The sequence below is a fragment of the Bacteroides sp. HF-162 genome (genome assembly GCF_015679285.1).
GTDB classification, from domain to species: Bacteria; Bacteroidota; Bacteroidia; order Bacteroidales; family Bacteroidaceae; genus Bacteroides; species Bacteroides uniformis.
Map to the genome: position 1 here is coordinate 3,400,884 of NZ_CP064937.1, position 230,686 is coordinate 3,631,569.

197 protein-coding genes, 3 tRNA genes, 3 rRNA genes and 7 pseudogenes (2 of these 210 only partly in view) are annotated in these 230,686 nt (G+C 47.1%); 78 read left to right on the forward strand and 132 right to left on the reverse strand.

Translation table 11 applies throughout. The annotated features are described in order from the left end of the window. From ITJ87_RS14260 to ITJ87_RS14270, 3 genes are all read right to left on the reverse strand, one after another. Nucleotides 1–1,142, reverse strand: partial view of a RagB/SusD family nutrient uptake outer membrane protein gene (locus ITJ87_RS14260; RefSeq protein WP_158562823.1) — the 5' portion only. It extends 349 nt beyond the left edge of the window; only the first 1,142 of its 1,491 coding nucleotides appear in the window; its start codon is at nt 1,140–1,142; the stop codon falls past the left edge of the window. A 14-nt stretch (nt 1,143–1,156) separates the two neighbouring features. Continuing rightward, on the reverse strand, nt 1,157–4,159 hold the full coding sequence (locus ITJ87_RS14265) for a TonB-dependent receptor (RefSeq protein WP_117964535.1): 3,003 nt from the start codon (nt 4,157–4,159) through the stop codon (nt 1,157–1,159). Between the two features lie 249 nt (nt 4,160–4,408). Beyond that, nucleotides 4,409–6,067, reverse strand: coding sequence for a DUF6377 domain-containing protein (locus ITJ87_RS14270; RefSeq protein ID WP_117749592.1), 1,659 nt, complete (start codon nt 6,065–6,067; stop codon nt 4,409–4,411). A gap of 206 nt (nt 6,068–6,273) precedes the next feature. On the opposite strand from ITJ87_RS14270, the gene ITJ87_RS14275 reads away from it, so the two are divergent. The 3 genes from ITJ87_RS14275 (at nt 6,274) to ITJ87_RS14285 (ending at nt 10,509) form a co-directional block, all read left to right on the forward strand. Beyond that, a complete protein-coding gene (locus ITJ87_RS14275; protein ID WP_117964615.1) occupies nt 6,274–7,575 on the forward strand; it encodes a GNAT family N-acetyltransferase in 1,302 nt (433 codons plus the stop codon). Between the two features lie 663 nt (nt 7,576–8,238). Beyond that, complete coding sequence (locus ITJ87_RS14280) at nt 8,239–9,486, forward strand: hypothetical protein (RefSeq protein WP_225449374.1); 1,248 nt, start codon at nt 8,239–8,241, stop codon at nt 9,484–9,486. Nucleotides 9,487–9,489: 3 nt separating this feature from the next. Beyond that, entirely contained in the window at nt 9,490–10,509 is a 1,020-nt protein-coding gene (locus ITJ87_RS14285; protein ID WP_004312700.1) for a hypothetical protein, read from the forward strand. Nucleotides 10,510–10,639: 130 nt separating this feature from the next. Here ITJ87_RS14285 and ITJ87_RS14290 read toward each other — a convergent pair whose 3' ends face one another. Beyond that, nucleotides 10,640–10,876 (reverse strand): helix-turn-helix domain-containing protein, encoded by a 237-nt coding sequence (locus ITJ87_RS14290; protein WP_004312699.1) that lies wholly within the window; start codon nt 10,874–10,876, stop codon nt 10,640–10,642. A gap of 120 nt (nt 10,877–10,996) precedes the next feature. Here ITJ87_RS14290 and ITJ87_RS14295 point away from each other — a divergent pair, with 120 nt between their 5' ends. After that, on the forward strand, nt 10,997–11,470 hold the full coding sequence (locus ITJ87_RS14295; RefSeq protein ID WP_117974618.1) for a hypothetical protein: 474 nt from the start codon (nt 10,997–10,999) through the stop codon (nt 11,468–11,470). 73 nt (nt 11,471–11,543) lie between these two features. Continuing rightward, on the forward strand, nt 11,544–13,502 hold the full coding sequence (locus ITJ87_RS14300) for a patatin-like phospholipase family protein (RefSeq protein ID WP_117974620.1): 1,959 nt from the start codon (nt 11,544–11,546) through the stop codon (nt 13,500–13,502). A gap of 11 nt (nt 13,503–13,513) precedes the next feature. Here the strand turns inward: ITJ87_RS14300 and ITJ87_RS14305 are convergent, their stop codons facing one another. Both ITJ87_RS14305 and ITJ87_RS18910 read right to left on the reverse strand, forming a co-directional pair. After that, on the reverse strand, nt 13,514–14,101 hold the full coding sequence (locus tag ITJ87_RS14305) for a tyrosine-type recombinase/integrase (protein ID WP_181980938.1): 588 nt from the start codon (nt 14,099–14,101) through the stop codon (nt 13,514–13,516). A gap of 106 nt (nt 14,102–14,207) precedes the next feature. After that, a pseudogene (locus tag ITJ87_RS18910) lies at nt 14,208–14,285 on the reverse strand (SH3 beta-barrel fold-containing protein); the annotation flags it as partial. A gap of 259 nt (nt 14,286–14,544) precedes the next feature. Between ITJ87_RS18910 and ITJ87_RS14315 the strand changes: the two are divergent. Continuing rightward, complete coding sequence (locus tag ITJ87_RS14315; RefSeq protein ID WP_117974624.1) at nt 14,545–14,787, forward strand: hypothetical protein; 243 nt, start codon at nt 14,545–14,547, stop codon at nt 14,785–14,787. Between the two features lie 332 nt (nt 14,788–15,119). Here the strand turns inward: ITJ87_RS14315 and ITJ87_RS19015 are convergent, their stop codons facing one another. From ITJ87_RS19015 to ITJ87_RS14365, 11 genes and pseudogenes are all read right to left on the reverse strand, one after another. Then, nucleotides 15,120–15,332 (reverse strand): hypothetical protein, encoded by a 213-nt coding sequence (locus ITJ87_RS19015; RefSeq protein ID WP_007567577.1) that lies wholly within the window; start codon nt 15,330–15,332, stop codon nt 15,120–15,122. Between the two features lie 34 nt (nt 15,333–15,366). Beyond that, a pseudogene (locus ITJ87_RS14320) lies at nt 15,367–16,923 on the reverse strand (sensor histidine kinase); the annotation flags it as partial. Then, entirely contained in the window at nt 16,923–18,848 is a 1,926-nt protein-coding gene (gene tet(Q) / locus ITJ87_RS14325; RefSeq protein ID WP_004291466.1) for a tetracycline resistance ribosomal protection protein Tet(Q), read from the reverse strand. The pseudogene ITJ87_RS14320 and the gene tet(Q), both read right to left, overlap by 1 nt. Nucleotides 18,849–19,505: 657 nt before the next feature. After that, nucleotides 19,506–20,669, reverse strand: a pseudogene (locus tag ITJ87_RS14330) (DNA methylase); the annotation flags it as partial. Between the two features lie 98 nt (nt 20,670–20,767). Continuing rightward, nucleotides 20,768–22,441 (reverse strand): group II intron reverse transcriptase/maturase, encoded by a 1,674-nt coding sequence (gene ltrA / locus ITJ87_RS14335; RefSeq protein ID WP_032559093.1) that lies wholly within the window; start codon nt 22,439–22,441, stop codon nt 20,768–20,770. A 657-nt stretch (nt 22,442–23,098) separates the two neighbouring features. Beyond that, nucleotides 23,099–27,787 carry an N-6 DNA methylase gene (locus ITJ87_RS14340; RefSeq protein ID WP_004324010.1) on the reverse strand — a complete coding sequence of 1,563 codons (4,689 nt, stop codon included), beginning with the start codon at nt 27,785–27,787 and terminating at the stop codon, nt 23,099–23,101. Beyond that, on the reverse strand, nt 27,777–28,364 hold the full coding sequence (locus ITJ87_RS14345) for a DUF1896 domain-containing protein (RefSeq protein WP_004291461.1): 588 nt from the start codon (nt 28,362–28,364) through the stop codon (nt 27,777–27,779). Before ITJ87_RS14345 ends, ITJ87_RS14340 begins: the two co-directional genes overlap by 11 nt. 27 nt (nt 28,365–28,391) lie before the next feature. Then, nucleotides 28,392–30,479 carry a type IA DNA topoisomerase gene (gene topB, locus ITJ87_RS14350; RefSeq protein WP_004291456.1) on the reverse strand — a complete coding sequence of 696 codons (2,088 nt, stop codon included), beginning with the start codon at nt 30,477–30,479 and terminating at the stop codon, nt 28,392–28,394. Between the two features lie 60 nt (nt 30,480–30,539). Beyond that, nucleotides 30,540–32,111: a DUF3945 domain-containing protein gene (locus ITJ87_RS14355; protein ID WP_004291455.1), complete on the reverse strand. Its 1,572-nt coding sequence runs from the start codon at nt 32,109–32,111 to the stop codon at nt 30,540–30,542. Between the two features lie 20 nt (nt 32,112–32,131). After that, on the reverse strand, nt 32,132–32,482 hold the full coding sequence (locus ITJ87_RS14360; RefSeq protein ID WP_004291454.1) for a helix-turn-helix domain-containing protein: 351 nt from the start codon (nt 32,480–32,482) through the stop codon (nt 32,132–32,134). A gap of 3 nt (nt 32,483–32,485) precedes the next feature. Then, nucleotides 32,486–32,848, reverse strand: a complete 363-nt coding sequence (locus ITJ87_RS14365) for a helix-turn-helix domain-containing protein (RefSeq protein WP_004304264.1) — start codon at nt 32,846–32,848, stop codon at nt 32,486–32,488. 201 nt (nt 32,849–33,049) lie between these two features. On the opposite strand from ITJ87_RS14365, the gene ITJ87_RS14370 reads away from it, so the two are divergent. Both ITJ87_RS14370 and ITJ87_RS14375 read left to right on the forward strand, forming a co-directional pair. After that, nucleotides 33,050–33,349 carry a helix-turn-helix domain-containing protein gene (locus ITJ87_RS14370; RefSeq protein WP_004291426.1) on the forward strand — a complete coding sequence of 100 codons (300 nt, stop codon included), beginning with the start codon at nt 33,050–33,052 and terminating at the stop codon, nt 33,347–33,349. Between the two features lie 31 nt (nt 33,350–33,380). Beyond that, nucleotides 33,381–33,686 carry a helix-turn-helix domain-containing protein gene (locus ITJ87_RS14375; RefSeq protein ID WP_004291424.1) on the forward strand — a complete coding sequence of 102 codons (306 nt, stop codon included), beginning with the start codon at nt 33,381–33,383 and terminating at the stop codon, nt 33,684–33,686. Between the two features lie 77 nt (nt 33,687–33,763). On the opposite strand, the gene ITJ87_RS14380 is transcribed toward ITJ87_RS14375, so the two are convergent. Together ITJ87_RS14380 and ITJ87_RS14385 are read right to left on the reverse strand one after the other, a co-directional pair. Further along, nucleotides 33,764–34,126 carry a hypothetical protein gene (locus ITJ87_RS14380; protein WP_004291423.1) on the reverse strand — a complete coding sequence of 121 codons (363 nt, stop codon included), beginning with the start codon at nt 34,124–34,126 and terminating at the stop codon, nt 33,764–33,766. An 11-nt stretch (nt 34,127–34,137) separates the two neighbouring features. Then, on the reverse strand, nt 34,138–35,373 hold the full coding sequence (locus tag ITJ87_RS14385; protein WP_004291422.1) for a site-specific integrase: 1,236 nt from the start codon (nt 35,371–35,373) through the stop codon (nt 34,138–34,140). A 482-nt stretch (nt 35,374–35,855) separates the two neighbouring features. On the opposite strand from ITJ87_RS14385, the gene ITJ87_RS14390 reads away from it, so the two are divergent. Continuing rightward, the gene (locus ITJ87_RS14390) at nt 35,856–37,235 is read left to right on the forward strand and encodes a hypothetical protein (RefSeq protein WP_117981666.1); all 1,380 of its coding nucleotides are present in this window, start codon (nt 35,856–35,858) and stop codon (nt 37,233–37,235) included. A 97-nt stretch (nt 37,236–37,332) separates the two neighbouring features. Here ITJ87_RS14390 and ITJ87_RS14395 read toward each other — a convergent pair whose 3' ends face one another. Continuing rightward, on the reverse strand, nt 37,333–39,363 hold the full coding sequence (locus ITJ87_RS14395; protein WP_225449368.1) for a recombinase family protein: 2,031 nt from the start codon (nt 39,361–39,363) through the stop codon (nt 37,333–37,335). Nucleotides 39,364–39,409: 46 nt separating this feature from the next. On the opposite strand from ITJ87_RS14395, the gene ITJ87_RS14400 reads away from it, so the two are divergent. After that, nucleotides 39,410–39,889, forward strand: coding sequence for a hypothetical protein (locus ITJ87_RS14400; RefSeq protein WP_117974628.1), 480 nt, complete (start codon nt 39,410–39,412; stop codon nt 39,887–39,889). 246 nt (nt 39,890–40,135) lie between these two features. Next, nucleotides 40,136–40,579, forward strand: coding sequence for an Hsp20/alpha crystallin family protein (locus ITJ87_RS14405; protein WP_025832163.1), 444 nt, complete (start codon nt 40,136–40,138; stop codon nt 40,577–40,579). A gap of 77 nt (nt 40,580–40,656) precedes the next feature. Here the strand turns inward: ITJ87_RS14405 and ITJ87_RS14410 are convergent, their stop codons facing one another. From ITJ87_RS14410 to ITJ87_RS14435, 6 genes are all read right to left on the reverse strand, one after another. After that, nucleotides 40,657–41,793, reverse strand: a complete 1,137-nt coding sequence (locus ITJ87_RS14410) for an acyltransferase (RefSeq protein ID WP_117964533.1) — start codon at nt 41,791–41,793, stop codon at nt 40,657–40,659. Nucleotides 41,794–42,105: 312 nt separating this feature from the next. Further along, complete coding sequence (locus tag ITJ87_RS14415) at nt 42,106–43,221, reverse strand: ABC transporter permease (protein WP_005837244.1); 1,116 nt, start codon at nt 43,219–43,221, stop codon at nt 42,106–42,108. Between the two features lie 112 nt (nt 43,222–43,333). Further along, on the reverse strand, nt 43,334–44,437 hold the full coding sequence (locus tag ITJ87_RS14420; RefSeq protein ID WP_044468708.1) for an ABC transporter permease: 1,104 nt from the start codon (nt 44,435–44,437) through the stop codon (nt 43,334–43,336). Between the two features lie 47 nt (nt 44,438–44,484). After that, entirely contained in the window at nt 44,485–45,942 is a 1,458-nt protein-coding gene (locus ITJ87_RS14425) for an ATP-binding cassette domain-containing protein (RefSeq protein ID WP_016273870.1), read from the reverse strand. Continuing rightward, nucleotides 45,920–46,810 carry an HlyD family secretion protein gene (locus tag ITJ87_RS14430; protein WP_117600895.1) on the reverse strand — a complete coding sequence of 297 codons (891 nt, stop codon included), beginning with the start codon at nt 46,808–46,810 and terminating at the stop codon, nt 45,920–45,922. Before ITJ87_RS14430 ends, ITJ87_RS14425 begins: the two co-directional genes overlap by 23 nt. 34 nt (nt 46,811–46,844) lie before the next feature. Continuing rightward, a complete protein-coding gene (locus tag ITJ87_RS14435) occupies nt 46,845–48,107 on the reverse strand; it encodes a TolC family protein (protein WP_117964531.1) in 1,263 nt (420 codons plus the stop codon). Between the two features lie 191 nt (nt 48,108–48,298). On the opposite strand from ITJ87_RS14435, the gene ITJ87_RS14440 reads away from it, so the two are divergent. Continuing rightward, on the forward strand, nt 48,299–49,192 hold the full coding sequence (locus tag ITJ87_RS14440; RefSeq protein WP_117600897.1) for an AraC family transcriptional regulator: 894 nt from the start codon (nt 48,299–48,301) through the stop codon (nt 49,190–49,192). A gap of 2 nt (nt 49,193–49,194) precedes the next feature. On the opposite strand, the gene ITJ87_RS14445 is transcribed toward ITJ87_RS14440, so the two are convergent. Further along, nucleotides 49,195–49,740 carry a methylated-DNA--[protein]-cysteine S-methyltransferase gene (locus ITJ87_RS14445; protein WP_117600898.1) on the reverse strand — a complete coding sequence of 182 codons (546 nt, stop codon included), beginning with the start codon at nt 49,738–49,740 and terminating at the stop codon, nt 49,195–49,197. 167 nt (nt 49,741–49,907) lie between these two features. Between ITJ87_RS14445 and ITJ87_RS14450 the strand changes: the two genes are divergently transcribed. Both ITJ87_RS14450 and ITJ87_RS14455 read left to right on the forward strand, forming a co-directional pair. Continuing rightward, a complete protein-coding gene (locus tag ITJ87_RS14450) occupies nt 49,908–50,978 on the forward strand; it encodes an efflux RND transporter periplasmic adaptor subunit (protein WP_117600899.1) in 1,071 nt (356 codons plus the stop codon). A 20-nt stretch (nt 50,979–50,998) separates the two neighbouring features. Continuing rightward, complete coding sequence (locus ITJ87_RS14455; protein WP_117964530.1) at nt 50,999–54,127, forward strand: efflux RND transporter permease subunit; 3,129 nt, start codon at nt 50,999–51,001, stop codon at nt 54,125–54,127. 80 nt (nt 54,128–54,207) lie between these two features. Here ITJ87_RS14455 and carB read toward each other — a convergent pair whose 3' ends face one another. The 4 genes from carB to glmS all read right to left on the reverse strand — a co-directional run bounded on the left by carB (nt 54,208) and on the right by glmS (nt 62,621). Beyond that, nucleotides 54,208–57,444: a carbamoyl-phosphate synthase (glutamine-hydrolyzing) large subunit gene (gene carB / locus ITJ87_RS14460; RefSeq protein ID WP_034529837.1), complete on the reverse strand. Its 3,237-nt coding sequence runs from the start codon at nt 57,442–57,444 to the stop codon at nt 54,208–54,210. A gap of 217 nt (nt 57,445–57,661) precedes the next feature. Further along, nucleotides 57,662–58,738, reverse strand: coding sequence for a glutamine-hydrolyzing carbamoyl-phosphate synthase small subunit (carA, locus tag ITJ87_RS14465; protein WP_008664430.1), 1,077 nt, complete (start codon nt 58,736–58,738; stop codon nt 57,662–57,664). A gap of 8 nt (nt 58,739–58,746) precedes the next feature. Next, nucleotides 58,747–60,630 (reverse strand): amidophosphoribosyltransferase, encoded by a 1,884-nt coding sequence (locus ITJ87_RS14470; protein WP_005837255.1) that lies wholly within the window; start codon nt 60,628–60,630, stop codon nt 58,747–58,749. 146 nt (nt 60,631–60,776) lie between these two features. Next, nucleotides 60,777–62,621: a glutamine--fructose-6-phosphate transaminase (isomerizing) gene (glmS, locus tag ITJ87_RS14475; RefSeq protein WP_035448622.1), complete on the reverse strand. Its 1,845-nt coding sequence runs from the start codon at nt 62,619–62,621 to the stop codon at nt 60,777–60,779. Between the two features lie 365 nt (nt 62,622–62,986). Here glmS and gltB point away from each other — a divergent pair, with 365 nt between their 5' ends. The 3 genes from gltB (at nt 62,987) to asnB (ending at nt 70,752) form a co-directional block, all read left to right on the forward strand. Continuing rightward, the gene (gltB, locus tag ITJ87_RS14480) at nt 62,987–67,540 is read left to right on the forward strand and encodes a glutamate synthase large subunit (RefSeq protein ID WP_370540412.1); all 4,554 of its coding nucleotides are present in this window, start codon (nt 62,987–62,989) and stop codon (nt 67,538–67,540) included. An 84-nt stretch (nt 67,541–67,624) separates the two neighbouring features. Further along, on the forward strand, nt 67,625–68,983 hold the full coding sequence (locus tag ITJ87_RS14485; protein ID WP_117964614.1) for a glutamate synthase subunit beta: 1,359 nt from the start codon (nt 67,625–67,627) through the stop codon (nt 68,981–68,983). A 41-nt stretch (nt 68,984–69,024) separates the two neighbouring features. After that, complete coding sequence (gene asnB / locus ITJ87_RS14490; RefSeq protein ID WP_008664421.1) at nt 69,025–70,752, forward strand: asparagine synthase B; 1,728 nt, start codon at nt 69,025–69,027, stop codon at nt 70,750–70,752. A gap of 68 nt (nt 70,753–70,820) precedes the next feature. Here asnB and ITJ87_RS14495 read toward each other — a convergent pair whose 3' ends face one another. From ITJ87_RS14495 to ITJ87_RS14595, 21 genes are all read right to left on the reverse strand, one after another. After that, complete coding sequence (locus tag ITJ87_RS14495) at nt 70,821–70,913, reverse strand: smalltalk protein (RefSeq protein ID WP_005837261.1); 93 nt, start codon at nt 70,911–70,913, stop codon at nt 70,821–70,823. Nucleotides 70,914–70,953: 40 nt separating this feature from the next. Beyond that, nucleotides 70,954–71,457 (reverse strand): HU family DNA-binding protein, encoded by a 504-nt coding sequence (locus ITJ87_RS14500; RefSeq protein WP_005827604.1) that lies wholly within the window; start codon nt 71,455–71,457, stop codon nt 70,954–70,956. A 164-nt stretch (nt 71,458–71,621) separates the two neighbouring features. Next, a complete protein-coding gene (locus ITJ87_RS14505) occupies nt 71,622–72,863 on the reverse strand; it encodes a DegT/DnrJ/EryC1/StrS aminotransferase family protein (RefSeq protein WP_005827597.1) in 1,242 nt (413 codons plus the stop codon). A 70-nt stretch (nt 72,864–72,933) separates the two neighbouring features. Beyond that, a complete protein-coding gene (locus tag ITJ87_RS14510; protein ID WP_005827596.1) occupies nt 72,934–73,524 on the reverse strand; it encodes a sugar transferase in 591 nt (196 codons plus the stop codon). A 14-nt stretch (nt 73,525–73,538) separates the two neighbouring features. Beyond that, on the reverse strand, nt 73,539–74,345 hold the full coding sequence (locus ITJ87_RS14515) for a glycosyltransferase (protein WP_081027380.1): 807 nt from the start codon (nt 74,343–74,345) through the stop codon (nt 73,539–73,541). Next, entirely contained in the window at nt 74,317–75,585 is a 1,269-nt protein-coding gene (locus ITJ87_RS14520; RefSeq protein ID WP_005827594.1) for a CDP-glycerol glycerophosphotransferase family protein, read from the reverse strand. The genes ITJ87_RS14515 and ITJ87_RS14520 overlap by 29 nt, the downstream gene beginning before the upstream one ends. 90 nt (nt 75,586–75,675) lie before the next feature. Beyond that, nucleotides 75,676–77,448, reverse strand: coding sequence for a transposase (locus ITJ87_RS14525; RefSeq protein ID WP_117964527.1), 1,773 nt, complete (start codon nt 77,446–77,448; stop codon nt 75,676–75,678). Nucleotides 77,449–77,520: 72 nt separating this feature from the next. Then, a complete protein-coding gene (tnpB, locus tag ITJ87_RS14530) occupies nt 77,521–77,856 on the reverse strand; it encodes an IS66 family insertion sequence element accessory protein TnpB (protein WP_117952054.1) in 336 nt (111 codons plus the stop codon). Beyond that, nucleotides 77,850–78,212, reverse strand: a complete 363-nt coding sequence (locus ITJ87_RS14535; protein ID WP_165852962.1) for a hypothetical protein — start codon at nt 78,210–78,212, stop codon at nt 77,850–77,852. The genes tnpB and ITJ87_RS14535 overlap by 7 nt, the downstream gene beginning before the upstream one ends. Nucleotides 78,213–78,287: 75 nt before the next feature. After that, nucleotides 78,288–79,664 carry a bifunctional cytidylyltransferase/SDR family oxidoreductase gene (locus ITJ87_RS14540; RefSeq protein WP_005827593.1) on the reverse strand — a complete coding sequence of 459 codons (1,377 nt, stop codon included), beginning with the start codon at nt 79,662–79,664 and terminating at the stop codon, nt 78,288–78,290. After that, nucleotides 79,661–80,656, reverse strand: a complete 996-nt coding sequence (locus tag ITJ87_RS14545) for a glycosyltransferase (protein ID WP_005827592.1) — start codon at nt 80,654–80,656, stop codon at nt 79,661–79,663. Before ITJ87_RS14545 ends, ITJ87_RS14540 begins: the two co-directional genes overlap by 4 nt. Before the next feature lie 4 nt (nt 80,657–80,660). Further along, nucleotides 80,661–82,043 (reverse strand): O-antigen polysaccharide polymerase Wzy family protein, encoded by a 1,383-nt coding sequence (locus ITJ87_RS14550; protein WP_005827591.1) that lies wholly within the window; start codon nt 82,041–82,043, stop codon nt 80,661–80,663. Next, a complete protein-coding gene (locus tag ITJ87_RS14555; protein ID WP_005827589.1) occupies nt 82,040–83,134 on the reverse strand; it encodes a glycosyltransferase in 1,095 nt (364 codons plus the stop codon). The genes ITJ87_RS14550 and ITJ87_RS14555 overlap by 4 nt, the downstream gene beginning before the upstream one ends. Further along, nucleotides 83,131–84,018 carry a glycosyltransferase family A protein gene (locus ITJ87_RS14560; protein ID WP_005827587.1) on the reverse strand — a complete coding sequence of 296 codons (888 nt, stop codon included), beginning with the start codon at nt 84,016–84,018 and terminating at the stop codon, nt 83,131–83,133. Before ITJ87_RS14560 ends, ITJ87_RS14555 begins: the two co-directional genes overlap by 4 nt. Continuing rightward, complete coding sequence (locus ITJ87_RS14565; protein WP_057097879.1) at nt 84,002–84,628, reverse strand: CatB-related O-acetyltransferase; 627 nt, start codon at nt 84,626–84,628, stop codon at nt 84,002–84,004. Before ITJ87_RS14565 ends, ITJ87_RS14560 begins: the two co-directional genes overlap by 17 nt. After that, on the reverse strand, nt 84,625–85,869 hold the full coding sequence (locus ITJ87_RS14570; protein WP_165491347.1) for an oligosaccharide flippase family protein: 1,245 nt from the start codon (nt 85,867–85,869) through the stop codon (nt 84,625–84,627). The genes ITJ87_RS14565 and ITJ87_RS14570 overlap by 4 nt, the downstream gene beginning before the upstream one ends. 176 nt (nt 85,870–86,045) lie before the next feature. Then, a complete protein-coding gene (locus ITJ87_RS14575) occupies nt 86,046–86,663 on the reverse strand; it encodes a transposase (RefSeq protein WP_158562836.1) in 618 nt (205 codons plus the stop codon). 326 nt (nt 86,664–86,989) lie between these two features. Further along, on the reverse strand, nt 86,990–87,142 hold the full coding sequence (locus ITJ87_RS14580) for a hypothetical protein (protein WP_005827578.1): 153 nt from the start codon (nt 87,140–87,142) through the stop codon (nt 86,990–86,992). Between the two features lie 10 nt (nt 87,143–87,152). Further along, nucleotides 87,153–88,721 carry an ATP-binding protein gene (locus tag ITJ87_RS14585; protein ID WP_057097876.1) on the reverse strand — a complete coding sequence of 523 codons (1,569 nt, stop codon included), beginning with the start codon at nt 88,719–88,721 and terminating at the stop codon, nt 87,153–87,155. A gap of 73 nt (nt 88,722–88,794) precedes the next feature. Beyond that, the gene (locus ITJ87_RS14590; protein WP_057097875.1) at nt 88,795–89,280 is read right to left on the reverse strand and encodes a UpxZ family transcription anti-terminator antagonist; all 486 of its coding nucleotides are present in this window, start codon (nt 89,278–89,280) and stop codon (nt 88,795–88,797) included. Between the two features lie 23 nt (nt 89,281–89,303). After that, nucleotides 89,304–89,840, reverse strand: coding sequence for a UpxY family transcription antiterminator (locus ITJ87_RS14595; RefSeq protein ID WP_057256474.1), 537 nt, complete (start codon nt 89,838–89,840; stop codon nt 89,304–89,306). A 615-nt stretch (nt 89,841–90,455) separates the two neighbouring features. Here ITJ87_RS14595 and ITJ87_RS14600 point away from each other — a divergent pair. The 10 genes and pseudogenes from ITJ87_RS14600 to ITJ87_RS14645 all read left to right on the forward strand — a co-directional run bounded on the left by ITJ87_RS14600 (nt 90,456) and on the right by ITJ87_RS14645 (nt 100,228). Beyond that, nucleotides 90,456–90,815 (forward strand): hypothetical protein, encoded by a 360-nt coding sequence (locus tag ITJ87_RS14600; protein ID WP_008664386.1) that lies wholly within the window; start codon nt 90,456–90,458, stop codon nt 90,813–90,815. Nucleotides 90,816–90,995: 180 nt separating this feature from the next. Then, nucleotides 90,996–91,361, forward strand: coding sequence for an SH3 beta-barrel fold-containing protein (locus ITJ87_RS14605; RefSeq protein ID WP_008664384.1), 366 nt, complete (start codon nt 90,996–90,998; stop codon nt 91,359–91,361). A 24-nt stretch (nt 91,362–91,385) separates the two neighbouring features. Next, on the forward strand, nt 91,386–92,087 hold the full coding sequence (locus ITJ87_RS14610; RefSeq protein ID WP_005827562.1) for a Lin1244/Lin1753 domain-containing protein: 702 nt from the start codon (nt 91,386–91,388) through the stop codon (nt 92,085–92,087). A 59-nt stretch (nt 92,088–92,146) separates the two neighbouring features. Continuing rightward, nucleotides 92,147–92,911, forward strand: coding sequence for a glycerophosphodiester phosphodiesterase family protein (locus ITJ87_RS14615; RefSeq protein ID WP_005837303.1), 765 nt, complete (start codon nt 92,147–92,149; stop codon nt 92,909–92,911). 340 nt (nt 92,912–93,251) lie between these two features. After that, a complete protein-coding gene (dapF, locus tag ITJ87_RS14620) occupies nt 93,252–94,100 on the forward strand; it encodes a diaminopimelate epimerase (RefSeq protein WP_057256514.1) in 849 nt (282 codons plus the stop codon). A gap of 27 nt (nt 94,101–94,127) precedes the next feature. Next, the gene (locus ITJ87_RS14625; protein WP_005837305.1) at nt 94,128–95,360 is read left to right on the forward strand and encodes an LL-diaminopimelate aminotransferase; all 1,233 of its coding nucleotides are present in this window, start codon (nt 94,128–94,130) and stop codon (nt 95,358–95,360) included. A gap of 86 nt (nt 95,361–95,446) precedes the next feature. Next, nucleotides 95,447–96,172: a hypothetical protein gene (locus tag ITJ87_RS14630; protein WP_005837306.1), complete on the forward strand. Its 726-nt coding sequence runs from the start codon at nt 95,447–95,449 to the stop codon at nt 96,170–96,172. A gap of 12 nt (nt 96,173–96,184) precedes the next feature. Beyond that, nucleotides 96,185–96,511 (forward strand): annotated as a pseudogene (locus ITJ87_RS14635) (hypothetical protein); the annotation flags it as partial. Between the two features lie 47 nt (nt 96,512–96,558). After that, on the forward strand, nt 96,559–98,748 hold the full coding sequence (locus tag ITJ87_RS14640; RefSeq protein WP_117952000.1) for a glutamine synthetase III: 2,190 nt from the start codon (nt 96,559–96,561) through the stop codon (nt 98,746–98,748). A gap of 181 nt (nt 98,749–98,929) precedes the next feature. Next, a complete protein-coding gene (locus ITJ87_RS14645; protein ID WP_055288641.1) occupies nt 98,930–100,228 on the forward strand; it encodes a S28 family serine protease in 1,299 nt (432 codons plus the stop codon). Nucleotides 100,229–100,313: 85 nt separating this feature from the next. Here the strand turns inward: ITJ87_RS14645 and ITJ87_RS14650 are convergent, their stop codons facing one another. Beyond that, on the reverse strand, nt 100,314–100,889 hold the full coding sequence (locus tag ITJ87_RS14650) for an HdeD family acid-resistance protein (protein WP_005827537.1): 576 nt from the start codon (nt 100,887–100,889) through the stop codon (nt 100,314–100,316). A 628-nt stretch (nt 100,890–101,517) separates the two neighbouring features. Between ITJ87_RS14650 and trpB the strand changes: the two genes are divergently transcribed. The 18 genes from trpB (at nt 101,518) to ITJ87_RS14740 (ending at nt 122,724) form a co-directional block, all read left to right on the forward strand. After that, nucleotides 101,518–102,696: a tryptophan synthase subunit beta gene (trpB, locus tag ITJ87_RS14655; protein ID WP_171029006.1), complete on the forward strand. Its 1,179-nt coding sequence runs from the start codon at nt 101,518–101,520 to the stop codon at nt 102,694–102,696. A 59-nt stretch (nt 102,697–102,755) separates the two neighbouring features. Continuing rightward, the gene (locus tag ITJ87_RS14660) at nt 102,756–104,156 is read left to right on the forward strand and encodes an anthranilate synthase component I family protein (RefSeq protein WP_117964524.1); all 1,401 of its coding nucleotides are present in this window, start codon (nt 102,756–102,758) and stop codon (nt 104,154–104,156) included. Nucleotides 104,157–104,302: 146 nt separating this feature from the next. After that, entirely contained in the window at nt 104,303–104,950 is a 648-nt protein-coding gene (locus tag ITJ87_RS14665; protein ID WP_009038313.1) for an aminodeoxychorismate/anthranilate synthase component II, read from the forward strand. A gap of 49 nt (nt 104,951–104,999) precedes the next feature. Further along, complete coding sequence (gene trpD, locus ITJ87_RS14670) at nt 105,000–105,995, forward strand: anthranilate phosphoribosyltransferase (RefSeq protein WP_005837316.1); 996 nt, start codon at nt 105,000–105,002, stop codon at nt 105,993–105,995. 4 nt (nt 105,996–105,999) lie between these two features. Continuing rightward, entirely contained in the window at nt 106,000–106,827 is an 828-nt protein-coding gene (gene trpC / locus ITJ87_RS14675) for an indole-3-glycerol phosphate synthase TrpC (RefSeq protein WP_117964523.1), read from the forward strand. A 110-nt stretch (nt 106,828–106,937) separates the two neighbouring features. After that, nucleotides 106,938–107,561 carry a phosphoribosylanthranilate isomerase gene (locus tag ITJ87_RS14680; RefSeq protein WP_117964522.1) on the forward strand — a complete coding sequence of 208 codons (624 nt, stop codon included), beginning with the start codon at nt 106,938–106,940 and terminating at the stop codon, nt 107,559–107,561. A gap of 162 nt (nt 107,562–107,723) precedes the next feature. Further along, nucleotides 107,724–108,503, forward strand: coding sequence for a tryptophan synthase subunit alpha (gene trpA / locus ITJ87_RS14685; protein WP_005837319.1), 780 nt, complete (start codon nt 107,724–107,726; stop codon nt 108,501–108,503). 141 nt (nt 108,504–108,644) lie between these two features. Further along, complete coding sequence (ansA, locus tag ITJ87_RS14690) at nt 108,645–109,685, forward strand: asparaginase (RefSeq protein WP_005827512.1); 1,041 nt, start codon at nt 108,645–108,647, stop codon at nt 109,683–109,685. 180 nt (nt 109,686–109,865) lie between these two features. Next, nucleotides 109,866–112,148 carry an LruC domain-containing protein gene (locus ITJ87_RS14695; protein ID WP_117964521.1) on the forward strand — a complete coding sequence of 761 codons (2,283 nt, stop codon included), beginning with the start codon at nt 109,866–109,868 and terminating at the stop codon, nt 112,146–112,148. A gap of 25 nt (nt 112,149–112,173) precedes the next feature. Continuing rightward, nucleotides 112,174–112,533, forward strand: a complete 360-nt coding sequence (locus ITJ87_RS14700; RefSeq protein WP_005827508.1) for a PleD family two-component system response regulator — start codon at nt 112,174–112,176, stop codon at nt 112,531–112,533. A gap of 18 nt (nt 112,534–112,551) precedes the next feature. Further along, the gene (locus ITJ87_RS18915; RefSeq protein WP_057254170.1) at nt 112,552–113,718 is read left to right on the forward strand and encodes a sugar transferase; all 1,167 of its coding nucleotides are present in this window, start codon (nt 112,552–112,554) and stop codon (nt 113,716–113,718) included. Between the two features lie 34 nt (nt 113,719–113,752). Further along, nucleotides 113,753–114,589 carry a TolC family protein gene (locus ITJ87_RS14710; RefSeq protein WP_034532870.1) on the forward strand — a complete coding sequence of 279 codons (837 nt, stop codon included), beginning with the start codon at nt 113,753–113,755 and terminating at the stop codon, nt 114,587–114,589. Nucleotides 114,590–114,597: 8 nt separating this feature from the next. Further along, on the forward strand, nt 114,598–116,757 hold the full coding sequence (locus ITJ87_RS14715) for a hypothetical protein (RefSeq protein ID WP_005827501.1): 2,160 nt from the start codon (nt 114,598–114,600) through the stop codon (nt 116,755–116,757). Beyond that, on the forward strand, nt 116,758–118,215 hold the full coding sequence (locus ITJ87_RS14720) for an O-antigen ligase (protein ID WP_008664359.1): 1,458 nt from the start codon (nt 116,758–116,760) through the stop codon (nt 118,213–118,215). It abuts the gene before it with no gap. A gap of 23 nt (nt 118,216–118,238) precedes the next feature. Further along, nucleotides 118,239–119,444, forward strand: a complete 1,206-nt coding sequence (locus ITJ87_RS14725) for a glycosyltransferase family 2 protein (RefSeq protein ID WP_005827498.1) — start codon at nt 118,239–118,241, stop codon at nt 119,442–119,444. After that, on the forward strand, nt 119,441–120,559 hold the full coding sequence (locus ITJ87_RS14730; protein ID WP_196096287.1) for a glycosyltransferase family 1 protein: 1,119 nt from the start codon (nt 119,441–119,443) through the stop codon (nt 120,557–120,559). The genes ITJ87_RS14725 and ITJ87_RS14730 overlap by 4 nt, the downstream gene beginning before the upstream one ends. 12 nt (nt 120,560–120,571) lie before the next feature. Beyond that, nucleotides 120,572–121,774, forward strand: coding sequence for a glycosyltransferase (locus ITJ87_RS14735; protein WP_117964520.1), 1,203 nt, complete (start codon nt 120,572–120,574; stop codon nt 121,772–121,774). After that, complete coding sequence (locus ITJ87_RS14740) at nt 121,771–122,724, forward strand: phosphoribosyltransferase (RefSeq protein WP_117964519.1); 954 nt, start codon at nt 121,771–121,773, stop codon at nt 122,722–122,724. The genes ITJ87_RS14735 and ITJ87_RS14740 overlap by 4 nt, the downstream gene beginning before the upstream one ends. On the opposite strand, the gene ITJ87_RS14745 is transcribed toward ITJ87_RS14740, so the two are convergent. After that, nucleotides 122,704–123,717: an acyltransferase family protein gene (locus ITJ87_RS14745; protein WP_181980951.1), complete on the reverse strand. Its 1,014-nt coding sequence runs from the start codon at nt 123,715–123,717 to the stop codon at nt 122,704–122,706. The genes ITJ87_RS14740 and ITJ87_RS14745 overlap by 21 nt on opposite strands. Before the next feature lie 380 nt (nt 123,718–124,097). On the opposite strand from ITJ87_RS14745, the gene ITJ87_RS14750 reads away from it, so the two are divergent. Beyond that, nucleotides 124,098–125,384, forward strand: a complete 1,287-nt coding sequence (locus ITJ87_RS14750) for a hypothetical protein (RefSeq protein ID WP_227203765.1) — start codon at nt 124,098–124,100, stop codon at nt 125,382–125,384. A 416-nt stretch (nt 125,385–125,800) separates the two neighbouring features. On the opposite strand, the gene ITJ87_RS14755 is transcribed toward ITJ87_RS14750, so the two are convergent. Next, the gene (locus tag ITJ87_RS14755; protein WP_117964518.1) at nt 125,801–126,727 is read right to left on the reverse strand and encodes a hypothetical protein; all 927 of its coding nucleotides are present in this window, start codon (nt 126,725–126,727) and stop codon (nt 125,801–125,803) included. A gap of 871 nt (nt 126,728–127,598) precedes the next feature. Between ITJ87_RS14755 and ITJ87_RS14760 the strand changes: the two are divergent. Next, nucleotides 127,599–127,784, forward strand: a pseudogene (locus tag ITJ87_RS14760) (N-acetylmuramoyl-L-alanine amidase); the annotation flags it as partial. A gap of 149 nt (nt 127,785–127,933) precedes the next feature. Here the strand turns inward: ITJ87_RS14760 and ITJ87_RS14765 are convergent. The 11 genes from ITJ87_RS14765 to ITJ87_RS14815 form a co-directional block, all read right to left on the reverse strand. Further along, a complete protein-coding gene (locus ITJ87_RS14765) occupies nt 127,934–128,707 on the reverse strand; it encodes a glycosyltransferase family 32 protein (RefSeq protein ID WP_117601357.1) in 774 nt (257 codons plus the stop codon). A gap of 145 nt (nt 128,708–128,852) precedes the next feature. Beyond that, nucleotides 128,853–130,382, reverse strand: a complete 1,530-nt coding sequence (locus ITJ87_RS14770) for a lipopolysaccharide biosynthesis protein (protein WP_117964517.1) — start codon at nt 130,380–130,382, stop codon at nt 128,853–128,855. Beyond that, entirely contained in the window at nt 130,376–131,281 is a 906-nt protein-coding gene (locus ITJ87_RS14775) for a glycosyltransferase (protein WP_117964516.1), read from the reverse strand. The genes ITJ87_RS14770 and ITJ87_RS14775 overlap by 7 nt, the downstream gene beginning before the upstream one ends. Before the next feature lie 26 nt (nt 131,282–131,307). After that, nucleotides 131,308–132,354 (reverse strand): glycosyltransferase family 2 protein, encoded by a 1,047-nt coding sequence (locus ITJ87_RS14780; RefSeq protein WP_117601360.1) that lies wholly within the window; start codon nt 132,352–132,354, stop codon nt 131,308–131,310. Nucleotides 132,355–132,387: 33 nt separating this feature from the next. Next, nucleotides 132,388–133,416 carry a glycosyltransferase family 2 protein gene (locus ITJ87_RS14785; RefSeq protein ID WP_117601361.1) on the reverse strand — a complete coding sequence of 343 codons (1,029 nt, stop codon included), beginning with the start codon at nt 133,414–133,416 and terminating at the stop codon, nt 132,388–132,390. A gap of 6 nt (nt 133,417–133,422) precedes the next feature. Beyond that, nucleotides 133,423–134,457, reverse strand: a complete 1,035-nt coding sequence (locus ITJ87_RS14790) for a glycosyltransferase family 2 protein (protein ID WP_227186882.1) — start codon at nt 134,455–134,457, stop codon at nt 133,423–133,425. Nucleotides 134,458–134,473: 16 nt separating this feature from the next. Further along, complete coding sequence (locus ITJ87_RS14795; protein WP_117964515.1) at nt 134,474–136,375, reverse strand: asparagine synthase C-terminal domain-containing protein; 1,902 nt, start codon at nt 136,373–136,375, stop codon at nt 134,474–134,476. 37 nt (nt 136,376–136,412) lie between these two features. After that, nucleotides 136,413–137,582, reverse strand: coding sequence for a glycosyltransferase family 2 protein (locus tag ITJ87_RS14800; protein WP_117964514.1), 1,170 nt, complete (start codon nt 137,580–137,582; stop codon nt 136,413–136,415). 639 nt (nt 137,583–138,221) lie between these two features. Further along, nucleotides 138,222–138,890 carry a bifunctional 4-hydroxy-2-oxoglutarate aldolase/2-dehydro-3-deoxy-phosphogluconate aldolase gene (locus ITJ87_RS14805; protein ID WP_117964513.1) on the reverse strand — a complete coding sequence of 223 codons (669 nt, stop codon included), beginning with the start codon at nt 138,888–138,890 and terminating at the stop codon, nt 138,222–138,224. Nucleotides 138,891–138,964: 74 nt separating this feature from the next. Further along, entirely contained in the window at nt 138,965–139,330 is a 366-nt protein-coding gene (locus tag ITJ87_RS14810; protein WP_080650799.1) for a four helix bundle protein, read from the reverse strand. 50 nt (nt 139,331–139,380) lie between these two features. Further along, complete coding sequence (locus ITJ87_RS14815; RefSeq protein ID WP_117964512.1) at nt 139,381–140,406, reverse strand: sugar kinase; 1,026 nt, start codon at nt 140,404–140,406, stop codon at nt 139,381–139,383. Nucleotides 140,407–140,677: 271 nt separating this feature from the next. On the opposite strand from ITJ87_RS14815, the gene ITJ87_RS14820 reads away from it, so the two are divergent. The 5 genes from ITJ87_RS14820 (at nt 140,678) to ITJ87_RS14840 (ending at nt 146,790) form a co-directional block, all read left to right on the forward strand. Then, entirely contained in the window at nt 140,678–141,733 is a 1,056-nt protein-coding gene (locus ITJ87_RS14820; protein ID WP_117601367.1) for a LacI family DNA-binding transcriptional regulator, read from the forward strand. Nucleotides 141,734–141,847: 114 nt separating this feature from the next. Then, complete coding sequence (locus tag ITJ87_RS14825) at nt 141,848–143,359, forward strand: UxaA family hydrolase (RefSeq protein WP_117964511.1); 1,512 nt, start codon at nt 141,848–141,850, stop codon at nt 143,357–143,359. Nucleotides 143,360–143,535: 176 nt separating this feature from the next. After that, entirely contained in the window at nt 143,536–144,846 is a 1,311-nt protein-coding gene (locus tag ITJ87_RS14830; RefSeq protein ID WP_117964510.1) for a Na+/H+ antiporter NhaC family protein, read from the forward strand. 174 nt (nt 144,847–145,020) lie between these two features. After that, nucleotides 145,021–145,569 carry a 30S ribosomal protein S16 gene (locus tag ITJ87_RS14835; protein WP_117601370.1) on the forward strand — a complete coding sequence of 183 codons (549 nt, stop codon included), beginning with the start codon at nt 145,021–145,023 and terminating at the stop codon, nt 145,567–145,569. Between the two features lie 123 nt (nt 145,570–145,692). Further along, nucleotides 145,693–146,790 (forward strand): TlpA disulfide reductase family protein, encoded by a 1,098-nt coding sequence (locus tag ITJ87_RS14840; RefSeq protein WP_117601371.1) that lies wholly within the window; start codon nt 145,693–145,695, stop codon nt 146,788–146,790. Between the two features lie 154 nt (nt 146,791–146,944). On the opposite strand, the gene ITJ87_RS14845 is transcribed toward ITJ87_RS14840, so the two are convergent. Beyond that, a complete protein-coding gene (locus ITJ87_RS14845; RefSeq protein WP_117964508.1) occupies nt 146,945–147,916 on the reverse strand; it encodes a cobalamin biosynthesis protein in 972 nt (323 codons plus the stop codon). Between the two features lie 419 nt (nt 147,917–148,335). On the opposite strand from ITJ87_RS14845, the gene ITJ87_RS14850 reads away from it, so the two are divergent. Beyond that, on the forward strand, nt 148,336–150,543 hold the full coding sequence (locus ITJ87_RS14850; RefSeq protein WP_117964507.1) for an anaerobic ribonucleoside triphosphate reductase: 2,208 nt from the start codon (nt 148,336–148,338) through the stop codon (nt 150,541–150,543). 123 nt (nt 150,544–150,666) lie between these two features. Continuing rightward, the gene (nrdG, locus tag ITJ87_RS14855) at nt 150,667–151,173 is read left to right on the forward strand and encodes an anaerobic ribonucleoside-triphosphate reductase activating protein (RefSeq protein WP_117601373.1); all 507 of its coding nucleotides are present in this window, start codon (nt 150,667–150,669) and stop codon (nt 151,171–151,173) included. Between the two features lie 50 nt (nt 151,174–151,223). On the opposite strand, the gene ITJ87_RS14860 is transcribed toward nrdG, so the two are convergent. Then, nucleotides 151,224–152,570 (reverse strand): threonine/serine exporter ThrE family protein, encoded by a 1,347-nt coding sequence (locus tag ITJ87_RS14860; protein WP_117601374.1) that lies wholly within the window; start codon nt 152,568–152,570, stop codon nt 151,224–151,226. Between the two features lie 112 nt (nt 152,571–152,682). Here ITJ87_RS14860 and ITJ87_RS14865 point away from each other — a divergent pair, with 112 nt between their 5' ends. Continuing rightward, nucleotides 152,683–153,405 carry a DUF6064 family protein gene (locus tag ITJ87_RS14865; protein ID WP_117963452.1) on the forward strand — a complete coding sequence of 241 codons (723 nt, stop codon included), beginning with the start codon at nt 152,683–152,685 and terminating at the stop codon, nt 153,403–153,405. Between the two features lie 28 nt (nt 153,406–153,433). Here ITJ87_RS14865 and gpmA read toward each other — a convergent pair whose 3' ends face one another. Together gpmA and ITJ87_RS14875 are read right to left on the reverse strand one after the other, a co-directional pair. After that, nucleotides 153,434–154,180, reverse strand: coding sequence for a 2,3-diphosphoglycerate-dependent phosphoglycerate mutase (gene gpmA, locus ITJ87_RS14870; protein ID WP_117749759.1), 747 nt, complete (start codon nt 154,178–154,180; stop codon nt 153,434–153,436). Between the two features lie 36 nt (nt 154,181–154,216). Further along, entirely contained in the window at nt 154,217–154,513 is a 297-nt protein-coding gene (locus tag ITJ87_RS14875; protein WP_005837364.1) for a hypothetical protein, read from the reverse strand. A 243-nt stretch (nt 154,514–154,756) separates the two neighbouring features. Here ITJ87_RS14875 and fldA point away from each other — a divergent pair, with 243 nt between their 5' ends. After that, nucleotides 154,757–155,263, forward strand: a complete 507-nt coding sequence (gene fldA / locus ITJ87_RS14880; protein WP_008664319.1) for a flavodoxin FldA — start codon at nt 154,757–154,759, stop codon at nt 155,261–155,263. A gap of 125 nt (nt 155,264–155,388) precedes the next feature. Here the strand turns inward: fldA and ITJ87_RS14885 are convergent, their stop codons facing one another. The 15 genes and pseudogenes from ITJ87_RS14885 to ITJ87_RS18800 form a co-directional block, all read right to left on the reverse strand. Continuing rightward, the gene (locus ITJ87_RS14885; protein WP_117964506.1) at nt 155,389–157,953 is read right to left on the reverse strand and encodes a glycosyltransferase family 1 protein; all 2,565 of its coding nucleotides are present in this window, start codon (nt 157,951–157,953) and stop codon (nt 155,389–155,391) included. Between the two features lie 30 nt (nt 157,954–157,983). Next, a complete protein-coding gene (locus tag ITJ87_RS14890; RefSeq protein ID WP_005827398.1) occupies nt 157,984–159,645 on the reverse strand; it encodes a glycogen/starch synthase in 1,662 nt (553 codons plus the stop codon). Between the two features lie 295 nt (nt 159,646–159,940). Beyond that, a complete protein-coding gene (locus tag ITJ87_RS14895) occupies nt 159,941–160,360 on the reverse strand; it encodes an ATPase (protein WP_005827396.1) in 420 nt (139 codons plus the stop codon). Nucleotides 160,361–160,393: 33 nt separating this feature from the next. Beyond that, on the reverse strand, nt 160,394–162,220 hold the full coding sequence (locus ITJ87_RS14900; RefSeq protein WP_008664313.1) for a V-type ATP synthase subunit I: 1,827 nt from the start codon (nt 162,218–162,220) through the stop codon (nt 160,394–160,396). Continuing rightward, entirely contained in the window at nt 162,217–162,822 is a 606-nt protein-coding gene (locus ITJ87_RS14905) for a V-type ATP synthase subunit D (protein ID WP_005827391.1), read from the reverse strand. The genes ITJ87_RS14900 and ITJ87_RS14905 overlap by 4 nt, the downstream gene beginning before the upstream one ends. 120 nt (nt 162,823–162,942) lie before the next feature. Continuing rightward, nucleotides 162,943–164,268 carry a V-type ATP synthase subunit B gene (locus ITJ87_RS14910; RefSeq protein ID WP_005827389.1) on the reverse strand — a complete coding sequence of 442 codons (1,326 nt, stop codon included), beginning with the start codon at nt 164,266–164,268 and terminating at the stop codon, nt 162,943–162,945. A 140-nt stretch (nt 164,269–164,408) separates the two neighbouring features. Beyond that, the gene (locus ITJ87_RS14915; RefSeq protein ID WP_117601383.1) at nt 164,409–166,163 is read right to left on the reverse strand and encodes a V-type ATP synthase subunit A; all 1,755 of its coding nucleotides are present in this window, start codon (nt 166,161–166,163) and stop codon (nt 164,409–164,411) included. A gap of 19 nt (nt 166,164–166,182) precedes the next feature. Next, the gene (locus tag ITJ87_RS14920) at nt 166,183–167,022 is read right to left on the reverse strand and encodes a DUF2764 domain-containing protein (RefSeq protein WP_117964505.1); all 840 of its coding nucleotides are present in this window, start codon (nt 167,020–167,022) and stop codon (nt 166,183–166,185) included. Between the two features lie 16 nt (nt 167,023–167,038). After that, a complete protein-coding gene (locus ITJ87_RS14925) occupies nt 167,039–167,629 on the reverse strand; it encodes a hypothetical protein (RefSeq protein WP_117601385.1) in 591 nt (196 codons plus the stop codon). A gap of 312 nt (nt 167,630–167,941) precedes the next feature. Continuing rightward, nucleotides 167,942–168,052: ribosomal RNA gene (gene rrf / locus ITJ87_RS14930) — 5S ribosomal RNA — on the reverse strand. 73 nt (nt 168,053–168,125) lie between these two features. Next, nucleotides 168,126–171,004: ribosomal RNA gene (locus ITJ87_RS14935) — 23S ribosomal RNA — on the reverse strand. Between the two features lie 129 nt (nt 171,005–171,133). Continuing rightward, a tRNA-Ala gene (locus ITJ87_RS14940) sits at nt 171,134–171,207 on the reverse strand. A gap of 56 nt (nt 171,208–171,263) precedes the next feature. Continuing rightward, nucleotides 171,264–171,337 (reverse strand) — tRNA-Ile (locus ITJ87_RS14945). 135 nt (nt 171,338–171,472) lie between these two features. After that, nucleotides 171,473–172,999: ribosomal RNA gene (locus ITJ87_RS14950) — 16S ribosomal RNA — on the reverse strand. The 16S, 23S and 5S rRNA genes sit together here with 2 tRNA genes alongside, the layout of an rRNA operon. A gap of 721 nt (nt 173,000–173,720) precedes the next feature. Beyond that, nucleotides 173,721–173,840 (reverse strand): annotated as a pseudogene (locus ITJ87_RS18800) (N-acetylmuramoyl-L-alanine amidase); the annotation flags it as partial. Nucleotides 173,841–174,309: 469 nt separating this feature from the next. On the opposite strand from ITJ87_RS18800, the gene ITJ87_RS14955 reads away from it, so the two are divergent. From ITJ87_RS14955 to ITJ87_RS14970, 4 genes are all read left to right on the forward strand, one after another. Next, the gene (locus ITJ87_RS14955) at nt 174,310–174,687 is read left to right on the forward strand and encodes a hypothetical protein (protein WP_117965673.1); all 378 of its coding nucleotides are present in this window, start codon (nt 174,310–174,312) and stop codon (nt 174,685–174,687) included. A gap of 131 nt (nt 174,688–174,818) precedes the next feature. After that, nucleotides 174,819–175,160 (forward strand): hypothetical protein, encoded by a 342-nt coding sequence (locus tag ITJ87_RS14960; RefSeq protein ID WP_117965667.1) that lies wholly within the window; start codon nt 174,819–174,821, stop codon nt 175,158–175,160. A 59-nt stretch (nt 175,161–175,219) separates the two neighbouring features. After that, entirely contained in the window at nt 175,220–175,696 is a 477-nt protein-coding gene (locus ITJ87_RS14965) for a hypothetical protein (protein ID WP_147327350.1), read from the forward strand. Between the two features lie 92 nt (nt 175,697–175,788). After that, nucleotides 175,789–176,145, forward strand: coding sequence for a hypothetical protein (locus ITJ87_RS14970; protein WP_117974946.1), 357 nt, complete (start codon nt 175,789–175,791; stop codon nt 176,143–176,145). 98 nt (nt 176,146–176,243) lie between these two features. Here the strand turns inward: ITJ87_RS14970 and ITJ87_RS14975 are convergent, their stop codons facing one another. The 16 genes from ITJ87_RS14975 to ITJ87_RS15050 form a co-directional block, all read right to left on the reverse strand. Then, the gene (locus ITJ87_RS14975) at nt 176,244–176,648 is read right to left on the reverse strand and encodes a hypothetical protein (RefSeq protein ID WP_117965676.1); all 405 of its coding nucleotides are present in this window, start codon (nt 176,646–176,648) and stop codon (nt 176,244–176,246) included. 170 nt (nt 176,649–176,818) lie between these two features. Then, nucleotides 176,819–177,658, reverse strand: coding sequence for a hypothetical protein (locus tag ITJ87_RS14980; RefSeq protein WP_117965684.1), 840 nt, complete (start codon nt 177,656–177,658; stop codon nt 176,819–176,821). Nucleotide 177,659: 1 nt separating this feature from the next. After that, nucleotides 177,660–178,655: a hypothetical protein gene (locus ITJ87_RS14985; protein ID WP_229135103.1), complete on the reverse strand. Its 996-nt coding sequence runs from the start codon at nt 178,653–178,655 to the stop codon at nt 177,660–177,662. 40 nt (nt 178,656–178,695) lie between these two features. Further along, entirely contained in the window at nt 178,696–178,980 is a 285-nt protein-coding gene (locus ITJ87_RS14990; protein ID WP_035449790.1) for a hypothetical protein, read from the reverse strand. Between the two features lie 18 nt (nt 178,981–178,998). After that, nucleotides 178,999–180,156: a hypothetical protein gene (locus tag ITJ87_RS14995; RefSeq protein WP_117965689.1), complete on the reverse strand. Its 1,158-nt coding sequence runs from the start codon at nt 180,154–180,156 to the stop codon at nt 178,999–179,001. Nucleotides 180,157–180,158: 2 nt separating this feature from the next. Beyond that, nucleotides 180,159–182,993, reverse strand: a complete 2,835-nt coding sequence (locus ITJ87_RS15000) for a hypothetical protein (protein WP_181987193.1) — start codon at nt 182,991–182,993, stop codon at nt 180,159–180,161. 22 nt (nt 182,994–183,015) lie between these two features. Next, entirely contained in the window at nt 183,016–183,471 is a 456-nt protein-coding gene (locus ITJ87_RS15005; RefSeq protein ID WP_117965692.1) for a hypothetical protein, read from the reverse strand. A gap of 4 nt (nt 183,472–183,475) precedes the next feature. After that, nucleotides 183,476–186,979 carry a phage tail tape measure protein gene (locus ITJ87_RS15010; RefSeq protein WP_117965695.1) on the reverse strand — a complete coding sequence of 1,168 codons (3,504 nt, stop codon included), beginning with the start codon at nt 186,977–186,979 and terminating at the stop codon, nt 183,476–183,478. Further along, a complete protein-coding gene (locus ITJ87_RS15015) occupies nt 186,966–187,202 on the reverse strand; it encodes a hypothetical protein (protein WP_117965698.1) in 237 nt (78 codons plus the stop codon). The genes ITJ87_RS15010 and ITJ87_RS15015 overlap by 14 nt, the downstream gene beginning before the upstream one ends. A gap of 38 nt (nt 187,203–187,240) precedes the next feature. After that, complete coding sequence (locus ITJ87_RS15020) at nt 187,241–187,711, reverse strand: hypothetical protein (protein ID WP_117965701.1); 471 nt, start codon at nt 187,709–187,711, stop codon at nt 187,241–187,243. 13 nt (nt 187,712–187,724) lie between these two features. Next, nucleotides 187,725–188,219, reverse strand: a complete 495-nt coding sequence (locus ITJ87_RS15025) for a hypothetical protein (RefSeq protein ID WP_117965704.1) — start codon at nt 188,217–188,219, stop codon at nt 187,725–187,727. A 15-nt stretch (nt 188,220–188,234) separates the two neighbouring features. Continuing rightward, nucleotides 188,235–188,525, reverse strand: a complete 291-nt coding sequence (locus ITJ87_RS15030) for a hypothetical protein (RefSeq protein WP_117965707.1) — start codon at nt 188,523–188,525, stop codon at nt 188,235–188,237. Next, nucleotides 188,506–188,949 carry a hypothetical protein gene (locus tag ITJ87_RS15035; protein WP_009038656.1) on the reverse strand — a complete coding sequence of 148 codons (444 nt, stop codon included), beginning with the start codon at nt 188,947–188,949 and terminating at the stop codon, nt 188,506–188,508. Before ITJ87_RS15035 ends, ITJ87_RS15030 begins: the two co-directional genes overlap by 20 nt. A 24-nt stretch (nt 188,950–188,973) precedes the next feature. Beyond that, the gene (locus ITJ87_RS15040; protein WP_009038655.1) at nt 188,974–189,372 is read right to left on the reverse strand and encodes a hypothetical protein; all 399 of its coding nucleotides are present in this window, start codon (nt 189,370–189,372) and stop codon (nt 188,974–188,976) included. Nucleotides 189,373–189,374: 2 nt separating this feature from the next. Next, on the reverse strand, nt 189,375–190,553 hold the full coding sequence (locus ITJ87_RS15045; RefSeq protein WP_229135104.1) for a hypothetical protein: 1,179 nt from the start codon (nt 190,551–190,553) through the stop codon (nt 189,375–189,377). 44 nt (nt 190,554–190,597) lie between these two features. After that, nucleotides 190,598–191,587, reverse strand: coding sequence for a hypothetical protein (locus tag ITJ87_RS15050; protein WP_117965862.1), 990 nt, complete (start codon nt 191,585–191,587; stop codon nt 190,598–190,600). Between the two features lie 180 nt (nt 191,588–191,767). Here ITJ87_RS15050 and ITJ87_RS15055 point away from each other — a divergent pair, with 180 nt between their 5' ends. The 8 genes from ITJ87_RS15055 to ITJ87_RS15090 all read left to right on the forward strand — a co-directional run bounded on the left by ITJ87_RS15055 (nt 191,768) and on the right by ITJ87_RS15090 (nt 199,005). After that, entirely contained in the window at nt 191,768–192,223 is a 456-nt protein-coding gene (locus ITJ87_RS15055) for a hypothetical protein (RefSeq protein WP_117965710.1), read from the forward strand. Beyond that, the gene (locus ITJ87_RS15060) at nt 192,220–193,752 is read left to right on the forward strand and encodes a hypothetical protein (RefSeq protein ID WP_117965713.1); all 1,533 of its coding nucleotides are present in this window, start codon (nt 192,220–192,222) and stop codon (nt 193,750–193,752) included. The genes ITJ87_RS15055 and ITJ87_RS15060 overlap by 4 nt, the downstream gene beginning before the upstream one ends. Before the next feature lie 50 nt (nt 193,753–193,802). Beyond that, nucleotides 193,803–194,222, forward strand: coding sequence for a phage protein Gp36 family protein (locus tag ITJ87_RS15065; protein ID WP_117965716.1), 420 nt, complete (start codon nt 193,803–193,805; stop codon nt 194,220–194,222). Between the two features lie 41 nt (nt 194,223–194,263). Beyond that, the gene (locus tag ITJ87_RS15070) at nt 194,264–195,541 is read left to right on the forward strand and encodes a DUF935 family protein (RefSeq protein ID WP_117965719.1); all 1,278 of its coding nucleotides are present in this window, start codon (nt 194,264–194,266) and stop codon (nt 195,539–195,541) included. A gap of 35 nt (nt 195,542–195,576) precedes the next feature. Further along, entirely contained in the window at nt 195,577–196,635 is a 1,059-nt protein-coding gene (locus tag ITJ87_RS18805) for a phage minor head protein (protein WP_229135105.1), read from the forward strand. A 21-nt stretch (nt 196,636–196,656) separates the two neighbouring features. Then, nucleotides 196,657–197,934, forward strand: coding sequence for a hypothetical protein (locus tag ITJ87_RS15080; protein WP_229135106.1), 1,278 nt, complete (start codon nt 196,657–196,659; stop codon nt 197,932–197,934). Between the two features lie 94 nt (nt 197,935–198,028). Beyond that, nucleotides 198,029–198,556 (forward strand): phage virion morphogenesis protein, encoded by a 528-nt coding sequence (locus ITJ87_RS15085; protein ID WP_181980924.1) that lies wholly within the window; start codon nt 198,029–198,031, stop codon nt 198,554–198,556. Further along, nucleotides 198,553–199,005 carry a hypothetical protein gene (locus ITJ87_RS15090; protein ID WP_117965722.1) on the forward strand — a complete coding sequence of 151 codons (453 nt, stop codon included), beginning with the start codon at nt 198,553–198,555 and terminating at the stop codon, nt 199,003–199,005. The genes ITJ87_RS15085 and ITJ87_RS15090 overlap by 4 nt, the downstream gene beginning before the upstream one ends. A 7-nt stretch (nt 199,006–199,012) precedes the next feature. Here ITJ87_RS15090 and ITJ87_RS15095 read toward each other — a convergent pair whose 3' ends face one another. The 19 genes from ITJ87_RS15095 to ITJ87_RS15185 all read right to left on the reverse strand — a co-directional run bounded on the left by ITJ87_RS15095 (nt 199,013) and on the right by ITJ87_RS15185 (nt 209,641). Next, nucleotides 199,013–199,252: a hypothetical protein gene (locus ITJ87_RS15095; protein ID WP_009038645.1), complete on the reverse strand. Its 240-nt coding sequence runs from the start codon at nt 199,250–199,252 to the stop codon at nt 199,013–199,015. Between the two features lie 115 nt (nt 199,253–199,367). After that, nucleotides 199,368–199,556, reverse strand: a complete 189-nt coding sequence (locus ITJ87_RS15100; RefSeq protein ID WP_117965724.1) for a hypothetical protein — start codon at nt 199,554–199,556, stop codon at nt 199,368–199,370. Between the two features lie 521 nt (nt 199,557–200,077). Next, complete coding sequence (locus tag ITJ87_RS15105; RefSeq protein ID WP_117965733.1) at nt 200,078–200,746, reverse strand: hypothetical protein; 669 nt, start codon at nt 200,744–200,746, stop codon at nt 200,078–200,080. 12 nt (nt 200,747–200,758) lie between these two features. Continuing rightward, nucleotides 200,759–201,139: a xylulose kinase gene (locus ITJ87_RS15110; RefSeq protein WP_117965736.1), complete on the reverse strand. Its 381-nt coding sequence runs from the start codon at nt 201,137–201,139 to the stop codon at nt 200,759–200,761. A 17-nt stretch (nt 201,140–201,156) separates the two neighbouring features. Continuing rightward, a complete protein-coding gene (locus tag ITJ87_RS15115) occupies nt 201,157–201,765 on the reverse strand; it encodes a master DNA invertase Mpi family serine-type recombinase (RefSeq protein ID WP_117965739.1) in 609 nt (202 codons plus the stop codon). Nucleotides 201,766–202,235: 470 nt separating this feature from the next. Next, entirely contained in the window at nt 202,236–202,457 is a 222-nt protein-coding gene (locus tag ITJ87_RS15120) for a hypothetical protein (RefSeq protein WP_009038640.1), read from the reverse strand. A 13-nt stretch (nt 202,458–202,470) separates the two neighbouring features. Then, a complete protein-coding gene (locus ITJ87_RS15125; RefSeq protein ID WP_229135107.1) occupies nt 202,471–202,770 on the reverse strand; it encodes a hypothetical protein in 300 nt (99 codons plus the stop codon). Then, complete coding sequence (locus tag ITJ87_RS15130; protein ID WP_117965748.1) at nt 202,748–202,975, reverse strand: hypothetical protein; 228 nt, start codon at nt 202,973–202,975, stop codon at nt 202,748–202,750. The genes ITJ87_RS15125 and ITJ87_RS15130 overlap by 23 nt, the downstream gene beginning before the upstream one ends. Continuing rightward, nucleotides 202,959–203,483, reverse strand: a complete 525-nt coding sequence (locus tag ITJ87_RS15135) for a host-nuclease inhibitor Gam family protein (RefSeq protein ID WP_117965752.1) — start codon at nt 203,481–203,483, stop codon at nt 202,959–202,961. The genes ITJ87_RS15130 and ITJ87_RS15135 overlap by 17 nt, the downstream gene beginning before the upstream one ends. A 30-nt stretch (nt 203,484–203,513) precedes the next feature. Beyond that, entirely contained in the window at nt 203,514–203,828 is a 315-nt protein-coding gene (locus ITJ87_RS15140) for a hypothetical protein (protein ID WP_117965754.1), read from the reverse strand. 1 nt (nt 203,829) lies between these two features. Then, a complete protein-coding gene (locus tag ITJ87_RS15145; RefSeq protein WP_117965757.1) occupies nt 203,830–204,429 on the reverse strand; it encodes a helix-turn-helix domain-containing protein in 600 nt (199 codons plus the stop codon). A 4-nt stretch (nt 204,430–204,433) separates the two neighbouring features. After that, complete coding sequence (locus ITJ87_RS15150) at nt 204,434–204,901, reverse strand: hypothetical protein (protein WP_117965760.1); 468 nt, start codon at nt 204,899–204,901, stop codon at nt 204,434–204,436. Between the two features lie 6 nt (nt 204,902–204,907). Continuing rightward, entirely contained in the window at nt 204,908–205,546 is a 639-nt protein-coding gene (locus tag ITJ87_RS15155; protein ID WP_117965763.1) for a hypothetical protein, read from the reverse strand. Next, nucleotides 205,546–206,436: an AAA family ATPase gene (locus ITJ87_RS15160; RefSeq protein WP_009037002.1), complete on the reverse strand. Its 891-nt coding sequence runs from the start codon at nt 206,434–206,436 to the stop codon at nt 205,546–205,548. The genes ITJ87_RS15155 and ITJ87_RS15160 overlap by 1 nt, the downstream gene beginning before the upstream one ends. A gap of 35 nt (nt 206,437–206,471) precedes the next feature. Then, the gene (locus tag ITJ87_RS15165) at nt 206,472–208,529 is read right to left on the reverse strand and encodes a hypothetical protein (protein ID WP_009037003.1); all 2,058 of its coding nucleotides are present in this window, start codon (nt 208,527–208,529) and stop codon (nt 206,472–206,474) included. 110 nt (nt 208,530–208,639) lie between these two features. Beyond that, on the reverse strand, nt 208,640–208,795 hold the full coding sequence (locus tag ITJ87_RS15170) for a hypothetical protein (protein ID WP_229135108.1): 156 nt from the start codon (nt 208,793–208,795) through the stop codon (nt 208,640–208,642). A 53-nt stretch (nt 208,796–208,848) separates the two neighbouring features. Beyond that, nucleotides 208,849–209,034 carry a hypothetical protein gene (locus ITJ87_RS15175; protein ID WP_009037005.1) on the reverse strand — a complete coding sequence of 62 codons (186 nt, stop codon included), beginning with the start codon at nt 209,032–209,034 and terminating at the stop codon, nt 208,849–208,851. 21 nt (nt 209,035–209,055) lie between these two features. Next, the gene (locus ITJ87_RS15180; RefSeq protein WP_117878954.1) at nt 209,056–209,412 is read right to left on the reverse strand and encodes a hypothetical protein; all 357 of its coding nucleotides are present in this window, start codon (nt 209,410–209,412) and stop codon (nt 209,056–209,058) included. Between the two features lie 10 nt (nt 209,413–209,422). Beyond that, on the reverse strand, nt 209,423–209,641 hold the full coding sequence (locus ITJ87_RS15185) for a hypothetical protein (RefSeq protein ID WP_117965765.1): 219 nt from the start codon (nt 209,639–209,641) through the stop codon (nt 209,423–209,425). A 132-nt stretch (nt 209,642–209,773) separates the two neighbouring features. On the opposite strand from ITJ87_RS15185, the gene ITJ87_RS15190 reads away from it, so the two are divergent. Next, entirely contained in the window at nt 209,774–210,583 is an 810-nt protein-coding gene (locus ITJ87_RS15190; RefSeq protein WP_009037009.1) for a S24 family peptidase, read from the forward strand. A 34-nt stretch (nt 210,584–210,617) separates the two neighbouring features. Here the strand turns inward: ITJ87_RS15190 and ITJ87_RS15195 are convergent, their stop codons facing one another. Further along, entirely contained in the window at nt 210,618–210,905 is a 288-nt protein-coding gene (locus ITJ87_RS15195; protein ID WP_117878948.1) for a hypothetical protein, read from the reverse strand. Between the two features lie 96 nt (nt 210,906–211,001). Further along, nucleotides 211,002–211,094, reverse strand: a tRNA-OTHER gene (locus tag ITJ87_RS15200). Between the two features lie 475 nt (nt 211,095–211,569). Here ITJ87_RS15200 and ITJ87_RS18810 point away from each other — a divergent pair. Then, a complete protein-coding gene (locus ITJ87_RS18810; RefSeq protein WP_117878946.1) occupies nt 211,570–211,779 on the forward strand; it encodes a hypothetical protein in 210 nt (69 codons plus the stop codon). A 260-nt stretch (nt 211,780–212,039) separates the two neighbouring features. On the opposite strand, the pseudogene ITJ87_RS15205 reads toward ITJ87_RS18810, so the two are convergent. From ITJ87_RS15205 to ITJ87_RS15235, 7 genes and pseudogenes are all read right to left on the reverse strand, one after another. Beyond that, nucleotides 212,040–212,396: pseudogene (locus ITJ87_RS15205) on the reverse strand (N-acetylmuramoyl-L-alanine amidase); the annotation flags it as partial. A gap of 46 nt (nt 212,397–212,442) precedes the next feature. Beyond that, complete coding sequence (locus ITJ87_RS15210) at nt 212,443–212,544, reverse strand: smalltalk protein (protein WP_005837396.1); 102 nt, start codon at nt 212,542–212,544, stop codon at nt 212,443–212,445. 156 nt (nt 212,545–212,700) lie between these two features. After that, nucleotides 212,701–213,213 (reverse strand): HU family DNA-binding protein, encoded by a 513-nt coding sequence (locus ITJ87_RS15215; protein WP_005837397.1) that lies wholly within the window; start codon nt 213,211–213,213, stop codon nt 212,701–212,703. Nucleotides 213,214–213,465: 252 nt separating this feature from the next. Further along, nucleotides 213,466–214,845 carry a replicative DNA helicase gene (gene dnaB, locus ITJ87_RS15220; protein WP_117601285.1) on the reverse strand — a complete coding sequence of 460 codons (1,380 nt, stop codon included), beginning with the start codon at nt 214,843–214,845 and terminating at the stop codon, nt 213,466–213,468. Continuing rightward, nucleotides 214,835–215,491 carry a hypothetical protein gene (locus tag ITJ87_RS15225; protein ID WP_117965771.1) on the reverse strand — a complete coding sequence of 219 codons (657 nt, stop codon included), beginning with the start codon at nt 215,489–215,491 and terminating at the stop codon, nt 214,835–214,837. Before ITJ87_RS15225 ends, dnaB begins: the two co-directional genes overlap by 11 nt. Before the next feature lie 187 nt (nt 215,492–215,678). Next, nucleotides 215,679–215,981 (reverse strand): DUF4248 domain-containing protein, encoded by a 303-nt coding sequence (locus ITJ87_RS15230; RefSeq protein WP_005831107.1) that lies wholly within the window; start codon nt 215,979–215,981, stop codon nt 215,679–215,681. A 319-nt stretch (nt 215,982–216,300) separates the two neighbouring features. Continuing rightward, on the reverse strand, nt 216,301–216,738 hold the full coding sequence (locus ITJ87_RS15235) for a hypothetical protein (RefSeq protein ID WP_117974371.1): 438 nt from the start codon (nt 216,736–216,738) through the stop codon (nt 216,301–216,303). 480 nt (nt 216,739–217,218) lie between these two features. Between ITJ87_RS15235 and ITJ87_RS15240 the strand changes: the two genes are divergently transcribed. Genes ITJ87_RS15240 through ITJ87_RS15270 form a run of 7 tightly spaced genes read left to right on the forward strand, consistent with a single transcriptional unit; the run spans nt 217,219 to nt 224,460 of the window. Next, nucleotides 217,219–217,698, forward strand: coding sequence for a hypothetical protein (locus tag ITJ87_RS15240; RefSeq protein ID WP_117601230.1), 480 nt, complete (start codon nt 217,219–217,221; stop codon nt 217,696–217,698). Next, nucleotides 217,695–219,929 (forward strand): adenosylmethionine--8-amino-7-oxononanoate transaminase, encoded by a 2,235-nt coding sequence (gene bioA, locus ITJ87_RS15245; RefSeq protein ID WP_195690938.1) that lies wholly within the window; start codon nt 217,695–217,697, stop codon nt 219,927–219,929. Before ITJ87_RS15240 ends, bioA begins: the two co-directional genes overlap by 4 nt. A 34-nt stretch (nt 219,930–219,963) precedes the next feature. Further along, complete coding sequence (locus tag ITJ87_RS15250; RefSeq protein WP_117965776.1) at nt 219,964–221,154, forward strand: 8-amino-7-oxononanoate synthase; 1,191 nt, start codon at nt 219,964–219,966, stop codon at nt 221,152–221,154. A 6-nt stretch (nt 221,155–221,160) separates the two neighbouring features. After that, complete coding sequence (locus tag ITJ87_RS15255; RefSeq protein WP_057252819.1) at nt 221,161–221,850, forward strand: pimeloyl-ACP methyl esterase BioG family protein; 690 nt, start codon at nt 221,161–221,163, stop codon at nt 221,848–221,850. Then, nucleotides 221,835–222,611, forward strand: a complete 777-nt coding sequence (gene bioC, locus ITJ87_RS15260; RefSeq protein ID WP_117601233.1) for a malonyl-ACP O-methyltransferase BioC — start codon at nt 221,835–221,837, stop codon at nt 222,609–222,611. The genes ITJ87_RS15255 and bioC overlap by 16 nt, the downstream gene beginning before the upstream one ends. Then, nucleotides 222,611–223,258, forward strand: coding sequence for a dethiobiotin synthase (gene bioD / locus ITJ87_RS15265; RefSeq protein WP_117601234.1), 648 nt, complete (start codon nt 222,611–222,613; stop codon nt 223,256–223,258). Before bioC ends, bioD begins: the two co-directional genes overlap by 1 nt. Nucleotides 223,259–223,287: 29 nt before the next feature. Next, entirely contained in the window at nt 223,288–224,460 is a 1,173-nt protein-coding gene (locus tag ITJ87_RS15270) for a glycosyltransferase (RefSeq protein WP_117601235.1), read from the forward strand. Nucleotides 224,461–224,465: 5 nt separating this feature from the next. Here the strand turns inward: ITJ87_RS15270 and ITJ87_RS15275 are convergent, their stop codons facing one another. Continuing rightward, a complete protein-coding gene (locus tag ITJ87_RS15275; protein WP_117601236.1) occupies nt 224,466–225,710 on the reverse strand; it encodes an ABC transporter permease in 1,245 nt (414 codons plus the stop codon). A gap of 99 nt (nt 225,711–225,809) precedes the next feature. Continuing rightward, nucleotides 225,810–227,009, reverse strand: coding sequence for a pyridoxal phosphate-dependent aminotransferase (locus ITJ87_RS15280; RefSeq protein ID WP_117601237.1), 1,200 nt, complete (start codon nt 227,007–227,009; stop codon nt 225,810–225,812). A gap of 261 nt (nt 227,010–227,270) precedes the next feature. Here ITJ87_RS15280 and ITJ87_RS15285 point away from each other — a divergent pair, with 261 nt between their 5' ends. Next, nucleotides 227,271–228,506: a fucose isomerase gene (locus ITJ87_RS15285; RefSeq protein ID WP_117601238.1), complete on the forward strand. Its 1,236-nt coding sequence runs from the start codon at nt 227,271–227,273 to the stop codon at nt 228,504–228,506. Here ITJ87_RS15285 and ITJ87_RS15290 read toward each other — a convergent pair whose 3' ends face one another. Further along, on the reverse strand, nt 228,507–230,686 hold the 3' portion of the coding sequence (locus ITJ87_RS15290; RefSeq protein ID WP_117601239.1) for a PAS domain-containing sensor histidine kinase. The gene runs 424 nt beyond the window's last position; the window shows 2,180 of its 2,604 coding nt (coding positions 425–2,604); its start codon lies beyond the right edge, outside the window — the gene reads right to left on this strand; the stop codon is at nt 228,507–228,509. It lies immediately after the preceding gene.

Genomic DNA, 230,686 nt, shown 5'->3' on the forward strand with positions numbered 1-230,686 from the left:
TAAATCACGAAGTTGGCAGGATTGGTATTGTATTCCGGAGAAACCGTTTTCGACACCAGGAACTTGCGTACATTGTATCCCGTATTGGAATAAGAGCTTTTGTAAGCCTTACCGTCAAAATCCGGACATCCGGCATAAAGCACGGTCAAATCCTTACGTTTGTCACCGCTCTCATATTGACCCACAAATTCTTCTGTAGGCTGGTTCCAGCCATAACTGCCGGCAACAAAGTCCGAATTACGGGGACCCATGAAAGTAGAAAGCCAGGAAGACTGCGGATTGTTTCCCCAAAAATCATATTCCGTATTGCCCGAATACTGGACCTCGAACAAAGATTCCGGCCCGTTATTGACCAATGCATCGAAATTGTCCTCATACTTGCAGGAAGAAAGGTCATACCCCAAATTTGTTATCTCATCACACAAATCAGACACCTCTTGATAATATTCCGTATGATTAGGAGCCAGCGTCAGATAAATATCTGCCAACATGGCCAAAGCTGCATCTTTGCAGGCACGTCCCACGTTCTCGTCGTCGTAAGAAGACTTGGCAGGAAGCAGGTCAACCGCATTCTTACAATCGGAAATTATCTGGGCATAAGTCTCTTCGACTGTAGCGCGTGCAATGTCTGTCGGTTCTCCCGGATTATAAGGAGCCAAACGCAGTGGAACACCACCGTACAGACGTACCAATACATAGTAATAATGTGCACGGAGAAAATAAGCCTCTCCCAGACAGCGGTTCTTGATTCTCTCTGACACGACTTCAGCCTCCAGAAGACTATTCAACACAATGTTGCATTGTCCTATCCCCACCCAGGGAGAACGCCACATGTACAATGCCATGCCATTGTCGCTCTGCGTTATGAAGTTAGAAGCTTGTATCGTTTCAAGGCCGTCGGTACCGCCACCGGCACCCACCAAACTGTTACCCGCCACAATATCCAGTGTCCAGATACGCTGGTTGTACATATTGGAAGACTGAAGGGTGCGATAGCAGGCATTGGTCAGAGCAATGGCCACATCATCGGTCACCGTCGTTTCCGGGTCAACCGTATTTTTAGGAGACTTGTCCAGAAAGTCGCTGCAGGAAGCCAGCAGCAATACTGCCAGCATATATAGTAAATTTGTTATCTTTTTCATATCCGAGTCAATCATTAAAAGTTAAAGTTTAATCCTAAGCTGAACGTACGGGAAATGGGGTAACGGTTCTGGTCTATTCCGTTAATACCCACTTCAGGGTCGAAACCGGAATATCCGGTGATGGTAGCCACATTCTCACAAGATAGGGAAAGGCGTGCATTCTCAATCTGGGCTTTCTGTAACCACTGCTTCGGGAAAGTGTATGAGAGTGTGATATTCTTCAAACGCAGATAAGAACCATTCTCCACAAAGCGGTCTGACACGCGTGTATTCTGATTGGGGTCGCCGAACACGGCACGCGGCATCGAATTGCTGGTCCCCTCTCCTTGCCAACGCTTCAGTACGTCGGTAGTCTGGTTATAGGCGGCTGCCATACCGGTATTGTCGATATTGTTGGCATTGTATATCTTATTTCCGGCTATACCTTGTAAGAAAACAGAAAGTTCGAAACCCTTATAGGAAAGGCTATTGTTCATAGAGAACAGCCAACTTGGGTTCGGGTTACCGATGACGGTACGGTCACTATCATTGATGACACCATCGTTGTTCAAATCCCTGAAACGGATATCACCCGGCTCAGCTCCCGGCTGCACGGCATGTGTATTCACTTCAGACTGGTTCTGGAAGATTCCGTCCGTAACATAGCCGTAGAAGACATTAATGGGATAGTCCTTTGCCAGCATCGTTACATAGGAGTTATTGATTTGGTTAATGTAATAAGGAACGTCGCTGTTCAAATCCTTAATTTTATTCTTGTTGTAAGTGGCGGTCACGTTCGTTTCCCATCCCAGTTCACCGGTAAGATTGATGGTATGCAGACTCATTTCAATACCTTGATTACGTACTTTTCCGGCATTGGTATACGTGGTTGTAGTATCTTCAAATCCCGATGTGATGGGGATAGACGCCTTTACCAGCATGTCTCTCGTCTCCTTCAGATAAGCATCGAACGAGAACATAACGCGTGAATTGAACAGTGAGGCATCAAAACCGATGTTGGTTTGTGCCACCTCTTCCCAATGGATATACGGGTTGGCGAGAGTAGAAGAAACCAGCGCTGTCTGATTGCCGCTCGAAATGCCGAAAGGATATACACTGGTATTGTAGGATGCCAGATAGCTGTAGTTTCCAACACTTGCCTGGCTACCGGTCACACCGTATCCCGCACGCACTTTCAGGTCATTGATATAGTCGTTTTTTGGAAACCACTTTTCCTGAGAGGCACGCCATGCCACAGATACGGAAGGGAAAGTACCCCAGCGATGTTTCTTACCGAAACGGCTGGAACCGTCACGACGAATGGTTGCAGTCAGCAAATAGCGGTCTTCGTAAGAGTAGTTGACACGTGCCATGTAAGAGAGCAATGCCCACTCTGTCTCGTTTCCACCGATGGCATACATTTTCTCGCCATTATCCATTTCGTGCACATTGTCGAACATAAACACATTCTTCTGCGCATTCAGGTAGTCGTTGGTGTTCCATTGGGCAGACATACCGGCCATCAATCCCACACGATGTTTTTCTGCAAAAGTATGGTCGAATAGGAAATAGTTGTCCCACAAATAAGTGAACGACTTGTTATCGCTCTTATAACGTGAAGTCTCCTCTGTGGGAGTGGGTTTCCAGTTATACTTGGGGGTAAAGTTGTCTATGAACCAGAATTTGGCATCATAGCCGAAAGTACTTTTAAACTTAAGCCATTTGGTAAAAGTAAGTTCTGCCGTCAAGTTGGCCAGGAAGTTATATCCATCAGTCTGACTCTTGTTCAGTTCCGTCGGTCCAATGGGGTTGCGCGTGCTGCCATACCATTCCGAGTTACCATCAGGGCCACTCCAACTGCCATCTTCATTCTTCACCGGATAAATGGGGAGCGCTTTCAGCGCATCACCTATATTATAGCTGCCCGACTTCTTCGTATCGGCACTGAACGTAATGTTATTGGAGAACTTCAACCATTTCAAGACTTGCGCATCACTGTTGGACTGGAATGTGAAGCGACGGTAATTCACACTCTTCACGATACCGGACTGATCCAGAAAACCACCGGACACATAATAATGGGATTTCTCGTTACCGCCGGAATAACTTACCGTATAGTTCTGCATCACACCCGTACGGAGCAATTCATCCATCCAGTCGGTACCTGCACCCAATTCAGAAGGATTGGCCCATTCCGGATTAGGATTGCGTCCACTGTTCACCATCATGTCATTACTCAACTCGGCATACTGCGCCGCGTTCAATAAAGAAGGTACGTTCGTAGCATTTTGGAAAGAGTAATTGGCAGATACAGCAAGTTTTCCTTTTCCTTCCGTACCGCGTTTGGTGGTAATCATCACAACTCCATTAGCTCCCCGGGAACCGTAGATGGCTGTGGCCGAAGCATCCTTCAATACATCCAAACGTTCCACATCGGCCATATTTAAGGAAGACAAGCCCAAGTCGGTAGGCACTCCGTCAATCACGACCAGCGGGTCGCAGTTGTTGATAGAACCCAAACCACGAATCTTGATGGATACATTGTCTCCCGGTTTACCGGCATCTACAATCTGCACACCTGAGATTTTTCCCTGGATGGCTTGTCCCAAATTGGATACGGGGGAATCCTTGATATCCTTGTTACCGATGGAGGACACTGCTCCTGTAAGGTCGCTTTTCTTCATGGTGCCATACCCTATCACCACCACTTCATCCAGCATTTCGGCATCTTCAGACAAAACTACCTGAAGCTGTTTCTGTCCCTTCACCTGCACCTCTTGAGTCTTATAGCCTACAAATGAAACGACAAGAGTACCGTTCGAAGACATGTTCAAAGAGAAATCACCGTCAATACCGGTTATTGTCCCATTTGTGGTTCCTTTTTCCATTACACTGGCGCCAATAACCGTTTCACCGGTCTGGTCTTTCACTATACCTTGTACTGTAATTTGCTGTGCGAACATGCACATCGGAAGTAACATTCCTATCAGACAAACCATCATCCGTAGCCTGCTGATTGGCATTTTGTACTTTTGCATAATATAAGAATTTAAAGTTAATAATAAAAACATAAATCACATGTGTCACTCTTTCCGAAGAGGAACAATGCAAATGTATCAGATAAGAGAAACCAATAGTGGAGGAAAGAGTAAAAAAGTAGTGGTTTACATCATTCAAAAAGGCTTAAACCGCTATATACCAATAATATATAAAATTATTACCCAACTAAAAAAGTAGTGAAAATATAAGCGTAAAAGAGACACTTCCAAGCTTCAAAACCCCTATTCTCAGTTCTTCGACTTGCCAATTGTCATCACTTCCTGTTCCAACAAGTCGCGGTCACCGGCAGCCTTGTTGCGAACCTTCGTACGATAGTTATAAATGGTGGTAACAGAATACCGAAGGAACTGGGCTATCTTCACGCTGTCAGTAATGCCCAAACGTATCAATGCAAAGATGCGCAACTCTGTATTCATCCGTTCGCCGGCTTTCAAGGATATTTGCTCATCATCGGCAAGCAGGGCATTGAAGTCTTCTACAAAAGTAGGAAACAGCTGCAGGAAGGTATTATCAAAGTTGGTATAGAATTCCTTTAATTCCCCCTCTATGAATTTAGAAGACTTGATGTTCTTGTAGAGTTCCTCCACATTTCCGGTAGCGGCAATCTTTCCCAGCGACCGGCGGTAATTGTCCATCTTTTCCAAATAGACCGAGCACTGGTCCATATAACGGCCGATATACTCCTCCTTCAGATAGGAATTTTCGGCAATGCTGTGGTTGGCCTCCTTGAGTTGTGCATTGGAAAGGTGAAGCTCATCATTCAGCTCCTTCAACCGTTTGTTGGTGTCAATCACTTCCCTACGGGCGGCAGCCACTTTCTTCATCTGCTTGTATACATAAAATATGGCAAGTAACAGAAAAAGTGAAAGCAGGCTGATAGATACCAGTGCCCATTTCATCTGCTCCTGCTGCTTCTCCGTCTTTTGCTGGTAAGCATCATTAATGATGGGAAAGATTTCCAGAATCTCCAGCTTGCGCAACCGGGCATTGCAGGCGGCTGCATCTTCCATACATATCTTTACATAAGAATAGGCACGCTCGATGTCTCCTTCCTGGTAAAGCAGTACGGCGAGCTTGCGTAAAGAGATATATTCACGGACAGCGGTTTTCATATCCGCCATAGCAGAAACAATCAGGTATTCCTTTTCCTTCTCTTTGTCCCCTTTCAGCCGGTAAGACTCTGATAAAGTATAGGCACAAATCGCAACGTCGTGTTCATAGTCCTTCTGCAGCGCCAGATAATCCGTCAGCAAACGGATGGCCTTGTCATATTCATTGCGTACATTATACTGGTCGGACTGAATCAAGGTATGTATCAGAAGATTATCTTTATTGACCAACAGCAACGAATCACGATATTTGTCCGTAAGCTCCGTATAAAGCTTCTTTTCATATGCCGTCACGGCATAATCGGCCATAAGGCCATAGACCGTACGGTAGATATGGTAATAATATGGATGGATATCCACCGACAATCGGTCTATATGGATATTCCGCATCAAATCCATAACTTCCTTATACATACCGGTCATTCCCAAAACATCTGCTTTATTCATGCGGGCATTGTCTATGTATTCCCGGTTTCCAAGACGTATGGCTATCTGTTCCCTTTCCTCGGCCATGTGCAATGCAGAATCCGTATTGAACGAACGGTACTCATCCAGCAATGTGCCAAGAATGGCAAAACGTTCTTCATCCGGTATCTGCCGATGCAACTGTCTTTTCAATTCCGCCAGTTTCAGCTCCTTCTGCTCCATATATATGGGACGCTCCTTTATCGCCTGGTCCAGTTTCAGCAGCAAAGAATCCGCCCGGCTGCTGTCTGCAGCATGAAGGCGGCACATACAGATGGTGCAAAGACACAAGAATATGATTATATTTTTCATCCGGCTTTCCGATTAGTTAAAGGCAATACTTTTTGAGAATCCTCATGCAAAAGTAATTAAAATACCATAAAAACCTATTCTACTATCATTAAAAGCTCGAAAGCAGAGTGATAAAAAGGCATACTGCAAGCAAAAGAATCAAAATATTGAATTACCTTTACGGAAAATCCAAAGAAAGACCATATCATAAATATCATCCGAGCATCATGGATATACACACATTTATTGCCAATTATCAAGAAGCTTTCGGCCAACATGCCGAACTCCCCATCGCCTTTTGGTATTCAGACCGAATGGAGGCATCTACAGAGAAAGTAACCGGTTGTCTCTTCAAATGCATGAAACAAGTCAGAGACGGCAAAACCGTCAGTCTCAGCAACGAAACAATCACCTGCGGAGGAGGCAAGTTCTATACCGGATTTACAGAAATGCCCGAGCGCGTCCCGGGTTTTGTCTCCTTGAAAGAGAAATACAAGAAGACTCCCGAAATGGTGGTAGATTTTGTCAATGAGCTACAGATTCCCAGAACTGACAAAGCCTATCTGCATTTTGCCCGCATAGACAAGATACCTTCCTTTGACGAGGTGGAAGGCGTGCTGTTCCTGCCCACACCCGATATTCTATCCGGACTGGCAACATGGGCTTCTTTTGACAACAATGCATTGGATGCCGTGGCAGCCCCATTCGGCTCCGGCTGTTGCTCCGTCATTACTCAAACCATCATTGAAAACCGGAAACAAGGGAAACGCACTTTCCTGGGATTCTTCGACCCCTCCGTCCGCCCATACTTCGAAGCGGACTTATTGAGCTTCACTATCCCCATGTCCCGGTTCAAGGAGATGTATCACACCATGCGTGAAAGCTGTCTGTTCGATACACATGCCTGGGGAAAAATCAAGGAAAGGATACAGCTTTCCCAATCAAGAGACGTACATATCCTCCCCTCTCCCATCTCCTTCCCCATCCTTCCGGACATTTATCTGCAGGAAATCAGAATGGAAGATGCCGCAGCCATCTACTATGCCATCGACACACACCGAGATTACTTAAGAACATGGCTGCCATTTGTGGATAATATGCGCACAACAGCTGATGAAGAAGCTTTTTTACGTCAGGTACTATCTGCTCCTGCCGAACGAAATGAACCTATATTCGGTATTTGGAACCAGCAGCATGAAATCTGCGGACTGATAGGTTTCCATTTCTCCGATTTCGACAACCACCGTACAGAACTCGGCTATTGGCTACTGCCGGAATACCAGCACCGGGGCATCATTACTGAAAGTGTCCGCAAGCTGTGTCTGTGGGCCGTACAAGAAAAAAAGATAAAGCGGATACAAATTCGCTGTGCCGTGGGTAATGCAGCCAGTAACGCGATACCGGTTCGCCTCGGTTTCATCCATGAGGGAACAGAACGTTGCGGAGAACTGCTGGCTTCTGGAGAATATACAGATATACATATATACAGCATCTTGAAAGAAGAAGTGCTAGCCAACCTCAAACAATAAAATATCAAATATATATCAACTATTGAAATTATACATGGAACAACAACCTCATCTCAATGACCACAACAAGCAGGAGTACCCTCCTATGCATACAGTCGAAATGAACACACCCTTAATTAATCAACTATAATACAGAGCGTTAAATCATATACTAAAAAATCATAATTACGCATTTATCTTACGCACTTGTTTTACGCAACTCGCTTAGAAAATATAAGCCAATAAAGGAAATAAGGTCAGTATTACCAACACCTATTAGGAAGTTAATATTCACAAATATACAATATACTATAAAAGTGAATGCCTGCAAATTACGATTTCACACATAGCTTCTATAAACAACTAATAATCAAAAATCTGCATACATTCTTAATATTCATTTATACTCTTAATGAATATTGGATTGAAACAATCAAATTTCATTTTGGAAGCCTATATAAATCTCATTTTTGGTACATAGTTTATCATACAATAGAAATGAACTTATACTGTATTAGTACATTTATTTCAACTATCAATACTTATCCAATTTAACACAAAACAGCCCAAGCATATTTAAATAAAATGGGGCTTTAAAACATTGTACTCAAAAAATAAATATTCTTTTGCAAATTCCAATTAGTTTTAGTTCCTTTGTATAATATAACTCTAACATTAAACAAAATGGAAAAACGAACAGAAGGAGCATGGCTGATACACCACACCAAAAAACTATTTGATGTAAGGGATACTCAAGACTTTGAAGATATTGAACTAGCTGGTAAATGTGGAATTTTTCTATCTAACTTAGCTGCAGACGAAAATACCGATTTAAATAAAGATAAGGTCGATGCCATAGCAAAAGCTTCAAGTATAAAAAAAACAGAGATAGAAACGATTAAAAACAAACTTGTAGAGGCACATTTAATTGATGTTGTAAAAAATGGAGGTATTTCAGTATTAGGCATAACAACTTCTACGGTTTTATCACATACAGCTAATATATTTGATTCTTCAAATTCAAATAATTATCAAAAGGCTGCTTTAGAGTTATCTGAAAGGATATCAGATTTGCCCAAACCTGAGAAAGAATTAAAAGAATACATATCAGATGAATATAAACTGACTTCTAGAGATACAGTTGATTTATTTTCTCAATGTGAAGAAATAGGTTTTATTGATTACGAGAATCTAGATAATGACTCTAAATTTTATTTCAATGGTAACCTATTTAGAAAAGAAAATATTCAAAAAACAAATGCTATATTGAATTCGTTAAACTCTGATGACAGTAGGAAAATTCTTGAGATGAATGAACTTTTGTCAAAAAAAGGTTGTATCACATTCGAAAAAGCTAAAGCTATTTTAGGAGAAGTACTACTAACTAAACTTCAATCAATAGGTATGTACGATTTCAATGAAGTGAGTAATTCACATGAAACCAAAACTTTTGTAACGAAACCATCCGCATTTTCTAAATACGGCAATCCTTTTGAAGAGGATGCATTAGATTTAGCTAAAGCGTTCGTTTCATCATTATACTATGGAATGAACTTTAGTTCTTCAGGAAGAGGCAGAATTACCATGCTTAATGCTTTAATGAGAAAATTAGTGAATGGTTTTGAAGTTGGTCCAGCTACAGCCATTGGGGAAGATTATAGATTGCTAGAACTGAAAAGGGTCATTCAGCTTCGTGATGCTGGAAATAATCGCTATTTCATGAAATTACTGAAAAAAGATGTAGGCCAATTGGCTCTACAAGTCTTAGAATTTGGTGATGCAACGGAACAGTCAATCCAAAATTCAATAGTTTATACTGGTAGTGTCACTAATTATAAAGGTCCAGAGCAAAAGCGATTCATTAGTAGGAAAAGGCAAACAAGCCAATCCAAAAAATCAGTAGCAGAATTATTACGAACTTTTAGAAATTAGACTATGGAAACTCAGCAGACGCTTTTTAAAGGTGAATTAATGGAAGAGTTATTGAGATATTATTTTCTAGAAATGGGCTATTTTGTGGCTAGAGGAGTGAAATTTCAATACCAAAATATGGATGTAACTGATATCGACTTATTTTTATATGGAAGACCATCAAGTTTAACACGAGAAAGAATCAATGTTGATATTAAAAATAAAAAAACGCCACAAGCGTTTGAACGAATTGTATGGGCTAATGGTCTAATGCGAATTCTAAATCTTGATTCTTGTATAGTTGCTACAACAGATTCAAAGCCGATAATTACTTCTTTTGCTCAATCAATGCACACTATGGTTTTGGATGGTAAGTTTTTGAACAAAATTAAATCTATCACCAATGAAAATGAGCGTATCTCTGAAGAAGATTTATTAAATGAACTTTCAAAATATAAAAGTTACAAAACCTACAATAATAAGAGTTGGAAATATATCTATGAATTTTCAAAATCAAGACTTCTTACAGAATTAGACTACTCAGGGTTTAACTCCTCTATAATGGACTTAAATTACTTTATTACTAAATATATTGCTGACGAACAAAAAAGAGCAATTTCATTAAGAATGGTCTATGTAATACTAGCACATACTCTTATTATAATGGATTTTATTTTAAAAGACATCGCCTTTTTAGAACAAAAAGATAGAGAATCAAAACTTTCTATTGGATTAAAGTATGGAAATTTAGGAAAAGAAGGAATTGATAAAATAATATCTATGGCAATGCATATCTCGGGAGTGACTTCAGCTAATACTATCATGAAGTCATTAGATAGTATCCCTGTAGATATTCTTAAAGACTTTTTTTCAAAAAATGAGAATGCAAAAAAAGCATTTGGTTGGGCTAAAGAACTCAGCATATTAGCATTCTCTTCCACATTAATATATCCAAATGAAATCGAGTCTTCCTTAAAAGGCGTATTATCTGTCATTTTAGATTTTCTATCCATTGACAGAAAGACTTTTTTCGAAACTAAATAAATTTTATAAAAAACAATCTACTATTTCCTCCATTTTACATAGAAAGGAACATTAAAAAAATTATGTTCCAAAATATCGAATACAGAAACAACGACAACCCTAGCATATAAACATCTATATAAGCTAGGGTTTAAATTTCCTCTTCCACTGGAGTATCAGGTAAAAAGTCCCGAGGAGAACAACCAAAGACTTTAGCAAGTATATTCAAATGGTTTAGATTATATTTTGCCCTCCGTTTAGGATTCTCAATATCAGCAATAAAACTTGCAGACATATTCATGTAATCTGCCAATTCCATCTGCGACCATTTTCTTTCCATTCGCATAGCCTTCACTTTCTGTATTACAAATTCTTCTATTTTAGTCATATACCAATTATTTAAATTGGTAAAGGAAAGATTATTGCAGAAATATTTTGAGCGTACATGTACGTGTATTATCTTTGCAGTCTCAATTATACAAGAAGTGTTTAACTAAAAAAAAGAAAAATGAAAAAGAAAACCATTTTTTTATTGACCATTTTATTAATGGCAATTTTCGTAACAAGCTGTTCAAGCGATGATGATAATGAAAAAACAGAATTCACATCAACACTAACAGTAAATGGAAGTGCTGTCAAGATTACAAATCTCGAAGGTAAAGCAATAGCGAATAGTATGTTTGAATTTTGGGTAAATGATGCAATATCCGATTTTTATATTCAAGGTAACATTGACTATCGTGAAGAGCTAACAACGGGGAAAGATGTAACCAAGGGTTGCAAAATGTCAATTGCTTTAGTAAAACTTGAAGAATGGTATTCCTCTGAAAAAGAGTATATTTCTGGTACTGTTACAATTGAAAAATGGGATTTGGAAAATTTCAGAGTTACACTTGTATTTAAGGATTATAAATGCAAATCGGGTTCAAAGAGTATTGTTTTAAACGGTAGTGTTACCTTTCCAACATCCATAAATATTTAATCAATAGAATAAACAACTTTAAATTGAGTAGTTACATACAAGTATAACTGTTAAATACGGCTTCATTATTCCTATGAATAAAATTGCACTTGCACTTATTTCATTAATATTACCATTCTCTTTAGTCTACACATCACCACGAAAAAAGGTAGGTATCGTTTTAAGTGGTGGTGGAGCTAAAGGGGTTGCGCATATTGGAGTAATAAAGGCTCTTGAAGAATTAAATATACCTATTGATTATATTGCAGGAACAAGCATCGGAGCTATTATTGGCGGATTATATTCTATAGGTTATACATCCGAACAATTAGAAATAATAGTGAAACAAACAAACTGGATAGACTTACTTACCGATAAAGTTTCACGCAAAGAAATTCCTTTTCCGTTTAAATCTGATGACAGTAAATACTTTATGTCATTTCCTATCAACAATAGTGGAAAGAATGGAGGTATAATAAAAGGGAAGAACATATCACAGTTATTACATCAACTTACAGAAGGCTATCAAAATGTAACTAATTTCGATAGCCTTCCAATTCCTTTTGCATGTATTGCCACAGATATGGTAAGAAATCAAAAAGAGGTCATTCGCTTTGGCAAACTTTCAGAGGCAATGCGTGCAAGTATGGCTGTTCCCATTGTTTTTTCACCGATATATTCAGGACAAAAAGTTTTAATTGACGGAGGATTTAAAGACAATCTACCAATTGATGTTGTCAAAGCTATGGGAGCAGATATTATTATTGGCATTGATGTACAATCTGAATTATCAGATTCGGACAACTTACATTCTATTGCAGGGATAGCCAATCAGCTTATGTTAATGATTTGTCAATCATCGCTTGATGAAAGTACTAAGGATATAGATGCTTATATAAAAGTTGATGTAGAAAACTATAATGCTGCAAGTTTTACAAAAGCCGCAATAGACACTCTCATTATAAGAGGAGAAAATGCCGCAAAAGCCAATTACAACACATTATTATCAATCAAGAATAGGGTAGGCATAGTAAATAATGAAAAAAACAATAAAGCCAAATTACCCTTGTTTTATCCGCAATATGCTCCAAGCAATGATAATCAACTAAGAATTGGACTAAGATTTGATAGCGAGGATATTGCAGCAGTGATTCTTAATATCAATTTGAATAAACAAAAATTCGGGAAAGCCGAAATAGTGGCGAGAGGAGGAAAGCAATCTTTCCTCAGAACCCAATATCATCTTCCTATATCAAAACCACAATGGATAACACTTTCAAATCAAATTGGTTACAATGATATATTTTTATACAGTCATGGACACAAAATATCTAACCCAACCTTTATACGGAATACTAGCAGTCTAATTTACTCTATTATACCTTCTATAAATCTTCAAATGGAAGTTGGAGCTTCATTAGATTATCATCGGTATTATAGGACATTGGTAAGTGAAGATGCAACACTAATGAAACGAAAGAATTTATTTCTTAATTATCATACAAAATTGAAATATGAAACTTTAGACAAAAGATATTTTCCTACTAAAGGTTTGAAAACTAATATTTTTTATACAATATATACCAATTTGCATACTAACACTGCATACTCATCACTTGCTACCCAAATCACCAAGATATTTCCAATCACACTAAATACATTTATTATACCGACAATATACGGAAGATTTATTTTTAATGATGGCATTCCGTTTATGTACAGCAATGTTATCGGTGGAGAAGGATATAATCCACATTACGAGCAACAAATACCTTTTTCAGGGCTAACTCATACAGAATCCACCCTGAAATTATTGGGAAATGCACAAATCCAAGTAAGACATAAATTTCATGAAAAGCAATACCTTACCTTATCAGGAAATTATGCCATCCATCAAAATCAGTTTTCCAACTTCCTTCAAGGCAAAAAAATATATGGAACAAGTATTGGATATGGTTACGATAGTCCATTGGGACCTATAGAGGGATTTATATGCTACTCCAATAGGACTAACAAACTGGGATTTTATCTTAATATCGGATTTGGATTTTAAAAAATACAGATTTAAAAACTGAGCATATCATACGTTTCTAACAATTCTTTTGAGCGTAACCCCAAATACTTACGTGTAGTCATTACATCAGCGTGATTAAACAATTCCGACAGTTTGATAAGAGCAAATTCCGAGTTTTCCCCAGCAGCCTCAACGACTTTCCTGCCAAATGTTTTTCGCATACTATGGGTACTAAAATGTTCAATTTTCAAATTATATTTTGATTTTATTGACTTGAATAACACGTTTATTCTTTGTGTACTATACACCATTTTTTTGCGACTGATAAAACATTTTTCATTTTTATCTGTTATATTCAAAGCCATATAACAGTCTGCAATATGCTTTTGAAAATTTGAATTGATTTTTATTTCCCGTCTTTTACCCGTTTTCTTTTCTATAATAACGAACCTTTCATCATCCAGCAACATAGACCATGTAAGAGTAAGAATATCCGATATGCGTAGCCCAAAGAAACTGCCACAACCAATAAGTAAAGACAGACGGTATTCTTTGTCACGATACAATTTTCTAACTAATGAAAGCATTGTGTCCCATTCAATATAATCACTTGTTACATAACTGTTTTTTAAGCTCATAATATTCTCTTTTAATTGAAATTTATAGTTTTTGAATATACTGCAAACCGACTCATTATTAAAACACTGATAATCAATCTATATTCAAAAGTTATAGAAGTGAATATCAAAAAATGGCTATCAAGTTTTCCCATCTGAAGGAACGCCAAACACATTTTTCCAAATCAAAATAAGCCGTTGTTGCAAAATCTTCTCTGCTCTGTCCCTACCCACAAACCTTATCTTTTATAAAATCGGGATTGCTAATACCAAATGCAACACGAACTCCACCATCACTTTTCAAATAAGCAAATTTGACGATTGTGCTACGTTTTAATTACAGTACAAATATATGACATATACTTAATATCTGCAATTTATTTACGCTAGAAATAGTTAAATACATGACATTTATTCATTTTATGCCATGTAATTCTTATTTTTGCAATAAAAATATTGTAATTATGACTGAAAAAGAGAAAAAAGAACGAACAGTAATACATCTCTATATAAGAGAGAATGATACTCACCACTATTTTGGCAGTATCGCTAACGTATTTGAATACTTTTCTGCTGAGGAAATTGGAATAACCTACGGTTCGCTAAGAAATTATGGACTTTCCAATGAAAATTCATATCAAAATGCAAAATCTATAATCAGGAAAGGAATACTTTTATCAAAATCAGGAAATCGTGGTAAAAAATAGATAGCAAACAGTGTGCCACCTAACATTCGGATATATATCCAGTCACTTATATTTCATATAAAACATTGTATTACAACAAATTGATACCATATCACAAAAATCAGATGATAATAAGACACTTTATACCATACTTGTACTTTTTGAGGACTTTTCAGACTAAATTTCTTATTAAAAGTTAGTAATATACATTAGAAAGTCGTATATTTGCATAAAGAAGTTACGAAAAGAGTGTAATTTATTGGAAATGAGCGTAGGTTAATTGCTCTTGATAGTAATAGGTTACGATTTAGTTAGTTATCTACTGCATTATCCTTCTGCGCGTTGCGTAACCTTCAAAGAACTCTTCGTATGCAAAAGTAGCTATTTAATTCGAGATTTTGATATAAACTCCCGTTTTTTATCCCCTCATTCATAAGAATTTTCCGTAAAAGCGGTATTGTCCGTCGGCACACCATTGCCCAAAACGAGTTTGGAACAAACGTGTGCCGACTACCGCATAGCTGGAGAAAAGGGCATTGCCTCACGCCTAAACGATGTTTAGACAGATGAAGCAATGCCCCTTTCTTTTGCGCCTATGCCAGCTTCCTGCATAGAAATTTCAACTGTGAAACGACTGCCTTTCCCTTTCTTGCTGTCTAAACGGATTGTTCCGCCAAGCATCGACACAATATTACGCATTATGGCAAGCCCAAGCCCGAAACCCTCCTTTGCGGCGGCATTTGATAGACGTTCAAACGCACCGAACGCTTGTTTCTGTTCCTCTTCTGTCATGCCTGTACCTGTATCTTCAACGACCAGTGTCAGAACTCCATTATCATATTCAGTAATCAAAGAAACACCGCCTTCTTCTGTGAACTTGACAGCGTTTGACAGCAGGTTATTCCCGATTTGTATTATTCGCTCTTTGTCGGTCAATACAATGGCATCGTGTCCAGTCTTCACGGACAAGGACAGCCCTTTGTTCACGGCAACAGGCATGAACTCCGTTTCAAGTGTGTGCGTGATTGCTGAAATCCGGCAGGGTGACAGACGGGGCTGTTCCTTGCCGTTGTCCAGGCGGAAGAAGTCAAGCAAAGTGTTAAGCATATCCCGCATACGGTCGGAGGATTGCAGTATGTTTTGGATATACTGCCCGGACTTATCCTCACACTGTTCTTTCCGTATCAGTCCGGCATAGCCTGTTATTGCTGTCAGCGGTGTGCGCAGTTCATGGGTGATAGTATGTACCGCCTTCTTCCTTGACGTTATCAGTGCCTCGTTCCGTTGTACGGATTGTTCCAGTTGCCTTATCAAATCAGTTGTCTTGTGCTTGTATTGTTTAATGCTTTTTGCATCACGATGTATGATGATGTAGGAAATTAACAACAATAGAAGAACGAATCCCATTAAACCGCCTACTTGCATAAATGACTTTTCACGCATGGCAACTATTTCGTTTTCCCGGCTTTGCAGTTCGGTTTGTACCTTTTCTTCTATTTGGCAAATCAATTCTTGCAGTTGTCTGTTAAGTTCTGCATTACGAGCTGCAAGGCTGTCGGCTTGTTCCGACAATTGGCGATCCTGCACTTTCTGTTCGCTGATTACGTTTCTATTGACCGAATGAAGGATAGTGGTTGATACTGCTGGAGTTACTTCCTTTTTTTTGCCGAATATGCCTAAGAAACCTTTTCGTTTTGGCTTTTTGGACTGTTCCTGCACACTTTTCTGTACAATAACCGGAATTTGATTGGCTATCTTCTTGTTAATAGATTGTTGTTCATCCATTAACCGGACTATCTGGAACATCTGTCGTTCCTTATCCTCTAAAAGACTGCGCACACTATCGATGCGCTCTGCTGGATAGGTGGCCTTGAAACGGCAGAGCATACTGTCCATTGCCATACGCCGTGCATGGTAATGCTCGATATCTTTATCGTTCCATTCCAGTATTGTTTCACCCAATAGAGAAAATTTTATCATTTGAATATTGATATTGTTTATTTCTTTTCGGAGCTCGTCTATTTTTTTATTGCCAAGTTCTAATGCTTCTATCTCCTGCCATTCATAGAGGCTATTATATGCCATACATCCGATAAGAATGGAGATAAGTATATATCCCAACCGTATTGCCTTATAGAAATTTCCTGACCGCTCCATTATTTTAATGACATTGATTTTTGGAACATGAATAAAAGTTTATCTTTTTCGTTCATGCGGATATTATCAGAATAACCGTCTTTTGTTATTTGATACCCACATGGCTTAACCATAAAAATGCCTAAGCCCTTAGTGTACGAACTTACTTCTGAGGCATAGTCTTTACTTGTATTTAATGGAACTTTCCCTTTAATATGACACCACTCATTATTACAACTGATGTCTTCAATCTCAGACATCAGTTTTTGCAAATCTGTAATAGCTTTGGAACTCGCTACTTGGGGTATCTGCAACTCAAAACAGAGCATCGGTTCGAGAATGTCCACACCTGACTGTTGCAAAGCCAGCCTGAAGACATAAGGGGTCAGCTGTCTGAAATCAGCAGGTGTACTTACCGGGCTATAATACTCGGCTTGAGTAAAAGTTACTTTCAGATCTGTCACTTCCCATCCATGTAAACCAGATTGGCAAGACATACGAATCCCTTCAAAAACGGCATTTTGAAAAGAATGGTTCAGATAACCATAGGAGATGTCACTTTCGATTTGCAACCCTGCCCCTAACGGTAAGGGTTCAAGAGTCAGCCCTATTGTGGCCCAGTAAGGGTTGGGTGGTACTTCGATCTGAATAATCTTATTGACCTTTTTTATAGGTCGTTCTTTGTAGATAGTCTTGATCTCATCAAAATGGACCTTTACGGAAAATCGTTCTTCCAGCAATGTCTGTATGATTTCCTTTTGGGTCAAACCATATAACGAGATTTCCAATTCATCACTATATGAGTTTATGGAAAAGGACAAAGACGGGTCTTCAATCCACAATGTATTCAGAGCGGATATCACCTTGCTTCTCTCTTCGGGCTTATTTGGCCGGACGGAGGATTTGAGAGCGGGATGCTGATGAGATAATCCTTGAATCAAACAAGGTTTAGCACCTAAATAATCTCCGATTCGAAAATCTTCTATATCTTCTACAATCGCGATATCATTGGCACCCACTTCATCAACATTTATCTCTCTGCCCTGATAAATAGTCTTTAGATTTTTAATCTTGATGAATTTTTCCGAATCGTTGATTCTTACAACGTCTCGAAGTCTCAGACTTCCGTCAATTATTTTAAGAAAACTTCTTTTATGCCCTTTGGGGTCATGCTCTATCTTATAGAGATAAGCTGAAAGTCTGTTTGAGACTGATGCCGGAGGAAGTATAAAAGAAGAAATGGCGTCCAACAACTCATTGATACCGATATTGAACATTGCTGATCCATGTAGCACCGGATAGACTTTGGCTTTTGCCACAAGAGCGATTATCGTATTCCAATAATCAGCCGGTGAAATTTCGCTATCCGCCAAATATCGTTCTAATATATCGTCGTCATGGTTGCATACAAATTCTTTGTATTCTTCCTTTATATATGTTTGGGAGCAAACCGGATAAACCGATCCATCGACAACAGTTTGCATAAACAGGACATCTTGCGACAGATTTGTTTTTATATCCATATACAAACGCTCCAAATTCACACCGGCACGGTCAATCTTATTGATAAATATAATTGTCGGGATTTGCAGCTTTTGTAAAGTACTGAACAGCAACTTTGTCTGCGCTTGTATGCCTTCCTTTGCGGATAAGATGAGGACTGCTCCATCAAGCATTTTGAATGTCCGCTCCACTTCCGCAATAAAATCCATGTGTCCCGGAGTGTCAATGATATTGCATTTCACTCCATTCCAGATAATAGATGTCGTAGAAGCCCGGACAGTAATTCCTCTACGTTTCTCTATATCCATAGAGTCCGTTATGGTGTCACCATTATCCACACGGCCGCACTTTTCCGTTGCTCCACTGGCAAACAGCAGATTCTCGGTTACGGAAGTTTTTCCTGCATCAATGTGAGCAAGAATTCCTAAATTTATAATATTCATTTGGATTAAGCAATAATATACTACAGTAGATGCATTGTCGAAACGCACCTTTTAATACCTCCTCGTAGCATATGAGAACTACAGGATTACTAACTCGTATTAATATGTATATTATTACTGCCGCATAACGATTACAAAATTACACAAAAAAATATATCTAACAAAAGTGGGAGGATTTTTTAACTTTTTACCATAGACATTTTATTAGGGAAGCGTAGGTTCAACTGGCAAGTACAAATAAGTAGAAATGTTTGAACAACACCGTTTTAGGAAGTTGAAAAATCAAGTTTCTCTCTCGGTATAGCGTTTATTTTGGCCAATATCTTCTTTAGTTTAGCATTTGTGTATTTCCCATTCGTGTTCTATTTAGCTCCTTATTATGAGTATGTAGCAAGTTACTTATCAAATTCAGCCTCTTTGAGGGTCAAATATGGTTTTGCAAATGGTGACTGACAAGACATAAACAAGGTCAGCAGGAATTTTTTACATAAATGGACATGAATGTATATAACCTAAAATAAGAATAAATTTTAATAAGGGCTGCCCAAAAAGAAAAAAATGCAGTTGCCATCCTATAGATACTTGCAGAAAGGATAAAATTTACTTTTAGACCTTTTGGGATAGCCCTTATTAATACTTCAGATAAAATTCCTTAGGTTATATTTTCAATCCTTTGGACCGGGTTTCCTCCTTGGCATACAGTCCCGGACGCCCGATTATGACATGGTTGGCAACGATACTATCCGCCGGACTGCGTATCTGCGGCGGTGCATTTTCGGGATATTGCGCCTGCCTGTTCCTCACATCTTCCGCTTCCGGCTTGAGCTGTTGCCCTTCATTCTCCTTTTCTGCGACTTCGGGCGTGGGTGGCGCAAGCTCCAGCTGAATTTTTCGGTCAAGGGCGGCAAGTTCGGACTTCAACTGCTTCAGCTCGTCCTCCTTCTTCCACACCTTACCCGCTATCTCCTGTAACTGCGGTATCTCCATCTCCAGCACCTCGTTCTTCGCCTTGTACTGGTCGATGATGGAGGGTATCCTCTCCATCGCGTTGAGGAAGTTGCGGGCGGCGGCCAACGGGTCAGCCATCGCCAGATGCCCGTTGTTGTAGGTGTACTTGTAGTTCCCCTCGACCACGAAGCGGTTGTCGGTGAACTCCAATCCCTCTTTGAGTATCCTTTCGCTCACCACCTTTATCGGAAAACCGTAAAGTTCACCGACCTGCGTGTACAACCCTCCGGTCGTGGCATTCTTGGCTATCTCCTGCAAACGCTTTCCGATGACCTTCTCATCGGCGGAATCCACTCCGTCCACCTTTATTATATTAAGGCGGTTGCCCTCCTTGTCGGTCTGCACCACCGACAGGAAGCGGTTCCAGTCCTCCGTCATGGCATCTATGAAAGCCGTGTTGTTGCGCAACTCGCCGGTCTTTGACTCCAGCTTGAACTCCGAATCACGCTTGCCCTTGTTGAACGACTTGCGTTCCCCTTCGAGCGATGCGATCCGCTTTTCCAGTTTCGCCTTGTCCAACAGGTCGGTATTGCCGGAGAGCAACGCCATGTATTCCGAGAAATTCATGCCCGATTTTTCGTCCATTGCCCCCTCGTCGATGGTACGCGCACCCATCGCACCGCTTTTGAGCTGGCTTATGAAAGTCTGCTTGCAGTGCAGGAGGTTGAACTTGTAGCTGTCCAGTGACTTCTCCACCGCGTAGATGATTACATCCACGTTGTTCCCGGCGAAATGTTTGGCAATCTCATTACCTGCCCTAACTCCGCGTCCGTCACGCTGTTGCAAGTCGGACGGTCGATCGGGTAGGTCAAGGGCATTACTGCCCTCTTCCCCCCTCAGAACCGTACGTGAGGGTTTCCCCTCATACGGCTCAAGCTTTTCAAAGTCTCTGTTCGTGTGCAGAGACCGGCTCATCCTACTTCTTGTTTCCATTGTTTTTTACGGGATAATTTGAAACATTCATCATGAACCAACATATTGCATTTCCGTCCGTCTTGTACAGTCGGCATTACATTCCATGCCTTATGCGTGTCAATCGGTTCACCACATATCGGACATTTCCGACCTTGCTTTTCCCATAGGTAAAGCAGGGATTTACGTCCTTTCAGCGTCACAAGCATCTTTGACTTCATTCTTTTATTGAAGTACAGGCGGCAGTCTGCGTCAAACGGATTCATGTCCCCCTTTATCTGCGTATATTGCAGAAAAGGAAACGAAGATGCCAGTTTCAACAAGGTAAGTTGGTCTTCTTTGCCGTTTGATTTCTTGAACTTAGCCGCAAAAGTCCAGCTGTTCCCTCGGATATTGTGCCAATAGCGGTCTTTTATCCACCGTTTCCCTTTCTTGGAATGACGGCGTTTAGCCCATTGCCACAAGGCGAGAAATATCTGATGGTCGATTCTGTGAAAAGAATCACGTGTCGCCCCATGCTGATAATATGCTCCCCATCCTCGAATTTTAGCATTCAACATCCTGATTAATGATTCCTGCTTGCAACCCTTATGACCTTTTGTCACCTTACGGATATTCTCCATAAAACGTTTTTCGGCTTTCTTGGTCGGCTTGGTCAATATTTCATTGCCGAATTTGCGGATGTTGAAACCGAGAAAATCGAAGCCGTCATGGATATTGGTTATCACCGTCTTTTCTTCTGATAAGGTCAGACCTCTTTCAGACATAAAGTCGGCTACCAATGGCTTGATTTCCTTTTCAAGTGTTTCACGGTTCTCGCAGGTAATTATAAAGTCATCAGCGTAACGGACAAGATTCACCATTGGCGAATATAACTTACCTTTGATTCTAACTCGTTTATATTTCTCTGCAAGGACTTTCTGCAATCCGTCCAATGTCATATTGGCAAGCGTGGGAGAGATAATGCCACCTTGTGGCGTTCCCTCCTCTGTCGGGAACATCTGTTTGTTGAAGATATAGCCGCATTTCAACCATTTTCGGAGTATTGCCTTGTCCATAGGGATGTTGGCAAGCAGCCATTCATGGCTGATGTGGTCGAAGCACCCCTTTATGTCACCCTCCAGAATCCATTCGGGAGAATAGCCTTTTCGGAGAATGTTATGGCATTGCATTACCGCGTCCATACAGCGGCGTTCCTTGCGGAAACCGTATGAACGTGAGTCGGCTGTTGTTTCCGACACTGGTTCTAATGCCATAAGGTAGAGTGCTTGCATGGCTCTGTCTTTCATTGTCGGTATTCCCAACGGTCGCAGTTTGCCATTACTCTTTTTGATGTGGACTCTTCTCAATGGCTTCGGCTGGTAGCCTCTGCGTTTGAGTTCGCTTATCGCTTGTGTTTTTGCTTCGGGTTTCTCCCATGTTTCCATGTCCACTCCGGGGGTGTTGCCACCTCCGTTAGAAGTAACTCTCTTTACGGCTAAGGCTTTTGCGTAAAAAGAGTGGGTCAGCGTCCACTGCAAGGCTTTCACCTTGTTGTATCTGCCTTCCTTCTGAGCCTTTACAATTCGTGCTTGTAGCTTTCTGACAGCCAACTCCGCTTTAGTCCAGTCTATTCTGTCCCAAAGTGTTTGTTGATTGTCAGCAGGCGCACACGATGTCTTGTTTTCGTTCATTTGCTTTCCTCCTTTTGAAAGTTCTAAAAGTTAATTGTAAAGAATCACCATTTGACAACATTCGGTTTGATTGCCTACCTAATGTCGTCACAGAAGTCTGCCCACTTTCGTGTCGGATGATGTCGCCCACATCAGCCCGTGATGTCGGTTCAATCCGTATCCGCTCCATTACAGAACGGCGTTCGCTTTTTCTGTTATCTTATACCTGCACACCATTCGGCTTTCATTGCTGTCAGCTTACCTGTCATTTTTACATGACAGGAGATAATACAGGCTTACCATGTTCCACATAGATAACTAACGGATAGGTTAGGTTCTGTCTCATCCTCCGGCGGTGCTTATATCCGTGTAATCCTACCATGGAGAGGATTAACCGACCGCTTCCCTTTTGGGTAGAGTGTGCCAGTATCTTACACTCTTTCGTGACATTACGAAGTTTACTAACAGTTCGCTTGCGCTAACCATACTATCCAGCCTCGCCACTCTACGGTATGATACTAACCGTACTTGACTTCCCCTCACGGTTCTGTCTTGTCTTGCGAAAGTGTACTTCGTCCCGACCGCTTAATACAACATTAAGGTGCATCGGTCGGTAGGCTACCGCTGACGGAACAGCGGGTTAAAGCTGATACCCGTAAGTATCATTCCAACAATTATCTATGCGACTTCATGTCGCACCCACGGCGTATCGAGATGATGGATAGCCACACACCGTTTCTGGGCGTTCACACCCGTTCCGAGCATAGAGGTAGAGCCGAACAGCACACGCACCGTCCCGGCGTTCATGGCGTCTATCACCGCCTTCCGCGCCTTGTCGGTCTTGCACTCCTGAATGAAGCGCACCTCGCTTGGCGGTATACCGTAGTCCTCCGTCAGTTTGCGCTTGATTTCCGAATAGACGTTCCACCCGTCGCCCGGCTGGTATGTCCCCAAATCAGAGAAAACGAACTGCGTGCCTTTCTGGGCGTCGTATTTTTGATAATACTCCGCGATCATCTTGGCACAGTGACTCGCTTTGTTGTCGGGATGATCTTCGTAATTCGGGTCTATCATGCGCATGTCGAGTGCCATTTTCCGGGCATAGTCCGTGGCGATGAGCATCTTCGCCTTTTCTTCCGTTTCCGAAAGCGGCAGCCTGCCCAACAAGGTGGCATCGCCCGTCTTGGCGAACTGCATCAGTTTCTGTATGAAGTCCTCCTGTTCCGGCGTGGGCGGTATATGGTGCAGTATCTCGTTCTTGGCAGGACGGTCAACGCCCACATCCTCCGCCGTGCGGTAGTCCGTGATTTCATTATAGAAGGCGGCAAGCTCCGGCACTTTGATGAAGTAGCGGAAACGCTCCTTCTGGACCACATTGTTCGTCACGTTAAATTCAAAATCCGTCGTCTTCTTGGCAAATATCGCCGCCCAAGCGTCGAAACACCTTATGTCCTGCCGTTCCAGCTCCTTCGGGCGCAGGTACTTGAACAGCAGGTACAATTCAGTCAGTGAGTTGCTGATAGTCGTGCCGGAGAGGAAGGTCGCACCCAAGTCTTTTCCTGTGCGCTCCTGTATGGTGCGTATGGCAAAGAGCATGTTAAGTGCCTTCTGGCTTCCCTCGCTGTTTCCCAATCCCGCCACACGGTCGTGGCGCGTGTTGAAAGTCAGATTCTTGAACTGGTGGCTCTCATCTATGAAGATGTGGTCGATGCCCATCTGCTTGAAATCCACCACGTCGTCCGTGCGTGACTTTATGGCGTGTTCCACCTTCTCCAGCTTCGCTTCAAGGTTGTGCTTGCGCTTCTCCAATCCTTTCAGCATCGCCCGCGACACGTTCTTTCCCTGCTGCCGTAGCACTTCGAGGTTTTCCTCCACCGTGTCAAGCTCTGCTTGCAGGATGCGCTGCTGCAATTCCGGCGACTGCGGTATCTTGCCGAACTGGTCGTGCGACATGATGACGCAATCGTAGTCGTTGTTCTTTATATTATTGAAGAAGCGCACACGGTTGGCGGTCGAAAAGTCCTTCTCCGAAGCGTACAGAATACGTGCGTTGGGATATGCCGCCTGATAGGTGGCTGCAATCTCCGCAACGTTGGCTTTCAGCCCGATAATCATCGGCTTGTGTGCCAAATTCAGACGCTTCATCTCATGCGCGGCGATGCACATTATCAGCGTCTTACCGGTTCCCACCTCGTGGTCGCAAATTCCGCCGCCGTTCTGTTTCAACATCCAGACGCAATCCATCTGTGAGGGATAGACGCTCTTGATACCCCGGCTTGCCAGCCCTTTCAGGTTGAGGTCGGGAAAGGTCTGATGGGAGCCGTCGTAGCGCGGGCGCACGAAACAGTTGAACTTGCGGTTATACATCGTCACAAGCCGCTCCTTGAACTGCGGCGACTGCTCTTCGAGCCATTCGGAGAAGCCGTTTCGTATCTCGTCAATCTTGGCGTTGGCGAGTTGTATTCCCTCGCTGTCGCGCATCTTGATGTCGTTGCCATGCTCGTCCTTGCCGATGGACTTCATCATGTCAGGGCAGGTGTTGTGCAGGGCGTGTTTTAGGAGGTGCATACCGTCATAGTTCCGGTAATACCCCTTCACCAGAAACTCGTCCGTGATTTTCATGGTGCGGTAGCCGCACACCACCGAAAACTCGTCCATGCTTGCGGAATAGGCGATTTTCACCTCCGTGTCGAACAGCCGGCTCATGTAGGCGGCATAGACACCCGTCGGAATCCAGCGTTCCCCGAAATTGAAGTCCAGATCCTCGAAGGCGATGCGCTGCGGCTCGGCATCTTTCAGAGCCTCCAACGCCTGCTTCACCTCCGGCATACGCTCATTTTCGGGATTGTCACCCATCCATGCCTCTATGCGTTCCGCTTTCTCTATGACATTTCCGGCGATGAAACGGTCTTTGATTTCGTAACCGGTCACGAGCGGATTGTAGTAGATGCGCCCTTGCAGGGCAGTGAGCAAATCCTCCGCCGTGCTGTCGGTTATCTCCCGCATATAGTCGAGATTGACCGTACCATATTTGTTGAGCGACGCAGACAGGGCTTCTTCGGGAGAGCCTACGTTGGCATGGCTCTCCACCGCGAAGGAAACAGGATGCTCGAAGATGTCCGCCTTGACGAACTTTCCGTTTTCCATCCGTTCCAGCGAAAGGATGTCGCGCCCGCCCGCATCCATCATCACTAACTTCACGTTCTGCTTGGCGTTGAGGTTGCCGTAGCGCATGACAAACTCATCGTAACAGGTATTCAGATGCTCTCGCCACGGAACATTTGCCTCGCGCCGGAGCGATTCATAACGGTACAGACGCTCGTAGGCGTCACGCAGCGACACATACAACAACGCCTTTTCCTTCTGGTATCCTTTCAGGTCGAGCGGCTGGAATGTCGCCCCGTATGGCGTGATGTCTTTCAGGTAGCCGATGTTATGACGCCCCCGGTCAGCCACCAGCGACCCTTCGCGCAGGTGCATCTCCGGCGTGCGGTGGTAGGCACGCGGAGAAAGGTCCACGACTTCCTCCTTCGGCTTTTCCGCTTCGATGTCGGGGAAAAGGAAAGTCCCCACCGCTTCCGATGGGGTATCTGTAACGGCAGGTGCGGCGACTGCCTCCGGCTGTGTTTCCTCCTGTCGTGGCTGCTCACGGGAAGTTTCCGGCACGGCTTTCACTTCCGTCTTTTCCGCCACTTGTTTCTCGTTATGCTGCCTTGCCAGTTCCCGAAGTTCTTTCCTACGCTCCGGCGTCAAACCCATCATCATTTCATAGAAACCGTTGATGGGAGGATTGGTATCCCAGTCCAGTGTGGCATAGATGTCGTCCGGGTCGGCAGGCTTGGCGGTGTTCTCCGCTTTCACCTCCTTATTCTCCATTGCGGGTTTTGCAGTTGGAGCTGTCGGTGTAACCGTGACTTTCGGTTTGGGCGGAGTGGACTTTGCCGTAACTGCCTTTTTCACCGTCTTTTTCTTTTTGGAGGTTTTCGGTTGGCTGACCTCTTCCGTCATCCCCCAGAGGTCAAGCAGGGTGAGCTGCACGCCTGCGGAATATTGCGGGCGCGGTTCTATCTCCGGCTTTTCATCTGCGGGTTGCGGCTTTTCTGTCGGAGTTTCCACCGTCTGCGCCGAGGATACTGTTTCCAATTTTATGGCAGGACGCTCTACTTTATTTTGAACGGCAACTTTTTCTTCCGTTCCTGCCTGCCGGATTGAACCCGAATACAAGCGCATGGCAAGCCTGTAATGGAAATCCTCGTCGAGCATACGGCGCAAATCCCCGGCGATGCCTGCTGCCTTGCCCTCGTGCAGATAAACCATAGCGGGCTTCCCGTAGGGGTCTGTGTCAAGTTTCGCCATCGTATGCACGATGCGTTCCGGGTGGTGGATGAAATAGGCGTTGTCGGTCAGGGCGGTTTTCGTGTCCGTCTGTATCACGGTCATCAGCCGCTCGTCCTGCGACATTTCCTTCTTGCTGAGGTTCTTTTGCAGGACAATCAGGTCACTGCCCACCTCCGTGCCCGCGTTGTCCGTGAACAGGTTGTTGGGCAGGCGTATCGCGGATACCAGATTGGCCTGACTGAACAGCTCGTTACGCACGGAGGTCTTGGTGCTATTCAATACCCCTTGCGAGGTGATGAACGCCACGATACCGCCGTCACGCACGGCATCCAGTCCTTTGAGAAAGAAATAGTTGTGGATGGTTTTCTGGGCGGAGCGTCTGCCGAAAGAGTCGCTCCGCTGAAACTCCGCGTCGAACACGGCAATGTCACCGAACGGAATGTTGGACACCGCCAAGTCGAAATAATTGTTGAACGGTCTTTCGATTTTCTCAAAACCGCAGGTGCGCATTTTCTGGTCGGGATAGAGATGCCTCAAGATTGTACCCGTGAGCAGATCCTTCTCGAAAGCCATCACATCCGCATTGGGGCTGTGCCGCAGCATGGAATCCACGAACACGCCGACACCTGCCGACGGTTCGAGCATACGGGCGGGGCGGACGCTGTAATCTGCCAGCACGTCCGCGATGGTGTCGGTTATCTCTTTGGGGGTGTAGAAAGCGGTCAGCACGGACGCTTTCAGCGAATCCACAAACCGCTTGTACTCTGTTTCGTCCTTGCTGTTCTCACGGATAAGCCTGTGCAGCTCCACCGTCGGGGCGAACAGTTCGAGGTCGGATTTCGCCCACCGGACGGCATCCGTCAGTTCCTTTGCAGGGTTGAGGATACATTTCAGACCGCCGAAACCGCAGTACCTTTGAAGTATGGCACGCTCTTCGGTTGTCGCTGTCCTATTTTCCCTGTCAAGGATGAATGCCGTCCGTATCGCCTCGATGTTGTCCCGCAGTTTCTGTTTGCGGTTAAACGCCATATTCGTCTAAGTAAAGGACGGTTGCTCCCGTCAGCTCCGTGTAGAGCAGGTCGTAATCGGAAGACAGGGCGAAATTGTCATCCGAGAGGTCATAGACGGAGAACACGTTGCCGACAAGCGGCAGCAGTTTCAGGACAAAGGCTTCACGCTTCTCTTCCGGCACTTCATCGGCAAACTCGTTTTCCACGACTTCGCGGAGGATGGCGTAACGGGAATAATGCAGCCCGCGCAGCAGCGTGTCCATCGCCAGTTCCTGCGCACCATCGGCGGGATAGCCTTCAAGCCGTGCCCTCTCATACGTTTCGGCGGCACGGTCGGCCCGTTCCCGTATGAAAGCGGTGTCGTCAGCCTGTTCAAACTTGTTCGTGCGGAGATAGTCCAGCAGGTACAGACCGTAATAGGAAAAGTCGGTCTGACCCTCGTTTTTCTTCTTGTTGTTCATTACTTTGGATTTAGCGGATTGATAATTAACGGGATAATCGGTTGGAAAAAGGAAGAAAAAGGCACTCGGTATCCCTCCGAGTGCCACCACTAAATCCAAAGTATGAGTGTAATCCGGTATCGAAGAACAATTCATTACTCTGAACAAGTGGCAAAGTTAATACTATTTCTTCCGTCCTGAAAATTTCTTGTCCTTTTTAGCCTCCGGGAACACAAAAGTCGTGTTATATTCCCCGTCAAAGGCGACAACAGCATCGAAACTCTTGCCCTGTTTGCTCTTGAACCCTTTGAGCAGCTTGGTATGCCCTTCGGTGAGCAGGTCTTTGATTTCATCGTCGGACAGGGTGCGTCCCGCTTTCAGCCGGAACACGGGCAGTCCGCACTCCGTGTTGTCGCAGCGTACCACCTTGCCGTAGAACCGCATCCTGCCCGTGCCACACTTGGGACACGCGCAGCCGGAGTCACGGCTGCCGAAGAGCTTGTCGCACGAGATCAGTTCGGAGGTTATCTCACGTGTGTACGCCTCTATCTCCTTGCGGAAGGTGTCGTCGGACAGTTCCCCGCGCTCGATACGCGCCAGCTCCTTTTCCCATTCGCCCGTCATGGCAACATCGGCGATGCGCATCGTCTTGACGACGGAATTGAGGGCAAGTCCTTTTTCGGTGGGAACAAGCGACTTCTTGCAGCGTTCCATGTAACCGCGCTTGAAAAGCGTTTCGATGATGGAGGCGCGTGTGGCGGGAGTACCGATGCCACAGTCCTTCATCGCCTGCCGCAGTGCGTCGTCCTCAATTTCCTTGCCCGCCGTTTCCATTGCCGAGAGCAGGGTGGCTTCGGTATGCAGCGGCTTGGGTTTGGTCTTTCCTTCGGTAATGGACGAGCCTTTCGGTGTCAGCGTGTCGCCTTCCTGCCAGCCGGGGATGGTAATTTCCTCTTTTTCCTCGCCATAGACGGCACGCCATCCGGTTTGCTTCACGACGCTGCCTTTTACGGTAAACTCCACTCCGGCACATTCCGCCGTGACAGTGGTCACATCCTTGACGCATTTCTCAGAGAATGCCTCGACCATGCGCCCGGCAATCATCTGATAGATGGTATTGTCCTCTTTGGAGAGGAAGAGCGGTTTCTCACCCGTGACGAGCAGGGCATGGTGGTCTGTCACCTTGCCGTCGTCCACGCTGCGGCGTGTCGGGGCGGCTTTTGCCCGCACCTTGTCTTTCCATTCGGGCTGTGTGCCGATGAAAGCGAGCAGTTTGGGAATTTCGGCAAACACGTCTTCGGGGATGTAGCGGCTTCCCGTTCTCGGATAGGTTATCAACTTCTTTTCGTAGAGTTTCTGCGCGATTTCAAGCGTCTGTTCCGCCGTGAAGCCGTGCTTGGCGTTGGCTTCTTTCTGGAGCGTGGTCAGGTCGTAGAGCAAGGGAGTTTCCTCCGTCTTCTCCTTGCGCTCGGCTTTCGTGACAGTGGCGCAACCTGCCGCCTTTACCTTATTATATAGTTCCATCGCCGGTTCTTTCTCTTTCCATTTCTCGGAGGATGAGAATTTCACGACTTCGCCGTCGCAACCGTCCGTTGCGATATGGAGCTGCCAGAATGCTTCGGACGTAAAGCGGCGGTTCTCCCAGTAGCGTTCACATACCATAGCCAACGTTGGTGTCTGCACCCGCCCCACGGAATACGTGCCGTGTCCGGCGGCGATGGATAACGCCTGTGTGCCGTTGATGCCCACGAGCCAGTCGGATTCGCTCCGCGCTTTGGCGGCGAGGTAGAGGTTGTCGTATTTGCTGCCGTCTTCGAGTTTCCGCAGTCCCTCGCGGATAGCTTTGTCGGTGAGAGAGCTGATCCACAGGCGCACGAAAGGAGTGGTGCAACCCGTATAGTGGTAGAGGTAGCGGAAGATAAGCTCTCCCTCGCGTCCGGCATCGGTCGCCACGATGATATGTTCGCTTGTGTCGAACAGTCTTTTGATGACTTTTATCTGCGACACCACGCCGCTGTCGGGCTTGTAACCTTTCTCCGTCCTGACCTGACGGGGGACGAGCGTGAATGTGTCGGGAATAATCGGGAGGTTGTCACGGACAAATCCGCGCACGCCGTAGCCGTCGGGCATGGCAAGCTGAACGAGGTGTCCGAATGCCCATGTCACGGCATAACCGCCTCCCTCGAAATATCCTTCCTCTCTCTTTGTCGCGCCCACGATGCGGGCGATTTCACGTGCCACGGAGGGCTTTTCTGCAATGATTGTCTTCATGTCTTCTTCTTTTTTGTTGATACTTTGGATTTTATTTTGGATTCAGTGGCGGACACGGGATTACATTTTCATGCCCTTGCCCGTTTTCTTCTGCGGCTTCTCCTGCTGCTGTTGCTGGCGGGCGTCCTTCGGGTTGGTCTGACCTTTCTGCAACGGCTCTCTCAGATTCTTTGTAGCCTCGTTGGTCTTGCCATCGTTGTTCACCGCCACCTGCGTGCGGCTCTCGTTGGACGGAGCAACCTGCTGTGCATTGTCAGGGTTCGTGTCGTAGCGGTACGGGCGTCCCTTCTCCGGGTTGAACTTGATATACATCGTGGCATGGAAGCCCTGCTTGTCGGTCACGTTCTCCAGCTTCACGGCTTTACCCGCCACATAGTCGGCTTTCTGCTGGTCGGTGAAGCTCACGCCGCTCCATTTGCTGATGGGGCGGATGCTGCCGTCCTCGTTCGTCCACGTGTTGCGGCGTTGCTCCTTCTTGGTCTGTGCGGCATTTTCCCCGCCCTGCGCCTGACTTTTCGATGTGTCGCCTTTGGTTTCCTGTGTCTGTGCGGTACGGGGCGACTTGCCGGTTCCCGGCACGAACTCCACGCCGCGCTGCTCCACGTTCACTTGCAGGGTGGTGACGAACTTTCTGCCGTCGTTGCGCTCGATGAGCTTGTCGCGTACGGGCAGTCCGGCGCGGAGCATGTCCCGCTCCTGCGTGGTGATTTCCGTCTTGCCGATGCGCTCCGGGATGCGCACCCTGCTTGCCGGAATGTCCGTGATTTCATTCGTCTTGCGGTCGATGCTGATGTAGGAGGGGATGATCTCGCCCGTTTCCCTGTCCACAATGTCCACGACCCTACCGAGATTGCCCGTTTCGCGGAGGTTCTTCCGGTCATTGTCGGAAAATTTGTGTTCCTTGTACTCATCCAGCTTCTGCTCCTTGCGGATGAAGTGCGGCACGAGGCTGATGTTTCCCTCACCGTCCTTCTTGAAGGAGAGGCGGGCGTCCAGCTCGAATGATTCGCCGCCGAAGGTCGGTTTGACCTTTACCAAGTCGGACTTGCCATAGTTGAGCATCTTCGTAAGGTCGCCGGACTTTTCAAGGTTGTCCCGCTTTACGCCCCATCTGTCCTCCAGCTCCTGCCAGTTGATTTTACTCTCGTCGATGGGCTGGTAGCCACGTTTGCCCTGCATCTGTTCGGATTTGTCCTGTTGCTGTTCTTTCCGTTGTTCCATGTTCTCCTGTTTTTGAGGTTCTTGTTTCTCTGTCTGTTGTGCTGCCATCTCTTCCTGCACCTTCTTCTCATAGTCGGAGGTGTCCACCTTGTGAGGGGCGAGCAGCTCCTTGTTCGCTTCGGGGTCTTTCAGCAGTTGCTTCATCACCTCTAAGAGATTTTCAGCTTGGTCTGCCGCAATGCGGTAGAAACCGAAGCGGCTGGGTTCCTTGCACTGCCGGAAGAAGTTCTTGAAGAAGTTGTCCAGCACGTCGCCATGTCGGTCGAATTGCAGGAAACTCTGCGCGTTCTCCGCTTTTGCGGGGGTGCGCTTGGGTGTGCCGTCCGCGTTCAGCCCGGCTACCACGCTGATCTCGCCTGTCTTCTCGTCACGGACTACCAGCACGTCCTTTTCGTCTTTTTTCTTTGCCATCTGAAAAATGTTTTAATGGGTTATTTATGAAAGAAATTATGGATACGAGCCTTGTAGAAGGCTATATCTTCCTTTTTGAAGTCCTTGATATGGTTGGAAAGGAATGTCAGCACGTCCTCCTCGCTGTAATAGGTCTTCTTGCCCAGCGTCTTGTAGGGCAATGCGCCTACGCTGCGGTAGCGTTGGAGGGTGCGTTTGCTTATCTGGAGCAACATGCACAAATCCTGATTGTCGAAAAGGCGGATGCTTTCCGTGATAGTGGGCTGTTTCCCCTCAGCCTTCATCGCCAGCAGCAGTTCGTCCTGACGGTCGAGCCGTTCCATCAGCTTCTGCATCCAGCCCTCGAAGTTGTTTCGTGTGAGCAGTTCCATGACCTATGTCCTCCTTCCTTTTGGTTTGCCGCCCGTGCGCAGCGTGTGGTTGTGGAACAGGGTGTCTATTGTCCCTTCCTCGTTCCTTACTGTGTTGTCCTCCAATAGCCGCAGTATCTCGGAAAGGCGGTAGCGGCAGCTTCCGCGTACCACCACATACTCGATACGGTGGTCGGTGCGCATACGCTGCATGGTGCGCTTGCTCACGTTGAGCATCTTCGCCGCCTGTGCCGTGTCAAGCAGCTTGTCTTCGGTTTCCCGCTTCCGTTTCTTCTCGTCCCTTGCCTCGCGGATGTACCCTGCGATGTTCGCAATCTGCGCCATCATCTCCTTGTAGGCGGAACTTTCCATTGTTATCACTTTCATGTTCAGTCCTTTCTTTTTGTTTCTGCGACAAAATTCGGCAATAAACAAAAGGGGCTTTAACAACTCACTACGTGACTCACGTAAGATTTTTGCGGAAGATGGCTCCGTAACCCGGTCAAACGGCGCAACAGGCAGCCTTTCAGCGGAAAACGATACGTCTTGTATGCCGTTTCGTTACCTTTGCGGCAAACTCTAAATGACATGAATATGGAAATAGTATCTATCGAGAAAAAGACTTTCGAGATGATGGTGGCGGCATTCGGCGCACTCTCGGAGAAGGTCGCCGCCCTGAGGCGCAAAAGCGACACGGGGCGCATGGAAAGATGGCTCACGGGCGAGGAGGTCTGCGGGCAGTTGAGAATAAGCCCGCGCACGTTGCAGACGCTGCGTGACAGGCGGCTTATCGGCTACTCGCAGATAAACCGCAGGTTCTATTACAAGCCAGAGGAGGTGAAGCGGCTGATACCGCTTGTCGGCACGCTCTATCCGCACGGCAGATGATTTGATTTATTCACCCACTGAATCCGAAGTTATGATGAACGAGAACAACGATGTTTTTACGATGGAAGACGAGCCGATAGCCTCTGTGGTGCAGGATATGCGCAAAGGCTCGAAATGGCTGTCCGCATTTCTGGAAAGCTACCGTCCTCCGCTGGACGGGGAACGTTACCTGACGGACGGCGAGGTGTCGGAACTGCTCCGTGTGAGCCGGCGCACCTTGCAGGAATACCGCAACAACCGCGTGTTGCCCTTCATACTTTTGGGAGGGAAGGTGCTTTACCCGGAAACGGGGCTGCGCGGGGTACTGGAAGCGAACTACCGCAAGCCGCTGGAGTGAGGCGGTTTCATGAAAAAGTAAACGGGTGACACCTTTTGTGGTGCTACCCGTTTACTTGTCTTATGGGGTATGTGCAATCAGCAATACCCGGCTTTTCCGTTCTGTATGAACATCACGTATGTCTGCCGTTTCTCTTGTGAGAGTGCCTTTCCCACCAGCCATGTGCGGAACAGGTGGGTGTTGTAGGTATTCACCCTGAAAGCGACCGGGATGATGATTTCAAGGGCGTACACGTCCGCGTGCAGCCCGTTTTCAAGCTGCATGTAGCGGCACACCTCGTAGTCGTTCAGCACGTCCGACTTGCGGACGGCTCTGATGGCGGCGTTCACTGCCGGGACGGTCGTATGGAACAATCCGGCTATTTCGGTGGCGGTCATCCACACGTCGTTACCGGTTACGCTGACTGCCTTGTCCTCGATGATGATTGTGTCACGTTTCATGGCTTTTCTTTTTAGATGGTGCAACCTGCAAATTCCTCGACGCCGTTCAATCTTGCGGCAAGGTTCTCCATGTCCTGATTGAGCTTCTCTTTGGTTATCTTTGCGTAAATCTGCGTCGTCTTTATGCTCTTGTGTCCGAGCATGGAGCTGACCGTTTCGATGGGAACACCGTTGGAGAGGAATATCGTCGTGGCTGCCGTGTGGCGGCTCTGATGCCACGTGATATGCTTGGTGATGCCGCAACGCTTGGCGACGGCACGGATACCGGCAAGGCACGTGTTATAATGCGGAACGGGAAATATCCTGCCGTCCCCGCACAGTCCCCGGTATTTGCCGATTATGCGGTTGGCGATGTCGAGCAGGCGGATGTTGGACACCACGCCCGTTTTCTGGCGGTTGATGTTTATCCACTCGTGTTCGTCGAAGTAGGTGCGGATATTCTCTTCCGTAAGGTTGCGCATATCCGCGAACGACAGCCCCGTGAAGGCGCAGAACAGGTAGAGGTCGCGGTACAATTCCTGTTTGGCGTTTTTCAGTTTCCCCTCCATCAGCAGGCGGATCTCATCTTTGGTCAGGAAACTGCGTGTTGTTTCCTCCTTCTTGATTTCATACTCGCGGAACGGGTCGCGCGTCAGCCACTCGTTGTTGATGGCGATGAATACCATCGTCCGTAACGGGCAGACGTACAGCCACACGGTATTGGTGCAGCAGTGCTTGTCCGTGCGCAGGAACATCTCGAAGTCGGAGATGAAAGCCGGGGTAAGCTCTTTTAGGGCGATGTCCTTCACATGGTAGCGGATGTCGAGGAACTCTTGCATGTGCTTGTAAACGGTGCGGTACTTCAGCAGCGTGCCTTTGGCTTTCATGCCTGCCTCCACCTGCTTCTCGTAGTCCTCGTTGTGCTGGCGGAACACCTGCATCAGCGTGTGGTAGCGGTGTTCCAGTCCGAGAAAGGCGTTCTTCACCTTCTCCGCCGTGACGAAGTTGTCACGCTCCATGATTTCCTGATAATGCCTGTTGATGCGTACCCGCATCTTGTCAAGCATACGGTTCGTTTCGAGTGCCGCCGTGCTTCTGCCCGTGACACGTCCACCTTTGGTGTCCCACAGTTTCGGATCGACAGTCAGTTTGCAGCTGAACTGTGTCTGGCTGCCGTCCACCGTGATGCGTCCCATGACGGGAACTGTCCCGTCCTTTTTCACTACCTGACGCTTGAGGTAGTAGATTACTGAAAATGTACTCTTCATTGTCCTTAATTTTTGGGTTTCAAAATTAGTTGGTGAAGAGTCCGGTGTTGGTACGCAAAACGGGGAGGAACGGCGCAATCTTTTTCCGTAACCTGATTTTTCGCATGAGTTATGGATAACTCACTATTCCTTAGAGCCTTGTTTCGCTATTCGTACCCGTTTGTCGCATTTTCGGGCATGGTTACGAACAAGTAACGTAGCGGCGTCAGGATTTGGCTTCGGCAGGGATTGTAATGGCTTCACGGATTATCGCCACTTCAACCAAAACCCTTGTAACTCAATTCTATCACTATATCTTTCCGCATTTCACTTTTTTGTAGTAACTTTGCAGCGTTAAAATATACTTATATTATATAGTTGAAAGTAGGTATACCTGGAAGTAATGGTTTGTTAAGGTTACATTGCTTCCTTTGTTCAACTATCAAACCTTAACATCCTAAATAAGTGACACGTACAAGTCACACAATAATGTCAACCTTAACATGTACAAAAATGAAAAATTTTCTTTTAAATTGATGATTTCCGTCAATGGTTTCACAGAAAAACCTACCAGTAAAGACTACAACAAAATATCCTTTGAAGAAAAAGAAATTACTATTTCTGAATTGGAGCAATTTATAAAACAAGGATATATATTCTCTTGCACATATATCGACAAGGAAATAAAATCCCTCTTTGGTTATAAGAAGAAAGAAAGGGCATTACATACTAACATAATAGTATTTGATATTGATAATACATTATTATCATTCAATGAATTATTAGTAACATTGAAATATCAGCCAAGCATTGCGTATACCACATTTTCACATATTACTAAAGGAAACAGATATAGACTTCTATACATTTTCAATACACCACTAAATCAAAATCAATATCAGATACTATATGATAATATTATAACAAATATAGAATTAGATAATCATAATAGAGCAATCTACCAATTTTATTTAGGGAGCTACGCAAATTGTAAACTTATAAACAATCTTATCATTTATAGTTATGATGACATTTCCATTTCTAACAGTATAAAAGAAAAGCCAACACCATACAATATACAGTTACAAATGGAAAAGAGAGATAAAGTTGTTGTTGAAATAAAGGACCATGAATATATTACCAATTTTTGGAACCTTTCCCATAAAGACTTAATAGAAAAATACAGAGAAAAATATCCATTCTTTGAAAATAATTTGGAAGAAGCCAATGAAGATATTCCATATATTACAATACCTGAAAACTATTGCTGTATCAAAAGATATTGGTTCAAGGAAAAAACAAAACTTGATAATGGTAATTGTGTTTACTCCAACAGAGTATGTAAAATTAAAGACGGGAACGGGCGTAGAAAAAAACTCTTTTTAAATGCTATAGTACGCAAATATATGTACCCACAAATTGAATTTGAACATTTACTGCACTGTTTAGCCAATGAACTATACTACTACATCAACAACAGCAAGGACCCAATAAGCAAACAAGAATTATATGATATCGCAGAAAATGTATACAATGAAAACATTGACAAATACTCAGCAATGATTAAACAACAGCAGACAGAAAAAAGAAAATGGATAATAAACCCTCAATATTGCATTAAATACAATCTTTCAGCTAAGACTGTACGAAATATGGTAAAAGGGAAAATCAATAATGAATTAATTGGCTTATATTATGATTGTTCCAAATCCCTAAAAGAAAATCTATCAACTTTTAAAGAACTGAATTTAAAAGTAGGAAAAAGTAAATTATATGAATGGTGTAAAGAAAACAACATTCCAACCAATATGAAAAATAATCAATCAACTAAAAATACTGTTGGCTTATATCTGTATAACCCTATTTCGGCAATAGCAGGATAGGATTCCCCTATAGAAATCCACTCGTTACAAACTATAAGGGGGGGACTACAAAATCCTCCCCCTGAGTGAGGGGTTACGGTGGTAGGAATATTATTATTTATGACTTGGATAATAAACGTTCCAAGACCTTGTCATTGTGTACTTTCCAATCAGTTCTGTTTTCTTGTAAAGATTTTCCAAAATCTTCATTAGAAGGTACGCTTAAATCTTTACCACTATCTTCATAAGCATAAAAAGGGAAACATCCCATCCATCCTGTTGCTTGTATCATTTGATTAAATGTATCATAATCATACTCACCTGATTTAAACTCCACATATATTTTACTTCCACCATGATAAGTAATAATACGTGTACTTTTATCATACGAAAAACAATGTTCCGTATTATTAAGTAACCACCCCTGAAATTCAACACCATAATGACAATGCAATTCATCATAAAACATCTCCTCCTTTTTATAACGAGCGCATTTAATTGTTCCCCACATCTCCTCACCTCCTTTATAAGATACTACGACCAATAACCAAAGTTCATGTAAACGAAATATAGTAATTTTATCAATATATTCATCAACCATAGTCTTTACCAAATCCCTATTTTTCCTAATCTCATCCATTTTATTAATCAACAAAGGATTGGCATTCAAACGCTTCAAATTATCAATAGTAATTCTCTTTGTTGTGATTTCTCGTGACAATTTATCCATAGTTTTGTTCAACACGTTTTTAGTTTCATCATATTTATGTTTTGCATCTGAAATCAAATTCTTTGCAACCTCATCGTCTTCAATCGCAATAAGACGTTTAAGTGTCTTTTTATAAAGATTCTCCGCTTCAACCAATTCTGTATTCTTTGATGATTTTATTTGAACCAACTCTTCGATTTCTTTCCCTAAATTTTCTATCTTTAAAATATTGGTCTGCTGAATATTAATCTCAGCAAACATTTGAATTGACAACTGTAAAACAAGTCCATCCAATTTCCATTGTCGAAGTTCTGCCCCATTCGTGCATGTTCGTGGTTTATCTTTACGATTCACTCTACCATAACATTTGTAAGTACGTCCACCACTGATATAATTTTTAGATGTTTCATTTGATTTCCCTACAGAAAAATTAGCACCGCATTCGCCACATACCATTAAATGTTTCAATAAATTCTCATGCCTGACTGCATTATTCTTATTATAATGCGCTTTGGAAAGTTTATCTTGGGCTTGCTGAAACAACTCGTCTGATACAATTCGCAGACTTTCCACATGTTCCGAATATTCATAAACAATCTCTCTATCTTGCCTTTCGGATAACGGAAGTGGATTGGTAGGGTCTGGTTTATAAAATGTTATTCTACGATTACCTTTATATAACTCATTGTGCATAAGTCTGTTTATTGTAGAAATACGCCATTTTAAATTATCTGTATCAAATTTATACTCTTTCACCTCCAATCCTTTTGCTTCTCTATTCTTCTTGTACTCATTCAATTTTCTTACGTATGGAGCAGGTACTTTCTCAGCATTCAATATCTCTGATATTTGAATTGAAGAATATCCACCAACATACATTTCAAAAATACGGGTAACAATCTTACTTTCGATAGGATTTATAACAATCTGTTTATTTTCATTGTGCATATAACCATACGCACGTTCATCCCCGCCTCCATGACCTGCTTGAACTTTTGTTATCTTGCCACTTAATGAACGTTCAACAAACAATTCTATCTCATAGCTTGACATAACAGCAAGTACATGCAATAAAATAATACTACCTACATCTTTATTACTATCTCTTACCCACAATTTTTGTTTATCAAAATACAAGTTAATACCTTTATCTATAAACAATTTGATTTGTTCTAATAACTCCGTAGCATTTCTTGCAAGACGAGAAAATTCAGAGAATAAAATTATATCAATATCCCCATATTCGACTCTTTCAAGCATCTTCACATATTCAGGACGGAACTCTCCCTTTTTAAAACCACTAATAACATCTATGAAAATATCCTCTTCTTCAACGTTCCAATGGTTTTCTGCTGCAAACTTCAACAATTCCTCTTTTTGTCTATCAGTTGTCTGTTGTTGCGTACTAACACGACAATAGATTAGTACCTTCTTATCCATATTATTCATTATCTTTGCGCTGTTAATTACATCAATATCAATTAATATGGAAACAAATATAGAAATAAATAAACCAAGTCCCAAGTTTCAGGATGTGTCAATCGCACCTATGCATACAACGGAGCACATCATCAACCAGACCATGATAAGGTTATTCGGTTGCGGCCGCTCCATATCAGCACACATAGAACGGAAGAAGAGCAAGCTGGACTATCGTCTTGCCGCCTGCCCCACGGAAGAAGAAATAAAGAAGCTGGAAGAGGCCGTAAACGAGGTAATCGCCCGACATCTGCCCGTCACAACAGCATTCATTACGCAAGAGGAAGCTCAAGGACGCTTCGACTTGGAACGCCTGCCCGATGATGCTTCGGAAACGGTACGTGTCGTGAAAGTAGGCGATTACGACGAATGTCTCTGCATTGGAGTACATGTAGAAAACACATCAGAAATCGGAACTTTTAAAATCATCAGCCACGATTGGGACGAAGAAGCCAAGCGTTGGAGAATGCGTTTTAAATTAGTCTGAAAAACTATCAAAATTAAATAAATAAGATAGCAAAATGGCATTAAATAGGCAAATAAGTCAGTTTTTCAATGACAAATAGTCAATAAAGTCAGTAAAAACCGGTTGGCATAAGGTTTGCAATATTATTAGCGAACGACGGTTCAAGAAACGGACGGTGAAAAACCCAAAAGGCAGACACCCGAAGACAAAGAACCGGAGTTCAAAACTAAATAGCATGTTTAACTTAAACAATAGGAGACTATAACTATGATGCCTGTAAGAAGAAACCAAAATTGGTTACCGAGTATTTTTAATGATTTCTTTGACAATGATTGGATGGTAAAAGCAAATGCCACCGCCCCTGCCATCAACGTATTCGAAACAGAAAAAGAGTACAAAGTTGAATTGGCTGCTCCCGGTATGACAAAAGAAGACTTCAACGTTCACATCGATGAAGAAAACAATCTGGTCATCAGCATGGAAAAGAAAACTGAAAGTAAGGAAGAGAACAACAAGGACGAAAAGAAGGAAGGCCGCTACTTGCGCCGCGAATTCTCATACACCAAGTTCCAGCAAACCATGATTCTTCCGGACGATGTCGATAAGGAAAAGATTGGTGCCCATGTAGAAAACGGCGTGTTGAACATTACATTGCCTAAATTTACAGAAGCAGAAAAAGAAAAGGCCAAGAAATTCATTGACGTAAAATAACGCCCGGTCATTAAAGAAAATCTCCCGCTGCACAAGATAATGCAACGGGAGATTTTTTATATCCATATCTATAGGAATTATTTCTTTTTCCCTTTCAGGAAACGGTCTGTAAGCCACCTGCGCACCGGTTCATCATAGAGTTTCAAACAAGCATAAGCAAGGACAACGGCTCCCACGAAAGTAAGTATCATATAAGGGATACCTTCTGCCATTGTAGCGTTATTGTTGCATACCCAAGCCGTATAAGTATATACCAGTGGATAATGGGTGATATAAATCGGATAGGAAATGTCTCCCAGGAACTTGCATACGGCAGTAGAGCGCTTACCGGTCACCTTGCCGCCCGCTCCCATTGAAACAATGACCGGGAAGATGCAGATAATACAGAAAGCCTCGTAAAGCCCGTTCATCCAGTAACCATCCTCACCTCCGATACGGGGAATGGAAAGAACCACCACAATCAGCAGGCTGCACCACCAGAAAGCACGCTTTTCAAGCCGTATCAGCCAGCCGAGGCGTGACAGAAGCAATCCGCCGAAAAACGGATACATCAGCCGGACCATGCCCACATACTGCTGTTCCCAGTTCAAGGCCCAACCACCCACAATATCGCCGGCAGGAGCAGTCAGACAACGGTATACCGTAAAACACCCTGCCACAAATACCAGCACCGACAGGGCCACCTTATTGAACTTGCGTACAAACAACGCATACAAGATATTACCGATATATTCATAATAGAGCGACCATGCCGGGCCATTCAACGGATGCATTTCCGTCCAGCCGCGAATGTCGAACTTCAGCGGAAGAGGAAGTAAGGTACAGCCCAGTAACATTACCAGCAGCATGGTTCCAACGGACGTATTCTCGATAGGTGGAAAACAAGACGACTCCTGAAAATAGAAAAAGGCAGCGCCCACAATGCTTCCCATAATCACCATAGGATGCAGGCGGATGATACGGCGTTTGAAGAAAGTGCCCACGGTCATCCGGTTCCAACGGTCATCATAAGCATAGCCGATAACAAAACCGGAAAGCATGAAGAAGAAATCCACTGCCAGATAACCATGATTGATAATTTGAGTAAGATGGCTGCCACCTGCATGTGCTTCAAAAAGATGGAAGATAATAACCATGACAGCCGCCACGCCACGAAGTCCGTCAAGAATCTCATAATGCGGTTTCGAGGCAAGATAAGTAGTCTGTGTATTCATTTTGGTATAAGATATTTATTTATTCGCGTGCAAAGATAAGAGTTTTTTCCAATAAGGGAACTGATAGATATCATATAAACTCTATCAATTAATTGACAAGTATAACAGTTGTCTTTATCATTAGATACATATCACTACTTGCACCTTTTTTTCCGCACAAAAAACAGCTTTTATTATCCATAATAAAAGGGCTACACCTTTTCCTTCTCATGGTGTAGCCTTAAACACAAAAGGGTGTAGCTATCCAAGGCAAATGGTGTAGCCCTTCTTCAAAAAAGAGAGCCAAATAGGATAATAATAAAGAAAAATCAGTTAACTACTTTTCTTATAACTTTTTACCGCCCACAGATTGAAGACCAATGCAAAGACCAACACGGCTCCCAGTTGCGGAAGCAGTTCGGCAAATCCGCCACCACGGAGATAGATGGTACGCATCACCTCTACAAAATAGCGTAGCGGATTGATGCGCGTAATCCATTGCGCCCACTCAGGCATACTGTGGATAGGGGTGAAAAGACCACTCATCAGAATAAGGATAAGCATGAAGAACCACATGACAAACATGGCCTGCTGCAACGTGGTCGAATGATTGGATATGACCAGCCCGAACCCCGACACCATCGGTAGAAAAAACAGCGCCATGCCGTAGATAGTGAGGAAATGTCCCGCCGGCAGAATGCCGTAAAGTACCCATGCCAGAACGAAACAGATGGTCAGCACCACAAAACCTATCAGCCAGTAAGGTATCAGCTTGGCGGCAATGAAAGTGAACTTGCCGACGGGGGTGACATTTATCTGCTCGATGGTGCCCGCCTCCTTCTCGCCCACCACATTGAGGGCAGGGAGAAAACCGCAAATCAGCGTCAGCAGCATTACCATGAGGGCAGGAATCATGAAAAGCTTGTAGTTCAGCGTGGGGTTGTAAAGATTCTGCGTAGTGATGTCCACCCGGGGAAGCGGCTTCCCGGCAAGCCCTTGCGAAGACGACTCCGAACCCAGTTCACGGGTATAGTCACTGATGATGGAAGACAAGTAGGATCCTCCCAGACTGCCCTTCGTGCCGTTCACGGCATTGGCCGCCACCAGCAGACGAGGCGCCTCTCCCTTCACCCAATCCTTTTCGAAATCACGGGGAATCTCCAGCACGACATCTGCCGAACCTGCTTCAATGGCCAGCAAAGCCTCATCGTATGTATCGGGAAGCGCTGTCAGGCAGAAATAAGTGGATGCACCGATTTTATCTACCAGACGGCGAGACAAGACGCTGTGGTCATTGTCCACTATATTCAGATTGATGTTCTTTATCTCCAGATTGGCGGCCCAGGGCATCAGTATCATAATCATGCACGGGAAAATGAAAATCAGCTTGGGCAGGAAGGAGTTGCGGAACAACTGCTTGAATTCCTTTTCAATGAGAAACTTTATCATAAGACGATATTTTAAAGATTTTAGACATAAGAACAAAAGAACAGATTTCCCGTATCCTTTTGTCCTTATGTTCTTCTGCCTGAATAATTAATATAAAATTCATATCCGCTCTTTACTCAAGCCGATGCTTGAATTTCTTGAAACTCACCGTTATCAGCAATACCGCCATCGTGGCAAGTATGCCGACCTCCATCAGCACAAGCGAAACATCCACTCCCTCAATCATCAGCTTACGCACCGCCTGGATATACCAGCGTGCAGGAAGCACAGCTGAAATGGCCTGCAGGATAACGGGCATACTCTCAATGGGGAATATCATGCCCGAAAGCAACATGGTGGGCATCATCAGCATCAGTCCGGACACCAGCATGGCGGCAACCTGCGTCCGGGTGACCGTGGAAATCAGCAGCCCCAGCGCCAGGGAGACAAAGATGAATAGCAGCGACACCACCACCAGCCAGAACAAGCTGCCCGCCACGGGAACATCGAGCACATAGACCGAAAGCAGAAGAATGGTGGTCAAGTTGACAAACGACAGCACAAAATAGGGCACCGCCTTTGCCAGAATGATGAAAAGCGGTTTGACGGGAGAAACCAGCAGGACCTCCATCGTCCCCGTCTCCTTCTCGCGCACAATGGAGATGGAGGTCATCATGGCGCAAATCAGCATCAGAATAAGCCCCATGACACCCGGCACGAAGTTGTAGGCACTCTTCATCTGCGGATTGTACAGCAGCTTGAGCTGGGGTACGATGGCAGCGGCATGCACTCCCGGCGGAAGCATCTCCTGCCCGGCAGAGGAAATGATGTTTGCGGCATAGCCTGCCTGCATAGTCGCCATATTGGGGTCTGTGGCGTCGGAGACAAGCTGCACGCGCGCCTCGCCGGTATAAAGCTTGTCCGAGAAACGCTCGCTGAAAACAAGCGCCATGTCAATCTCCCCTCTTCCGAAAGAAGCCTCCATATCGGCGGGAGAATGCAGGCGGCGGATGACGGTGAAGTATTCGCTTGCATCCATGCGGTCGATGATACGGCGGGTAACTACGTCATTCGACGGGTCGAGCACCGCCACACGCACGTTCTTCACCTCGGTGGTGATGGCAAAACCGAAAAGGATTATCTGCACGATGGGCATGCCCAGCAGAATCAGCATCGTGCGCCGGTCGCGGAAGATATGGAAGAACTCTTTTCGGATGAAAGATATGAATTGTTTCATTGTCTATATTTATATTTAGGCTCGGATAATGCGGATTTCACGGATTTTCAGTCGGCGGTTCGCACGGCTTGACGAGCCAGTTGTTGGAATACATCGTCCATCGTAGTGGCATTGAACTGCCGTTTCAGCTCCCCGGGAGTGTCGAGTGCACGGATGACGCCGTCTACCATGATGGAGATGCGGTCGCAATACTCCGCCTCGTCCATAAAGTGGGTGGTGACAAAGACGGTGATGCCCTCGTCGGCAGCCTGGTAAATCAGCTCCCAGAACTGGCGGCGCGTGGCAGGGTCCACCCCACCCGTAGGCTCATCCAGAAAGACAATCTTGGGACGGTGGAAGATGGAGACGGAGAAGGCCAGCTTCTGCTTCCAGCCCAGCGGAAGGCTTTTCACCAGTGTATCCCGTTCCTTTTCCAGCCCGAGGCGGAGGAGCAGCTCATCCGTCTTGGGGGCAATCTCCGCTTCGGGGATGCCGTAGATACCGGCAAAGAGGCGGATATTCTCCCACACCTTGAGGTCTTCGTAAAGGGAAAATTTCTGGCTCATGTAGCCGATGTTCTTCTTCACTTCTTCGGGTTGGGAAGCCACATCGAACCCTGCCACACATGCCTTGCCGCCGGTGGGGCGGCTAAGTCCCGTAAGCATGCGCATGGCGGTGGTCTTGCCTGCCCCGTTGGCTCCCAGGAAACCGAAAATCTCGCCCCGATGGACTTGGAAGGAGATGTGGTCTACAGCGGTGAAATTACCGAACCGCTTGGTCAACCCTTCCACTTCAATCACCTTGTTTTCGTGGTTTTCCACCCGTTCGTGCTGCAAGCCCGGAGGGCAGAGGATGCCCGCAAAGCGTGTCAGGATACGGTCGGGGGTATCGATGCCTTTTATCTCTCCTTCGTTGATGAAGGCGATGCGGTCGCATTGGCGCGCTTCGTCGATGATGGGGGTGGAAGCAATGATGGTGATACCCTGCTCCTTCAGTCGGCGAAGCATTCCCCAGAATTCCTTGCGGGACACGGGGTCGACGCCCGTAGTGGGTTCGTCCAGAAAGAGGACATCCGGTTTATGGATAAGGGCACAGCTAAGGGCGAGTTTCTGCTTCATGCCGCCGGACAACGCTCCGGCGCGGCGCTTGCGGAAAGGTTCTATCTGCCGGTAAATGTCGCGCACCAAATCATAATTCTCCTCGATGGTGGTGTGGAAGACGGTGGCGAAGAAATTGAGATTCTCCTCCACCGTCAAGTCCGGATAGAGGGAGAAGCGTCCGGGCATATACCCCACCCGCCTGCGGATGGCTTTGTAGTCCTTCACCACATCCAGGCCGCAGACCGAAGCCGAGCCTCCGTCGGCAAGCAGCAAGGTGGTGAGGATGCGGAAAAGCGATGTCTTGCCCGCACCGTCCGGCCCGATGATGCCGAAAAGCTCACCGGGAGCTACTGACAGAGAGACACCCCGCAGGGCTTCCACGCTGCCGTAACGTTTGGAGATATTAGTTAAAGTTACAGCCTCCATACATTCCTATTTTCAGCATCCCGTCATTCTTCACGGCAATCTTTACGGCATAGACCAGATTGGCGCGCTCGTCTTTCGTCAAGATAGTTTTTGGAGTAAATTCGGAGGTATCGGAAATCCAGGTGACAACGCCAGGATATTCTTGGCGCACATCCTTGCCATAATCCGCATAAACCTTCACTTGCTGCCCCAGCTTGATTTCGGCAAGCTGTTCGGAGGTGATGTAGGCACGGAGGTAAATCTGCTCCATATCCGCCACTTTGAAAAGAGGGGTACCGGGAGCAGCCAGCTCTCCGGCTTCGGCATATTTGGCAAGGACGGTTCCCGTCAGCGGAGAGGTGATGTGGCATTTGCGCAGCTGGTCTTCTATCTGCGCCACCTGGATGCCGACGGAGGAACTTTGCCAAGTGAGGCTGCGGTCGCTGTTGCGCAGGGTGGAGTTCTGGGCGTCGAGCTGCTTGCGGAGGACTTCGAGAAGGGACTCGGCATCATCGAGCTGCTTCTGGTTGGCGGCACCCACACGGAGCAGGTTGGACACACGATCGCGTTCGCGCCGTGCCTGCACAATCTGTTCCTGAGTGGCGGCTACTTGTTTCAGGATATCGGGCCGCTGGCCTTCCACGGACTTGACACTGGCCTCCAACTGGAGTTTCTTCAGATAGAGTTGGACGGTATCTATAATGCCTACTTCCTGCCCGTCTTTCAGTGTCGTGCCTTCCTCGATGTCGAAACTCAGCAGTCTTCCGGACGCCTCGGCAGAAACGATGACTTCGGTAGCCTCGAACGTTCCCGTCGCATCATATTTCGGAGCACCGCCGGTGCAGGCGGCAAGGAGAAATAAAAAAGGAAATAATTTCAATGATTTCATACTATTTCAAGTTATAAATTACGGATTATAGTCACTAATTGTTCAGCGTATATTTCAGCTGCCAGATGTTCATCAGCAACTGCACCTCATGCAATGCCTTAGTCTGTCGTGCCATACTTTCGTTGGTAATCTCCCGCAGCATATCGGTCACGGTCATTGTCCCGTTCTGTACCTTGGCCTCGGCTGCACGGCGGATATTCCCACGCAGACGGATAATCTCGTCATCATCCACCATCTGGCGGCGCATGGATACAATGCCCGCATCCTGCTGCGTAGCCTGCAGGCGAATGTTGAAAAGGAACACATCCCGGCCGGTCTCTATCTGTTGGCGGGTATTGTCTATCCTGCGGCGGTCGTTCTTCAACGTATACAGACTGCCGAAATTCCAGGACATGCGCACCCCCGCCATGTAATAGGCGTTGAATTCATCTTTCAGCATATTCAACCCCGGATTGCCGTATGCCCCTTGTACAAAAAGGCCGAAACGCGGCATCAACCGGGTGTTCAAGGCTGCCTCCTGCTGGCGGAGTTGCTCTCCCTGCGCATCGTACCAACGAAGTTCGGGACGGTTGTTCATCTGCCGGTCTATGTTTTCTTCGGCAGCCGGTTTCAATAAAACCGTTTCGGAAGAGAGATCCTTGCCCGTAAAGGCAGCAAGCATGCTGAGGTATGCACGACGGGTGGTCTCCAATTCCACACGGTGCTGCCTGGTGTTCAGTTGCTCTACGCTGACTGCATCCAGGTCGCTCGGGGTGGCGATGCCATTGGCTATATAGTCGGCTACCTGCTTGTGGGTTCTGCCCAAATCTTCTTGCAAGAGGCTGTTCTGTTTCAGCTGTTCGTCCAGCAGCAGGATGCCGAAAAAGAGCTGGTTCACCCGGTCAGTCAAGGCATACATGTCTACATGCTGTTTTTCCAGTTCCACTTCCGAGGCGGCACGCGTCAATCGTTTTCTGGAACGTATATCCCCACCATCCCAGAGGGTCTGCTGCACTTCGAGCATCACCTGGTACTGGTCTTTCGAAGCAGTCTTGATGTCGAGATTAGGGATTTCGACCGGTAGCCGGGTGATGTCACTCTGGTACGTGGCCTTGCCGGATAGGGAGAACTGGGGCAAGTAACCTTTTCCGGCATTAGAGAGGTCGTACTCGCGTGCCTTTTCTATCAGTCCATATTGCCTGACCAACGGATAATTGTCCTGCGCCCGGCGCTGACACTCCTCCAACGTGAGCTGGGCATGTGCCAGCATGGCGGCAAGAGAAAGGGTAAAAAAGAAAACGGTTCGTTTCATATCCATTCTGTTTCTTGTTTATTCTACATGGTTTTGTTCTATACACATGCAAAGATAAAGGCATAATCCTATACCCTTACAATCCATTTGTGCGCAAAGATGTTCTAATAGTACGACATTTCGTAGGAAAAGGCAAATAATAGGAACACTTTATTATCTTTGCGGTGGAAATATACATTATTCATAACGGGAAAGATATGGAAAAGAACAAACCGATAAGCGTCGCATTCGAGGACATCCGCAACAATCCGGATTTTATAGAACATTCTGAATACAGATTTATAAATGATGATTTGGGAATGGTTATCAGTTTCTTTGCCATGGGCTCTAGACTATTCCGTACCGGGCAACCTTACCGTGCCAAAGAAGGGAGGATTATACGTATCATGCAGGGCAGTGGCCGGATATCTATCAATCTTATCGAATACGAAGCCACAGCCCATGATATTATTATCATTCCCGACAACTCGCTGATAGAGATACTGGAAATCAGTCCCGACTATGAATTCCAAGTCCTCATGCCTACCGCCCATTTTCTGCCTGTGATACAGAATTCCATTCTTACGGAAGCTTACACACGAAACGGGATTCTCTTTTCATGCAACAACACGGAATGGACACGCATCAGCCACTTTTTCTCTTTATTATGGGACATACTTCATTGTTCGCCTTACCGCCGCGAAACCGTACAGCACTTGATTGTCTCACTTCTCTATAACCTTAAGTATATCCACGAGCACACATGCAAGTCAACTCCGGCACGTCTTTCACGCCAGGAAGAGCTATTCCGCCGCTTCATCGCTTTGGTGAACCAACACAGTAAGCACGAACGCAGCGTCAACTTCTATGCCGACAAGCTATGCCTGACACCGCACTATCTGAGTTCGGTGATACGTGAAACAAGCGGGCAAACCGTGATGCAATGGATTAATCAAGCAGTTATCCTCGAAGCCAAAGTATTGCTGAAACACAGTAATCTACTGGTGTTTCAAATATCAGACGAACTGAACTTTCCCAATCCGTCGTTCTTCTCGAAGTTCTTCAAACGCATGACGGGGATGACACCGGCAGAATACCAGAAACAAATCTGACCTTAAAACAGCTGTACTACACGAGAATTCGGCAATCCATCGCAGGAGTCTGCTTCCAATGCCAGCAGCCCTTGTTTTGCTGCCAGTCCACCGGCATAGCCTATCAGTTGACGGTTGCTGCCCACCACACGATGGCAGGGAATGAATATGGAGAGGGCATTCGCCCCATTGGCAGCCGCTACAGCCCGTACGGCCTTCGGGTTGCCCAACTTTCGGGACAGCTCGCCGTAGGACACCGTTTTCCCGTAAGGAATATTCAGCAACTCCTGCCATACCGTTTTCTGGAAATCCGTCCCTGCCAACAGTAACGGCATGTCGAACGCCGTCCGCTTACGGGCAAAATATTCATCCAACTGAATGATTGCCGTTGAAATAACTTCCGAAGTGCCCTCCTCATAAACGGCATGCAGCGTATTCCGCATCCGCCTGCCGATTTTCTCCTTGCGCTTTTCGCTTACCCAGTCGCACAGACAAAGTTTGTCTCCTAAAGAGCCGAGCATCAACTCGCCATAAGGAGACCGATAATGCTGAATCCGAATTGTTTCCATAAACTTGCTTTTTTGTATATTTGCACTTCCGATGCTTCCGACAAAAATAGATATTTATATCCGGATGTACAAGATAGAACATATTATAATACATTCCGACCTTTTCCATTTGACAGTATCGGGGTATATTTGTAAATATATAAAAACATATGATTAAATAATATACAATGAAACAGTTCTATTGGCTTATAGTAGGCATTTCCCTACTCTCACTGGCTTCCTGCAAGGGAAAGGTCAAGATGGCAAGAGACTGCCAGACAGTGAAAATAGATACAGTTATTTCAGCAGACGAACAGACCTATCTGCAATATCCAGGCAAAGTGAAAGCAGCACAGGATATCAGCCTTGCTTTCAGAGTCAGCGGAACCATCCAGAAAATATATGTGGAGAACGGTGCACGCGTAAGTCAGGGACAACTGCTCGCCGAACTCGACCCGACAGACTATCAGGTGCAGTTGGATGCCACAGAAGCCGAATATAAACAGATAAAGGCGGATGCCAAACGGGTAATGTCACTTTACAAAGACTCCGTCACTACTTCCAGCGCCAACGACAAGGCGGTATATGGATTAAAGCAGATTGCAGCCAAATACCGGCACCACAAGGACCAGCTCAACTACACCAAGCTCTACGCCCCCTTCAACGGCTTTGTACAGAAACGTCTTTTTGAGGCGCACGAAACGATAGGCGCCGGTATGCCTGTTCTCTCCATAATCAGCAGCAGTATGCCCGAAGTGGAAATCAATCTTCCGGCAGCGGAATACATCCGGCGCGGACAGTTCCACAGCTATTACTGTTCATTCGATGTCTATCCAGGCAAGACCTACCGGCTGAAACTGATAAGCATCACTCCCAAAGCCAATGCCAACCAGCTCTATACCGTACGCCTGCAACTGCTTGCCGACAAGCAGCAGCCCGTACCCTCTCCGGGCATGAATACGATGGTTACCATCCAGTACGACGAAGAGAATTCATGCCAACTGTCCGTTCCGAGCGGCGCCGTACTGCAAATAGACGGAAAAGCGCAGGTATTTGTCTACAACCCGTCCGACAACCGGATTACCGCCCGCGAAGTGACCCTCCTTCGCCTGACAAGCAACGGTCGCAGCCTCATCAGCTCCAACCATCTGAAACCGGGCGAACTGGTCGTGTCTTCCGGAGTCCACCACATCAAAGACGGAGAAACCGTAAAACCGCTCGCCGGAACCAGCGGAACAAATATTGGAGGACTATTGTAACCACTAATCCCTAAAAAACTATGGATATAAGTAAATGGGCATTTCAGAACCGTAATCTGATATACTTCCTAGTAGCTGTCCTGCTGCTGGGAGGAGCTTATTCCAGCTATGAGATGAGCAAACTGGAAGATCCGGAAATAAAGGTGAAACTCGCCATGGTAGTGACACCCTATCCGGGAGCCTCGGCTCATCAAGTGGAACTGGAAGTGACGGATGTACTGGAAAAGAGCATCCGCAGCATGGGCCACATAGACAATGTGGAAAGCTACTCCTACAACGACCTTTCACTGATACAGATAGAGTTGACAACAACCACCCGAGACGATGAGGTGGAACAATGCTGGGACATGCTACGCCGCAAAGTGAACGATGCCCGTGCCTCACTGCCCGACGGGGCCGGTACACCTATCGTCAAAGATGATTTCGGGAATGTATATGGTATGTTCTACGCACTGACCGGTGACGGCTTGTCCGACCGGCAATTGTCCGACTATGCGGAACTCGTGAAGCGGGAAATCAGCGACATGGAAGGAATTGACCGGGTGGAACTCTACGGAAAACGCTCCGAGTGCATCAACATCTCCCTGCTGCAAGACCGCATGGCAAATTTGGGTGTGAAACCAGCTGAGGTGCTTGCCACCCTGAACGGGCAGAACAAGACCACTTACAGCGGCTATTACGACAATGGTGACCACCGCATCCGTGTAACTGTAAGCGACAAATTCAAGACTGTGGAGGACATCGGCAACATGCTTATACAAGGACACGACGACGACCAGCTCCGCATGCGCGACATCGCACAGATAGAAAAAGGATACGAAGAGCCTACCCGCAACGAAATGTTCTTCGACAGCGAACGGGCACAAGGTATCCTGATTGCCGCCTCCAGCGGAACAGACATTGTGAAAGTAGGCGCTGAAGTAGAAAAGAGGTTAGCACAGCTCAAAGAAACCCGTCTGCCTGCAGGCGTAGACTGCCATAAGGTTTTCTACCAGCCGGAACGCGTCGGCGCTTCATTGGGGACATTCATCATCAACCTGATAGAGTCTGTCATCATCGTAGTGCTCATTCTGATGGTGGCTATGGGATTCAAAAGTGGGGTCATTATCGGAATCAGTCTGGTGGTCACCGTCTTCGGTTCATTTATGTTTCTATATACGGCAGGCGGAACAATGCAGCGTGTATCACTGGCCGCATTTGTCCTCGCAATGGGTATGTTGGTAGACAATGCTATCGTCATCATTGACGGCATACTGGTAGACCTGAAAGCCGGAAAAAAACGGATGGAAGCCATGACAGCCATAGGGAGACAGACAGCCATGCCGCTGCTGGGAGCTACGCTGATAGCCATCATAGCTTTTCTGCCCATCTTCATGTCGCCCGACACGGCAGGGGTCTACACACGTGACCTTTTCATCGTCCTGGCAGTGTCTTTGCTGTTAAGCTGGGTACTGGCGTTGGTTCATGTACCACTGATGGCCAATCGGTATCTGCATCCTGCCGTCGAAACCAACGCCACAGGAGCGAGAGAATACAAAGGACGCACTTATGCTGTCTTGCGCGCCGCCCTGCGGATGGGACTGGCACACCGCTGGAGCTTTGTGTTGACAATGCTCGTCCTGCTCGGACTGTCTGCCTTCGGCTACCAGTACATGCGCCAGGGATTCTTCCCCGACATGGTTTACGACCAACTATATATGGAATATAAACTGCCCGAAGGCAATAACTCCACACAAGTGGTTCAAGACCTCCGGGAGATAGAAACATACCTGAAAACACGCAAGGAAGTGACGCACGTCACCACTTCCATAGGCGGTACACCGGGACGCTACAATCTGGTAAGGAGCATCGCCAACCCGTCTTTGGCATACGGCGAACTGATTATAGATTTCACTTCTCCCGAAGAGCTGGTAGACAACATGGACGAGATACAAAGTTACCTGACGCATCATTATCCCAATGCCTACGTCAAGATGAAGCGCTACAACCTGATGTTCAAAAAATATCCTATCGAAGTCCAGTTCATGGGACCGGACCCTTCCGTACTGCACCGGTTGGCAGACAGCGCCCGCAGTATCATGGAGAACACACCGGAGATATGCCTCATCACCACCGATTGGGAACCGCAGGTTCCGGTACTCTCCATCGAGTACGACCAAGCCGCCGCCCGTACTTTGGGGTTGAGCCGCAATGACGTAAGCTTGTCACTGCTCTCGGCCAATGGAGGTATCCCCATCGGATTCTTCTACGAAGGCATCCACCGGGACAATATCTACCTGAAATGCCTGGACGAGGAAGGACAACCGATAGAGGACCTCTCCAATACGCAAGTGTTCTCCTCGCTGCCATCGCTGAACGGACTGCTGAACGAAGAAACAATGGTAAAGCTGAAAGCCGGTACCCTCTCCAAAGAAGAGCTGGTGGAAAGTCTGATGGGCAGCACTCCACTGAAACAAATCAGCAAAAGTATCGACATACGCTGGGAAGACCCGGTAGTGCCGCGCTACAACGGACAACGGAGCCAACGCGTGCAATGCTCTCCCACACCGGGCATAGAGACGGAAAAGGCAAGGCAGGCCATCGCACGGCAGATTGAAAGGATAGAGCTTCCCGAGGGATACACACTGCAGTGGCAGGGTGAGAAAAGCGCCAGTGACCAGTCCATGAAGTATCTGTTCAAGAACTTCTCACTGGCCATCATCCTAATGATTGCCATTCTGATCATGCTGTTCAAGGATTACCGTAAACCGCTTATCATCTTCTGCTGCATTCCGATGGTTGTGGTAGGCGTGGTAGCAGTGATGCTGCTTACAGGAAAGACATTCAATTTCGTGGCAATCGTAGGGACACTGGGATTGATAGGGATGCTCATCAAGAACGGCATCGTACTGATGGATGAAATAACCTTGCAGATTAATCAGGGAGTGGAACCGATGAAAGCCTTGATAGACAGTTCACAGAGTCGTTTGCGCCCGGTATCTATGGCGGCGCTAACTACAATTCTGGGCATGATACCGTTACTGCCCGATGCCATGTTCGGCTCGCTGGCAGCTTCCATTATGGGCGGGCTGACATTCGGCACACTGATAACGTTGCTGTTCATACCGGTACTGTATGCGTTGTTTTTCCATATTAATACACAAGACTGACAAGGAGACAAGGGAAAAGAAAGACGGCACATTTTTTCTTCTCTCCCTTGTCCTTCTGTTTTTTGTCCGAAAAATATTTATCATTTATATTCCGCCCACGACTTGATGGCCAAATCATCCGGCGTCATCGTGCAGAATGCATTGATGAACGCACTTGCCAGACGGGCATTCGTTATCAAAGGAATATTGAGGTCGATGGCGGCGCGGCGTATCTTGTAGCCGTTATCCAACTCGCCTGCGGTGAGGTTCTTCGGAATATTGACAACCATGTCTATCTCCTTGCGGTGCAGCATGTCGAGTGCCTGCGGCTGGCGTTCGGGTTCGCTGGGCCAGTAGACGCGCGTATTCTCCACACCGTTCTCCGTAAGGAAGTTGCTGGAACCACCCGTGGCAAATATCTTATACCCCTTCTTCTGAAGCATACGCGCGGCAGAAAGCATGTCCACTTTCTGCTTCGGAGTACCGGTAGAAAGCAGGATGTTCTTCTCCGGAATGCGGTAGCCCACGGAGAGCATCGCCTTGAGAATGGCGCAGGAAGTATCGCTGCCGATGCAACCCACCTCGCCCGTGCTTGCCATATCCACACCCAGTACCGGGTCGGCCTTCTGCAGACGGTTGAAGGAGAACTGGCTCGCCTTGATGCCTACATAATCCAAATCGAACAGATTCTTGTCCGGCTTCTGTACCGGAATGCCGAGCATCACCTTCGTGGCAAGTTCAATAAGGTTTATCTTCAGCACCTTGCTGACAAACGGAAACGAACGGCTGGCGCGGAGGTTGCACTCAATCACCTTGATGTCGTTCTCGCGTGCCAGATACTGGATATTGAACGGACCGGAGATGTTCAGCTCACGGGCAATCTCGCGGCTGATGCGCTTGATGCGGCGCACCGTCTCCACATACAACTTTTGTGGCGGGAACTGGATAGTGGCGTCACCGGAATGCACTCCGGCAAACTCGATATGCTCACTGATGGCGTACGCGATAATCTCTCCATCTTGCGCCACAGCATCCATCTCCACCTCCTTGGCATGCTCAATGAACTGGCTCACCACTACGGGATGTTTCTTGCTGACATTCGCCGCCAGCTTCAGGAAGCGTTCCAGCTCCTCCCGGTTGGAACAGACGTTCATCGCAGCGCCGGACAATACGTAGGAAGGACGGACCAATACCGGGAAGCCCACCTTATCCACAAAGGCGTTGATGTCCTCCAGGGAGGTCAGCGCCCGCCATTCGGGTTGGTCTACACCAATGCGGTCGAGCATGGCGGAGAACTTGTCACGGTCTTCGGCATTGTCGATGCTCCTGGCGCTTGTGCCGAGAATAGGTACCTTCTGCGCATCGAGGCGCAGGGCAAGGTTATTCGGTATCTGACCACCGGTAGAGACAATCACCCCATGGGGATTCTCCAGTTCGAGAATATCCATCACGCGCTCGAAGGTGAGCTCGTCGAAGTAAAGACGGTCGCACATGTCATAGTCCGTAGACACGGTTTCGGGGTTGTAGTTTATCATGACACTGCGGTAGCCTTCCTGGCGGATGGTGTTCAGGGCCTGCACGCCGCACCAGTCGAACTCTACGGAAGAACCGATGCGGTAGGCGCCGGAGCCCAATACGACAATGGACTTGCGGTCGCCGAGGTAACGGACATCATTTGCCGTGCCGCTATACGTCAGGTAGAGATAGTTGGTCTGTGCGGGATATTCGGCGGCAAGGGTATCTATCTGCTTCACTACGGGCAGAATGCCTGCACTCTTGCGGAAATTGCGGACGGCAAGGATGGCTTCTTCGCCGTCCATTGCTTGTTCCAAGCCGAGGGCACGGGCTATCTGGAAATCAGAGAAGCCTTGTACCTTGGCTTTACGCAATAAGTCTACGGGAATCATTGGCAACTCTCCATCAGCCATAAAAGAGTGCAGTTCCCTGCTGGTATCCATGATGTTCATCAACTTCTCCAGGAACCAACGGTCTATCTTGGTCAATTCGTGTACCTGGTCCACCGTATACCCGGCACGGAAGGCTTTGGAGATGACAAAGATACGCTTGTCCGTCGGTTCGCGCAGAGCCTTGTCCAAATCGGCAATCACCAGTTCCTTGTTCTCTACGAAGCCGTGCATGCCCTGGCCTATCATGCGAAGCCCCTTCTGGATGGCTTCCTCGAAAGTACGGCCGATAGCCATCACCTCGCCTACCGACTTCATGCTCGAACCCAGCTCTTTGTCCACCCCGTGGAACTTGCCCAAATCCCAACGCGGTATCTTGCAGACCACATAGTCCAGGGCGGGTTCGAAGAAAGCGCTTGTGGTCTTTGTCACAGAGTTGTTCAAGTCGAACAAGCCATAGCCCAAGCCGAGTTTTGCCGCTACAAACGCCAACGGATAACCCGTTGCTTTAGAGGCAAGTGCAGACGAACGGCTCAAGCGTGCATTTACCTCGATTACCCGGTAGTCCTCGCTCATCGGGTCGTAGGCATACTGCACGTTACACTCTCCCACAATGCCGATGTGACGGATAATGCGGATAGCAAGTTCACGCAATTTATGATAGTCCGTATTGCTCAACGTCTGTGACGGGGCAATAACGATGGACTCACCTGTATGGATGCCCAGGGGGTCGAAGTTCTCCATGTTGCAGACCGTGATGCAGTTGTCGAAGCGGTCGCGCACCACCTCGTATTCCACTTCCTTCCATCCCTTCAGCGATTTCTCCACCAGCACCTGTGGGGAGAAGGAGAAGGCTTTCTCCACCAGCACATTCAGCTCTTCTTCATTGTCGCAGAAGCCCGAACCCAGTCCGCCAAGCGCATATGCGGCACGGACAATGACCGGGTATCCCAGTTCCCGGGCTGCGCGACGGGCATCCGCCGCATTCTCCACGGCTTCGCTCTTGATGGTCTTCACATCAATCTCATTCAGTTTCTGCACAAAGATTTCACGGTCCTCCGTGTCAATGATGGCCTGCACGGGAGTGCCGAGAACCGTCACGCCGTACTTCTCGAAAATCTTGTCTTTATAGAGGGAGACACCGCAGTTCAGTGCCGTCTGTCCGCCAAAAGCAAGCATGATGCCGTCCGGGCGCTCCTTCTCTATCACCTTCTCCACGAAGTAAGGAGTGACGGGCAGGAAGTAAATCTGGTCGGCAACTCCTTCCGAGGTCTGTACCGTGGCAATGTTCGGATTGATGAGAACCGTGTAGATGCCTTCCTCCTTCAATGCCTTGAGCGCCTGCGAACCGGAGTAGTCAAATTCTCCTGCCTCACCGATTTTCAGTGCGCCGGAACCGAGCAGCAGGACTTTCTTTATATTGTTTTCTTTCATTTGCATATCTGTTTATTAAAAATGTAATAGTAGTAATAAAACCTTATCTTTCTCTTACCTTACACAATCAGTCACTAATTGAATGGCATTCAGTATAGGACTGAAAGGTATTCACTCTGGGACTGAATGACATTCAGTATGGGACTCATTATACCGTCTTTTACATACTGATTATCAAGAGATTATGAACGCAATCATTCTTGATAAAATTCTCTTACTAAAGCAACTTCACAAAGTCATCAAAAAGAAACTCCGTATCCGTCGGCCCGCTGGCAGCTTCGGGATGAAACTGTGCGGAGAACCAGGGATTGCGTTTGTGGCGGATTCCTTCATTAGAACCATCGTTCATATTGATGAAAAGCGGTTCCCAGTCTTCTGTCAGCGTGTTGTTGTCTACGGCATACCCATGATTCTGTGAGGTGATGAAGCAACGTTCCGTACCCACCATACGCACCGGTTGGTTATGGCTGCGGTGGCCGTATTTCAATTTGTATATCTTGGCGCCCCCAGCTTTGGAAAGCAACTGGTTTCCCATACAGATGCCGAAGATGGGCAGTTTCTCGTTCTGCATTGCCTTGCGGATATGCTGCACGGCAGCATCGCAGGTATCGGGGTCGCCAGGGCCGTTGGAGATGAACAACCCGTCGAACTCCATCCCAGTATAATCATAGTCCCAGGGAACGCGAATCACTTCCACGTCACGTTTCAGCAGGCAGCGGATGATGTTATGCTTGACGCCGCAATCCACAAGGAGCACTTTCTTCTTACCGGTTCCTTCGTTGTAACGGATAACCTCCTTGCAGCTAACTTTATCCACATAATTCACATCGGCATAAGAGGCCTCAGGCATTTCATCCGATTCATCATCAAAGGCGATACGTCCCATCATCACCCCATGCTCGCGAAGCACCTTTGTCAGTTCGCGGGTATCGATGCCCGTGATGCCCGGAATCTGTTCGCGTTTCAGCCAGTCACCGAGACTTTCCACCGCATTCCAATGGCTATAATTTTCACTATAATCGCTTACAATAATGGCTTCGGCATGGATATGCTCGCTCTCCATAAAAGTGGCAAGCCCATTCGGTTCGAGAGTAAAAGGCGGCACACCGTAATTGCCCACCAACGGATAGGTGAGCGTCATCAGCTGTCCGGCATACGAAGGGTCGGTCAGGCTTTCGGGATAACCCGTCATGGCTGTGTTGAAGACCACCTCTCCCGCTACCGGTTTTTCAAAGCCGAACGACTTGCCGTGGAAGCGGCTCCCGTCGTCGAGGATTAGAGTTACATTTCTCATTGATTCAATTAAAATTGATAAACTTGTTCTATATAATCAATAAATGCCTTGTTCAGCAGCTTCACACCGCCCGGCGTAGGATAATCGCCGCTGAAGTACCAGTCACCCGGATGCTTGGGGCAGGCCTCATGCAGCCCCTCGAGAGGCTGGTAGACAATCTGCACTTTGGCTTTCGTCCCTTTCGGAGTAAGAAGCTCCACCATCTTGGCAGAGATTTCCTCATCAGTGAAAGGAGCATAAATCTCCTTCACGTAATTCACCATCTGTTCTTTGGGCAGGCCTACCTGCTCCTTGGACTTACGGTAGGCGGCGGCAATCACATCGCGCATCTCGCGCTCCTTCAGCAGTTCCACAGCAGCCTTGAAGGCGATGAATTCGCTCATCTTAGCCATATCGATGCCATAGTAGTCGGGATAGCGCACCTGCGGTGAAGAGCTTACAATAACTATCTTCTTTGGCTCCAGACGGTCAAGGATGCCGATGATGCTCTGCTTCAGGGTGGTTCCGCGCACTATCGAGTCGTCGATGATGACCAGATTATCCACTCCCGGGACAAGGCTTCCGTAAGTGATGTCGTACACATGGGCGGCAAGGTCGTTCCGGCTGTTTCCTTCGGCAATGAAGGTACGCAGCTTGATGTCCTTGATGGCTACCTTCTCGCTCCGTATGCGCCGCGACAAGATATGCTCCAGTTCGTCGTGGCTGGGACTATGCCCCAAGGCGGCAATCTGCTGCACCTTCTCCTCGTTGAGGTAGTCGTCCAATCCCTGCAACATACCGTAGAAGGCGACTTCCGCCGTATTGGGGATGAAGGAGAAGACGGTATGGTCCACATCGTTGTCGATGGCTTTCAATATGTTGGGTACAAGTTTCTCACCCAGCAGTTTACGTTCCCGGTAAATGTCCACATCACTGCCCCGGCTGAAGTAGATGCGCTCGAAGGAACAAGGTTTCACCTCGCGCGGCTTGTTGATTTGCACGGTGCGCACCTTGCCGGCCTTGTTGATAAACATGGCTTGTCCGGGTTGCAGCTCCTTGATGGATTCGACAGGAACATTAAGGGCTGTCTGTATCACGGGACGTTCGCTGGCAAGCACCGCTATCTCGTCGTCCTGATACCAGAAGGCTGTACGGATGCCCCATGGGTCGCGTACGGCAAAAGTCTCTCCGCTGCCGGTAAGTCCGCACATCACGTATCCCCCGTCCCACTCCTTGCTCGAAGTGCGCAGTACGTTGGCAAGGTCGATGTGGTTTTCTATATAACGGGTGATGTCCATGCCTGCCAGCCCTTCCGCTTCGGCAAGGTTGAAGAGGCGCTCCACTTCGCGGTCGAGGCGATGTCCCAACTGCTCCAGCATGATGTAGGTATCGGCATATTTGCGCGGATGCTGGCCGATGGCGGTAATGCGTGCGAAGATTTCATCCACATTCGTCATGTTGAAGTTGCCGCAGAGGGCAAGATTCTTGGCACGCCAGTTGTTTCTCCGGAGGAACGGGTGCACGTACGAGATGCCGGACTTTCCGGTAGTGGAGTAACGCAGGTGTCCCATATAGACCTCCCCTGCAAAGGGCAGCACACGCTTGGCATAGTCCGCATCATGCAGCTGTTCCTTGGTCAAGTCCTTGAAGTGGCCCTGCACCGTACCGAAGATTTCGGTAATGGCGCCCGAGCCGAGAGCACGCTCACGGAACATATATTCCTCGCCGGGACTGGCTTCCAGTTTCACGCAGGCCAGTCCGGCACCTTCTTGCCCACGGTTGTGTTGTTTCTCCATCAGGAGATAGAGCTTGTTGAGTCCGTACATCCATGTTCCGTACTTCTCTTCATAGTACTCCAGCGGTTTCAGCAGGCGTATCATGGCGACGCCGCATTCATGCTTCAGTTGTTCCATCTATTTATTTACAATTTACCATTTACAATGTACAATTTTAAGTGTACAATTTTCTTTTCCTTATTATAGCATACAATTACCATTTACATTTACCCCTCCCAAGCGCAGCCCCATTGTACATTGTAAATGGTAAATTGTACATGTCCTCATTCTACAGTCACCGATTTCGCAAGATTCCTCGGCTGGTCCACATCCATTCCCTTGCACACGGCAATGTGATAGGCAAGTAATTGCAGAGGTACCGTAGTTATTAACGGATCAAGGCACTCCATTGTTTCGGGAAGCTCGATGCAAGTGTCGGCTATTTTACTGATGACCGTATCTCCCTTTGTCACAATGGCGATAACCCTGCCTTTACGCGCCTTTATTTCCTGGATATTGCTCAGCACCTTTTCGTAAAGCCCATTCCGGGTGGCAATGACCACTACCGGCATTTCGGCATCCACCAGAGCAATGGGGCCGTGCTTCATTTCGGCGGCAGGATAGCCCTCGGCATGGATATACGAAATCTCCTTCAACTTCAAGGCGCCTTCCAAGGCTACGGGATAACTGTATCCGCGTCCCAGATAGATAAAGTTGTGTGCATAGGTGAATATCTTGGAAAGTTCCGCTATACGGTCGTTCAGTTTCAAGACCTCCTTCATCTTGTCGGGGATATGTCCCAATTCCTTGACAACTGCCAGGTATAACCCTTCGTCCATCGTCTTTTTCTCTTTGGCAAGTGTCAGGGCCAGCATGGTAAGCACCGTTACCTGCCCGGTGAAGGCTTTGGTGGATGCCACCCCTATTTCCGGTCCCACGTGGATATAGGAACCCGTATGCGTGGCACGGGGAATGCTGGAACCGACGGCATTGCAGATGCCGTATATAAATGCCCCACGGTTTCTGGCAAGCTCCACGGCAGCCAGCGTATCGGCCGTTTCACCGCTTTGCGAGATGGCAATCACCACATCGTTGCTGTCAATCACCGGGTCGCGGTAACGGAACTCACTGGCATACTCCACCTCCACCGGAATACGGCAGAAGCTTTCAATCAAATGCTTGCCGATGAGGGCGGCATGCCATGACGTACCGCATGCCACGATGACGAAGCGTTTGGCCGCCAGCAGACGTTCCTTATAATCAATCACTGCAGAAAGAACCACGTTCGTACCCTCCACATTGATACGCCCGCGCATGCAGTCGTGAATGCAGCCGGGCTGTTCGAAGATTTCCTTCAGCATGAAGTGCGGATAACCGCCCTTCTCCAGCTGGCCGAGATTGAGCGCTACCGTCTTTACCTCGTGCGGACATTCCACATTCTTCAGGTTAACAACCTTCAGCTTCTCTCCCCGACGGATGAGGGCAATCTCTTCGTCTTCCAGATACACCACCTTATCCGTGTATTCCACAATCGGCGTGGCATCCGAAGCCAGGAAAAACTCTCCTTCACCGATGCCCACCACCAGCGGACTGCTCTTGCGTGCAGCGATTATCCCATCCGGATTGTCCTTGTCGAGCACCGCAATGGCATACGCCCCAATCACTTCCTGCAAGGCAAGTTGCACCGCCGTCAGCAGGTCAATATGGTTTGTCACCTGAATGTATTCAATGAGCTGTACCAGCACCTCGGTATCAGTGCTGCTTTTAAATACATAACCTTTGGCTTGAAGTTTTTCTTTAAGGACGGCGTAGTTTTCAATAATGCCGTTATGGATGAGGGCGAGGCGTTCGGAAGAGGAATAATGGGGATGGGCATTGACGGAACAAGGTTCTCCATGAGTGGCCCAACGTGTATGTGCAATACCAATGCTACCGGAAATATCTTTTTGAGCAACGAAAGTTTCAAGTTCCGAAACCTTACCTTTCGCTTTGTACACGTTCAACTGTCGGTTATCACTGATTAATGCTACCCCCGCACTATCATATCCACGGTACTCCAACCGCTTCAGACCCTTGATAAGAATGGGGTAGGCTTTCCTTTGACCTATATAGCCTACTATTCCACACATAATGTATCAGTATTTGATTTTGCGTTGCAAATATACATATTCTTAAGAACATAAAGTTAATCTTTCCAGTATTTATTTATCAAAAGAATAGAAAAAAGTTGTTTTTATATCAAAAAGTTAAAGAAAGTATTATTTTGAAAGCAAAAGGCTTAATTTACAAATCCAAATCAAACCGTCTGATTTTGATTTAGGATTAAAAGAAAACAGAGGGTGTTTTCTATCAATTCATAACTTCATCTTCTATCGCAGGAATTTTGCAAGAAAGAAGGCAGGAATACATATTAACATTTTGCAATTAATACCATATATTTGCCAAACATTTTGAAACCATAAACAATATTATACAGCAACAAAGAAAGTTTATAATCATGAAACAAGAACTTTTTAACAACAAAACAAAAGTAGAGGATTACCAGCGACAGCCCAAACAGTTGGGCTTGTATGAGGCATCCCACGAGCACGATGCCTGCGGAGTAGGCATGCTGGTCAATATCCAGGGAGGAAAATCACATGAACTGGTAGAATCGGCATTGAAGGTACTGGAAAACATGCGCCACCGTGGAGCGGAAGGGGCGGACAACAAAACCGGAGACGGCGCCGGCATCATGCTGCAGATACCGCACGAATTCATTCTGTTGCAAGGCATCCCCGTTCCCGAGAAGGGGAAATACGGTACCGGCCTGCTTTTCCTTCCCAAAGACGGAAAAGACCAGGCTGCCATCTTGAGCGTCATTATCGAAGAGATTGAAAAGGATGGATTGACCCTGATGCATCTGCGCAATGTGCCCACTTGCCCCGAAATATTGGGAGAAGCGGCTCTTGCCAACGAACCGGACATCAAGCAAATCTTCATCACCGGATTTACGGAAAGCGAAACCGCTGACCGCCGACTCTATATAATAAGGAAAAGGATAGAGAACAGAATACGCAAGTCGGACATCCCCACCCGCGAGGATTTCTACATCGTCTCGCTCTCTACGAAGAATATCGTCTACAAAGGCATGCTCTCTTCCTTACAGTTACGCAACTACTTCCCCGACCTCACCAACAGCTACTTCACCAGCGGACTGGCATTGGTGCACTCCCGTTTCAGCACCAACACTTTCCCCACCTGGGGACTGGCACAGCCCTTCCGCCTGCTGGCACACAACGGCGAAATCAATACCATCCGTGGCAACCGCGGCTGGATGGAAGCCCGTGAGAGCGTACTCTCCTCTCCCACCCTGGGAGACATCCGGGAGATACGCCCCATCGTGCAACCGGGCATGAGCGACAGTGCCTCGCTGGACAATGTGCTCGAGTTTCTCCTCATGTCCGGCCTGAGCCTGCCTCATGCCATGGCCATGCTCGTACCGGAATCTTTCAACGAAAAGAATCCCATCAGCGAAGATTTGAAAGCTTTCTATGAATACCACTCTATCCTGATGGAGCCGTGGGACGGACCGGCGGCACTGCTTTTCAGTGACGGGCGCTATGCAGGCGGCATGCTCGACAGGAACGGACTGCGCCCTGCACGCTACCTGATTACGCAGGGCGGCATGATGGTAGTGGCCAGCGAAGTCGGCGTGATGGATTTCGAGCCGGGAGACATCAAGGAAAAAGGACGCCTGCAACCGGGCAAGATACTGCTTATAGACACCGAGAAAGGCGAAATATATTATGACGGCGAACTGAAGAAACAACTTGCCGAAGCCAAACCATACCGCACTTGGCTGGCCGGCAACCGCATCGAGCTGGACGAACTGAAAAGTGGTCGCAAAGTCTCCCATAGCGTGGAGAATTACGACAGCATGCTGCGTATCTTCGGATACTCCAAAGAAGACGTGGAACGGCTGATTGTCCCGATGTGTACCACCGGTGCCGAGCCCATCAACTCCATGGGCAACGATACGCCGCTGGCCGTGCTCTCGGACAAGCCGCAACTACTGTACAACTATTTCCGCCAGCAGTTTGCCCAAGTCACCAACCCTCCTATCGACCCGATACGCGAAGAACTGGTAATGTCGTTGACCGAATACATCGGAGCCGTAGGCATGAACATACTGACACCCAGCGAAAACCATTGCAAGATGGTGAGGTTGAACCATCCCATCCTGAACAACGCCCAGCTGGATATTCTCTGCAACATCCGGTACAAAGGCTTCAAGACCGTGAAACTGCCCCTGCTCTTCGAAGTGGCAAAAGGGTGCCAGGGATTGCAGCAAGCATTGGCAACCCTCTGCAAGCAGGCGGAAGAATCCGTCAACGAAGGAGTGAACTACATCGTGCTTTCCGACCGCGACGTAGACGCCGCCCATGCCGCCATTCCGTCACTGCTTGCCGTGTCGGCGGTACACCACCATCTTATCTCCGTGGGCAAACGGGTGCAGACGGCACTGATTGTAGAAAGCGGCGAAATCCGCGAAGTGATGCACGCCGCACTACTGCTGGGCTTCGGAGCCAGCGCACTGAATCCGTATATGGCTTTTGCCGTCATCGACAAACTGGTGAACGAAAAGGAAATACAGCTCGATTACGCCACTGCCGAAAAGAAATATATCAAGTCCGTCTGCAAAGGCTTGTTCAAGATTATGAGCAAGATGGGCATCAGCACCATCCGTTCTTACCGGGGCGCGAAAATTTTCGAGGCCGTAGGACTGAGCGAGGAGTTGAGCAATGCCTACTTTGGCGGACTGAGTTCACGCATCGGAGGCATACGCCTGGATGAAGTGGCACGCGACGCCATCGCCTTCCACAAGGAAGGGATGGAGGTTCTTAAAAAGAAGGGGGAAGCGGAGCTATTGCCGAACCGCGGACTGTATGCCTTCCGCAAGGATGGTGAGAAGCACGCCTGGAACCCGGAAACCATCAGCACACTGCAACTTGCCACACGCCTGGGAAGCTATAAGAAATTCAAGGAGTTCACTGCCATGGTAGACAGCAAGGAATCTCCCATCTTCCTGCGCGATTTCCTCGACTTCCGCCGCGCTCCTATCAGCATAGACCGGGTGGAACCGGTAGAGAACATCGTACAGCGCTTTGTCACCGGCGCCATGTCCTACGGCTCCATCAGCCGCGAAGCCCACGAAGCCATGGCTATTGCCATGAACAAGCTGCATGGCCGGAGCAATACGGGCGAAGGAGGCGAAGACCGGGCACGCTTCATGCCGCGCGAAGACGGCACCAGTCTGCGCAGCGCCATCAAGCAGGTGGCCTCAGGACGTTTCGGTGTCACCGCAGAATATCTGGTGAATGCGGACGAAATACAGATAAAGATTGCCCAAGGCGCCAAGCCGGGCGAAGGTGGGCAGCTGCCGGGCTTCAAAGTGGATGAAGTGATTGCCAAGACACGCCACTCCATTCCGGGCATCTCGCTGATTTCCCCCCCGCCCCACCACGACATTTACTCCATCGAAGACCTGGCACAGCTCATCTTCGACCTGAAGAACGTGAACCCACGGGCAAAAATCAGCGTGAAGCTGGTGGCAGAAAGCGGTGTGGGCACCATTGCCGCCGGTGTGGCAAAGGCAAAGGCCGATTTGATAGTCATCTCGGGTGCAGAGGGCGGTACGGGAGCCTCTCCTGCATCATCCATCCGCTATGCCGGCATCTCGCCCGAACTCGGCTTGAGCGAAACGCAGCAGACACTGGTGCTGAACGGCCTGCGCGGACAAGTGATGCTGCAAGTGGACGGACAGCTCAAAACAGGCCGTGACATCATACTGATGGCAATGCTCGGAGCCGAAGAATTCGGTTTCGCCACCAGCGCCCTGATTGTACTGGGTTGCGTAATGATGCGCAAATGTCACCAGAACACCTGCCCCGTAGGGGTGGCGACACAGAACGAAAAACTGCGCAAACGCTTCCGCGGACGCAGCGAGTATCTGGTGAACTTCTTCACGTTCCTGGCGCAGGAAGTACGCGAATACCTGGCGGAAATCGGTGTGGAACGCCTGGATGACATCATTGGACGCACAGACCTTATCGTCCGCAAGCCGGATGACGGAATCAGGAAACATCAGTTGATAAGCTTCGACAAACTACTGGCACGCGTAGACAACGAAGCCGCCATCCGCCACGTCACCGACCAACAGCATGGTATCGACCATGTGAAAGATGTAGAGATGCTACATGCCGCCGCCGAAGCCGTAGAGAACCAGAAGGAAATCTCGCTGGAGTACACCATCGCCAATACCGACCGTGCCTGCGGCGCCATGCTCTCTGGTGTCATTGCCGCAAAATACGGAGAAAAAGGGCTGCCCGAACATACGCTGAACGTGAAGTTCAAAGGCTCCGCCGGGCAGAGTTTCGGGGCATTCCTTGTCCCGGGTGTCAACTTCAAGCTGGAAGGCGAGGCCAACGATTATCTGGGCAAAGGTCTGAGTGGCGGACGCATCGCCGTCCTGCCCCCGGTACGGAGCAACTTCGAGGCGGAGAAAAACACGATTGCAGGCAACACCCTGCTTTATGGCGCCACAAGCGGTGAAGTTTACATCAACGGCCGTGCAGGCGAGCGCTTTGCCGTCCGCAACTCCGGTGCCACAGCCGTAGTGGAGGGTGTAGGTGACCACTGCTGCGAGTATATGACCGGCGGGCGCGTGGTAGTACTCGGACAGACGGGACGCAACTTTGCCGCAGGCATGTCCGGCGGTGTGGCCTACGTATGGAACCGGGACGGCAACTTCGACTATTTCTGCAATATGGAAATGGTGGAACTGAGCCTCATCGAAGAGGCCTCCTACCGCAAGGAACTGCACGAGCTCATCTGCCAGCACTACCTGTACACCGGTTCCAAACTGGCACGCACCATGCTCGATGACTGGCCACGCTATGCCGACCAGTTCATCCAGGTAGTCCCTATCGAATACAAAAAAGTGCTGCAAGAGGAGCAGATGCAGAAATTGCAACAGAAGATTGCAGAAATGCAACGCGATTATTGAATCGCGAATTAATAATGAAAGAATGAAAGACTGAGGAAATTCCCCTTTTATTCTTTAATTCTTTAACTTTTTAATTTGTTCATCATGGGAGATCCAAAAGCATTCCTCAATATCCCCCGCCAAGAGGCGGGTTACCGTCCGATACACGAACGTATCACAGACTTCAGCCAAGTGGAACAGACACTGAACAGCCACGACCGCAAGCTCCAGGCCTCGCGCTGTATGGACTGCGGCGTACCCTTCTGCCACTGGGCATGTCCGCTGGGCAATAAAGACCCGGAATTCCAAGACGCGCTCTACCGGGGCAAATGGCACGAAGCCTATCAAATACTGAACAGTACGAATGATTTTCCGGAATTTACGGGACGCATCTGCCCTGCCCTTTGCGAGAAGTCGTGCGTACTGAAACTCTCGTGCAACGAACCGGTCACTATCCGCGAGAACGAAGCCGCCATTGCCGAGGCTGCTTTTCGCGAGGGCTACATCACCCCCCTCCAGCCCGAACGCAACGGAAAGAAAGTAGCCGTCATCGGCGCCGGCCCTGCCGGATTGAGCGTTGCCGTACGGCTGAACGCCAAAGGTTACGAAGTTACCCTATTCGATAGCAAACCGATGCCGGGAGGACTGCTGCGCTATGGCATCCCCAACTTCAAGCTGGACAAAGCCGTCATCGACCGCCGCATGAAAATCCTCGAGGCCGAAGGAATCTTGTTCAAGATGGGAGTCCATGTCGATGTACAGAAACTGCCCGTCGGATTCGATGCCTACGCCATTTGTACCGGTACGCCCACCGCCCGCGACCTCTCCATTCCGGGCAGGGAGCTGAAAGGCATCTACTTTGCCCTCGACATGCTGGCACAGCAGAACCATATTCTGGATGGAGATACCTTCCCGAAAGACCAACTCGTCAACGCCCGCGGCAAACGGGTACTCGTCATCGGCGGCGGCGATACCGGGTCTGACTGTATAGGCACCAGCATCCGCCAGGGAGCCGTCAGCGTAACCCAGATTGAAATTATGCCCCAACCACCCATAGGACACAACCCGGATACTCCCTGGCCGCAATGGCCCGTCGTACTGAAAACCACCAGCAGCCACGAAGAAGGCTGTACCCGTCGATGGTCCCTCGCCTCTACCCGGTTCATCGGGAAGAATGGCAAGGTATGCGGTGTGGAAGTGGAAGAAGTGGAGTGGCTTCCGGCAACAGACGGTAACCGCCCTACCATGAAATCTACGGGTAAGAAAGAGGTCATCGAAGCCGATATGGTGCTTCTTGCCATGGGTTTCCTCAAGCCCGAGCAACCGAAGTTTGCAGAGAACGTATTCGTGGCAGGCGATGCCGCCCACGGCGCCAGCCTCGTAGTACGTGCCTTGGCCGACGGACGACGAGTGGCAACAGAAATAGACCGTTACCTCGAACCTCTAAAAGAAAACAAGAAATGATTTCCCTTTCTTTAATTTTTAACCTTTAATTTTTAATTCTCATGTGTGGAATAGCAGGAATCTTCAACATACAGTCTCAAACTCCTGAGTTGAGAAACAAAGCGCTACGGATGGCGCAGAAAATCCGTCATCGCGGACCGGACTGGAGTGGTATCTACGTAGGCGGCTCCGCCATCCTCGCCCACGAACGCCTCTCCATTGTCGACCCGGAATCCGGTGGACAACCCTTATATTCACCCGACCGCAAACAGGTGCTTGCCGTCAATGGCGAGATTTACAACCATCGCGACATCCGTGCCCGCTATGCCGGAAAATACGCCTTCCAGACAGGTTCCGACTGCGAAGTCATCCTTGCCCTTTACAAAGACAAAGGCATCCGCTTCCTCGAAGAGCTGAACGGCATCTTCGCCTTCGCCCTCTATGATGAAGAAACGGACGATTACCTCATCGCCCGCGACCCCATCGGCGTAATCCCCCTTTATATAGGACGCGACAAAGACGGACACATCTACTTCGGCAGTGAGCTGAAAGCTCTTGAGGGTTTCTGCGATGAGTACGAGCCTTTCCTTCCCGGCCACTACTACCGTGGGAGCGAGGGCAAGATGCACCGCTGGTACACCCGCGACTGGATGGACTATGCCGCTGTGAAAGACAACTACACCCCTGCCGCCGAACGCAATGCCGCGCCGGCTTCGATAGGCCGGACAGCCTACAGCACACAAGTCACGGCTGTGCACGACGCCCTTGAAGCCGCCGTACAGCGCCAGTTGATGTCCGACGTCCCCTACGGTGTCCTGCTCAGTGGCGGACTCGATTCTTCCGTCATCTCTGCCATCGCCAAGAAATATGCCGCCAAACGCATCGAGACAGACAACAAGGCAGATGCCTGGTGGCCGCAGCTCCATTCCTTCGCCGTCGGCTTGAAGGGTGCTCCCGACTTGATTAAAGCCCGCGAAGTGGCCCGTCATATCGGTACCGTGCATCACGAGATAAACTATACCGTTCAGGAAGGCCTCGATGCTGTCCGCGACGTCATCTATTTCATTGAGACTTACGACATAACCACTGTCCGCGCCTCCACCCCCATGTATCTGCTGGCGCGTGTCATCAAAAGCATGGGCATCAAGATGGTACTCAGCGGCGAAGGTGCAGACGAGGTGTTCGGCGGTTACCTTTACTTCCACAAGGCGCCCACACCGCAAGCCTTTCACGAAGAAACCGTGCGCAAGCTCTCCAAACTGCATCTGTACGACTGCCTCCGTGCCAACAAAAGCCTTGCAGCCTGGGGAGTGGAAGGACGTGTCCCCTTCCTCGACAAAGAATTCCTGGATGTTGCCATGCGCATCAATCCGGCAGTCAAGATGTGCCCCGGCAAGGAGATAGAAAAGAAAGTAGTCCGCGAAGCCTTTGCCGACATACTCCCCCAGAGCGTTGCCTGGCGGCAGAAAGAACAGTTCTCCGACGGTGTGGGCTACAGTTGGATTGATACGCTGAAAGCCGTCACTGCCGCTGCCGTCAGCGACGAACAGATGGCACATGCCGCCGAACGCTTCCCGATACATACCCCGCAAAATAAGGAAGAGTATTACTATCGCACTATCTTCGAAGAGCATTTCCCCAGTGAAAGCGCGGCCCGAAGCGTTCCCAGCGTGCCCAGTGTGGCATGCTCCACCGCCGAAGCGCTGGCATGGGACGCCTCTTTCCAAGGAAAGAACGACCCCAGCGGACGAGCAGTAGCGGGGGTACACGAAGAAGCATACAAGGATTAAAAAAAGAGCTGCCGACAGATTTCCTGCCAGCAGCTCTTCTCATTTTTTATTTATCAAATCCTATCGGACTAAAACATCATTGTCTGTCCGCCAATCACACCTGCCACAGCACTCGCTACAGCAATAATAAGTTTCAAAATCACATTCCACGTTTTCTTCATAAAGATTATCCATTATCTGATTAATAATTCATAGCTACTGTTATCCCAGTGGATTCTCACCTTGGTCTCCATCCGAATCCGAGCCTCCTCCTTCCGAACCGGAGCCGCCATCTGTAGAAGTCTTCCCCTTAAGATAATCATCCAAACTCACCAAATCCAGCCTTTCTCCAGCACGGGTAGCAGCCTTCGATATCTTCAGTTCCCTATTCGCCTGAAAACAGATACGGACGCTCTCCACACTCTTGGCTGTCACGTCATCAGCCTTTTCCTCACCTTTCGATTTGGCTGCCAGTATAAAGACACCCAGCCCGGCTATATTAACCGTCTTTCCTTCCAGCAACTGCTCTTTCAGCTTTTCCACAAAGTTCTGCATCGTACTCTTGATGTCACCGATAGACAGAGAAGAGCGGTCCTGCATCTTCTGTGCAATAAACGCCAAATCCACGCTTTGCCCCAATGTTACCAACTGCGGATAATACTTCTTGGGAGAGTTTTCAACCCTGGGGTCCGACGGTCTCTCCACCGTCCTGAAAATTACACTCATACTTTTTTTCTTTAGAGATTTAAATTCATTTTCCTATTCACACGTTTCGTTGATCAACGATGCAAAGGTGAGGATTAAAAACTATGTAGCCAAAGAAAAAAGGTGCTTGGGAGTAGTTTTTCTGAGAAAAGTGATAAAGTGCTATAAATCAACAAAAAATATTTCTACAATATACAATTCTTCATTTCATCTACTATGTATCTCACATCCTCATCCATCACATAAGGACCGCTCGGCAAGCAAAGACCACGCTTGAACAAGCCCTCACTGACACCATTCACATAGGCAGGATTAGCCGCATAAACCGGCTGGAGATGCATGGGCTTCCATAAGGGACGGCTCTCGATACCGGCTTTATCCAAACAAACACGCATGGCCTCCACATTACGGTTAGGCTCACAAGAAGTATGGGCATTCACTGACTCATGAGTAACACCCGCAGCACCACCAACGGCACCTTTCACTGTCTCACGGTAGGCATCCTCCTCACCTCTCACATGCAGATTCCCGTCAAGCAGTACCGTGTTCAGCCAATAGTTGCTGTCATAACGTCCGGAAGGATTCTCATGAAGCGTGATTCCCTCCACATCGGCCAACAGCTCACGATACAGACCGCACAGATGCTTATGGTGTGCTATGTGCTCATCCACCACCGTCATCTGGCCGCGACCGATACCCGCACAAATGTTACTCATGCGATAGTTATAGCCTATCTTCTCATGCTGATAATAAGGATAAGCCTCACGTGCCTGTGTGGCATAGAACATAACCTCCTTCTTTGCCTCCGCATCCGGACAAATCAAGGCACCGCCACCGCTGGTGGTTATCATCTTGTTGCCATTGAAAGACAGCACACCATATTTGCCAAACGTACCACAAACCCGTCCTTTGTACCTACTGCCGAAACCTTCCGCAGCATCCTCAATCACCGGAATGCCATACTTCTCCGCCACAGCCATTATTTCATCCAACTTGGCTGGCATACCATATAGATAAACCGGGACAATAGCCTTTGGTTTCTTACCAGTTTTAGCGATGCGGTCTTTGATTGCCGCTTCCAGCAGCTGCGGATCCATATTCCAGGTATCCCCTTCTGAGTCCACAAACACAGGAGTAGCACCCAGATAAGTCATAGGATGGCTCGATGCGCAAAACGTAAAACTCTGCACCATCACTTCATCACCCTGTCCCACTCCACAAGCCACCAAAGCCAAGTGTACAGCAGCCGTACCGGCAGACAAAGCCACCACATGCTTATTCTCACCTACAAAAGCCTCCAAATCCTGTTCAAAGCCGCTTACGTTCGGACCGAGTGGAACCACCCAGTTCGTATCGAAAGCTTCTTGTATGAAGCCCATCTCCTTGCCGCTCATGTGAGCGAGGCAAAGATAAATTCTCTTATCCATAAAATATATGTGATTATTCTAATGATTCGATTTCCTCACGTAGTGGGGAATAAAAAGGAAAGAAAGGATTTTATAAATCTTTCCCAAGCACTGTGTAAATGATGATTTTGATGTCATTCCAAAAAGACCAACTATCCAAATATTCAATATTTATCCGCACTTTGTCCGGAAACAAAAACTCATCATTATATTTTTGAGGTTCCTTCTGTTCTGCCAATAATTCTTCCTCGTTCCGATACTTTAAACTTGCGGGGCCGGTAATGCCGGGTTTTAAGAGAAGTATTCTCCGATGCTCCCCCTCAAGCCTATCAGCATAACCGGGAACATCGGGACGAGGGCCAACGAAACTCATGTCACCAATCAACACATTCCATAACTCCGGCAATTCATCCAATTTATATTTCCGGAGTACTGCTCCTAACGGAGTGATACGACTCTCTCCTTTTACAGAAATGGAACTTCCAGAATGGGCGACAGTCATTGAACGGAACTTATACATCGTAAACAACCGCCCATATTGTCCAACTCTTTTCTGTTTAAATATGACAGGACCTCCGGGCATCTTGATACGAATCAAAATGCTGATTATAATTAAAACCGGGAATAAAAAGATTAAACCGAAGAGTGATGCACCACGGTCAAAGAGAGATTTGATAAACATTCAATCTTGTAAAATTATCTTAAAAACTTATAAGCAAATTGAGTTACATGAGGGATAGGAATAATAAATATAACAAAACGAGCACAAGCAAATATATAATTCACATATGATAAGTTCAGTTTTCTAATAACAAGACATCTATTTTTCAAATCAGATAGACTTTTTGATAAACCATTTCTTCTTAAATAAAAATCCTTATTTACACGTACCCGTACCAACACTTCATCTATATTGGCAAACTTACATCCTGATAAAAAACCATTTAGCCAAAATATTGTATCTTCATCTTTATCCGTATCAACGGGATATAAACCTGCTTTATGAAAATAAGATTTTCTAAAAATAACACTCATATGTGCCAATGGGTTTCTTTTCCCAAAGAAACATTTCATTTCATCATGTGATAGAGGATATCTTATAACCCCTATAGATTTTTTGTTTTCATCCATTTCTTCAATATGTCCTCCACATATATCTATATTTTTATGATTGTTCATATAGATTATTTGTTTTTCAAATCTATTTGAAAGACAAATATCATCAGCATCCATACGGAGAACGTAATCATACCCTTTAGATAGTACAATAGTTAACAACTCATTCAATGAATATGCCAACCCATAATTTTCATCTCTACCATAAACATGAAACCGACTATCATTTAACTCCATGAAGAAGTGTTCTATACCACTTTCAACAACTCCATCATATTGAACATAAACATGAAAATCCTTGAATGTTTGTTTTAGCAAACTGTCAACACATTGTGCTACATATATCAATTTATCATTTTTATAAATCGACATTATTACTGCTACCATTATTTATAATATAACGAGTTAATACCTTACATGAATTTTGCATCGGAATATCTCCCCAAAATATTTTTTTTATTCTGTTTTGTTCAGTAGTCAAACTATTACCATAATTCCAATCAGATAATATTTCCATTAATGAATCAAAACTATAGGCTCGAACACCTGGAGTATAATCATCAAAATCAAAAGCCAAATCCCTACATTGACAAATATATTTTTCATAATCAAAAGGGAATAAAACAATACCTTTATCCAATAACAAATAATCGTAAAAAATAGAAGAATAGTCTGTTATTAGTAAATCCGTAAATGGTAATATTGGATAAACATCTACATCCTTATCTAAGAAACGAATGTTAGAAAATATACTTGAAACATTAGATACTACAGTGGCAGGATGTAACTTAAATAAAAAAAGTTCATCACGTTTCTCCAAAAAATCATTCAATAAATCCAAATTAATACCTGAGGCTAACATAAAATCAGATTGGTCATCTCTGAAAGTTGGCATATAAATAATAGTATGGGAAAATTCTTGTATATCCTTTATCAGCCTATTAACTCCTTGCGGTTCATATTCTTCTACATATTTCTTTATTAAATTTGCATTTAAAAAGAATAACTCACATCTAGGATATCCCAAATTAAGACATTTACGTATATCTATTTGAAAGCATTTAGAAAAATGCATTGACATAAACACTGAAGTAGAAAGGAATAAATCAGGCTTACGAAATAAATAAGGAAATAAAATACGATTAAATATATTTTTTACATATATCTTAGAATCAATGCCAACAGTTGTTGCAAACTCAATTTTTTTTATTCCAACACCGTGCCATAGATTTACAGCAAAGCATCCTCCCGAAGTCCAATAATTAATATCTGATAAATGAGAAGAAAAAATATAATAGTAGGATGTCAAACAATGATATAGCCCATATAAACTCCATCTATAATATGCATTAATACCTTTTTCTCTTAATAACAATATTTCCGATTTATTAGAAGATATCCAAATAGGAATTACTGTTTTCTCATATTTATATAAATATCTATATAAATATTTCACATTGTCCGTAAAACCCACTTTATATCCCAAAACCCATTTTCTCTTACTTCTTGGAATTAAGTATGAAAGTAACAATAATGGATATCCTAGAAATAAGGAAATTAAACGATATATTATATCAGTATAATTTCTATTACTAAATACCCATTTTATAAAATGAAGATTATTCATAGTCGTAAGCACTCAATTTAGGGCATCCCCCTTCGAAAGGGCACTTTTCAGTGCCCTAAACCGAGTTTTGTTAATTAATTAGTCTTGAATTTAACATTGGCTGGCAGCCAAAGTGATTTTGTCAGGAACCATGTTAACATAATCACTGCACCCGTTAAAGATATTTTTGAAAAAAGTTCCGATGAAGTTCCAGATAGAACTGCCATGAAGCTTTACCGTTCCTATCACACTGTGATAAGTTGCTGCCATCTCTGCACCGGCATCACTACCATAATGAAGTGAATTGTTGCGTTGAGTGGTCAGCTTTCGAATGGTTCGCTCAGCCAGGTTGTTGTCTATCGGTAATTCACCATCATCCAAGTAAGCAAAGATCTCTTTCCAGAACCGGTTCAGATAATTGAGAGCTTCTTTATAATACCGGCTTCTAAATTCTGAATCCTTTGTCAGTTCACTATCTAACAAGCTGCGTAACTCTATCAGAAGTTCCTTCGTTGCCAGGCTTTGCCTTTCTCGGAACCTTTCCTTGGGAGTTAATCCGGCATCATCGTATTTACGCTCCCTCATAAAGAACTCCTTTAAAATTTCGGAAAAGCGTTCTGCATTCGGTTCACCACCCTGATTGGAAGCCTTGACAAACTTGTTCTTGGCATGTGACATACAAACCTGGTGTACAGTATCTTTAAACCGGGCTGATTTCAGCTCATTGCCGATAAATACATAAGCATTGTATCCGTCGGACATAATACTCTTCAACTCTGCATCGCCCAAAAAGTCTGTAAGTACATCACGACCGCGCGAGCCATTCTCATAGAAGAAAATGGCTGTTTTCTGAGCCTTGTTGACCAGAACCCAAATGTAGCACTTCTTATAGTGATCGTATTTGCGCAAGTTCACAATCGAATCTTTTTCCAAAGCTATAGACTTCAATACACAGACCAGTTCGTCCAGGTATGTCTTACCTTTCTTAAGCCAGTTGCGCAACGTGTTTTTAGAAATGGTCATGCCCATATCTGTCAGCCATTGGTGAAGAAGACCAAAAGTCACATTCTTTACATAAACTTCATAGGCAATAGCCTGCAGAAATTCAGGAGTGGCCCTAGTGCCTTCAAAACTGGTTACTACCTCCGGATGGCCTTCAGAAGGGAAATAGCCCCACTTCGGCTTTTTACCAGGCTCTGCATAATGAACCATCTCAAAACATTCTTCCGTCAGGAAAGTACGAAAACTGAATACCCGTACCATTCTTCTTTCAATGAGGCGACCGGGAACCTTTGTCAAATCGGAAGGATGCTCTGTCGCCTCTCCAACTACTCCCATCCTTTTATAACCGTCAGGGCGATTGGATAAATCACGCTCTTTCCTGGAAGACTCTTTTACCTCTTGAGATGGAGCATGATCAACCGAATCCGTACGAAGCGTATCATCGGTTCCATCATAATCATCTTTCTCCTTCCGGCGGTCTGAATCACTTGTTTTAGCTTTAGATTGTATCTTTTGACGTCTATCACCAAAACGTTCCTGATAGGCATAATCAAGTTTTTCTTGAAGTGATTTTATCTTACGCTCAGCCGATTTGCGAAGTTTATGCTCTTCCGATAACCGATTTTCAAGGTCAGCATGTTTCGATTCCATAGAGGACACCTGAGCCTTCAGATCCTTCATCTGAGCCATAAAATCCTCCAAAACAAGCTTCATGGCATCACTTGTCAACCGAAGATCCTGATTCTGTTCGGCAAGGTATTGTATGTATCGCTCTTTCTGATCCTCTGCCATACCTGCACTATAATTTATAGGGTTGCGTGAGTAGGTTTCCCTACTCAACAACTCTCGTTTTGTTGTAATTATATCTTGCAGATCGATCATACTTAAACCTTTGATTTACAGCATTAGAGGTAATAAAATAATCACAAAACCGCAAGTGGATAAATAGATTGATTATCTGATTTTTAATGTTTTAACTATAGGATTCTCAAGAATCAAAACCACGTCCTTCCAGGCAATCCGATAAACAGTATCTGCTCCGTTCCGCTCCACCTTCATGAACTGATAGCCTGCCACAAACTTCTTTTCGAACAGACTATATGAACGATTATCAAATGAAAACATACGGACTATTCTGCGATTGCGAGACATGACTATAAAGACGTCTCCATCATTGGGCTCACGGTGAAGCCGTTCACGAATGACAGACAGCACACGGCTGTGCTTACAACGCATATCGATAAAATCACGGACATAATAAAAATGATTCAGACCGGTAACACTCAACATAACCCCTCCAGTTTCTCTACCATACGAACCAAATCCGGGTAGCTTAAATTCTTTTGGGACAAATGCAAGCCATTGCTGATACGAATCTCAACCCAAATACGAACCGGGTGATCATTTCTGCCTGGTGATACCGGTTGAGATTGATCAATGGCACTGGATTTTTCCTCATGACCGATTACAGGAACACCATCAACCTGGACTTCAACTACTTTTTTCCGGGTATCCCTGTACCATTTCTGAAAGATGTTATAAGGAACTTTGTTCTTAACACAAAACGATTGGAGAGATTCTCCATGAGGCAAAGCCTCGGTCTGGTACTGAAAGTAAAACCTTTCAAGATCTTCACTGCTATACATAAATTCTAAAATTTTTGTTCGCAGCGAAGATAGAGATTTCAATTATGAGCCAATTTTTGACTGCTTACTTCATAGTCAGTCTGTTTTACGTCTGACATCTATAACTTGTCCCGTCAATCCAGAAAGTAATGTCATTATTGAAGTTTCTGCAACAAATTGGGGACTTAATAAACTATTTTCCGGTTCTATACCAAAGTTTTGGATACGCATAGGTGTTTTAGTTCTTTCCGGATTAATACAATTAATCTTTATATTATAACTTTTCCATTCTTCAGATAAAGCCTGAACTAAATTCACAATTGCAGCTTTTGAAGATGAATATAGGCTATACATCGCTCTGCCTCGTGTATATGAACTGGAAGTAAATAGTAATAAACCTCCATGAGACTTCGCTAAATATGAGAATGATTCCTTCGCCACATTTATCGCTCCCAAATAATTTACACGTATTAAATTTAAAATATCATCATATTTCATTGTCATCAAAGGAATTTTCAATAATATACCTGCTGTATTTATAACGAAATCAATCTTTTTCTCAATCAGATATACTTTTTCCAAAGCTTCTTTTACTAATGATGCATCAGCAACATCTGTTCCAGTCTCACTTCGACTAAACGAATAAACCTTAGCTTTCAATCCGGTACACAGTTCTGCAATACTATGTCCTATACCATAACTTCCCCCAAAAATGACTATAACTTTATGCTCTAATGCGGTTTCTTGTCCATATAAAGAAACATCACTTACAGATTTTAATTGAAAAAGCTTATCCAACAAAAACAAATCTTCTTTATGCGTTAACTTCATATTAAATTTCTCTCCCGGTACAACTCCTATTGGTATATCAGGCATATATTTTAAAACAACCCCACAATCATCGGTTGTTTTAAAATTAGGATCTACCAATGCACGTTTATATGCTTCCCTAATAACGGATAATTTAAATGCTTGTGGGGTCTGTCCATTGTATAAAAATTGTCGGTTAGGAATATCCTCTATTTCATGCGTATTCAGATTCATTTTGATAATGGTATCTGTTGCAGGAATTGCAACATCAACAGCTCCATACTTACCCAACATAGTAATACAATCTGATATTATTCTTTTAGTAACTAAGGGACGTACACTATCATGAAATATTAAATTAATATCATTCTCTGTAGAAGCATAGGCATTTATAGCTGACAAACTTGAATAATAACGTTCACTTCCTCCTTGTAGAATTCGTCCTACTTTCTTAAAATTATTAATGCAACACAATTCCTCCACTTTTTCAAGATAATTAGGGTGTACCACAATTGCAATTTCATCAATAAGCGGATGGTTATCAAATACAGAAATGGTATGTTCTAAAACTGTTTTTCCCGAAACTTTAAAAAATTGTTTAGGCATTGTCCCTCCCATACGAGTTCCGACACCACCTGCTAAAATTACAGCAACATTTCTCATGCTAATTTCTTTATTCTAACTAATAATCCAATTAAAAAATAGTAAACATAAAACATTCTTACCTGTAACCAAGACAAAATCCTCCTCTTAAACCCTATTACATGGCAAGTACTACAATATAATAAAACTGATTTGTACCTGGAGTCTTGAGTTATAATTCGAGTTATTGAAATAGCTTTCTTATTGAATATGGCTATTCGAGGATATTTATAACTCACTGCATTAGAAACCCAATCATAAATAATCCAATAAAAAACATCTTTAATAACTGGATATTTATATTTTTCATATATCACAAATAATTCATTAACAGTAAACAAAATATCCAAATCCTTTTCTTTTATAGTATTAATAATACTATCGTTACGTCCTATATAATAATTATATAACAATTCATTTAACACATAAACTCGTGCCCCTTGTATCATACATTGGAAATTGAACAACAAATCTTCATAAACAATTCCCGATTTAAAGTTCAACCCTCTTTGTCGTAAAAATGATAATTTATATAATCTGTTACAGGCTGATGCGCTAAAGCGATTATTCAGCTTAGCCTGGACCAAATATTCCTTACCATCTAACAGATTATTTCCCCAATACGCAGGATCTCTAACTTTTTCTATGCAATCCTTTATCAAATATCGACCAAAAACCACTATATCAACCTCAAATCTCTCTATTACTTGCGATAACTCATAACATGTATTAGGCTCTATAGAATCATCACTATCTAAAAATAAAACATATTCTCCTGATGCTATATTTAATCCTGTATTACGAGCTTCACTTAAACCTTTATTTTTCTGATATATATATTTAATTCTTTCATCAAATAAATAACTTTTTATGATATTATCACTATTATCCGTCGAACCATCGTTTACCAATATAATTTCAATGTCCTGAAAAGACTGTTTCATGACACTATCTAAACATCTGTTCAAATATTTTTCAACATTATATATAGGAATGATAATTGAAATAAGCATAAAACTAAATGAATTTTATTTTAAGTTTCGGAACATATAGAATTAAACTATAAAAAAATAAGAATATCAAAATATTTATCAATGAAGGGAAAAATGAAGCACGAGGCATATACACTATATTAGGAACTAATATAAAAGCCAAAAACATGATAACACGAGTATTACGAACACTTTTCTCAAAATAACGAATAATATATCCAGCTAAAAAACTCATTAGTAGAAATCCGATTAATCCCAAATCCCAAAACTCTCCGAGAAAACTAGAACCAACTCCCTCTCCCCCCAAGTATGCATCCGGTGCTAAAAAATAAGTCAATCGATGTCCTAAACTATTAGTTTGCTCCACAAATTCCATAGATTGACCTTCAAAAGTTGATGTTAAGGATAAAGGATACAAAATATATGGTAATCCAGTATTTACAAATGTTGATTTATAAAATATCATATATGCAAATACTAATAACGAAACCCCTTGTTGAGAAAAAAACATCATAAATAAATCAGAATCATAACCAGTATCAACGTCCCCCCTCCGGAACTCCAATAATACTTGTGACAGAATAATACACACGATTGAAATCAATAATAATTTGCCTATTTTTTGTTTTTGTTGTTCAGAATAAAATGAATAATAATACCATAATAAAAATATAATAGGTAAAAATAGTTTAGAACGTCCACCCTTTAAAACATCTGCAATTCTTAAAGCAAAGAAAATTGACGATATGATAAAGAACTTCTTTTTAGAAGGTTTCGATGCTAAAAATAAGCAATATGAAAATTCAAAAATAGATATTGCTCCCGTCGTCCATATTGGATATTTCAAATTTGCAATAGTTCCATCATATACAGCTAAATATCCATGCTCCAACACAGCTTTAAACTGAATCAAATATTTAATAAAAGTACCTGGAACGGAGAATAGAAATAAGAAAGTAGATATTTTATCTAGATACCTCGAATATTCAAAATTTATCTTTCTATAAGACAAATATTTTCTACCCATCAAGCATCCAAGATGCATAAATAGCAATGAAAATGTTAACAATATTAATATTTGAAACTGTACGTTTATAGGGAAAATGAAATCATTATATTTATCTGCCCATGTCCAATTAAACAAACCATAAATATCCAAGAATATACGCGAATAAATAAACACACATAGCATATATAGAAAAAGAACATACAAATTGAATGTTCCACTTTCATGTATCGCAGAAAAAAGTGACCACAAAAAAATGAGTAACAATTCATATTGTAGTATATTAATTGTTACATCATTATATCCAAATCCAATACAAAATAAAAATTGGAGAAAATAGCAAATAATAATAAAAATCTGTATTACTTGAAAAATGGAATATTTCCACGTAAAACTTATCATCTAAATAAAGTATTAACTTTACATATTTGCTGATTCAAATCAAAATCAGATAATCTATGCCTTAATTTAGTGGATATCAACAAAGAATGTTCTGACGCTTTACAAATTGCTTCCGAAAAAGAATTTATATCCAATGAAGCCACATATCCAAACTCTCCATTACACAATACTTCTTCAGCACCTACACAAGGAGAGGAAACAATATTTCTTTCTAAAATTAAAGCTTCTATTATTACAGTCGGTAATCCTTCATATAGGGAAGATAAAACAAATACGTCACAGGATTTTATTAAAGGATATGGATTTTCTTTAAACCCTAAAAAATGTACATAATCTTGCAATCCCATATCATCTCTCAGTTTTTCCAACTCAACTTGTAAAGGCCCCACCCCTAAAATCCATAATGTAAAATTTCCCTTGTTCAACAATAAAGGCATACACTCAATCAAAAATCGATGATTTTTACCTTTGTCAATCCTACCTACAGCCAATAAATTTATTCTATCCCGACTAAATGGTACATTAATATGTACATTTGATTTTTGTATAATATCAGAAATATCAATAGGATTATATAAAACAATCGATTTATTTTTGACAGCAGGGCATAAATTTATCAATGTCTTTTGACAAGCTTTAGAAACACATACTATTTGATTTAAAGAAGGAAGGTCACGAAAATATCTCCGCTTATTAGTTGTTTTACAGTAGGTATGCTTTATTAAATCTGTATGTAGCCAAGCCACTCTTTGCGCAGTAGCAGGAGCTTTAAATAAAATTCTGGTAGCAGTATCCTCTCTAAAAGCAATATAACAATCGTATAGTTTCCTTATATGAAAGATATAGAACAAGCTAGGAAACGTTAGTAAAATACGTCTCTTAATTTTATTTATTAGCAGATTTGAATCCCCCAAAGCAGAATATAAACATATATTCCGAGGAACACTATCAAGATAAACACCCTCTCTATTTATTAAAAAAAGATCTACATTATATTTTTTTGCATCAAGATGTTGAAGTATTGTTATCAATATCCTTTCTGCTCCACCACCTTTCAAATTATCTATAATGAATAAAAGATTTTTTTTCATGACCTACTTTTATCTTTAATATATAATAAAATTCCTAAGAAACAGGCTATTATAAAAGTCCATCTTCTATTTATAGCTTCTTTATATATATTCCTAAAACTTTTTCCTGCAAATAGACTATAACGCACATAACTTGCAGCATTAATAACATAGTTAGTAAATGATAAATTAAAATAATTCCTCTCATTTATATACAGAGCATAACCATTAGGATTTCTTAAACACAGATGTCTGTATTTGCTAGACAGACCATCTCTTTGATAATCTTTTATTTCTAAACTTCGCTTAATACAACATATTTTATATCGCAAAGAAATTCTATTTAAAACCAATGCTTCTGTTACAAAGAATTCATTCTCAAATTCAGGGAATGGATATTCTTTCAAAATACGAGTATAATAAATTAACCCTTTATCTCCTTTTACTGACAATGAATTGTAAAGGTTATAATGTGAAACAACCAACTCGTCTACAGGTAGCGAAGTTCCTATTAGATTTCCATGTAAATCTAAAGAATTACATGAAAATCCTGCTATCCAAGGATTATCCTTATGTATCAAATGATATGAATAAATTATTTCTAGTGCAGTTTCAATATAATAATCGTCAGAATCTAAACAAATAAAGATTTCCCCTTTAGCTATCTGCACTGCTCTATTAAATGCACGATGCTTTCCCCCATTCTCCTGCTTCAAATATACAATGGAAATTTTATTTGTATTTATCCATTTCTGAACTATTTCTTCTGTATTATCTGTGGAACCATCATCCACAATAATCCATTCAAAACTACGTAATGTTTGTTTACACAAATATTCATAGGTACGTCCTATAGTATTCGCTCTATTGTAAGTCGGAGTAAATACACTAAAGAGAAATTCCATATTTTTCCATTAAACAATTAACATCTGAAAAAAGTAAACTATTACTTCTTATCCATTCCTCATCCATATTCCACCACTTTAATTTTAACAAAAAATCTATTTGATTCTGCTCAAAGCGCATTCTAATACATTTAGCCGGTACTCCACCATAAATTGAATAAGGCGGTATATCTTTAGTTACAATAGAATTTGCTCCTATTACTGCACCATCACCAATTGTAACTCCATTTACAATAGTCACATTAGCACCAATCCATACATCATTTCCAATAGTAACTATAGCAAACTGGTCATACCTATCTTCTAAAAGGAACTTTCCTTTTAAAAATAACCTCGGAGAAGTCGTAACGTTCTTTTCTACTGGATGATTACCCAAGCCAGCTACGACATTAGGACCTATTGAACAAAACTTTCCTATATGGCAACAATGTATAATAGAGTTATAATTTACATATGAATAATCTCCAATAATAGAATTACTGAAAATAACGCGAGCTGAAAAAGAACAATCACAGCCTATAACAGTATTTCCTAATAATTGTACATCTCGTCCTATATTGACAGTCCTTCTCCTAAAGAGTCTCATAAACCGATTTATGAAATTCATCATATTATACCATATTTTTTACAATAATACCATCTCTGTAAAGTTTCAAAGAAAACAGATATTACCAATGATATAGATAAAGTATATATATTTAAACAATCAATAATTCCCAAAAACATTATTACGAACAAATACACGAACATACTATAAAACATATTGACAATAACATCTTTTACATGATTGTGACTTATTAATATAACAGTTCCAAGAAAATAACTTAAATGGCGATATATAAACAGAGTTCCCAACATCCAATACACAGGAATTGCCATTAGCATATCATTATTAAAAAATAAAAGAATAAATGATTTCAAAGAACATCCAACAATAAAATATAATAAAACTCCTATTACAGTAGTATATATTAAAAGTTTACGGGCAAATATTTTATTAGCATTTTTATTATAATATGGAAATACAACATTACTTATTGTATAAAATATAGTAGATAATACATTTACTATTTTTTCTACAAAATCATAATAAGCTACTTCTCCCATTCCCAAAACGCTACCAATAACTATAGTATTAGTCCTATCTTTCACTATACCTGTTATTGACGTTAAGAGAAGTTTGGTTGAATCTTTTGTATGATAAAATATAGTCGCTAAAGACTGCCATCTAAACTTAATTTTAAATTTATATATTAGTATATATATGGCTATAAGAGATGTAATAATAGCTCCAATGCCATTTATAAGTGGAACCAATAAATAATCTTGCGGTGTAGTGACCCATATAAATATCAATAGAATAAACACTACACGTCCTATGAAAGAAAAAATTGCAATATATTTCATTTTTTCTATACCTTGAAAAAACCATATAGGAAATAAACATTCATAAATACATTGCCACATTGAAAAAATATATAATAATTTATATTCTCGAATTTCAGGAAAAAGAAATATTAAAAATAAGAATCCAAATACTATAATTAAAAGCAAGGTTTTTACAATATATACCACACTAACTATTTCGTTTATCTTCTTTGAATCTTCTCTATTAATGCTAATATATTTCGTAGCTGAGATATTAAATCCCCAGTTTACAAATATTGCTAAATAACTAACTATTGCCTGAGAATATATGATTACACCATATAAATTTTTTCCTAAAGTATTAATTAAATAAGGATATGTAACAAGTGGTATCAATAAATTACATATCTGTAATAAAGTTAGATAGCCAAAATTTTCAATTAAGGTTTTATACCTATATATATAGTCAGATATATTTTTCACTTTGCAAATTAACATCATCGTAAGCACTCAATCACTTTGGACTCTTCTGAAAATAAGTAAGCAGTCATTTTAGACCTGAAAAGGTTTAAAAGTAAGCACTCAATACCTTTTTCCCTACTGAAAATCAGCGAGAAAGGGAATTGGTCTTATTATATTTGACTTCGATTTAACTTAATTCAAACCGAAATGCCTGATGGAATCAGCATTTCGTAGTTCTTGTTTCCTGACAATAGTTCACGGAATACATGTATAAGATATCCCTTGATATCCGAGAGGTACATCTTGGCCGTTTCGATAATGGTATAGAAAGTCATTGCCACATTGACACCCTCCTCACTGCTGAAGTGAAGAGAATTATTTCGCGATACGGCAAAGGGACGTATCGCACGTTCCGCCACCATGTTGTCTATCGTGTAGTCGCCCCAGTGGCGATATTTAAGCAGGTCATCCCAGCCGTTCAACATATAAGCCAAAGCTGTCTCCATCATTTTACCGTAGTGACAGCGTTTATCCTGCTGAAGTTCCAATACCTGTTTCCTCAAGCCTTTCAATATCTCACTGACATCGGATTTATTTCTTCTTTTCCTTATCTCCCCGAGAGTGAGCCGACGCATCAAACATTCAGCCTCTATCAGATACAACCGCCCAATTTGTTCCACAAACCATGCCGCCTCTTCGTCTTTGGCGATGTCTGCAGCAAGTTTGAACTTTGCCCGGACATGAGAGATGAACTTGGAAACTCCCTCCTTTTGATAGCGTTTCCATAAATTCTTGAAATCCGTGCTGCTTGCCATAAGCATTCGTTTTATCTTTATGGCACAAAAATCTAGCATACGGGGCGGTAAAGCAAATAAACAATTGAGTGCTTACCGTCCATATGGGTAAGCAATAATACGTTATTTTTTGAATCCGGCACCAACTCTCCCTATCCAAAAAGCGATGCAACGCCATCCGCATCCGGATTTCCTTTACCGAAGGTATCAGCTGGCCGGCATTTATATAATTCATAAACTGAGGGACGAGGTCCGAAAGGGAATCTCGTACAGAGTCAGGCATCAGCATGTGCCATTCACCTTTAACATCATCCTCATATGTCAGCACAAGACCGAACTTCTAGAGTTTATAGGGAGTTTTGCGTATTGCGTACCACGTATGCATTGGCACCGACCGTGACAAACTCCTCAAGCAACTGATGTTCCGCCTTGCAAAGAGAATTGCAGATGGCAGCAAGGCTGATATTAGAACCGTATTCCTTATTTTTGATGGTAACCATATTTCCAATTTTAGAAAACAAAATCTTCCACAATATACCTGTCTACATTACGCCTTTCCTTGCTGAAATTCACCCCCACTTTGACAAGACGCCTCCCGTCCAACCTATAAGGAATCAGATACCCTTTTTCATCAATCTGCCGTAAAGCCTCCTCGGCACTGCCGTTCAGTTTAAACTCAAAAACATAAATGGTATCTTTCGTCTTCACCACGGCATCGGCACGACCGTGGGCACTACGGATTTCCGTCTCAACAAATTGTCCCATCAAAGTGAAAACCACATAAAAGACAGCCTGGTAGTGACGTTCCGTATTATCGCTCAAATCGTATGGCATACCGGCAAAAAACACCCGGAGACGTTCCATGAAAGCATCCACATCACCGGAACGGAGTTCACGCATAAACTTGGCTATGTGGAAACCGGTTTCATCATCGGTCACTTCCGTATAATAAGGTACCAGAAAATTCAAGAAACCATAGCGTACCTCATCATTGGGAAAACCCAAAGTGTACAATAAAACATCCCTGTCGTAGTCTTTGATGGTCAGATAACCACTCTGGTAAATCATGGGAAGCGGGTTCTTTACTTCTGCACGATACTCAAAAAAAGCAGAAGCCGTCACTTCAACTCCCTCAATCAAAAGGCGCAAATCATAATCACTCTTTTTCAACAAGTTAGCCAAGTAGGTAGGAGTACCGGTCTGAAACCAGAAATTATCCAAAATCTTCGACTTGCATGCATTCAACACACTGAAAGGATTAAAAACCCCTTCACAATGAGGGTAAAAATGATAACCGTCATACAGCTTCGTCATCCGCTCCAAAGTTGTATCGAAGTCCATCCCATTGGAAACACCCAAACGTTCTATCTCCGGAGTAAACGTTGTGAGCAGTTCTTCCTTAGTAATACCACATAAAGAAGAATAGTCGGGCCATGTACTGATGTCCTGCAACTGATTTAAATCACTGAACACGCTAATCTGCGCAAACTTCGTCACACCCGTCAAAAAAACAAAGCGGAGATAACGGTCGGCACTTTTCAGTACCCCATAAAAGGCTTTCAATATCCGACGATACTCTTCCGTTAACTTTTCATCCGAAAGAGCTTGAAGCAAAGGCTTATCGTATTCATCAATCAACACTACCACTTGCTTACCCGTCTGGGCATACGCCTGCTCTATCACATAGGCAAAACGCTCTTCGGGACTACGCTCCTGCTTTTCCGCACCATATTTCAATTCCCACTTTTCCAGATATTGATTAAGCATGGCTACCAAATCTCCGGCTGTTTCATATTTACGTGCATTCAAGTCCAGATGCAATACAGGGTATTCCTCCCACCGGGTTTCCTGTTTTTCGATGGCAAGCCCGTGAAACAAATCTTTACGTCCTTGAAAGTAAGCTTCGAAGGTAGATATAAGCAAACTCTTACCGAAACGGCGAGGACGGCTCAAAAAATAGGGAGTGGAATTGGATGCTATCTTATAGACCATTGCTGTTTTGTCTACATAAAGATAATTTTCTTCACGCAGCTTTTCAAAAGTCTGTATACCAATTGGCAGTTTACGCATCTGTTCCATCTTATTTCTCTTTTTTAGAAGCTATATGCAAATATACGTTTTTTCTTCAAAGAGAAATCCTATTTATACATTTTTATTCCATTTCCTCCCATGGATAAGGATTATCCACCACATTCTGAAACTCGTCAACTGCTTCCTGCTGCTCGGCAGTCAGTGATGCAACACTCCAAGAAGCAATGATAGAACGGCCTTCGTCGGCCAAAGGCTCATCGAAAACCTCTCCATAACAAGCCGTAAGCAAGCGGAGTTTCAGCAAAGAGGAAGGAAGGGAATCAAGGGTGTCCCAGCAACGCCTCAATACCTCCTGCACATGCTGTAGTTTTTCACCATGGTCAATGAACGAGGCACTATACCCCTTCAAGAGAGCAAGACAGACATTTGCCTGCTCCTCCACCGTGGTGCCCCAGGTGCCGGAATTATACAAAGTTGTGGTCAAGCGATAGACTTCACTGTTACGACGAGACAAATCATCGCTATAGATAGGACTACCGTCCATACCCAAATACATCAGATCGTGCGCGGCACGCTGAAGGAGGAGTGCTTCTTCTAAAAGAGACATGAGTAGTAATTATAAATTAAAGACTAGCGGATTACTTCAATGAGGTCTGGATGGATGGTCGCCATGGCAACGGCAATGATACCTTGTATAGCAATCACTACACGACGATCACGGGCACCTTTTACCTTTAGAAAAACACCTTCTTGACCCTCGAAGTCGCCACCGGTGATACGGACTTTCGTACCTTTGGAGAGATTCAGTTCTTCGGGCTGGAAATAGAGAAGATGGTCATTATAGGTACCGGCAACGGCTATGAAACGCTGCATATCATGGTCGGGAATGATTATTTTCTGGCCGCTACGGGTATCAGTAATATATTGTAAATAAGTAATTTGAGACTTAAATCGCTGCACTTCGGAAGGACGTGCGTGGACAAAAACCAGATTACGGATGACGGGAACCAAAGCACGGACTTTCCTGCCCCTACGGATACTTATCTTATATTGCATGGGAATGAAACAGCCAAGATTTGCCTTTTCGAGAAGATGCATAGCTTCAAGCTCCCTGCGGTATGTGGCACGCATGGCAAACCAAACTTCGGTCTCTTTATCCATTTCTATTCTTGCTAATTTTACTTAGAAAAAGGTATTCCTTGGGGGCTTTGAACTACTATTACAGAACTGTAGTTCAATCACTTGCGAGCATTTTATGGGAAGTTTGACAAGCACTATGCCCTTCTTGTCAACAGATTCTCTGCGGTTGTTCATTACCTTTTGGTAAGAGACTATAAACGAACGTATTAGAAACAAAAAAGCGTTTTTTAATCGTACGTTTAAAAAACACCTATTTCGAACTTATACAAGACATACTCAAAGAGCTAAAAATAAGAAGATTTTAACTGATTACACATATTGCATATACTGCTGAAATTCAATGTAATATACTTATCATTATTTATTATTAGGAACATTTTTCTATCAAACATTTTGCCATTACAAAAAACGTCTCTATCTTTGCGTTCATTAAACGTACGTTTTTTAAACAGCATATCATCTTATATATCAACCATTTACAACTCACCCTTCACATTTCCCTCCAAAATTCCCTTATTTCTCCCTCACTTTTTATACTTTCGCATTTTTTAACCAGAATAAAAAACAGTTAAACGAACAAAGAATTACACAAATGAAAGAACTCAAAAAAAGAAGCATCTCAACAGTAACGAACAGAGAAGCATGTCGTATCAATCTGATACACAGAAACTAAGAGCAACAAAAGTAAAAGAACACAGCTCCATAGTGGATGAAAAGCTATTGGCAGAACGGGTTTACTACGGAGACCAGACCCATGTTTATGTAGGTTACTTAAGAGCCTTTAAATCAGGCTATTTTGAAGGCACAAAAATTAGAAAAATAACGGATATAGCCAAACTGCTCGTAGCATCCGAAAACTTCACAAAGAGAGCCAGAGGAGAGCAAAAGCCTTTGACTTACAGTACGATAATCACCGAATTGGAGAAGGTATGGGCCATCATAAAACAGGAAGACACCACACTGATTGACCCATACGGATATGATGTAAGGATAAATCACTGATAGTTCAGTACCTGGAAAGGCAGTAATTTTGCCGCCGTCAGCAACCGGACAGAAGGGCTACACCTTTCTTGTCGGATGGTGTAGCCTCAACAAGGCAAGGGCATAGCCATCCGTACTGAAAGGAGTAGCCCTTTTTCATTGCTGATTATCATACATTTACTAACCCTAAAAACATAAAAAATGGGAAAAGAAAAAACTGAATTTGAGGAGAAATTTGTATCCAAAACAGAAAAAGCAAAAAAGCTATGGGAAAAACGGATTACGGAAAACACGACATTGAGCATGGAGTCTGTACAATGGATGGCACAACGCATAAATTCCCTATTGGAATACATGCGATACGGATATGCATTGATAGCCTACCGAAAGCAGGACGGCAGCTTCTACATGGGAAGAGGAACCCTTGTTTCCTACGAAAGCGACTTCAAAAAGAAACATGACATGACAAGCATTAAAGCTCACGTAGCCTATTGGGACGCGGAACAACAAGGCTGGCGGACTTTTCTGATTGAGAACTTTATGGAATGGAGACCGATAGTAAACTAACAAAAAACACCAATATCAAAAGCTATGGAGGCTTATTTACTACATGATGCCAATGCCGGCAGCAACCTAAAATTAATGATTATGATACAAGAAGAAGGTATGAAAGGATATGGCATTTACTGGACAGTGCTCGAATTCCTCAGATTGCAGAATGAATATAAAGCCAGCCTGAAAGTGATTCCCATACTGGCACAAAAAGCAAGGGTGACAACCGCCACACTGAAGCGAATCATCTATGACTATGCGCTGTTCGAGGTGAACGAGACAAGCTTCTCATCCCCCGGACTAAGCCGCCGCATGGAGCCATGGGACGCCCAACAAGAAGCTAAAAAGGAGGCCGGACGTCGCGGTGGACTGGTTAACCAGCAGAGAATCAGGGATGCCAAGACAAGCAGCGCTTTAGCAAATAAACTAAATAAAGAGAATAAAGAAAACCCCTCTCTATCTCCCCAAGGGGAGACGGGAAGAAGGAAGGAGGAGATTCTTCTGACTCCACCGGAGTACACGCTCAACAGACAGACGCATAATTACCAAGGCCTGATGGAAGAGCTGGCAAGGCAGAAAGTAACCGACATCCACGATTTGAATGCCATCCTAAGACTGACAGATTTTGGAAAACTGGGAGGGAAAATCTGGAAAATCCTATATGAGTTGAACAGCTCACCCCAACTGAAAGCCCGCATCGTGATGCCCGGAAAGTACATACTGAAATTACTCAGGGGTTAGATTTAATAAAAGAAATATAATACTTATCTTTGTGTTCAAAACAAAACACCCTAATCATTATGAATCTGAAAAAACTATTTTTTGCTTCCGCCCTGCTCTTTGCTGCATGCGGCACTATCCAGGCCCAGGAAGTCATTGCCCACCGTGGTTTCTGGACTACAGACGGTTCGGCTCAGAACTCCCTTGCCGCACTTGTAAAGGCTGATTCTATCCACTGCTACGGCTCCGAGTTCGACGTTTGGCTCACCACAGACAATCAGCTGGTTGTCAATCATGACGCCACCTTTAAAGGCGTGACTATGCAAGATGCCACAGCCAAGGTATGCACCGCCGTACAACTGGACAACGGCGAACAACTCCCTACCCTGCAACAGTATCTGGACAAGGCAAAAAGCCTGAAAACCCGCCTTATCCTCGAACTGAAAGCCCACAAGACTCCCGAACAGGAAACACGAGCCGTAGAGGGTATCGTAAAAATGATAAAGGACAAAGGGCTGGAGGACCGTACGGAATATATCACCTTCTCCCAACATGCCACCAAGGAATTTATCCGTCTGGCACCCAAAGGCACCCCCGTCTACTACCTGACCGGTGACCTTACCCCCAAAGAGTTGAAAGCATGGGGTTGTGCCGGTCCCGACTATCACTTCAGTGTCTTCCAAAAACATCCCGAATGGATAAAGGAATGCCACGACCTCGGCATGAAAGTAAACGCCTGGACCGTAAACGAAGCCAAAGACATGGAATGGCTCATCAGCCAAGGAGTAGATTTCATCACAACCAATGAACCGGTAGTGCTGGAAGAAATTTTAAAGAAAAAATAGCCGCTCCTTATACATTTAGAAACAAAAACCAAACAAACCGCTTCATTATGTCCGCAATGGAGCGGTTTCTTGTTTTCAAAAAGATAGCAATTAGTCTTATAAAAAATCTTTTTTCTTATTTTGAATCAAACTAAACTTTCACATGGATTACAATTTATATAAAAACAAAGCCATATGCTTTTAAATTGAAAGCCTGACAGTAGATATTCTCATTGAATGAAAGTTTCGCTAAAAAATAATAGAAAATAGATATGCTTTACAGTTAATTATAAAACAAAACGTCGTATATTTGCATCGAAATAAAACAAAAGGATATATTAACCAACTGATAAAGGACAAAATGACAAGCGCTATAAAATTCACCAAGATGCACGGTGCCGGAAACGACTACATTTATGTAGATACGACCCAATATCCTATCAGCCATCCGGAAGAACTTGCGAGGGCATGGAGTGCACCGCATACGGGAATTGGAAGTGACGGTCTGGTACTTATCGGTTCTTCGGACAAGGCCGATTTCAGCATGCGGATATTCAATGCCGACGGCTCGGAGGCCCGGATGTGCGGCAATGCAAGCCGCTGCATCGGAAAATATCTTTTTGACTACGGACTGACCTCCAAAACAGAAATCGCACTCGATACACTGTCAGGTATAAGGATGCTAAACCTGCACTTGGCAGACGGAAAGGTCAACTCTGTAACCGTAGACATGGGCATACCTGCCGACGAACCGGCAGACTACGACGGCAAAGGAGCCAAACCGATGAAAGAACAGCCCATCGAAATGGACGGAGAACGATATGTAGGGACCACCGTATCCATGGGAAACCCGCATCTGGTAATCTTTGTCAATGATATTGAAGCCATCGACCTTACAGTCATCGGTCCCAAACTGGAGAATCACCCTCTCTTCCCCGGACGCATCAATGTAGAATTTGCCCAGATATTGGGAGAAGGAAAAATAAGGATGCGTGTCTGGGAACGAGGCTCGGGCATCACCCAAGCTTGCGGAACCGGAGCTTGTGCCACCGCCGTGGCAGCCTTCCTCACCGGACGCGCAGGAAGGGAATCCATCATCATCATGGACGGAGGCTCACTCACCATCCGATGGGACATCGCCACCAGGCATGTACTGATGACGGGAGAAGCCACCAAAGTATTCGACGGCAAAATTGAATTAATTGACTAACCACCAACTATCAACCAAGAAAAGATTATGGCATTAGTAAACGAACATTTTTTAAAGCTACCGGGCAGTTATCTGTTTTCAGACATAGCCAAGAAGGTAAATACTTTCAGGATAACACATCCCAAGCAAGAGGTCATCCGTCTGGGTATCGGAGACGTTACCCGGCCACTGCCACCGGTCTGCATCGAAGCGATGCACAAGGCAGTGGAGGAGATGGCTGACGCACGGACATTCCGTGGATATGGTCCCGAGCAGGGATACGACTTCCTGATAGAAGCCATCATCAAGCACGATTACCTTCCGCGAGGCATCCACTTCGGTCCTACGGAAATCTTCGTGAACGACGGAGCAAAGAGCGACACGGGAAACATCGGCGACATTCTCCGCCACGACAACAGCGTGGGAGTGACCGACCCGATTTATCCGGTCTATATAGACAGTAACGTGATGTGCGGACGTGCCGGAGTACTGGAGGAAAACGGCCAGTGGAGCAACGTCACCTACATGCCTTGTACCGCCGAGAACGACTTCATCCCGGAGATTCCGGACAAGCGCATCGACATCGTCTACCTCTGCTACCCCAACAACCCCACGGGCACCACCCTGACCAAGCCCGAGCTGAAGAAATGGGTGGACTATGCGCTCGCCAACGACACGCTGATTCTGTTCGATGCCGCCTACGAAGCCTTCATCCGCGAAGACGACGTGCCCCACTCCATCTATGAGATAAAGGGAGCGAAGAAATGCGCCATCGAGTTCCGCAGCTTCTCGAAGACTGCCGGATTCACGGGAGTACGCTGTGGCTACACCGTTGTGCCGAAAGAACTCACTGCCGCCACGCTGGAAGGCGAACGCATCCCGCTGAACAAGCTCTGGAACCGCCGCCAATCTACCAAGTTCAACGGTACCAGCTACATCACCCAGCGGGCGGCGGAAGCCATCTACACACCGGAGGGACAGCGGCAGATAAAGGAAACGATAGATTATTATATGGACAATGCCCGGACCATGAAGCAGGGCCTTGAAACGGCCGGGCTGAAAGTCTACGGCGGTGTGAACGCTCCTTACATCTGGCTGAAAACACCCGACGGAACAAGCTCCTGGCGGTTCTTCGAACAAATGCTGTACGAAGCCAATGTAGTGGGCACACCGGGTGTAGGTTTCGGCCCCAGCGGTGAAGGATATATCCGGCTAACGGCCTTCGGCAAGCACGAAGACTGCGTGGAAGCCATGAAGCGCATCCGGAAGTGGCTGAAATAAAAAAAACAATTGAATTAGCGAGGTACTTGCTATAATCGAGTCGGACTGATCATCCGGAATTTTTCTAAACTTAAAGGTAAAAAGGTATGAAAACAAAAAGTGTAAAATGGGGAATAATGGCAATGGCGCTGTTATCAATGGCAATGCCTTTCACGGCAAAGGCTCAGGATAAAGTGGAAGCGTCGGCAGGCGTCGACCTCGTAAGCGGTTACGTGTGGCGTGGCCAGGATTTGGGAGGGGTAAGCCTCCAGCCGAGCGCATCCATCGCCTACAAAGGTTTCTCTCTGGGAGCTTGGGGCTCCGTAGGCATCGAGAGTTCGGACACGAAAGAGTTCGACCTCATACTGGGATATTCAACCGGAGGCTTCAGCGTATCGGTGACGGACTACTGGTACAATGTGACCGGAGATGGGGTGACAGCCAAATACTTCCAGTACGGTGCACACAATGCTGCCAACTCACATCTGTTCGAAGCGCAAATCGGCTATGATTTCGGCCCCGTAGCCGTAAACTGGTACACCAACTTTGCAGGCGACGACGGTGTTGACAAAGACGGTGACCGTGCTTATTCATCCTACATCTCCGTGGCAGCCCCCTTCACACTGGGCGGTCTGGACTGGACGGCCGAGATAGGCGCTACCCCTTGGGCCACGGACTTCTATGGAGCCAACGGATTTGCCGTATGCGACGTCAGCCTGGGAGTATCAAAAGACATCAAAATCACCGATTCCTTCTCCCTCCCGTTGTTTGCCAAAGCAACCTGGAATCCAAGGTCTGAAGGTGCATACTTTGTAGTCGGACTAAGCTTCTAAAAGCAAAGAACTATGATTTACACACGCCGAAAGGCAAATAGTAAATACAGTCTCTACAGACTGCGTATGGCCCTTGCCATATCGCTGGTATTCTTCATGCAGCCGGGCTTTGCACTGGTCGAAGCCGGTTTTGCAAGAGTAAAAAATACGGCCAATATCCAGATGAAGAACTTCGTTGACTTCATGTTTGGCTGTCTGCTCCACTGGTTCATCAGTTTCGGACTGATGTTCGGTGCAGGCGGATTCATAGGAATGCCCCATTTCTTCGACCTCTCGTTCTACGACGGAGGCGGGCTTCCCACGGAAGGTTTCCTGGTATTCCAGACTGTATTCTACGCTAATGATTTTATGTTTTATTAAACCAACAATTACAACTCTAAGGTATTATGTCAAAATTGAGATTCAGAGTAGTAGAAACGGCGTTTAAGAAGAAACCCGTTGCAGTGGCAGTTCCGGCGGAACGTCCGTCAGAGTATTTTGCCAAGTATGTATTCAACAAGGAGAAGATGTTCCGCTATCTGCCGAGCAAGGTGTATGCCAAACTGACGGATGTGATTGACAACGGAGCTCCGCTGGACCGCAGCATAGCCGACGAGGTTGCCGCAGGTATGAAGAAATGGGCGGTTGAAATGGGGGCGACCCACTATACGCACTGGTTTCATCCGCTGACCGAAGGTACTGCCGAAAAGCACGATGCTTTTGTGGAACACGACGGCAAAGGCGGCGTGATGGAGGAATTCACCGGCAAACTGCTCGTGCAGCAGGAACCGGACGCTTCCAGTTTCCCGAACGGCGGTATCCGCAATACGTTCGAGGCACGTGGCTACTCGGCATGGGACCCCTCCTCCCCGGCATTCATCGTAGACGACACGCTCTGCATCCCGACTATTTTCATCGCCTATACCGGTGAGTCTCTGGACTACAAGGCACCGTTGCTGAAAGCCCTGCGTGCCGTAGACAAGGCTGCCGTCGACGTATGCCACTATTTCAATCCGGAAGTAAAGAAAGTGGTTGCCTATCTGGGCTGGGAGCAGGAATATTTTCTGGTTGACGAAGGGTTGTACGCCGCACGCCCCGACCTGCTGATGACCGGACGCACGCTGATGGGCCATGACAGCGCCAAGAACCAGCAGTTGGAAGACCACTACTTCGGGGCTATTCCCAGCCGTGTGGCCGCTTTCATGAAGGAGCTGGAAATCGAAGCGCTGAAACTCGGCATCCCTGTCAAGACCCGTCACAACGAAGTGGCTCCCAACCAGTTCGAGCTGGCTCCCGTCTTCGAGGAATGCAACCTGGCGGTAGACCACAACATGCTCATCATGGCCTTGATGCGTAAAGTGGCACGTAACCACGGTTTCCGCGTACTGCTGCACGAAAAGCCCTTCAAGGGTGTCAACGGTAGCGGCAAGCATAATAACTGGTCGCTGGGTACGGATACCGGTATCCTGCTCCACGCACCCGGCAAACTGCCCGAAGAGAACCTGCGTTTCATCACCTTCGTAGTGAATACGCTGATGGCCGTATACCGTCACAACGGATTGCTGAAAGCCTCCATCTCCAGTGCGACGAACGCCCACCGGCTGGGTGCCAACGAAGCGCCTCCGGCCATCATCTCTTCCTTCCTGGGCAAGCAGTTGAGCCAGGTGCTGGAACACATCGAAGAGAGCACTAAGGACGACCTCGTCAGCCTCAGCGGCAAGCAAGGCATGAAGCTGGACATCCCGCAGATTCCGGAACTGATGATAGACAATACCGACCGTAACCGCACCAGCCCGTTCGCCTTCACCGGCAACCGCTTCGAGTTCCGCGCCGTGGGTTCCGAGGCCAACTGCGCCAGTGCCATGATTGCGCTGAACTCCGCCCTTGCCGAGCAGTTGACGGAATTCAAGAAAGATGTGGACGAACTGATTGAAAAGGGCGAGCCGAAAATCTCCGCCATCCTCGAAGTTATCCGCAAGTACATCAAGATTTGCAAACCCATCCACTTCGATGGAAACGGTTACAGTGACGAATGGAAAGCTGAAGCTGCCCGCCGCGGTCTGGACTGCGAGACAAGTGTTCCCGTCATTTTCGACAACTACCTGAAACCGGAGAGCATCCGGATGTTCGAGTCCATCGGTGTCATGACGAAGAAGGAACTGGAAGCCCGCAACGAGGTGAAATGGGAAATGTACACCAAGAAAATACAGATTGAAGCCCGCGTGCTCGGAGATTTGGCCATGAACCACATTATCCCCGTAGCTACACAGTATCAGTCGGATTTGATTGACAACGTCTACAAGATGAAAGACCTGTTCCCCGCAGAGAAGGCTGCAAAACTGTCTGCCAAGAATCTGGAACTCATCGAAGAGATTGCCGACCGTACCGCCTTCATCAAGGAGCATGTGGATGCCATGATCGAGGCGCGCAAAGTGGCCAACAAAATTGAGAGTGAACGTGAAAAAGCCATCGCCTACCACGACAACATCGTACCGATGATGGAGGAAATCCGTTACCACATCGACAAGCTGGAACTCATCGTCGACAATCAGATGTGGACGTTGCCCAAATATCGCGAGTTACTGTTTATAAGATGAAAAATGAAGGATGAAGGATGAATCCTTAATCCCTATCTCATTCTTTTGTTGGTTGTTTTAAGTTTGCAGGGGGGAGAGGTGCCGCGAGGCAGTTCTCTCTCTTTTTTTCGTCCATGCCAACTGTTGGCGGTAAGCGGGAAATAACCTATCTTTGCCCGTCAGATAAAACAATCCTGTCATCATGAAGAATTTACGTAACTGCTATGCAGCGTTCCTGCTGTTTGCCTTGCTGTCCGTTTCGGCTGCCGCCCCGGCACAAACCGATCTGCAGCAAAAACTGGGTCGGATTTCCACCATTACGGAAACCCGTCCGTTGGAGTCCACCCGGTTCTCCGAGAAGTATGTAACCTATTTTACCCAGCCGTTGGACCACCGTCGTCCCGAAAAGGGCAGTTTCCGCCAGCGTGTGATTGTCTCCCACGTCGGCTTCGACCGTCCCACGGTGATTGTAACCGAAGGCTATGGAGCCGCCTATGCCCTCAATCCCAAGTATCGCGAGGAACTTTCCGAGCTGCTCGATGCCAACATGATTTTTGTGGAATACCGTTATTTCCTGGAATCCACCCCTGAGCCTAAAGACTGGCAATACCTCACCGCCGAGAATTCTGCAGACGACCTGCACGCCGTCCGCAACGCCTTTAAAAGCATCTATCCCGGCAAATGGATTGCGACCGGCATCAGCAAGGGCGGGCAGACTACCCTGCTCTACCGCACGTTCTATCCGGACGACGTGGATATTTCCGTGCCTTATGTAGCTCCGCTCTGCTACGGGGTGGAAGACGGACGCCACGAGCCTTTCCTCAGGAAAGTGTCTACTCCGGAGGACCGCAAACGGATTGAGGACTTCCAGTTGGAAGTGTTGAAACGGAAAGCCGCACTGCTTCCCCGCTTTGAGAAATATTGCGATGAAAAAGGACTCAAGTTCCGTGCGCCCGTTGAAGAGATATACGACTATTGCGTGCTGGAGTATTCTTTTGCCCTTTGGCAGTGGGGAACTCCCGTCAGCAGCATTCCTGCCACCACGGCCTCGGACGATGAGATATTTGCCCATCTGCTCGACATCAGTAATCCCGACTACTTCATTGCCGACAGTCCCACAGCCTCATTCTTCGTGCAGGCCGCCCGCGAGCTGGGCTATTATGGCTACGATACGAAGCCTTTCAAGAAGTATCTTTCCATCCAATCGAGCAAGGGTTACCTGCATCGCCTGATGCTTCCCGAAGAGCTGAAAGACATGCCCTTCGACAAGACCCTAAGCAAGAAAATCACGAAGTTCCTGAAAGAGAATGACCCGAAAATGATATTCATCTACGGACAGAACGACCCGTGGACGGCTGCCGGAGTGACCTGGCTGAAAGGGAAGAAGAACATCCATGTATTCGTAGAGCCCGGCGGAAGCCATCGGGCACGCATCGGCACACTGCCCGAAGAGGAAAAGAAGCAAGTGATGGAGCTGATAAATGAATGGTTGAAACAATAAAAACGGATGGTCCGTGTGGCATGAACAGACCATCCGTTTACTCCTGACAGACCATCTGTTCAACCTCAACAGATGGTCTGTTTTTTTATTCTATAATTTGTGCATCCTCAATATCGTCCACTGCCTTTACTGAAGCATCCGGTGTCTTCGGGCGGCGACGCGTAAACTTGAACCAGTTCAGCAGTTCCGAAGCCGCATAGACCAGACTGCTGATACCGATAATAATAAATGCCGTGGAGCGTACTCCCGTAGGATTGAACAGCGCAACCAAGCCGGCAAGCAGAATTAATACCGGAACCACATAAAAACCTCCCGGTACCGGCATCCAGCGACGGGCAGCGGAAAGCGAGGCAATCTGTTGCACTCCTCCCATCACCAGGATAAATCCCAATACAAATGTCAGCAAATCGGCAAAGAAACCGGGCATGATAATCAGCCACAAGCCAAACAGCAGGCTGCCCACCCCCTCAATAGGGAAACGGCTGCGCATCTCCGTGCTCTGTGCAAAGTAGCCTATGATGCTGATAAGCGAAGGCACCAGAAAAATGACACCTATCGTAATCACAAAGTAATCACCCGCCTGGTCGGGAAACATCACCAGCACCAAACCGATAACCAGCGCACATATAGCACGCAAAAATGAATAACTTAATCCTTTCATGAGTCTATGTTTTTTTGCGAAGATACATCTTTATCCGAATAACTCCACACGAAAATCCCGAAAAATCAGTTTACATTCAGCCAGGCATTCATATCTTCGGCCACAAAGAGCCAGTATAATAACAATAGTACAGCAATAACCACGCCTATGGCAACTAAATGTTTTCGATTCATAGTCTGTTCCTTTCTTTTTTTGAATGAATATTCGTTTTTACTACACTTATAAGAACAATATTTCAAGAAAAATGTTCTTATCCAGAAAAAAAGTCATATTTATTTTGGCAGTTAAAACAAAGTGCTTATATTTGTCGCGAAAACGAAGACAGGCTGCACCTCAGCATAAAAAATGAACAAGTTCATTTTATTATACATTCGGTTTGCACTGTCTTTGCCCCCGATAAAACAAAAAAAGTCAATGAAAACAATGTTAGTAAATACATATTGGTGGTGGCACCCGTTACAACTCCGACAGTCGTAAGGGAGCAGCGCTCGTATGTATATATGTAATATATAGTAAAAAACAAAAAGAGCCCTGTCGCACCAAGCGACGGGGCTTTTTTCGTTTAAACAATAATGCGTTTTGATTTCTGAAATAGTAAATAGTAAATCGTCAAATAGTAAATAACATGATGAATTTCTTAGTTGACAAAGAAGGTTATTACGGAGAGTTCGGCGGGGCATACGTTCCCGAAATCCTCCACAAATGTGTAGAAGAGTTGCAGAACACCTACCTCAAGGTGCTGCAAAGTGAGGACTTCAAGCGTGAATACGACCAGTTGCTGCGCGACTACGTGGGACGCCCTTCCCCACTCTACTTGGCACACCGCTTGTCCGAGAAGTACGGTTGCCGGATTTACCTCAAGCGTGAAGACCTGAACCACACCGGTGCCCACAAAATCAACAACAGCATCGGGCAGGTGTTGCTGGCACGCCGCATGGGCAAGCGCCGCATCATCGCCGAAACCGGAGCCGGACAGCACGGTGTGGCCACAGCCACCGTCTGCGCCTTGATGAACATGGAATGCATCGTCTACATGGGTAAGACCGACGTAGAGCGCCAGCGCGTCAATGTGGAGAAGATGAAGATGCTCGGCGCCACCGTCGTTCCCGTCACCAGTGGCAATATGACGTTGAAGGACGCCACCAACGAAGCCATCCGCGACTGGTGCTGTCATCCCTCGGACACCTACTACGTGATAGGTTCCACCGTCGGCCCGCATCCGTACCCCGACATGGTGGCACGCCTGCAGTCCGTCATCAGCGAAGAAATCAGGAAACAACTTCTTGAGCATGAAGGACGCGAATGCCCCGACTACCTCATCGCCTGCGTAGGCGGAGGAAGCAATGCAGCCGGCACCATCTATCACTACGTCAACGACCCGCACGTGCAAATCGTCCTCGCCGAAGCCGGAGGAAAAGGCATTGAAACGGGAATGACAGCCGCCACCATCGCCCTCGGCAAGATGGGCATCATCCACGGCTCGCGCACCTACGTCATCCAGAACGAGGACGGACAGATAGAAGAGCCCTATTCCATCTCTGCCGGACTGGACTATCCGGGCATCGGCCCCATGCACGCCAACCTTGCCAAGCAGAAACGTGCCATCGTCCTCGCCGTGAACGACGACGAAGCCATCCGCGCCGCCTACGAGCTGACCCGGCTCGAGGGCATCATCCCCGCATTGGAAAGCGCCCACGCACTGGGTGCGCTGGAGAAGATGAGGTTCAAGCCGACGGACGTGGTGGTGCTGACGGTGTCGGGACGGGGGGATAAGGATATAGAGACGTATTTGAGTGATGAGTTATAAGTGATAAGTGATGAGCTATTTGAAAATACGAGATGCAATGAAATAAAATACAAGATACAATGAAACAATATGATTATAAAACAGTCAGCCGCACCATGCTCGGTGACTTGCATACGCCGGTGAGCACGTATCTGAAGGTGCGTGACATCTTTCCGCAGAGCGCACTTATGGAGAGTTCCGACTATCACGGCAGTGAGAACAACCGTTCGTTCATCGCTCTGTGTCCGCTGGCTAGTGTCAGCATAGACCACGGCACGGCTATCTTCCGCCTGCCGGACGACAGCCGCGAAGAGCATCCCATAACCGATGCATACCGGGTGGAGAATGCCTTGAACGATTTCCGCGCCCGCTTCCGCGTGGAGGGCGAATACAGCAATTACTGCGGACTCTACGGATACACCTCCTTCAATGCTGTCCGCTACTTCGAGAATATCCCCGTGAAGGACAGCCGCGAAGCTACCAACGATGCGCCGGACATGCTGTACATATTATATAAGTACCTCATCGTCTTCAACGATTTCAAGAATGAGATGCTGCTCCTCGAGATGCTGGCGCCCGGCGAGACCAGCGAACTGGACCAGGTGCAGAAGGCCATCCATAACCGCAACTACACCGCCTACGATTTCCGCGCCGTCGGCCCCACCACCTCCCCACTTACGGACGAGGAGCACAAGGCGAATATCCGCCGCGGCATCGCCCACTGTCTGCGCGGCGACGTTTTCCAGATAGTCCTCTCCCGCCGATTCGAGCAGCGTTTCACGGGCGATGACTTCAAGCTCTACCGTGCCCTGCGCAGCATCAACCCTTCTCCCTATCTGTTCTATTTCGACTTCGGAGGCTTCCGCATTTTCGGCTCGTCCCCCGAAACCCATTGCCGCATCGAAGGCCGCCATGCCTATATCGACCCCATTGCCGGAACCACGAAGCGCACCGGCGATGCAGAGCAGGATGCCCTCAATGCCCGGTACCTGCACGACGACCCCAAAGAGAACGCCGAACACGTGATGCTGGTGGACCTTGCCCGCAACGACCTCTCCCGCAACTGCCACGATGTAAAGGTGGACTTCTATAAAGAGATGCAGTATTACAGCCATGTCATCCACCTCGTCAGCCGTGTCAGCGGAACGCTCCGCGAAGAGGCCGACCCCGTCAAGGCCTTCATCGACACCTTCCCTGCCGGTACCCTGAGCGGCGCCCCCAAGGTACGCGCCATGCAACTCATCAGCCAGCTGGAACCGCACAACCGTGGAGCCTACGGCGGCTGCATCGGTTTCATCGGACTGAACGGCTCGCTGAACCAGGCGATTACGATTCGTACTTTTGTCAGCCGCAACGGTGTCCTCTGGTTCCAGGCAGGCGGCGGTATCGTAGCCAAGAGCAACGACGAGTACGAACTGCAAGAAGTGAACAACAAGCTCGGCGCACTGAAAAAGGCGATTGAGATGGCAGAAAAAATGTGAGTTTATGTACGATTTGACGATTTACGATGTACGATTTGCCATGCGGCGTACATTGCGCAGCCAAATCGTACATCGTAAATAAAGTAACTTCAATCGTACATCGTAAATCGTCAAATAGTAAATAAAATAGATTGTAAATACAAAAGATGAAAACAGTTATCATAGACAATTACGACTCCTTCACCTACAACCTTGCCCATCTGGTGAAAGAGCTTGGCGCAGAAACGGATGTGCTGCGCAACGATAAATTCCGGCTCGAAGAACTGGAGCCATACGATAAAATCATCCTCTCACCCGGCCCCGGTGTCCCCGAGGAAGCCGGACTGCTGCTGGATGTCATCCGCACCTATGCCGGACGGAAACCCATACTCGGTGTCTGTCTGGGCGAACAAGCCATCGGACAAGTGTTTGGCGGAAAGCTGGTCAATCTGGAAGAGGTATTCCATGGGGTACAGACGGAGATAAGGATTAGGAGTGAGGGATTAGGGACGAGGGAGGAAGGATTAGGGATTAGTGATGAAGGATTGGGGGGAAAGGATTATGAAGGTATTTCTCTCGAAGAAGACTATATCTTCTGCGGTTTACCCAATAGGATTCCCGTCGGACGATACCACTCCTGGGTAGTGGATACGAAGGACTTTCCCGAAGCGCTGGCCATTACCGCCATCAGCCCCGAAGGACAAATCATGGCGCTGAAACATCGGGAGTATGACATACACGGCATCCAGTTCCATCCTGAATCGGTACTGACACCCGACGGAAAAACAATCGTAAAAAACTGGCTTTTCAAATGAGGCACTTCAGAAAAAGAGTAAATTCAATCGTCAAATCGTAAATAAAAAGATGAAAGCAATACTCACCCGTCTCTTCAACCACGAAGAGCTCACGTCGGAGGAGACCAAACAAATCCTCCTCAACATCACCAAGGAAATGTATCCTGAGGCGCAGATAGCAGCCTTGCTCACTGCCTTCCAGATGCGGAGCATCACTGTGGACGAGCTTATCGGTTTCCGCGAAGCACTGATGGAGACACGCCTTCCCATCGACTTCGCTCCCTATCGCCCCATCGACATTGTAGGTACGGGCGGCGACGGAAAGAACACCTTCAACATCTCCACCTGCGCTTGCTTCGTAGTGGCGGGAGCCGGCTACAAGGTTGCCAAGCACGGCAACTACGGAGCCACTTCCGTGAGCGGAGCCAGCAATGTCATCGAGCAGCACGGCGTACGCTTCACCAACAACCCCGACACGCTGAAACGCAGCATGGAGGAGTGCAACATCGCTTACCTCCATGCCCAGCTTTTCAATCCGGCGATGAAGTTTGTCGGTCCCGTACGCAAGACGTTGGGAGTGCGCACCTTGTTCAATCTGCTCGGCCCGCTGGTGAATCCATGCTGCCCGGCATATCAGCTGCTCGGTGTGGCAGACCTCTCGCAGATGCGCCTATACACCAACGTATTCTATAAACTCGGCATTGACTTTGCCGTGGTCAACAGCCTCGACAGCTACGACGAAATCTCCCTGACGGACGAGTTCAAGGTGATGACCCGCAACTACGAGCGCATCTACCGTCCGCAGGCTCTCGGCTTCAAGGATGCCCGTCCCGAAGAACTCTTCGGCGGCGCATGCAAGGAAGATGCCGCCCGCATCTTCGACAATATCCTTACGGGGCATGCCACACCTGCACAAACGCAATGCGTCATTGTCAACGCCGCCTTTGCCATCCAGGTGATGGAGCCACAGAAAGAGATTGAAGAGTGCATCGCCATCGCACGCGAATCACTGGATAGCGGACGGGCGCTGGCGACACTGAAAAAATTTATCGAGATTAATAAATGAAGCAATGAAAGATATACTGTCCGAAATCATCGCCCATAAGCAAACAGAGATTGAACTGCAAAAGCAAACCGTCTCTCTGGAACAGTTGCAGGAGCAGGCCGGAATCATCATCCGGGAGAATGCGGCCCACCGCCGCAGCATGAAGCAGGCCCTTGCCGCTTCTTCTACTGGAATCATCTCCGAGTTCAAACGCCGTTCACCCTCTAAAGGCTGGATAAACGAGGCTGCCCAAGCAGAGGAAATACCCGCCTCCTACGAAGCCGCCGGCGCCGCCGCCCTCTCCATCCTGACGGATGAGAAGTTCTTCGGCGGTACGCTGCGCGACATCCGCACGGCCCGTCCGCTCGTCCGCATCCCCATTCTGCGCAAGGACTTCATCATCGACGAGTACCAGCTTCTGCAAGCCTGCATCGTAGGTGCCGACGCCGTACTGCTCATTGCCGCCTGCCTCAGTCCGGAGCAGTGCAGCACCCTCACCACCCAAGCCCACGAACTCGGGCTGGAGGTATTGCTCGAAATCCACAGCCCTTCGGAACTCTCCTATATAAATAAGGAGGTCGACATGGTCGGTGTCAACAACCGCAACCTCGGCTCTTTCGTCACCGATGTAGAAAACTCCTTCCGGATAGCCCGGCAACTGCGCGAAGCCACCCACGGACCGGCATCCCCGCTCCTTGTCTCCGAAAGCGGCATCTCCGACCCCGAAACCATCTGCCGCCTGCGTGCCGCCGGCTTCCGCGGTTTCCTCATCGGCGAAACCTTCATGAAAACAGCCAATCCGGGCGAAACCCTGAAAGAGTTCATCCAAGACAGTCTCTTAATTGATAATTAAAAGTTGAAAGTTGATAATTGAAAGTTGATAATTGTAAATACAAAAGTCTCTCATACAGCGTTACATCGCGCAGCCAAATTGTAAATAGTAAATTGTAAATCGTAAATAAAATGTCTCCTCTCATCAAAGTATGCGGAATGACCGAAGCAGAAAACATCCGCAATGTAGAACTGCAAGGTGTAGATATGATTGGTTTCATCTTCTACCCCAAATCTCCCCGTTGTCTGTGCCAAATGCCCGGGTATCTGCCAGCCTGCGCCAAGCGCGTCGGCGTCTTTGTCAACGAAAGTAAGGAAAACATCCTGATGTATACCGACCGTTTCGGCCTGGACTACATCCAGCTGCATGGCAATGAAGCTCCCGAGTACTGCCGTTCCCTGCGCAATGCAGGCCTGCACCTCATCAAGGCTTTCTCCATCTTGCTGCCCAAGGACCTGCTTTCCGTCTCTGCCTACAACGGTCTGTGCGACTATTACCTCTTCGACACCAAGACCCCGCAGTACGGCGGTTCCGGCAACCAGTTCGACTGGAACCTCCTGCACCGCTACAACGGTCCCACCCCGTTCCTGCTCAGCGGTGGCATCAACCCCTACAGCGTAAAAGCCCTCCGGGAGTTCCGCCACCCCTATTTCGCAGGTATCGACATCAACAGCCGTTTCGAGACGGCACCGGGAATAAAGGATGTGGAACGCATCGCAAACTTCCTGAAAGAACTCAAGGGAGGTACGATTTGACGATTTACTATTTACTATTTGGCTGCGCAATATACGCCACATGGCAAATTGTACATTGTACATAGTAAATAGTAAATTGTAAATTGTAAAATTGTAAATCGTAACATGCAGTATATATTGCGCAGCCAAATAGTAAATTGTAAAATTGTAAATAGAAATAGTATGTTGAACCGCATTAACCAACTTTTCCAGGACAGCCCCAAGAATCTGCTGTCCATTTACTTTTGTGCAGGCTGTCCCACCCTCGACGGTACAGCCGACGTTATCCGTGCCCTCGAAAGAAACGGAGTCAGCATGATTGAAATCGGCATTCCGTTCAGTGACCCCATGGCCGACGGCATTGTCATCCAGAATGCCGCCACCCGCGCCCTGCATAACGGCATGTCCCTCCGCCTGCTTTTCGAACAATTGCGCGACATCCGTCGCGATGTCCGCATCCCCCTCATCCTTATGGGGTACCTCAATCCCATCATGCAGTTCGGCTTCGAAGCCTTTTGCCAGAAGTGCGTGGAATGCGGCATCGACGGTGTCATCATTCCCGACCTCCCTTTCCGCGATTACGAAGAGAGTTACAAAGCCATCGCCTCGAAGTATGACATCCGTGTCATCATGCTCATTACCCCCGAAACCAGCGAAGCCCGCGTCCGCGAAATAGATGCCCACACCGACGGCTTCATCTATCTGGTGTCCAGTGCCGCCACCACCGGTGCCCAGAAAGACTTCGACACCCGGAAGCAAGCCTACTTCAAGAAGATAGAGGATATGAACCTGCGCAATCCACGCATGGTAGGCTTCGGCATCAGCAACAAGCAGACATTCGATGCCGCTTGCGCCCACTCATCCGGTGCCATCATCGGCAGCCGCTTCGTCACGCTGCTCAACGAGAAGGAAGGAGATGCGGAAAAGGCTATCAGGCAGTTGAAGGAAGATTTGAAACAGTGAGCTTATTCAAATTTCATACAATATATTTTTCGCAATGAAAAAATAAAAGAGACAAAATCTGCAAAGACTTGTCTCTTTTATTTTCTCCCCATCTCATATTTCACTATCTTTGTGCCCGAAAAAAGCTCTAATACGAATATCATGAAAGTCGATTGCCCTTCCGTACTATTGATTTACACTGGCGGAACTATCGGAATGATAGAAAATCCCGAGACCGGTGCGCTTGAGAACTTCAACTTCGACCAACTGCTACAGCATGTTCCCGAACTGAAGCGCTTCAACTACCGCATCTCTTCCTATCAGTTCGACCCACCGATCGACTCTTCCGATATGGAGCCTTCCCTCTGGGCAAAGATTGTAAAAATCATCAACTACAACTACGACAATTTCGACGGTTTCGTCATCCTGCACGGTACCGATACGATGGCCTATACAGCCTCCGCCCTCAGCTTCATGCTCGAGAACCTTTCCAAGCCGGTCATCCTCACCGGTTCCCAGCTTCCCATCGGCACCCTGCGCACCGACGGGAAAGAGAACCTCATCACCGCCATTGAAATAGCCGCCGCCAAGCATCCGGACGGTACTCCTATCGTCCCCGAAGTGTGCATCTTCTTCGAGAACGAGCTGATGCGGGGCAACCGTACCACCAAAATCAATGCCGAGAATTTCAATGCTTTCCGCTCCTTCAACTATCCCGCACTGGCAAAGGCAGGCATCCATATCCGTTATAACGAGCACCTCATCCACCGTCCCGACCCGTCACGCCCCATGAAGCCGCACTACCTTTTCGACACCAATGTCGTAGTGCTCACCCTCTTTCCCGGCATCCAGGAAAGCATCATCAACTCCGTGCTTCATGTTCCCGGCCTGAAAGCTGTTGTCCTCAAGACCTTCGGTTCCGGCAATGCCCCCCAGAAAGAATGGTTCATCCGCCAGCTGAAAGAAGCCAGCGAACGTGGCATTGTCATCGTCAACATCACCCAATGCCAAAGTGGCGCCGTCGAGATGGGACGTTACGAAACCGGTCTGCAACTTCTCCAGGCAGGTGTCATCAGCGGCTATGACAGTACCCCCGAATGTGCCGTCACCAAACTCATGTTCCTCCTGGGGCATGGACTGGACCAAGCCGAAATCCGCCACCGCATGAATTCCGACCTGGCAGGAGAAATCACCAAGATTTAGTAAAGCGGCAATACAGAGGGCATTTAGTAATATTGATAATTTTCAAGACAAACTTGCATTATCTATCCATGCAAAATCATTAAAAAGCGTTAACCAACACGCTTTTATCCCCCATTAATAAAGCTTATTAGTTTAAATAAACGTACTTTTGCTTACAATCAAGCAAAACAAATGTAAAATATGGGAGAGAATATCCAATACAAACGCTTTCTGCCGCTTGTTATTCTTGCAATGAGTATACTGCTGCAGGGTTGTAAAGACGATGTTTTTAACCCCGAGAAAGTGAAAGCAGCCTATCAGGATAGGTTTCCGGTCAAGAACATAGACCCGGCTATGGATTGGAAAATGACTCAGCAGGTCCGGGTCAATGTTTCTGTATCCGAAGATACCGGCATCGACTACACCATACGTATTTACGACAAGAACCCCTTAATCAGCCGGTCATCCGCCAAACTGCTGGCAGAAGGCACCGCCAATAATACAACAGTATTTACTACCGTCATGGACTGCCCTTCTGTGCTGACGAGCGCTTTTGTGTGCCGCACCGATGTACACAGCCGCAACATAGTAAAATACGTATCCATCCAAAACGGTCAGCTCCATGCCGCTTTCGGCAGTTCCCCCACAACTACACGTGCCGCATGGACACGCAGTGTCAGCATCGAGACCTATTCACCGGAAAAGTCTGAGGCAGAAATCACCGCAATGCTATCAAGTGCCGAAGAAATAAGGCCGAATACCGATTTTCAAAACGGAAAAGCCTACAAAATCTCCAAAGACAATATATATAGGAATAAAATCAGCAAGGACGGCATGGGAAGTGACAATCCGGCCATCATCATCATTGAAGGCAGCTGGGAACCCAATGGAAACAACATGACCGTTGAACGAGGCTTCGAATTCTATGTGATTGACGGAGGGGAAATCGTGATACCGGACGAGCACACCTTCACTTTAGTGCAATCCAGCCGGTTTATCGTCTACGCGGGTGGAACCATCAAAGGGAACGACATCGAATTGACCAATGCATCCGGAGGCAGCTACAACTACAATGCCGGCACTATGGAAATAGACGATTTCCATGTCAGCCAGGGAGGAGCATTCTATAATTGCGGTACCGTGCGTGTCGATGAAATGAATTTCGACAGCGGATGCAAATTCATCAACCAGGGTAAAGCCTATATCGGGAAAACCGACAGCAACATCACTATAGACAACGGATGCTATCTATATGCGGAAGAATTTGTAGGCACACTGAACATGGGAGACACCTCTTCTGCAGAGATAGAGGATTTCGGGGACCATAGCAACAATTACAACACCCAAATCACGATGGGTGACAACTCCATGATAACCGTACTTGATGAAGCAGAATTGTCACAAGCACAATTTATGGGTCCAAACAATGAATATGCACTGGTAAAAATCAATAAAATTGAAGATATAGGAAATTTCTCCAGCCAGGGAAACATTCATTATGAAGTGAAAGAAATTGACGATGATATCACCGAGGATATCTGGTGGGAAGCCAAATTCCTTGATGCTATCAAGAACACCGAAGGAACCATATCCAAATGGGGAGAATCCCCCATCACCATTCCTGCCGGAGACTGTACGGGCGAAGGCAATACTCCGGACGAGTCCGGCTCAGAAACCCCTACAGACCCGGTCTCCTATACGTACGTATTCGAAGACAACTTCCCGTTGGTAGGCGACTATGACTTCAACGACGTGGTCTTGGACGTGGAGACCTACTATCACCGCGAGAAAAAGACGAACCACATCAAGCGCATACAGCTCGACGTGACCCTTGCTGCAGCAGGAGCAAGCAAGCCGTTGGGCGTAGGGCTCCGGATTACCGGAATCAATAAATCCGATATCCGGGAAGTCAAGACCGGAGGCGACGATTCGCGTTTCCAGGAGTCATTCAACAGCTCGTACAACAAATTCAGGTACAATAATGTTACTTATATGGAAGATTCCGATCCGAGTGTCGTAATCCCCATTGCAGGCGAAGTACACAATGTATTTGGAGTCGAACCGGGTGAGATGGTAAACACCGGCATTGGAGTAACCGCCAAAGAGTATACTTATGAAGTCATTATTGAACTGACAGACCAAACTCGGACAGAGCCCCTATTCTCAAAAGACAATCTGGACTTCTTCATCTGTTATCAATATAAAAGCATGGAACAACGCATGGAAGTTCATCTTTACGAATTTTGGGGATATGGCGCCACTGCCGCCGGAACCATACAGCAAGAGAATCTTGACTTAGCAGGCAACAACACGTGGGCAATCTGCGTGCCGTATGGCTTCCGCTATCCCAAGGAAACCATCAATGTTTCACGTACTGACATCCCCGAAGCAAGCGCATATCCGGAATTCATCTATTGGGCCCAAGACAGAACCCAGTATACGGAATGGTACGAACACCCGGTAGAAGAAAATGTATATAGATAAATATAGCAAACAATTATCATAAACAATGAAACAAATATTATTTGTAGATGACAAACCTGCCATAGGCAAGGTACTCTCGGTCTATTTAGGGAAAGAGAATGAGCTGGTTTATTTCGAAGATCCCGTCAGGGCCATAGAATGGCTGAATGAGGGGAACGAACCCGCTCTCATCATTTCGGACATACGCATGCCCAAGATGACCGGCAGTGAATTCCTGGCATATCTGAAAAGCAATTCACTTTTCAAGGACATTCCGGTTGTGATGCTTTCCAGTGAAGAAAGTACCACCGAGCGCATCAACCTGCTCGAAGCCGGAGCCGAGGATTTCATACTGAAACCTTTCAATCCTATGGAGCTGAAGGCCCGTATCAAGAAATTTCTCTAAACGACAAAATCAATGGATATGTTATATTATATCTACATAGGTAGCAACCGCGTCACCATCGACCACTTGAGCAAAATTACGGGAGGCATGTTCATGGCTGTTTCATCCTGCAACAAAGCGGCGAAAGTCATCGACGGTATCCGCGAACGGTACAACACATCCATTCTTTACGAAGAAAGCACCCCTCAAAAGGACAGCCAGAACATCACTTTCCTGCACAAGCGCTTCCCCCGTGTCTACATCATCCTCATCACCGAAGGACTGCAGAAGGAACACCGCAAGCTCTATCTGCAGGCAGGTGTCAACAACACCCTTTCCCCCATGGCCAGCGAAGAGAGCCTCCAGCAAATGACAAAATTCCTCCAACTGCGCAAGGAGCATAAGTTGCAGGAATTCAGCCAGTCACACCGTAAGATATTCAACACCTTCCACCTGCCTATGTGGAAGCGTATCTTCGACATCCTTTTTGCCGTTGCCGTACTGATTGTGCTGTCTCCCATACTCATCGCGACAGCCATAGCCATCCGCGTGGAAAGCAAGGGAAGAGTGATTTACAAGTCCCAGCGTGTGGGCAGCAACTACCAGATATTCAACTTCCTGAAGTTCCGCTCCATGTACACCAATGCCGACAAGCGCCTGAAAGAGCTGAACGCCCTCAACCAATATAAGATAGAAGAAGAGCTTACGGACGAGCAGCCCGATATCCGCTTCGACGACCTGACCGGCACTTCTGAAGAAGAGGCTACCCTGCTGATTTCGGACGATTTTGTCATCTCTGAAGAAGATTTCCTTAAAAAGAAGGCCCAAGAAAAACAGAATACGTTTGTCAAGATAGAGAACGATCCCCGCGTCACCCGCGTAGGCCGTTTCATCCGCAAGTACAGCATTGACGAACTGCCGCAGCTGTTCAACGTCCTCAAAGGAGACATGAGCATCGTGGGCAACCGCCCGCTCCCCCTCTACGAGGCCGAGCTGCTGACCAGCGACGCATATATCGAGCGCTTCATGGCCCCTGCCGGACTGACGGGACTGTGGCAAGTGGAGAAACGAGGCGGTGCCGGGAAGATGTCGGCCGAAGAGCGCAAGCAACTGGACATTAAGTACGCCAAAGAATTTTCATTCTGGCTGGACATGAAGATACTGTGCAAGACGCTGACAGCGTTTGTGCAGAAAGAGAATGTATAAAAATAAAGATAATAGGAATTATATGGCTTTAGAGATGATAAAAAGATATATCAAGTCCATCATTTACAGTGTAATCCTTTTAGGATTGTTGGGGGTACCTTTGTCTGTGGCTGCGCAGCAGGAGTTGACACGGGAGGAGCGCATCAAGATATTGGAGCAACTCAAGATGGAGGATAAAAAAATAGAAGTCAACACATTGGGTTTAATCAGTCCGAAGACATCAATAGATATTGAGAAATTAGAATTGCCCCCTCTATCTGTCTTTCTTGATGCAGTGACAGAGAATGCGTCAGTAAAAAGAGCCCAATCCCAAGTAGAGCAACTCAAGAACCAATATCGCCTGGAAAAGCGGAACTGGTGGAACTACTTCAGACTGAACGGTAACTATTCCTACGGACGCTACAATATTATAGGCAATGCCAGTGACGAGTATACTCCTATGTACCAGACAACGATGTCAAGTGCCCAGCACAACTTCAATGTCGGGGCCAGCGTCGGCATCACCTTAGGAGACTTGTTCAACCGACCACTGAAACTGAAAGACTACCGCTATCAGATAGAGCAATTGCAGTACACGCAGGAAGGAGTTATGGAGGAGCGAAGGCTAAAAGTTCTGGAAGCCTACAATGCGGTTACCGAGCAACTGGCTACCATAAAGGCCAAAGCGGAAACGGCTGCATTGTATAACGCACAGATGAAAATATCTGAAAATAATTTCATACAAGGAGCCATTGATATCATTGCACTTTCTTTGGAACGTGCACGCCGCACCGGTGCCGTGACTAATTATGAGCAAAGCCGCGTAGCTTTACACAATTCAATCGTATTGTTAGAGATGCTGACTAATGTTAAAGTTATAACAGACAAGTAAAACTAATTATGAATATAGTACAATTTTTGGCAAGCTTCTTTTACCGCATCCGTTATTGGTTATTGTGGGGAAGCCTCCTTGTTACAGCATTAGTCATATACTTTACACAGTTTTTACCATACAGTTATACGGTAAACAGCAGTCTATATGCAGGTGTAACCAACAGCACCAATCTGGACGGAAGCCAGCTTATCAATATCAACAGTACCTTCGACAATATCATCAATATAGGCAAGTCCAAAAACACTTTGGCAAAGGTTTCGGTACGTCTGCTTGCAACCAGCCTCGTATACGGTGATGAGTGGAAAGACAACATGTACATTCAAGCCAAACATTATAGGCAGCTCGTCCAAATCCTTCCTAAAGAAGTGCTGGCTTTGGTAGACCGTTCCTCTTTGGATAAAACTACAAATAATCTGATGAATTACCGGAAAGAGAACAGCAGTAATTTTGTCTATTCCATATTCAACCGTCCCTACCCTTATTACAGTTATAGCGCATTAAGCACAATCACCATTAAACGACTGGGTACCAGCGACCTGATAGAATTGGTATATACCTCCTCCGATCCCGGTATTACGCAAAACACCCTCAAGATATTGGAAGATGAACTGTTAAAGGCTTATGAGCAACTCCGGTTCAGTGCCACGAACAGTGCTATCGCCTATTTTGAAGAACAAGTGCGCATAGCCAAAAAAGCACTTACTGCAGAAGAAGATGATTTGACAGACTATAGTGTTCAAAAACAAGTCATCAACTACGACGAGCAATCCAAGGCATTAGCTTTGACCAAATATGCGACGGACGACCGTATGGAAGAAGTGCAGCGAAACTATGGAAGCGCAGTGGCTTTACGCCAGATGTTAGAGAATAAAATGGACATACGTGCCAAGATTATACGCACAAATACTAATTTGTTGCAAGAACTGGAAAAAGTTAGTACCCTGAACCAAAGTATTCTTGAGCAAGAAATATTCACCACAGAACAGAGCCAGCAGAATAGTGATAAACTTCAAAGAGAAAAAGACGCTCTGCAAAAGGCAGAAGAAAAGATAAGCCATCTCTCCGATAATTTAAACGAGTATGGTTTCTCCAAGGAAGGGGTAGGCATTCAAGAAATGGTGACAGAATGGCTGACGGCATGCATCAATGAGGCGAAAGCCAAAGCTGAAGTGAAAGTATTGGTTGACCGCCAACGGGACATTATCGACCAATACCGGGAATTCTCACCCGTAGGCACTCAAATCAAGCGGAAAGAACGTGCCGTAGGCATTGCCGAAGACAATTATCGCCGACAAATAGGAGGCCTTGCCGAAGCACACCTCCGTTTGCAGAATATCAAGATGACAACTGCCAACCTGCAGGTCATAGCATCCCCCGAGTATCCGCTGACAGACAATGGCAGAAAAAGAATTATCTACGTCCTTGCCGCATTCTTCGGCAGTATGATATTCATAAGCGGCTACTTCCTGCTGATTGAATTGTTAGACCGCACTCTCCGCGACCCGGACCGCAGCAAACGCCTGACCGGACTCTCTGTCATTGCAGCATTCAACGGTGTAAGCAACTTGAAGTATCGTGGATTCCTCAAGGCCTGTAACCGGCTTGCCGCTGCCTATAGTTGCCGGCAATTGAACAACTACCTGCACCCGGACCGTCCTACTGTCATAAACCTGCTCAGCATGGAGAAACGTGAAGGAAAATCATTCCTTGCCAAATATTTCATTGATTACTGGGAAACTGAGGGTATAAAAGTGCGCCTTGTAAAATATGACCACGATTTCGATACCCAAAACAAGGGATATGTACAAGCTCAAGAATTGTCTGACTTCTGGGTTCTGAATGAAGCAGAAGAAATACCGGACATCATTTTAGTGGAATATCCTGCTGTCAGTACCGCAACTCTACCTATGTCGGTATTGAAAAAAGCAGATTTCAATTTGCTGATAGCCAACGCCGCCCGATTGTGGGGCAGAGATGACGACACCCGGTTGAAACCGTTAAAGGAAGAATTGGAAGGAACTCCTCTATTTATGTATCTCAACAATGCAGACCGCGAAGTGGTTGAAAGCTTCACCGGAGAATTGCCTCCTCACACCCCGGTTCACAGCTTCTTCAGCCGGTTGGCACAATTAGGTTTAACATCAAAATCAGCAGCTGTCAAATAAATGCAAACGGATATCAAAGGACATAGCATATCTCCCTTGGCGGTAACATTATTAGTGTTCATCATCGGACTGGGTGCGCTCATCTATAGCATATTATTCAGTACTTGGGATATCACTGCATACGTTTGCCTTTCCCCTTTCTTCCTGATAATAGCAATACAAGCATTAAGAAACCCTTTTGCCGGTGTATGTTTCCTATTCACATTCAATTACTTTTTCATTCCCTGGTACAGATACACGCAGGGCAGTGGGTTGAGTGTCTGGTATGATGTCGCAACCGTCACCCTGCTTGTGACGCTCCTGATATATTCCTATCACCAACAAGGTAAGATTGCATGGAAATACACCAAAAACATTCTGACGTTCGGAGGTTGCATATGGGCCATATATACTGCGGCTGAAATCATGAATCCAACAGCTCTCACGGAAGCTTGGATTTACTCCCGTGGAATCATATACAGTACCCTTGTCATGTCATTAATTGGCGTTTTAACAATGACCTCCTACAAGCGGTTGCGCGTCATTATGCTTTTTCTGTCCATATTCACATTGACAGCCGTAGCCAAAGCTGTTTACCAGAAATATGCAGGTTTTGATGAGACAGAAACAACCATGCTGATTGAAACGGAAATGTACAAGACACACCTTTTATCCGATGTCACCCGATATTTTTCCTTTTTCACAGATGCCGGAAATTTCGGTTCCAACATGGGCTTTGCCGCCATTCTGTTCGGTATCTCGGCTATCTTCGTAAAAGAACGTTCCATAAGAATCTATTATGCAATTATTGCCGTCTGTTCCATATATGCCTTGTTCATTTCCGGAACCCGCGGTGCACTGTTTGTCCCCATCGGAGGAATCATATTGTTAACTTTCCTCAGTAAAAATATCAAGCTCATGGGAGCTACAGTCTTCTTCGGATTGTTTTTTTATGTCTTTTTCGCCCATACCTATATCGGTGAAAGCAACACTTCCATCAGACGCATGCGTACAGCTTTCAGACCTACAGAAGACGCCTCATACATTGTCCGCAAAGAAAACCAAAAAAGATTGGCTGAATATCTAAAATACAAACCTTTCGGAGAAGGACTTGGTTTGGGAGGGGTAGAAGCCAGAAAATATGGTTCCCGTCTCACAACACTCATTCCCCATGATTCTTTTTATGTCAAGATATGGATGGAAACCGGCATTGTAGGATTAGTGCTTTTTCTTACCATATATGTCTGTACATTGTTAAGAGGTTGCTATCTTATCATGTTTCGGATTAAGAATAACGAGCTACGTGGAATACTCACGGCCATTGCTTGCGGTATTTTCGGACTAATGATAAGTGCCTATGGAAATGCCTTTTTCTTTCAATTCCCTACAGGATTTATAATCATTTTATTTTTGTCAGTTCTGATTAACGGGGAGCATATCGACCAACTGCTGACCCAACAAAAAATGAAAAAGAAATAGAAAATATTAAATAGAAAACATATATGAACGACATTTTTTCCATATTCAATCCCGACTGGTGGATGGACGAGAACAACAATGCCTTGCAAATGACAGACGCGGTTCTTTTCTTATTGCTGGCCATCCCCGTAGCCTACTTGTTTATCTATGCATTGGCCTCCTTGCGGAAATACAAGAATCCCTATCCACCGTCCCCCAAGCGACATCGGTTCCTGGTCCTCTTTGTTGTGCTGAAAAACGGCAAGGAAGTGATAGAGTCCATCAATCATTTCCTTGACACGCAGACGTATCCGAGAGAAAAATACGACATCGCAGTGGCTGCCACACAACTGTCCGAAGAAGATTTGGTTACGCTGCTCCAGATGCCGGTCAACATTGTCGTGCCCGATAAAGAACATTGCACAAAGATATATGCCATACAGCAGGTCATGGAGCGCTATTCTCCTCATGAGTACGATGCCATCACCATATTCAATTCAGACAACAAAGTTGTTCCTAACGCATTAGAGCTTTTCAACAATGCCTACTACTCCGGATGTGATGCCATCCAAGCCCACCGCATGACGGAAAACCTGAATACCAACATCGCCGTATTAAACGCCACCAGCGAAGAAATCAACAACCACCTCTTCCGCAAGGCACATACGGCACTGGGATTCTCCTCCGCCCTCATCGGTTCGGGCATGATGTTTGATTTTGAGATGTTCCAGGAAATCGCTCCCAGATTATCAGGAAGCGATTTGGCCAAAGCTACAGAAATGGAACTCCTGAAGGAAAACATATATACCGAATACATGGAGGAAATAGTCTGCTATTGCAAAAAGACGGACGATACATCGGGGTACAGCAAAGAACGCCAGCGCTGGTTGGGCTCACAGTACCGCAGCTCCATACTGGCATTGCAACAATTTCCGATAGCATTCTTACAAGGAAAGTGGGATTTATGCGAAAAATTATTCCAATGGCTACTTCCATCCCGTTTCCTGCTCATCTTATATATCACGATATGTGCCGTAGCAATGACGTTTCTGGAGTGGCCGCTTGCTACAAAATGGTATGCACTTTTAGCCGTTTTATTCATCACTTTTTTGATGGCCATGCCCGAAGGGGAAATCAGCCGCAAATTCCGGAGCGCTTTCTGGTCTCTGCCCATATTGGTAGTCACCTCTTCCATGAGCCACATCACAAGAATCTTTAAACGGAAAAAGAAAAGAAAGGCAGCAAAATGAGAATCGCCATCGAAGCCCAACGCATTTTCCGCAAAGACAAGCATGGCATGGACTTTGTCATCCTGGAGACACTGAAAGAACTGCAAAAGCGGAAAGACGGTAATGAATATTACGTATTCGTTGCTCCGGGGGAGGACTGGTGCCTGGAAGAATCGGAAAACCTCCATATCATTGAGCTTCGCTGCCCTACTTATCCTTTGTGGGAGCAGATAGCATTGCCCCAGGCCGTCAGGAAGCTGAAAGCGGACTTGCTGCATTGTACATCGAATACAGCCCCGTTATGGTGTCCCGTCCCTTTGGTGCTGACGCTTCATGACATTATCTATTTGGAGCCGCGTCAGCATCGCAGTCCTTCCTTCTATCAGGAAATGGGATGGCATTACCGTCGCCTGATTGTTCCCCGCATCCTGAAGAAAGCAAGAAATATTATTACAGTTTCTCAGTTCGAGTGTACCCGCATACGCGAAGCGCTGCAACTTCCCAAAGAAGTCATTAAAGCCGTTTACAACGGCTACAGCGCTTACTTTACGATGCAGGAAACACCCGATGAGAGTATTGTGCAGTACATACCGCACCCGGACTTTCTTTTCTTTCTTGGAAATACAGACCCCAAAAAGAATGCGGCACGTACCCTGAAAGCATACGCGTTGTATCTGAAAGCATCCCAAACGAAACGCCCCCTTCTCATTGCCGATTTAAAAGAAGAATATATCGACCAGCTTCTTCAGCAAGAAGGAATCACCGGGATAAAAGAACATCTGTATTATCCGGGATATATCGGCAACAAAGATTTAGCAACCCTTTATAATGCAGCATTTGCATTTCTCTATCCTTCCTTGCGTGAAAGTTTCGGGATTCCGATACTGGAGGCTATGGCTTGCGGCACTCCCGTAGTGACGGGCAACGTTTCGGCAATGCCCGAAGTTGCCGGTAAAGGTGCCATTTTAGTCGATCCTCAAGAACCGCAAAAAATAGCAGATGCCTTGCTACGCCTGGAAAATGATGCGACACTCTATCAGCAACAAGTAAATTACAGTCTGGAACGTGTAAAACTGTTCTCCTGGAAACACACTGCAGAAGAATATGTAAAGATATATCACTGTATTCACCAGTAACCGGCAAACATCATGAGAGACTTCATCATCACCAGCCTGCAAACATGGGACATCGAAATAGGTAGTACCATCAAGAATACTGCATTGGAAATTTCAAAGCAGAACCGAGTGCTCTACATAAACACTCCGATGGACATTTCCATCCGGCTGAGAGGGAACAGACAATCTCCGTCCTACATCCGGCGCATGGCTGTCATCAAGGGAGAGACTTCACCGCTCCGGCAAATCAACGCCAACATGTGGGTGCTGGACTGTCCTTTCACAGTGCTCTCGGCCAATTTCCTGCCCGCATCGCTTTTCAATATCGTCAACAGAAAAAACAATGCCCGCATAGCCCGATGGATTGTAGAGCAGGCCACCGCACTCGGCTTCAAGAATTACATTCACCTCATTGATACAGACATTTACCGCAGCCGCTATCTGAAGGAGTATATTCATCCGGCTGTCAGCATCTATTATCGGCGCGACTACGTCATAGGCGAAGCTTACTGGCGCAGGCACGGCACCCGTCTTGAGCCGGAATTAGCAGCCTCTGCAGACATTGTTCTGGCAAACTCCACCCGTTTTGCCGCAGAGTTGCAAGCCTACAATCCCCATACCTACCCCATCGAAACCGGAGTAAACCTGACGCTATACGACCCCGCCAAAGAGTACGGAACACCCGATGATGTACAAAATATTCCACATCCTATCATCGGATATATGGGTACGATAAACAGTACCCGCCTTGACGGAGAACTGCTTTATCAGATAATAAGTCAGCGTCCCGATTATAGTTTTGTGTTCACCGGCCCGGAAGATGACATTTTCCGTCGGGACCGTATCCATAGTTTGAAAAATGCCTATTTCACCGGACAAAAAAAAGTGGACGAATTACCGGCCTACATAGCTGCCTACGATGTCTGCATCAATCCGCAAATGGTGAACAAGATTACCAACGGCAACTATCCGTTGAAAATAGACGAATATCTGGCTATGGGTAAACCCACTGTCGCAACCAGTACCCACACCATGCGCAACATATTCACAGGTCACACGCACCTGGCCATCAACCCGGAGGAATGGCTTGCGGCCATAGACCGTGCTGTGACCGAAGCTGACGACAAAGAACTGGCCAAACAGCGCATAGCCTTTGCCGAGACCCACAGTTGGGGGCATAGCGTGAAGAAAATCTATGAAATAATCGACTCATTCCTAAAGAAGAAAACTACATGAACTATCGTAACATAGACGACTTGAACCATTGCATCCTGCAACATCTCAGCATTCTGCCACGGGATTTCGACCTCATTGTCGGTGTACCCCGCAGTGGCATGTTTCCCGCCAACCTGCTGGCACTCTATCTGAACCTGCCCGTCACGGACATTGATTCTTTCCGCAACGGGCATATTTATCAGACCGGAGAACGGGGGAAAACTTTCAACATGACCCACATACACAAAGTACTGGTTGTGGACGACAGCATAGCCACGGGAAAAGCTGTGAAGAAATGCCGCGAGCTCCTGAAGGACATAGAACATTTATACAACATCAAATACTGTGCCATTTATGCAGTTCCACTACACACTCATTCTGTTGATTATTTTTTCGAAATAGTCGATTATCCCCGTTTCTTCCAATGGAATATCATGAACCACTCTATTCTGCAAAAAACGTGCATGGACATCGACGGTGTGCTTTGCGCAGACCCCACTCCGGAAGAGAACGATGACGGCGAGAAGTACCGTCATTTCCTGCTGAACGCTCTTCCGCTATTCATTCCCAAAGTCACCATTGGCACACTGGTCACTTCACGCTTGGAGAAATACCGTCCGGAGACGGAAGCCTGGCTCCAGAAGAACCATGTGAAATACAATAAGCTCGTCATGCTGGACCTGCCGGATATGGCTGCACGCCAACGGGCGAATTGCCACGCCTCCTTCAAAGCCAAAGAATACGGTTCATCCACCGACTACATGCTGTTTGTAGAAAGCTCTATGCCGCAGGCTGCGGAAATCAACCGCCTGACCAAGAAACCGGTGCTTTGTACAGAAACTTTCCAGATGATTTATGAATCCAAATCACTATACTATAATCTGAAGTCGGGAGAAACATTCCCGTGGCTACGGCGTTTTATGATAAGGGTGCGCAACAGACTGAGAGCATTATCTCCTTCCAAGAAATAGCATTCGCAGCATTTTGGAACAGTTAAACAGTTTGTCTACTAATACCGGCCCGATTGTTGCAATAAAAGTTGCAGACAGCAATATGGGGACAATCGCATCAATCCCCATCATTTTCAGTATAATCCGCCCACCGGAAGTACCGAAACCATGAAAAAGATAAATACTGTACGCATAGCCGCCTATCCAGACAAAAAAACGGTTGTGCCACTTCAATGCCAGCAGCAGGAACAAGGTGGGAATCAACGTCACGGGATAAAGCAACATGCTCAAAGAGGCGTATTTACCGGGATAGAACCACACTATCTGTATCAAGACAATCCCCCATAGCGCCACGGCAAGCAAGACACGCCTGACAGCCAGACGACTGTAGAGCGACACAGCAAAACGGCAGGCAGCCACGCCGACAAAGAAATAGGGCAACTGTCCCAAAGCGCCCTTGAAACTGAACAGGTCGGGAACCTCATGCAGAATCCATACATCATTTATCCTACTGAAAATCAGCGCCACAATGCAACAAACAGCCCACTTGCCCGGAGTGTCCATCCACTTCCGGCTGTCCATCCACCATTGCACTACAAAAATCAAGAACAACGACGGCAGATACCAATATATGGTATAAGGGAATACATAAATGCGCCACATTTGGCTAAGCTCCCCTTTATTATTAGTGCCCGGCATCAGATACTGTACCAGAAAATACAACGTGCCCACCGCCGCCATCGGCACCAGCAGACGCAAAGCTTTCTTCCGGACAAAACTTCCAAAACCGGAAGATGCAGAGAAAGGCTTCAACGCATAAACCCAGCCGGCAATAGCCGTAAACAACGGCATCTGAATATAATCTATCCATACGTAAAGATAACGCAATGGATGTGGAAAATCAAATTTCATGCCCCCACCAGGTCCGGAACCGATGACATGCCCCACCACTACCAATAAAATAGCGATACCACGCAAAGTTTCAATAGATAAGTTTTTTTCCTGATTCACCATGAAACAAATATAGTGCATTTGTTCGAAAGAACAGAATTAAAGAACGTGAAAAAAGAACGGATTTAAAGAACCGCCTTATGTATCTCTTAAAGGTCTTGCAGAATAATACAAAAGTAATTTCCGTTTACCGAAAGCTGAGATTTGGGATAACACGTGAGCATATTAACTATCTTCCATTATAAATTCAAGCATAGAGTATGAGGAAAACAAGAGATGTACACACAAGAGTAAGTGTCTGTTTTACTAAATATAATTAATTGTTAAAACAACAATGAATTAAAAAAAAAGTTATAGATTTAAATCGTCAAACAATATCAATTTAAATTATGATTGCAAATTTAGATTGCATCAGTTAATAATTTTCTAAAACTTTTTTTATAATGGGGACAAATGTTTTTTTAAAAGCCGGTTTGCGGAATTCAGATAGCAAACGTTTTTTTAAAATTCTTTGGGTGGTTATACTTGCGTTATATCCTTGGTTATTGTCTGCACAGACGTTTGCTAAGGCAAAGAAGGCAGTATATGTAATTGTTGACGGAATTCCTGCCGACCAGATTGAAAGGCTTCATACACCGGCTATATTCGATATTGCTTCAAAAGGCGCTTACAGTCGGGCATATACCGGAGGAGAAATTGGTGGATATTCACAGACGGCGACAATCTCAGCTATTGGCTATACCAATCTGCTGACAGCAACTTGGTTTAATAAGCATAACGTAGGAGGCAATTCCGACCTGAAACCGAATTACAATTACTGGACGATCTTTCGGATTGCCAAAGAGCAACCCCAAAAATATAAAACGGCTATCTATTCCAGTTGGACGAATAACCGGACAGTTTTGATTGGGGAGGGGAAAAAGGAAACAAACTATCTCAAGATTGATTATGTAAAAGACGGTTACGATTTGGACAGCATCCGTTTTCCGAAAAAAGAGAAGGATTTGCATATTTTCGATATAGACGAACAAATTTCGAAAGATGCAGCTGAAGGTATCCGCACAGATGCGCCCGATCTGAGTTGGGTGTATTTATGGTACACTGACGATGCAGGGCATATTGCCGGTAACGGAGCATTTTTCGATGAATATGTGCGTAAAGCAGACGAGCAGGTTGCCCGCATTTGGGAAGCCGTGAAATATAGGGAGGCCAATTTTGATGAAGAATGGATGGTCGTTATTACCACCGATCATGGACGCGGAGAGAATGGACACGACCACGGGGGACAGTCCTGGCGTGAACGTACGACCTGGGTTTCAACGAATGTACCGGTAAACAGTCATTTCACATCCGGCAATTTGGCAATCACCGATATTGCACCTTCCATCTGCCGGTTCATGGACTTTGAGGTTCCACAATCTGTCTTGTGGGAACAAGATGGCATGTCCTTTGTCGGGGATGCTGACATTTACGATTTGCAGACAATGCCTTATGATAATACGGTCGGTTTATCCTGGAAATGTTATTCGGAGAATGTTCCAGTGACCGTTTATGTTGCCGTCACAAATAAATTCAAAGAGGGAGATGAAGACGAATGGATCAAATTGGTGACGCTACCGGCCGGAAAGAGAAGTTACACAGTCGATCTACAAGCTTTGCCAGAATCGAAGTTCTATAAGTTTGTCATCGTTGCTCCTGGTAATCACTTGAATCGTTGGCTAGAAAAATAAGGGCATGCAAAAACCTTTTCTGTCTAAAGGAGCTTACAAGAACCAACAACAAGTCCAATGGGTATTTCAGGAGGTTTCTTATCGTTCCGATACCCAGGTCAGAAATGGATCCGAAGCTGGCTGAGAAGATTGTTGATACAGAGTTGCCCGGAATTACGAACCGGAGAAGGAAATCATAATCCGACTCCGGTTATTTTTTATGTTTCCAAGAGTGGTAATTTCTCCATTCTGGTATTCATTCACGACGAAATGATCACTGACCTCAGACCGAGCACCCCAAGATTTATTCAGTTGTTCAATTGTCCGATTGATTTTTTTGCATTATAAATCAGGTAGCAGGCGAATATTTTTAACGCCAAAGTCCTTACTTTTATCAAAAAATACATATTAAAGATTTTCTTTCATGAAGTAAAAAACTATAGATTCTTTTTTTCCTTATTCATCAAAAACCAGATTTTTCGCTGCCATTCATACACTGCAAATCTCTCATCATCGGAGTCGTCAGTCTTTTCCACATATGTTCTTATACTTGGGGCGGAAGGATATTTGGCCCGGATAATATCATCTATCAGATAGCCGTCCAGCCCCTTGAATTGCTTGAAAAGGAAACTTTTGAACATAAGGTTGATATATATAGGATTATTGCATATATACGTTTTATATGCCTGATATGCTTTAGACTTCATATAGTCTGAAACCCTGCTGCTGAAATTGAGTTTACCAAGCTCTTCTTTTAATGCCTCTTCCAGTTTTTTATACTCAGTAGAGTCCGTTATACTGTACCAATAATGTTCATCGGGTTTAGTTATTAGATCCACCCATGCACTGGCTTCCCAATAATCGGTTACCATTCTTATGGAATCTCTTTGTTCCGGAGACATCGCGTAAAACAAGGAGTCTTTTTCCCAGCCTTCAAAAAGAGCTTCAATAGAATTGATCTTCTCTTGCTTCAGCCGTTCATATATATCCGGCAATTCTTTATCAAGAATGGAAGTTATCTGGAAAGCCCCACTTTCTATTCTACAATTAACACGTGGATTGGTTATGATAGAGTCGTTGAATACAAAAGCGATCTGCCTGCCTATTGCCTTTTCCGTTTCTTTAGCCCATTTGTTCAATTTGTATTTACTGATTTGCCCACTAATCACATTTTTCCCAAAATAGTCCGTTTCCAATCTAAGTGAAATAAAATCTTTTATCGTCACGATAGGTTCTCGGGAGATACTATCTGTTTGTCCGGATAAAATATGATACCAACCATTTTCCCGAAATTTATTTTGGCAAACTGAAAAATATGGAAGGAAAGAAAACAATGCCAATATTCCAAATAATTTTTTACACATAACCTAATGTTTTTTAAATTCTGATTTCAAATACCGTTCTCCTTCGGGTACAATTCTAACAGAGTTCCGGACACATACACTTATTAAGATTCAAAAAATGATGAGAATAACAACGACAGTAATTGTTACAACTATTATTTTTTATGAGTTCCGAGTATTTCATGCTATTCATTGTAGAAATCACTATTAAACCGAAATTCTAAAAGTTTACGCAAATTTAATAATAAAAACAATCAAAAAGCATGATATTTATATATTGTCTAAAAAATGCCCCAAAATCATGCAGTCATGGATTTGGACTTAAAAAAACAATAAGTGGAATGCCAGCTTCAAGAACATCACTATCCTGGTTCCTTCATTAGTGATACAAACTACATTCTTCTCTTATTGTATCAAAGCCATTGCAGAAAAGACATCAGCACACATGCTTTTATCAATTCTAAATATAGGATATAAAATAATATTCAATACCTTTGCAGTATAGGTTAAACTTATTATTCCCGCCAAATACTTTTAGTGTTTAAATCATGAAAAAGAAAATTCTATTCATTCAAACGTTTGGTTTCTTTGCCACTTATCTTTGTCTCGATTTCCTTTTTACAGAAGAAGTTCATATAATTGAAATCTCTTTATCCGCTGTCATGTATTTTGTACTGATGTATTTTCTGAATAGAAATAAGAAGTAAGTTTTTACAATGCGATCCATAGAATAAGGAATCTCCACCTTATTCCAATGGTGCTGTATTATTCCTATAAAACTTCATCCTCTTCTTATTTTTTCATACCTTCGCACCATTTTTTAAGTACAAACGAAAAAACAATGGCAATCATGGAAAAAAATCAATTTAAACGTGACAGATAAATCCTGACCACACGCATGGAATGGCAACACCACTCGCTCCGCGTATTGGTACGTGCTTTGCTGATGGACTATCCGGGAGCAAAAGTAGCGGGACATCACAACCTCAGTCCCGACCATAACAACAACGGAGAAGTGGAACCGATGGAATGGACGAAACAATGCCCATGTTTTGAGGTGAAAAAAGAGAAGTGGTAACTAAGAAAATGGAGATGGCAAAGCATGACAAAAGCTTTGTCACCTCATTTTTTATTCATACATCTGTTCTAATTAAGCAAAATGTGCATCCAACAAAGTTTAGCCGTATAATATAAATGAGAGAGTAAATCTTTTACTACCTCCAATGATTACTTCTGAGCCCTGAAAATCTTTCGATAAAAATTAAGTTTTGTAAGAATGCTCCGTAACCATGTACGCTTACGCCAACTTCCTTTACTTAAATGAACGGCAATAGTATCATCTGTGACTTGTTTCCAAGCAGCTCCTAATATACGAGAAGGAAGAATGAGCATTCTTTCTTCTAATTGTTGTTCTATTTCATTATTATACTTTAATCCGAATTTTTCAGCAGCCAACGCCAGCACATCTGGTGCTATCTCCTTTGTATACCAACTACCGTCTTCTTGTATAAAATGGCGACCTTCATAGAATTTCATAGCTTCCACTAAATAAGGATGTCCCCTTTCAGCTCCTAATATGGCTGATAACAAACCTAAGCCTGGTACACGTACACCAGGGAAACGATTTGTTCCATCCGGTCCAAGACGTTTACCTGCCATCTCATCTCCCTCTATCATTTCCGGATGATATTCTATAGCAGTAAAAAAGCCATTGGATAATAGTGGATCAAAAGATTTTTTCACCATGACATCGGTATCCATATATATTCCTCCTTCGGTATATAATGCATGTAAACGCACATAATCTGCCACAAAAGCTAAAGCACCTACACTAAAGGCCTCTTTGGTCCATGACAAAGAATTTACATCAAAATCCTTTAAACTCCATAATTTCCATTTATAGTCAGGGAGATTTTTCTTCCATGAATCCATACACACCTGTAAACTATAAGGTATCGGCGTATCATTGAACCAGCAATAATGAATCGTTTTGGGTATCATTTCAAGTCATCTTTAGATTATTTTGCAAAAAGCCTACCACACAAAGATAAAATAAAATTCTAAGAATCAGCATAAGAATAACGAAATAATCGTCCTCTATCCATACACACAGCTTTCCAATATAACGCATCATACACCTTGAAAATTACAAATGAATAAAACGTCCCAACAACGTTCGAATACCCTTTGAAAAGCAATAAAAGAAAATGGTTAAAATCACCAAAAATAACAGTGAAGAAATCAAAGCATAGAAAATCCATTCCAAGTAGCCTTCCATAGGTTCTGATAAAGGTAATAATGAAAGAATGACATCCGCTAATAGCCAAGACAAAGCACACAGACATAAATACAACAAGATATTCTTCCAATAAACACTAACGTTCATTTTAAAACCGTCACGATATAAGAAATAAGGTTTCCAAATGCTTATGACAGTTATGGAACTGGCAACATCCCCCAGTAACACTCCCGGCAACCCCCAATAATACCCGCCAACCAATGCTACCAATATCGTAATTCCAAGTGTAGCAATAGGCGCCCAAGTATCTTGAAAAAGCCCATAACCATAAATAAACTGATCATTCGTGCCACGGAACTGACTAATAAAAAAGTTGGCAAGAATCACTATCAATACAGAATGAGGCAGCACATACTCTGCTCCTAACCATACAATAATAAAAGAATCCATCAAATGATAGAGAGCAAATGTTAAAAAGGAAGCTACCATAAAACGTAAAGAGCTGAGTTCCCAAAATACTTGTTGTATGCGCTTTGAGTCACCTTCAGCAATCAAATTACCCACTCCTGCTCCCGTACTTCCTAAGAAATTATTAACGAGCTGGTTCAATTTCGTCAACAGCAACATGTAATTGCTATAATAGGCTACCAATTTTAAGGAAGTAAACGCGTAAACCAAAAAAGGAAGTAATTGAGACCGCCCCATTCCTGCCAATTGATGTACAAACATTTGGCGTGCCTTGCGTACGATTATCTTATTCTCCGGATATTTTCGACGACCTTCAGCAATACTACACTTCAGCCATGGATATACCCTATTTATCTTCCAGTTAAGTATATATGAATATAAGATGCCAAAAAGTAATTCAATGGCAATCCATAGATAAAAACTACCTATGTAGCAAACAAGCATCATCTGTACCAATATCTTTATAATATTTGCAGTCTGGAAATAGGCCGTTACAACATAATTACGTTGATCGGCTCCTAACAAAGTTTGCCGATAATTAATAAAGTAACTGATGAGGGCAGAAGACAAAAAAGCAAAATAGGCAAAATAGACTACACCTAAATCAATACTGATATTTGCAAATATCAAAGGAAGAAAACAAGCCAATATGAGCCCTACCCCTATAATTATCAATCCGACGTTGCGATAAAGATACCCCAATACAGAAATAATATCTCGTATCTTGTCCTTGTCATCATTAAATAAAGGTTTATAAAGTACAAAACCAATAGATGCCCCAATTCCTAATTCGGCCAAATTCAAGAAACCCAATAAATTTTGTAATGTCCCCATTAGACCCACAAAATCTGCTCCCAACATATCCAAGAATATCTTGCGAGAAAAAAAAGAGATGAATAGGGTAATAAAATAAAAAAGCACATTTACCCGGGCATTCAAATAGCTTTTTTTGAGACGAGACTCTACCATAATTTCAACTTTTCGCAAATATTTTTCATTTTATCCATAAAAACACCCCTAAAGGTACCATACACGATATTCCATTGTTCATTGCATATAAAAATCCACAAGGCTTTGTAATATCCCCGCCTTCCGAAATACTTTCTGCATTGCATCACACGGTAATAGCTGCTCACAAGTCTATCTTCCCGATTTATTTTTCTCAGAAACCGGTTACAGCGACATGCTACCCAAACCCGTGCCAACAAATTGTCGAGCAAAACACTATATTGTAAAGAACCCTCACGTATTGTAGCACAATAAATGGCTACAGAGCATATTGCCACATTCCGAGCGTAATAATCCAAATAATAAGAGAACATTACATCATTTCCAGCCAATGTCTCATCAAATTGGATGGAATGCTTCTGAACTATATTTCTGGAAACCATTTTTGCCCAGGGTACATCATTCCGATATTTTAGTCTCTCCGCATCTATGCTTTCAGTCACATCAAAACCTAAAAAATCAGATTGACGTGAACGCATAGGAACTAAAGTTTCCGAATCTGCACTTGTAGCTCTGAATGTTATCAAATCGTAGTCCGTAGCACAATAACAATCCAGTACCTCTAAAAAACCGGGCAGAAAAAAATCATCAGCATCAGCAAACAGCAGCCACTTGCCTCGAGCATGAAGCAGGCCACAATTACGGGCATATCCAGCTCCCTTCCCTTCTTTGGTGAAAATGATTTCTACATCTTCCCGACTACTTCCCGGAAAGTCCATAAAATCCACGACATCAGAAGAACTGTCATCATCAACCACAATAATTTGGATGTCATCACGGAAAGGAATAGAATCCAAACAGCGCTGCAACAACAACGGAGCATTCTTATGAGGTATAATAATAGTATAAGTATAATCCATACTCCTTACTTTTGACAACAAATCAGTTAATACATATGTTTAGGCCCATAAAACACCGGCCCTATATTCAAACGGAACAAAAGACGAATATAGAAATCATATAATATATAGCAGTTGAATCCTAAAAGAACCTTTCCCAATTTATCTGTCTTAAATACCGGATGATAATATTTCAAAAAAACATCCCTACTTTCTGAAATCATCCTCTTCAGATGCTTTACCCTCATCTCACGCGGGATAGTCCTATCCGGCTGATAATCACTTTTCAAAGCTCTTCGGAATGGAACCAGCATAGAATTAACTGTAACTACCATATCTCCCGCTGGTATTTTCCATACTTTCATCATTTCTGCCAGAAGCTGTTGATATTTCACGAAACAACAGTATTCAGATTCAAATGAATGAATACGGTGGGATAGTGAAAAGGAATGTTTCACGTACACATAATTCTGCATATGGTTCAATACAAGATAATCACAATGCAACAAGTACTGATACATAAACAACAAATCTTCAAGACAATGTATATTCTCATCAAAGCGAATTGAAAATTCTTCTATTATACTCCTTGCATAAATTTTTGACACAGCATATCCCATTTCACAAATATTATTCTCTGCAAAAGATTTACCTATACTGGAGAAAGGCAAATAACGGTCCGGCAAAGATAAAGAAGGCAAAGAGGTACCATCAGTTCTCCTACACAACATCCCTTGAATCACTAATCCTCTTCCTGAATAGGCTGCCTGCAAATTATAAAGCCCCAAGCAATAATCAGGCAGTATCCAGTCATCCGGATCTACAAAAACCACATACTTCCCGGTGGCGTGATCCAGCCCTCGGTTTCGTGCAACACTGACTCCAGAGTTCTCCTGATGAAATACTCTGACACGATAATCCTTAGATGCCCATTCGTCACAAATTTCTCCACAACGATCGGGACTACCATCATCAATCAGCAATAGTTCAAAATCCGCAAATGTCTGCGAAAGAATACTGGAAACACAGCGCGACAAATATTGTTCCACTTTATAAATAGGAACAATGACGGATATAATAGGTTCTTCTTTCATCTTGAATTTCTATCTATATTATCATATTTATAGTCAATGCATCCCGAAACTTTTTTTGAACCGGAGAAAACGTAACAAAGAAATCCAGCAATCAAAGAAACCGCCTCCCATGTGGCAAAGAAGATATTTCGCTATGCAATCTGCTTTATAATCTGGCATGAATCTTTCTTCTATCCATTCCTTTTCCTTGGACAATAAATCGTCCAGACAAGCCACCCGCTGCCTGAATGGGTAGCCATTAGTATGGAGGGATAGCAGTACACGCTGAAAAACCAGACTTACGGAGTGCCTCAAATAGCGGGTAAGTTCATCCGACAGGCAACAAACGTCCTCAAATCTTTCCATTCTGCTTCTATAAGCTGAAAAAATATTGTACTCATCGCTGTATGTATTCATACGGGAAGAAAGCGTTTCTGCAGAATAGGCTATCCTATAATTATAGTCCATGAAATTGCAAAGACGGATATAATCTGAAAGCAATATGTAATCTATCATAAAAATCAAATCTTCCATGCAATGGACATTACAATCAAAACATAATTTATTTTCACGAATCAATTCTGCACTATATAGTTTTGAACAAGAAAATCCAAAACGGTCAAGGCCATACTCCGCGAAACCTTCACCTATATTACTTCCTATGAATATTTCTGGAAGTGTAATCTTTCCTATTAACTTACCATCAATTGAATATTTTAAAGCTCCTCCCATCACCAAACCAATACCCGTATCGGGCAGGCTCTTATATAAATGCAACAAATAATCCGTGGAAACCCAATCATCTGAATCCACAAAAACAATATATGTACCCTTAGCATGCTGCAATCCTATATTACGTGCAGCGCTAACGCCACTGTTCTGTTGATGGAACACCCGTATCCTCGTATCCTTTCCGGCATACTCTTCACAAATCTCCCCGCAACGGTCTGGGCTCCCGTCATCTACCAGCAACAGCTCAAAATTCGTAAAGGTCTGTACAAGAATACTGTCAACGCACTGAGGCAAGTACTCTTCTACCTTATAAACGGGGACTATAACGGATATTTCCGGGACATGATTCATATTCGCTCATTTTGTATGCAACACTGCCTTCATTTTTATAGACAACACCAACAAATAGTAGGCTGACTTTACAAAAGCCTTAAAATACAAATAGCCGGCATACGTAGGAAGCACATAATGGATGTTCTGCAACATCAGCTTCCATTCGGGACGCAGGCCCGTCATCTCCAACAAAGACGCATACTTTTTGTTCCTGAATACCAAATAACTCTGATAATGAAAGGATGTGTCTTTCGTGAAATACAGAATACGGTCAAAATATTTTGCCTTCAGAGTCTCAAAAAAAATATATATATCCCGGTTATCCTGCAAACACCGAGAAGACCGGATAAAATCGTAGATATAACCCAGCACCAGCACACGACATTCCAAATTACGCATAGACGGCGCCCGCATGATGGAGTCTGGCTGCATAGAATAATAGTAAGTGGTCTCACCGACGACATACATACTTTGAGCCATACATGCCAACTTAAATGACCATAAATCATCCTCGTGTACAATTCCCTCCTGGAAGTAGAGTTTATGCTGCAAAACGAGGGGACGACTCACCAGTTTGTTCCATGCCATGACATACCATTTTCCCTGCACATAAGTGGAAAGTACAAGAGCATTCCCTTCATAAAACCCGGTGCCTAATGATAAAGGAGGAGCCCAACGTCTGGCACCGGTCACCTCGTAATTGCCTATCACAAAATCCGGTCGCTTCTGCACCGCTGCATCTGCCAAAAGCTCTATTGCATTCGCAGAAATATAGTCGTCGCTATCCAAGAAGTACAGATAATCGCCAACAGACGCTAAAATACCGGTGTTTCTTGCAGCAGAAAGCCCTCTGTTCTCTTCATGTTCCAGACATCTCACCACCGCTCCGCGCGGATGCGAAGCCACCACCCGTCTGACTATCTCCATAGAGTTATCCGGAGTGCAGTCATTCACAAGAATAACTTCCAAATCCGGCCAGGTCTGGTTCAACACAGACAGCAGACACCGTTCTATGTACTTGGCAACATTATAAACCGGAACAATAATGGAAACTTTCATACTTTCAATCATATTTTCAGAATTTCACCTCATGGCCTTCCACAAACTCTTCCCACCACACAACAAGCGTCAACAGATTGAAATATTGCAAAGCCTTGTTCTGCCTATGCCAGAACCAACCGCCCTCCTTCTCTGCAACTTGTTCATAATCTGTAAGAAACTTCTTCACTGCATCACGACGCAGATAGTTGTCCATAATGCCGGAAGCAAGAATGAATTCCTTAAAGAGAGCACGTCGGGCCCTATCACGGAAGAACAGTGGCATAGGTGCAAAACCGCCCTGCTTCTTCTTCAAGGTAATGGCCTCGGGAAGTAAAGGTTTATAATGGTGCTTTAACAGATATTTAGAAACGGAACGACCCCGCGCAATGTCCAGTACACTGCTGCCCCTGCACTTCAACCCTACCGGTAGCTCCTGCAGGAAATGGAAAAGCTCCAGGTCCATAAAAGGATACGTCAGATTGTTACCGAACATGCGTGCCATGCTGGAAGCCTTGAAAAGAATGATACGGTTGATTACAGTCTCCAAATCGGAAAGAATGGCATGCTGCGCGTAAAGATGCTCGAAACTATGGATATCAGGCCGTAGTGATTTTACCGGCTCAAAATCTTCTTCCGGATTTTGCAGAAGGGCACACAAGGCAGAGTCGGAAAAGCCGAAACGCTCCCCTTCCAGAATATGAAGTATCTTATCCAAATGGAAATTGATGCGGGAAAGCTCTCCGCCGGTATCAAAGGTTTCATGCTCCAGCAGACGGCTGATGCCACGCAGCAAGGGACGCAATCCTATGCGGGCGGCTAGATAATGCAACGCCACTTCGCGACCGGAAGTACCGAAATACTGGTCACTGCCGTCACCTCCCAGAATCACGTCGGGCTTGTCATCGCCTATCATGCGCATGGCACAATAGTTTACCATCAGCCCGCCTTCCATAAAAGGCTCACCCAGAAAACGGACAATGTCGGGCAAGGCACTGGTTTCCGTACCGTCAATCTCGTACTCATGATGGCGCGTGCCGAAGGTTTCGGACATCAGACGGGCCATGGGCAGCTCCGTCCAGGCATCTCCTTTAAAGCCCACGGAATAGGAGTCAATCTGGCCGTCGTAAATGCTGCGCAGCGCAGCAAGGTTGGACCCGGAATCATAGCCGCCACTCAGCAGGATGCCTACCTTGCGGCTGTCTCCGATACGCCGACGGATGGCTTGCGCATGCAATTCTCCATAACGGCGGGAATAGGCCTCGACATCCGGATTCCGTTCAGTCGCCACCTTGGGTTCATGCTCAAAAACGCTGTCGCGCTTCAGACAATAAATGTCATCTGCCACCTTCTCATATAAGCCGGGATTTCTTTCCTTCAGCGAATCAAACATGGAATGTACGTTCGCTTGTGTCTCTAACTTTACAGAAGCCCAAACCGGCATCAGATAACCAAGCTCTGTCAACATGTAGAACTTTTCGCCGGCACCTAAAGAATGAACATCGAATAGGGCGAAATTATTCTTCTTCAAAATGCCACGCTGAAGGAATGTACTCAATGAAACCAGATTAGGCTCGAAATTTTCTTCCAGTTGGTCCTCTAAAAATTGCCAGGAAGTGGCAAAATTACCATCAATGTGACAATAGACGGGATAATGCGTGCCATGATGGTCGCGCACCACTCCGCATTCATTTTCTGAATAATATACTATGGTGAACGAACCGTCCAGACGTGAAAAGCCATATGCCGGATCGGATAGAAACGCATCGGCAGCAAGCTTGGCATTGGTATCATCCGGAGTTGCCTGCAAGGTGTCCCGATTATACAAAGTTCCGAAAAAGAAAAGTCTCAGATTATAACTTTCAAAAGAAGATTCCGGCTCTTCTCCCTCTACACAGGCTGTACGCCAATCTTCTAAAGTGATTTTTCCGTATATCATTTGTTTGCTTATAGACTTGTTTATTGTGTATCCCTTTCTATTCCACCACCCCATGCCTGGTATGTATAAAGGTCTTGTTTGCTCCCCTCAGCTTGAAGATGTTTCCTGCCATCAGCAGGAATGTATAGGGTATCTTTTGCAGGGCCATTGCCAGGCGGCTGGTGCAGAACCTTTTGGGAACGGCAACGAGCAGTGCGACAGCGAGCAACACCAAGAGCAGCCACCACTTCAGCCCCCATGTCCAGCGATAAACCGTGAACAACACGGAGAAGAGGAACGTGAAGCCCACCAACAGCAGGCGAGGAATGGAAAGCTGCTGGAAAAGCTTGTCGCAGAAGTCCCAATTACGCGCAACAAGCGCCTTCCACAGAAACTTGGCGAAAGTCTGGCAGTAGTGCCATTGTGCCGACAGCCAGCGGCGGCGCTGACGGGAGAAATCACCGGTGTTCTGTATCTTCTCATCAAATACAAAGGTTTCGGGCAGATAATAAAAGCGCTTGCCGCGATAGAGCAGGGTCAGCTCCAATTCACGGTCGAAACCGCCTACAGCCTTGATGTCAGCCATCGTATCACGGAACAAGTCATAACGGAACGCCATGCCGGAACCGATAAGGGCGGCCGACAAGCCCAGCTTGGCATGCCCCAAACGGAAAATGGTGTTATTGATTTCCTCACTGATGGCATCGAGCAAGGCCATGTCATTGTTCAGGTTCTTTGCACTCCGGTGGGTCTGCACAATCTCGACTTCCGGATTGGCGAAGAGGTCGTTAATATCACTCAGATAATCGTAAGGGATGACATTGTCCGCATCGAGCACCAGAGCGATGTCATAATCATTACCGATGGCAGTCATGGCGGCATTCAGAGATTTGGATTTGGTGCTTTTCTCAAAATGCACTTCAACCAAGCGGACAGGAAGCATAGCGAGGGAAGCGTTGGTTTCGGGCTGCATACGGTCCGAAATGACAACCGTATCAAAACAGTCGGCGGGATAATCCTGCTCCAGACATGAATGAACGCACTCGTGTATCACGGCATCTTCGCGGTAGGCAGGAATCAATATGGCAAAACGTTTGTGTTCCTTGGCTGGAGGGGGTAGAGGCAGGTCACGTCGGCGTGACGCCAGACTGTAAACCAATAGATACAGTATGTTTATTGCAAACAATATGTACAAAAGCCAATCAAGTATATTCAATATATGTTCCAAATTCAGGGCTATTTAAGCTTTAGAGCTGCTGCTTGTTTTTAATGGGTATCCGACACAAAGATACGAAAAAGAAGTAGAGTTTGGATAAAATATACAAAAAATGCGAAGAATATAGGAATAAAAAAACGAGCAAGCTCTCACGAACCCCTCGCCCCTATAAGAAAAGCCTTTAAGGCTTTTCTTTTAAACTACATCAATGTTACCTAAAAATCAATCTTTCTCTTTACCTAAAAAAATAAAACTTCAATTACCTATTCTGAAAACTTCAAAATCCAATTTTACCTTTACCTAATTTACCTATTTATTCAAAACATTTAGCTTATGAAAAAAATCTATTTTCAATCCTTTTACCTAATAACTAATATCCTTTATTGAAAACTGTTTTATTATTTATCAAATCCAAATGCAGTTTCCCAACTGCACTGCAAAGGTAAGTGTTTTATCCGCGCGCACAAAATGCCGACACATTTTTCGCGCGTTTTATAACATTGTTTTAGAGTTTAAGGGTATAGTTTACACTTATAAACAATTTGTTGTTCATCGGGAGCATACTTTCCAGTAAAAAACAAGCCACCGAAACGCCGAAACGCTTCGATGACTGTCCCCTTTAAACACCTTTAAACAAAATGAATTTCTTATTTATTTCCTCGCTTCAGCAATATAGCCCAAAGCTTCTTTACATTTTTCCGTAACATAAGTCCAGTCTTCAGCAGCGACCTTATCCTTCGGGAAGAGTTTGGAACCCATACCTACGCAGAACACACCCGCCTTAATCCAAGAGGTCAGGTTTTCCTGGGTCGGCTCCACTCCACCGGTCACCATCAGCTTGGACCAGGGCATCGGAGCCAGCAAACCTTTCACAAGTTTGGCACCAAGCACATCGCCCGGGAATATCTTGCAGAGATCGCAACCTGCTTCTTGCGCGAAACCTACTTCTGAAACGCTGCCGCACCCCGGAGTATAAGCTACCAGACGACGGTTACAAATCTTAGCAATCTCCGGGTTGAACAACGGGCCTACAACGAAACATGCCCCCAACTGCAAATACAGCGCCGCAGTAGCAGGGTCGACGATGGAACCTACACCCATAGCCACCTCCGGGCACTCTTTTGCCGCAAACTTCACAACTTCCGCAAACACCTCGTGGGCAAAGTCACCACGGTTCGTAAACTCGAACGCACGAACACCTCCATCGTAACAAGCCTTTACAACTTTCTTTGCAACTTCTGCATCCTTATGATAAAAGACGGGCACCATTCCGGTAGAACCAATCTTATTCAATACTGCGATTTTATCAAATTTACTCATCTTTTTATTTACGATTTGACGATTTACGATTAATATTACTTTATATCTATTCTTTTTATTTACGATTTGACGATTCAAACTTCCTTTGCTAACCGATTTCTTGTAGTGACAATAGAACTCACTATTATTTTATACAATTCATGCGCCTCTTGTTGCAACCCAAGCAGTTTATTAGCAGGAATCATCTCACTTTCAGCAATAATTTCCAACCAGTGTATAGTTTCATCCAGTTCTTCCTCTACCATTTTCAGTTTATTCAGAAAATCCTTATCAGACTTTCCCAAACAAGCTGCCCTATAATTGGCAGCAGGTGAAGTCCCTGAACGTACTATTTGTTTAGCTATAGCCATTGACGAAATCCGATTAGGCATACAATCTACCATCTTGATTATTCTCAAAGAGAACACCTTCAATCGTATTTTCAATTCCTCCGAGTTCACTGTAGAAGTAATTTCAATCGTACATCGTAAATCGTCAAATCGTAAATGAGTTAGCGTTGTACTCGTCCGCTTGCATCCCCTCCTGCCAGCGCTTCTACCTCTTCGGTAGAAACAAGGTTGAAGTCACCGTTGATAGTATGCTTCAAGGCAGAAGCCGCTACTGCAAATTCGAGGGCGGCACCCTGGTTAGGTTTTGTCAGCAGGCCGTGGATGATACCGCCTGAGAAAGAGTCGCCACCACCTACGCGGTCGATGATAGGATTGATGTCGTAACGCTTTGATTCGTAGAATTCCTCACCGTTGTAAATCATTGCCTTCCAGCCGTTGTGGGTGGCAGAGAAAGACTCGCGCAACGTAGAGATGACATATTTGAAGCCGAATTCCTTCGCCATCGCCTTGAAGATTCCCTTGTAGCCTTCAGCGTCCGTCTTGCCGCCTTCCACGTCTGCATCGGGCTTGAAGCCCAGACAGAGTTCAGCATCTTCTTCATTGCCGATGCAGACATCCACATACTGCATCAAAGGCTTCATGATGGACTGGGCTTTTTCTTTGGTCCAGAGTTTTTTACGGAAATTGAGGTCTACCGACACCATAACGCCGTGACACTTGGCAGCTTCGCAAGCCAAGCGAGTCAGTTCCGCAGCCTTGTCGGAGATGGCGGGAGTGATACCTGACCAATGGAACCAGTCTGCACCTTCCATGATGGCATCGAAATCAAAGTCTGCCGCATCTGCCTCGGCAATGGCAGAGTGTGCACGGTCATAGATTACCTTACTGGGACGCATGGAAGCACCAGTTTCAAGATAGTAGATACCTACACGATCACCACCACGCGCAATGAAATCTGTCTTTACGCCATACTTGCACAATGCGTTGACAGCCGACTGGCCTATTTCATGTTTCGGCAACTTAGTTACAAAATAAGCATCATGCCCGTAGTTGGCACAGCTGACAGCTACGTTGGCCTCGCCACCGCCATATACCACATCAAAAGAGTCGGACTGCACAAAACGGGTATTTCCCGGAGTAGACAGTCTCAGCATTATTTCACCTAATGTAACTACTTTCTTTCCCATAATCTTTCTATATTTTATTTTAATATGAAATTAATTTATTTCCTTTCAATTTATCATTACGAGGTATAAAAAGAACTTAAGCACTTGAAAATGTGAATAGTAAATCAAAACAACATTCATTCTTCACAGTCTTCGTGTGCGGGCACAAAGATACAACAATTTTTGAAATACAAAAAATTATCATATATTTGTAGCGGAAATATCAAGATTATTATTGTGCACGAGCACAAGACATATACTCTACTTGGTACATTGTAAATTATAAATATAGATGGAAAGAGTCAGAATAAAAGATATTGCCAAGATGGCAGACGTATCAGTGGGAACCGTCGACCGTGTGATTCACGGACGCAGCGGTGTGTCCGAATCCAGCCGGAAACGGGTGGAAGAAATCCTGAAACAGCTGGATTACCAACCAAATATGTATGCCAGTGCACTGGCTTCGAACAAGAAGTACACATTTGCCTGCCTGCTGCCACTGCACGAGAAAGGCGAATACTGGACAGACGTGGAGACAGGCATACACAACGCCGTAGAGACTTATTCTGACTTTAACGTCGCCGTGCACCTCTCCTACTATGACCCGTATGACTATCATTCATTCGCGGAAGCCTCCAGACAGATTCTATCACTGGAGCCGGACGGAGTGATGTTTGCCCCCACCGTTCCGCAATACACCAAGCCCTTTACGGATGAGTTGACGCAACATAATATACCTTATATATATATAGACTCCAATATAAAGGAAGAGCCCGCCCTATCCTTCTACGGGCAGAACTCGCACCAAAGCGGATATTTTGCCGCCCGCATGCTGATGCTGCTTGCCGGAGAAGACGCGCAGGAAATCGTCATCTTCCGCAAAATAAACGAAGGCATCGTTGGGTCGAACCAGCAGGAACGCCGCGAAATAGGTTTCCGCGAATACATGCAGAAGCATCATCCCGCCTGCCGCATCTGGGAACTGGACCTGCATGCCAAGCGCGACAGCGAGGACACACTGATGCTAGACGAGTTCTTCCAAGAGCATCCTACCGTAAAGAACGGAATCACCTTCAACTCCAAAGCATACATCATCGGGGAATACCTGCTGAAGAAGCAGAAAAAAAACTTCAACCTGATGGGCTATGACCTGCTGCAACGCAATGTAGACTGTCTGAAACAAGGAAGCATCTTCTTCCTCATAGCACAACAGCCCACCCTGCAAGGATTCGACGGCATCAAGGCCTTGTGCGAATACCTGATTCTGAAGAAGGAAATCACAAGGGAAAACTTCATGCCAATTGACTTGCTAACGAAGGAGAATATAGAGTTTTATTACAATAAATAGTTGCATGTACAATGTACCATCTACAATGTACAATTCGGGCATGCGGAAGGGGACTAATACTAGCGCAGCGCAGCCAAATTGTACATTGTAGATGGTAAATGGGGAATTTAAAAGATGGAGGCAAAGCACCTGAAAATCAATCCTTCCGACAATGTTGCAGTGGCTATCACAGCACTTCCGGCTGGTGAAAAACTCACGGTGGACGGAAAGGAAATCACCTTGAATGAGGATGTTCTTGCCGGACACAAATTTGCACTGAAAGACTTTGAGGAAGGCGAAAACGTCATTAAATACGGATACCCCATCGGCCATGCCCGGAAAGCGCAGAAGCAGGGAGACTGGATGAATGAAAACAATATCAAGACCAACTTGTCCGGGTTGCTGGAATACACATACAACCCCGTCAATGTAGACCTCAATACTACGGTCCTAAACCTCAATACTGGCGCGCCAAACCTGACCTTTAGAGGGTACAAACGCAAAAACGGAGATGTAGGCGTGCGCAATGAGATATGGATTATTCCGACAGTGGGCTGTGTAAACGGAATCATCAACCAACTTGCCGAAGGCCTGCGCCGCGAAACGGGCGGAAAGGGCGTGGATGCTATCATGGCTTATCCCCATAATTACGGCTGCTCCCAGTTGGGTGACGACCACGAGAATACAAAGAAAATCCTCCGCGACATAGTGCTGCATCCCAATGCGGGAGCCGTACTCGTGGTAGGCCTGGGATGTGAGAATAACCAGCCGGATGTATTCTGCGAGTTTCTGGGAGACTATGACCGGGATCGCGTAAAGTTTATGGTGACCCAGAAAGTGGGTGATGAATACGAAGAAGGCATGGAGCTGCTGCGCGAACTTTATGCCAAAGTCATCCAGGACCAGCGCGAGGATATTCCCTTAAGTGAATTGCGCGTAGGCTTGAAGTGTGGCGGTTCGGACGGTTTCTCCGGCATCACCGCCAATCCGCTACTGGGCATGTTCTCCGACTTCCTGGTAGCACAAGGCGGCACCAGCGTACTGACGGAAGTACCGGAAATGTTCGGTGCAGAAACCATTCTGATGAACCGCTGCCGCACCAAAGAGTTGTTTGAGGACACGGTGAAGCTGATTAATGACTTCAAGGAATATTTCCTCTCACACGGTGAACCGGTAGGCGAAAACCCGTCTCCGGGAAATAAGGCAGGTGGCATCTCTACATTGGAGGACAAGGCCTTGGGATGCACCCAGAAATGCGGCACAAGCTACGTGGAAGGGGTACTTCCATATGGCGAACGCCTGAAAGTAAAGGGACTGAACCTGCTGTCTGCTCCGGGAAACGACCTTGTAGCCGCCACTGCCCTTGCCTCTTGCGGATGCCACATGGTGCTGTTCACCACAGGACGCGGAACGCCCTTCGGAACCTATGTGCCGACCATGAAGATTTCCACCAACTCCACTTTAGCAAAGAACAAACCGGGCTGGATAGACTTCAACGCCGGAGTTATCGTCGAGAACGAACCGATGAAGCAAACCTGCGAACGCTTCATCGAGTATATCATCAAAGTAGCAAGCGGTGAATTCGTGAACAACGAAAAGAAAGGCTACAAGGAAATAGCCATCTTCAAGACCGGAGTAACTTTGTAAATTGAAAATTAAAGACTGATAGATGGAGGGCGGGACAAAACCATTTTGTGCCGCCCTTTGTTTTTGTTACCTTTGCGGCGGAATTGATTTCACCACAGATTACCCCGATTAACATGGAATTGATTGAAAGGTAGAAATCTGTGGTGAACCATTAATCTCAACCAAACAATACAACTATGTCAGCAACAACCGATACAACCCCTAAAACCCAAAGCGGCTGGTGGGCACTCAGCCCGTTGGCGGTGTTCCTTTGCCTCTATCTGGTGACTTCGCTCCTGGTGAACGACTTCTATAAAGTCCCCATCACGGTAGCCTTCCTCGCCTCGTCCTGCTATGCCATCGCCATCACGCGCGGCTTGAATCTGGAACAGCGCATCTACCAGTTTTCCGTGGGCGCCAGTAACAAGAACATCATGCTGATGGTATGGATATTCATCCTTGCAGGAGCATTCGCCCAAAGCGCCAAGCAGATGGGCGCCATTGATGCGACCGTAAATCTGACCCTGCATATACTGCCGGACAACCTGCTGCTGGCGGGCATCTTCATCGCCGCCTGCTTCATCTCCCTCTCGATAGGAACAAGCGTAGGAACTATCGTCGCACTGACTCCCGTAGCCGTGGGGCTGGCGGAAAAGACGGGCATCGACCTGCCCTACATGGTTGCCATCGTGGTGGGAGGCTCGTTCTTCGGAGACAATCTTTCCTTCATATCCGACACCACCATTGCATCGACCAAGACGCAGGACTGCGTGATGAGGGACAAGTTCCGCGTCAACTTTATGATTGTGGTACCGGCAGCACTTATCATACTGGGCATCTATATCTTTCAAGGACTGTCCGTCTCTGCCCCACCACAAGTACAGACCATCGAGTGGATAAAGGTAATCCCCTACCTCATCGTACTGGGTACGGCCGTAGCAGGCGTCAACGTCATGCTGGTACTGCTGCTGGGCATCCTCTCTACCGGAATTATCGGTGTCTATACCGGCACCGCCTTCTTCGACTGGTTCGGAGCCATGGGAACGGGCATCACCGGCATGGGCGAGCTCATCATCATCACCCTGCTGGCCGGAGGCATGCTCGAAACCATCCGCTACAACGGCGGCATCGACTTCATCATCTCCCGGCTGACCCGCCACGTCAGCGGCAAGCGGGGAGCCGAATTCAGCATCGCCGCCCTGGTCAGCATCGCCAATCTCTGCACCGCCAACAACACCATTGCCATCATCACCACCGGCCCCATAGCCAAGGACATCGCCATCCGCTTCCACCTGGACCGCCGGAAAACAGCCAGCATACTGGACACCTTCTCATGCCTTGTGCAAGGTATCATCCCCTACGGAGCACAAATGCTGATAGCCGCCGGACTTGCCGGCATCTCCCCCATCAGCATCATCGGAAACCTATACTACCCCTTCTGCATGGGAGCCTGCGCCATACTCGCCATTCTCCTGAGATACCCCAGGAAATACTCGGGAGAAGGATGAGTGATAAGTGATGAGTGATGAGTGGTGTTGTGTGAACATTTAAAAAAAACACCCTCATGCCAACAAATAACTCATAACTCATAACTCATAACTCAAAATCTTTTCTTACCTTTGCACCCGCTATTACGAGATAGTAGCATAATTCAAATCATTAACTAAAAATATTTTAATTAAATGGCAACAAAAATCAGATTGCAAAGACATGGACGTAAGAGCTACGCTTTTTACTCTATCGTTATTGCAGACGTAAGAGCACCACGTGATGGTAAATTTATTGAGAAGATTGGTACTTACAATCCTAACACCAATCCTGCCACAGTAGATTTGAAGTTCGACCGCGCACTTGACTGGGTGTTGAAGGGTGCACAACCTACTGACACAGTTCGTAACATCCTCTCTCGCGAAGGTGTTTATATGAAGAAGCACTTGCTGGGCGGTGTAGCAAAAGGCGCATTTGGCGAAGCGGAAGCTGACGCTAAGTTCGAAGCTTGGAAGAACAACAAACAAAGCGGTTTGGCTGCTCTGAAGGCTAAGGAAGACGAAGCTAAGAAAGCTGAAGCAAAGGCACGTCTGGAAGCAGAAAAGAAAGTAAACGAAGAAAAAGCAAAAGCATTGGCAGAAAAGAAAGCTGCTGAAGCTGCCGCAAAAGCTGCTGCTGAAGCATCGGCTGAAGAGGCTCCTGCAGAAGAAACCCCTGCTGCTGAAGAAACTGCTGCCGAATAATAGTAAGCACAGCATTATCGCTAAAAATGGGATTAAAACTATAAAAATCCTCTCCGGTTCATATCGGAGGGGATTTTTTATTACTATATTTGCAGCTATAATCATTCATTAAAAAAACAAGCAATGAAAAAGTTTACTTATCTGCTCGCTGTAGCCGCTGTGTTTACGGCTTGTAACAGTGGAAACAACGGTTACACCGTAACCGGAACTGTAGAGGGTGCAGCCGACGGCGACACCGTATATCTGGAAACCGTGGAAGGACGCCAATTCGTCAAATTGGATTCTGCTGTCATCAAAGGTGGAACATTTACCTTCAAGGGCACACAAGATACTGCTGTCAACCGCTACATCTCTTACAAAGCCGAAGGAAAAGACGGCGCAGCCATCGACTTCTTCCTGGAAAACGGCAAGATTATAATCAACTTGTCGCAGGAAAACAACTCTGCCACCGGTACTGCCAACAATGATGCCTACCAGGAAATCAGAGCCCAAATCAACGGTCTGAACAAACAGATGATGAGCATCTACGAATCCATGTCGGACACCACACTGACCGACGAACAGCGTGAAACCAAAGGCAAAGAGATGGAAAATCTGGAAAACAGCATGATATCTGCCATCAAAGCCGGCATCAAAAAGAACATCACCAACCCGGTGGGTGTACTCCTGCTGAAGCAGAACTATTACTACATGGATGTGGCAGACCTCAACCCGCTGATGCCCCAAATCCCCGCAGCTTACGACAACGACGAAGCCATCGTCAAGATAAAGAACAACGTTGAGAAAATGAAAGCCACTGCCGTAGGCCAGAAGTTCACAGACTTCGAGATGCAGACGCCGGAAGGAAAAACGGTAAAACTGTCCGACTACGTAGGCAAGGGCAAAGTTGTCCTTGTTGACTTCTGGGCAAGCTGGTGCGGCCCCTGCCGTCGCGAGATGCCCAACCTGGTGGAAGCTTACGCCAAATACAAGAACAAGAACTTCGAGATTGTAGGCGTATCCCTGGACCAGAGTGCTGACGCATGGAAAGAAGCCATCAAGAAGCTGAACATCACTTGGCCGCAAATGTCCGACCTGAAATACTGGAACTGCGAAGGCGCACAGCTTTATGCCGTAAGCAGCATCCCCCACACTGTGTTGATTGACGGTGAAGGAACTATCCTTGCACGCGGATTGCACGGTGACGAACTTCAGGAAAAGATAGCTGAAGCTGTTAAATAATAAAGCCGGACACACCGGAAGCTAAAGAAGAATGCCACACTTCGCAAAGGCAAATGCTATTGATTGCGCCTTGCGAAGTGTGGCATTTCAATTGATAAAATGTGGCATTTCGGTCAATGAAGTGCGGCATTCGAGATGATGAAGTGCGGCATTTTCAAGAGAAGATGCGTGCCGCCATTTCCATACCCAGCCGTACGGTTTCCCACTGCTTTTCCTCATCGGCCTCCGAAGGGGAAAGAAGCGCATTCGCATCCGGCAGGCACAAAGTAAAACGTTTCAAGGGGATATAGTTCAACACGCTCTCGGTCTTCGCCTGCAATTCATCCAGTTCGTCTTCCTGGGGATAATGGGACAGCACGAAACCGAATACTGCCTCTTTCTCGTGTATAAACCAGAGCAGACGGTTGCGGTCGCACGCGCCACAGTCGTAATTCAAGAAATAGGCATCGGCCCCATGCAGCTGCACCAACATATCCGTAGGTGCATGGAATGCAACATACATCCCTGCTGGACGCTCGCGCAAAACACGGTTATTCAGCCGAACGGTATCTTCCATTATCACCGAATGCACCCCGTCGAACTGGACGTAGCGACAACCGGCATCATAGAGTTGGGTAAGCAAAAGTTTGTAGCAGGAAGCAATATCATCCGTCAAAAGCCGAATGTCGGAATAAACGGTTTCTATCTGAGTCCGCTCCACGCGTTGAATAATCTGGGTCAAGAGTTCTGCCGGCGAGGGGATATGCTGTTTCTTCATCACCTCCCCACCCGCAATGGAATCAAGAAATGCAAATTCTTCCAGAACCGGATGCCGGAGCAAGCCGAGCCGTTCCGTAACCTCCAAAGGAGAACCTTCGGAGAAAAACTGGCCGTCTTTGGAACGGATACCCTCCCAGCTTTCCAAAAAATCACGACTTCGGAAACCACCGTCGGAAACCACCTTCATGCCTCCCTGTTCCAGCCGTTCCACAAGATTGCGCACTGACGCATCTTCAACCGCCTGCAAAGCCTGCCGGCTCACTTGTCCGTTCTGATATTGCTCGCGGGCATCCTTCAATGCACGAGGTACGCAAAAAGCTCCAGCGATGTCTATTTTAAACGGAGGAAATACATTTGCCATATTCATCCTTTCTTTGATTATTAAAATAATGATACTTCAGCCCCTATGCCACGGGCAATAAAGCAATACAATTGAACGGTAACAAGAGACATTATCAAGGATTGAGAACCTTAAATAAACCAATTCGTTACAAATATAACTAAAGAATCCGAAAATCCACAATCCGCTCCAAAGATTTATCTTCATTTGACACTTGAAAATTCAGAGAATGCTCAAGTATACAACAACAGCCTATAACGAACAACTTTAAAAAGTAATTTTTATTCAAAGTTTTCCATTTACAAATAAAACACCACTAATTATCAAACGATTAACACTTTTTAAATCACAAAAAGTTTCCCAAAAAGTAAAACCTATCAATAACTATAATACCTTTGTTTCCGCATTTAAACTAAATAGATAGTCACATTTAAGTATAAAAGGTTATGATACAGACAGTACTCAAGCGCGACGGGCGCGTCGTCGGATTCAACGAAGAAAAAATAGCCACCGCCATCCGGAAAGCCATGTTGCATACAGATAAAGGTGAAGACCTGCAACTGATACACCAGATTACGGACCGCATCTCTTTCAAGGGGGATTCGCAGATGACGGTGGAAGCCATCCAGGATTTGGTGGAAGTGGAGCTGATGAAGAGCAGCCGCAAGGACGTTGCCCAAAAATACATCGCCTACCGCAACCAGCGAAGCATTGCCCGCAAGGCAAAGACGCGCGACATGTTCCTGGAGATTATCAACATCAAGTCCAACGACATCACACGCGAAAATGCCAATATGAATGCTGATACCCCGGCAGGCATGATGATGAAATTTGCCAGCGAAACCACCAAGCCTTTTGTGGACGACTATCTGCTGAGTGAAGAAGTTCTGGATGCCGTCACCCAGAACTATCTGCACATCCATGACAAGGATTATTATCCCACCAAGAGCCTGACATGCGTACAACATCCGCTGGACCATATTCTGAAATACGGCTTCTCTGCCGGACACGGCGAATCGCGCCCGGCCAAACGCATCGAGACTGCCAGTATCCTGGGATGCATCTCGCTGGAAACAGCCCAGAACGAGATGCACGGCGGACAAGCCATCCCTGCATTCGATTTCTACCTTGCCCCCTACGTGCGCAACAGCTTCATCGAGGAAGTCAAGAACCTGGAAGAACTGAATGGAAAAGACTATTCCCATCTCTATCAGAAGGAACTGGCCGACTATCTGCTACAGCCGTTGGACGGACTGACGGACGAGGACCGCATCGTGCAGCATGCCGTCAACAAGACCGTATCGCGCGTGCACCAGTCCATGGAGGCGTTTATCCATAACATGAACACCATCCACTCACGCGGCGGCAACCAAGTGGTGTTCAGCTCCATCAACTACGGCACAGACACCTCTGCCGAGGGGCGCTGCATCATCCGCGAGCTGCTGAAAAGCACCTATCAGGGGGTAGGAAACGGAGAAACCGCCATCTTCCCCATCCAGATATGGAAAAAGAAACGGGGTGTGAGCTACCTGCCGGAAGACCGCAACTACGACCTCTACCAACTGGCCTGCAAGGTGACGGCACGGCGTTTCTTCCCGAACTTCCTGAACCTGGACGCCACCTTCAACCAAAGCGAGGACTGGAAAGCCGATGACCCGAAACGCTACCAGCACGAAGTTGCTACCATGGGATGCCGTACCCGTGTATTCGAAAACCGTTTCGGACCGAAGACCTCCATCGGACGCGGCAACATCTCTTTCTCTACCATCAATATTGTCCGCATAGGAATCGAGTGTATGAACATAGAAGACAAGGAACAGCGTATCGCCCGGTTCTTTGCCAAGTTGGATGCCATGCTTGAGGTGACCGCACGCCAATTGCACGAACGTATGGAATTCCAAAAGACCGCCTTCGCCAAACAGTTCCCGTTACTGATGTCCGCCTTGTGGATAGGCAGCGAAAAACTGAAACCGAACGACACGATTGCTTCCGTCATCAACCAGGGAACACTGGGAATCGGCTTCATCGGATTGGCAGAATGCCTCGTAGCATTACTCGGAAAACATCACGGCGAATCTGGCGAAGCCCAGGAGCTGGGACTGAAAATCGTGACCTATATGCGCGACCGTGCCAACCAGTTCTCGGAGCAATACCAGCACAACTACAGCGTGCTTGCCACTCCTGCCGAAGGGCTGTCGGGCAAGTTCACCCGCATCGACCGTAAGAAGTTCGGCACGCTGCCGGGCATTACGGACCGTGACTACTACACCAACTCCAACCACGTGCCCGTATACTACAAATGCAGCGCCCGCCACAAAGCGGAAGTGGAGGCTCCTTATCATGAGCTGACCCGCGGCGGACACATCTTCTATGTGGAGATAGACGGTGACGCCACCCACAATCCGGAAGTCATTATGCGTGTAGTGGACATGATGGACCAATACAACATCGGCTACGGTTCGGTAAACCACAACCGTAACCGCTGTCTGGAGTGCGGCCACGAAAACTCCACCCCAAACCTGGAAGAATGCCCGAAGTGCGGCAGCAAGCATATCGACAAGCTGCAACGCATCACCGGCTACCTGGTGGGGACAACCGACCGCTGGAACAATGCCAAGCTGGCAGAGTTGAACGACAGGGTCGTTCATAATTAAAAATTAAAGGGCTGCGCAGTGCAAAGCGGAGCTTCATTTTTAATGGTTGACGTTTAATTTTTAATGATTAATGTTCAGCTTTCTACCTGCGATGTTTAATTTTTAATTTTTAATTCCCTACTCATGCTTTCTATTCTCGACATTTTAGAAGATACCACAGTAGACGGTCCGGGCTTCCGGACTGCCATTTATGCTGCCGGATGCCCCAACGGTTGTCCCGGTTGCCACAATCCGGAGTCGTGGGACATCAACCGCGGGCACTGGATGAGTACGGAAGAGATTCTGGAAAAAGTCCTTGCCGACAACTTTGCAGACGTCACCTTCAGTGGTGGAGACCCGATGTTCCAGCCGGAAGGATTCACCCAACTGGCGCATGCCATCAAGGAGCGGAGCCGGAAAAACATCTGGTGCTATACGGGCTATACTTTCGAAAAGCTACTGCGCAACCCGCGCCAAGCCCAACTGCTGAAGTACATCGACGTACTGGTGGACGGCAAATTCAAAAAAGAACTGAGGGATGAGGAACTCTATTTCCGGGGAAGCCGCAACCAGCGTCTGATTGACGTACAGACATCCCTGCAAAAGGGGGAAACCGTAATTTACCACTATAATCCCCAAAAGGGCATTTAAAAAAGTATCCCGTCATTCTTCGCTTCGCTCCGAATGACGGGATACCTACATCACCATTCTATAAATTTCCCTCTTTCCCTGCGCTTCTGCAGCTCCTCCTGAAGAAAGCGCTGCCTATCCTTGGCGATATACCGGCGGGCAAAAATATTGGGCACCGCTACCCCCAGCGCTATGCAGAGAATAATCAGTGAAGCCGTGATGCCGTTGGAAACAACCGCCGTCACCTCGCCTACCACACCGTGCATATTGATAAGCCCGAAAAGCGAACGATACATCAACACTCCCGGAATCATCGGGATGACGGAAGGAATCGTCAAGACGTGATTGGGAACATGGAACCAATGCACTGCCTTCACGGCTATCAGGCTGACAACCATGCTGCCCATGAACGAACCTATCACCGGTCCGTAACCCAGCTCGAAATTGACAAAGTTACGCGTACAAACGGCGATGATACCGCCCACCGCAACAACCCACAACAAGCGCCGCTGTATATTGAATATCATGGAAAATCCCATGGCAGCTATCGCCGCCGCAATGGCATACACCAGATAACTATCATGAGGCACCATACTCAATTCGCTAAACTTCTTGTCAATCACAACATCCTCCACCGTCAGCAGACGCATGGCTATCACAATGCCGAAGGCCATTGCACAGACCATCAGCACCGTATTCACAGCCCGGACAATGCCCACCTGGATATAATTATCAATCATATCATCCACAAAGTTTATCAACGGCACACCCGGAACAATGAACAGTGCACACGCCAACAACGGATGATAGGGAGTTTCCGAGAGTCCGGCAAAAGAAGACACATAGGCCAAGCAGGTCGAAATCAATGCGGCAATGGCAATACTCATATAGTGATTGATGCCGAACTCCATACAACGGACACGGACGCGAAAACCGGCAAAAGCGCAGATGGAGGTAAACAGAAACGCCATCCAGTCACCACCGAACAGCTTGCAGAAACCTCCGCAGGCAAAGCCAGCACCGATGGCAACAACGTATGGCACATAATTCCGCTTCTTGTTTTTGATTCTTTCTAGTTCCTCCTCATACTGGTCGAGGGAGTAGTCATTCTCAATGGCCCGCCAGGACAGTTTGCTGATTTCGGAAATGGCTGTCATGTTGATGCCATGCTTCTCGCACTTCTGGAATTTGGAGAACGAATGCAGGCCGTCGCTCACATTCACCACCAGCATGGTATAACTTACGTCGATGTGGAGTTTTTCTTCCGGCAGCCCCAGATAGGCGGCAACACGGTTCAGGTTACGAACAACACGGTTTGTATCAGCCGCACTCTCCACCAGCAGCTGTCCGGTACGAAGCAATAAATCGAGTTTCCTGCGCAGCAGGGCAATCTCTTGTTCAGTCAAAGTCTTATCCATGAATCTTTTTACCTATTTTTTTGGAGGCACAAAGATAGGCAAAATGTAGAAAACGATTTCATTCTTTCGGCAGAAAACTCTACCTTTGCAGCCGTTTTTTTAATGGACACAAATGGAAATATTCTGGAATACTATCGCACAATACAACGAGGCCACCTGGTGGACACAGCTCCTCATCACCGCAGCAGGTATCCTGCTCACCACGCAGCTCTACCGGAAACCGACCTTATGGGCAAAACGCTCCATGAAAATCTACATGGTATTTCTGAACGGGTGGATATCCGTCGTGTACTACATGATGTATTGCGGAGCGCGCGGACACCACCATATACTCGCCATCTTCTGGGGAGTGATTGCAGTGTTGTGGCTATGGGATTTGTTTACCGGCTACACTCCGTTCGAGCGCAACCCGAAATACAAGGTACTGGTGGGGGTACTCTATGCAATGCCTTTCCTCTACCCGCTCCTTTCGTGGGCACGCGGAATGGAATTTCCCATGATGACTACCACCGTGATGCCCTGCTCGGTAGCAGTTTTCACCATCGGGCTGCTGCTGGCTTTCTCGCGCAGGGTCAACCTGCTCGTCATTCTGTTCCTTTGCCACTGGGCGCTCATCGCCTTTTCCAAAGTCTACATCTACAAGATTCCCGAAGACCTCCTGCTGGCAAGCGCCACCGTACCTGCCATCTATCTGTTCTTCAAGAACTACTTTGAACAGAACTTACACAAGGAAACCAAGCTGGGCGCACGGCTCATGAACTGGTTCCTTATCCTCATCTGTATAGTGGTCGGGGTACTGCTCAGCATGACGCTGCTCCATGGAATGAGAGGATAAAGAAATAGCGCGCTTCCGCGCGCCAAAATCATTTCTTCTTTCCCTGATTGGCCACAGCCTCCATCAATTTCTTTATCTCCTCGGGATCACCCAAGAAATAGTCTTTCGTCAAGTTCAGCTCATCGTCAAACTCAAAGACGTAGGGCACCGCCGTAGGCAGGTTCAGATGCACAATTTCATCGTTCGAAATATGCTTCAGATGCTTGATAATACCCCGCAGGCTATTGCCATGAGCCACTACCAGCAATTCGTCGGCCGTCTTCAGATTCGGGAAGATGACACATTTCCAGTAAGGCATGATACGCTCAATCGTATCTTTCAACGACTCCGTACGGGGCAGTTCGGCATCGGGCACTTCTTGATAACGGTCCTCAAAACGCGGATTACGCGGGTCATCCTCGGCCAATGCATGCGGAGCCACATCAAAGCTCCGGCGCCATACCAACACCTGCTCGTCACCGTACTTGGCAGCCGTCTCTGCCTTGTTCAGCCCTTGCAACTGGCCGTAGTGTTTCTCATTCAACCTCCACGATTTCTCCACCGGAATCCAGTCCTGGTCGAGGCGGTCCAGCACACAATCCAGTGTCTTCACGGCACGCTTCAGATAGGAAGTATACGCCTTCTTGAAGCGGAATCCCTTTTCTGCCAGCAGCTCACCCGCCCTTACAGCTTCAGCAACGCCTTTCTCTGTCAAATCAACATCCGTCCACCCCGTGAAGCGGTTTTCCTTATTCCATGCACTCTCGCCGTGGCGAAGCAAAACAATCTTTTTCATATAGTCTCCTTTCAGTTTTACCTATAGAACACCCGGCTACCTCCTCTTGTTCATGCAATAGCGGACCACATATACCAAAAGTATCAGAAACGCCACCCACACCATGCTGATGACCGGCAGGTAGCGGTTATACAAATATTCCCCTTCCTTCGGGACACGGTTGAAAGTACAGATTATGCAATTACAGCACGCATCGAGTGCATCATGCGAGAATACCGAAAAAACAATGATAGCCACCCCCGCAAGAAGCATCATCAAAGTCCCCCACACCAGCCACTTACCAGCCACGGAAGGATGGAATTGCGAATGAGTGGAATGTACGAATCTAACCATAAACACTTGTCTATTATTACCGGTACAAATGTCCTTCATTTTTAACAATCCGGCAATACCTACTTTTCATCAAAAAGAGAGTCTGCCATCCCAATTAGTAGGTAGCCGCGACCTCTATAAACCACGCCACAAGCTAACCCGAAATGGGGAGCGGCACAACACTAAAAGCCCTACATGTAGGTATTTCACGTTCTCCGGCAAAGCCTTTACTTTGCAGCAAACAATTTAATCACTTTATTTACAATGAAAAAGACTGGTGTTTTTTATGGTTCCAGTACCGGAACCTGCGAAGAGTTGGCTAACCAGATAGCCGAAAAGTTGGGAGTTTCCTCCACCGACGTACATAGTGTTGACAAGATGACCGCCGATAAAATCAAGGAATATGAAGTGCTGGTTCTAGGTACCTCCACTTGGGGAGACGGCGAACTGCAGGACGACTGGTATGACGGCGTAAAAGTACTGAAGAGCGCCGACCTTTCCATGAAGTTCGTAGCCCTATTCGGTTGCGGTGACTCCGAATCCTACTGCGACACATTCTGCGACGGCATCGGAGTACTCTACGAGGACCTGAAGGATAGCGGGTGTACCTTCTTGGGCAACAAAGTTAGCACGGACGGGTATTCCTTCTCCTCTTCCATCGCCGTGGTAGACGGTGCATTCGTAGGACTTCCCCTCGACGAAGTGAACGAAAGTAACAAAACCGCCGAACGCATTGATGCCTGGACAGCCGAAATAAAAAGCAAGCTCTAGAAAAGAAACAGACCATCCGTTTACTTTAAACGGATGGTCTGCCTGCATCATGCAGATGATATCTTTTATCTGAACAGATAATGTGTTCCGCCATATCCGCAGGCACATTATCTTTTTTTATGCTCTTATACGAACCAGCGAACGTAGCAGAAGTCCTGACGGTGAGGCAGGTCTGCATTCTTCGGGAACATACGGTAAGAAACCTTGAAGCTACCCGCATTTTCCATCTTGTGCTTAGCTTGGAAAGTATAAAGGTTACCTTCTTTCTTCACTACATTGAACGGTTCTACGGAGTAAACATGCTGTTTGCCATCCTGAGCCGTATAAGTAGTCACCAGTTCCAGACCGATAGCATCGTTCAAGCCCTTCTCGTCGATAACGTAAGTAATGGTGTATTCCTTACCGCTCTCGATGGAGCCTTTCACCAGGTCTTCGGTCTTTTCGCAAGACACCACTTCAATGCTGTCCCACTTCTCGGCAACTTCTTCCTTCCAAGCAGCTATTTCCTTAGCCTTGGCACAACCGTCGGCAGCCAGCATCTTGAAACGTTTGGCCTCCTTGATGTAGAACTTGTCGTAATAGTCGTCCAGCTGACGCTTCATTGTATAGTGGGGAGCAATCTGTGCGATGGAGTTCTTGATAGTCTTCACCCAACCTTCAGAATATCCCTTCTTGTTGCGTGCATAGAACAACGGCAGAATTTCTTGCTCAAGAATGCTGTAGATAGTAGCGGCATCGAGCTGGTCCTGATGTTCCTGGTTCTGGTAAGTACGCTTTTCGGTCAATGCCCAACCGGCACCTTCACGATAGCCTTCCAACCACCAGCCGTCGAGTACGGAGAAGTTTACAACACCGTTCATCAACGCCTTTTCGCCGGAAGTACCGGATGCTTCGAGCGGACGTGTCGGAGTGTTCAGCCAGATATCCACACCTGAAACGAGGCGACGTGCCAACTGCATGTCATAATTTTCCAGGAAGATAATCTTGCCCAGGAACTCCGGACGACGGGAAATCTCAATGATTCTCTTAATCAAGCCCTGGCCGGCACCATCGTGCGGGTGAGCCTTACCGGTAAAGAGGAACTGTACCGGATAGTCGGGGTTGTTCACAATCTTGGCCAGACGGTCGAGGTCGGTGAACAGCAAGTGTGCACGCTTGTAGGTAGCGAAACGGCGTCCGAAACCTATCAGCAGAGCGTTCGGATTGATTTTGTCCAGCAGGGAAACGATGCGTGAAGGGTCACCCTGGTTCTTCAACCAAGTTTCACGGTATTGCTTGCGAACATAGTCAATCAGTTTGTTCTTCATCACCATGCGCGTCTTCCAGATTTCTTCGTCGGACACGTTATAGATAGCCTCCCAAATCTTGGGGTTGGACTGGTCGTAGAGGAAGTTCTCATCAAAATGCGCAGCATAGAGATGTTTCCACTCCGTAGCGCTCCAAGTGGGGAAGTGTACACCGTTGGTAACGTAGCCCACATGGCTTTCTTCGGGGAAGTAACCCTTCCAGATGGAAGCGAACATCTCCTGGGAAACCTTTCCGTGCAGCCAGCTCACACCGTTCACCTCCTGAGAAGTGTTGCAAGCGAATACAGACATACAGAAACGTTCACCCTTGTCGCCCGGATTGTTACGTCCGAGGTCCATCAGGTCGTCCCAGCTGATACCCATTCTTGAAGGATAGCCGCCCATGTACTTGCCGAAAAGGCCTTCGTCGAAGTAGTCGTGACCGGCAGGAACCGGAGTATGTACAGTATAGAGAGAAGAAGCACGTACCAGCTCGATAGCCTGGTCGTAAGTCAGACCTTCGGCCACGTAGTCACAGATGCGCTGTACGTTGATTAAAGCAGCATGTCCTTCGTTGCAGTGATAGATATCTTTCTTGATGCCCAGCTTCTTCAGCGTCAGAATACCACCGATACCGAGCAGGATTTCCTGCTTCAAGCGGTTTTCCCAGTCACCGCCATACAGCTGGTGAGTGATGGAACGGTCGAACTCGCTGTTCATTTCATTGTCAGTATCAAGCAGAAAGAGAGAGATACGTCCAACGTTCACTCTCCACACATAAGCATGCACGTAGTAGTCCAGATAAGGAACATCCACTACCATCTGCTCGCCCTTCTCATCCAATACACGGTCGATGGGCAACTGGCCAAAGTTCTGTGCCTCGTAATTGGCAATCTGCTGGCCGTCCATAGACAATGTTTGTGTAAAGTAACCGTAGCGGTACAGGAAACCGATTGCACACAAGTCGGCGTTGCTATCGGAAGCTTCTTTCAGGTAGTCACCGGCAAGTACACCCAGACCGCCGGAATATATCTTAAGTACATGGCTCAAACCATACTCCATACTGAAATAAGCCACGGACGGGCGCTTGCTGTCAGGCTTCACATCCATGTATGTGCGGAACTTGGAGTATACGTCATCCATTCTGCGCAGAATAACTTTGTCATTTGCGAGTGCCTCGAGTTTAGCATAACTCATACGTTCCAGCAGAAGTACGGGGTTCTGTCCCACTTCTTTCCAGAGAGCAGGGTCAAGGTCTCTGAACAGTTCGGTGGCTTCATAATTCCATGCCCACCAGATGTTATGTGCCAGTTCAGACAGTTTCTCCAGTTCGGCGGGAATGTGCGATTTCACATTCACATCTTTCCAGTTAGGAGTGTTTACATTACTAACTTTAATCTTCATTGTATGATAACTAATTGATTAATAATTCTTTTATTTTAGTTGACGCTTCATGGCATTGCGCAGTGCAATGTCGTAAGCCTCGTAATAATATTGTATAAAGTGCTTCCACAAAGCCTGCTCTGCCACCTGGCCTGCACGCTTGCGTATTTCCTTGATTTCGGCTTCCGTCTTGGTAGAGAACAAGGCTACGGTGTCCTTGATGCCGTCTGCCACTTCGGAATAGTTATAGTCCGAACGGTGCAGCACTTCCACTCCGTCGTTTATGCCATGCTGGTTTTTCAGGCTGTTCACCCAAAGTCCGAAACCGGCAAGGTCGGTGGTGATGGTAGGCACCCGGAAAGCCACGCTCTCCAGCGGGGTATATCCCCACGGTTCATAATAGGACGGATAGACACTGAGGTCCTCGCCTAAAATCAAGTCATAATAATGCTTGTTGAGGATGCCATCGTGACCATCCTGATAGCAAGGTACAAAAATTACTTTCACCTTATCTTCGGGACGATTGCCCATACCGAGGTATTTCAGCATATCCAGCACCTGGTCGTGCGTCATATTGTGCAGCCAGTGGGTGATGAAAGGACACTGCAACGGTTCGGTGAACTTATCTTTGCTCTTCAAGCGCTTCTGCAAGTCCTCGCGGGGGTCTCCCACCCAGCTGGGCACGTTGACAAACGCCAATACTTTCTTCTTTAAATCTTTATCGCGGTTCAGCCGGTTCAATGATTCCAGGAACACATCGATACCCTTATTTTTGAACTCATAGCGTCCGCTGGTACCGATAATCAGCGTATCGTCGCCCAAGTCCTCACCCAGCAGGCAGTTTGCCACACGCAGCATGGTGGAACGGGCACGTTTGCGCTTGCCGGTAAAGGTGGCGCCTTTCGGTACAAAATCATCTTCAAAACCGTTCATCAGCACAACATCCGCAGGCTTGTCAAGCAATTCCCTGCATTCGTTGTTTGTGATTTCGCTCACAGTGGTGAAACAGTCCACATAGTGGGCCGTCTGCTTTTCAATGGAATGTTTGGACTGCATGTTCAGCTCCTCCGCCATCTGGTCGCCGTTGTAGGCGAAAAGATAATCGTAAAGCGGCTTGTTGTTGCCAGCTATGGAGCGGCCGATGGACGTGGCATGGGTGGTGAAGATAGTCCCTATCTCGGGAACGGCAGACTGAAGATAGAGGGCGGCCATGCCGGTCATCCACTCGTGTGCCTGGAACACCACTTTGTCCGTTTCCGTCAAATTATAGCGATAGAAACTCTCTATCACCTTGCCGGTAGCGAAAGCAAACATGGATGCTTCGTCATAATCACCATATCCATGCAGTGAATCCACCTGATAGCGGTTCCACATTTCTGTATAAATCTCATTTTTTTCTGCAAAGAACGGTTGGAAATCAACCAATATAACAATAGGTTCTCCCGGAATGTTCCAGCGACCTACGCGGACGGAAAGATTGTCTTTCAACGCTGCATGTTTTTTCCACGCTGCACAAAGGTTATCAGACTCAATGAACAAAGGGTTCTCTTTTCCCTGCCAGAAATCCGGCCCTATAAAGAATAATCTATCGCGAAATTTAGTCTGTAAAGTATTTGCCCTTGTAGACAAAACTGTATAGATACCGCCTACTTTATTACACACTTCCCAACTCGCTTCGAAGATGTAATCGGGGGTAAGTAGTTCTTTAGTCATATTATGTTATAATCTCTTTATCTTAATTACGGCTGCAAAAGTACGTATTATTCTTTGAAAAATAGCCTTTTAATCGAAAAAACTGATTAAATATGCATAAACAATCGTTTGCGGAATGTCATAGTTTAGCCACAAAAGCCCCATTGACTCGCCCATCCATGCATTTTTCGTCTAAAATTCCCGAAGTTTCAAAAAAGAATTTCTGGAGTTTTCAGTTGAAGCCCCAGGAATTTAAACAAAAAACCCCAGGGATTTCAATTGTAAATCCCTGGGGTTTATTTTCTTATAATCCGGATTATACCATCAATGCAGCTACCAGCGCCAAAATAGCGTAGAATTCAGGAAGCGCGGCGTAAATCATTGTATTGGTCTGTACGTCGTGTCCCTGGGAGATACCCACAATACCGCTAGCACAAATCTGTCCCTGACGGATAGCGGAGAACAGACATACCAGTCCGACACCCAATCCGATGCCCAGCATCAAAGGACCGTCTGTCGCAAAATCCCTGCCCATAGACATCAGGAAAGCCACGAAGCCGTAAAGTCCCTGCGTAGCCGGAAGGGCCGACAAAATCATATAACTTGCTGACTTGGAAGGGTCTTTCTTCAACGCACCTTCTGCCGCACTACCGGCGATAGTTGTACCGAAGCAACTGCCAATTCCTGCAAGGGCCAACATCAGGCCCAGACCGAGATAACCTAAAATTTCATTCATAATGTTTCTATTTTTATTTGTTTTTTAATTTGTTTATTTCTTTACTACTGTAAAAGGTTTATAAGCTTCGCCCTTACCTTCGTAACCGGAATTCTTGAAGTATTCCACAAATGTCAGACGGAGCGGGTGTACAAAGGCACTCAGACAAGACATGGCGATATTCAGCGTATGCCCGAATATCAGTATCAGTCCGCAGAACAGCCATCCCAGGGCCGGACCTGCAGCATCGTTCACCATGAAGGCAAGCTGGTTGAACACGCCTCCAAGCATACCGCCTGCCAAGCCGAGGGCATAGAGACGGATGTAGGAAAGTATATCGCCCATCAATCCGGTTGCCATGTTATAGGTATCCCATACTCCGGCACCGATGTTGACAAATACATTCCGGTGGATATTGTTCAGCAGGTAGATACCGATGGCGGAAACACCGCCAATCACGATAAATGCCCACGTAGACACGTCTTCCGAGATTATCTTGAAGAAGGAAAGTCCGCCGGTGCAGATAAATCCCACCACCAGCAACAGCCATCCCCAGGCACTGAGCGACTCCTTGAAGCCGAAACGAACGGTCTGTCCCACGGCCTTCACCGTCATGGCAATGCAGATGTGCACCGCACCGATAATCAACGCCAGCAGCATTTGCTTGTCATAGGTAGTCTCACCTATCTTACCCACAATCATGAATTCCTTCAGTTTGGCGGGTATCTCCAGGTCAAAGAGGCTTACACCGAAGAAGGTTCCCAATATGGCACCGATGACGGACGTAAATATACCCAACGTAATCACCAGGTTCATCATGCCTTTCATGGACTTGGACATCTTCCTTTTCAAAATGAACCCGAGTGCAATCAGTACCAGACCGTAGCCCGCATCTCCCATACAGAAAGCAAAGAAGAGCGAGAAGAATGGCGCAAGTATCGGTGTCGGGTCGAACTCGGCATATTCGGGCATACCGTACATTTTGGTAAGCACTTCGTACATGCGTGTATAGGCGTTGTTTTTCAGCTTGATGGGAGCATTGTCCTCGCGCTTGGCAGCCCTTATCTCATAATAAGTGCCGCTTTCATCGAGAAGTTTCCTCACATCCGCCTCGCAGTCTTCGGGAATCCAGCCTTCCATCAACACTACGGCACCTTCTGCCATATGTTCGCTGTTCAGCTTGACTTTCAGCAGGTCTATCTCTTCCTGGAGCTGTAGGTTGTACTTCTCCAACGTGCAGTAATTCGCTTTGCAGAATTCTTTCAATCCGGCATGTGCCTGCACAAGGGCCTCTTCCGTATCGGCTTTCTTCCGGCTCAGTTCGGAGAGGCTGAGTGAAGGCAGACGGAGCGGTTCCACATCCAGTTCTACCGGTTGGGGAGTGACGGTCACGAAATAAAGATGTCCGCCGTTCTCTTTCACCACGATGGCATTGTAGTCCTCTGCCCACGCTTCGTTATAGTCTTTCTCCGGGCAGGTATAGAACTGCACGAACCAACCAGCATCTTCCAGCTTGCGGATGGCTCTCCAATCGAAATCGCCCCAGACTTCCATCTGCGCCACATCCTTGTCGATGGCGGGAATCTGCTGGTTCAAGTCTTGTATCCGCGCCTGCAAGTCCTCGTAGAATTTCACCAGAGCATCGGCCGACAACTCTTTATGCACCTTTTCTTCCGGCTGTTTGTCTGCCAGGGTGTGCATGCTCTGAAGCATATTCTTGTAGAGCGTACGCTTCTGCATGAATTGCTGCAAGGTGTCGTCCATCTCGCCGCACTGCCTTTCCACAACGTGCACCACGCCCAGTTCCCGGATTTGTGCCAGAAATGCTTCGTACTCCTTATGATACACAAGGAACGTGAGCTTCTTCATTTTCGTAATCATGCCTCTGCCTCCTTCCTTTTCTCCTGATGGGATTTCATGATTTTCTGCGATGACTTGGAAAGGTTCTCCTCGTCTTCCATAAACCGCTTGATTTTGCGCAGAGCATCCTGATAACCCGGAATCTGTACTTTCTCAAAAAGATTCACCTTCTGGGTGGTCTTTTTACGCGCATGTTCCAACAAGTTCAACTTGGCAACAGTAAATTCACGCTCGATGGCAGTATGTGCCAGTGACTTAAGCAAATGCAGCCCGTCTGCATACCATTTGGGCGCATTGAACAAGCTGTAAGGGCGTATCTCGAAATCTACATTCTCGAGCAACGGCACCCGTACACCGGCAATCTTCTTTACACCGAGATGAACATCGCTGACCTTTATCAATGAAGCGTCGAACTCATTCCAAAGGGCGAACATGGCTTCGTAAGCTTGGATTTCCTTTTCCAACCTCGCGTCCAACGCGGCAGCGTCTCCCTTGCAGCGCTTCACTTCCATACGCAGGGCACTCTCCTTATTCTTAATAATGGGGAGTGTACGCACGCGCACCTTCAGTTGCTTTTCGAGTTGCTGAAGCGAGGTTTTGTTATATTGAAACTTAATAGCCATTTTATTTACGATTTAACGATTTACGATTAGACGACTGAAGCTACTCAATTTCTCAATTTACAGATTTACAATTTCAGTAATATCAATCGTAAACCGTAAATCGTCTAATCGTACATTTATTTAGTTTGCTTTCGGCCAGAACTGGTCCACAAGCTCTTTCTTGATATTCACCTCTTCCGGACGGAAATACTTGCCGAACAGACTCCATGCCACATCGAGCATCTCTGTGGTATCGAGGTTGACATCGATGGCCAGTAGCTGGTTGGAGTAGTCCTTGGCAAAGGCAAGGGTACGTTCGTCGTAGTTCGTCAGGTCGAAACCGTTTTCAAGCTTGGTTTTGGCGTTGGCGGCATCGGCGTACAGACGTACGGCGGCATTCATCACCTGCGGATGGTCCTTACGTGTCTTTTTGCCCGTAACAAGCTGTTTCAGACGGGACAAGGAACGGAACGGGTCAACGATAACCTTACCGATGTCGCTGTCACGACGGAGGAACAACTGGCCTTCCGTGATATAACCCGTATTGTCGGGCACGGCATGCGTAATGTCGCCACCGGACAGAGTCGTCACCGCAATAATCGTGATGGAACCGCCGCTTGGGAACTGCACCGCCTTTTCGTATATCTTCGCCAAGTCCGAATAAAGGGAACCCGGCATGGAGTCCTTCGAAGGAATCTGGTCCATACGGTTGGACACGATGGCGAGCGCATCGGCGTAGGAAGTCATATCCGTCAGCAGCACCAGCACCTTTTCATTATTGTTTACAGCAAAATACTCGGCCGCCGTCAGTGCCATATCCGGAATCAGCAGACGCTCTACCGGAGGATTCTCGGTGGTATTCATAAAGCTGACGATACGGTCGAGCGCACCGGCATTGGAGAATACGTTCTTGAAGTAAAGGTAATCATCGTTCGTCATACCCATACCGCCAAGGATAATCTTGTCAGTCTCCGCACGCAGAGCCACATTCGCCATCACCTGGTTGAAGGGCTGGTCGGGGTCGGCAAAGAACGGAATCTTCTGTCCGGACACCAGCGTATTGTTCAAGTCGATACCTGCAATACCGGTTGCAATCAGTTCCGAGGGCTGCTTACGGCGCACCGGATTCACGGATGGACCGCCAATTTCCACCTCCTCGCCTTCAATGGCCGGACCACCGTCGATGGGGTCGCCAAAGGCGTTGAAGAAGCGTCCGGCAAGCTGCTCGCTCACTTTGATTGTAGGAGCCTTGCCCAAGAATACTACCTCTGCATTGGTGGGAATACCTTCCGTACCCTCAAACACCTGCAAAGTCACTTCGTCGCCGGCAATCTTCACCACCTGGGCAAGTTTGCCGTTTACGGTCGCCAACTCGTCATACCCCACTCCGGTTGCCTTCAGCGAACACGTAGCTTTCGTAATCTGAGTAATCTTGGTATATATCTTTTGAAATGCTTTTGTTGCCATCTATTTATTTACTATTTGACAATTTACTATTTACTATTTAAATCTCTGCCATCCTATTCTACTATTTTCCTATCTACAACCTCCGTGCACCTGCATCCGCAAGGCAAATAGTAAATTGTAAACAGTCAAATAGTACATCCTTAGGCTTTCCGTTCCTCAACCAGTTCCTGCAACTGCTTATGGAACTTCTCGTATTCTTCCGACTTGAACTTCGAGTAGTTCATCTGCTTGCAGATGTTAATCATCTTCTTGAAGTAATCCATTACTTCGTTGAAGTTGTCGAACTCAAATTCGGTATGACAGATTTCTATTACCATATTCAGAATCTCCTCCTGACGCTCCATCGGAGTCACGGCATCAACTTCGTCAAAGGCATCCTGCTGCAGGATAACGAAGTCAATCAGTTCCGATTTCCAGAAAGTCACGTGATATTCTACGGGCACGCCGTCGTCACCCAGGATGTTGATTTGCTCGGCAATCTCCTTACCACGCTGCAAACGGGTCTTGATTTCATTCACCTTGCCAATCCAATCACCGTTGATGTGCTTGGTGATATACTCCTCGAATTCAGGGTATTCAATGTATTTGGAATACGAGTCAATCGGATTTACGGCAGGATAACGCTTCTTGTCGGCACGGTCCTGCTCAAGGGCATAGAAGCAGCGAGCCACCTTCTTCGTATTCTCGGTTACCGGCTCCTTCAGGTTACCGCCCGCAGGCGATACCGTACCAATGAAAGTAATGGAACCGGACTCGCCGTTGTTCAGCTTCACATAACCCGCACGGCCGTAGAAGTTGGAGATGATGGAGGACAAGTCCATCGGGAAGGCATCGGGACCGGGCAACTCCTCCATACGGTTGGACATCTCGCGCAATGCCTGCGCCCAACGTGAGGTGGAGTCCGCCATCAGCAGCACCTTCAATCCCATGCTCCGGTAGTATTCCGCAATCGTCATTGCCGTGTAGACAGATGCCTCACGGGCAGCCACCGGCATGTTCGAAGTATTGGCGATGATAATCGTACGTTCCATCAGCTTCCGTCCCGTATGCGGGTCAACCAATTCGGGGAATTCTGTAAAGATTTCCACAACCTCGTTGGCACGCTCACCGCAGGCAGCGATGATTACGATGTCCGCTTCCGCCTGTTTTGAAATGGCATGCTGTAGTACCGTCTTTCCTGTACCGAACGGACCGGGGATAAAGCCCGTACCACCTTCCACAATCGGGTTCACGGTATCGATTACGCGCACACCGGTTTCCAGCAGTTTGAAAGGACGCGGTTTTTCCTTATAGTTGGTCATGGCACGCTTCACGGGCCATTTCTGTATCATGTTCACCCGGATGTCATTGCCTTCGCCATCCGTCAGCACTGCAATGGTATCCTCAATGCTGTAATCACCTTCCTTTGCGATGGATTTCACGGTGCACACACCTTTCTGTTCAAAAGGCACCATGATTTTCAGAGGCTGGAAGTTCTCGTCCACTTGTCCCAGCCAGGCAGCGGCTTCCACTTGGTCGCCCACCTTTGCCAAAGGCACAAAATGCCATTTGCTTCCTTTATCCAGCGGATAGGTATATTGCCCGCGTTTCAGGAAAACGCCATCCATCTTGTCGAGGTCGTTTTGCAGACCGTCGTAGTTCTTCGAAAGCATACCGGGCCCCAGTGTCACTTCGAGCATATGTCCGGTAAACTCGGCTTCGGCCCCCACTTTCAGTCCGCGGGTACTCTCAAATACCTGCACGTAGACCTGGGTACCTACTACCTTAATCACCTCCGCCATCAACTTGTCTCCTCCGGTCGAGATATAACAAATCTCATTCTGCGCTACCGGTCCGTCGACGACGAGGGTCACCATGTTGGCTATTACGCCACTAACAGTTCCTTTTGTTGCCATATATTTTTAGTTGTTTATTTTATCTGAATTCTGCGGGTATCTGCACATCGTCTTTCAAGGCAGCGATAATGCTGCGGAACAGTTGGTTACCCTTCTCTTTATCCAACGAAATCCACCGTTCTATCATCTCCAGCTGTAGCAGGAAGACAAACAGACGTTCCACGGTAAAGTAATCGAAGAATGTGGCCTCCTCCATCCAGTCCCAGCGAAGCTGGTCCAGCTTCTTTTCCCGGTCCACCAGTTCCTCCATCTCACTGATTTTCACCAGCTGCTCCAGATAATCCACCTCAGTACCCAGACCGAAGTCACGGGCATTGGAAGTACGCAGAGCCTCGCACACTTCCGTATCACCCACAATCAGCGGAGCAATGTCCAGCTTGAACTTACGTGCTGTGAGCGCCACCAATATATTATTGAGAGTGAGGTTGAAACCAAACCAGGAAGACACAAACTGATTCTTACATTCCATGGCATAGGCGTAATAGAGCGCTGCCAGGCGGTCTTCATACAAGAAACCGTCCTCGGCAGGCAGGCTGAAGTATTCGGAAATGAACGTGGAGAGATAAGATGGGAATACACTGTCAGAGACTTCGTCGCCATCCTTCAGTCGTGAGATATATTCCGCCAGTTCCTCCAACGAATAGTTTCCGCGCGGGTCGATGGCAGCATCCTTATCCTTCAATAGTTTCAAGACATTCGCATTGTCGAATTTCAGATAAAACAAATCTATCAACTTTTTATCATCTTCCGACAAGGCAGGATATAGTTCCGTCCTGAAATCGGCTACTGTATAGCTCAGTTTACTGTCTTCCAGAGTAAGTTCAGGCAAACCGGCTACCAAGTAATAGTATTTACTCATAATCCTGTGGGAGTTTTTAGAACAGCATTTCCACTAATTGCGGACGCAGGAATTCCTTGAAGTAATTCATAAATTCTTCTTCGCCGAAGTTCACCTTGTACGAACCATCGGCAGGCGATACGGAGAACAAGGTTTTGATGCCATTCACTTGCTCAATCTTCACACCCTTGTCCAGCAGGTCTTTCGCCTTCGCTGCGAAATATTTCGTCAAGCCTTCCGCATCCGCAGTAGAGATAACGATTGGTTCGTTCACACTCCATTTGGACGCCAATGCAACGATGAAGGCATTAAGATAATTCTTGTTTGCAGCAAATGCCTTTACATCGGCATTCACAATGTTGTCCGTCACCAACGTAGCGATTTCGGACTTCAGAGCATTCACAGCCTGACCGGCAAACAACTTTAATTCAGATTTTGTATTCTCTGCCAGTTCATCGGCAGACTTATGGGCGGTAGCCACGATAGAATCCGCTTCCTTACGTGCATCCTCTATAATTCTCTTGGCTTCTTCCTGAGCTTTTGCGATAAGTTTCTGTGCCTCTTCATTTCCTTTCTCTACGCCTTCGCGGTAGATCTTATCGGTCAGCTCTTGAATCTTGTTTTCCATATTTGCAGGAGTTATTATATGATTTATATTACAATATTAATTGCGTGATTTTTTCCCTTCCTATTAGATTCACGCCAAATTTACAAAAATCCATTTGATATTGAATAGAAAGAAAGGAAGAAAAGTTCTTGCTCTTCCAAAAAAAACTCGTTTTACACCAACTTTGTTCTGTAATGATAACAAAAGAATGACAAAAGAAGCAGAAAATACGTCTACAACAACGCATGGCAAGGATTAAGGGGAGCAGTTCCGGAGGTATCTAAAACGAACGAAGCCTCCGTATCCTTATCAGACACGGAGGCTTCTTCTGAAAAACGGCGACTACCTACTCTCCCACTGTTACGCAGTACCATCGGCGTGACCGGGCTTAACTTCTCTGTTCGGAATGGGAAGAGGTGGAACCCCGGTGCTGTAGTCACCTGAATAAGGTAGACATGATGCGAAAAAAGCAAAGCATTCATTTATGGCTGAACGTATATACCTCCATACAAGGCAAGGCAAAAAGTGAACGGGCAATTAGTAACGCTCGGCTATGACATCGCTGCCTGTACACCTGCGTCCTATCAACGTTGTAGTCTACAACGACCCTGAGAAATCTAATCTTGTGGCTGGCTTCGTACTTAGATGCTTTCAGCACTTATCCAATCCCGACTTAGATACCCGGCAATGCACCTGGCGGCACAACCGGTAAACCAGAGGTCAGTCCAACACGGTCCTCTCGTACTAGTGTCAGAGCCACGCAAATTTCATGCGCCCACGATAGATAGAGACCGAACTGTCTCACGACGTTCTGAACCCAGCTCGCGTGCCACTTTAATGGGCGAACAGCCCAACCCTTGGGACCTTCTCCAGCCCCAGGATGTGACGAGCCGACATCGAGGTGCCAAACCCCTCCGTCGATATGAGCTCTTGGGAGGGATCAGCCTGTTATCCCCGGAGTACCTTTTATCCTTTGAGCGATGTCCTTTCCATACAGAAACACCGGATCACTATGCTCTAGTTTCCTACCTGATCGACTTGTGAGTCTCCCAGTCAAGCGCCCTTATGCCATTACACTCTGCCGACGGTTACCAATCGTCGTGAGGGCACCTTTAGAAGCCTCCGTTACGCTTTTGGAGGCGACCACCCCAGTCAAACTACCCACCAAACAGTGTCCCCGCAACAGCGGGTTAGAACTCAAATTAATCAAAGGGCCGTATTTCAACAGCGGCTCCACGAACACTGGCGTGCCCGCTTCAAAGCCTCCGGCCTATCCTACACATCAATTACCCAAATTCAATGTTAAGCTATAGTAAAGGTTCACGGGGTCTTTTCGTCCCATCGCGGGTAATCGGCATCTTCACCGATACTACAATTTCACTGAGCTCACGGTTGAGACAGCGTCCAGATCATTACACCATTCGTGCAGGTCGGAACTTACCCGACAAGGAATTTCGCTACCTTAGGACCGTTATAGTTACGGCCGCCGTTTACTGGGGCTTCAATTCAACGCTTCTCTTGCGATGACGTCTCCTCTTAACCTTCCAGCACCGGGCAGGTGTCAGGCTGTATACTTCATCTTTCAATTTTGCACAGCCCTGTGTTTTTGTTAAACAGTTGCCTGGACCTATTCTCTGCGCCTCAATTGCTTGAGGACCCTTTATCCCGAAGTTACAGGGTCAGTTTGCCTAGTTCCTTAACCGTGAATCACTCAAGCGCCTTAGTATATTCAACCCGACTACGTGTGTCCGTTTGCGGTACGGGTACCGTAAGGATTAAGTTTAGCGGATTTTCTTGGAAGTATGATTACACGCACTATTGGATTGTCCAGAAGGACGCTCCATACTGTCAGGTTCGACTCTCATTCCGGATTTGCCTGGAACAATCAACATCTACACCCTTCAACGGACTATTCCGTCAGTCCGCGGCGCTGTCACGACTCCGTCTCCACGTCACTCCTTAAGGTAGTACCGGAATATTAACCGGTTCTGCCATCGGCCTCGCCGTTCGGCTGAGCCTTAGGACCCGACTTACCCTGATCCGATTAGCGTTGATCAGGAAACCTTAGTCTTTCGGCGAGGGGGTTTCTCACCCCCTTTATCGTTACTTATACCTACATTTGCTTTTCCACACGCTCCAGCAAGGCTCACGCCTTACCTTCGACGCTGAGTGGAATGCTCCCCTACCGATGATTTCTCATCCCAAAGCTTCGGTAGAATACTTATGCCCGATTATTATCCACGCCAAACTCCTCGACTAGTGAGCTGTTACGCACTCTTTAAATGAATGGCTGCTTCCAAGCCAACATCCTAGCTGTCTTAGCAATCTGACTTCGTTAGTTCAACTTAGTATTCATTTCGGGACCTTAGCTGTTGGTCCGGATTGTTCTCCTTTAGGACATGGACCTTAGCACCCATGCCCTCACTCCTGACATAGAACTGACACGCATTCGGAGTTTGTCAAGACTTGATAGGCGGTGAAGCCCTCGCATCTTATCAGTCGCTCTACCTCATGTCAGTATAAGTCAAGGCTGCACCTAAATGCATTTCGGGGAGTACGAGCTATCTCCAAGTTTGATTAGCCTTTCACCCCCACCCTCAGGTCATCCAGAAGCTTTTCAACGCTTATTGGTTCGGTCCTCCAGATGGTGTTACCCATCCTTCAACCTGCCCAAGGGTAGATCACTTGGTTTCGCGTCTACTCCTTCCGACTATACGCCCTGTTCAGACTCGCTTTCGCTTCGGCTGCGGATCTGAGATCCTTAACCTCGCCGGAAAAAGTAACTCGTAGGTTCATTATGCAAAAGGCACGCCGTCACACTAAAAGTGCTCCGACCGCTTGTAGGCACATGGTTTCAGGAACTATTTCACTCTTCTGTTCGAAGTGCTTTTCACCTTTCCTTCACAGTACTGGTTCACTATCGGTCTCTCGGGAGTATTTAGCCTTACCGGATGGTCCCGGCAGATTCACGCAGAATTCCTCGTGCTCCGCGCTACTCAGGATACCACTAGGCTTCGGTTGGCTTCGCATACGCAGCTATCATGCTCTATGGCTGTACTTTCCAGAACATTCTGCTCACCAACTTTCTTGCCACAACGTGGTCCTACAACCCCACACATGCCGTAACATGGATGGTTTGGGCTGTTCCCCGTTCGCTCGCCACTACTGGGGGAATCATTATTTATTTTCTTTTCCTGCAGGTACTAAGATGTTTCAGTTCCCTGCGTTAGCCTCCCGCATTGCGGGATGATATCCCTTCAGGATATCGGGTTGTCCCATTCGGAAATCCGCGGATCAAAGGTCATTTGCACCTACCCGCGGCTTATCGCAGCTTATCACGTCCTTCATCGCCTCCGAGAGCCAAGGCATCCGCCATGTGCCCTTACTTACTTTTTGTCTTACCGATCACGTATGGTCGATATATACTTTCAGCTTTCAACTTTACTTTTTTTGGTCACATCATGTCAAAGATCGTTGTCAAGGATTAGGAATTAAGAATTTAAAATAATGCCTAATCTTGAGAAGTGGAGAATAACGGATTCGAACCGTTGACCCCCTGCGTGCAAAGCAGGTGCTCTAGCCAGCTGAGCTAATCCCCCTTCACCATTGATGAAAGACCCGCTAAATCGTAACCGGTCGGTCACCAACTGAGAAGTAGTCCCAGGCAGAGTTGAACTGCCGACCTCTACATTATCAGTGTAGCGCTCTAACCAACTGAGCTATAGGACTGTCAGTCAAACCCTCGCCTTACGGCTCGGCTTCTACTTTTCTCGTATATTTTAATAAACAAGTACGCGCAGTACAAGAGGTTCTTATGGAAGCATAACTTCAAGAACCAACGATCGAGTCGAGACGTCACTCCAGAAAGGAGGTGTTCCAGCCGCACCTTCCGGTACGGCTACCTTGTTACGACTTAGCCCCAATCACCAGTTTTACCCTAGGGCGCTCCTCGCGGTTACGCACTTCAGGTACCCCCGGCTTTCATGGCTTGACGGGCGGTGTGTACAAGGCCCGGGAACGTATTCACCGCGCCGTGGCTGATGCGCGATTACTAGCGAATCCAGCTTCATGGAGTCGGGTTGCAGACTCCAATCCGAACTGAGAGAGGTTTTAGGGATTAGCATCACGTCGCCGTGTAGCTGCCTTCTGTACCCCCCATTGTAACACGTGTGTAGCCCCGGACGTAAGGGCCGTGCTGATTTGACGTCATCCCCACCTTCCTCACATCTTACGACGGCAGTCTCGACAGAGTCCCCAGCATAACCTGATGGTAACTATCGATAAGGGTTGCGCTCGTTATGGCACTTAAGCCGACACCTCACGGCACGAGCTGACGACAACCATGCAGCACCTTCACAAATGCCTTGCGGCTGATCTGTTTCCAGAACATTCATTTGCAATTTAAGCCCGGGTAAGGTTCCTCGCGTATCATCGAATTAAACCACATGTTCCTCCGCTTGTGCGGGCCCCCGTCAATTCCTTTGAGTTTCACCGTTGCCGGCGTACTCCCCAGGTGGAATACTTAACGCTTTCGCTTGGCCGCTTACTGTATATCGCAAACAGCGAGTATTCATCGTTTACTGTGTGGACTACCAGGGTATCTAATCCTGTTTGATACCCACACTTTCGAGCATCAGCGTCAGTTACAGTCCAGCAAGCTGCCTTCGCAATCGGAGTTCTTCGTGATATCTAAGCATTTCACCGCTACACCACGAATTCCGCCTGCCTCTACTGTACTCAAGACACCCAGTATCAACTGCAATTTTACGGTTGAGCCGCAAACTTTCACAACTGACTTAAGCATCCGCCTACGCTCCCTTTAAACCCAATAAATCCGGATAACGCTCGGATCCTCCGTATTACCGCGGCTGCTGGCACGGAGTTAGCCGATCCTTATTCATACGGTACATACAAAAAGGCACACGTGCCTAACTTTATTCCCGTATAAAAGAAGTTTACAACCCATAGGGCAGTCATCCTTCACGCTACTTGGCTGGTTCAGACTCTCGTCCATTGACCAATATTCCTCACTGCTGCCTCCCGTAGGAGTTTGGACCGTGTCTCAGTTCCAATGTGGGGGACCTTCCTCTCAGAACCCCTATCCATCGATGGCTTGGTGGGCCGTTACCCCGCCAACAACCTAATGGAACGCATCCCCATCAATGACCGAAATTCTTTAATAGCTGAAAGATGCCTTTCAGATATACCATCGGGTATTAATCTTTCTTTCGAAAGGCTATCCCCGAGTCATCGGCAGGTTGGATACGTGTTACTCACCCGTGCGCCGGTCGCCAGCAAAGAAAGCAAGCTTTCTTCCTGATGCCCCTCGACTTGCATGTGTTAAGCCTGTAGCTAGCGTTCATCCTGAGCCAGGATCAAACTCTTCATTGTAAAAGTATCGTGACTGCGCAAATTAAAAAAATCAAAATGCGACAGCTTGTTATCTGTTCAGGACGCTCGAATTCAAAAGTTTATCTTTACCTATATAAAATAAGTATTGACGGTTCTCTTGTTTTACCCAAGGCAATTCCCCATTGATAAGGAAAAGCCTTGCTCTTGTACTACTTGTATTGTTTATGTAAATCTGTTCAAAGATCGCTCGTTTCACGATTGCTGTTCTTTTCAGAAAGCGGATGCAAAGGTAAGAACTTTTAAGTATATCCTCCAAATATTTTCGGAAGTTTTTTTTCTTTTTTTTCTGTATTTTCAAATCCTTTAAACAAGGATAAGAAAAGTAAAACAAGAAAAATTCTTTTTCTTTGCGAATCGGACTGCAAAGATAAAGAGAATTATTAATAAGCTCCAAATATTTTTCGAAAAATATTTTTATCTCTCTTTATTTCTCTGTGTCACCTTCCACACTTCTGTCTCAGTATTTCAATCTTACCACTTTCCTTCTCTTGGAAAGCGAGTGCAAAGGTATAGGATTTAACAATACAAGCCAAACATATCTATCATTTTCTTTTAATAAAAATGAAACTTTTTTGTAACTTACTGATTCATAAAAGCATTTCGCATGAACAATTTTGAAGAAAGGAAAAAGAGAGAAAATAACTATACATTATATATATACGTGCGCGATAAAAGCACAAAGAAAGAGAATAAAAACATTTTATAAGCATGCCGGATTGGGTGGTGGCGGTTCTGTCAGTATAGTCGCCGCATCAAAGCAGGGACATTGTTTCACCCACTCTTCCGGCTCTATCTCCCCGTTATGGTTCAGGTCGGGGCTCTATAAACCGCAAAACGTTTCGTGATTCTTTTTCAAATCACTTTGTGAGTGTTTTGCACTTGTTAACACAAAACAAATTGTGATTTTTTATTTATTTTCCAATGCCATTTAAACGGTTCTCAAAAAGAGATTAAAAACACCTCAAACCATTCCAAATTTGTATCTTTGTATAGCTTGAGGATAGTGTGCACATAATAGAATTACGCAGCTATTTTATCAAGGAGTTTAATGATATTGGATTTTATTTTGTCTGTATTGCGGTGCCATTGGGTCGGTTCTTCACCTTTATCGTATGTTTACTTCCCAAATCCCCAAAGCCTATTTAGAATTCTATGACTACTGATACAATGAATGTAACATTTGGAGGTATCATTGCATAAAACAAGTATGTATATATTACTTTGTCAAAGGACTGTTTTTTCTTCTCACTTTTTTCATCATATCCTTTGACCCTCAAAAGTACAAAGGTATGATGGAAAAGATTGATATTACAGACACAAGCGTGATAAATGCCATCACAAGACAGCTCAATATAAAGAACATCAGGAATGAGATGTTCCCTACCTGGAGACTGACATTGCAACCGGGGGAGGAATACGATTTGAAGACATCCTATTATGGAATGTACATGGTTCGATGGGCTGATGCTGGGACGACAGCCCTGATAATGATCGGCGCCGGAGTATCGGCCAATATATTGTTGAATAATGGTGCGAGTATTTCCACGGACTTCACAGAGGTCGGCAAGATTATTTTGAATAAGAAGGCTGTCAATGGCACTGTATTTGTTAAGAACAACGGAAATAAAGAAACGGGAATAAATGTCATGCAGATAACTAATTATTAGCAGGGGTTATTCCCCTGCCTTCCTTACTCGTTCTCGATATAAATTGCTCAGTAACTTTTACTTTTATTGTGCTCATTGCTGTTTATTGCTTATTTCCGTCATATCCTTTGACCCTCAAAAGTACAAGGGATATGATAGAAAAGGTTAATATAACAGATGCCAATGTGGTTGAGTTAATCAGAGAAAAACTGCCTGCTGCAACAGAAGCAAACAAGGGGCTTATGCAAGCTAATGGATTTGAACAAGGTAAGAATATATTAAATAAAGAATACGATAGTAAAATCAGTGCCGGTGTATATTCATCTACTGATAATCTAAATAATATGGGCACTGGAATTTTATTAGCGCTAAGAGGGTTTCAATACACAGCCCATTTATATATTACCAACTCTGCAAGAATATATATTAAAACCATTCGTAGCAATGGAGAGGTTTTGAAAGATTGGACGTTAATAAATAATACCAAAATATAAGAGACTTTTGGAGTATCCGTTTTCCTATCCTATCCTTTGACCCTCAAAAATACAAAGGTATGATGGAGAAGATTGATATTACAGCCACGGGAGTAGTTGATAGTATTCGTAATAAGATGGCAGTGGCTACAGTTTCCAATAAAGGATTAATGCCATCAGGTGTGTTATCAGAGTTCCAAGGCGCGTATAGTGTACTTCTGTTTGAGACTACAAGCACTCCAGTTTCAGGCTCAATTCTTTTGTCTATATCTGCAACATCAAGCGGAATGCCTAGCCTATATTACATCTCCATATCACGAGCTGGTAATGTAACAGGCAATCCTAATCTAAAAGTCAAAGTCCTCTCAGGTAGCTATAATATTAAGATTAAAGCTAAGACTGAAGCTGATGGAAAGTGCAGGATTTATGCTGAACGGCTGCAATATACACCTATTTTGGATGCGCTTCTTATGAATTCCTATGGCATATCAATGAAGATGGAAGCAGCGGATAACAGTGCATTCGAAGGAGGATTTGAAGCTACATTTGATCTGTAGAAATACTCAGTAACTTTTACTTTTATTGTGCTCATTGCTGTCTATTGCTTATTTCCGTCATATCCTTTGACCCTCAAAAGTACAAGGGATATATGATAGAGAAGGTAAACATAAGCCAAGTAATGAACCAGTATCAGATAGTAACTGATGCAGACCATGTGTATGTGGAAAAAGGGAATAGCCAAGGGAAGATTAAGAAAAACGATTTTTTCAACTTACTTCCATTTAAGAATTATGGTGTTGTAGAAGGTTCCTTGGATGAAATAGGTTCCGGCTTTGGCTATAATTCAAATGGAGATGGTTCTGGTATTTCTGGTATGTTTCTTTGCGTTAACTATAGTCAGTGTAGGTTTCAACTAAAATCCGATTTATTGGGAAATACTTTAAAAGTCAGGAGCAGCAATTTTTACGGGGAATGGACGAACTGGAAGTCCATATCATTTACTTGATTGACAGTAGAGCTCATAACAATCTTTTTCCCGTCATATCCTTTGACAGTTTTAAGTAAGAGTTGGTGCTTTTCACTCTGACCGTCCTGCAAAGCCTATTACGTTGATATGTCTGTTAACGATATATATTTCCATGAAGACCACTCATCTTTCCCGTTGGCAGTGACACACTTTCTTACAAGGATAAAGTTTTTCCTTGCAGGAAAATCAATATGTATTGTATATTCATCTATGTACAAGACCAAGAGCACACCATGCGCGCCATAGGAAGTCCCCGTACCGATTATGGGGTCCCCATGCTTATACACACCAGGTTTCTTGAGGTTATCTATAACTTCTTGACTGTTATATATAAAGGAGCCTCTTGCACATAATATGTCACTCAAAAAAGAATCCAACGGTTCTAAAATGCCCTCTCCCTGGGTGTTCAGCCCGCGTATCTGAGCAATTATTCCGTTAGGCAAACCTTTCTCCACTTCTGACAACTTTACTTTCTCTATCATCCTTGTACTTTTGAGGGTCGTCATTTTCGGATAAAAACGACAACCGGTTTAACATTTTGTTTTTATTCTCGTTTTGTAAATTTAAAATCAAATGAATGTGATGGTGCTGTAGCCTTACCACAATAGCCATTTCACCACCTCGCTTTTATAAAAAACTTTCATACACTCTTTTATTTTTTAAATACACACCAATAGGTAATATCCCCATCGGCATATCTAAACCCGATTAATTCATGATATCCGTAAGCATCTACTATATCATAACTTGACGCAGAATCAAGTATAGAGCCATTGGGCGCAATCCTCACATTGGCAGATGCAGTGGTTAAAGTTACGGAAAGGGGAACCCTTGTCGCAATAGGAAACAACATCTTCATTTCCTGGCAAGTGCCAGCTTCCAGTTCCGGTAAAGGCCCCAAATTCTTCGGATAAAGTATTATAGAGCCATTAGGTAATTCATTGTCTGAATTTGTACAAACCTTCAGATTCATTGTCTCGGCTGTAATGTCACCCTGCAAGTCAACACTCCGCCCATAAAGGCTCCCTCTCAGGAAGTCAATCAGCAGGTTCGGACGGAACCCGTTCGCCGGATTCATCGGATCACTGTAATTGAAGTCCTTGTACCCGCCCTCCGTCTCCACGGCCGAACCGTCCGCTCTCACCCCATACTGGGAGAACATGTACTGCCCGTAGAATACGGCGCTCGCCAGTTTTGCGAAGTTCGCCATCAGAATCTCGACGAACGAATACCTGACCTTGTCCATCAGCACCCAGGTGGCCTTGCTGCCGTTGGCCGCATAGTCCTTTTTCGGATTAATATTCTTAAAAGTGCCCTCCTTGTTCAATACGTAATACTGCCCCTCACACAGCACCATGGGTGCGGACAGTGGGGTACGGGTATAGGATACGGATGCCGCGTACTCCCCGGTCGGATAGACCAGTGGGCCGACCGGTCCCTGCTGGAGATACTTCACTTCTCCCGTCTTGCTTGCCAACGCTTTCTTTGCCATATCATGCTGCCGTTGAGAATGTCCATGAAACATTGCCGCCTGCCTGCTGGCACATCGCTTCGGTGCAGGTACCGCTTGCCGCCGCCACATTCGCCGTAGCCGGATTGAGAATGACCCCTGCCGAATCCATAAAGACAAAATAGAACAGCATATTCATTGCCTTCGTGGTCTGTCCCCGCTTGACAAGGATAGGCGTATAAGTCACCGAACCTCCGGAACCGGAAACAATCGTCTCATCCTCGGGATTGGGATTAGTTATGATGTCGTAGGGGTCTGACAAGTCCATCACCGTCTGCGTGTCAAGGCCTATCAGATTGCCGCCCTGCGACACCTCCACCTTGAAGATACCCGTAGTGTCAACCAGGCTGTCCGTGACGGTCAGACTCTTGCCAGTCTGGTCGACGAGTGTCTGCCAGGTACCGTTAACCATCCTGGACCACTTGTAGGTCAGTCCGGAGGTGATCTCTGACGCTCCACGCCGCGCCATCGCCGTGAGGACAACACTGCCTCCCTTCTCCCGGATAGCGAAATACTTGTCATCACCCGAAACGATGGTCACCACATTCTGGTTGCCTACCCCCTTGGTAATAGGGATGCTGTAGACGAACTGCACCTCATCCGACACGTTGCCCACGGTCACCGTAGCCACCGCCTTGACGCTACAGCTCGCACCGGACGACGCCTTCACCAGGTTCTTCACGATCTGAAGCCCGTAATAGTTCGTAGTGCCCGCCTTGTAGGGGATGTACTTGAAATGCCCCGTCTCGCCGCCGAACGTGTTTGTGGAGACGTTACCCGAGAACTTGATCTCGACGTCATTGAAATACCACCTGATGGCTGAGGGCACCACAATCCCCTCAGCCACCCGTGAGGAGGTGAGAAGGAAGGAGAGCGTCGGCTTCATCGTGGTGAAGTCGGGGGCTATGTTTGTCGGAGCACCCGATTCACCATCATACTCTTGATAGAGGTCGCCTTTGTCGCACATAATCGCTGGCATGTAAACGCCAGACTTTTGCGAAAAGATTACCTGCCCGACCTTACTCGCTACGCTCATCGGTCACCTCCTCCCCGTCTTTATCCATGAAACCCTCCGGAGTGGCGACCTCCACCGGATCTTCCACGCCGTCTATCTCACCCTTGGCCTGCTGCGGGGAAAGGCACACGCCCCCGACTACTGCCGCCCGGTCGAATACCGTATCGCCGGGAAAGCCTGCCACATCGGCCTGCCATAACAGCACATTGCCGTCGGCAGTGCTGTTGCGGATTCCTGCCACTCCCAGCTTGTCCGCAACCTCTCTCGTCACTTTGATATAAAATGCCATACTGCTATCGATTAATGGTTAAACATCCCTTTTCCTTGCCACTATAAACTTACCGCTGTCATCCGTCACGTACTTGCCGTCAGATGTCACCACCGCCGCATACGGGCCCTTGTCAATCACCTTCAGCTGTAGCATCATGCCGTCGGTGCATGGGATGGAGGGCGAGTACCCGGCAGCGGCCAGCACGTATGAGGAGGCGCCGGCCGCCTTCGTGTACCATTCGCACTCAAGGATGGCCTGGGGATTGGGGACAATCCCTGCCGTATCACGGATGACCGGTTTCGGGTATATCATCTTGGTTCCGTCGGCCACCTGCTGCGGAAATCCCTCCCAGTCAATCTCGATGGCGGGAATACGTCTGCGGATGGTGGTGGAGACATAGTCTATGTCACTGTCCGGCTTGGATGAAGGAGCACCGTCCTTCGAGTACGATGCTTTTACGACGTAGGTCTGTTCGTAGCCGATATAGTCCCGGTCTATGGTAAGCACGTTCTTGGCAAGTGATACGAACTCCCAGTCATTGTCGCCGTTACCGTCGGTAATCTGCTCCAGTGCGCCCGTATCGAGCTTGCGGTAATAGAAGAGCCTGCATTTGTCCGTCGTTGTCACGTCCATATCACCGACAAGCAGTCTGGCGGTGATGGCCTGCCTGGCAATGTCCCGACACGGGTTCCAGTCAAGTGCCGACGGAGAGTCGACCATCAGCTTAGGCTGTGCTTCGCTGCCATCTACGGCGCGAACAAGACGGCTGAAACGGTAGACGTGCGTCTGTCCGGTACGCTTCGCATCGACATACTCGGCGTAGAACTCCAGTGTTACCGGACTGCCGGGAACGGTATTCTTTTTCACTTGTATCTTACCCTTCTCGGCTCCGGTCTCGGTAATGACATAGCTCTTGTTGGCAGATGTAATCAATGTCCGTACACCGTTCAAGCGCTCGTACCACTTCATGTTGACCAATGACGCGTTGACCGCACCCACCTTGACCACCGCATCCGGGTCGGTGGCATTGCACCGGGGGAACAGCGTCAGGGGGGTAAGCGTGTAGTCCGGAGTGTACTCGGCCTTGTCAGCCTGGTACACCTGCACGTCCGGCACGCTGCCGACAACCTCTATCCCGCCGCTGGTCTGGAGGGGGCGATAATTAATTTCTATCTTCTTCTGTATAGTCTGCATAATTAGAAAGTTATATAATTCATTGTCTCATAATTATTCTGCCCGTCACGCAGCAGCACCCTTGCGATGAACTTGCACCCGGTCATGTTCATATAGTTGGGGCCGAGGTCGTTGACCGTCAGCGGCAGCGACTTGCCGGTTTCCGCGTGTGCGACCGCCCAGGCGTTGTCCTCGGTGACGTTGCCCGTGTCGCGCGTCCACTCCACATCAGCGTCAAGTATATGAGCCGTCACGTCACGGTTGTACAGCTCACCGGTAATGGTGAGGGTGGTCGCAAAACGCTCCGCATCGAAGTACCAGCCGTTGCTGCTCTCAATGTCGATGCTGAAATCCGGATTGCCCTCGACCATTGCCCAGCCCGCTGCTCCGTACTTCGGTTCGTCGGTAGTGCCGGAAACAAGACACATCCACTTGCATCCGTAGTGCCACACGGTATCGTACATCATCACACGTACAGTCTCGGTCTGTGCCTCGCGGTCGGCTTGGTAGGGTTCTGCTCCCGTGGCGGTCTCCATGCTCCACTCGCCGCGGTCGTTGGCGATGCGGGGCAATACGCCTTGGAAGTCGATGCGGTGGATGTCCTGCGCTACCAATCCCCGAACGTAGATATAAGAGTGCAGGTAGTTGATGGGCAGGTTGTCGAACAGAGACAGATGCTTCAGCCTGCCGACGATCACCGAATAGTTGCTTTCCTCAAGGACGGGTTTTGTGACCCCGTTAAGCATGCAGATACAATGCTCACGGGATGACAGATACCAATAACCCTGCCGTTCCTCATCAACCGGGTTGCCACGGTGTGATAATATCATCAACGGCTCAGGAGGATAATTCTTGCCACCCGGCACCTCGCTATCAGGGTACATCACAGCGTTGATCGTATTGGCTGAGGCATCTACATGCAGTACTCTTAACCATGATGTGTAATAGTGGCCACTACCAGAAGTCAGGTCATTGACAACACCATATACAACATCGTTTTCTGCCAGTGCAGTAAAGTCGTTATCCCACCGCTTCTTTATCTTCAGGCTGTATGTGCCGTCTTCAAGCTGCGATACACTTTCGATGGTACCGGACTCGGAGAAGGAATAGTCGCTCTCCATGGCGGAGAGACGGTTGAAGATAAGCTCAAGGACGGTAAGGCTGTCGCGGACCTCGAGGCGGGACAGCTGCATACGGCCGTCCCTATCGGCAATGATACCTTTCCCGGCAACCATGGAGTCAATTGAATCGCCGACCTCAAGACCTCCGAGAAGACGAATAAGGAAATCTGTCTGGTCGGGCTCTGTCTTGCTCAAAGCTTTTTGCGCAATCTCTTTCAGTACCCTCAGAGCGGACATGACCGTATTGTCGGTAGCAGGCCGCCCGTCCCAGCTTTTCAGAATATCAAGTGACAGCTGTTCCCGCTGCTTGTCCAGTATATATTTCAAGTCCGTCAGACTTGAATCCACCCGCGACTTCCAGCCTTTTCCCACCTGGTTGGTGCATTCTATTGTAGCAATGGAGAGATTGTCCAGTTTGCGCACGACCTTCGTCATCCGCGTGTCCCTGGTCCCGCCCGACGCTGAAAAATACTTGTCGCTCAGCAACCGCACACGCTGTCCCGGCAATAACGGTATCCGGTTCCGGTCTATATAAATATAGTCCGTGTCACCGCCATACTTGGACACGTCCTCACTGTATCTGGCCAGATAGTCATCCACGGCGGCCTTGTAGTCGAGCTCAGCCTGCGTCTCGTATTCCACCGGCATACGGAAGTTCCAGGGAATATATTCATTCCCGACAGCCGGTATCAGACTGCCACCCGGTATTTGCGTCTTGTCATCAGGATAGGTGTTGATGATTTCCCATTCCCTCGTTTTTGAGTCATAGTTTGCCTCGAAGTCACGCCCGGCAAGGTCCCCTGTCTGGAACGACACATGCTTCACCAGGCCGGCTATCTCATTCCCGTTCGGGTCAAACTGCATGCCGCTGTCCTTGAAATAATAGACAGTGAACCTGTTCCCGTCATCCCCGGTCTTCTCTTCACTGCGCACAGCCGTCACACTGCCCGTATAATGGGGGAATATTCCGGCAAAGGCATCCTCCTCCACGTGTTCATACAGACCGTAGTTCGTGTTACGGTCCACATATTTGGACCGGTCAGGGAGCTGGAGACGGGAGAAGCCGTAACGGGAGGGGTCGATGTTCTTTGTCGAGCCCAGGGGAATCAGACGCGTGAAGAACTTTACACTGTCACTGTTCTCCGACTGTACCAATGAGGTAAGCCCCCGCATATAGCCCAGTTCTACCGGCTCCCCATGCTCGCAGCGCGAAAGATTGAAGGTGAAGCCGTCCGTCCACCATTCCGTACCGAACGCTTCGGCAATCATTGTGGCGGCATCCCAGCAGGTGACATTATTGTATTCGATGGTCCGGTTGTCTGCCACCACCACGTCGCCGATGCTCCAGACCTCACGCCCGTAAATGCGGTTCATGTTCTCCACCCACTTCTGCAGGTGCTCCCGGGGACCGCCGTCAAGACTGAACTGGGGGTTATAAGCCCCATCGGTCAGATGCAGGTACTTCACTTGCTCCGCGTCATGTATGGGGGCATAGAACTTCACCGAATAACTGTAGGTCTGTGTATCCTTCTGCCTGGGCTTGTACTCCTTCTTTATACTGAACTTCACTCCCTCCAGCAGCACATAGTCCTCCACGTCCAGCATCACGTAGGACGGGTGGGTAAAGGAGACCGACACAGAGTATTCCTTCATCAGTTCCTGGTTCCAGGTGGAGGAGGAAGATGTGGAAACCGTCAGTTTCAACTCTCCGGACCGGTTATAGATTTTGAGTTCCATTCAAACAGCTTTTAATCGTTATTTAAAGAGTTCCGGGTTTCGGTTCCCGAAACTTCATTTTCCATCTCTCTACGACCATCCCGCCGGATACATCCGTCACGGTGTCGAAGTCGGAAGAAGACTTGTAGTAGAACTTATAGACAGATGTCCTGCCCTTTACCTGAAGGTTCACCCATCCGGAATACATGACCTTCATCAATGCCGCACGGCGGGTCTCGCATTCCTCCAGAGAAGAGGCGTATATGGCGAAGTACAACGTCACGTCCCTGGCCTTACAACACGGAGACGGCAATACCTCCGGCAGCTCCTCACCGTTACGCTCCCGAAAATCCACAGAGGTGTATGCCTTCATTTCAAGCGGTTTCAGCAATTCACTGAAATTGAAGTTGTCCTCCCGTCTGTCCTCACAGAGGAAAGCGGAATATTCCGTCCAGGCATCCTTGCCGTTGACGGTCATGTATCCGGTCAAATCTTTCATAACATCAAATGGTTTTCCATCCGTCCCGGTCCTTACTTGCCAGGAGGTCGAATATGTCTTGTAATACTTTGCAGTAAGCAGTATTCTCTGCTATCTGCTGGAATATGTCATGGTCTGCCGAACGCCCCTGCTTCAGCTCTTCCAGCAACTTGTGTATGCCGCCGGCATGGTCCTGCAGGGAGGTGAACAGACCTTCCAGCTTGGTGCCCTGCTCCTGGGTCAAGGCAGTAAAAGCCCCGCTGCGTCCGGACTGGGAACTTGAACTGCCGGAAGAGCCTTCCCAACCGAAATCCTCCATTATCTGTTCCCGCTGCGCCAGCATCTCATCAATCATCTTCTGATAGTCTCCACGCAGTTTCTCCGCTTCCATGGAAGAGAGCCCGTCCTTGTCGGCCATGTCAGCCCATGAGTCGTACAGCTTCTGTATCTTGTCCTTGTACCGGGTGGCCACCAGTGCGGAGAAAATGGCATTCTGAAGGTACTTCTCAAAGCTGCCGGCAAAATCCTCCGAAGTGGCGTCCATATCGGACAGCATGGAAACGAAGCCGTTGTAGAAACTGTCGAAGTCCGTCTTCGTCAGTGCCTCCTTACGGGCATCCTGCACCTCCTGCCAGGCTTCCTCGCTCTCGATAATCTGCTCGAGGTAGTTCCGTGTGTCCTCGTGCAGCTCGCTCCAAAATCCGCTTGCTTCATCACGGAGTCTCACCAACTGCTCATACGGGAGGTCGAAGAGCCCCGTCATGCGGCCGTCCCCTATGCCGTATTTATCGAAGTCACCGCCCAGCACCTTCCTGGCTTGCTCCCAGGCAGACCGGGAAATATCCTTGCGCTGGTCGGTACCGTGCGAGGCGCTTGACCCCACGCCCAGGAACCCCTTGCTCGCACCCGCATTCAGATAGGCCTTGCCCATCTCGCGGGCATAGTCCTGCTGTTTCTTCAGCAGCTCGCGGGCACGCTCATAAGAGTTATCCGCATTGGCGAAGTCGTCCGCCTCCATGGAGGAGACAAGCTCCTTCTGCTTGGAAATGACCCTGTCGAGCACTTCCATATAGCTCTCGTATTTCTCCTTGGCCTGCTGGTAGCGCCTTTCCGAGCGTTCACCTCCCCAGTCGACACCGAACAGACTGCCCACGCTCTTGACGGCACCGCCAACGGTATTCACCACACCGCTTATCATGCCGCCGACGTCCATGCTGAGAAGGGACCGGGCAAACCCGCTGATACCTTCGCTCATGGTGTTGAAACCTTCCACCACGCCTTTCACATTCTCGTCAACAGTGACGCCGAAGCCTTCCAGTGTGGAGATGATGGTACCGGCAGCCTGACCGTAGGATGACATCCTGCCCGCCACACCCTGCAACGATTGCGCCAATGCCGCCTGCTTTTTCAGACGGTTGTTCTGGGCGGCTGCAAGGTTCCTTTCAGCCTGCTCCTGGGTCAACAGTCCGGCTACAAGTCTGCCGGTCTCGTCCCTATACATACCCGTAACCACTTCACCTCCTGCCATTACGGTGTTCAGGTCTTCCTGGGCGCTCTCCACTGCCGCCTGGGATTCGCCGTACTCCGCCAGCGAACGTTTCAATTCCCGGAAAGGCTTGCGGTCGGCAATCTTCAGGTCTATATCCGTAAGGGCATCCTGCAATTCCTTTAAATCGGACGGGCGCAGCTCCTTGGCGGCACCGCTGATATATTCCCTCAGCTTGTCGCGGAGAACGAACAGCGCTTCAGTGCTCTGTCCGTCCAGGTTACCGAATACGTCGGCCAGGTTGACGGTCTTCTTGAATTCCCCGAAGTCCAGTTCCTTCAAGTCGTTGTCCCGTTTCTTTTTCAGTGATTCCTTCTCGCCTTCGGTTTCGGCACGGGCTATCTTCAGTCCATAATCCTGCACGATGGCAAGGCGCTTGTCCTGGTAAGTGCCGTATTCCTTGTTGTAGTCAATCCAGTCCTGGCGGTTCTTCTCGCGCCATTCCTTTTCTATATTATAGGTGTCCTGCAGGTATTGTACCCGGGCAAGGGCGCGTTGTGCCGTCGCGCCGTCCTTCACCTGCCTCTCTTCTTCGGGAGTCACCTTCCTGCCCGCCTTCCTTGATTTCTCCAGTTTGGCAAGGGTATCGCGTTCTTCCTTGTCGATAGCGGCAAGAGTGTCATTATACTCCTTTTCGGCAAGCGCCTTGCGTTTTTCCCGTCCCTCCACCATCACGGCGATGCGGGCGGCCTCCACTTTCCGCTGGGCACGGATGCGGGCGTCGGCAAGCTCGGCGGCATAGTCAAGTCTGGTACCTTTGGAATTTTCTTTGTCCGTCTTCTCCGTGATCCCGGCTTCCTTCAGTTTTCTGGCGGACTCCATCAGTTTGTCATTGTATGTTTTTGTATAAGTCTCCGCATCCTGCTCCGCTACTTCCTTAATGGCATTCTGTTTCCCGATACCTGCATTCCAGACGGTTTCGGCCCTTGATGTGCCTTGTTTGTCGGACATGGAGCCCGGAGTCCATTGAGGGTCAAGGAACAGGAATGAAACCGCCTTGTCTTTCCAGCTTGGACCCTCCTTCTTTTTCCGGTCTATCTCCGTCTGGGCCTTCAATGCCTTTTCCGCCTCTTCCGCTGCCAGCTTAAAGGCTGCGGCAGCCTCCGCACGCAAAGTCATGGCCTGGATAAAGGCCTCCGTATTTGTAACCAGCGCGTTCTCGGCTTCATCCACATTGCTTACGGACACGCCCAGCTTGTCAAATTCGTCCTTGTTGTCCGTAATGAACTTCTTTTTCTCTGCCAGGTCATTGCCCAGCTGATTCCAGCGTTCCTGCAAGGAGCGGATTGTAACAAGCTGTCTGCCGAGGCTGGAAGTGTCCAGCGAGTCATTTATCTTTTCCTGGGCATCCGCCATCTCCAGGGCGGCCCTGCTTCCTTTTCGCATCCGGCCGGCAAGCTCCCATATCTCTTTACTGTATACGACAGTCAGCGTGATGGCGGTAGCCATGAAAGTCTGCCACGAGAAAAGGGACGAGAGCACCTGCTTCCATACCGGTGTCGCCTTCTGGCCTGCCGCCGTCAGTCTCTCGTACTCCTTTCTGGCATTGCCCACCGCATCCGTAAACATCGGGATGTTGTTGGATATTGCCAGGAAGAACATCTGCGGTCCCATGGCCAGTGACGGAAGCTCGCGGGCTATCTGCGCCATGCTCATCTTCACGCTGTTCAGTTTCGGTGCGGGGTCATTGCCTATGACGGGTGTCTCGCCCGCCCGTTTTTTGGCAGCCTCGTATTCCTTAAGCTGTTCCTTCAACCCGCCGATGGCACCCTTCAGCGCCTGGATGTCAGCCATCTCCCTCTCACCGGCAAGCCCTTGTTTCTGGAGATTCTTATACTCCTTCTCCAAATCTTTCAGTTCCAGTTTCAGATGCCCGATCATCCGCCTGGTGAAAGCCTCCATGTTGGCCACGTTGCCTTCCACCGACCTCATGCCCGCCAGCGTCTTGTCATCAAGGAATATTTCAAGTTTAATGGGATTCATCAGCGTTTTCCTCCTCGTCAAGCAATTGTTGTAAATAGTCCGCCGGAGATATGTCCGGCTGCCCGTTGCGGCTTCTCCTCTCGGCAACCATCTCCTGCGTGGTCTTCTTCCTTCCCGGCACATGGCGGGGGAAGTCCTGCCACATCAGCATCAGCATCGGGCAGTTCACACCGCGCATGATGTAGTCCACACTCCAGCCCGTGTCACGGGCTATCTGTCCCACGAGACCGAACGGGCTATGGGCGGGTTCCGTGTACCCCTTTAACTCCCGTTCTGTTTTCTTTGGCTCAGATTGGGCGCCGTCAGGCTCATTACCTCGGCCAATCTGATAATATTCCCGAAAGGGATGGTACTCATCGTACTGAGTGCAATCATCCAGGCGTCTTCCAGGGCGGAGGGGTGCATGCAGCTGCGCAGCATCCATGCCACCGGACGGTTCAGAAGCCTGCCCGACACCCTGCCGCGGACGATGGCATATGCCACCATGCGGCTCACTGTCCTGGTGTGCTTCACCATAAACTCCAGCTTCTGTTCAAAAGTGTAGGCCCTGAGTTCCTCGTGTGTCACACCCAGTTTCAGATACATCCGTGCCATGCGGCAGCGGCTTTCCAGGGTTGGTATCCGCATCACCCAGCGGATGTGTCTCCCTCCGGGAAGCCGCAGCGGAAGGGAAATGCCGGCATCCGACATGACCCTCTCCGCAAGGGATTCCAGTTCAAAGTTCGGTTTCATGGGCAGCCCCCCATTAGTCTACAGCCTCGGTACCCGTATCCGGGTCGATGCCCTTGGCGAAGAGCTTCATGCGCTTGCCCTCAGAATTCTTCAGCAGCTCGATGTTCAGAGAAAGCCCCAGCACGTTGGAGGAGTTGATGCCGTTGGCAAAGTCACTGCCGGTCACCTTGGCATTGTAGAAGCGCAGGGTCTCGCCGCTGTCGGCAACCACGTCCATCACGCCCGTGGCTTCCCAGTTCTCGGGGGGCTCCCAGTTGTTCTTGGCGTCCTTCGTGCCGCCGATGGTGTTCACCAGGCTCTCGGCGTTCAGCTCTATCAGGGTGCAGGTGAATGCCTTCTTGCCGGGATTGGTGGTGAGTGTCATTACCGGGCCGTCCTTCACCTGCGCGGCGTAGATGTCCGTGGTACTCGGGGCGCTCCCGGCAGGCTGCAGGCCTTCCTCGCTGATAAGGCCGATTTCCTTCTCCTTGAATTTGAGGTGCGCCAGTCCGTAAATTAATCCGTCCATAAATTCTTTTGTTTTTTAAGTTCTGTTCAATCGCCGTTTAATCAGTATCAGAAGAAGGACGGCAACGGCCAGCCGACCTGTCCATATTTGAAACCACTGCCAGCCGGTGGGTTCCCTTATCACCTCAGGAGGCAGGGTCTCTACCGCTGAGGATGTCTCGTTGCGGATACGTGTCAGTTCTTCCGTCAGCATTATTACCTGGCGTGCCAGACTGTCGCAGGTGGCAGTCACCTCCAGGCTGTCTTCCGATATGCGGTTGACATTCACTGTTGCCTGCCCGCTGCGCTTACTGAAGCCCGTCCCCACAGGTATCGAGGTCAATATCTTCGTCGGAAATGCCGTCCTCGCCACACTGGGAGGAACGGGCTGCTGAAGGAGAGCGAACCCGCTTCTGCCTTGCAGGCTGTCGGTATGATGGCTGGTCTGCATCAATTCCCCCTGACTTCTGCAACTCGATACGGATAGGACAATCATTATAATGGCGGCAAGTGGAAGCCTTACGGATAGTACGGTTGAGTTCACGTACCGCCTTGTTAAGCTTGATGTTCTCATTCTGCAATTCAATTAATGTCCCCGAAAGGTTGTCATACATTTCTTTATAGGCATCGTTCCGCTCCTTGGCGGCGATTACCTTGCTGTTCTCCCGGTGTCTCAACCATGCCCAGAGGGAACCGGCAATGCCGCTCGGCACAAGCCACTGGAGAATCTGCATTATCGTTTCCATGTTCATGGCCAAGTAGTTTTCAATAATCACTTAAAGCAGGCTCCAACCCGTGATAATGTCCTCCATCACGGCAGGTACTCCGTTTTCCACCTGCGACATCGCAGCCGCAAAAGCGCACATCGTACCTTGATCACCCACATCGGGTACATAGCTTGCCGGCACCTGCATCTCCTTGCACACACGGCTGATGTAACCGTTCGTGTTGTTCTCTGTGGGTGGCGCCCAACGTCGGATAAAGTCGGCAATGGTGCGGCAGCCGTGTTTGCGGCGATAGTTCTGTAACAACTTAAGACCGGCACGGTAGCCGTAGGCCATCGTCCTGAACTGGCAGAACGAACGGTCCTGCGAAGGCCGGATTTCCCCCTGCCACACGGTGGTGGCAGAGAGACGGATATTCAGCGGGTTATTGTTGCGTAGTCCTCTGCTCATCACTATGCCTCCAGTTCTTCACCCGCATCCTCCGGAAGCGGACCAGCCTTCTCCTCTTCAGCCTTTGCGGCAGCCACGGCAGCTTCACGACGGATCTGCGCCCAGTGCTTGTCGGCTGTCACCTCCGCATCGGAAGTCTGTGCCGTCTTGCCATCATAACTGTAGATGGCACCGATAGCCTCCTGCTTCTTCGGCATCGTGATTTCGTAGTGGCGGAAGTTTACAAGACTCTCCTGGGTCTGCGGATTGGTACGCGCCTCGTTATAGTACATCTTCGTGGAACCCTGGGCACGGAACATGCGGGGCACGTAGAAGGCAACGGACGCCTGCATGTCCGTCTCGGCGGGAGAAGTCCCGAAAGGAACCTTCACCCCGGCATTGGTGAAGTACGGGCAGTTTACAAATTCATAAATCTCGAAACCGTACATGTTCGTCACCTTACCGGTGGTGTAGTTGTAGTACTGCTCACGGAACTTCTGGTCTTCTTCCAGCAAGTCGTTGATATGGTCGGGACAAAGCACCAGACGACGTCCGTCAGTAGGAACCTCTGCCTTGTCGAAAGCGCGTTTCAGGGCGATGACATCCTTGCGTGTCATCTTCTTGCGGCCCGTAGCGTCAGCCTCACCCGAAGTGGGGACTACAGGGGTGGTTTTCGTATTGCTGTAAGGGGACAGCGCATGGATGGCCTTCTTGTACTTGGCCGTGTCAATGGCATTGCTGTGGCGCTGTACATCGGTGGAGAACTTGTCATAGGAAATGGCATACAACTGGTCGTCCGTCACGCGGGTCGCCTTCGTCTGGTATTTGTCCAGGCCGATGGGAATATCACCTTCCGTAAGATTCTGGACCGGAATCGGATAGGTGGTATTGTTTATCAGCACATCCGGATCACCTCCCACATCCACCAGATGGATGACCTCATTCTCGGCCTTGGCCGAATAGTCGGGAATCCCGTTCAGAAAACTCGCCGCCAGCCCCGCATTCAGGCGTTTTACCAGCTCACCGGTCCACACCTCAGTATATACGCCCTCAAAGGCTGCGCCCAGGGGCATGAAGTTTCCAAGCACAGCCGGAACAACCGCCCCGGTCGCTGCGCCATAAGCGGGATCCATTCCCACCACATTCGCCAGGACGACGCCCATCAGGACGTTGAACAGCGTTCCGCAAATAAATTTCATCATGTCGTTTTACGATTTTACAAGTTACTATTACTGTTTCTCCTCTCTCAGAACTTAGGGCAGTCTATGCCGTATTCCGCCTTGTACAGCTCACGGTATCTGGCCGGGTCGTTCTCGCGCATCAGCTTCAGCTGCGATTCCGGCACCTCGCTCAGTTTGCCCCACTGTCCCGATACCATGCCGGCACTCGACGCACCGCCTCCACCGGTGTTAAGCAACTGCATCGGCTTGGTGGCGGCAGCCATGCTGTCCAGTGTCAGTTTCAAGGAGTCCGCTCCCATTGTCTTGCCCAGACCGATGAAGTGTTCCCTCTTGTCCGCATTGAACTTTCCTGCCTTGATGGCTTCATCCACCATCTGCGTCACACTTGCCAGCCTGATCTCGTCCAGCTGCTTGCGCAGTTCCATGTTTGCGGTCTGATGTCCTTGCAGGATACCTATCCTGGCAAGGATCTCCGCTTCTGTCGCCGTCTCCGGCAGGCCCAGCTTCAGGGCGATAGCTTTAAAATCTGCATTCATAGTCTCTTTTGTTTTTGAGTTATTGCTTGGCGGGGTTTGTCCGCCGTCTGTTTTCAGAAGGGGCAGTGCGGTGCAGTCTTCGCCGGTGGCAAGTTTCAACTCATCGCCCCGGTAAGAGAGCATGACTATATTGTCGTCATTACCGCCCATATCCACCATACTGACCTCCATCAGCCTGCACCTCGTGATGGTCGGACGTGTCTGTCCGGGTTTCAGCAGTACGGGGTCGTCACTCGACTCCACGATTTCAAAATAAGGGCTGCACATCTTCAGAGTACCTTTGTCCCATTGCTGCTTTGCCAGCTTCGACTCGTCACGGACTTCATCAAAGTAGGGTTCACCGGTGATTTCGGCACCTTCCACTTTCAAATCCCTAATATTTCCGATAATGATACCCCTCCAGTGCATCCACAGCATGACGGGATTTCTCCGGAACTGCTCCAAATCCACCCCGTCAGTCTTTACCCAGGTGCCGAAGCAGTTCAATGTCTCGTTTGATATTCTGATTCTTTTAGCCATGATTTCCGTCTCATTTTGTCGCAAACTTACAGCTACACCCATAACCGCACAAAAAAGTGGGTAACGGTTGCCCTCAAGTGTGCAACCGTTTTGTAACTGTGTGCAAGCATTGCGCCGTTTTTTCGTGCCCCGCACCACACTTCGCAACTTTGCCACTGTAAACAAGAAATTTCAAGGTATATGGCAAACAGTAAGGACAAGCAGAAATCGGTGGCGAAGCACCTCTACATGAAAGGGACCCCCACCGCACAGATTGTGGAACTCACCGGAGTGAGCCGCCAGTCCGTCAGCCGGTGGCTGAACACTGAAGGCTGGAAAGAGGAACGCGCCGCACGCGAAATGAGCAAGGAATCCATCACCTCCAAGACCCTTTCCAAACTGGGGGACGCCATCGACAAGGCGGACGGTGACGAAAGAAGCATCGGGCGCATGGCGGACTCGCTGCTGAAATCCGTCAAGGCTATCAAGGAAATCAACTTGAGCACCACCATTGTGAACAAGGTGGATACACTCATAGAGTTTGAGAACTGGATGGTAGCGCACCGGGACGAATATCCCGAGATAGACGACAAAATGCTTGTACTCATCAACCGTATGCACAGCGAATTCATGGGAATCAAATTCAAACAGAAATGACAGCGGAAGAAAAGAAAGAAGCACTGCTGCGGTGGAATGAGCACTGCCAGCGTCTGTTGCGCCTCACCTCAAAACGCAAACCGGAGACTGAAGCCGAACGGAAAAAGAACATCGCCCGTGCCTTGAAGGATTATGACTACTTCTGCCGGCGGTACCTGAGCCACTACTGCCAATGCCCCAATGCAAAATTCCACAACGAGGCCGCCCGTTACATCGAGAAGCACCGGGAAATGCGGGCCGTTTTCAAATGGCCGCGCGGACATGCCAAGTCCGTACACTTGGACGTGGGAATCCCCCTATGGCTGAAGTTCAAGGGGGAGCTGCACGTCATGGTATTGGTGGGGAAAAGCGAGGACAATGCCGATGCCCTGTTGAGCGACCTGCAGGCGGAACTCCAGTTCAACCAGTACATTGTCGAGGACTTCGGCGAGCAATACAACTCCGGATGCTGGCAGGAGGGCGAATTCGTTACCAAGGACCAGTGCGCCTTCTTCAGCCGCGGACGCGGGCAGTCACCACGAGGACTGCGTTTTCGCGACAAGCGTCCGGACTATATCGTGGTGGATGACCTTGACGATGACGAGATGTGCCGTAGCGAGGCGCGTGTGCGAGAGATGACAAAATGGGTGAAGGAAGCCCTTTTCGGTTGTTTTGGCGGTAAGGAAGGACGCTTCATCATGGTAGGCAACCTCATCGGCAAGAACAGCGTGCTGCAAAAGATGACAGACAGCGACACCGTATATACCAGTACCGTCTATGCAATCGGCAAGGACGGGACTCCCGCCTGGCCGGAATTTTACACCATCGAACTGCTGCGCAGTCGTGAACGGTTCATGGGCTACCGAAGCTTCCAGAAGGAATACATGCACAATCCCATCACCGAAGGTGCGGTCTTCCAGGAACGCTGGATCCGGTGGAAGCGGATGCTCAAACTCCGCTACTATGAAAGCCTGGTGCTCTACATCGACCCCAGTTTCAAGGACAGCAGCAAGAACGACTACAAGGCCGCCAAGTTGTGGGGACGTCCACGCGCCGGATTGAAAACCGCCAGTCCCACAGAACTGCATTGCCTGCGTGCTTTTGTGCGTCAGTGCAGCGTGGGCGAAATGGTGCGATGGGTTTATGACCTTTGGGAGTCACTGTCCGAGGACGCCGCCGTCACCATCTACATGGAAGCCAACTTCATGCAGGATACCATATTGGACGAGTTCGAGCGTGAGGGCAGGCAGCGCGGCTACCAGGTGCCCGTCACCGCCGACAAGCGGAAGAAGCCGGACAAGTTCGCCCGCATCGAAGCCGTCAGCCCGCTGTGGGAACGCGGTCTGGTCTTTTACAACGAGAAACTGAAAAATGACAACGACATGAAGACCGGTATCGAACAGACCCTCGCCTTCGAGAAAGGAAGCCGCGCCCATGATGACGGCCCCGACGCTGATGAGGGTGCCATCTACAAACTGCAGAAGCAGGTGCGTGAGGAAAATTTCACACCGCGCATGGGAGTACGCCAGCCGCCCTCCCAAGGCTGGTGAAAATTAAGAGTTCATGCATCACTAAACATTAACCGCTAAACATTATCCCCATGTTCATTACGGAAGACGATTACATACAGATTGGAACGGAGGCATTGAGAATCATGCAACAGAGTTCACCCGACAACCGCCTGGCAGCGGAACAGCGTGCCTTGTCACGCATTGCATCGGCCCTGCGCGAGCGTTACGACATACAGAAGGCATTCGCCTGCGAAGGAGAACGGCGGGATGCCGAACTGGTGGGATGTGCGGTCGATATCGCCCTCTACCACATGTCAGCGTCGCTGCCCCAGAAGATGGGCTCCGAGGTGCGCGAGAAACGCTATAAGGATGCCATAGAATACTTGAAGGAGATACAGGCGGGACGTGTAATCCCCGACATTCCCACCGTCATGGGGCCGGACGGAGAAGAGGATTTCCATAACCCCATCCGCTACGGATCAGCCGCCAGGAACGAGTATATCTGGTAAGAAATATGGTTTTTCAATTATTCATTTTCAATTAACAGACTATGTCCAATCGCAATTACAAGAAACAGAACCCGGTAAGGATTGGCAGGGTAAACCTCGGCAATCCCGCCGAGGTGAAGCGGGTGACCAGACTGTCCGTCGACCTGCAACTGCAGACCGAGGCGCTTACCAAGAAAGACATGCGCGCCTGGCGCAACGCCTGGCAGTATGCAAAGAATGTGGAATATCCCAACCGTGTGCCGTTGTATGACGTGTATGGCGACGTGGAGGTGGACATGCACCTCACCGGATGCGTGGGACAGCGCAAAGGGTATGTGCTGAACAAGAGTTTCCGCATCGTGGACCGAAAGGGGGTGGAGAACCCGGAACTGACGGCCATATTCGAGGCGCCCTGGTTCAAGACCTTCATGGACCTGGCACTGGACGCGCACTACTGGGGGCACTCGCTCATCCAGTTGGGAGATGTCATCTCCGTGGACGGGACACCCGCCTTCAGCGAGGTGCAGCTGGTACCGCGCCGCCACGTCATCCCCGAATACGGGGTCATCGTGGTACGCCAGCAGGAGGCATGGCAGAACGGCTATGACTACCGGCACAGCGAAATGGCGGACTGGACGGTGGAGGTGGGCGGCACGCACGACCTGGGGATGTACCTCAAATGTGCCCAGCATACCATTCCCAAGAAAAACGTATGCTCCTTCTGGGACATGTTTTCCGAAATATTCGGCATCCCCTTCCGGGTGGGAAAGACCACCAGCCGGGACTCCAAGGAGCTGGGACGTATCGAGAAGATGCTGGGCACGATGGGTGCAGCAGGCTGGGCGCTCTTTCCCGAAGGCACCGAGATAGAAATCAAGGAGTCCACCCGCGGGGATGCCTACAACGTCTTTGACAAACGCATAGACCGCGCCAACTCCGAACTGTCAAAGGGAGTGCTCACCGAAACCATGACTACGGAGAACGGCAGCAGCCTTTCGCAGAGCGAGGTGCATCTGGAGGTGCTGAAGAACCTTGTCAGCAAGGATGCCGACAACCTGCGGGACGTCATCAACTTCCAGCTTATCCCCAAAATGATAAAGCACGGTTTCCCCTTAAAGGGATACCGTTTCGACTGGTACGAGGGCATAGACTTCACACCCGAGCAGCAGATTGCCTATGAACGCCTGCTGCTGGAGAACTACGAGGTGGACCTGAAATATTTCATCGACAAGTACAATGTGCCCATTATCGAGAAAAAAGCGCCCGCACCGGTGGCTGTCCCGGCAGGCAAGGAAAATGGCAAGGGGGATGGGGAACAGAAGCTCTGTTTTTTCGACTGAGCCCTTCTGACTACGAAGGGCTGCACAGACGAGCCTTGCTGGCATATTACGGAAATGCACTGCCGCTGGCTGACAGTGGGGAAGATGAAGAAGAGGAAATAGATACTGCTGCCGTGGAGGCGTCTTTTGTCCTGCTGATGCGCTGGCTCCACCGGCAGCCGGAATTCACACCGGAGATGCTGGCGGACAAGGAGGTGCAGAAGTTCATACGCGACCATACCGATACGCTGGACCGTGCCGTGGATTATTCAGTCCGTCAACGCCCCATGGACGACATCAGCATACGGCGGCTCAAGGAAAGCAATTACGTCTTTTCCGGCTTCAAGACCTTCCATGAGCTGAACGAGGCGTTCCCCTCGCTGCTCGATGCGGACGGGAACCGGAAGCCCTTTGAACACTTTTTGAATGACGTTCAAAAGGTGAACGAGACCTATAACCGCTGGTACCTGAAAGCGGAATACAACTTCGCCATGGCATCTGCCGTCATGGCTGCCAGGTGGAAGCAGTGGTGGGACGATGAGGACCGGGACCGCTACCTGCTGCAATACCGCACTGTGGGCGACAAACGAGTACGCGAGGCACACCGGGCACTGCATAATGTCACGCTGCCCATTACCTCACGGTTCTGGGATGAATACTTTCCTCCAAACGGGTGGAACTGTTTTGTCGCAGGAACCCGGGTACTCATGGCCGGTGGAGAGTGGAAAAACATTGAAAATATACAAAGGGGGGAATCAGTCATAGGAGGAAGTGGTGAGTACCAACTTGTGACCGGTACCCACATGAAACCGTTCAATGGAGAAATGACACGTATCCGCACCAAAAGGGGAATTACCACGTGCACCCCAAATCACCGTTTCCTGACGGCCGGAGGATGGACCGCCGCTTCTGACATCCAGACTGGAGATATACTTCTGCAGGTCGGTAAAGTCGGCACGTTCAATAAAGCCGTTAACGCAATACACAATTTGTACACCCTCACCGGATATGTGCTGATGGCGTTGGTACGAAAGTGGAAAACGGTTGCTTCCAAGACAGTCAATGGCAAGATTCAAGGAAGGGATATAGAAATCGACAATGTATATGCCAAATAATTTTCTAAACTCGAAATTCAGATGAAGAGACTGAAGGTAATCATAAAGCAGCTGTTCGTGCCGACTCGGAGGAAGCTTCAGGGCGGACATGCGTTCCGGATATGTCCTGCGGGTAACAAGGGAATTTGCGAGCGCCCTCTCTCTGACGTCCTTACGAAGGAAGGAAGACGTCTTTTTCAATTTATCGGCAATCTTCCGGAGCGTTTCACTGTTCCCTTTGTTCTTGCCTTGTCTCACATGTCTGCCTGCAAGGGCAAGCCTATGGTTTACATCCGCAAGCTGTTTGCCTGTGGCAAGTCGGCGTTCCGGTGCGTTATGCCATTGCGCCCTGACGGCCTCACTCCCATGCCGTACGGAGAATCCGGTATGGCGGATAATCTTTGCGGCAGTGCGGTTATTCACATGCCAGATCCGGCACAAAAAACGGAATCCCCTCTTCTCGTGGACATATCTCAGTTCCACGGCATCATGAATATTCATTCCTTCAATGGATTCAACTCTTTTTATCACTTCTTCCGACAGACCTTTTTTCATAACAGATACATATTGGTTACAGGCAAAGATAAGCAAAAAGAGAATACGCTTGTATATAACCTTTCAATCAATAAGGATGAAAGTTACATCATACAAAATGGAATTGTACACAACTGTCGGTGTACGGTGGAAAGGGTGCGTCAAGGCAAATATCCGGAAAGTGACGAGTTCCGGGCGATGCTGGCGGGCAGCCAGGCAACGGCAGGCAAGCACCAGGAAATGATGCGGTTCAACCCGGGAAAGCAAATGGCATGCTTCCCGTTCTATAATCCCTACACCATCAGCCGATGTAAGGATTGTCCGGACAAACCTGGCATGCTTAAACTGGCAAAGATACCCGACAATGAATTATGTGCGGCCTGCAGGGTGATAAAGGAAATGATGAAAGCTAAAGAAACACTGCAGAAACAAAGAAAAACGGTGCGTGAATGGGCCAAAGAAAATCTGGTTGGCAGGACTATAGTAGTGCAAGGGGTGCAAAAAACGATAGAATTTACCATGAATGGCATCAAGGAAACGCTGAACCAACCACACAAACATATGCTGGCAAAAAATGAAGCGATACGGGACATCGTCTCATTGCTGGAGAATAGCGAACATGTACTTGAAAGAATGGATGATAAAGGAAATCCGATGGTACTTAAATACCATTATCTTAAAATAGAGATTGCAGAAAAAGAATCGTATGCCGTTATCAGAGAACTTATGGATGGAAAATGCCAGTTCTACTCCATTGTGGAAAAACTGAAGAAAAAGGATGATTAAAGCCTTTAGTGAAGGATCAGCAATCCAACCCAGTACTTTAACCACCCTCTTTCATATCACAAAGATACGGCTATTTATTTAATAAACAAGCATTATGACCCCAAATTCAAACATAACCCGAGAGCTGGAACGGAAAATAAGACGTTTCATCAGCCTTACACTGAAAGATATCGGTACGGAGATAGGAGAAGAGTTCGATCGTAACTTCGAACGGGAAGCCTTCTTCAACGAGCATTGGGCACGAAGGAAATACAATAACGACGAAAGCCGGGGGCTGCTGATACGTACGGGAGCCTTACGCAGGAGTATCAAAACGGAGACTACCGGACATAGCGTGGTTTTCAGCAGTGACCTGCCATACGCTGCCATTCACAATGAGGGCGGAACGATAACCGTCACCAGGAAGATGAAAAGGTACTTCTGGTACCTGTACCGGCAACTGACAGACAATTATAGGCGCAACCCCACGGAAGAGGCACTTTTCTGTAAACGTATGGCGTTGAAACGGGCAAGAAGCAGGATAGTCATGCCGCGCCGACGGTTCATCGGCATGCATCCGGAGGTGGAGCGCATCATCCGGGAAATAGTGGAAGAAAACAGCAGAAAAATATTTCAGACATGAGAAGATTCCTTTACCTCAGCCTCATAGAACGGCTGAAACAACTCACAGACCGGGACGGGAAGCCCGTCATCAGAACATTCGACCTGTGGAACGAGCAGATTTCATTCCTGGAGCAGGAAGAGCCTTTCGATGTCCCTGCCGTATTCATTGAATTCCGGCCCGTGAAATGGACGGGCGGCGGCACGCAGACAGCAGACGTGACCCTACGCCTGCATATTATCACACCCTGGAAAGGGAGTTCCCGTGAAGGCGGCGGCTTCCAGCAGCAGGCGCTGGAGCGTTTCGACTTGCTGGACTGCATGGACCGGCATCTTTTCAACCTCTCCGGAGACGACGGCAGCATTTCCTTCAGTCTGTTCCGGCGTACCGGAAGCAGCACGAACCACAATCATGAGGAACTTGTGGAGGATGTCACCGATTTCACATGTAAAGTGATAGACAGGGGATAAGGACGGGTCAGAAAAGCGACAGTTGCGCCCGCATCTCTTTCTGGCGTTGGATGATGCGCGGGTCGGCGCTGGCATTGATGATGTTGTAGAAGGTCTTTTCACAGATATGGTACTTCGGCCAGATATAACGGCGCAGGATCTCGCGGTTGGAGAGGCCGCTGCGGGAATGTTCATCGTAAATGCGTACAATGTCCTCTACTCTGAACGCGTAGCTGCATCCTACAATCCTGTTCCGACTCTTTTTCATACCTCTGAAATTATAATACCCTGAATTACCTGAAAACCTGATACAAAGATAACAATAACGGCATATATACACAACAAAGGCCGCCATATTAATCATACGGCGGCCTTTCGAGGATTCATCGGCGTGTCTTCAACCTCATGGACAGCATGGTCTTGTTCCACAATATCAGAAAAGCATCCCAATAATCCTGAAAGCTGAAATAGTACCAGCTCATTTGCAGATACCATATCGGCAGATAGGCTATGAATATGGTGAACCACAAGGGGATGAGCAGCCAACGAAGTACCAATCTTGCTTTGTCCATTATTGTTTTTTATTTTCATTAAAAAAATCATTCATTGCCTCGCATTCCTCCCTGGAAATCTCTTTCCAAAAAGTAATCACACAATATTTCTTATTTAAATTATAAAGGTACTCATGTCTTTCCCTCACATTGAAAAAGCCATTATCGCATGAACAGACGGCATGGCCTATGCCTCTCTGATATCTGTAAGTATAGTAATAATATTTTCTCATAATCAATTATATTTCTTTGTAATCCTCACACTCTTTACAATAAATCTACATCATCACCAAGCCTCTTATGGTAATTGCTTATCTTTATTCTGTTAAATGACTACCATCACATTCCTTTTTATAATAAATATAGTATCCGTTATATAGTATGTGATTGCTTTCCTTTCAGCATCTCTCAACAAGTCCTTTTTTAAGATTTGATAATAGGAGTTGGTGCACTCTGCGTAAACCATGACCTCTCGCACCCTTTTCAAATCATCCAAAAAAGACTGCGGATTATGTTTCTTTATTTCCTTTACTCTCATTACATTACTGATTTGTTAAATTGGATATGCCATGCAAACCGTCCTCCAACCTTATAATTCGGGAGTTTGCTTTTCTAAGCCTTTTAAAATATATGCGTATCGATTTCAGGATATAGGTACGAGGTTCTATAATGGAAATGCGACCTTCGTATATATTATTTATGATATTATGAAATATACAGTCCCAAGCTTCATCTGTCGTGCTGTCATTGCATGAATATCCCATCTTGCGCATATAGCTTTTTGCACTATGTGCATACTCAAGCAGTTCGTTTACAATTTCTGCCATATCCCGCGTTTCATAATAGCGAAGCATTTTTTGAGAAAACTCGATGTTCTTATGATAATACGAGATGGCTTCCTCTATATTAAGGTTGCCTCTTTTACGTTTGCTGTTTATGTAAAGTATGTATTCTGTTCTTGTCATCGGAGTTAATTTCCCGTTGATGTCAAGAACTACTATATCTCTAATTTCAGTAGGGTCTATGTTGTTTGAAACCGCATACAGCAATCGCGCAGGACGAATATAGCGCTGTTCTCCGTTACGTCTCAACGAAAAGCCTTTGTATTGATGCAAACGTAATGGTTTCCCATTCAAATAACGTGCATTTCCGATGCTGCTTATTTCATAATTGGGAAATCCAGGGATTGAATACCATTGTTCTTGATTCATTTCTTTTTAGTTTTACGCTAATTCTACAATAGTAAATTCAACTAATTCAGAGGGAAAAATATCAAGAGTTCGCTTTTTACCTTCAGGTAAAACTGAAACTCTTGCATTACCTAAATATTGAAATATACATTGTTGATATCGGTTAAGAACCTTAAATCGCTTTCCATTCTTCTCAATCACCATTCCTTTACTAACAGGTCTTCCTGTTGAATCAACCAACCATTTATCCAGAAAAGATTCCTCCAATTGAGCAATTTTTTGTTTAAGCGGAGCAATCTGTTTTTTATAAGCATCTTCAAAAACTTTAATTTCTGAATAAATAGCTTGTACCTCTTTCGTGAGTTGTTCAGCATCTGCAATGCGGTTGCTGTATTTATCATCTGATTCTTTCATATCTATTCGGTTATACTCTAATTGATTAATTCATATTTCAAAAATCTTGCAAGCGTATTTCTATCAACCTTACATATTTTTGCTATTTTACGCTGTGATATGCCTTCGTCAATCAATCCTTTTATCAAGGCATTTTTCCCATACAATTTATATTTGTCAGGAGAACTCTTTCTGCCTTTAGGACGACCAAGGACTACGCCTTCCAATCTCTTTCTGGCTAATGCTTCTTTAGTCCGCTGGCTAATCATGTCACGTTCTATTTCAGCAGCAATTCCGAAAGCAAAAGCAAGAACCTTACTTTGTATGTTATCTCCAAGTTCATATCCGTCTTTTACTGTATAAACCTTAACTTCATGAAGCATACAGAACTCCAATATTCGCATAATCATGAATAATTTTCTACCAAGACGGGAAAGCTCGGATGTAATAATCACATCCCCTTTTTGCAATTTCTTCATAAGTTTGCCCAATAACCGTTTTTCAGGCTCCTTCGTCCCAGATATGCCATCATCAATAATCCAATCATCAACTGACACCCCCAAGGATTCCGCTTTTTTGCAGACTCCTAACTTCTGATTATTAGAGTCCTGCTCGTCCGTACTTACTCTTAAATATCCGTATATCATAATACTGATTCTATTAATTGCATGGCTTCCAAACCATAATGTTTAATAATTATTTCCTTCATAGACATGCACTCCCATTCTTCAGGATACATATTCTGCAATCTATTGTCTAACGCAATTATATCAATTACCAATCTATTATTGATAGCTGATAACAGTGCATCATGTAAGTCTATTATAGGTATATTCGGCAGTAATCTCTGAAATTTCTTTCTGAACTCCGCCCATTCGTTGACTTTATAAATATTCATCACATTCTGTTCATTATGCATTGATTGATGCCTGAAATCCTCCATGTCGATTTGGTATAATATTTCTTTATGTCAAATATGTCGCACATTATACACGCTGAATTTATACGCTTATTCTTTCTAACCCCAGCGCACTTAACTGGGTATCCTTGAATATTCTTACTTATATTCATTTTTGTTCTTATTTGAGTTATTTTCTTATTCATTTTTGAATTGCCTTTAGTCAACCTGATATAGCCTGCATCCCGTCTTCTCCTTCGCCCTGAGCAAAAAGCTGGCGGCCTCGTCACTGTCAACCACCAGTTTGATGGCGGTAAGCCCTTCTGTTTTGGGCTTCTGTAAAAGCAGGGAGCAGGGCTGGTCATAATAGTTCCAGTAGAAGATGAAATCCGCCACATGGAAATTGTCTATCTGGACAATGTATTTTACGGGAATACGCATAGGACTTCAGTGATTAAATGTTGTTTGAATTCCCTTTGAGGCAGGGTTTCACTTCCCCGTCCGGTACCCAGTCCACCGTAACGATGCCCTTCACCTTGCCGGTACCGCCACACTTGGGACAAGGGACCAGCTCCGTGTCCTTTACCGTGATATCCCCCTGGAAATAGCCGTTGCCCTGACAATAGCCGCAGGAATACCCCGGGAATTCTCCGACGGTCTCCCGTCCCGTTCCGAAGAGGGGCGCCGTTACCAGCACCCCGTTCTGTTTCTTGCTCATGGTTTGTTCTGTATTAAGTTCTTTTTCTCCTTTCATAATTCCAGCCGTTCAGTCTGTACACCTCGCGCCGTGCCTCTTCCCTGGTCGGATATTCATTCACCTTGGTGCCAAGAGTGGATATCCTCGGTGGAAAACAGTCACCTTGACGGTAGGTGATGTCAAGGTACACAGCCCAGCACCGCCCGCGGGGACGGTACCGGTAACGGCGGTGTATCTCCCTCATCTCACTGCTCAACCGCATCGCTCTCCTTTTTAGGCTCCACATAGAAGGTCTCCTCCTGTACCACCTGCACACCGATCTTCGGGAAATAGGATACCACGTCAGGATTCTCACGGTCAGCCAGCAGTCTATCCTTGGCAAGTTCCTCACTGGTGCGGATATACTGCGGCAGAAGCTCCTTGCATAAATTCGTCACTGCCGCCCAGGTGAATCCCTTCAGGTTCTTCAGCTTCGGTGTGCCGGTACGGAAACCGAACACGCCATGGGCGCTCTCCAGGCTTTTCTTCCTGGAAAACAGTTCTTCCTTGTTTTCTACGGCGTATGCCTGCATGATGTCGAAGTTCTTTTCCTTCGTGGCAGACAGTTCTGCCAGCTGGTCCGCATACTTCTCGCGGATACGGGTCATCTCAAGGTCCATCTTCGAGGTGAGGTTCTGTACTTTGGCATCGGCCGCCGCAAAATCTGCGAAGGCCTGCTCTGCCTGCTCGCGGCTGATGCCGCTGACTACTGTTTTCTTTGTTCTTGCCATAATTCTTGCTCTTTTGATAGGGTTAATAATTTAATAGTTGATTTTATTTTTCTGCTGCTTGCCGGCATTGCGGTGATAGGCCCTGTACTCTTCTGTTTTCGTAGGGTCCTCCAATTGCCGGAGTTCCCGGTCGATGTTGTCGTAACGCACCAGCTCTGCCCGGTATTCATCCAGCAGGCGGTCGTACTCGATAGGCTTCAAGGCGGTAATACCCGCCATCAACCGGTCCTGCAGGTCACAGATACGGTCTGCACAGACTTCGAGACGGGACGCCAGCCGTTCACGGCGTTTGTTTCTGTCTACGATATGGACCATTGGGATATATTGATTATTATTATCTACCATCTCATCTCCTCCCCTTTTTTATTGTGATAAAATTCTGCACAACCGGAGCGGCGGCAAGCTCACTCCGGCTGTAATAGACCAGTCCGGCCTTGCGGTATCCGGTAATGTAACCCTTACGCAGCCAGGCATTCAGCGTCTCACGGCTACATCCTATAAGCTCTGTAGCATCTTTCTGGCCGATATAGTCCGCACGGTTCGTATCCGGCAATTTCTGGTATTCGGCACGTTGGCGGCGTTCTTTCAACAAATCCTCCACAAAGCCTTCCAACTGCGCGACCTTACGCTTCAGAGCCTCAAACTCCCGTACACTGACTGACTGGCGCTCTTTGGGCTCAGGTCTGTCAACCGTCACCGGATATCTGTCCACATCGGGTATCAGCTCTTCCAGCGATAATCGCCCTGCGGCAAAACGGGCGGCGTCACGGCAGGCATAAAACACGGTCTCGTCCTTGTCTTCCTCCGGAACAGAAGCTACGTAGGTGGCAAACACCTGACTCTCATTATGCCCGTTTTCCAGCACCTCGGCCTGGAGCAGACTGATTTTATCCCCTTTCATGCGGAGAATGGTAATTCCTTTCTTTATTTCCTGTTTCTTTCTCATTGTATCAATCCTTTTTAAGTTTCCTTTCCTCACGGCGCATCCACGCCTCCAGCTGTTTCTTGGTGGCCTGGAGCTCCCAAAGCCTCATGCTTGTAATGTCCTTGCGCGCTTTGCTGTACTTACGTGCCCAGATGTTCAGCTTCGCCACGTTCATGCGGTATTCCTCCTCGCTGTCGCTGGTGAACCCCTGGTTCAGCTGGGGAATCTGGAACGAAAGACGGTAGATGTCCCGGAATACATTCCTGGCTTCTGCCATCTGCATGGCCCGTGCCTTGTCGTCCGTCGGGTTCAACCGCTCCAGCAGCTGCCGCGCCTCACGCATCGTCAGTTCCCGGCTGCTTTCCGTACGGCCGGAAGTGAACTCGTAGATGCAGCCGTGGCGGGCCTCGTCATCCATGCCGATACGGTGGAAGGTGGCGTGCAGGGCTTTAAGCTGCTGGGCGCTGATAGGTTTGTTGGCAGTCGTTCTCATGGCTCATTACATATTACATTCTCCCCAATATCTTGCCGCCTCTTCCGGCCAGATGTCATAGTAGCCTTTCGGACCGATGAAGCGCCCCTTGCTGAAAGCCCGGTAGCCCTCGACATAGATTTTCAATGACGCGTCAAACATCACGCTCTTGCCACTGCGTCCGGTAGGCAGCCTGCCACTGGCATGGCTGATAAAAATCACCAGCTTGTTACGGTGGCGTTCCTTGAATTCAATATACTGCCGATAGGTCATCTGTGTGTATTGGAAGCTGTCTATCACCACAAAATCAGGTGATTTTTGACGTTTCAGACGCAGGCTGAGCTGCTCGATGCTTTCATTGTCGATAAGCAGAAAGCGACGGTTGACCTCCATCATGCCAAAGCGGCGGAGTGTGTCCTGCATGGTGAGGCAGGCACCTTCTTCCATACTGTTATAGGCCACACGACCGAAACGGCAGAGATACTTGCAGAGCTGCATAACAAATGAAGTCTTTCCGTTACCGGAGTTCCCCCACACAAACCAGACACCCCGACGCTCGGGGGTGCCGAAAGCGTCATGCCACACCCCCTCAAAGTCCAGTGTGTCAAACTTCATGGAAAGCATCTCACGTACTCCCTTGGCATTACGTTCAAAAGTCTCACTCATTACTCTGCCCCTCCTTTCTGCTGCTCGGCACGGCGCTTCTGCGCATGTATCACCCGTTTCACACGGCGCAGGTCATTGTCACTGGTTTCAGCATCTTTCAGCACACGTCTTATCTCGGCTTCACCGGTCAGCCCGTTGGCCTGACAGATGGCATATACGTCGTTGCGGCTGGTAGCGTTCAGGTCGAAGAATTTGCGTCCGATGCGGCTGTTGATTTCCTTGTAGCCTTTCTTGTTGTATCTCAGCCCGTTGTCCACACGCCGCTTGATATAGTCGGTACTCATGAACACGATACCCGCGCGTCCTTCCAGGCGGTTGTAGATGCTGATGAAGTAATTCAATACACAGTCCGTCAGCTTGTCCCCCTCATCGAAGATGAGCAGCGGGTTCTGGAGAAAACCGATCATACCGAGCGCATAGTCCAGCATGTCACGCAGGTTGCTGGTGCTGTCGGTAGGCGCGCCCACCTGCTTGGCTATCTCGCGCACAAAATCGCTGCGTTTCATATCTTCCGAGCAAAGGATATAGAACACGTTGCGGTGTGTGCGACGGAACTCTATGGCGGCAGTGGTCTTGCCGCATCCGGCATCGCCCACCATCCAGGTGACATTCTTGTACATCTGGGCGTCGGCCAGCACGTAGGTGGCGAGACGGAAGTTCTCACTCTCGCAGATGGTCCAATGCTCGAAGCTGAAACCTATCTGCGCCGCTATGCGGCTGAACATGTCGTCGGAGATGCTTTCGTACTTGGTGTTCAGAATCTGGCTCACCACAGCCGCACTGACACCCTGCAGGCTCTCGCTGGCGCGGTTGCGGCTGGGAAAGTTCTCACAGTAGGCCATCAGTGCGTCGCGGATGGCATCCTTGTCTTGTTTGGTTAGTCCTTTCATTCTTGAATGGTATTTAATTGGTTATTGATTGCCGTTTAAAATCTGTCCAGTGCCAGCTCGTCCAACGTCATGTTGGAGAGTGCCTTGGTATATTCCCCCATAGTGGAGTAATCGGTTTCCGTGTCCGCTTCGGCCTCCTCCCGCTTCTGTTTTTCCGGCAGGGAAAGAGGAATATGGAGCTCGCCACGGTCATGCCTTTCACGGTATCCGTCCATCTTATTCTTGCTGAGGTTCTTAGGTTTGGGAGTGGAAAGACCGAAGAGCTCGGCTGCGATACGTTCGTCAAGGTCGAAACGCTCGCCTTCCAGCTGGATGGCGGCCATGGTCTCCTTGTTCCGGTCGATGGTTTTCCGCATGAAGCTGCTCTCTTCCGGTGTGCGCTCCTGCGTGGCGCGGCTGACAGTGACCTTAGGAGTGGCGGTGGCGCTGTACTTGGCACCGGTGGCGGTATTCCGCCACAGCTCCACGCGGGTCATGTCCATAGGATCATACATCACGGTGAACTCACGTCCGGTATTGCGAAGCGCCCATGCCTCGTCACGCAGGCCGTCGGCGGCATATACGTCATAGTGGTATTTCCGTTTGTCTATTTCAAACTGAAGTCCGTAGTTGGTATAGGTCACGGCTTTGGGATGGCACAGCCAGAACATACGCATCATGTCAACCTCCGTAACGGGTTGGGCCTCGGGGTTCCCGCTCATGCGGTACATCTCCATGTGTGGAATACCGGTGGCGAAGTGCTTTTCCTTATTGTTCCATCTGTCACGGCATTCCTTGTAGATGGTTTTCAGCTCTTCAAACGTGGGGAGTGCGTAGGCGTTCTCTTCTATGAATTCCAGGTTGGGCTTGCTGTTCAGTTTCTTGGCGTTCACGTTCTGTCCCGTAAAATGCCAGATGGCGTGAAGGACTTGTGCCTGGAAACGGTAGAAGGCATTCTCTATGGTCTTGGACTGTCCGTTATAGGGCATCGTGGGACGGTGGAGTACCGTAAGGCGTTGGAAGAATCCCGCGGCGTCGCCTTTCTTGTGTCCTCCCTGGTTGTCGGTCACTATCTCGTAGGGACGGCTGCCGGAAACTTCCACGGCCATGCGGTAGGCACGATACTGGCAGTCGAAATTCTCGTTCGGGGCGATGTCATATCCAAGCAGGGTCTCGCTATAGGCATCCATCACTTCATATACGCCGGTGGTGCACATCTTGCCCTGTTCATTCCTGTAGTAGAGGTTCAACTTGGTACCGTCGCCATACCACAAGGCATCGCGCATCTGCGGGAGGCTGGTCTTCATCAGACTGGTGTACTTGGCTTTCCATTTCTGCATACCATGTACCGCCGCATACCACATAGGCATCACGGCAGGGTCGTTGAGATAGTTCTTCACGGTGGTGGGCGACTTGATGATGTTCAGGCCGCGCTCCACCGCCTGGCGGTTGTATTCGTCGAAAATCTGCGCCTCCGTATAGCGGGGAACGATGCTGCGGCGGAGCTTCAGCAACAGCCGCGCCACTTCGGGAACCACCACGCGTGCCGCCTGGTTGCCCGTGTTCTTGTTGACAAGGGCGGCGTAGCCGATCTTTTTATAAGCGTTGAATTTTTCGCGGAGACGGGTCTTGGGCAGTGTGTGTCCATAGTGTTCACGAAGCTTCTCACATGTACCTTGCACCGTTTCCCACACGATGGACTTGCGGCTGTAACCGCACTTGCTATGCAAGGCTCCGGTCTCTTTCTCCACACGGACCAGCTCGTTCATCACCTCGGCATTCAGCACATATTCGGCCTGGCGTTCCAGAGAAATGGCGGGTTGGTAGGTTCTATAGAATTCCACAGCCCTGCTGTCACTGCGGATAATATTACTCATTAATTGTTCTTTCATTTCTTCCAAAGCATTGGGATAAAGTCTGTCGTATGCCTCGCGAATAAGGGCGGGAAGACTAGTGTAGTCTATGAGAGCGTAGGAACCGGCCCCCTTACCGGGACGGACAACCCGGATCTTGCCCTCACGTACTTTCTTATCATAATTAGGTTTACTCAATATCCTTCCTTGCGAGACCAGCTCAGGAAAAGTGACACACCTTATTTTACCGTACATTTCCATAATCAGAAACTTTATACTTTTCAACATTGTGCAAGCCCCGGCATCGAACCGGGGAGCCGGCCACTTCCGCATGGCAAGGAAAGTTCCGGACTTGCAGCCTGTTCCGGACTTTACAGTTTATGGCCGTTATAGTCATATTGCACAACCTTGCCCTCAACATCTATCGACCGCAGATGAAAGCCCTGCGGGGTTGCCTCACGGGCAAAGTCTTCAATGGTATCGTAATTCATCTCGGCAGGTACGTCAGCCTCTGAGCATCTTGACATGTTTCTGAGATCCAGAACAAACGGGTTATTGCTTACCCATGTCACCTTTACTTTCATGCCATTTCCTCCTTTCCGCTGTCCGGCATACAAAGCGATATCGCCACAATAGCCGATAATACGATGATTACAAACGCATTGCGGCTGTCCGCATCCGTTGCGTCAACATTGGTTCCCAGCCACATGCCATAGGTCATGCCCACAGCTACGGCAATCTTCTGAATTGTTCTCCAGGTTTTCATATAATTCAAGTTTAATATCTGTCAATCAATAGTTTTATCAATCGCCTTTAAGGCTTTATACTTGCGGTCTACCAGTCTACCTTCATCGTCAATAGTGAGTGTCCATGCGGGATGATACCCACGTAACCTTTTGTCCTCTGTTCTTTTGTCAGTACTATAGGCTAATACAAAAGAAAATCCCACAGCCGTACACCCGTCGGACAACGGTTCATCAAAATGTACACCCCAATAGGAATTCCTGCCACTACGGGTACCTACCGCCTTCGTCACTTGACGGACGGCAAACACGGGTACTCCACGCTCGTCGTAGCTATCCACAACGACAATCTCAGCACGCTCCGTGGCAAGAACCCTGCATTCTTCTTTCCAGTAAATCATAAAGATTTGTTTATAAGTTTTTTACTTTCTCGTACGGGTTATCTATCAATGTAACTTCATACATTTTACATCCGTGATTCAGTGCATAAGCACGAAGAGTTTTCGCAAATGGTGAGTTCGTCTCAAAATTCAATGCCGAACGCACAGTACGTGTAGTGGTAAAAAACTGTTTAGCGATGGCTTCTTGTTGTGAAGCGTCTGCTTTGATGAATCTTTCCTTTTCTGCCATTGTATTTCTATTTATAAAGTTAATTCTGTATATTTGGAGCGTTTTCCATTTGGATGACGATGCAAATATCGAAACTTCTTTCGATAGAAGCAAATAATTATCGAACTATTTCACGATTTATATATTAAAATCATGCAGAAAGACGAAACAATTCACGAGAGGATAACTCAATTAGTTAATAAGTACGGGAATGGGAAAAACACCGTATTTGCCTCTTTAATAGGAAGTAATGAAGCAAATGTCCGTGGCTACAGAACGTCAACGATGCCTAAATTTGATTTTTTAGAGAAAATCGCAAGAAATATCGATATAAATTTAGATTGGCTCTTGACCGGTCGCGGTTCTATGGAAAAACAGCCACCAAAATCTTCTTTTGCGTTATCTCAAATAAACAATGATTTTGTTTCAATCCCACTGGTAGACATCTCTGTTGCAGCAGGCTGCTGTGGCTACGATAATCCCGATTATTTGGAAGTAGTAGATACCATAAAAATGCCTTCATCCATGGTGCGTAATAGTGAGAAATACTTCTGCGTCCGCATCAAAGGAGAAAGTATGTCACCTACATTATTGGATAGCTCCTACGTTATCGTGAGATTACTCGACCGTTCTGAATGGCAGGACATGCCCGACCAACACATCTACGTCATTAGTGACACTGATGGGCGTTCATATATCAAACGCATCAAGAACCGATTCCGTCAACATGGATTCCTCGTCTGCATGTCAGATAATGTAGATAAGATCAATTACCCCAATTTTAATTTGGAAGCTCAGGAGATAAACACCATACTTCATGCTGAATGGTATTTCAGTGCTAAAATGCCGAATCTGAATGAAACATATTATGATAAAGTTAATCAACTGGAAGATGATATGGATGTAATGAAAGGGCAGATGGTGCAGATACAGCAATTGTTGCGTGCTATCAATGTAAAGTAAGAATAGAAATAAGAAAATAGCCAATTTGATAAGTTTACTTGCTGGTATTATTGGCACTTGGAAGGCCTGCTCTTAGCTCCTTGACTTTTTCCAATATTTTAGCGTATAGCTCTCGATATCCTGCATCTTCGATGTCACTTATATATCCATCAATAGGTTCATATCCGTTTACTGCACAAAACAAGATTTCGAGTGCACGCTGATACCGTGGAAGTTCCTTGTGCGAATAGAGAACCTCGCGGATGATATTTCTTTTTATAATGGGAATATCTATTTTCATACTAAATAATGCTCCCGGCACAATCACCGGGAGCATTTCCATCAAACAACTAATTAATTACCTTAATCTCCGCGCGCTTTATCCCTCAGTCGGAGCCCTGAATGCCGGGAGCGTTCTTCACACCTTCAAAAACCGTTGCGGCAGCAACAAGAGTCGAACTTGTGACAAAAGACCTGCATACGTGTTCACCACGTATGTACACCTTCGCTCTACCAGCTGAGCTATACTGCCAATTATTTGCGACGCGCGCACGTTTATTACGCTAAAATAGCACTTATTCCATAAATACCTATTATGAATCAACAGTTTATATGATTAGTACAATTATACTACCCGCTAAAAACACTATACTATCCCCCTATAAATATTTATTTAAACGCCTAAAAACATAACCTAAAAGGAAACATCATATAAAATACACCCTTTTCTAATTGTTAAAAAAGTATGCCTAAACTACATTACACAAGCTTATTGCCTATGAAAAAAGTATGTCTTATCGGTATGCCTTATGGTATGCCTAAACTTATTTTTAACATTTCACTCTATAACTATTCATCAATACCATCTATTCATTTGAGCATATAAAAGAACTTATGAAGTCATATCCTCTAAACACCCTAAATAGTATATATTTTATTCGGAAATACTTCTATATATTTATTATTTAGAATATATTTGTAGAAAGAAACTTCTAAATAATGAATTTATGACTAAGATAATTCACGTACATCTCATTTTCGAGAAAAAGGACTATTATTTCGGCAGTATCAGTGCCATTTATACCGTCCTAAATGACGCTCAAATAGGTATTAAAAAGAGCTCGCTACTTCATGCCGGTCTCACTGATGGTGGCGTTAAGACAACTCGTAGAGCCATTATCAAGCAGTCTCACCTCATTCGTTGTACCCAAGAATGACCTAAGCACTCCACACGGAAAAAGGGCTGAATCGCGCCTCAAAAAGCGTCAATTCAGCCCTCATCTTATATCCATTGTAACATTTGACCGTTTAAAGTGTTTTCATACCTTATTCAAATGTAATATCTGTGTCGCACAATGTAACAATTCGATTTGTTTCAGCGCACACAACTCAAATAGCCTCAAACCTTCTATTCATCGGCATTTCAGCATCATTTAACTCCCACATGCTTTACATACAAAGTGATTTACCCCCCTTAGCTCAGGTCGCGGTGACCGCAAAGCCGGGAACCGGGATAATCCTTCAGCAGCAGCAACACAAGCACACGCAGGGAGTGCTTTTGGAAAAGGGTGCGTGTATCGGCAGGGCGACCGCACTCGTCAAGACCGCCTTCGTAGCAGACACCGATGCTACCTGCATTCCACCCCCGGACATGGGCACCAGGCAGGGACAAGGGACGCAGGGACTTGATGTCACCGTTCTTGCGGATATAAAAATGATAACCTGCGCCGGGGCTTCTCCGGCGCAGGTGGTCTGTCGTCAAGTCGTGCTCCGTATAGCAGCGGTCGCAGCGGGTGGCGGAACAATGGACGACGATAAGATTGATGAATCTCATGAGAATTAAAAATTAGAAATTAAAAATTAAAAGTGAAGGAAACCCGCTACACTGTCATGGCATGGGCGCTCAGGGCACCAATAAGCGCGGAGGCTACAGCGATTATCACTTTCAGAATCTTATCCCAAACGGATGATTTTGTACTCATAAAATTAAGGATTAATGGTTAAGAATTAATGGTTAAGGATTAGTGATTAAGGATTAATGGCTAATGATTAATGGTTAATCATTAGGGATTGATTAGCGATAAACGATTTGCTTGTGTTCATTAACCCTTAATCACTAACCATTAATCATTCCTTTTTTATCCCAGCGGATTTTCGCCCTGGTCGCCGTCGTCGCCGGAGCCGCCTCCGGAACCACCGCCTTGATTGCCGCCGCCGGAGCCGCCCTCCTCGGGCTTGTCGAGCACAAAGCCCACATTCGCCGGGCTACGGGTCACGGCGGTACTGCCGTTCACCAGCTTCAACTCCTTGTCGGGGATAAAGCGGATATTCACCTTCGAGATATTGCGCACCGTACATTTGTCCGAGGCCTCCATGCCGGGACAGCGGAACGTCATGTGGAAAGTGCCCAGCTGGTTCAGCTTCACCTTGTCGCCGTTGGCAAGGTTGCCTTGAATCTCCTCCACCAGGGCTTCGATGACGTGCTTCACGTCGCCCTTCGTCATGGCACAGTTTTTCTGAATGGAGGCGGCAAGGACATCGATGTCCACGGTGCCGCAGGTCTTGGGTTTCTGACGGAGATAGTACAACATGGGCGAAGCCGGGTTGCTTACGATTTTACGGCGCTGGAAGCGCTCTACAATTACATCCATAAATTTGAAAAGTTAAGGTTTAAGTTAAGAAAAATGAGTTATAAGAGAGAAGTGGGTAAGGGAAGGGATAGGGCGCCCAAATCAATGATTATTCCTTTTCTTAAGCACATTACAAAGATACAACATTAAGAAGCGGAAGTCAAGTGTTTTGCCATTTTTTTTACTACAAAAAACACGGAGACACAGAGTTTTTCAAGCAATAAGAAAAATCTCCGTGTCTTTGTGTCTCTGCATTCTATAAATTTCCATCCATCACTTTGCATTCCTCGTCAGCCACTCCAATGGTGGTATGTAGTCCACCAGTTTTGTCATGCTTTGGTTATGGTGGAAATAGACTTCACCGGTTTTGCCATTACGGTGCTTGGCTATGATGACGATGCCCAAGCCATCGGTGGGATAAGTACTCTTCTTATCGACGGTCTTGCCGTAGAGGGCAGGGCGGCAAAGCAGCATTACCATATCCGCATCCTGCTCTATGGCGCCGCTCTCGCGCAGGTTGCTCAGGGTGGGGCGATGGTCTATGGTACCGTCGCTCGCCCGGTTCAGCTGGCTCAGCAGCAGTACGGGGATATCCAGCTCCTTGGCCAGCAGCTTTGCCTTGCGGCTTGCCTGCGCCACTTCCTGCTCGCGGTTACGGTTTTTCTGGTCACTCCTCATGTCACATAGTTGCAGATAGTCCACAATCACCATGTCACAGCGATTCTTGCTCTTCAGCAGGCGGGCGGAAGAACGCACGCGGTCCATGCTCGTCATCGGATGGTCGTCTATCAGTATGGGCAACCGCGACAACTCGGCAGATGCCTCATGCACCTGCCTCACCTCGCCGGGGGTGAGCTGGCCGCTGCGCAGGTGTTGCGGGTCTACTCCCTCCGTAGCTGCAAGCAGCCAGCGGTCGCCCAGGCGCTCGCCTTGCATTTCGAGGCTGAAGACCACCACATGACGCCCCGCCATGGCAGCGGCACGGGCCAGGTGGAGGGCAAAGGCGGTCTTCCCCACCGACGGACGGGCAGCAAGGATGTTCAAGTCGCCGCGCTGCCAGCCCGCCGTAACGTGGTCCAGAGCGTCAAAACCCGTAGGGATACCCGTAATGCCGTTGCATCCGTGCTCCATACGCTGCTCCACCTCGGCCAGCGTGTCGTCCATCAGCCGGTCTATGGAGCGAAGGTGGTCGGCTACGCCGCTCTCGTCCTCTAGCCCCTCCAGCAGTCGATGGGCTTCCACCAGGATGTCGTCAATATCCATCGACTCGTCGGCACTGAACGCCAGCAGTTGCTGGAATCCCGTACGCATGATACGCCGCGTGTGCAATTGCCTAAGGATGAGCGCATGATACTCCAGATGAGCACTGGAGCTGACCTTCGAGCTGATGCGCAGCAGTTCGTAAGGCCCGCCCACGGCATCGAGTTTGCCACGGGCTGCCAGTTCGTTCTTCAACGTGATGGTGTCTATGGACTTCGCGCTGCGATACATCGATTGCAGGGCGGCAAAAATTTCCAGATTCTTCTCCTCGTAGAACATCTCGGGACGCAGTTTGTCCGCCACCAGAGGCATGGCAGCGCGCTCTATCATGCAGGCACCGATGACAGCTTCTTCGAGGTCACTGTCGTGGGAAAAAGTAGTTTCAGTCATCATATTCATTTTCAAAAGATTTGTCCGCCAGATAGGTGGCGGCTTGTTTACAATATTTTTGGTTGTTCAGATGGTCGTAATATTCGTCGATGTTGTCCAGTGCCCGCTGTTTCTCGCCTGCCGTCAATTTTTTCCATTCGCGACGGGCCCGGCCGATGTTTACCTTGGGATGCTCGGTGATGTCATGAAACTTTTCCCAGAAGATGCAGAAGTCCTCTCCCGCCCCAGCCACCGGCGCTGCCTTCTTCTTCCGCGGGGCTGCTTTAGGACGGGCATTGCCGGTAAGGAAATCATAATCGGGGATACGGATGTGCATCACGTAGGGGTTGGCCACCCGCTCCACGATACCGGCGTCGAACATCTTGTTGAAGAAGTAGCGCGTACGGTTGCGGGGCCACCCCAATATCTCCATCCAGTGGGCCAGGGAAAGTACGGACTCGCCACGTACACAGTCGAAAAGGTGTCCCCTGACGTTGCAGGTCACCGTGCTGTAGTTGACGTGTGTCAGCACAAAGACAAAGGCTTCGAAGGCATCGGCGGCTTTCTCTCCGGTTTTCATATTCATTTGTTCCTCAAACAAGGCTTTGGGGAAGAGGAGATAGCCTTTCTTCAGCATCTCCGTTGTCATGGGTCTCATTTCTTTTTCCATTTTTGTCTATTCTTAATTCGATAATGCGACAAAGGTAAGGGACCAGCCAGGGGGATACAAATAAGCGGTTAGAATCGGCTAAAAATTAATGAAATACATAAGGTGGCGAGAGAGGGTTTCACCTCATCCTCCACCACCCTATATAATAATATACTAAAATAATCAGAATGTATTAGAAATACATTCTCTATTTCGCATATTTTTTAGAGACCAGAAGATACGGATTTTTCACGGTCATATCCTTCACGTGGTCGGGCATCCCCCAGTAGCTCAAGAGGATGCCTATCTGTACGGGGGTGAGGTGGGCAGTCCTGGCGGTATAGCCCTGGTCCGTCAGGTCCTTCAGCAGGCAAGCGTGTTCCGCAATGGAACGGCGCAGGGCCTTTACGGCCGAGCAGGCATACGCGTAGTTTGGGTAATAGGCCACTGCTACATCTGCAATGCGATGGCATCCCTCGAGCAGCCATTCAAAACTTTGTTCTTTTATCATTTTGCATATATTTATTAATAAAACATGTTGCAAAGTTAGAATGGGAGGGAAAACTGGGAAAGTTCGAGTGGCAATAAGAAAACTTGCTCAAGAAAAATGAATGTGTCAAAACGGTTGATGACACACCCTCACTGTCTTATTGATAAAAGCAACACTTTCATACTATAGTAGTGAAGCACACATTTTGTGTATTTCATGCAACTTATCGGTCAGCGATTTTTTTTAAGAGAGACAGCCATATTATATCTCGCCTGCCTATTAACGAGGAGTTCCGCACTAATCCCTAAGGCTGCTTCTACCATAAGAGCGAAGTCACTGGTTACATCTCCCTCTCCCTCTTGAAGTACCCCAGCACCGTGGCCGGTGTAAGACAGCAGCGTTCCACGCTTTTCAGGCGGCTCTGAAAAGTATATCGGGAGCATAGCACAAGGCAGAACCAAGTATAGTTCAAGCTACGGTGCAAGCGGTGCTGAAGGTGGTCGAAAAAACGGGAAACACGGGCAAAGAAGCTAGCGATACGCTCGCGGGGGACAAAACGGGAAGGCTGTGCGGCAGCATTGCGGGAGCGCTTGGCGGTACGTTCCATCTGTGCAAGGGTATACTCCAGTTGCTCGATGTCATTGCGGGTGTTCTCCATGGTTTGTTCCAATTTCTCGCGTCGTGCCTGCTGCTTGGCATATCGTTCTTTTCTGTCAGCGATTCGATTTTTGAGGTCTTCTGCGGTGAGGTTTATTCCTTTGTTCTGGATTGATTTCATTATAAACGTCTGTTTTATAGTTGTTTGTCTGTATATAAGTTCACGAAAACACATCATCCGTCTGCACCGAATGCATAATGCATAAAGGGCAAACGGATGATATATCAGGAGCAAATGTACGATGAATATTGCAGATAAAGTTCTTAATGACCATTAAGTCTTGTTATAAAACATGATATTATCTACTGCAAATTTGGAGATTATCAGAAAACACGTACCTTTGCAATGTGTTTTTCATAGTATTAGATTTAAGGTTAACAAAAGATTGGCTGTCTGGGATAGATAGCCTTTTTTTATGCCCATACCATTCAATTCATCCAATTAGCCTCAATTTCACTTTATACAACCTTCCAACCCACTAAAGTATTCTTAAGTCCAATTTGCGCGTTTTTTTCATGCATGACCATTACCGTTATGAAATTATTTTTTCTACATTTGCATCTGCTAAAAGGAAACAAAACCGCATCAGGCAGAAAAAACATGAGGAATACATCACCCGCCGCACCTACCATCCGCTTCCGCCGCTGGAGCAGAAAAGCCTACGCTGCATTTGCCAGCATAGGGCGGTGTGTCACCATCGGTTGCCTGCGCAAAAACGTGGCAGACAGTTCTCTCTCCAAACAGAAAGCTGCTGGAACTGCCGGACATGCCGGATGCAGGGAAGAGAGTGCCTGGAGGGGTAAAACGGAAGGAAGGAAAAGCGACATCGGCATTCCGCTGGGTAGCAGCAGCGCCCTGACAAGTATCCTCACGGAGCTTGGAACGAACCGACACATTCTTTTTGAAACACAAGTCATCCGCCCCTGCGGAAATACGGGCGGACAAGACACACATAGCCTGAAACAAAAGAGAATAAGAGGTACGGATTACTGGAAGCCATGCAGCAGAATGACGAGCTGCACCGCCCCGGCAATCCGTACCTCTGTCTTTATCCATGAACATAACCCAAGAAAGATATGACCCTACAGAAATTAAAGGAACAAGTGCTGCGCGGCAGCCACATCAGTAAGGAAGAAGCCGAATGGCTGGCTGTGCAACCAGACAAGGAAGCGCTATACGAAGCTGCCCACGAGATAACCCGGGCCCGAGCCTCGGAGGAGTTCGACATGTGCTCCATCATTAATGCCAAGTCCGGACGATGCCCGGAAAACTGCAAGTGGTGTGCACAGTCGTCGCACTACAAAACCCAGGCAGACGTGTACGACCTGGTGAATAAAGAAGAATGCCTGCGGCATGCCCTGCATAATGAAGCCCAGGGCGTGGCACGTTTCTCGCTGGTGACCAGTGGACGGAAGCCCTCCTCCAAAAACATGGAGAAACTGTGCGAAGCCGCCCGGCACATGCGCCGGCACTCGTCCATCCAGTTGTGCGCATCACTGGGACTGCTCAACGAAGACGAAATGCGGGCACTGCACGACGCAGGCATCACCCGCTATCACTGCAACCTGGAGACAGCCCCCTCCTACTTTCCCCAACTGTGCAGCACGCACACGCAGGAAGAGAAGCTGCGTACCCTGCAAGCCGCCCGCAACGTAGGCATGGACATCTGCAGCGGCGGCATCATCGGCATGGGCGAGAGCATGGAGCAACGCATCGAATTCGCCTTCACACTGCGCGAGCTGGAAGTACAGTCCATCCCCATCAACCTCCTGAGCCCCATCCCCGGCACACCGCTGGAACGGCAGGCACCACTCAGCGAGGAGGAAATACTGACCACCATCGCCCTCTTCCGCTTCATCAACCCGACAGCTTTCCTCCGCTTTGCCGGAGGACGCTCGCAACTGAGCAAGGAGGCCGTGAAGCAAGCGCTGCACATCGGCATCAACTCCGCCATCGTGGGCGACCTGCTGACAACGCTCGGCTCGAAAGTGTCGGAAGACAAGGTGCTGATAGAAGATGCCGGATACCGGTTCTGCGGCTCGCAGTTCGACAGAGAGCACCTATGGCACCCATATACCTCCACCACCAACCCGCTACCGGTGTATAAGGTGAAGCATGCAGAAGGCGCCACCATCACCCTGGAAAGCGGAGAAACACTCGTAGAGGGAATGTCGTCGTGGTGGTGCGCCGTCCACGGGTACAACCACCCTACGCTGAACCGGGCGGCAGAGGAACAGCTGGGCAAGATGTCGCATGTGATGTTCGGAGGGCTGACACACGACCCTGCCATTGAACTGGGCCAGTTGCTGCTACCGCTTGTCCCGCCGTCCATGCAGAAGATATTCTATGCCGACTCGGGCTCGGTGGCAGTAGAGGTGGCCTTGAAAATGGCCGTGCAGTACTGGTATGGCAAGGGAAAGGCGAAGAAGAACAATTTTGTGACTATCCGTTCGGGCTATCACGGGGATACATGGAATGCCATGTCTGTCTGCGACCCGGTGACGGGCATGCATTCGCTGTTCGGTGCATCATTGCCGGTGCGCTATTTCGTGCCGCAGCCGCGCTCGCGCTTCCACGGCGAATGGGATGAACGGGATACGGTGGAACTGCGGAAACTGGTAGAGGAGCATCACGAGGAACTGGCAGCGCTTATCCTCGAACCTGTGGTGCAGGGCGCTGGCGGCATGTGGTTCTACCCCCCCCAGTACCTGCACGAAGCGGCACAGATATGCAAGGAACATGGCCTGCTGCTGATATTCGATGAGATAGCCACGGGCTTCGGACGGACGGGAAAACTCTTTGCCTGGGAGCACGCGGGTGTAGAACCGGACATCATGTGCATAGGAAAGGCCATAACGGGCGGATACATGACGCTGTCTGCCGTACTGACGACGAATGAAGTGGCGGATACCATCTCCAACCATACACCGGAGGTGTTTATGCACGGACCCACCTTTATGGGGAATCCACTGGCATGCGCCGTGGCGTGCGCTTCGGTGAAGCTGCTGACCTCGCCCGAATACGACTGGCAAGGCAAGGTGACTCGCATCAGCCGGCAACTGCAAGAAGAGCTTGAACCGGCACGCCGATTGCCGCAAGTGATGGATGTACGTGTGCTGGGAGCCATCGGGGTGATTGAGACAAAAGAACCCGTAGACATGGCGTGGATGCAAAAACGCTTCGTTGAGGAGGGAATCTGGGTACGCCCGTTCGGAAGATTGGTATACCTGATGCCTCCGTTCATTATAGAGCCGGAACAGCTGAGGAAGCTGACGGGAGGGTTGATGAAAATTATACAGGAAATGAATTGAGAGGATAAAGGGGAAATTATTATATCAAGAATTTATGAACGTAACTAACTATATGCAGCAAGAGCTGCAAACATTGAAAGAACACAGCAACCTGCGCCGCCTGCCGCAACTGACACACGAGGGACGCACGGTTATAGCCGATGGCCGGCATATGCTGAACCTTTCGTCCAACGACTATCTGGGTCTGGCTGCCGACCGCCAGCTAAAGGAAGAATTCCTGCAGACACTAACACCGGACACCTTCCTGCCGACTTCCTCCTCCTCCCGCCTGCTGACGGGGAACTTCGGGATTTACGAAGAACTGGAGACGGAACTCGCCACACTTTTCGGCACAGAGACAGCACTGGTGCTCAATAGCGGCTATCATGCCAATATGGGGATTCTGCCCGCCGTGAGCGATGCACAAACCCTGATACTGGCAGACAAGCTGGTGCATGCCAGCATCATCGACGGCATCCGCCTATCCACCGCACGCTGCATCCGCTTCCGCCACAACGACCTGGTGCAACTGGAACGCCTGCTGGAACAACACCATGCAACATACCGGCAACTTATTATCGTCACAGAAAGCATCTTCAGCATGGACGGTGACCAAGCCGACCTCACGGCATTGGTGCGTTTGAAAAAAAGATACTCCAACGTACTGCTCTATGTGGACGAAGCCCATGCATTCGGCGTAAGGGGACCGCGCGGCCTGGGCTGCGCCGAAGAAACCGGATGCATCCGGGATATAGATTTCCTCGTGGGCACCTTCGGCAAGGCAGCGGCGTCTGCCGGCGCATACATCGCCTGCTGCCGGACGATACGCGAGTATCTCGTCAACCGGATGCGAACCCTCATCTTCACCACGGCATTGCCTCCGACAAGTATTGCCTGGACACTGTTTATCGTGCGGAAACTTGCCGGAATGCAGAACCGCCGCGAGCATCTGGCTAGAATCGGCCGGACGCTGCGCGAAGCATTACAAGCCAAAGGGTACGGATGCCCCAGCGCAAGCCATATCGCCCCTCTGATTATCGGCCCCAGTGCCGACACTGTGCTGTGCGCAGAGTTGCTGCAGAGGCATGGGTTCTATGCACTGCCGGTACGCCCGCCCACGGTGCCCGAAGGAACATCACGCATCCGCTTCTCATTGACAGCGGACATACGGGAAGATGAGATTGGAGAACTGATTCCCCTTATTCCCCTAAAGGAAGAGAAGAATACTAACGCTATACGATTCTAAAAACAGATGAAACAAAGTTACATTATACACGAACATCATCCCCGGCTATTGCTGTTCTTTGCCGGCTGGGGAGCCGATGAGACTCCTTTCAAAATGTATCGTCCGGCAGCCAGCGACTTCATGGTGTGCTATGACTACCGCACACTGGATTTTGACGCCTCCGGACTGGAAAAATACCGCGAAATCAACCTCATCGGCTGGTCTATGGGGGTATGGGCGGCTTCGCAGACCATGCCACAGCTCTCATCGCCAGGTACGTCCGGCGAAGGTATCCATATGGCAAACAGCATCGCCATCAACGGAACACCCTACCCCATAGACCAGCATATGGGTATTCCACCCGCCATCTACCACGGGACATTGGACGGACTGACCGGGGCTTCACTGCACAAATTCCTCCGCCGCATGTGCGCCAACGGAGCAGCCTTCAAAGCTTTCCTGGAAATCACTCCCCGCCGTCCGCTGGAAGAGTTGAGAGATGAGTTGACGGAGATTGAGAAGATGTACCACACACTGCCTGCTGCCACCTTCCACTGGCAGCAGGCAGTAACGGGAGGCAACGACCGCATCATTCCGCCAGCCAACCAGCTGCAAGCCTGGGAAACACTCGGCACCCCCGTGCTGCAAACGGAGGATGCCCACTATCAGGAAGAGTTATTCAGACATTACCTGCAAGACCTATGGACAAGCCACTGAACCCGATGGACAAACAACTGATAGCCTCCCGCTTTGCCAAAGCCCGGAATACCTATACCCGGGAGGCCCGCGTGCAGCAACAAGTCGCCGAGAAGATGATGCAGCTCATAAAGGAACCATACACACGTTTCCACCGTGTCGTAGAGTTTGGCTGCGGAACGGGAAGCTACTCGCGTATCCTCCTCCACACCTTGCAACCGGAAACCCTGCTGCTGAACGACTTGTGCCGGGAAATGGAAGAGTGCGTCAAGGAACTTTGCGACGGCACTACCGTGCAGTTCGTCCCCGGTGATGCCGAAGCCATCGACTTCCCCGGAGAAACCGACCTGATAACCTCGTGCTCCACCCTACAATGGTTCAACGACCCAGGTGCTTTCTTCACCCGCTGCCACCAAGCACTGGTGGCAGACGGCCTGCTTGCCTTCAGCACCTTCGGCGCCACAAACATGCACGAAATACGCCAACTGACTGGGCACGGGCTGGACTATCCCTCCATTAAGGAGCTGCAAGCCCTGCTGTCTCCCGGCTTCGATATTCTCCATGCCGAAGAAGAGGTGATATCCCTGCCCTTCCCCACTCCCCAGGCAGTGCTGAAGCATCTGAAGCAAACCGGAGTCACGGGTACGGAAAAAAGGATGTGGACGCGTGGCCGCCTGCAATCCTTCTGCGAAGAATACACAACCCGGTTCAGTGATGCCGCAGGCAACGTAAGCCTAACCTATCACCCTATTTATATCATCGCACGAAAAAAGACAAAATAATGGAAACAAAAAACATCTACTTCATCAGCGGCATTGATACAGATGCCGGAAAAAGCTATTGCACCGCCTGGTATGCCCGTGAGCTTATGCAACGCGGCCTGCGCGTCATCACCCAAAAGTTCATCCAGACCGGCAACACCGGCCATTCCGAGGACATCGACCTGCACCGCCACCTCACCGGAACCGGCTACCTGCCGGAAGACAAAGAGGGGCTGACCATGCCCGAGATATTCTCCTACCCCTGCTCCCCCCACCTCGCCGCCCGCATAGACAAGCGCCCGATAGACTTCGTGAAAATAGAGCGTGCCACCAGGGAACTTTCCCACCGCTATGATACCGTGCTCGTAGAAGGAGCCGGAGGTCTGATGGTTCCCCTCACCGAAGATTTCCTGACGATAGACTACATTGTGGAAAAGCAGTACCCGCTTATCTTCGTCACCTCCGGAAAGCTGGGCAGCATCAACCACACCCTGCTGAGCTTCGAAGCCATCAAGAACCGGGGCATCGCACTCGATACGGTACTCTACAACCTCTATCCCACCGTGGAGGATAAGACTATCCAGGAAGACACGATGAAATACATCAAGCAGTATTTGTCCAAGCACTTTCCCGGAACAAAGTTTGAGGCAGTGCCGGAAATTGCGTAAATTTGCAGCACATAAACGTCCTACTGCACATGGAAGCATTTACATTAGATTCAACTGAAATTATCGTACTCGCCGTAGCGGGTGGTCTGTTCCTTATTCAAATTATCTACTACCTCTGTCTCTACAACCGTATTCATGCACGCCGCCGTGCCGTGAAGCAGGGAAACATGCACTTCACCCAGGAACTGCCCCCCATATCCGTCATCATCTGCGCCCGCGAGGAATCCGAAAATCTGCGCCGCAACCTGGGCGCCGTGCTGGAGCAGGACTATCCCCTATTTGAAGTCATCGTCATTAACGACGGCAACACTGATGAGAGCGAAGATTACCTGACCATCCTCGAGGAGAAATACCCCCATCTCTACCACAGCTTCGTGCCCGATTCCTCCCGCTACATCAGCCGTAAGAAGCTGGCTGTGACGCTTGGAATCAAGGCCAGCAAATATGAATGGCTGGTGTTTACCAATGCCAACTGCATGCCCCAAAGCAACCAATGGCTGCGACTGATGGCACGCAACTTCACATCACGTACCCAAGTGGTGCTAGGATACAGCGGCTACGAACGCGGCAAAGGCTGGCTGCACAAACGGGTGGCATTCGACAATCTGTTCACTTCCATGCGCTATCTGGGATTTGCCCTGGCAGGCAGCCCCTACATGGGCATCGGGCGTAACCTGGCCTACCGGAAGGAACTCTTCTACCAACAGAAAGGATTCTCCGCACACCTCAACCTGCAACGGGGAGACGACGATTTGTTCATCAACCACGTGGCTACCCCGGAGAACACGCGGGTAGAAACGGATGCCAATGCCATTGTACGCATGCAACCGCTTCTGCGTGCCAAGGACTGGAAAGAAGAGAAAATAGGTTACGCCTCCACAGCACGGCTGTATCATGGGATGCAACGCTGGCTGGCCGGTTTTGAGACCCTGACTCGCCTGGTATTCCACGCATCCTGGATAGCAGCGATGTTCATCGGCATTATGCACTTCCACTGGCTGGCAGCAGGCGTCGCTTGTCTTTTGTTCCTGTTCCGTTTCACCCTGCAGGCCGTCATTGTCAACAAGACTGCCCGCGACCTGGAAGAACAACGTAGATATTACTTCACACTACCGGCTTTCGACCTATTGCAGCCGATACAGTCTTTACGTTGGAAATGGTACTGTCTGTTCCGCAAGAAAAGCGATTTTCTGAGAAAGTGATTCTCTTATTCGTAACGGATGGAAGTTGCCGGATGGATGCGTGTAATCAGAAATGAAGGGCCCAACAACATCAGGACTGAAGCCAGCAATGTACCGGCATTCAGTAGCAGGAACAGCCAGATATTGAAAGATACCGGAACAGTAGCCATATAATAGGTCTCAGGGTCGAGCTTGAACAAGCCGGACCAGCGCTGCACAAAATAGAATGCAAGGCCGATTATGTTCCCCCAGAGCATGCCTTTCCCGATGAGGAAGACCGAAAACCAAAGGAAAACTTTACGAATAGTAAAGTTGTTGGCTCCCAAAGACTTCAGCACACCTATCATGGAGGTACGCTCTATGATGATAATCAGCAGGCCGGATACCATGGTGAACCCCGCCACTCCAATCATCAGAATGAGAATGACCCAGATGTTGACATCCAAGATGCCCAGCCAGGCAAAGATTTGAGGATTGAGCTGCTCTACATTGCGGACGCAATACTCGGCGCCATAACGGTCGGGATTCCCGTCCGTATCGGCAGCTACCTCATAGGTGGTTTCTTCCAGCTTGTCATAATCGCGTATTTCCAGCTCCATGCCACTCACCTGGTCTGGCTCCCAGTTGTTCAGGCGATTCACCAGGTAGAGGTCGGTAAGCAGGAATAGGTTGTCGTATTCAGAGAAGTTGGTTTGGTAGATACCTGCAATCTTCAGGCGGCGGGCACGCACATCGTCCTGGATGAAGTAGGTGTCTATCTTGTCACCGAGTTTCAATTGCAGCTTGTTGGCAAGAGACTTTGAGATGACTACGCGGTTGGACGAAGCAGAATCGCTGAATTGCGGAAACTCCCCCTCCAGCAAATGGCGGTGGAAGAAGGTGCTATCATACTCCTGCCCCACACCTTTCAGCACCATTCCCTGAAAGGCATCGGCGGTCTTTATCATCCCCGGCTTGGTGGAGTAGCGTTGTACATGCTTCACTTCGGGATAATCGGAAAGCGCAGCCATCATGCTGTCACCCACCACCACCGGACGCGTCTCGTATGAGCGTGCAGCATCCAGGTTGCCTATCTGGATATGGGCACCGAAACCCACGATTTTATCCCTTACCTCGCTCTTGAAGCCGACAATGACGGACACGGCAATAATCATCACCGCCAGTCCAAGGGCAATGCCCACCATGGCAATAAGGACAGCCGGACGGGAAACTTGCTTGCCCGGCTCCGAGTTGCGATAAATGCGCAACGCTATAAAGCGAGATAGATTCATGGGCCATTATTTTTTAGGCGCAGATTACACGGAAGATTTGAAACAAACGTCTTTATCTTAAGTTTTCCGTGTAATCCGCGCCTAATGAATTATTTCATTTTATTCGGTTCGCCCCGGATAGGCTTCCAATGCTTTTTGCAGGATAAACAAGGCGCGGTTCAAGTCATCTTTCTTCAGTACGTATGCGATACGCACTTCGTTGCGACCAGAACCCGGCGTAGTATAGAAGCCGGACGCAGGCGCCATGAATACCGTCTGTCCCTCGTATTCAAACTCCGACAGGCACCAGGCACAGAACTTGTCCGAATCATCTACCGGCAGCTTTGCCACCGTATAGAACGCTCCCATCGGAATGGGCGAATATACGCCCGGTATGCGGTTCAATCCGTCAATCAGGCATTTACGGCGTTCTACATATTCATCGTATGTGTCGCGCAGATAATCCTCATCAGCATCCAACGATGCTTCTGCGGCGATCTGGCCAATCAATGGAGGACTGAGACGCGCCTGGCAGAACTTCATGACAGCATCCCGGATTTCCTTGTTCTTCGTTATCAGGGCACCGATGCGGATACCGCACTCCGAATAGCGCTTGGACACGGAATCAATCAGCACCACATTGTTCTCAATGCCTTCCAGATGGCAGGCAGAGATATAGGGAGAACCCGTATAAATAAATTCACGGTACACCTCGTCCGAGAAGAGGAACAAATCGTACTTCTTCACAAGGTCGCGAATCTGGTTCATTTCACGGCGTGTATAGAGGTAACCCGTAGGATTGTTGGGATTGCAAATCAAAATGGCCCGCGTGCGCTCGTTAATCAGCTCTTCGAACTTCTCTACCTTGGGCAACGAGAAACCCTCTTCGATGGTCGTGGCAATGGTGCGTATCTTAGCTCCGGCAGAGATGGCAAACGCCATATAATTAGCATAGGCCGGCTCGGGAACAATGATTTCATCACCCGGATTGAGGCAAGCCAGGAAAGAAAACAAGACCGCCTCCGAGCCGCCGGAAGTGATGATGATGTCGTCTGCAGTCAGATTGATATTGTACTTCGCATAGTAACCCACCAACTTCTCGCGGTAACTGCGATACCCCGCACTGGGACTGTATTCCAGAACTTTCCGGTCGATGTTCCGTATCGCTTCAATCGCGACTTCCGGAGTAGGCAGGTCGGGTTGTCCGATGTTCAGGTGGAATACATGTATGCCCCTCTGCTTGGCAGCATCTGCCAAAGGAGCCAGTTTTCTGATAGGAGATGCGGGCATCTCCATTCCGCGAATAGATATTGTTGGCATGAGGTTATTTACTATTTGACAATTTACAATTTACTATTTAATAGACTATTTATAAGTGATATTGCTATCACTTTATCATTAAAGTTGCAAATGTAGCGAATTATTTGAAACCAAAAGGAAGGCAAGACCATAAAAACTTTAAAAAACTTATCTATCGTAAAAACTCTATGATATGTAAACGGAAACTTGTATCTTTGAAAAAGCAAACGAACCAAGCTGGCTCAATTGTAAATAGTAAATAGTCAAATTGTAAATAACACCATGGTCATCAACCTTATAACTTTTGCTTCCATACTGCATAAACAAGCATCAGTCCGTAGCTCCCACGAAGTGATATTGACTGAATTGGAAAAATACTTTACCGTCAACTTCATTGATTACAAAGATATAGACAAGTTATCACCCGATGACTTCAGTATTATATTCATTGCCACCGGAGGTGTGGAACGGCTGGTAATCCAGCATTTCGAATCCCTTCCCCGCCCCGCCATCCTCCTGGCAGACGGCATGCAGAACTCACTGGCCGCCGCTCTCGAAATATCTTCCTGGCTGCGCGGCCGGGGAATGAAAAGCGAGATTCTTCACGGAGAGCTCCCCGAAACCATCAAGCGTATTTTTGTCCTGCACAGCAATTTCATGGCACAACGCAGCCTTTTCGGCATGCGCATCGGCGTAATGGGCACTCCGTCCAGTTGGCTCATTGCCAGCAATGTGGATTATCTGCTTGCCAAACGCCGCTGGGGTATCGAGTACACAGACGTCTCATTGGACCGCATTTATGAATACTACGGACAGATAACGGACGACGAGGTGGGCGAAGCATGCGCCGGACTGGCAGGAAAAGCGCTTGCCTGCCGAGAGGCAAGCCCCGAAGACATGATAAAGGCCATGCGGCTGTATCGAGCCATCAAGAGGATTGTAGAGGAAGAGCGACTGAGCGCCATTACCCTCAGCTGCTTCCGTCTGATAGACCAAACGGGAACCACCGGCTGCCTTGCCCTTGCCTTGCTGAACGACGAAGGAATCATTGCCGGATGTGAAGGCGATTTGCAATCCGTCTTCACCATGCTGGCCGTAAAAGTGCTGACAGGGAAGAACTCTTTCATGGCCAATCCTTCCATGATAAATGCCCGTACCAATGAAATCATATTGGCACATTGTACCATCGGTATCGCACAAACGGAGCAGTTCATCATACGCAACCATTTTGAGACGGAAATCGGCATCGGTATTCAGGGAATCCTGCCGACAGGAGATGTAACCATCGTGAAATGCGGGAACGAAAGTCTGGACGAATATTACCTGAGCACCGGCACGCTTGTTGAGAATACAAACTACATCAATATGTGCCGCACCCAAGTACGGATAAAAATGAACTCCCCTGCCGACTATTTCCTCAAGACACCGCTGGGCAACCACCACATCATGTTACACGGCAATTACGAGGATATATTGGAGGAGTTTCTGCAAGCCAATGCCTGCAAACGGATTGAATGATTATTCGTTCGCATCCGGTATCACCACCTCGAAACGCGTTCCTTTTCCCAACTCTGAGGAGACCGAGATAGAACCATGCAAGCGGTCTACGATGGTCTGGCAAATGCTCAGCCCCAAACCGGCACCCTGCGTAAAGCTGTCTTCTTTGTAGAAGCGTTCGAAGATATGTTTCTGGGCGTCTTCGGAGATACCGCTTCCCGTGTCTTCGACAAAGATGGTGGTATATCCTTCCCGGTTCGTGACGTAGCCGAAGGTGATGCTGCCCGTTACCGTGAATTTCTTGGCATTGTTTATCAGGTTGTTCACGACCTGCTTCAAGCGGACGGAATCGGTGATGACCAATTTGTCTTCCCCTTCCGGAATCTTTATACGTAGCTCTACATCCCGAGGCATACTCAGACGCTGGGATTCATGGACTTCCTGCATGATGAACGCCAGATTGAATGCTCCGAACTTAAAGTCCATCGTGCCCGATTCTATGCGCGAGAGGTCCAGAATATCGTTTATCAACGCCAACAGCAATGTACAGTTGATGTTGATTGTTTCGACGAACTGCTTTACCTCTTCCGGAGAAAAAGCGTCCAAATCCTTCAACAAATCCGAGAAGCCGACAATGGCATTCAAAGGGGTGCGTATCTCATGGCTCATATTGGCAAGAAACGCAGATTTGAGCTTGTCGGCCTGCAAGGCACGGTCACGTGCGGCAATCAAGGCCTCTTCCGTATCCTTGTAACGCTGGATGCTCTGGCATACTCCCAATACCATGTATGGGGTATCAACCGTCAGTCCGTCATAAGCGGTACTGCGGAACTCCCACCATTCATAGCTCCCATCCGCACTCTTCAACCGGAAACTCATCCGTGAATTGATTTCATTGCCCAACAGAATGGCATCAAAATTCCTGCGCGTATGCAGCAAGTCTTCCGGATGTATAAGGGTGTCCATCTCATCACGTGCCAGCAAGTCCGTATCACCGGTATACCCGAAACGGCGCAGCAATCCACCCGGGAAATGGAAACGGTTCATATGCATGTTGTACTGCCACGGATAAATGGAGCTTTCCTCCACCGCCATATTGAAGAAGCGTCTCTGCATCTCTTCTTCGGAGATATTGCGGCATACAATCGCCATTCCCGTCATCTTTTCATTGGCAAAGATAGGTACTACCTCGCCGGAAACGGGGAAATACGTTCCCTGATGGTTTTCCTGCATGAAGGCTTTCTCCGGAATAGAAATAGGTCTCTTTCCGGTACGTACTTTCTTCAACAAGTCCTGCAAGATGTTTTCTCCATTCATGTAAATCCTGAAAATGGAGCCGGCCATCTGCCCTTCATAGAAACGGGACGTATAGGTTTCGGAAGAAAGTCCCAGCATCTGTAACAACGGACGGTTGACAAAATGGATGCGCAGGTCGGTATCATACGTAATCAAGCCGTCGCGAATGGAACAGAAGATATTGTCGAACTCGTCGCGCTGCTCCACCAGGCGGTGCTGTATCAACAAGCGGGTCTGGGCATGTATGCGCTTACGCGACTCCCTGCGGTTGGCACGGAAAAGCCAGGCAACCAGCAGCACCAATGCCCCGACAATCAGCGAATAGAACAGAATGAACCAGACACGGTAACGCTCCATCAACGGTATATTCAAAATGATGCCCTTGCTCTCCGCACGGTTCGTGTCCACACGGAAAAACTGCAACTGTTTGTAATCGAACAGCAACTTGCCCCCAAAGTCCTTTACTCCCAATGAGGCGGGTGACTTGCCCTTCAAAATACTTGCAGCCTGCCGGCCGGCAGCAAAGGCATCCTCTCCGGGAACGGCATCATACACACACAGCACACCGTTCGTCATAGCCAGGTTCTGGCTGGTAAACACGGGAGCCTTCAACTTCAAGGAAAGAAAAGGAATCCATTTGGGAGCTATAACAATATGCTTGTAGGCATTGTAGTCATAGCAAATGGAAGTGATGATAGAGTTCAAGGACTTGGCCTGCACGTTCAGCACTTTCAACTCATGCTCCGGATAGTTGCTTTTTATGCGTTCCCAAGAGTCTTCCACAGCCCTGACCCCTTTAAGGCTCAGGAAACTGCTGTCGGACAGACAAACCAACTCCCTGCGGGAAGGGAACATACGGACAGCCGCATCCAGCAAGACATCGAAATCCGTTTTCGAAACATAGC

Excerpts from the sequence above, each read along its gene's own strand:
- ITJ87_RS14265 (WP_117964535.1), bottom strand. The coding sequence starts at position 4,159 with ATGCAAAAGTACAAAATGCCAATCAGCAGGCTACGGATGATGGTTTGT.
- ITJ87_RS14270 (WP_117749592.1), bottom strand. The coding sequence starts at position 6,067 with ATGAAAAATATAATCATATTCTTGTGTCTTTGCACCATCTGTATGTGC.
- ITJ87_RS14275 (WP_117964615.1), top strand. The coding sequence starts at position 6,274 with ATGGATATACACACATTTATTGCCAATTATCAAGAAGCTTTCGGCCAA.
- ITJ87_RS14280 (WP_225449374.1), top strand. The coding sequence starts at position 8,239 with ATGGAAAAACGAACAGAAGGAGCATGGCTGATACACCACACCAAAAAA.
- ITJ87_RS14285 (WP_004312700.1), top strand. The coding sequence starts at position 9,490 with ATGGAAACTCAGCAGACGCTTTTTAAAGGTGAATTAATGGAAGAGTTA.
- ITJ87_RS14290 (WP_004312699.1), bottom strand. The coding sequence starts at position 10,876 with ATGACTAAAATAGAAGAATTTGTAATACAGAAAGTGAAGGCTATGCGA.
- ITJ87_RS14295 (WP_117974618.1), top strand. The coding sequence starts at position 10,997 with ATGAAAAAGAAAACCATTTTTTTATTGACCATTTTATTAATGGCAATT.
- ITJ87_RS14300 (WP_117974620.1), top strand. The coding sequence starts at position 11,544 with ATGAATAAAATTGCACTTGCACTTATTTCATTAATATTACCATTCTCT.
- ITJ87_RS14305 (WP_181980938.1), bottom strand. The coding sequence starts at position 14,101 with ATGAGCTTAAAAAACAGTTATGTAACAAGTGATTATATTGAATGGGAC.
- ITJ87_RS14315 (WP_117974624.1), top strand. The coding sequence starts at position 14,545 with ATGACTGAAAAAGAGAAAAAAGAACGAACAGTAATACATCTCTATATA.
- ltrA (WP_032559093.1), bottom strand. The coding sequence starts at position 22,441 with ATGAACGAAAACAAGACATCGTGTGCGCCTGCTGACAATCAACAAACA.
- ITJ87_RS14340 (WP_004324010.1), bottom strand. The coding sequence starts at position 27,787 with ATGGCGTTTAACCGCAAACAGAAACTGCGGGACAACATCGAGGCGATA.
- ITJ87_RS14345 (WP_004291461.1), bottom strand. The coding sequence starts at position 28,364 with ATGAATTGTTCTTCGATACCGGATTACACTCATACTTTGGATTTAGTG.
- topB (WP_004291456.1), bottom strand. The coding sequence starts at position 30,479 with ATGAAGACAATCATTGCAGAAAAGCCCTCCGTGGCACGTGAAATCGCC.
- ITJ87_RS14355 (WP_004291455.1), bottom strand. The coding sequence starts at position 32,111 with ATGGCAAAGAAAAAAGACGAAAAGGACGTGCTGGTAGTCCGTGACGAG.
- ITJ87_RS14360 (WP_004291454.1), bottom strand. The coding sequence starts at position 32,482 with ATGGAACTGCTCACACGAAACAACTTCGAGGGCTGGATGCAGAAGCTG.
- ITJ87_RS14365 (WP_004304264.1), bottom strand. The coding sequence starts at position 32,848 with ATGAAAGTGATAACAATGGAAAGTTCCGCCTACAAGGAGATGATGGCG.
- ITJ87_RS14370 (WP_004291426.1), top strand. The coding sequence starts at position 33,050 with ATGAATATGGAAATAGTATCTATCGAGAAAAAGACTTTCGAGATGATG.
- ITJ87_RS14375 (WP_004291424.1), top strand. The coding sequence starts at position 33,381 with ATGATGAACGAGAACAACGATGTTTTTACGATGGAAGACGAGCCGATA.
- ITJ87_RS14380 (WP_004291423.1), bottom strand. The coding sequence starts at position 34,126 with ATGAAACGTGACACAATCATCATCGAGGACAAGGCAGTCAGCGTAACC.
- ITJ87_RS14385 (WP_004291422.1), bottom strand. The coding sequence starts at position 35,373 with ATGAAGAGTACATTTTCAGTAATCTACTACCTCAAGCGTCAGGTAGTG.
- ITJ87_RS14390 (WP_117981666.1), top strand. The coding sequence starts at position 35,856 with ATGTACAAAAATGAAAAATTTTCTTTTAAATTGATGATTTCCGTCAAT.
- ITJ87_RS14395 (WP_225449368.1), bottom strand. The coding sequence starts at position 39,363 with ATGGATAAGAAGGTACTAATCTATTGTCGTGTTAGTACGCAACAACAG.
- ITJ87_RS14400 (WP_117974628.1), top strand. The coding sequence starts at position 39,410 with ATGGAAACAAATATAGAAATAAATAAACCAAGTCCCAAGTTTCAGGAT.
- ITJ87_RS14405 (WP_025832163.1), top strand. The coding sequence starts at position 40,136 with ATGATGCCTGTAAGAAGAAACCAAAATTGGTTACCGAGTATTTTTAAT.
- ITJ87_RS14410 (WP_117964533.1), bottom strand. The coding sequence starts at position 41,793 with ATGAATACACAGACTACTTATCTTGCCTCGAAACCGCATTATGAGATT.
- ITJ87_RS14415 (WP_005837244.1), bottom strand. The coding sequence starts at position 43,221 with ATGATAAAGTTTCTCATTGAAAAGGAATTCAAGCAGTTGTTCCGCAAC.
- ITJ87_RS14420 (WP_044468708.1), bottom strand. The coding sequence starts at position 44,437 with ATGAAACAATTCATATCTTTCATCCGAAAAGAGTTCTTCCATATCTTC.
- ITJ87_RS14425 (WP_016273870.1), bottom strand. The coding sequence starts at position 45,942 with ATGGAGGCTGTAACTTTAACTAATATCTCCAAACGTTACGGCAGCGTG.
- ITJ87_RS14430 (WP_117600895.1), bottom strand. The coding sequence starts at position 46,810 with ATGAAATCATTGAAATTATTTCCTTTTTTATTTCTCCTTGCCGCCTGC.
- ITJ87_RS14435 (WP_117964531.1), bottom strand. The coding sequence starts at position 48,107 with ATGGATATGAAACGAACCGTTTTCTTTTTTACCCTTTCTCTTGCCGCC.
- ITJ87_RS14440 (WP_117600897.1), top strand. The coding sequence starts at position 48,299 with ATGGAAAAGAACAAACCGATAAGCGTCGCATTCGAGGACATCCGCAAC.
- ITJ87_RS14445 (WP_117600898.1), bottom strand. The coding sequence starts at position 49,740 with ATGGAAACAATTCGGATTCAGCATTATCGGTCTCCTTATGGCGAGTTG.
- ITJ87_RS14450 (WP_117600899.1), top strand. The coding sequence starts at position 49,908 with ATGAAACAGTTCTATTGGCTTATAGTAGGCATTTCCCTACTCTCACTG.
- ITJ87_RS14455 (WP_117964530.1), top strand. The coding sequence starts at position 50,999 with ATGGATATAAGTAAATGGGCATTTCAGAACCGTAATCTGATATACTTC.
- carB (WP_034529837.1), bottom strand. The coding sequence starts at position 57,444 with ATGAAAGAAAACAATATAAAGAAAGTCCTGCTGCTCGGTTCCGGCGCA.
- carA (WP_008664430.1), bottom strand. The coding sequence starts at position 58,738 with ATGAGAAATGTAACTCTAATCCTCGACGACGGGAGCCGCTTCCACGGC.
- ITJ87_RS14470 (WP_005837255.1), bottom strand. The coding sequence starts at position 60,630 with ATGGAACAACTGAAGCATGAATGCGGCGTCGCCATGATACGCCTGCTG.
- glmS (WP_035448622.1), bottom strand. The coding sequence starts at position 62,621 with ATGTGTGGAATAGTAGGCTATATAGGTCAAAGGAAAGCCTACCCCATT.
- ITJ87_RS14485 (WP_117964614.1), top strand. The coding sequence starts at position 67,625 with ATGGGAGATCCAAAAGCATTCCTCAATATCCCCCGCCAAGAGGCGGGT.
- asnB (WP_008664421.1), top strand. The coding sequence starts at position 69,025 with ATGTGTGGAATAGCAGGAATCTTCAACATACAGTCTCAAACTCCTGAG.
- ITJ87_RS14495 (WP_005837261.1), bottom strand. The coding sequence starts at position 70,913 with ATGAAGAAAACGTGGAATGTGATTTTGAAACTTATTATTGCTGTAGCG.
- ITJ87_RS14500 (WP_005827604.1), bottom strand. The coding sequence starts at position 71,457 with ATGAGTGTAATTTTCAGGACGGTGGAGAGACCGTCGGACCCCAGGGTT.
- ITJ87_RS14505 (WP_005827597.1), bottom strand. The coding sequence starts at position 72,863 with ATGGATAAGAGAATTTATCTTTGCCTCGCTCACATGAGCGGCAAGGAG.
- ITJ87_RS14510 (WP_005827596.1), bottom strand. The coding sequence starts at position 73,524 with ATGTTTATCAAATCTCTCTTTGACCGTGGTGCATCACTCTTCGGTTTA.
- ITJ87_RS14515 (WP_081027380.1), bottom strand. The coding sequence starts at position 74,345 with ATGGTAGCAGTAATAATGTCGATTTATAAAAATGATAAATTGATATAT.
- ITJ87_RS14520 (WP_005827594.1), bottom strand. The coding sequence starts at position 75,585 with ATGAATAATCTTCATTTTATAAAATGGGTATTTAGTAATAGAAATTAT.
- ITJ87_RS14525 (WP_117964527.1), bottom strand. The coding sequence starts at position 77,448 with ATGATCGATCTGCAAGATATAATTACAACAAAACGAGAGTTGTTGAGT.
- tnpB (WP_117952054.1), bottom strand. The coding sequence starts at position 77,856 with ATGTTGAGTGTTACCGGTCTGAATCATTTTTATTATGTCCGTGATTTT.
- ITJ87_RS14535 (WP_165852962.1), bottom strand. The coding sequence starts at position 78,212 with ATGTATAGCAGTGAAGATCTTGAAAGGTTTTACTTTCAGTACCAGACC.
- ITJ87_RS14540 (WP_005827593.1), bottom strand. The coding sequence starts at position 79,664 with ATGAGAAATGTTGCTGTAATTTTAGCAGGTGGTGTCGGAACTCGTATG.
- ITJ87_RS14545 (WP_005827592.1), bottom strand. The coding sequence starts at position 80,656 with ATGCTTATTTCAATTATCATTCCTATATATAATGTTGAAAAATATTTG.
- ITJ87_RS14550 (WP_005827591.1), bottom strand. The coding sequence starts at position 82,043 with ATGATAAGTTTTACGTGGAAATATTCCATTTTTCAAGTAATACAGATT.
- ITJ87_RS14555 (WP_005827589.1), bottom strand. The coding sequence starts at position 83,134 with ATGAAAAAAAATCTTTTATTCATTATAGATAATTTGAAAGGTGGTGGA.
- ITJ87_RS14560 (WP_005827587.1), bottom strand. The coding sequence starts at position 84,018 with ATGGAATTTCTCTTTAGTGTATTTACTCCGACTTACAATAGAGCGAAT.
- ITJ87_RS14565 (WP_057097879.1), bottom strand. The coding sequence starts at position 84,628 with ATGATGAATTTCATAAATCGGTTTATGAGACTCTTTAGGAGAAGGACT.
- ITJ87_RS14575 (WP_158562836.1), bottom strand. The coding sequence starts at position 86,663 with ATGGCAAGCAGCACGGATTTCAAGAATTTATGGAAACGCTATCAAAAG.
- ITJ87_RS14580 (WP_005827578.1), bottom strand. The coding sequence starts at position 87,142 with ATGGTTACCATCAAAAATAAGGAATACGGTTCTAATATCAGCCTTGCT.
- ITJ87_RS14585 (WP_057097876.1), bottom strand. The coding sequence starts at position 88,721 with ATGGAACAGATGCGTAAACTGCCAATTGGTATACAGACTTTTGAAAAG.
- ITJ87_RS14590 (WP_057097875.1), bottom strand. The coding sequence starts at position 89,280 with ATGTCTCTTTTAGAAGAAGCACTCCTCCTTCAGCGTGCCGCGCACGAT.
- ITJ87_RS14600 (WP_008664386.1), top strand. The coding sequence starts at position 90,456 with ATGTCGTATCAATCTGATACACAGAAACTAAGAGCAACAAAAGTAAAA.
- ITJ87_RS14605 (WP_008664384.1), top strand. The coding sequence starts at position 90,996 with ATGGGAAAAGAAAAAACTGAATTTGAGGAGAAATTTGTATCCAAAACA.
- ITJ87_RS14610 (WP_005827562.1), top strand. The coding sequence starts at position 91,386 with ATGGAGGCTTATTTACTACATGATGCCAATGCCGGCAGCAACCTAAAA.
- ITJ87_RS14615 (WP_005837303.1), top strand. The coding sequence starts at position 92,147 with ATGAATCTGAAAAAACTATTTTTTGCTTCCGCCCTGCTCTTTGCTGCA.
- dapF (WP_057256514.1), top strand. The coding sequence starts at position 93,252 with ATGACAAGCGCTATAAAATTCACCAAGATGCACGGTGCCGGAAACGAC.
- ITJ87_RS14625 (WP_005837305.1), top strand. The coding sequence starts at position 94,128 with ATGGCATTAGTAAACGAACATTTTTTAAAGCTACCGGGCAGTTATCTG.
- ITJ87_RS14630 (WP_005837306.1), top strand. The coding sequence starts at position 95,447 with ATGAAAACAAAAAGTGTAAAATGGGGAATAATGGCAATGGCGCTGTTA.
- ITJ87_RS14640 (WP_117952000.1), top strand. The coding sequence starts at position 96,559 with ATGTCAAAATTGAGATTCAGAGTAGTAGAAACGGCGTTTAAGAAGAAA.
- ITJ87_RS14645 (WP_055288641.1), top strand. The coding sequence starts at position 98,930 with ATGAAGAATTTACGTAACTGCTATGCAGCGTTCCTGCTGTTTGCCTTG.
- ITJ87_RS14650 (WP_005827537.1), bottom strand. The coding sequence starts at position 100,889 with ATGAAAGGATTAAGTTATTCATTTTTGCGTGCTATATGTGCGCTGGTT.
- trpB (WP_171029006.1), top strand. The coding sequence starts at position 101,518 with ATGAATTTCTTAGTTGACAAAGAAGGTTATTACGGAGAGTTCGGCGGG.
- ITJ87_RS14660 (WP_117964524.1), top strand. The coding sequence starts at position 102,756 with ATGAAACAATATGATTATAAAACAGTCAGCCGCACCATGCTCGGTGAC.
- ITJ87_RS14665 (WP_009038313.1), top strand. The coding sequence starts at position 104,303 with ATGAAAACAGTTATCATAGACAATTACGACTCCTTCACCTACAACCTT.
- trpD (WP_005837316.1), top strand. The coding sequence starts at position 105,000 with ATGAAAGCAATACTCACCCGTCTCTTCAACCACGAAGAGCTCACGTCG.
- trpC (WP_117964523.1), top strand. The coding sequence starts at position 106,000 with ATGAAAGATATACTGTCCGAAATCATCGCCCATAAGCAAACAGAGATT.
- ITJ87_RS14680 (WP_117964522.1), top strand. The coding sequence starts at position 106,938 with ATGTCTCCTCTCATCAAAGTATGCGGAATGACCGAAGCAGAAAACATC.
- trpA (WP_005837319.1), top strand. The coding sequence starts at position 107,724 with ATGTTGAACCGCATTAACCAACTTTTCCAGGACAGCCCCAAGAATCTG.
- ansA (WP_005827512.1), top strand. The coding sequence starts at position 108,645 with ATGAAAGTCGATTGCCCTTCCGTACTATTGATTTACACTGGCGGAACT.
- ITJ87_RS14695 (WP_117964521.1), top strand. The coding sequence starts at position 109,866 with ATGGGAGAGAATATCCAATACAAACGCTTTCTGCCGCTTGTTATTCTT.
- ITJ87_RS14700 (WP_005827508.1), top strand. The coding sequence starts at position 112,174 with ATGAAACAAATATTATTTGTAGATGACAAACCTGCCATAGGCAAGGTA.
- ITJ87_RS18915 (WP_057254170.1), top strand. The coding sequence starts at position 112,552 with ATGTTATATTATATCTACATAGGTAGCAACCGCGTCACCATCGACCAC.
- ITJ87_RS14710 (WP_034532870.1), top strand. The coding sequence starts at position 113,753 with ATGATAAAAAGATATATCAAGTCCATCATTTACAGTGTAATCCTTTTA.
- ITJ87_RS14715 (WP_005827501.1), top strand. The coding sequence starts at position 114,598 with ATGAATATAGTACAATTTTTGGCAAGCTTCTTTTACCGCATCCGTTAT.
- ITJ87_RS14720 (WP_008664359.1), top strand. The coding sequence starts at position 116,758 with ATGCAAACGGATATCAAAGGACATAGCATATCTCCCTTGGCGGTAACA.
- ITJ87_RS14725 (WP_005827498.1), top strand. The coding sequence starts at position 118,239 with ATGAACGACATTTTTTCCATATTCAATCCCGACTGGTGGATGGACGAG.
- ITJ87_RS14730 (WP_196096287.1), top strand. The coding sequence starts at position 119,441 with ATGAGAATCGCCATCGAAGCCCAACGCATTTTCCGCAAAGACAAGCAT.
- ITJ87_RS14735 (WP_117964520.1), top strand. The coding sequence starts at position 120,572 with ATGAGAGACTTCATCATCACCAGCCTGCAAACATGGGACATCGAAATA.
- ITJ87_RS14740 (WP_117964519.1), top strand. The coding sequence starts at position 121,771 with ATGAACTATCGTAACATAGACGACTTGAACCATTGCATCCTGCAACAT.
- ITJ87_RS14745 (WP_181980951.1), bottom strand. The coding sequence starts at position 123,717 with ATGGTGAATCAGGAAAAAAACTTATCTATTGAAACTTTGCGTGGTATC.
- ITJ87_RS14750 (WP_227203765.1), top strand. The coding sequence starts at position 124,098 with ATGGGGACAAATGTTTTTTTAAAAGCCGGTTTGCGGAATTCAGATAGC.
- ITJ87_RS14755 (WP_117964518.1), bottom strand. The coding sequence starts at position 126,727 with ATGTGTAAAAAATTATTTGGAATATTGGCATTGTTTTCTTTCCTTCCA.
- ITJ87_RS14765 (WP_117601357.1), bottom strand. The coding sequence starts at position 128,707 with ATGATACCCAAAACGATTCATTATTGCTGGTTCAATGATACGCCGATA.
- ITJ87_RS14770 (WP_117964517.1), bottom strand. The coding sequence starts at position 130,382 with ATGGTAGAGTCTCGTCTCAAAAAAAGCTATTTGAATGCCCGGGTAAAT.
- ITJ87_RS14775 (WP_117964516.1), bottom strand. The coding sequence starts at position 131,281 with ATGGATTATACTTATACTATTATTATACCTCATAAGAATGCTCCGTTG.
- ITJ87_RS14780 (WP_117601360.1), bottom strand. The coding sequence starts at position 132,354 with ATGAAAGAAGAACCTATTATATCCGTCATTGTTCCTATTTATAAAGTG.
- ITJ87_RS14785 (WP_117601361.1), bottom strand. The coding sequence starts at position 133,416 with ATGAATCATGTCCCGGAAATATCCGTTATAGTCCCCGTTTATAAGGTA.
- ITJ87_RS14790 (WP_227186882.1), bottom strand. The coding sequence starts at position 134,457 with ATGAAAGTTTCCATTATTGTTCCGGTTTATAATGTTGCCAAGTACATA.
- ITJ87_RS14795 (WP_117964515.1), bottom strand. The coding sequence starts at position 136,375 with ATGATATACGGAAAAATCACTTTAGAAGATTGGCGTACAGCCTGTGTA.
- ITJ87_RS14805 (WP_117964513.1), bottom strand. The coding sequence starts at position 138,890 with ATGAGTAAATTTGATAAAATCGCAGTATTGAATAAGATTGGTTCTACC.
- ITJ87_RS14815 (WP_117964512.1), bottom strand. The coding sequence starts at position 140,406 with ATGGGAAAGAAAGTAGTTACATTAGGTGAAATAATGCTGAGACTGTCT.
- ITJ87_RS14820 (WP_117601367.1), top strand. The coding sequence starts at position 140,678 with ATGGAAAGAGTCAGAATAAAAGATATTGCCAAGATGGCAGACGTATCA.
- ITJ87_RS14825 (WP_117964511.1), top strand. The coding sequence starts at position 141,848 with ATGGAGGCAAAGCACCTGAAAATCAATCCTTCCGACAATGTTGCAGTG.
- ITJ87_RS14830 (WP_117964510.1), top strand. The coding sequence starts at position 143,536 with ATGTCAGCAACAACCGATACAACCCCTAAAACCCAAAGCGGCTGGTGG.
- ITJ87_RS14835 (WP_117601370.1), top strand. The coding sequence starts at position 145,021 with ATGGCAACAAAAATCAGATTGCAAAGACATGGACGTAAGAGCTACGCT.
- ITJ87_RS14840 (WP_117601371.1), top strand. The coding sequence starts at position 145,693 with ATGAAAAAGTTTACTTATCTGCTCGCTGTAGCCGCTGTGTTTACGGCT.
- ITJ87_RS14845 (WP_117964508.1), bottom strand. The coding sequence starts at position 147,916 with ATGAATATGGCAAATGTATTTCCTCCGTTTAAAATAGACATCGCTGGA.
- ITJ87_RS14850 (WP_117964507.1), top strand. The coding sequence starts at position 148,336 with ATGATACAGACAGTACTCAAGCGCGACGGGCGCGTCGTCGGATTCAAC.
- nrdG (WP_117601373.1), top strand. The coding sequence starts at position 150,667 with ATGCTTTCTATTCTCGACATTTTAGAAGATACCACAGTAGACGGTCCG.
- ITJ87_RS14860 (WP_117601374.1), bottom strand. The coding sequence starts at position 152,570 with ATGGATAAGACTTTGACTGAACAAGAGATTGCCCTGCTGCGCAGGAAA.
- ITJ87_RS14865 (WP_117963452.1), top strand. The coding sequence starts at position 152,683 with ATGGAAATATTCTGGAATACTATCGCACAATACAACGAGGCCACCTGG.
- gpmA (WP_117749759.1), bottom strand. The coding sequence starts at position 154,180 with ATGAAAAAGATTGTTTTGCTTCGCCACGGCGAGAGTGCATGGAATAAG.
- ITJ87_RS14875 (WP_005837364.1), bottom strand. The coding sequence starts at position 154,513 with ATGGTTAGATTCGTACATTCCACTCATTCGCAATTCCATCCTTCCGTG.
- fldA (WP_008664319.1), top strand. The coding sequence starts at position 154,757 with ATGAAAAAGACTGGTGTTTTTTATGGTTCCAGTACCGGAACCTGCGAA.
- ITJ87_RS14885 (WP_117964506.1), bottom strand. The coding sequence starts at position 157,953 with ATGAAGATTAAAGTTAGTAATGTAAACACTCCTAACTGGAAAGATGTG.
- ITJ87_RS14890 (WP_005827398.1), bottom strand. The coding sequence starts at position 159,645 with ATGACTAAAGAACTACTTACCCCCGATTACATCTTCGAAGCGAGTTGG.
- ITJ87_RS14895 (WP_005827396.1), bottom strand. The coding sequence starts at position 160,360 with ATGAATGAAATTTTAGGTTATCTCGGTCTGGGCCTGATGTTGGCCCTT.
- ITJ87_RS14900 (WP_008664313.1), bottom strand. The coding sequence starts at position 162,220 with ATGATTACGAAAATGAAGAAGCTCACGTTCCTTGTGTATCATAAGGAG.
- ITJ87_RS14905 (WP_005827391.1), bottom strand. The coding sequence starts at position 162,822 with ATGGCTATTAAGTTTCAATATAACAAAACCTCGCTTCAGCAACTCGAA.
- ITJ87_RS14910 (WP_005827389.1), bottom strand. The coding sequence starts at position 164,268 with ATGGCAACAAAAGCATTTCAAAAGATATATACCAAGATTACTCAGATT.
- ITJ87_RS14915 (WP_117601383.1), bottom strand. The coding sequence starts at position 166,163 with ATGGCAACAAAAGGAACTGTTAGTGGCGTAATAGCCAACATGGTGACC.
- ITJ87_RS14920 (WP_117964505.1), bottom strand. The coding sequence starts at position 167,022 with ATGAGTAAATACTATTACTTGGTAGCCGGTTTGCCTGAACTTACTCTG.
- ITJ87_RS14925 (WP_117601385.1), bottom strand. The coding sequence starts at position 167,629 with ATGGAAAACAAGATTCAAGAGCTGACCGATAAGATCTACCGCGAAGGC.
- ITJ87_RS14955 (WP_117965673.1), top strand. The coding sequence starts at position 174,310 with ATGATGGAAAAGATTGATATTACAGACACAAGCGTGATAAATGCCATC.
- ITJ87_RS14960 (WP_117965667.1), top strand. The coding sequence starts at position 174,819 with ATGATAGAAAAGGTTAATATAACAGATGCCAATGTGGTTGAGTTAATC.
- ITJ87_RS14965 (WP_147327350.1), top strand. The coding sequence starts at position 175,220 with ATGATGGAGAAGATTGATATTACAGCCACGGGAGTAGTTGATAGTATT.
- ITJ87_RS14970 (WP_117974946.1), top strand. The coding sequence starts at position 175,789 with ATGATAGAGAAGGTAAACATAAGCCAAGTAATGAACCAGTATCAGATA.
- ITJ87_RS14975 (WP_117965676.1), bottom strand. The coding sequence starts at position 176,648 with ATGATAGAGAAAGTAAAGTTGTCAGAAGTGGAGAAAGGTTTGCCTAAC.
- ITJ87_RS14980 (WP_117965684.1), bottom strand. The coding sequence starts at position 177,658 with ATGGCAAAGAAAGCGTTGGCAAGCAAGACGGGAGAAGTGAAGTATCTC.
- ITJ87_RS14985 (WP_229135103.1), bottom strand. The coding sequence starts at position 178,655 with ATGCCAGCGATTATGTGCGACAAAGGCGACCTCTATCAAGAGTATGAT.
- ITJ87_RS14990 (WP_035449790.1), bottom strand. The coding sequence starts at position 178,980 with ATGGCATTTTATATCAAAGTGACGAGAGAGGTTGCGGACAAGCTGGGA.
- ITJ87_RS14995 (WP_117965689.1), bottom strand. The coding sequence starts at position 180,156 with ATGCAGACTATACAGAAGAAGATAGAAATTAATTATCGCCCCCTCCAG.
- ITJ87_RS15000 (WP_181987193.1), bottom strand. The coding sequence starts at position 182,993 with ATGGAACTCAAAATCTATAACCGGTCCGGAGAGTTGAAACTGACGGTT.
- ITJ87_RS15005 (WP_117965692.1), bottom strand. The coding sequence starts at position 183,471 with ATGAAAGATTTGACCGGATACATGACCGTCAACGGCAAGGATGCCTGG.
- ITJ87_RS15010 (WP_117965695.1), bottom strand. The coding sequence starts at position 186,979 with ATGAATCCCATTAAACTTGAAATATTCCTTGATGACAAGACGCTGGCG.
- ITJ87_RS15020 (WP_117965701.1), bottom strand. The coding sequence starts at position 187,711 with ATGAAACCGAACTTTGAACTGGAATCCCTTGCGGAGAGGGTCATGTCG.
- ITJ87_RS15025 (WP_117965704.1), bottom strand. The coding sequence starts at position 188,219 with ATGGACGGATTAATTTACGGACTGGCGCACCTCAAATTCAAGGAGAAG.
- ITJ87_RS15035 (WP_009038656.1), bottom strand. The coding sequence starts at position 188,949 with ATGAACATGGAAACGATAATGCAGATTCTCCAGTGGCTTGTGCCGAGC.
- ITJ87_RS15040 (WP_009038655.1), bottom strand. The coding sequence starts at position 189,372 with ATGAGCAGAGGACTACGCAACAATAACCCGCTGAATATCCGTCTCTCT.
- ITJ87_RS15045 (WP_229135104.1), bottom strand. The coding sequence starts at position 190,553 with ATGATGAAATTTATTTGCGGAACGCTGTTCAACGTCCTGATGGGCGTC.
- ITJ87_RS15050 (WP_117965862.1), bottom strand. The coding sequence starts at position 191,587 with ATGGCTAAAAGAATCAGAATATCAAACGAGACATTGAACTGCTTCGGC.
- ITJ87_RS15055 (WP_117965710.1), top strand. The coding sequence starts at position 191,768 with ATGGCAAACAGTAAGGACAAGCAGAAATCGGTGGCGAAGCACCTCTAC.
- ITJ87_RS15060 (WP_117965713.1), top strand. The coding sequence starts at position 192,220 with ATGACAGCGGAAGAAAAGAAAGAAGCACTGCTGCGGTGGAATGAGCAC.
- ITJ87_RS15065 (WP_117965716.1), top strand. The coding sequence starts at position 193,803 with ATGTTCATTACGGAAGACGATTACATACAGATTGGAACGGAGGCATTG.
- ITJ87_RS15070 (WP_117965719.1), top strand. The coding sequence starts at position 194,264 with ATGTCCAATCGCAATTACAAGAAACAGAACCCGGTAAGGATTGGCAGG.
- ITJ87_RS15080 (WP_229135106.1), top strand. The coding sequence starts at position 196,657 with ATGAAGAGACTGAAGGTAATCATAAAGCAGCTGTTCGTGCCGACTCGG.
- ITJ87_RS15085 (WP_181980924.1), top strand. The coding sequence starts at position 198,029 with ATGACCCCAAATTCAAACATAACCCGAGAGCTGGAACGGAAAATAAGA.
- ITJ87_RS15090 (WP_117965722.1), top strand. The coding sequence starts at position 198,553 with ATGAGAAGATTCCTTTACCTCAGCCTCATAGAACGGCTGAAACAACTC.
- ITJ87_RS15095 (WP_009038645.1), bottom strand. The coding sequence starts at position 199,252 with ATGAAAAAGAGTCGGAACAGGATTGTAGGATGCAGCTACGCGTTCAGA.
- ITJ87_RS15100 (WP_117965724.1), bottom strand. The coding sequence starts at position 199,556 with ATGGACAAAGCAAGATTGGTACTTCGTTGGCTGCTCATCCCCTTGTGG.
- ITJ87_RS15105 (WP_117965733.1), bottom strand. The coding sequence starts at position 200,746 with ATGAATCAAGAACAATGGTATTCAATCCCTGGATTTCCCAATTATGAA.
- ITJ87_RS15110 (WP_117965736.1), bottom strand. The coding sequence starts at position 201,139 with ATGAAAGAATCAGATGATAAATACAGCAACCGCATTGCAGATGCTGAA.
- ITJ87_RS15115 (WP_117965739.1), bottom strand. The coding sequence starts at position 201,765 with ATGATATACGGATATTTAAGAGTAAGTACGGACGAGCAGGACTCTAAT.
- ITJ87_RS15120 (WP_009038640.1), bottom strand. The coding sequence starts at position 202,457 with ATGCGTATTCCCGTAAAATACATTGTCCAGATAGACAATTTCCATGTG.
- ITJ87_RS15125 (WP_229135107.1), bottom strand. The coding sequence starts at position 202,770 with ATGAAAGGAGAAAAAGAACTTAATACAGAACAAACCATGAGCAAGAAA.
- ITJ87_RS15130 (WP_117965748.1), bottom strand. The coding sequence starts at position 202,975 with ATGCGGTTGAGCAGTGAGATGAGGGAGATACACCGCCGTTACCGGTAC.
- ITJ87_RS15135 (WP_117965752.1), bottom strand. The coding sequence starts at position 203,483 with ATGGCAAGAACAAAGAAAACAGTAGTCAGCGGCATCAGCCGCGAGCAG.
- ITJ87_RS15140 (WP_117965754.1), bottom strand. The coding sequence starts at position 203,828 with ATGGTAGATAATAATAATCAATATATCCCAATGGTCCATATCGTAGAC.
- ITJ87_RS15145 (WP_117965757.1), bottom strand. The coding sequence starts at position 204,429 with ATGAGAAAGAAACAGGAAATAAAGAAAGGAATTACCATTCTCCGCATG.
- ITJ87_RS15150 (WP_117965760.1), bottom strand. The coding sequence starts at position 204,901 with ATGAGAACGACTGCCAACAAACCTATCAGCGCCCAGCAGCTTAAAGCC.
- ITJ87_RS15155 (WP_117965763.1), bottom strand. The coding sequence starts at position 205,546 with ATGAGTGAGACTTTTGAACGTAATGCCAAGGGAGTACGTGAGATGCTT.
- ITJ87_RS15160 (WP_009037002.1), bottom strand. The coding sequence starts at position 206,436 with ATGAAAGGACTAACCAAACAAGACAAGGATGCCATCCGCGACGCACTG.
- ITJ87_RS15165 (WP_009037003.1), bottom strand. The coding sequence starts at position 208,529 with ATGGAAATGTACGGTAAAATAAGGTGTGTCACTTTTCCTGAGCTGGTC.
- ITJ87_RS15170 (WP_229135108.1), bottom strand. The coding sequence starts at position 208,795 with ATGTCAAGATGCTCAGAGGCTGACGTACCTGCCGAGATGAATTACGAT.
- ITJ87_RS15175 (WP_009037005.1), bottom strand. The coding sequence starts at position 209,034 with ATGAAAACCTGGAGAACAATTCAGAAGATTGCCGTAGCTGTGGGCATG.
- ITJ87_RS15180 (WP_117878954.1), bottom strand. The coding sequence starts at position 209,412 with ATGATTTACTGGAAAGAAGAATGCAGGGTTCTTGCCACGGAGCGTGCT.
- ITJ87_RS15185 (WP_117965765.1), bottom strand. The coding sequence starts at position 209,641 with ATGGCAGAAAAGGAAAGATTCATCAAAGCAGACGCTTCACAACAAGAA.
- ITJ87_RS15190 (WP_009037009.1), top strand. The coding sequence starts at position 209,774 with ATGCAGAAAGACGAAACAATTCACGAGAGGATAACTCAATTAGTTAAT.
- ITJ87_RS15195 (WP_117878948.1), bottom strand. The coding sequence starts at position 210,905 with ATGGAAATGCTCCCGGTGATTGTGCCGGGAGCATTATTTAGTATGAAA.
- ITJ87_RS18810 (WP_117878946.1), top strand. The coding sequence starts at position 211,570 with ATGACTAAGATAATTCACGTACATCTCATTTTCGAGAAAAAGGACTAT.
- ITJ87_RS15210 (WP_005837396.1), bottom strand. The coding sequence starts at position 212,544 with ATGAGTACAAAATCATCCGTTTGGGATAAGATTCTGAAAGTGATAATC.
- ITJ87_RS15215 (WP_005837397.1), bottom strand. The coding sequence starts at position 213,213 with ATGGATGTAATTGTAGAGCGCTTCCAGCGCCGTAAAATCGTAAGCAAC.
- dnaB (WP_117601285.1), bottom strand. The coding sequence starts at position 214,845 with ATGATGACTGAAACTACTTTTTCCCACGACAGTGACCTCGAAGAAGCT.
- ITJ87_RS15225 (WP_117965771.1), bottom strand. The coding sequence starts at position 215,491 with ATGGAAAAAGAAATGAGACCCATGACAACGGAGATGCTGAAGAAAGGC.
- ITJ87_RS15230 (WP_005831107.1), bottom strand. The coding sequence starts at position 215,981 with ATGATAAAAGAACAAAGTTTTGAATGGCTGCTCGAGGGATGCCATCGC.
- ITJ87_RS15235 (WP_117974371.1), bottom strand. The coding sequence starts at position 216,738 with ATGAAATCAATCCAGAACAAAGGAATAAACCTCACCGCAGAAGACCTC.
- ITJ87_RS15240 (WP_117601230.1), top strand. The coding sequence starts at position 217,219 with ATGAGGAATACATCACCCGCCGCACCTACCATCCGCTTCCGCCGCTGG.
- bioA (WP_195690938.1), top strand. The coding sequence starts at position 217,695 with ATGACCCTACAGAAATTAAAGGAACAAGTGCTGCGCGGCAGCCACATC.
- ITJ87_RS15250 (WP_117965776.1), top strand. The coding sequence starts at position 219,964 with ATGAACGTAACTAACTATATGCAGCAAGAGCTGCAAACATTGAAAGAA.
- ITJ87_RS15255 (WP_057252819.1), top strand. The coding sequence starts at position 221,161 with ATGAAACAAAGTTACATTATACACGAACATCATCCCCGGCTATTGCTG.
- bioC (WP_117601233.1), top strand. The coding sequence starts at position 221,835 with ATGGACAAGCCACTGAACCCGATGGACAAACAACTGATAGCCTCCCGC.
- bioD (WP_117601234.1), top strand. The coding sequence starts at position 222,611 with ATGGAAACAAAAAACATCTACTTCATCAGCGGCATTGATACAGATGCC.
- ITJ87_RS15270 (WP_117601235.1), top strand. The coding sequence starts at position 223,288 with ATGGAAGCATTTACATTAGATTCAACTGAAATTATCGTACTCGCCGTA.
- ITJ87_RS15275 (WP_117601236.1), bottom strand. The coding sequence starts at position 225,710 with ATGAATCTATCTCGCTTTATAGCGTTGCGCATTTATCGCAACTCGGAG.
- ITJ87_RS15280 (WP_117601237.1), bottom strand. The coding sequence starts at position 227,009 with ATGCCAACAATATCTATTCGCGGAATGGAGATGCCCGCATCTCCTATC.
- ITJ87_RS15285 (WP_117601238.1), top strand. The coding sequence starts at position 227,271 with ATGGTCATCAACCTTATAACTTTTGCTTCCATACTGCATAAACAAGCA.